Consider the following 230,686-nt stretch of genomic DNA (forward strand, 5'->3'; position numbering starts at 1 on the left):
TTTATTTTAGGCTTCAACTTAATTTCCGTTATGACACCAATATAATGCATTATAAAGGTTTTCTTTGGGGAAAGATTTGAATTCTCCAGGCATTATAACACTGAAAATATCAGTAAAATTCTGAACTCCTTCTTTATCTGTAACGATTGCTGCGCGGTTCCACTTTGTGATGTTTTTTATGCCCAGCAAAGCATCCTGAAGCCACGCGCCCATCGTAAAATTATCAAGATCTGTATCAATATACAGCAGATAATTTAGTTCATTATATTGATCTACTTTGCTTTTCACATGAGGAATAACAAGGCTTTCAAAATCGGCCCTTGTTACTTCTCCGGTAGCATTGAATGCGGCTACGTTTTCCGGAGCATCATTAATAATTGATATCATATTTATATTTTTAAATGGTTTTTACAAATTAATTTATCAATAATTAAACCACAAAGCATTATTTTCAGAATGAAGGGCGCAATTATTGATATTTCTGAATAAAACAATATTCATGGATCTAAAATCTAACGAACCTTTCTGGCTTCTGAAAAATGGAATTATCAACACTTATCCATCACTGAAATCAGACCAAGAATGTGATGTTCTCATAATAGGCGGCGGAATAACAGGCGGTTTGATTGCTCATCAGATGATAAAAGACGGCTACAAAACGATTTTGATCGACAAAAGAGAAATCTGTAACGGAAGCACCTCGGCAACGACCTCAATGCTGCAATACGAAATAGATGTTCCATTATATAAATTGATTGAAAAAATTGGTGAAAAAGGCGCTGTTGAAAGCTATAAAGCCTGCTTCAGATCTATAAATGATATTGAAAAGCTCACGAAAGAAATTAAATCAAGAGCGGGATTTAAAAGAAAGCAATCTTTGTATTTCACAACCAAAAAGAAAGATCTTGCCTGGCTTGAAAAAGAATACGATTTACGCAAAAAATATGGTTTTGAAGTAAGGTGGCTTGATGAAAAAGAGATGCAGGAACAGTTTGAATTTGAGAATACCTATGGCGGAATTTTATCTAAACAAGGCGCAAGTATTGATGCTTTCAGATTTGCCCACGAATTATTAAAATTTAATGTAAAAAAAGGCTTAAAAGTATTTGATAAAACAGAAATGAGATCCGTGAAATATCTTAGAGGACACAATTTAGCTTTAACGACAGACGGATTTAATATTAAAGCTAAAAAAATAATTTATTGCATTGGCTATGAAAGCAAAAATCTCATTAAAGAAAATTTTGTAAATCTTAAAAGCACATATGCGCTTGTTTCTGAGGTAGATAAAGATAATTTTAAAAATATAGAATATACGCTTTTCTGGAATACCGATATTCCTTACATTTATTTGAGATCGACGGATGATAAGCGTCTTTTGCTCGGTGGTGGCGACGAAGATTTTACAGATCCGGAAAAACGGGATTCTTTGCTCGGCAAAAAAGAAAAAGAAATCCTGAAAATCCTTAAGCGTATAAAACCGGACTTTCATTTTTATACGGATTTCGTTTGGGCAGGAACTTTCGGGGAAACAAAAGACGGCCTTCCGTACATTGGCGAACACGAAAAATTCAAAAATTCTTACTTTGTATTGGGCTTTGGCGGAAACGGAATTACTTTTTCTGTCATCGGAATGGAAATGGTTTCGGCTTTTATGAAAAATAAAAAACATCCTCTTTCAGAATATTTTAGTTTTGGAAGATAAATTTTAATTTGTTTTTAAAGCTAACCCGTTTTACAAAGGCATTATTTTTGGACTTTGATGATACACATATAGGTTATGAAATCTGTACGATTCCATATCATCATTTTTACAACAATAAAATATTATATATGAAAACTTTTCAGAAAATCGCCATTCCGGTTTCTTTAGGCATATTGGGACTTATGATTTTTAATTCCTGTTCGGTCGGGATTCCTAAAGGTGCAACAGCGGTTAAAAATTTTAATTCAGAAAAATATCTTGGCAAATGGTACGAAATTGCCCGTTTTGATTACAGATTTGAAAAGGATATGGATAATGTGACCGCCGAGTATTCACTGAATCCGGATGGAACGATTAAGGTGAAAAACCGCGGCTACAACTACGTTAAAAAAGAATGGAAAGAGTCTGTAGGTGAAGCAAGATTTGTAAATGATAAATCGGAAGCACGTCTGAAAGTTTCTTTTTTCAAACCAATTTGGTCCGGTTATAATGTGATCGACATTGATGAAAATTATCAATACGCTTTGGTGGTTGGAAACAGCACAAAATATATTTGGATCTTGTCAAGGACGAAAGAAATTCCAAACAGCATAAGAGAAAGGTTCCTTGAAAAAGCAAAAAAGTTGGGTTATAAGACAGAGGAATTGATTTGGGTAAATCACAATTAATAATTGCATCGATTATAGTTTAAAACATTTTATGCCAAAGACAGAAAAAATCATTTTTTATTGCTTTCACGCAGGATTTTCACGTCATTTGTAAAGTTTTTACAAGATTAAAAATATGCAGAATGCAGTTCTTATTACAATAGGTGACGAAATACTTTCGGGAAATACCGTTGATACCAATTCAAATTTTATTGCCGGCGAACTCAAAAATATCGGAATTAAAGTCGTTCAGATTTTTACCATTTCTGATGAAATCGAAACGATAAAATTAACTCTGAAATCTGCTTTTGAAATAGGGGATATTGTGATCACAACCGGCGGTTTGGGGCCGACTCGAGACGATAAAACCAAAAAAGCCCTTGCTGAATTTTTTGATGATGAAATTGCTTTGGACGAAGTAACTTTTGAACATCTTAAAAATTATATGGAAAAAAGAGGACGTTCCGAAATTCTAGAAAGAAATCGCGAACAGGCTTTTGTACCAACAAAATCCACCGTTTTTCAAAACCATTTCGGGACCGCGCCTTGTATGATGATGGGTCAAAATGGTAAGTTGTCTTTCAGCCTTCCCGGTGTTCCTTACGAGGTAAAACCTTTAATAAAAGATCAGATTATTCCTTATCTGAAAGATAAATTCAATCTCAATTATATTTCTACAAGAGTAGTTTCTGTTGTCGGGATTCCCGAAAGCATCTTGGCGGATACAATAGAAAGTTGGGAACTCGCTTTACCCGAAAACTTAGCGTTATCTTATCTTCCGGTCGGAACTCGAGTGAAATTGAGACTTACGGCGACCGGTATTGATGACAGCTTTCTGCAGATACAGCTCGAAAATGAAATTCAAAAACTATTTCCTTTAATCGGAGAAAATATCATCGCCACTTCCGAAGATAAAATAGAAAAGATTCTCGGTGAGATTTTACAGGATAAAAAATTAACCGTTTCTACCGCAGAAAGCTGTACAGGCGGCGAACTGGCAAAGATGATCATTTCCAATCCGGGAAGTTCAAAATATTTTGTCGGCGGCGTCATTCCTTACGCAACAGAAAAGAAAATTCAGATATTGAATGTTTCTCAAAAAACCATTGATGAGCTTACGGTTGTAAGCTCACAAGTTGCTGAGGAAATGGCTTTGGGCTGTCAAAAATTGTTCGGAAGTGATATTTCACTTTCCACAACAGGAGTAGCCGGTCCGGGAAAAGGCGAAGACGGAAAAGAAGTCGGAACGGTTTTTTACACGATTCGGGTAAAAGATAACGTGACCAATGGCAAATTGTATCTTCCGCATTTGGACAGACCTGATTTTTCTTATTTTGTTTCACAAAAAATCATTCAGGATTTAATAGGAATTCTTATAAATAAATAAAAAAATACAGTTTACTTGTCTGAAATACAGGTTTTTATTGAATGTTAATTTAATTTAAACTATTCAGTAACGAATTAAAAAAAATATATACATATTGTATAAATTGTTAAGATATGAAAAAATTAACCCTTTCTTTATTTTTATTGGCAGGAGTTTGTTCACTGAATACGGTGAATGCTCAGGCTAAATCAACGAAATCAGCAACTGCTGTAGACAAAGGTTTAGACATCAGTTTGATGGATAAATCTGTGCGTCCGCAGGATGACTTTTATAATTATGTAAGCGGAACTTGGATGAAAACTGCCAAAATTCCTTCTGATAAACCAACTTGGGGCAGCTTCAACAAATTGGCAGATGATACAGACAACAATTCAATGACGATTTTGAATTCTCTTCTGAAAGACAAATTTGCGGAAGGAAGTGAAGGCAAAAAAATCCAGGATCTGTATGCGACATACATGAATATGGAGAAGAGAAATGCAGACGGAATCAAGCCTATCAAGGAAAACATCAGTAAAATTGATGCAATCAAAAATTTGAATGATCTTCAGAATTATCTTGCTTCTGTAACAAAAGACGGTGACAATACATTCTACAGCTGGGGAGTTTACTCTGACCTGAAAAACTCAAATATGAATGCCGTGTATCTTGGTGAGGCTTCTTTAGGTTTAGGAAGAGATTATTACCAGAAAGTAGATGCTAAAAACACGGAAGCTCTTGCCGAATATGAAAAATATGTAGCTTCAATGTTGAAAGAGCTGGGATATAAAAATGCAGAGGAAGCCGCAAAAGGAGTCGTAAACTACGAAAAAAGCATCGCCAAGAATTATCTTACAAACGAGCAAAGTCGTGATAATACGCTTCAGTACAATCCAAAAACAATGTCTGAACTTTCAGCTTTGGTAAAAAATGTAGATCTTACTTCTTACTTGAAAAAAGTGGGCGTGGATACCGACAGAGTGATTATTGGAGAATTGGGTTACTATAAAAACTTTGATAAATTAGTAAATGCTCAGAACCTTAATGTCATTAAAGATTATCTTAAATTTCATCTGATTAATGGAGGCGCTTCTTATTTGAGCGAAAGTTTAGGTGAAAAAAGATTTGCTTTTTATGGTAAATATTTAAGAGGCCAGCAAGAGCAGAGAGCGTTAAACAAAAGAGGATATGAACTTATCAACGGTTCTTTGGGTGAGGCTTTCGGAAAATTATATGTTGAAAAATATTTCCCTGCTGAAGCAAAAGCTCAAATGGTAGAATTGATCGATTATTTAAAGAAAAGTTTTGCAGTTCATATCAATAATTTAGCTTGGATGTCTTCTACCACAAAGGAAAAGGCAATGACCAAACTGAATAAATTTACAGTAAAAGTTGCTTATCCGGACAAATGGAAGGATTATTCTAAATTAAATATCGTTTCTGAGGCAAAAGGTGGAAATCTATATTCGAACCTTCAAAACCTTTCTGAATGGCAATACAACAAAGATTTGGCAAAAATCGGTAAGCCTGTCGACAAAACAGAATGGGGAATGACGCCTCAAACGGTGAATGCATATTACAATCCGGTATACAACGAAATCGTTTTCCCGGCTGCGATTCTTCAGCCGCCGTTCTTCAATCCGCACGCTGATGCAGCTGTAAATTTTGGAGGAATCGGTGCTGTTATCGGTCACGAAATGAGTCACGGATTTGATGATTCTGGAGCACAGTTTGATGCTGAAGGAAACCTTGTTGACTGGTGGACGCCGGAAGATAAAGCAAACTTCGAAAAGGCGACAAAAGCTTTGGCTGCTCAATATGATAAATACGAGCCTGTAAAAGGAACTTTCGTGAACGGAACTTTCACAAACGGTGAAAATATTGCAGATTTAGGTGGTGTAAATATCGCTTACGACGCATTACAAATGTATTTAAAAGATAAAGGAAATCCTGGATTAATCAGCGGATTTACACAAGATCAAAGATTTTTTCTAAGCTGGGCAACCGTTTGGAGAACTTTATCAAGTGAAAAATATATGGTAAACCAAGTAAAAACAGATCCGCATTCTCCTGGATATTTCAGAAGTTTCGGACCGCTGATCAACGTTGATGCTTTCTACAAAGCATTTGATGTGAAGCCGGGCGATAAATTATATGTAAAACCGGAAAACAGAATCAAAATCTGGTAATTCAAATATAAAAAAATGTGTAAAACCGTTCAGAAATGAGCGGTTTTTTTATTAATAATTGATCAACGATCAACGATTTTAAATTAGTTTAAAGTTTAAAGTTTTAAATCATATTTTTTTTTCATTTATCAATTATCGCTAATCTTTTATGAACAAATTCATATATTTGATAAGTTGTATACAATCAAAATTAATTTTAATGAAAAAGATAAATATTGCAATGCTAGCCTTTTCCGGCATTGTATTTTTAAACTCGTGTGGAACAACAAAAAATGTTGAAGCCACAAAAACTGAAACTACGGCGGTTGCAGATGAGCCGATGAAACAGGAAATAAAAGAAGAAGGCATCAATTTATCTTACATGGATACAAGTGTTCGCCCGCAAGATGATTTCTTTAATTACGTAAACGGAAACTGGGTGAAAACCACTCAAATACCTTCTGATAAAGCAAGTTGGGGATCTTTTAATGCGTTGAGAGAAAACGTGGATGATGCGTCTTTGGATATTTTAAATAAAATCTTATCCGAAAATTATGACGAAGGATCTGAAGGACAGAAAATTCAAAATCTTTACGCATCTTTTATGGACACGGATAAAAGAAACGCAGACGGTTTGAAACCTATTAAAGGAGATTTAGCAAAAATTGATGCTATTAAAAACATCAATGATTTGCAGAAATATCTTTTGGACGCGACAAAGTTGGGCGACAACTCTTTCTACGGCTGGCGAGTAGGTGCAGATTTGAAAAATTCTAAGATGAATGCGGTTTATCTTGGTGGCCCGGATCTTGGTTTGGGAAGAGATTATTACCAGAAAGTTAATGAAGCAAATGCTAAAACTTTAGCTGAATATCAAAATTATGTAAGTAAATTATTTACGGTTTTAGGATATAAAAATTCTGATGCAGCTGCAAAAAATGTGGTTGATTTTGAAAAACAATTGGCTAATTATTTACTGACTTTAGAACAGAATAGAGATGCTAATTTAAGATATAATCCGAAAAATGTTTCTGAATTACCAGGTTTAGTTAAAAACGTAAATCTTGCAAAATATCTTACGGATGCAGGCGTAAACACCGATAAAGTGATCGTTGGTGAACTGAAATATTATCAGAATATGGATCAGTTTATCAATCAGAAAAACCTTCCGCTTTTAAAAGATTACCTGAAATATCATGTCATCAATGGTAATGCAAGCAATCTGGATGAAAATCTGGAACATATCCGTTTTGATTTTTATTCTAAATATCTTCAGGGCCAGAAAGAGCAAAGAGCGATGAACAAAAGAGGTTTGTCTCTTGTAAATGGCGTTTTGGGAGAAGCTTTCGGAAAGTTATATGTTGATAAGTATTTCACTCCGGAATCAAAGCAGCAAATGGAAATATACATCGATTACTTGCTGAAATCTTTCAAAAAACACATCAACGACATAGATTGGATGTCGCCGGAAACCAAAGTAAAGGCGCAGGAAAAGTTATCAAAATTCACCGTAAAAATCGCTTATCCGGATCAATGGAAAGATTATTCCAAATTAAAAGTAGAATCACCTTCTCAAGGCGCGACGTTATATTCGAATCTTCAGAATGTTTCGGCTTGGCAATACCAGAAAAGTTTAGAAAAAATAGGAAAACCTGTTGATAAACAAGAATGGGGAATGTCTCCTCAAACAGTAAATGCATATTACAGCGGTTCAAATAACGAAATTGTTTTTCCGGCAGCAATCCTTCAGCCACCTTTTTACAATCCTAAAGCGGATGCAGCAGTGAATTTTGGAGGAATCGGAGCGGTGATCGGTCATGAGATTTCTCACGGTTTCGATGACAGCGGTTCGCGATTTGACGGAGACGGAAACCTGAATAACTGGTGGACGGAGCAGGATCGTAAGAATTTTGATGAAAAAGTTACTCAATTGGCCGCTCAATACAATGCTTACGAGCCTGTAAAAGGAAGCTTTATCAATGGTAAATTTACAAGTGGAGAAAATATCGGAGACTTGGGTGGAGTAGCAGTTGCTTATGACGCGCTTCAGATGTACTTAAAAGACAAGGGAAATCCTGGGTTAATTAGCGGATTTACACAGGATCAAAGATTCTTTATGAGCTGGGCAACAGTCTGGAGAACCAAATCTACGGACCAATATATGATGAATCAGGTGAAAACAGACCCGCATTCGCCAGGATATTTCAGAGCATTTGGACCTTTGGTGAATCAGGATGGCTTCATGGAAGCCTTTGATATAAAGCCTGGAGATAAGCTGTACAAAGCTCCGGAAGAGAGAATCAAAATATGGTAAAATCTTAATAAACAAAGCACATCTTCGGGTGTGCTTTTTATTTATTTTTCATAGCTTAGTGACACCAAAAAGCATTAATAATTATTCAATTATCATCAATAATTGATTTATTTTAATAAAAATCTTCACAAAATTTTGTATGTTACAGTTTTTTTATAAATTTAAACATTGGATTGGGCAATATTTTGACAATTCAAACCAGAATCAAAAATCTCAAAATAACAATAATATGGCAATGTTTAATTATGGTGTTGGCGGAAACGAAGTCAAGGTCGACGCTAATGAAGCTATTCAGGAAATTCAGGAAAACAAATCCCTCATCGTAAGCCAGCTTACTACTGATGAATCGTATGTTCCCGAAATTGTAACAGGACTAAAAACTGTAGACGACGTATTCAGACACTTTCAACCTTCAGTTGCTGTACAGCACGAGACGGAAGACGGCAGCGTTGTGGAAGAAGAATTCCGTTTTCAGAATCTTGCAGACTTCACTCCCAAAAATCTTGTTCAGAAATCAGATTATCTCCAAAAGCTAAGCATGGAGCAGGAGCAATACAATAAGATCGTCCGCCAGCTAAAAACGAATAAAATCCTTCGAAATATGCTTGAAAATGAGCAGAGCAGAGCTGCATTCATTGAAGCCTTAAAGAATGTGGCACAAGAACTTGAAAAATAATTAAACACCTCACAAAATTATGGATAGTAAGTTACAGGCAGCAGAAAGCCAACAGCATAATCAACAGCAGCAAACAGGAAAACCAAAAGGGAATCCTATTGAAGAGCTGAATAAAATCGGAGGTTTTGGTTTTATAGAATCTGTCGTAGACGGAATCGCAAACATGAATCCTACCAGAAAAGCCAGAAAAGAAATTTTCCTGAACGATGCAAATAAAAAAGAAGAAAGAAAAGAACTTCTTCAGAAAATCAATCTTTGGGTCGAGCTTTTAAGCACCAACGAATCTGCTGAAAAAATGGCAGACACCTGTAAAACAAAAGCACAGGCAGCTGATCAAAATTTAAAGACAAATTTAAAAAATACTCTTGATGCAGCTCGTCAGTTAGAAACTTCTTACAGAACTGTTGCACAGTTTTATAAAAATACCGAATTAGATAAAGTTGATAACGTAAGTATTGTCAATGCAACTTTGGAGCAGATGTCAGATCTTGACAATCCTTTGTTTATTGAGGCTATTGCTGAAGAATTTAAACAATATTATGACCGGTTAGATCTTCGTGATAATTATTCTATTTTGGCGATTCCGGGATATTTGGGATCAAATAAAGTTATTGAAAAGTGGGCTAAAATCTGTAACGAAAACAAAGTAATGATGGTTACTGATTTTGCCAATCTGGATAAGCCGGATGACGTTGTAGATTTGTTCCATTCAGCGAATCTTACAGGCGGTGAGCTGCACAGAAGTAATGTAATTATGACATGCAACTGGCTTATTGGTCGCGGAAAAGCAGAAGAAGTAGGTGAAGAGGAAAATGTAGAGCTTCCGCCATCAACTTCTTTGGCAGGAAAAATTCATAAAACATTAATGTCTCAAGTCGCTGCCGGTAAAAAGCACGGTAATATCAACGAGGTTGACGCCGTAAAATTCGAATTGAAGAAAAGCGAAATTTCTCAACTTGAAAAAATGGGATTGGTGCCGATGGTGAATGAATATGGTAAAATTATGGCATTCTCCGCAAAAACATTATTTACAGGAGACAATATTGGCCTTCAGACGTATTCTGTTGTGCGTGTATTCGATTATGTAACTAAAGTTTTATTGGATTTCCTAAACAGAAGAGCTTTTGAAAACTGGAATGCCAAAAACGAAGACGATTTAAGAAAGCAGATCGTTACTTTCTTAGACGGCATTAAAGGTGCGGATAAATTGATTGAAAAGTTCAAAATTGTTCGTTTTGAGCAGGATAAAGTAAATAAAGACAGAGTTTGGCTGGATATTCGTTTGACACCTTATTTCCCGACAAAAAGTTTTGTTATCAAACTTGACGGTCACAAAGGAGACGACGGTAACGAATGGGATGCTGAATATATCCAAGACTAATTTTGTACCATTAATAAAAAGAAACCGATGCCGTAAAAACATCGGTTTTTTTCTGCCAAATCAATTTTAAAAGTTTGTTTGATGAAAAATAGCATTTTATTGTCTTTTATTTTAATAACTTTTCTGAGTTGTGAAAAAAAATACGAACGTCCTGATTATTATAATAAGGATCTTTTTGAACACGAGCGTGGCACAAATCAAGCTTATGTCATGAACAAAGATGAGGCTTTTGAAGCGAGCGCAATGGTTTTATCGAGTTCGCAAATCAGAGTTTCGGACAGTTCAAAAGGGCGTGGAAAAGATTTCTTTATCTATAAATTAGATTCAGCGAAAATTTTAAAAACAACAAGAGATTCCGTGGTCACTTATCCGTTTAGTTTTATTTCTGAGCAACGCTTAAAGCTTAATAAAAAGGATCAGGAGCCTGTTTATATTTATCTTGAAACGCTGAAAGGGTATAAATTTATCGCTGAAGAAAGAAAAATAAAATATCAATGGCTAAAGGCGGCTCCGGTTTATAAGGTCGAAAAAGATAAATAATAATTATCTTTGTAAAAATGAGACGGCTTTTTGGAAAAGAATAATAGAAAATCAGATTTTCTTCACATTGGTGTTAAACTTTTGAAATGGTATGAAAAAAATGCAAGAGATTTACCTTTCAGAAATACAAAAGATCCTTACAAAATCTGGATTTGCGAAATTGTTTTTCAGCAGACAAGAATTGCACAAGGATTAAATCATTACAATAATTTTATCAAAAGATTTCCGGATGTACAAACTTTGGCACAAGCCGAAGAAGATGAGGTTTTGCTGTATTGGAAGGGACTTGGATATTATTCGAGAGCGATAAATATTCACAAAGCGGCGCAACAGATTATTACAGATCACAACGGTAAATTTCCTTTAGAATACGAAGATATTTTACAATTAAAAGGAGTCGGAAAATACACGGCAGCAGCGGTATCCAGTATTTGCTTCGGAGGTAAAATGCCTGCAGTTGACGGAAATTTTTACAGAGTTTTAAGCCGGATTTTTGCAGATGATTTTGATATTTCCTCTTCAAGGTCTTTTAATTATTTTTCTGAGTTGGCGCATTTGGTTTTGCCGGAAAATGTTGGAGATTTTAATCAGGCGATGATGGATTTGGGCTCAGAAATCTGCAAACCAAAAAATCCTCTTTGCTTGGAATGTCCTTTAAATGAAAATTGTTTAGCGTTTTCATTAAATAAAGTTTCTGAATTTCCCGTAAAAACCAAGAAAGTAAAAGCCGAAAATCTTTATTTGAAATATTATTTTGTACGTCACAAAGAGTTATTTGCCATTCAGCAGAGAAAAGATGATTTTATTTGGAAAAAACTATTTGAATTTCCTGATACAATTCCGGAACATTTTGAAGAACACATCAAAGCAACAAAAATTATCAGCCACAAACTGACTCACAAGAATTTAACAATAGAAATTGCTGATGTAGAATTGGATTCTGAAATCATTTGGAAAGAATTTATCAGCCAAAATAATTACTTTACAACCAGCTTTGAAGCGTCTCATAACAAATCATTTCCCAAGCCATTGGAAATTTACATTCAAAACTCATTGAAAGACTGAAATTTGTATTCTAAAATCTGAATGGAATTTGTATTTTTGCCAAATGATTAAAAAAGTCATTTTTATTTTCGTTTCTCTGCTTTTGATTTCATGTGAAAAAGAAACTCTGCCAAAACCTTATGGCGAGTTGAGATTAGATTATCCGGCACCGAAATATCACAAATTTGAATCTGATTGTGCGTACACTTTTGAATATTCAGATTTTGCTAAAATGTATGATGCCAAAAAGCCTTGCTGGTATTATATGAATTACCCGAAAATGAAGGCTAAAGTATTTATTACCTATTATCCGATCCGGAATGATTTTGCAGATCATGTGAAAGAAGCCGAAAGAATGGTTTACGAGCACACGATAAAAGCGAGCTCAATAGATACAAAATCTTTTGAATATCCTGAAAAAAAAGTTTTCGGAAATTTTTATGAATTGAAAGGGCAAAGCGCTTCCAATCTTCAGTTTTATGCTACCGACAGTACAAAACATTTTGTGACTGCGTATTTATATTTTAATTCCAGGCCAAAACCAGACTCTTTGGCTCCGGCAGTAGATTACATCAAAAAAGATCTGATGCATATGCTCGATACTTTTGAATGGAAAAAATAAACTTTAAAAATACATCATTATATGAAATCGCTAAGATTACATATGACCATTAAAAATAGATAAAATACTTATGAAACTTTTAGTTGTAGGAAGCGTTGCATTTGATGCGATAGAAACACCATTTGGTAAAACAGACAAGATTTTGGGAGGTGCAGCCACTTATATTGGGATTACTTCATCTGTAATGGGGGTGAAATCCGGGATAGTTTCTGTTGTTGGAGGAGATTTTGGGCAGGAGCATTTGGATATGTTCACGAAAAGAGATATCAACATTGAAGGAATAGAAATTGTAAAAGAAGGCAAAACATTTTTCTGGTCCGGGAAATATCATAACGACTTAAATACAAGAGATACTTTAGCTACTGAAGTCAACGTTCTTGAAAATTTTGATCCTAAAATTCCTGATTCTATGCAGGATGCAGAGATTTTGCTTTTAGGAAACCTTCATCCGGGCGTTCAGTTGTCTGTTTTGGAAAAGATGAATAAACGTCCAAAACTGGTCATTTTAGATACAATGAATTTCTGGATGGATTCTGCGATGGATACTTTAAAAGAAATGATTGCTAAAACCGATGTGATTAGCATTAATGATGAAGAAGCGAGACAACTTTCAGGAGAATATTCTTTAATGAAAGCTGCCAAGAAGATTCACGCAATGGGACCGGAATTTGTGATTATTAAAAAAGGGGAGCACGGTGCAATTCTTTTTCATGATCATAAAGTTTTTGCAATTCCTGCGCTTCCTTTGGAAGAGGTTTTTGACCCAACCGGAGCCGGAGATACTTTTGCAGGAGGTTTTGCAGCGTATCTTGCTAAAAAAGGGAAGTTTGACTTTGAAACCATGAAATCTGCATTAATTGTAGGTTCGGCGATGGCTTCCTTCACGGTAGAAAAGTTCGGAACCGAAAGAATTGAAGAAGTAAATGAAGCAGATATGTTCAGAAGATTGAGACAATTCAAAGAATTGACGACTTTTGATATCGAACTGCAATAAATTGAAGCTTTTTTAAGAAATATTTATAATAAAAAATTGAGTGTAATTCATTAAGAATTCTAAATTTGCAACTCCTTTAAAATAGTAAAATGATAAATAAATTAAAAATCACCTTTCTCTTTGGCTTTTTTGCTGTGTTGTTTTCGACAAGCGCCAAAGCCCAGCTTAAGCCAGGCCAGTTGATAGACGGCATTGCAGCTGTGATAGGTGATGAAATTGTTCTCGAATCTGATGTAGAAGAGCAGATGAATTATGCGAAGCAACAAGGCGTAAGCACAACCGATAAATGTGATTTTTTAGAAAATCTGATCAACAATAAGCTTTTGGTGTATGAAGCTAAAAAAGATACCTTAATTGAAAACCGCTCGGCGGCAATCAAAGAGCAGGCAAATGCAAAGTACAATCAGATCCTTGCAGGCTTTCCGGATGAGAAGACCATGTTGGCAACTTACAAGTTCAGAACGGGCTATGAAATGAAAAATGCTATCGAAAAGATAGATACAGACACATATTACGGCCAGGCAAAATATCAGAGAATTACCGAAAAAGCTGATGTTACTCCAAATGAGGTGACAGATTTCTATAACTTATACAAATCTCAGCTACCTGAAATAAAAGATGAAGTTTCTTTATCACAGATCGTTATGCATCCAAAGCTTACAGAAGCTCATAAGACAGAATTGATCGCAAAACTGAATAAAATCAAGCAGGATATTGCGGGTGGCGAAACTTTTGAAAGCCAGGCCAGAATTTATTCTGAAGATGAAGGTTCTGCTGCCAACGGAGGATTATATAAAAGAATTGCAAAAGGGCAAATGGTAAAGCCATTTGAAGCTGCAGCATTAAACCTTCAGGAAGGTGAAATGTCTGAGCCTGTAGAATCTGAATTCGGATATCACCTGATTCAGCTTGTGAAGAAATCTGGTAAAGTGTACGATGCCAGACATATTCTTCTGAAAGCAACACCTACAGAAGAGGAAATAAAAACAGCTAAACAGAAGCTTGACAGTATCAGAGGCCTTATTTTAGAAGAAAAGATAACGTTTAAAGATGCAGCTTTTAAGTTTTCTGATGATAAAAGAACGAAGTTCAATGCCGGAGTTGTTCCAGGTGCTGATGGTTCCAACAAAATTGAAAGAGAAAGCGTTCCGGGTACAATCAGCTATGAGTTGGCAGGGTTGAACAAAAATGATATTACAAGAGCTTTTGAAGATGAAGATGACAGAAAGAATAAGGTTGTAAAGATTATAAAGATCGAAGATGTAATCCCCGCTCACCAGATTACACTCGAAACCGATTATGACAGGATAAAGCAGATGGCTCTCAGAAAAAGAGAAACCGAAATGGTTGAGAAATTTGTTAATTCAAGAATCCCGACCACATTTATTTCAATAGACGGTCGATACGACTCATGTAATTTCAAAGGAAACTGGAAAAAAGAATCAATCACAAAATAAGTATTAAACCTTCAGAATTTCTGAAGGTTTTTTTATTGAAAAAAGATGTCAGATATAGGGTAGAATCTATGTTTTTATTAATTTTACCGCATGAGCAATTTTATAGATTTCAACTCCGCTAAAAAATTTCACGAAATGCAGGAAAGCCAGAATAGAATTACACAACTTTTTAATATAAAATATCCGATAATTCAGGCTGGAATGATCTGGCATTCGGGCTGGAGATTAGCTTCCGCGGTGTCAAATTGCGGAGGTTTGGGCTTAATTGGTGCCGGAAGTATGTATCCCGATATTCTAAGAGAAAATATTCAGAAATGCAAAAAAGCAACGGATAAGCCTTTTGGCGTCAATGTTCCGATGCTGTATCCCAACCTCGATGAAGTCATCCGGATTATTCTGGAAGAAGGCGTAAAGATCGTTTTTACTTCTGCAGGAAACCCTAAAACATATACAGAAACTTTACAGAAAGAAGGCTTGAAAGTCGCTCATGTAGTTTCTTCAACAAAATTTGCCATAAAGTGTGAAGATGCAGGTGTAGATGCAGTTGTAGCGGAAGGTTTTGAAGCCGGCGGCCACAATGGGAGAGATGAAACAACAACATTTTGTCTTATTCCTAATGTGAAAAAACATATTTCTAAACCATTGATCGCAGCGGGAGGAATTGCTTTGGGCTCGCAAATGAAAGCCGCTATGATTTTAGGAGCCGACGGAGTTCAGATCGGAAGCCGTTTTGCAGCAACCGAAGAAGCAAGCGCACACGAAAACTGGAAGAAAAAGATTACTGAACTGAACGAAGGCGACACTCATCTTACGTTAAAAGAATTGGCGCCCGTAAGATTGGTTAAAAATAAATTCTTCAATGAACTGGAAGAAATTTATAATGCCGGAAGAAATACAGATGCATTAATCGAATCTTTAGGACGGGCAAGAGCCAAGCGCGGAATGTTTGAAGGTGATATGGAAGAAGGTGAATTGGAAATCGGTCAGGTTTCAGCGCTAATTGATGATATTCTTCCTGCCGAAACGGTTTTCAATAATTTGTTGAAAGAATTTGAAGAAACAAAAATACCTAAATTCTAATTTGTTGTATTCAACGATAAATTTAATTAGAGCGGGCTTTATTTCCGCTTATATTTTTAAAGCAATTGCTTAAGTCAAGTCTGAAGTTCGAAAATTGATGCAAAAAGGTTCATTGATTAAGCAAAAGGCTTGATAAACCATGCAAAAAGGCTCAGCAGCCAACCAAAAAGCCTCGTCGTCGAGGCAAAAAGGCTCAATAGCGAGGCTAAAAGACTGGCTAATGAAGCAAAAAGGTTCATCAACGAGCCTAAAAGGCTGAATTTTGAGCCTTTTAGGCTCGTTTTAGTTTTAAAAGGACAAGAATTTTAATTATAAAGTCTGGCTATAAGTTCCTCAGTTCAAATTCAATATTTTCTCTGGCCTGTATTTCATATTTATCTATAAAATATTCTGTTTTAAAAATATTTTCCAGCCCTAAAAAATGTTGGAGAACTTTTTTTCTTCCGGGCTTATAAAGCAAATCCGGATAAATCAAATATTCTTTCCTAATCTTTTCCGTATATTCCAGATACGTTTGACGGTCTTTTCCAAGGATTGACAGATCTACATCTAATAAATAATTAATATCTTCATTTATAGACTTCTGATGAAATTTTGTTGCCAGAATCTGTTCTTGAATTTGTGTAATATCAATTTTATTTAAGCCTAATTGTTCAAGTTTTGTTGCAGCAAATTCGGCACTTTTTTCTTCATTAGATTTTGAAGAAGCGTCATAAATCACATCATGATAAAAAACAGAAAAAGAGAGATTTGAGAAATTTAAAATTTTATTTTTTACTGGTTCTAGATCAGAAAACATTGTTTCCAAATGGTTCAGATTATGATAATATCTATCTTTTTCAGAATATTTTTGCTCGATTTCACGCCATAAATCATCAATAAGAGTTTGATCATTATTAAAATTAAAACACAGCTGCAAGAAATTTTCTTTCAGATCCATAACTAAAATATAAATAAAAAAAGGAACTTTAAAAAGTTCCTTTAGTTGCTTCCAAATGTGCCTTTAATTCGGCCCATCCGCCACCGTTGTAGCCTTCTTTCAATCCTTCAGCGTTAAGGAACTCTAAAGCTTTTCCGCTTCTGTTTCCGCTTCTGCAAAATAAAACGACAGGCTTTTCGATAGATAAAATTTCCTCTTTTCTATCTTCTACTTCACCCAACGGTATATTTTGAGCGCCTTCTATATTTCCGTCCATTTCAAGTTCCATTGGCTCGCGAACGTCTATTAATTGATAATTTCCTGATTTTAATACATCTGCTAATGACATAATTTTTAATATTTAGAGTTAAAAACTGCAAAATGGATTCTAAAATTTTCAGACATCCAAATCCCGACAAATTTATAAAATAATCTTAGTTTTGCAATGTAAAATTATGAATTCAACTGCCGAAAAATATTCTCAATTAATTAAATCTAAAGCTAAAAGTTTTGGCTTTCAGAATTGTGGTATTTCAGAAGCAGCTTTTTTGGAAGACGATGCACCACATTTGGAAAAATGGCTAAAAAACAATTTTCATGGTGAAATGAAATATATGGAAAATCATTTTGATAAAAGGCTCGATCCGCGATTGTTGGTTGAAGGCTCAAAATCTGTGATTTCGCTTTCTTACAATTATTTTCCTGAAGAAAAAATTTCAACACTTGAAAATTATAAAATCTCAAAATATGCTTACGCGGAAGATTATCATGAAGTAATTAAGGAAATCCTCCGTGAAATGGTGACCGAATTGCAACAGGAAATCGGCGACTTCGGTTTTCGTGTTTTTGTAGATTCAGCGCCTGTTTTGGAGAGAAGCTGGGCCAAGAAATCTGGAATCGGCTGGGTTGGGAAAAATGCCAATCTGATTACCAAACAAAATGGTTCTTTTTACTTTTTAGCAGAAATTATTTGTGATTTGGAATTAATTTCGGATCACGAAACCACCGATCATTGCGGAACTTGCAGAAAATGCATCGATGCCTGCCCGACGGACGCCATTGTTTCGGATAAAATAATTGATGGCAGCAAATGTATCTCTTACGCAACCATCGAATTAAAGAACGAGATTCCCGATACTTTTAAAGATAAAATGGAGGATTGGATGTTTGGCTGCGATATTTGTCAGGACGTTTGCCCTTGGAATCGGTTTGCTTCACCAAATTTCCAAAGTAAATTTAAGCCGAATGAAGCGCTTAAGAATTTTAGAAAAGGAGAATGGAAAGAGCTTACTCAAGAATTGTTTTCAGAAATATTTAAAAAATCTCCGGTAAAGCGGACAAAATTTGCAGGTTTAAAAAGAAATATTGAATTTTTGGATCAATCTTCAGAAAGTTGCAAGAAAATATAAGGTGAAAATGTCCGTTCGGAAATTTTGGTTTCCAAAAATATAGAGGTTATTTTATCATTACCTTAAAATTTAGAGTTTAAAGGTAAAAAAGATTATAAAAGTAAATTTTAAAAAATCTTTTCCTATAAAAGAAAAATTGACCTTCAGAAGATAAGTTATCTCAGAAAATCAACGTTTTTTTTGAATTCTTTTTGGAGCAATTTTTACTCTTACTTTAAACCTTTTTTGGGATTTAGTGTTTTTGTGCATATTTGTAAAAGTTTGATAACTAAAATTACTGATTTTTCCGAATAAAACAAATACTTTTACAATAAATTGAAAATTAAATTTTATTAATTTCAAAAATAAAAACATGAGTGCGAAAATATTTTTTATTTATTTCCTAAAAATTTTAGGAATTATTCTCGGAATTGTTGTTCTGTATGCTATTTTAGGGTTTTTTCTTCCCTTCATTCAAGTTTCGGCAAATGATGACGGCGAAAAAAAAGAAATACCAATTTATATTTATACAAACGGAGTTCATACCGATATTGTGATGCCTGTAAAAAATAATTTGCAGGATTGGAGCGCTAAAATTCCATTCTCAAATACTGTTTCTAAAAAAACTGATTATAATTATGTAGGAATCGGTTGGGGCGATAAAGGTTTTTATCTTGATACGCCAACCTGGGCTGATCTGAAGTTTTCGACTGCTTTCAAGGCTGCTTTTTGGCTGAGCGAATCGGCAATGCACTGTTCATATTACAAAACGATGACAGAAGGTAATGACTGCAAGAAAATTATGATCAGTAAAAGTCAGTATCAGGAATTGGTCAAGTTTATTGATAAAAAATTTGACAAGGATCAAAACGGAAATTACATTCTGATTCCAACAAATGCCGTTTACAGTGATAATGATGCTTTTTATGAAGCTAAAGGCAGATACAGCTTTTTAGATACCTGCAATACTTGGGCGAATAATGCTTTAAAAGCGGCCGGCCAGAAAGCAGCACTTTGGACGCCTTCCGATTATGGAATATTTTTGCATTATAAGTAAAGTTTTTATGATTTTTACCAACAGCCGAGGAAGTATCGAGACATTAGTTGAAAACTTAGAATTAATTCAGAAATTTCAATAACAACTCGGTTTAGTGACTTGATAGAAATCTTCAAGCTCGTTTAGAATATTTTAATTAATATAAGTCAAATTTTACAGTGTTATGTTGAAGTATAATCCCACGACTTAAAATATTTAATTTATATTAATATATTTTAATCTAGTTGTATTTTAAGCACGAAAATAATATCTTCCACTTTCAAAATAATAAAATATTTAATTTCTTGCCGTACTTCCCAGTCAATACAAATATAATTTGGCGGGCTTTCAGGAATAGCTAAGTAAGATTCAAATAGTATTTAATTTTTTGACATTTTTCTTTTTTTCGGTAGGATTCGCTTTCAGTTGTGATTCAACCACCGCAGCTGCTTCTTCTGAGACCGAAGTATTGTCTTTTACCGTATTATCTTTCTTGATAATATTTTTACTATAAACGTTGTCGGGCGATTTTCCATTTGTCATGCTATTATTTTTTCATATTTCTTAATTAAAATATTCCTGCCCTTCAATTATATTTAATCAATACTGAATTTCACGTCATTATTGTATGTTGGAACTCGTTATTTCGTAATAAACCGCCCAGCCTACGAATAAAATAATGATGATCCATATCCAGAAAGGAATCGTCTGTGGCGTCTCACTTCCGTTGATGATGAAGCTTTTCTGATTTCCTTTATCATAAGCGTTGATCATCAGTGATAAAGTGCCGTCAACAACGTCTTTATCTTTCAGTCCTTCAATTTTTATTGAAGGGCCGTTGGCTACAGTAAAGTTGATTTTCCTGATTCCTTCTTTTCCCGTGGGAGACTGGCTTACGATTTTCAGAACATGTTCACCGTCCGGCAGCTTTTTTGTGTCCAGATCGAAAACGATAGGAGTGTCCAATTCTGCAATCGGATTCAGATCGTCGTCAATAAAAAGAAAAACCTTGCTTTTATCTTTAGTCATATCATTAATTTTCGTCTGAAAAAACCGAGTATTTGATGTGATTCACATCTTTCTCACCAGGCTTTACCAGATATTTAACTGAATAAATAAAGGTTACAACAGTTATTAAAATAACAATCCCCACAATAAACCAATCCCAGTCACTTTCCGGGCCAGCGCCATGTGTAAGTTCTCTGGTAACTTTAGGCTGTCTGAGGTTACAGGCATCACAGGCAAATGTGTACGTAGTAAAAAAAACAGAAGCACAGGCTATGATATATTTTAAACGAATTTTCATACTTACTTTATTTTATCCATTATTACTTTTACTTCTTCTAATGTTACTTTTTTTGCGTTGTTGCCCCAATTTGTCCTTTCATGATTGATAACGGCTGTCACGTCTTCGGCAGTAAAATTGGCATTGGCTCCCACCGCAGGCATCGTTGCAAATTCAGGCCTTGGGTCGTAGCCCTTCATAATAATCGTTACATAGAGTTCCAAATCTCCGCCCGCCACTACAGGACTTCCTTTCAAAGGAGGAAATGCTCCCGGAACACCTTCCCCGTTGGCCTGATGACAGGAAGCGCAGTGGGTAGTGAAGAGTTCTGCTCCGTCCGGCAGATTTTCACCTCCCTGTGCTCCTCCTTCTTCTTTTTTCTTTTGTTTGTATAAAAATTCAGGAACAATTGATTTGTCTGTATAATCAGTTTGTTTCAAAGACTTTAAATATGCCACCAACTGAAGGGCTTTTTTGGTGGCCACAATTTTTTTCCTTTTATTTTTTAGGAATTTCTCGGGTATTTTTACCTCAACATCGCCTGGCTGCAAATAATCTCTTTCAATAAAAAGAAATTCATATGAAGGCATGATGGAGGCTTCTATAGCTGCTCTCGGTTGGTAAAGGTGAATCAAATGCCATTCTGCGCTCGGTTGTCTTTCGCCAACACTTGTAAGATCAGGCCCAGCTCTTTGTGTTCCCATGAGATTGGCTGTATTTCTCCAGAAATCCGTTCTTCTGTTGATGGCAAAATCTGCAGGAATACTTGGTCTTTTCCCAAAAACATTATCCATTTCCACATTTCTTACCTGTTGGGTATGACAGGCTACACAGCCATTTTCTATATAAACCATTTTACCTGCACGCTCGTCTTTTGTCAGGACTTTTGCCTGTCTTGGTAAAGGCCTGTTGATTTTTTGATTATCCAGAGCCGGAAGCACAGCAATGTAAAGCGTTAAAAAAAGGAAAAGACAAAGCGCCGAACCGAAAAGTATCCTATGATCATTTAAAAATATCATCATTTAATTTTTTAGTTGTTAAACTCTGTATTTCTAAGCTGTTTTTTGGCAGCCAATATTTCTGCTGGAGTTTGTGGAATTTTAACATTGTCTTTTGTGCTTACCATTCTGTAAAAATTGTAGGCGAAAATAAGGTGAGCTACCCACATCATGGTTCCTCCGATTGCCCGCCAAAGCCAAAACGGGAACATATTAATCACTCCGTCTATGAATGGCTTTTTCTTCATCCACATCAATCCGGTTTGGGTTCCGCCGATCATTAATGCTATTACATAAAACAGTAATCCTATTAAAGCAAGCCAGAAATGTATTCCTACCAAGAGTTTCGGAGGTTCTTTTCCGGTAAGTCTGGGAATCAATGTATAAGAAAATCCCCAAAGCATAAAAGTGATGATTCCGTACATCGTAAGGTGCGAATGCGATACTGTAAAATCTGTAAAATGCCAAAGCAGATTGGTATATCTGAAAGCTTCCACAGTCCCTTGAAAAGATCCCGTAAAATAAAATATAATCGACATAAAATAAAAAGGAAGGGTGTAGCTATTTTTTAACTGATACCAGGCTCCATTAAAAGTTAATAAGAAATTGGTGGTTCCAGCAGCAACAGGAATCAGCATTCCTACACTTGCAACAATGGCTGTAGTCTGCAACCTCCACGGAATCGCACTGAAAATAAAATGATGTGTGCCTATTAAGGTATAAAATAAAATATGAGTCCAGAAAGCTAATACACCCAAACTGTAAGAATAAATAGGTCTGTTCAGCTGCTGAGGAAGAAAATAATACATGAGCCCCAGATTAACCATCATAAACCACATCCCGATTGCCTGATGCATATAATAACCTTGAGTAATCGTTTCTCCCACACCGTCCTGCCAAACAGGAATATATCCCACCAAAATAACAATGATAATAAATATAAACCCCGAAATGACATACCAGTTGGAAATATAAATTTCCTTTACAATTCTTTTTGCAACAGGTTTAAACAGATTATGAGTCGAAAAAGCAATACCTATCCCAAACGTGATCATGATGGGCCAGATGTATTCACGATATTCGCCGCCGCCGTTATTTATTCCTGCCAGTAAGGAAATTGTTCCTGCTAGAACGGCAGCATTAATTAATATCAAAGAAATATAACCTTGCTTAATATTGTAGTTCTCCATATTACTCACCCTTGTTACAACATAGTGAGCAAAACCTACCATCGCCAACGACGACCATCCCCAAAACACTGCATTGGTGTGTGCAGGGCGCAGTCTTCCAAAGCTCAGCCAGCTGGTGTGTTCTATATCCGGTGCGACATATTTTATCCCAGCATAAAGACCAAAAGTAGTTCCTATAATAAGCCAGAAAATAGCAGTTCCTAAAAAGTACAAAATAAGTTTGCTAAGCTCCGGAGAAACATATTGCTTGAAAGAAGATGTTCTTCTTTTGACAGGGAAAACTCTAAGTTCTTCGACAGAATTGATGTTCCTAATAACTCCTTTTTTATCAATTGCAGGAAGGTTGCCTGAAAGCTGATTTTCCGCAGGCTGAGAACTGGCTTCTCTTTCTCTTTTTTCGAACTCCTCAAGTTCTTCGGGAGACATTTTTTCTATTTTTTTTTGAGCCTCGAGAGATTCTTTCCGCTTTAAAATATGTCCATAAACGGATAAAAATTTAAAAACAAGCACTACCAATCCGGCCACGATTATCATTAGCATTAATAATAATGTAATCTGTATCCCCGTCTGATTAAACAATGACGATTCTGCCATAATAAAAATATTACCGATTAATAAATAGTGACCGTTCACTAATGAGCAAATACATATTCTTATACAAGATTTGGCGACGTCTCATCAGAAACATCAGTCGCAATTCATTGAAATGTTCTCGTAAAAACCTATGTAATAACTATCTGCTGTTTTTGATAGAATCTACATCATAAGCGGTACTGTCCATCGGAAGAGTTTCGTCACCGGTATCCGGTGTGATTTGAGCCGTACCGGAAGTCATGCTGTCACCGGTATTTAGACTGTCGATATTGGTAGGTTGTGTCTGCAGTTCTTTTTTGCAGCCGACAACAAGAAAACCTGCAAATAATGTGAATATTACAAGTGATTTCATAATAAAATAATTTTGTGATGGTATATTCAAAGATATGGACTTGTATATCTATACTTTATGATTTGTATCATAATCTAGCTACATTGATAAAGTTCGAAACCATCTAGCTAAGAATGTGTGACAGAAAAATATTTTATTTGTTTTAATATTGAAATATACTTACTGAGTATTTTTCAAAACTGAATATTTAATATAAACGGTTTACGCAATTCTAATTGCATTTCCTTTCTTTAGAATTAGCTGTATATGATCCGCGGTTAACTTAAAATTGCAGTTGTCAAAATTATTCAGCAATCGCTACAGGGCTATAATTGGTAAGAAACATTAAGCTTCACTCCCAAAAATATAAACTGATATGATATGAGTCATAAAAAAGCAAAATAGAACTCTTTATTTTTAAACTATGTGTTATCAACATTATTCAATCTAGAAGTTGAATAAATATTATACAATAATATGCTGTAATCTGCGCTTCTTCATTTTTTAATAGGCTTTTTATGCGAAATTTAAATATTATTCCATTTCTTCAGGCTGTGTACTTTTTTTTAACAGCAGTTTGGCCGTTTATACATCTTGAAAGCTTCTTGTTTGTTACTGGCCCAAAAACAGACATTTGGTTGGTAAAAACAGTCAGCCTGTTACTTATTCCCTATTCGATACTTCTTGTATATCTTTCATTCAGCAATAAAAAAAATCTTATAATTGCTTTATCAGTCTTGATTTGCTGTTTAAGTTTAAGTATAATTGATTTATATTATTATTTTAAAGGTGTTATTAGATGGGTTTACCTTATTGACTGCTTTTTTCAGATTTTCTTTTTAATATACTGGATTTATTACATTCGCCTAAAAATTAGAAAATCTTAATTCCGAATTTTATATTATATCAAACTTTTAATAAAAGTCGGGAATAAAAAAATAAAAGCACTGATTAACAGTGCTTTTTGTACCCAGGACCGGGATCGAACCGGTACTCCTAAGAACTGGTGTTTGAGACCAGCGCGTCTACCAATTCCGCCACCTGGGCTGCTTTGTTGGTTTGCAAATATATAAACTTTTTTTAATGTTCAAAAGGTTTTGCAGAAATTTCTTTAAAATTCTATTTCCAATCCGTCGTAGGCAAGATGCATCCCGTCGGGAAGTAATTTATCTTCAATATCATGCAGGCCAAAATGATGGCTGATGTGTGTTAAAAATAATTTTTCAGGTTTTAATTCTTCAAATAGCTGAATAACATCCGACAAAACAAAATGGGCAGGATGCGGATCATATTTTCGGATACAGTTCAAAATTAATACATCTAAATTTTTTAATTTTTCTTTTTCAGTGTCAGAAATAAAATTAGCATCTGTGATATATGCCAGATTTTTAAATTTATACCCAAAAACGCTTATTTTATAATGAATAACTTCAATTGGTGTAATCTTAATGTCTAAAATCTCAAAAGATTCATTTGATATTTCATGGAGATCAAAAGCGGGCGCACCGGGATATCGCACATCTGTGAATGCATATGGAAAACGTTTTTTAATCTCGTTTCCGACTCTTTGATGACAATAAACAGGCATATCTTTTCCACTTTTGAAAATTAATGGACGCATATCATCAAGACCAATTACATGATCGTTATGCTCATGAGTAATAAGCGTAATATCTACATTGTTTTCTTTATTGATAAGCATTTGCTGTCTGAAGTCTGGTCCGCAATCGATAAGAATCTTTTTATTTTCATCGGTTGTCACCATAGCAGATGCTCTGAAACGTTTGTCTTTAGGATTTAAAGATACACAGACCTCACAAGTGCAGCCGATTACTGGTACACCTTGGGAAGTTCCGGTTCCTAAAAATTTCAACTTCATTTTCTTTTGAGGTTGGTTTAATTTTGGTAAATTTACGAAAAATTTAATGTCCTAATGTATCAGAAACTAACTCCTAAACAAAAAGCATTAACAATTAATCTAGATCCTACTATTTATGGTACTTTCGCAGAAATTGGAGCAGGGCAGGAGACTGTACGGCATTTTTTTAGAGCAGGAGGAGCTTCCGGTACGATTGCTAAGGCGATGTCGGCTTATGACAAAGATTTTAGTGATGCCATTTACGGAAAAGAAGTCAAAAACAGGTATGTAACCCAAAACAGACTTCGCAAAATGCTTCGTTATGAAGTGGCACTTATTGAAGAAAGAATCTCAAGAGAAAACAGCCCCGACAGAAAGTTTTTCTCGTACGCAAATACGGTTACAACAATCAATTTTGATAAAACTGTAAAAGGTCACGGCTGGGTTGGAATTCGTTTTCAGGTGAAAGAAAATGAAGATTATAACGAAATTGTAATCCACGTTAAATTTAAAGAAAATGATGCCACTCTTCAGCAGGAAACTCTTGGAAATTTAGGGGTAAATCTTATTTTCGGAGCATTCACTTATTTTGATAATCCAAGAAGACTGATTGAATCTCTGTATGATGATGTAGCGACAGATAATCTTGAGATTGATATGATCGACTTTAGCGGGCCGGCTTTCGCGTATGTTGACAACAGGCTGATGTCTTTGCAGCTCGTGAAAAATAACATGACCGATGCAGTGATTTTCAATTCTGAAGGAAATAATATGCTTCCTGCAGACGTTTTATACAAGAAAAATATTTTTGCAGTAAGGGGAAGTTTCAGGCCCGTTACCAAAGTGAATATCGATATGCTTCAAAACGGGATGGATATGTTCCTCAAAGATGCGATCTGTACCGAAGAAGAAACCGAAGTTTTAATAGAAATCACGATTTCAAACCTTCGTGCGGACGGCGATATCGACGAGAGGGATTTTCTTGACAGAGTAGACGTTTTAGGTAAATTAGGATATACTGTAATCATTTCCAATTTCTCAGAATATTACAGGCTGATTGATTATTTTGCGCATTATACAAACGGAGATATCGGCGTTGCAATGGGCGTAAATAACTTGTTGATGGTATTTGATGAGAAATATTATAAAGATTTGTCCGGTGGAATCTTGGAAGCTTTTGGCAAATTTTTCAGAAACGGAATGAGGGTTTATCTTTATCCTTACAAAGATCCGGAAACGCACGAATTGCTCGATTCTTCGAATTTGAAAGTAGAAGAAAGCCTGAAAGAGCTTTACAAATATTTTAAGCTTAATAATCGTATTGTGGATATTAAAAACTACAATCCCGAATTTTTGGAAATTTATTCCCGCGAAATATTAAGAAAAATTGCATGCAATATCAGCGGTTGGGAAAATCAGTTGCCGGAAGGTGTTGCTGAAATGATAAAAGAAAGAGGAATGTTCGGTTACAAACAGGAGCTTTCCCTAAAACAATTTTCTTAAAAAAATAATATAATGACTGAATTAAAAAAAAGACTTTCTTTTATTCTTGAAAGTCCAAAACATAACACCGAAGAGAAACTTCAGAAAGTTTGCTCACTTTTGGATCAGGAAATATCCTATTTCAACTGGACCGGGTTTTATTTTAAAAATGGTGATAAAAATGAACTGAAATTGGGACCTTATGTTGGTGCTGAAACAGATCATACCATAATTCCTTACGGAAAAGGAATCTGCGGCCAGGTTGCGGTTTCCAATGAAACATTCATCGTTCCTGACGTTCATTTGCAGGACAATTATTTGAGCTGCTCAATTGATACAAAAGCAGAAATTGTAGTTCCTATTTTCAAAAATGGTGAAAATATCGGACAGATCGATATCGATTCGCATACGATTGATCCATTTACAAAAGAAGATTTAGAATTATTGGAATGGCTTTGTAATGAAGTTTCGAAGATTTTGTAATTACTTAATTTTATAAATTAAAATAGATATTCCGGCTTAGAAAAGTCGGAATTCTTATTGATAAAGATTTATTGTTTAAGTAAATGTATTTCAGAAAGTAATTCTTTGAAATAATTCTCACATTTCGCAATATGTGTTCCGTACCATGAAAAGGCTTCTCCGTCTACAATCATTATCTTCTTTTCAGGATAAAACTGCTTCAATTCTGCAATATGTTTTTCTTTAAAAGGAAATGGCTCCGAAGAAAGCATAATAATGTCTGCTGCAGCCAGATCTTCAGTTTTTATTTCAGGGTAACGGGTTTTGTTTTTAAATATATTTTCAAAGCCGATTTCAGATAAAATATGATGAATAAAAGTATCTGAACCCACCGTCATATAAGGATTTTTCCAGATTAAATAGGCTGTTTTTATTTTAGAATTAATTTTAGCTTGATTTAAAACTTCATAAATTTTAAGATTGAAAGCTTTTGCTTTTTCCTCTTTATTAAAAATATTGCCTAAAGTTTTCAGCAAATAATAATTGTCTTCAATAGTTTCAACATTGGTTACCACGACTTTGAAGTTTTGCATCAGCTCCTCAACCTGTTCTTTGGTATTTTCTTCTTTATTAGCTAAAATCAAATCCGGTTGCAGGCTTTTTATTTTTTCAATATTCAGATTTTTTGTACCGCCGATTATTTCAATGTTTTTTACTTTCCCTTTTGGATGAATACAGAATTTTGTCCTTCCGATCACTTCATTTTCCGTTAAACCCAAATCGAATAAAGCTTCTGTAATAGAAGGTACAAGAGAAATGACTTTCATGTTTTTTAGACTTTGCCTAAAATTACAAAAGTTTTCCGGTTAAGAAAAGTCCGGCAATTGTAAAATAAATAATTAAACCCGTCACGTCAACCAATGTTGCCACAAACGGAGCAGAAGAAGTAGCCGGATCCAGATTGAATTTTTTAAGAATAAAAGGAACCATTGATCCTGATAAAGTCCCCCAAAGTACAATCATGGCCAAAGACATGCCGGCGCTTATGGCTATAAAAAACCAGTAATCACCATAATCGAACCAGCCCATTTCATGCCAGATCATAATTCTGAAAAAACCGATAACTCCCAAAAATGTTCCTAAAACCAAACCCGTCACCAATTCCTTTTTCATTACTTTCCACCAGTCTTTTATGGTGATTTCCTGTAATGCCATCGCTCGGATAATTAAAGTTGCAGCTTGTGATCCGGAATTTCCACCACTTGAAATAATTAAAGGAATAAATAATGCTAAAACTACCGCTTTTTCGATTTCATTTTCATAAAAACCCATGACGGATGCTGTAATAAGCTGTAGAAAAAATAAAACAATAAGCCAAAGGCCTCTTTTTTTGATCATTTCAAACCAATGCGTCTGAATATAAGGATCGTCCAAAGCTTCAACACCGCCAAATTTTTGAATATCTTCGGTGTTTTGGGATTCAATTTGATCTAAAATATCATCAATTGTCACAATTCCCACCAAAACTCCGGCTTCGGTAATAATCGGAAGTGCCGTGCGGTCATATTTTTCAAAATAAGTAACGGCATCTTCTTTAGAAGTTGTGGTTTTGATGGCAACGAATTGATTGTCGGTTATTTCAGAAACTAAAGTATCTTCTTCCACCAATAATAAGCTTCCCAAAGCGATATCATCAATAAGACGGTTTTTTTCGTCAACTACATACAGATGATTCATGGTTTCAACTCTTTTCCCGACCTTTTTTATCTGCTGGAGACATCTTTTTATGGTCCATTCTTTTCGGATCTGGATATAATAAGGCGTCATCAAGCGGGCAATAGAATCTGAATCGTAGCCAAGAAGCTTCAATGCAATTCTCCTTTCCTGCGGATTAAGATGATTGATGGAATATTTAATAAGCTCGTCCGGAAAATCTTCAAAAAGAGAAGTTCTGTCATCGGGAGTCATTGCATTCAGGATCTCTGAAACATCGTCACTTCCGATACTTCTGATGGTTTCTTCCTGAAAATCGGGATCCAGATGCGAAAAAACTTCTGCCTTATATTCTTTCGGAACTTTCAGGAATGCCAATAACCTTTCATCAGCGCGTAGTTCACTGAGTCTTTCTGCAATATCGGCGGGGTTGAAGTTAAATTCATCTGTGTAATTCAAAACCTGAATTTTTGGATACGCAAAAATAATTCAAATTTTCAAGAAAAGAGAACGATAGCCTAAATTTAAAGATTTATTAAGTTAGAAGCCGATTTCAGAAGAAGGTTTTATTCGTCTTAATTCTTTAATAATACTTTTCATGGCGCCATTCGTACCTATTTTAATGGAATTTTCTGTAGAACCCAGAAGTCGCATGTTTTTGCGGTATGTGTCATAATCCGAAGAAGTGATAAGATTTCCTTCGGCATCAAAAAGCTTCATGCTTACAATGACCTGATTCGAAAAAACATATTTACCAATGCCAACTTTAAAATATTTTACCTTCGGAACAATCACAAAATCTGCATCATTATTTTTGCTGTATTCTGAAATAGTTTTGGAATCTATGCTGTCGAACGAAACCTGAACATCGGATCTGAGCATTTTATTTTTTCTGAATGCGCTCACATTATCCGAAACTGCGCTGAAAAAAGCCAGATTGGTGGGTTCCTTTATTTCTTCAATATCCGGCTCAACTTCCGGATTGAAATATAAAATCCTCTTTATATTATCAGTATTGTGTTTCTGTGCTTTTACAGAAGAAATACTGATTAATAAAACAGTGAGAATTTGCGTGTAAAGTAAAATTTTTTTCATCTTGATATCATTTGCAAAATTACTGTCTTTTAGTGGGATGGCATAATTTTATTAAGAAATTTTTAACATATTTTTCTATTAAATTTAATATATGGAATCGATAATGCTTTGTCTAATAAAAAAATAGTCGTACTTTTGCAGCCGTTACATAATAATCATTAAACAATATTGGAATGTACTTAACAACAGAAAAAAAAGCAGAAATTTTCTCAAAACATGGAAAATCTGCACAAGACACAGGGAGCGCTGAAGGTCAAGTTGCTCTTTTCACTTACAGAATCAACCATTTATCTCAGCATTTGAAAGCAAATCGTCACGATTTCAATACTGAAAGATCATTGGTAAAATTGGTAGGAAAAAGAAAAAGTTTATTAGATTATCTTAAGAAAAAAGATATTACAAGATACAGAGCAATTATTGCTGAACTTGGTTTAAGAAAATAATCTATCCGATTTTCAAAAAACAAAAGCAACTTCGAAAGAGGTTGCTTTTTTTATGTGATAAAGTTAAAATTAATCTTTTTTTATATTAATTAGATAAAATGTTAATGAAATATTTAAATTTGCCCTTTTAATTTTATAAAATCAATCGACTTGAAATATTTTTATCTATATATTTTATTTATATCAGGTTTTTGGAATGCTCAAGAAGCGGATTCAATATCCAAATCAAATTTTCAGGGAAGTGTAAACTTGCAATACGGCAAATTTTTGGGAACCAACGATTATCTTAAAACTCTTAAGCATAGAAATTTTATGGGCATTTCTGCCGAGCTTACGGTTCAAACGGACGGAAGCAAAGAATGGCACAAAAGATTTGGCAGGCCTTATTACGGAGGCGGGATTTTAGCTTTAAGCTTTCCCAATCATCGGGATATGGGAAGCCCGTTTGCTGTTTATGGTACATTTGGCGGAGCTATAACGGAAACAAAAACACATTCATGGAATTACGAAACAAGCGGTGGTTTTGCATTTAACTGGAATCGGTATAATTTGGAAAAAGGGTATGTAAATCCGACTTTAGGATCTTCGGTAAGCATTTACATTAATTTTGGAGTCAATTACAAATATTATTTGGGGAAACATTTTGATTTAGGCTTAGGAATGAACTTCAATCATTTTTCGAATGGAGCTTTAAGGCTTCCCAACAAAGGAATGAATATGTTTTCACCTAAACTGTCTTTAACGTATCATTTAAATGAAAGAGAGTTTCATCCGACAGATTCTTTATCTGCATTCGACAAATATTCTACATTGGATGTCAATGTTTTTGGTGGCGTAAGACATTCTATTTTTTTAGGTAAAGACGAAGGTTTTGAATATGAAGATGTCGATTTGGCTCAAAAATACAAAGGTACATACAGCCAGAATTGGGGTCTGGAAACGGTTTATCACAGACAAATAACGTATAAATCGTCTTTAGGACTTGGAATTGGTGTTTTATATGATGAAGATTACAATACCAGATTTTTTCAGGACAAGAATGGTGATATTCAATTTGAAAAAAGATTTAAAAATGACAATCTTCTGTTGAATATATTTCCATCTTACCGTCTTTCGATCTCGAAATTTTCAATTCATATCCAGCCGGGATTTTATATATTTAAAAAAGCGATAGACAGGCGTTACGATAAATCTATATTTTATCAAAGAGTAGGATTTCAATATACCGTTGCCAATCGTTTTTTGATAGGAATAGGATTGCGTGCTTATGATTTTCACAAAGCAGATTATATAGAATGGAGGCTCGGATACAGAATTTTCAATAAGAAAAATTAGTAATTATTTAAAAATAAAATGTAAAAGCTATCACGGTATAACTTTAAACGTTCTATTTAAAACAAAAACACTAAATTTGCAAACGAAAATTTAGACGAAATATAATTAATTAAAGCACTCAATACGGAGTGCAACACAAAAAAATTTATGAGTATACCTCAAGCAATTACAGAAACGATCATTCTTGCAGACGGCAGAGAGATCACAATCGAAACAGGAAAGCTGGCGAAACAAGCTGACGGTTCTGTTGTAGTAAAAATTGGCGGAACAATGCTTTTAGCAACTGTTGTAGCCAGCAAAGAAGCAAAAGATGGTGTAGATTTCTTACCATTGACAGTAGATTACAGAGAAAAATTCTACGCAGGTGGAAAAATCCCTGGAAACTTTTTTAGAAGAGAAGCCAGACCTTCAGATCAGGAAATCCTGACGATGCGTTTGGTGGACAGAGTTTTGAGACCATTATTCCCGGAAGATTTCCATGCGGAAGTTCAGGTGATGATTTCATTGATTTCTTATGACGGAAAATCTATTCCTGATGATTTAGCAGGTCTTGCAGCATCTGCAGCAATTGCCATTACAGACATTCCTTTCAACGGACCGATGTCTGAAGTAAGAGTGGTAAGAATTGACGGAAAGCTTTCTGTTAATCCAAATTATGAAGATCTTAAATTGGCTGACCTTGACATTATGGTGGGTGCAACTAAAGATTCTATCGTAATGGTGGAAGGTGAGATGAAGGAAATTTCTGAAGCAGAAATGCTTGAAGCAATCCAATTCGCTCACGTAGAAATCAAAAAACAAGTTGAAGCTCAGGAAAGATTAGCTGAAAAAGTAGGCAAATCTTTACCAAAAAGAGAATACAGCCACGAAAATCACGATGAAGCCATTCGTGAAAAAGTGTGGAAAGAAACTTACGATAAAGTATATGAAGTTGCAAAACAGCCTTCAGGAAAAGAAGAAAGACACGAAAAGTTCAAAGCAGTTTTTGATGAGTTTTTAGCGCAATATGTTGAAAACCCTGAAGAATTAGAAAGAGTAATTCCTTTCGCAAAAGTATATTACCATGATGTAGAGAAAGAAGCGATGCGTCAGATGATTCTGAATGATAAAATTCGTCTTGATGGTCGTGATCCTGAAACAATCCGCCCAATCTGGAGCGAAATTGATTATTTGCCGGGAGCTCATGGTTCTGCGATCTTTACAAGAGGTGAGACTCAGTCTTTAACGGCTGTAACTTTAGGCTCGGTAAAAGATGCGAACATGGTAGACAGCGTAATGGTAAATTACGACGAAAGATTCTTCTTGCATTATAACTTCCCACCGTTCTCAACGGGTGAAGCAAGGCCTTTAAGAGGAACTTCAAGAAGAGAAGTTGGTCACGGAAACCTGGCTCAAAGAGCTTTGGCAAATATGATTCCTGAAGAAAATCCTTACACGATCCGTATCGTTTCCGATATTTTGGAATCTAACGGTTCGTCTTCAATGGCGACTGTTTGTGCAGGAACTTTAGCTTTAATGGATGCAGGTATTCAGATTGCAAAGCCTGTTTCGGGAATTGCAATGGGATTGGTAACTGATATAAAGACAGGGAAATATACCGTGCTTTCCGATATTTTAGGAGATGAAGATCATTTAGGTGATATGGATTTTAAAGTAACCGGAACTGCAGACGGAATCACCGCTTGCCAGATGGATATTAAAATTCAGGGGCTTTCTATGGATATCATGGAAAAAGCACTTTTACAGGCTAAAGAAGGAAGAATTCATATTTTAAATAAAATCACTGAAACCATTGCTGCGCCAAGAGAAGATGTGAAACCACACGCTCCGAAAATGGTAATGATGGAAATTCCTAAAGAATTCATCGGAGCTGTAATCGGGCCTGGAGGAAAAATCATTCAGCAGATGCAGAAAGATACAGATACTGTGATTGCGATTGAAGAAGTTGGCGAAATCGGAAGAATCGAAATTTCCGGTGTGAGCAGAGACAAGATCAACGATGCGATTGCAAAAATTAACGAAATCACTTTTGTTCCGGTTGTAGGTGAAGTTTACAATGGAAAAGTAGTAAAAGTAATGGATTTCGGAGCTTTCGTAGCGATTGCAAAAGGTACGGAAGGTCTTCTTCATATTTCGGAAATCGAATGGAAGCGTTTAGACAAAGTTCCTTATAACGAAGGTGATGAAGTTGAGGTGAAGTTTATGGGTTACGATGATCGTAAAAAAATGAAGCTTTCAAGAAAAGTTTTATTGCCAAGACCGCCAAGACCTGAACCAAAGCCAAGAACGGATGTAAATCCTGAAGGTACAGATCAGCCTGGCGAGCACAAGCCTTTGAATGAAGCATAAGATCAATTCTTATTATATTAAATCCCTCAAATTGAGGGATTTTTTTATTAGTAAAAGATTAATTTATTTATAAAAGCAGAATACATTGCTTAAAACAGCAGAAATCTCTTTGCAGTTTTCGTTAACATTCTTGGTTCAAAATCAAATGTTTAAATAAATTCTCGCGTTTCGTTTCATTTTCGTATATTTGCATAATAATTATAAGAAGGTCTCTACTTTTCTTAAACAATAACAGTTTAGAATATTCATTTTCTCTCTCAGTTTTTACTGTTCTGGCTGCCGCACTTTATTTCTAAATGATGCCGGCAATTTGAATCACCATTACTGACACAACTAGAAAACCTTTTTACTCTTTCAGGAGGCAACATTGGTCTAAACAATCAAACGAAACTTCCCGGTAACAGATCTAAATTTTAAATTGACAATCTGAATGAAGCGGAACATAGAAAATACATTTCTATAATGATACATAATACCTTTTGGTGGATTAGTAAAATAAAACATCAAACGAAATAAGAATAACAATTAATATAAAATAATATATGGCGGATTCTTTCTCAAAAAAAGAAAACTTTAAGAAAAAATTACAGAAGCAAAAGGAAAAAGCGATACGTCGCGAAGACCGAAAAAACACCAATGACAAAGGGAAAAGTCTTGATGACATGATCATGTATGTAGATGCAAATGGTCAGTTAACAAGTACACCTCCTGATAACAGCAACAAAAGTGTCATTGATTTGGATAACATTCAGTTGGGTGCAGCTCCTATTCAGGCAGAAGATCCAATCAAGTCTGGTATCGTTACATTTTTCAGCGACAAAGGATACGGATTTATCACAGAAGATAACTCTAAAGAAAATGTATTCTTCCACAGCAACAACTGTGTGGATATCATTAAAAAAGGAAATAAAGTGTCTTTCGAAAAAGAAAGATCACCAAAAGGTTTCTCTGCAATCAATATTAAAATCATCAGATAGTTTTTTAAACTATATATAAAACAAACCGCTTCAGCAATGAGGCGGTTTTCTTTTTTCTAGATCAGGATATTTCGGAGTGAGAATGTAATTTCAGGATGTGGAAATATGGTTTCACAATTCAAGAATATAATTCTACAATGCAGGAGTATAGTTCGACATTGCAAGAATATGATTCTACAACGAAAGAATATTAATTTGCATCGTGCCAATGTGAAATAACATCACAAAAAAATAAAGTTACATTACACGAATGTAACTTTACAGTGCAAGAATATTGAATTACTGTGTTTCAACATTCTTTTGAACACAAAAAACATTATTTTCTATTCGTAAATTCTATTGCTGAAACGTTTGTATACTCAGGAGATGTTGCCCCGTAGAGGCTTTTTACATACTTTTTGATGTTCTGGGCGATGGTGTACAAACCTGTATCGTCTGCATATAAAATTTTGTCTCTTTCTATCAATTTGGTATTGAGTTCGGCTTCTGTCTGGTCGACAGCTTGGGTAGCAGCCATTAATGAAGCGTGATACGTTGTGAGATTGTTTAATTTTAAATCTTCTTCATTGGGATTATAGCCCGGAAGAGTTGCCAATAACTGTAAAAGAATCCCAAAATTCTCAGCCTGTTGCGTAAAGGACTGGCGGGAAGTGGAAGCTGTTTTGGGTACTTCTTTGCCTTCCTCGGGTGGAGTAGTGCTTTTCTTTGAGCCGCCCTGAATTGCGCGGTTTAAGGATTTGGCCTGGTCTAGTGTTCCTTGTGGTAATCCTAAAATATCCAGCAAGTTGATGATTCTGGTACAGGTTGGTTTTAAATTTTCGAAGGCTGTCTGACGTGCAACAATGGTGTTTTTGTTGGCATACCGTTTTTCTTCAACTTCGCTTACTTTAGCATTAGCACTGGCGTAAAGTGCCTGAAGACTTGCTACGGTAAGGTTTTCAACCGGCGGATTGTAAAGGCTGTAAACGGTAATTTGTTGTGTTATTTTTTGCAGGTTTGCCACATTTTTGGCGTGACCTACTTCTGAAGTACTTGACATAACATTTGTGTTTTTGATTAGTTATTCAAATGTAGAATTTATTTTTAATAAAATGATTTTTTTTAGTAAAATATCTTAATAATAAATACATTTTATTAAATATTATAATTTGAAAAGCCTGGCTTGGAGGTTGGAGGTTGGGGGTTTGTTGGTTTGTGGTGAGTACAAGCGGGACGCTTGGGCCAGCGGTGGGAAAAATACAAATAATTTTTATAAATCAATATTACCGGATCTATCAGATGCTGCGGCTATTTAGTTTCGATGGTTTAAAGCAAGTTATCTTTCAAATATTGCATCTATATCATCATGATACATATGGACATCATAATCTCCTTGAGTATTATCATCATAAAATGGTTCATAGTTGTCAATGAAAGTGGATGCTAAATAATCTAAATTAATCTCAGACATTACATCAGCAATTTTCAAATCAATTTTCTGTATAGTTGAAGAATTGAAAGTATCTAAACTAGCTTCTAATTTTTCGCGTATTTCTAACTCTAAATCTTTTAAGTCAATATCAAAATCAACATATCCATCCTCGTAAAAATTTTCAATTAGATGATTAGTGTAATCAATTTCTAAATCATCGTCTGAAACCATCAGCTCTAGGAGTTGCACCGTTTGATTTTTTACCTCAGTCAGAAGTAAATAATCGTTTATATTATATTTATCAATAAAATCAAATAAATATCTTAAAGTTTCTATATCTATTTGTTCTTCTATAAAACCAGCTAAAAATGAATAATTTGTAATTCGTACGCTTGCAAATTCTTGCAATAGAAAAAGAAGTTCAAACAATCTTGTTCCTTCTGGAGAGTCAGCGCGTATTATCGTTTTAATTAAAATTTCAATTCTTCTGTTAGTCTCTATATTTAAAACTTCACTGTAAGAAAGTAAGATTAAAAAATCCCAATTCTCTTCTTTCATTTTTTTCTCAAAAAAATAATCAAATAGATTTTCACGAATACTCGCTGAACATTGAGCATCGATTTTTTTATATGAAATAATATTATTGAAATACTGTATTGAAGTATCGGTTTCTAATGATTTCAGAATATTAGAAATCAATTCACTTTCATTACTATATGCGCTAAGAACAAAATCTGCTATTGATGGATTGAAGAGAACATATTCATAATCAAGTTCTTTAATCTGATTTCTATTTAATAATGATTTCGTAACTAATTTGCGAACTGCTTCAAAGCTTTTGTCAGTATAATCACCAACTATCACGGTCTGAAAATTAAGAAATTTATTGTAAGATAATCTTAGATCTTTTTCTGAGATTTTCCCATTATTAAATACAACCAAAAAAGTTAATGCACGAACACAATCGTCATTCTGATTTTGAAAATAATCTGCCCAAATATCTTCAGGTTCATCTAAACTTTTTTTAATGTATTCCCAATATTTATCTGGTTCTACGCTTCCTACTCTAATATTATCGGTTATAAATTCTATTATCCGTGGATTGAAATTTCGATGCTTTACGATTTGTTTATATTTTTTATCATGATAAATTTCGTCTAGATATTCTTTTTTTAATTTCGAATGATGTATGTGATTGTATAAAATTTGAGCTTTGTCCAAATCTGTCAAATTTGCTACTTTAAGTAAAAACTCATTATGTCGAATGTTTAAATTTTGAAATTGATGACTAACGTGATATGCTTTATTTAAAATGCTTGTCCTTGATGTCAGTATAAATTTTTTTGAATTGTCTCGACGAACTCTGTTAATAAACTTTACAATGTGAGAATCTCTTTTGTTGTTTACTGCATCGAATAAGTTGCTTCCTAAAAAATCATCACAGTAAAATAATATCTTCTTTTTTTCTTTTTCTCGAAAAATATTTTCAGCTTCGCTAAAATCCTCTTCGATATCACAAAATTCATATCCTTTAGCGATGTAGTAAAGTGCTAGATTGTCAGCTAAAGTTGTTTTTCCAATACCCGGTTCACCAGTCATAATCACAACGTTATTTTCAGCTAAAAGTTTCATTCCTTTGTTGTGATTTTCTGTGATTGCATATTTAAGGGTTTTTTCTTCTAAATCACGAACCGTGCTGGCGCTTCTACCTTTAATAGCATTGTTGTAGACAATATTTAAAACGTTTGCACTTGTAATCCATAGCTTTAAATTTTTTTCAACAATATCTTGATTTTCATCGTTTAATAAGAATTTATTTAAATCCTCATAACCAAAAATGTCATCATCTCTTTTTATATATGGTTGAAATATTTCTTTAATTTCTTTCTTATTTACTCTTGATAATTTTTGAGACGTTATAAAAATATATTTTGCAGGATTTATTTTTCTTACTTTTTCTAATTCTTCAAATTTCAAGATTGAAATTAACTTTTTGTAAGGCGTTTCAATATAATGTTTACACTGAATTATTCCTTCTTTGTTAGATCCAATCCAAAACCTCCCGTCTATCCCCTCATCTCGACCGGCTTTAAAAATTTCAACTCTTTTTTGTGTGATCTTCTCTATGATTGAAGCCCCTAACTCTTCAAATTCTCTCGGATTTAATTTTGAGAAATCATATCCCATTTTTTATTTTATTAGAATTCAAAGGTAATTTATTTTAGCAATTAAAGTTTTGAATTTGATAAATCAATAATATTACTGACAATTTTATTTTATATTAACCTTTTCTAAACTTCTTCTTTTTCTTCCAAGGTGCATTTTTCTGAACATCTCCCGCCATAATACATCCGTAAGGCATCACTTCGTCCAATACTTCGCAAAGTCCGTATTCTTCGATTTGGGCTCTTACATTTTTGGCGCTTTTATAAGCAGTCGGAAGTTCAGAAATATCGATATCATTCGTGAAAAATCTAATATCTAAACCTTTTGTTTCTTCTTCAAAAATTTCTTCGATGGTTTTATGAGCCAATGATCTTTTATGCTGGCTTCTGCTGAAATTTCTTCCCGCACCGTGTGGCGCAAAACCTAAGTTTCTCTCATTCGTTTTTCCCTGAACAATCAAAACTGGTTCGGCCATATTCAACGGAATCAATCTTGGTCCTGTAATATCCGGTATAAATTTATCATCCAACGGAGTTGCACCTTTTGCATGATAAAACAAATCTTCGTCTTTGAAAACGAAGTTGTGCTCGTTCCAATATCTGTTGTGTTTTTCGATGTTTAATTTGTTTAAAACAGCGTTATGAATCGATTCGTGGTTTTCTTTAGTCCAGGCTCTTATCAATTGTAAAGCTTCCCAATACGATTGTCCTTCTTCAGTTTCGAATGGAATCCATGCATTTTCCTTCAAAGTTTCGGGCGAAATTTCTTGTCTGAATCTGTTGGCGACTTTCATTCCTTTATCATACAACATTGCTCCGGGAGCTCTTGACCCGTGATGAGTCACCAACATTGTATTTCCAGTATTTTTCGAAGTTCCGACAAACAAGAAATGGTTTCCGTCACCTTGAGTTCCCATATGTGAACGAGCGATGCTGATTAACTTTTCGTCATTTAAGAAGTAGTTTTCTCTAAAAGCGTCCATCAATTCCTGAGACATTTCCATTTGTTCGCCTCTTGGTCTTCCTCCGTATCCGAAATGTGTGACTGAATGAGCCGCATCCAAAACTGTTTTCGGATCAGCTTTTCCAAAATCTGTCAACATTACCGAACAACAAATATCTGCGCTATGAAATCCCGGATGAATGGCGTTTTTTGCGACCACAACACCGCCAACCGGGATTTGACCTTCCGGGCCTGTAGGACAAGCGTCGGGCATGATTGCGCCACCAATCAAAGTTGGAGTTTTCATCAAAACTTTCATTGTGTTGATTACTTTTTCTACATTGTCGATTTCGTTTTCATGTTCTGGTCGGATGTTAATAATAAAATCTTTCGGTTCTGTATGTAAAGGAATTGGATCCGGGGATCTGAATTGTTCCAAATAAGTTGTCATGTCTTTTTCATCCAGATTGTTTTCGTTGATATATTGAATAGCTTCATTAAACCATTTTCCAGGTCTGAATCCTAAATTGATCAAGTGATTTCCATTAATTGTTTTCATTTTCTGTTATTTTGATAATGCAAAGTAAATGTGTAATTGCGCAATGTTTTTGCGTAGATGAATTTATTTTAATTATTTTTGATGAAACTTATTATAAATAAACTAAATTATGATATTAGAACAACTGAAAAATTCGCCTGAAGCTATTCAATTTAAGGAAGTTATCGCTTATATTGATGATCATTACAATTTTACTCCGACAGAATTCAAAAACGGAAATACGGTAAATGAAGCGGATCAAAATAATGGTTCGTGCAAAGTTTTCAGCTTTGCAAAACTGAATGCTTTATCAAAACAAGACACTTTGAATCTTTTTGGAGAATTCTACAGAGAGGATGTTTTAAAGAATTCTAACGGAACAGATCATCAGAATATTCGAAACTTTATGGAGTTCGGCTGGGATGGAATTTCCTTTGAAAGTGAGGCTTTAACGAAGAAATAAAATCAACGATTGTCATTCTGAATGAAGCGAAGCGAAATGAAGAATCCTTAATAATCTTAAAAACTAAATTTTAACTTAATGGTAAAAATTTAAACATTAAGATCAGTTAAAATATTAAGAATATTAAGAGATTCTTCCTTCGTCAGAATGACAAAGTGGCTGTCAAAATTAAGTATTAAAACACAAGAACATGTCATCCAACAAAAACGCTCTTATTCGCTACAAAACTTTAGATAAATGCCTTAAAGACAAGTATCGGAAATATACGCTGGAAAATCTGATTGATGAATGTTCCGAAGCGTTGTTTGAATTTGAAGGCAAAGAATCTTTCGTCAGCAAACGAACGGTGCAGCTAGATCTGCAAAATATGCGCAGTGAAAAGTTCGGATATGAAGCGCCGATCGAGGTTTACGACAAAAAGTATTACCGTTACAGCGATCCGGATTACAGTATTCATAATATTTCGGTGAATGAAAGCGACTTGAAGGCGATGAATAATGCGGTTCAGATTTTAAAGCAATTCAAAGATTTTTCAATGTTTAAAGACATGAATGGTGTGATTCAAAAGCTGGAAGATTCTATTCATGCGACCAACCAAAAATCGATCATTCATTTAGATAAAAATGAACAGCTGAAAGGTTTGGAACATATTGACATTCTTTACGAAGCAATTTTGAATAAAAAGGTTTTAAGAATTGTTTATAAAAGCTTTACGGCTCGAGAATCGAATAATTATGTGGTTCATCCTCAATTGCTGAAAGAATTTAACAATCGCTGGTTTCTGGTCTGTTTTCACAAAAGAAAAATGTACAATCTGGCTTTGGATAGAATGGAATCTATTGAAAATGAAGAAGATACTTCTTACATTGATAAGAACCTTGATGGCGACGAATACTTTAAAGATATTGTAGGCGTTACGGTTTCAGACACGATGAAACCCCGAAATGTGGTTTTCTTTGTAGATTCTTCGAATGCTCCTTATATAAAAACAAAACCTCTGCACAAAAGCCAGGAAATTATGGATGAAACCGAAAATGGAACTGTTTTTAAAATCTGTGTTCAGATCAATTATGAACTGGAAAGGCTTTTGCTCGGCTTTGGAAATTGTTTGACCGTTCATCAACCGAGAAAGTTGAGGTTGAGAATGCAGGAAAAATTCAAAGATGGATTAAAAAATTATCAGAATCTTGTGATTCCGGACGAAGAAGAATAATTAATTTGAGGTGAATAAATATTTTGTGGCGCAGAAATTGTAATTATTAAGAAAAAAATAAACGTTATGAAATCAAGACTTTTTAAAACAGTTCTTACGCTTTTGGCACCGCTTGTTATTGAATATCTGATCAAGAAATTTACAGGAAAGAAAGAAACGAAGAATGAAAATAAATCAATTCCTTCACCACATTAAGTTGACAAGCATATTAAACCTTACATTTTCGGTAAGGTTTTTTTGTATAAGAAAATTGAGTGTCATTTTTTCAGAGTAAATTGGTGAAATATTTCAATTTTTTAAACGTTTGATTATGATTATTTTGTAGGTTTTATAGAGGTTCTTTTAAAGTACCAAAAATTATTTGGCATGATTTTTACTTTTTATGACTAAGTAAAATTTTAAAATTAAGAGTTATGAAAATGTTTAAACAAACCATTTTAGCAGCCGGAATATTAACAGCAGGTTTAGTAAGTGCACAAAATGCACAGATGAACAATATGATTAAAGTAGGAGCAAACGTAGGTTTGGCAGTTCCTGCGGACAATCTTTCTGCTGCAGTAGGCGTAGATGTTGCTTACCAAAATCTTATTACCCCTGGGTTTGGTTTGGGTATTGCAACGGGTTATACTCACTATTTTGGTAAAGATAACAACGGATATGATAATAATGATGTTGGTGTAGTGCCTGTAGCAGCTTTATTCAGAGTTTATCCGAAACAGACAGGTTTTTACTTTGGTGCAGATCTTGGATACGGATTTTTGGTAGGTGATGATAAGGTAGCAGGCAACTCAACAGCCGACAGACCAGATGGCGGATTTTATCTGAAACCAGAGATCGGATATCACAATATAAACTGGAATTTCTTTGTTCAATATCAGAAAGTTTTCACAGGAAGTACCGGAGATATGGCCAGCCAGGATTATAATGTGGGAAGTATCGGAGCAGGATTTTCTTACAATATTCCATTAGGAAAATAATTGACTACAATATAATTAATTATTAACCAAGCCTTTTCGAAAATTTGAAAAGGTTTTCTTTTACCAGACCAAAATTACCAAAACAATTATTATATTTGATAAAATTTGCGATTATGAACTTAAATCCAAAATTTCCACTTTTTTTACCGGGTGTAAAAAACAGCAATAACGACAATGTTTCTATCATCGGGGCCAATCTGCGTGAAGATATTACGACGTTGGGCTTTTATGTTTCCGGAAACGGTGGTATTGAAAATAAAATCAAAAAAAATTATCGTACTAAAGAATATTCATCTTTTTCCGAAATTCTAACGGATTTTATTCAAACGGAGAAGCTTGAAAACACGCAACGATTGGGTATTTCTGTTCCGGGACCGGTTTTAAATGGAAGAAGTAATCCTGCAAGACTTGGATGGTCTTTGGATGTTGAAGAATATAAAAATACATTCGGTTTTGAAACCATCAATATGTTGAATGACCAGGAAGCTTCGGCATACGGTATCGCTCTTCTTGAAGATTCTGATCTTGATGCAATCTACACGAGCGGACATCTGGAAAAAGGGAATGTAGCGATTCTTGCTCCCGGAAACGGATTGGGTGAGGCCGGATATTTCTTTGATGGAAAATATTTAAGACCTTTTGCAACGGAAGGCGGACATTCAGAGTTTTCTCCGAGAACAAATGTTGAAGTAGAATTTTATCAGTTTCTGAATAATATCTACGGAATTGTAAGTTGGGAAAATGTACTTTCCAAAACAGGATTGTTTAATATTTACAGATTCTTGCGAGATGTAAAAAGACATCCGGAGCCGGAAGGTTTGGGAGAGCGTCTGTCACAAGGAGATTTTGCCGAAGAGCTTTATAAGGCTGCGGTAGAAGATGATGTGATGATCTGCAAAATAGCTTTAGATACTTTCCTTGAGTTTTTGGCGAGGGAAGCCAACAACCTTACATTAAAACTAAAAGCCACCGGAGGTTTACTGATTGCAGGAGATATTCCTCAGGCTATAAGAGAATATATTGACAAAGATAAGTTCTACGAAAAGTTTAAAATAAGTGATAAGATGGAAGATATGTTAAAAAACATTCCGATCTATCTCATCAATATCGACAGTACAAATATCAATGGTGCTGCGCTTTATACCGCTTATTACAACGACTAATATCAAACTCCGAAGAAATTCGGAGTTTTTTTATGATGATTTTACTCATAAAAATATTTCCTTTTATTGATGTACATCAAGATCAACTATCATATAAGATATCTACATTTGCAGCATCAAAAAATAATTAAATAATTTATTCATGAAAAAAATATTTTTGTTAGCAGTTTTGGCAAGTGGTTTGGCATTTGGACAGTCAAAAAAAGTAGTATCTTCAGATGTACATTGGTGGGGTTATAAAGTCGCAAAAACTGAATCCAGCTCACACGACGGAAAAGTGAAAGTGAAATCCGGAAATATGATCATGAAAGGAAAAGAGCTTGTGGGCGGAGATTTCGTATTGGACATGAATTCAATCAACGCGACCGACCTTTCAGGAGAATACCAAGGAAAACTGAATGGACACCTTAAAAACGGCGATTTCTTTGAAGTTGAGAAATTCCCGACGGCCTCTTTCAAAATCACTTCGGTAAAGAAAAACAATGATAAAGTTTATAACCGTTTGGTAGCAGGAGATTTAACGGTAAAGGGAAAAACAAACCAAGTTTCTTTTCCTGCAAAAGTTTCTTACAGCAATGGAGTAGTGAGTTTGGAATCAAATAAATTCTCTTTTGACAGACAAAAATTTGATGTTGCATACAAATCTTCAATGAAAGATGTTTTTGTAAAAGATGATATCGATATGCTTGTAAAAGTGACTGCGAAATAATTAAATCAAAAAAATAGTATTAAAAGTGTAGAAATTCTACACTTTTTTTTATTTTTGTTGAATTGTAAATAAAAAAGAATGAAAAGATTATTATTGTTTGTTATGATGTGTGCAGGCATATCATTGGTTTTTGCACAAAAAAAGGGAGATAAAATTTCAAAAGTTGTTACATCTGAAATAAAATGGTGGGGACATAAGGTGGTAAAAACAGTGCCAACCTCTCATTACGGAAGCTTAAAGCTAAAAAGCGGAAAGTTCACTTTTGATGAAACTGTTTTAGTAGACGGAGAGTTTGTGATTGATATGAGAAGTTTAATGGTTGCAGATCTTTCGGGAGAAGATCAGGTGAAACTGACCGAAGACCTGAAAGGAAAGAACTTTTTTGAAGTAAAAAAGTTTCCGACAGCCAAATTCCATTTAAAGAAGATTATTCCTCTGGCGAATAGCGAATACAATTCTACCATTGTTGGCGACATTACGATCAAAGGGATCAGAAAAACGATTTCATTCCCTGCAAATGCTCATATTACGCAATTTACGGTAGAGATTGAGTCTTCAAGATTCTCTTTAAACAGAAAAGATTTCAGAATCTTCTATCAGAATTCTATTAAAGATTACTTTATTAAAGACGAGATGGATATCCAGTTCAAGCTTTCTACTCAGAAAATTAATAACGAAAGACCTCGATAGGTTTTAAATTGATAATTATTATGGACAACTTTCATGAAGTTGTCCATTTTTTTTATTTTAGTAATATGAAAATATATGTGGTAAGCGGTTTGGGTGCCGATTTTAAAGTTTTGGAAAAGTTGGAATTTCCAAATCAGCATGAGGTCGTTTTTATAGATTGGGCCATCCCGCAAAAAAATGAAAGCTTTTTAGATTATATAAAAAGAATGGCCGATAAAATCGACGATTCGGAGCCGTTCTATCTTTTAGGGTATTCATTTGGTGGAATTTTGGTGCAGGAAATCAACCTTTTAAAACCGGCAGAAAAAGTAGTTATTTTGGGAAGCATCAAATCCGATAAAGAAAAATCACGACTTATCCGTGCAGGCGAAATTACACGGATCCCTAAACTAATGCCTGTAAGTTTTTTCAGCGATCGTACGACCACTTTTTATTCTTTAGTGAGAAAAATGTTTGATCCTAAAAACCCACGAATTACCCAATATTTCAGGGTTCGGGATCCTTATTATCTCAAATGGTCGGTTGAGCGGATTTCGGAATGGAAATTTGAGGAATGTCCGAATATTATACAGATTTTAGGCGACCGCGACATTGTGTTTCCGATAAAAAATTCAAAACCGGATTTTATCATAAAAGGCGGAACTCATCTATTTCCTGCTACAAAATATAAGGAAGTTTCAAAATTGTTGAAGGAAATTTTTATTTAAAGCTTAAAGCTGATCATTTTAGCTTTTAATGTAAAATTAAACCCTTTCAAAGGTTTGAATTCATAAGGATTTATCGTGTATATTTGCTCTTCATGGAAATGAAAAACATTTATGGAATCTATATCGGTTTTTGAGATCATAAAAGTAGGAATAGGCCCTTCCAGCTCGCACACAATGGGGCCATGGAATGCAGCAACATCTTTTATCAATTTAATTAAAAGAGAAAAATCTATCGCTCAAGTGAAAGAAGTTTTTCTTGAATTTTTTGGTTCATTAGCCAAAACAGGAATCGGGCACGGAACCGATATTGCAGGAATGTTGGGTTTGAATGGTGAAAACTTCCGGACAATCAATACTTCAAAAATTGATGAGAAAGTAGATCATATTAAGCGAAATCAAATTCTAAATTTAGGCGGAGAAAAAGAAATTCCTTTCATTTACGGACATCATTTGATTTTAAATATGTCAAAATCTTTGGATTTCCATCCCAACGGAATGATATTTAAAGCCTTATTTGAAGACGGAACAGAACTGGTTCAGGATTATTATTCTGTTGGTGGCGGGTTTATTGCAACTCAGGAAAAAAACTCAATAGAAAAAGATTGTGTAAGAACGCTTTATCCTTGTCATCACGGTTCAGATATTGTAAAATATTGTGAAAAAATGAATTTAAATAAAGTTTCAGACCTTATTTTAATCAATGAAGAAAGCTGGCGGACGCAGGAAGAAACCAGGCAGGAAGCTTTGTACATCTGGCAACAAATCAAAGAATGTATCTATAAAGGAGTAAATAAAGAAGGAATTTTACCGGGCGGCCTGAATGTTTCAAGAAGGGCAGCTGGTATCAACAGAAAGCTTTTAGGAGACAAAATTTATAAGAATAAAGACGAATGGTTTCAACAGGTTGTTGATGCTGAAGAAAATTTCACCAATATCAATAAATGGATTGCCTGTTTTGCGCTTGCCGTCAATGAAGAAAATGCAAGTTTCGGAAGAATAATTACAGCTCCCACAAATGGTGCAAGTGGCGTGATTCCGGCGGTTTTAATGTATGCACAGGCTTTTACGGCACATACAAGTGACGACGATATTATGAGATTTTTGCTTGTTGCGGGTGAAATTGGAACTTTATTCAAAAAAAATGCTACCATTTCCGCAGCAATGGGCGGCTGCCAGGCAGAAGTAGGTGTTTCTTCGGCAATGGCTGCTGCAGGACTTACAGAAATTTTAGGAGGAACGGTTGCGCAAGTTCTCATGGCGGCAGAGATCGCAATGGAACATCATTTAGGTTTAACTTGTGATCCAATCAAAGGATTGGTACAAATTCCTTGTATCGAAAGGAATACAATGGGCGCTATGAAGGCAATTACAGCAGCCAATATCGCTTTGGAAAGTGATCCTGCAAAAGCAAAAGTTAGTCTGGATCAAGTGATACAAACGATGTGGGAAACTGCATTGTCGATGAGCGATCGCTTCAAAGAAACTTCAGAAGGAGGATTGGCAATTGCGGTGAATGTTCCGGAATGCTAAAATGTGTATTAAGATAAAATTAAAATGTCCGTAATGTTTACGGATATTTTTCATGATCAACTAAAAAAGGTTGCCTTTCGACAACCTTTCAAATTATTTTTTTTCTAAAAGAGAAATATATTCTCCGTAACCATTTTTTTCCATTTCCGCTTTCGGAACAAACTTCAGTGAAGCAGAATTGATGCAATATCGCAAACCGCCTTTATCGGCCGGACCGTCGTTGAAAACGTGTCCTAAATGCGCATCTCCCGTTTTACTTCTAACTTCAACTCTGGTCATACCTACAGAAGTGTCAAGTTTTTCGTCAATTACTTTTTTAGAAATCGGTTTTGAGAAACTTGGCCATCCGCAACCTGATTCAAATTTATCTGTTGAAATAAACAATGGTTCTCCCGTTGTAATATCAACATAGATTCCTTCGCGGAATTCTTTGTCATATTCATTTGTATGAGGTCTTTCAGTTCCGTTTTCCTGAGTCACTCTATATTGTTCGGGAGTTAATTTTTCTTTTAAAACTTTTTTATCCTGCTTTTGATATTTCGTTTCTTTTTTAGGCGGATTTGCTTTTCTTGCCATTTCGAAAAGTCCCGGTTCGATGTGACAATATCCTCCCGGATTTTTATCCAGATAATCTTGATGATAATCTTCCGCTTTATAGAAATTCTTCAAAGGAATTGTTTCTACCACAACAGGTTTATTGTAATTTTTAGCTAATTTCAGAACTTCTGATTTTACTATTGCCTCATCATTTTTATCGGTAAAATAAATTCCTGTTCTGTACTGATCTCCACGATCGTTACCTTGCTTGTTTAAACTTGTCGGATCAATTGTTTTGAAATAAAGATCTATCAATAAAGGTAAATCAATCTGTTCAGGGTCATATTTCACTTTTACTGTTTCGGCAAAACCAGTTGTATGGCTTACAACTTCCTCATAAGTAGGATTTTGAGTATTTCCGTTGACATAGCCTACTTCAGTTCCCACAACTCCTCTTACTTGTTGGAAAAAATGCTCAGTTCCCCAAAAACATCCGCCCGCAAAATAAATTTCTCTTACATTTTTACTGTCCATAATGGTCTCATTTTCTTTTTTAATTTTTTTAACTTTTGAATCTCCGCAACTTATTGCAAACACTCCTATTCCCAAAAATATGCCGAGTAAAATTAATATATTTTTCATTTTTTTCTTTTTATTATCTTTCATTTTTTGTCATTTTGAAATATCATAAATCCAAATCCTAAAAACATCAAATCTTTTAGAATAAAAAAGTCTGTCACAGGAACTCCGTCAACTACTCTCCAAACGCCTGGTGTTGTAAATAAATAGCTTAAAGTGACAAGGAAAGTAGCAATCATGCCTATTGCAGCATATTTTCTTAATAATGCAAATTTCACGCTAAATGTAAGGAACAAGGCAATGATAATTTCTATCACTCCGATAAGGTTGGAGACAGCCTGCACGCTTACAAAATCATATACGAAAAAGGTGAGAAAATGGTTTTCTATTAATGGTTTTATCGCAGCGGCTTCTGTTGGTGTAAATTTGAAAATCCCGATCCAAAGTAATACCAATGCAGTTCCGAAAAGCGAAATATAATATCCTAATTTGAAAGTTGATAATTCTGTGTTAAGTTTTGATGTTCCGTTCATTTTTTTAAATTTTGAATTAATGTTTATTATTTTCAAAACTATAGTCGGAACAATTTCAAAATCCTGACAAAATTTTTCTAAAAATCTAATTTATTAATCATTTTATCTTTAAAGTCCTGAATTTCAATATCATCAATTGTAGTCTCTTTATTTTGAGAAAGCTTCATTTTAAAAACTTCGTCTAAAATTTTCATTTTACTTTCATACGCTTTGCACCATTTGCAGATTTTCAAATGCACGGCAAGCTTCCGGTTTTCGGTAGGTGAAATATTTTTTGCATTTCTTTTTTCCATAAGCAATGTCGCTTCACTGCATGGTAAAAATAAGGTATGAATAATTTTTTTCAACATTTTTAAATTCTTACAATTTTGCAAACCAGTTAAAATCCAGACATTCTCGCAGCTGCATTCGACTTCTTTGCAGAATCTTCCAAAGATTAGTCGTGGAAATATTCAATTCCTGACTCACTTCGGGTGCTTTTTTTTCTTCGAGATAATACATTTTCATCGGAATGCTCCATTTAGGAGGCAAATCTTGAAGACAATTTTCTAAAATTTTATTAAAATCATCATCGTCTAAAAGCTCAGATTCTTTGTTGGAAACGTTCCAGTCATTTAGCACATCATTATTTTTCCAGGAACCGGTTTCATCAAAGAACTGATCAAGCCGGATTGGAGTTTCATTCTTATACTTTTTGCGGTAAAAATCGGCAACTTTATTATTAAGAATGGTATAAAGCCAGGTTAAAGGTTTGCTTTTTCCTTCAAAAGAATCGTAAGACGAAAATGCAGACAAAAAAACTTCCTGAACAATATCTTCCGCTTCTTCCTTGTCCGAAAGCACATAAATTGCTCTTCTCAACAACGATTCAGAATATTGTTCTATCCAGTTTTTCAGAGTTTCATTTTTCGTCATTTTTGTTTGATTTTAATCTTAATTTAATTGACATATAGCGAAGATAGTAAGTTGAACGGAAAAGCACAACGTTTTTGCCGTGTATCTTGCTTAATACAAATTCAAGGATAAATGTTAATTTCAAATGATTGATTTCAATCGCAAAGACAAACAATTTTTTTAAATGTCATAATCTCTATTTTAAAGATAAACAAAGCCGCTTTGCTTATTGATGTAAAACAAAAATTGTATTTCTTTTGTTAAGTGTAACGCCCTTGTTTATCTTTAAATAATAAAAATCAAGATTTAAATTTCTTTGTTTAACATTGCGTTTATAAATATTAACACAACTCAAATTTGCTTAATAAATACTTCAAACGCAACAATTTCTCACAATAAAAAAGCGAACTGACTTTGCTGAGTGAAACGCCATTGAGACCAAAAAAACACAACACTTTTAAAATCCCTTGCTTTCTTTGCGTTAAATCTACATTCAGTATAATTAAAATTATCTCCAAATCATCTAAAAATCTTAAATTTGCATCTTATCAAATTTTGATACTAAAAGCAAAGCAAACTATGACATCACAAGAGATACGTCAAAAATTTTTAGATTATTTTAAAAGTAAAAACCATCTTATCGTTCCTTCGGCGCCAATTGTGCTGAAAGATGATCCTACTTTAATGTTTTCCAACTCGGGAATGACGCAGTTTAAGGATTTTTTCTTAGGCTATAAAACGCCAACGGCGCCAAGGATTGCCGATACACAAAAATGTTTGAGAGTTTCAGGGAAGCATAATGATTTGGATGATGTTGGAAGAGACACTTATCACCACACAATGTTTGAAATGTTGGGAAACTGGTCTTTTGGAGATTATTTTAAGAAAGATGCTATTGCTTTTGCCTGGGAATTGTTGACGGAAGTTTATGGAATTCCGAAAGAAAATATTTATGTGACGATTTTTGAAGGTGATGCTTCCGAGAATCTGGAAAGAGATCAGGACGCTTATGATTTCTGGAAATCTCACATTTCCGAAGACAGAATCATCAACGGAAACAAGAAGGATAATTTCTGGGAAATGGGAGAAAGCGGACCTTGCGGACCTTGTTCGGAAATCCATGTTGATTTGAGAACTCCGGAAGAAAAAGCTGCAATTTCAGGACTTGAATTGGTGAATAACGATCATCCGCAAGTTGTGGAAGTCTGGAATCTGGTTTTCATGGAATTCAACAGAAAAGCCGATAAATCATTAGAAAAACTTCCTCAACAGCACGTTGACACAGGAATGGGCTTTGAACGACTTTGTATGGCGCTTCAAGGGAAATCTTCCAATTATGATACCGACGTTTTCACGCCATTAATTGCTAAAGTTGAAGAACTTTCAGGAAAAAAATATACAGGAATTTTAGCAAATGAAAAAGATATTGCAATCCGTGTTGTCGTTGACCATATCAGAGCGGTTTCTTTTGCAATCGCTGACGGACAATTGCCATCAAACGGTGGTTCAGGTTATGTGATCAGAAGAATTTTAAGAAGAGCAATTTCTTATTCTTACAGATTTTTAGGAATTAAAGAACCTTTCCTTTTTGAATTGGTTTCTGTTCTTAAAGATCAAATGGGACCTTTCTTCCCGGAATTGGAAAAACAAGGAAAATTGGTGACTGAAGTTATTAAAAGTGAAGAAGATTCATTCTTAAAAACAATTGAAAACGGCTTGATAAGAGTTGAAAAATTGATTCAACAGACAATTTCAAATAACTCAAACGTTTTACCAAGCGAAGAAGTTTTTGAATTATATGATACTTATGGTTTTCCTGATGATTTAACGAGAATTATCGCAGAAGAAAAAGGTTTGACCATTAATGAAGCCGGATTTGAAGCTGAAATGAAGAAACAAAAACTTCGTTCAAAAGCGGATTCTGCACAAAAAGTGTATGATTGGGTAACTTTGGAAGAAAAGCCCGAAAACTTCGTTGGCTATGACCAAATCGAAACAGAAACCTATATTACAAGATACAGAAAAGTAGAAAATAAAGACGGAGAATTTTATCAGGTTGTGTTGAGCAACTCACCTTTTTATCCTGAAGGCGGTGGACAAGTCGGTGATAAAGGCGTCCTTGAAAACGCTGTGGAAAGTTTTGAAGTTCTGGAAACCAAAAAGGAAAACGGATTGATTGTTTCCTTAATTAATGGGCTCCCGAAAGATGCAGGCGCAGTTTTCTACGCTAAAGTAAATGCTGCAGAAAGAAAAAATTCTCAGGCCAATCACTCGGTAACTCACCTTTTACATGAAGCTTTGAGAGAAGTTTTAGGAACTCACGTTGAACAAAAAGGTTCTTACGTTGGCCCTGATTATCTACGTTTTGACTTCTCACATTTCAATAAAATGACTGAGGAAGAACTGGCTTTGGTTGAAGAAAAAGTAAATACAAAAATCAAAGAAAATATTGCATTGCAGGAATTTAGAAATATTCCGATCAAAGAGGCGATTGACAAAGGTGCAATGGCGTTATTTGGCGAAAAATATGGCGACAGCGTAAGAATGATCCAGTTTGGAAGCTCAAAAGAACTTTGCGGTGGAACTCACGTGAAAAACACAAGCGAAATCGGTCATTTTAAAATCACTTCCGAAAGTTCTGCAGCGGCGGGAATCAGAAGGATTGAAGCCATTTCGGGTGATAAATCTGATGAATATTTCAAGAATTTAGAAAAACAAATGATTGAACTTTCTCAATTGTTAAAGTCTAAAGATGTCGTAAAGTCTATCGAGAAATTAATGGAAGAAAACTCTTCCTTGAAATCAGAAATAGAAGCTTTCAAAAAAGAAAAGGCAAAAGGAGAAATCGGCGATTGGAAAAATGCTTACGAACACAAAGGCGACAAACAGCTTTTAGTTAAGAAAACGTCTTTGGATGCAGGTTCTGTAAAAGATATTGTGTTCCAGCTGAAGAAGGAAATTCCGACCTCCGTAACGATTATTTTATCTGATAATGATGGAAAACCAATGATAACGGTTGGTGTTTCCGATGATTTAGCAGCAAATTACCAGGCAGGAACGATCGTAAAAGATTTAGCAAAAGAAATCCAAGGCGGCGGCGGTGGAAATCCTGGTTTTGCAACAGCAGGAGGAAAAAACCTTGACGGTTTGGAAAACGCCTACCAAAAAGCATTAAGCATTTAAATTCATTCTAAAAATGAACAAATAAAAGCCTTTGAAATTTTCAAAGGCTTTCTTATGTATACTTAAAAAAACATTAACTCTAAAAACTTTATTTAGAGGAGAAATATCATTAATTTTGAGCACATTTTATTTATGAAAAGGTTTATTACGGTGTTGCTTTTTTGGCTATTTGCATTTGGTTATTCACAATCAAAGCTCACGGTAATAAACGAATCCGACAGAAAACCTGTTCCCAATGTAACAATTCTTTGCAACAATAAAACCTTGGGACAAACAGATTCCAATGGTTTTTTTGAGTTTAAGACCAAATGTAAAAATATTCAAATAGAGGCAGAAAATTTTTATAAAGAATCTGCGCTGGTGGAAGATCGAATGCTGGTTTCTCTTATTAAAACTTCGTCTAAAACCACGGCAATCGAAATGATCATCCTTGAAGATAAAAGCGATCCTCGCGCTTTAGAAATATTGAGAAAAGCAGATCAGTTATTCAAAAGCAATTCGCCTCAAAGTTTAGATTCATATACTTACAAATCATACCAAAAAATGTCTTTGGATATTGATGAAGACAGTATTTCAGCTTTTCAAAATGCTTTTAATGAAAATTTTAATCTTTTCAGCAAGCAAAAAAGCAAAGATTCTTTAGACGATATTTCTGCTAAAAAGATTTTTGCCAAAAGTAAATTATTCCTTTGGGAAAGAGCACAGGAATTTCTTTATTCAAAAAAATATGGTGAAAAAATAAATATTTTAGACAACCGTATTTCCGGTCTCAAGCAGCCGATTTATGAAATGATCGCTTTGCAAAGCAACAGGAATAAAATACCCAACCAGATCAAACAGGAAAATCGTGGGCTGTACAGATTTTACCTTACCGATACGATAGAAATTGACGGCAGGAAAAATTTTGTCATCCGTTTTCGTGAAGTTAATTATAAAAAACCTGTTAAAAAAAGGAAATTCAGCGGCTATATTTATATTGATACGCAAACTTTTGGCATTAAAAAGATTGAAAATATCAGCAAAACTAAAAACGAAGGAAGCATCACCAGCACATGGATTTTCTTTGGCAATAAATGGTTTTTACACGAAGAAAATGTAAAGTTGAGAATGAGCAGAATGATGATGGAGGATAACAAAAACGACGATGAAGCAGAGAATAATTCTGAAAAAGAGAAAAAAAGCTTCGGAACTTACGCTTATTTAAGTTCGAAATATTTTGGTTTTGATTCGCCGATAAAAGAAGATCCGAAAGATTTTAAAGGTTATACTTTTTCCGTGAAAAATACAGACGGAACCACTTTGCAAAAATATAGAACCGAACCATTATCTATCAGAGAAATAAACACTTATGCAACAATTGATAGTTTAGGAAAAGTATATAATATTGATAGAAAAGCCAGGATTTTAAAGGGGCTCCTTAACGGCCAGATCCGTGTCGGAAGTTTTGATTTTGACATTGGCGAGATCGTGAATTATAACTTATATGAAGGTTTCAGATTAGGATTAAAGGCCAAGATTAATGAAAATTTTAATCCTTACTTTTCGCCGGATTATTATTTTGCGTACGGAATCAATGATGAAAAGCTGAAGTACGGAATCGGTCTTGATGTGAAAACAACTTTGCAAAAAAATTCGTTTTTCAGGATAGAATATTATGATGATGTCAACTCTTCGGGTGAATTTTACAGAAGGCTTTGGACTTTCAGAATGCGAATGATGAATTATGGAAATAACATCAATAATGACAAATATTATCAATACAAAGGGGTTTCCTTATCTTATTTAAATGATATTTCGAACGGATTGACATTGGCTTTTGCTGCTAAAAGACAATCAGAAGAAGCCAAATTTGATTATTCTTTCAGAAATGGTGGTTCAGCTTTTGAGAATTTCAACACTTTATTTACTTTAAAATTTTCACCAAAATCTACCAATATTATGACGCCGCAGGGAAAATCGGTTATCGAGCAGAAATTTCCAGAGCTTTATTTTAATTATGAACAGAGCTTTAAAGCTTTCGGCGGCGATTTCAATTACACGCGTTTTGATGTGCTTTTTGTACACAATTTTAAAACCCGCGTCGGAACTACAGGCGTAAGATTATACGGCGGTTTGGTTCTGGGTGAAGCTCCGATCTGGAAACATTTCACAATGAACGGATTAGCGTCTCCGAGCCGGGATATCAATTTTAACCTGACTTCCTATTTAGGATTTGCAACTTTGGAAGGCGGAAAATTCTATAATGATAAATTTGTTGCGTATTATTTTACCCACCAGCTTCCGTGGTATTTTAAAAGTATCGGACAAAATGTATCAAGTTTTGACCTTGTATTGCGGGGAACCATCGGAGATATGAAACATCCTGAATATCATGATTTCAGGTTCCGAAAATTGAATCACCTTTATCAGGAAGTCGGATTGGAATGGAACAATTTTCTTTCGTCTTACTTTAATTTGGGTTTGTTTTACAGAGTCGGATATTATACAACGCAGAACTTTAAACAGAATTTTGCGGTACAATTTAAATTTAAATTATTAGAATTCTAAAAATTCCTCTCTGCCAGAAGGTGGCGGAAATTCGAAGAATTTTTGGCGGGGTGTTAAATATAAAATAAGTAATAAAATGAAAAAAATAGAAATAAAAGCTGAGCAGTTTTTTGATTTATTAAGACTAAAAGATACTTCAATGTGGGAAATTTTCTCGCAAATGATCGATGACGAAGAAAAAGAAATCATCTTTATCGACAATGAAGAAAAAGTATTGTTCAATTATATTTTGCCTTCAAATCAGGAAAAATTAGAAGAAGATAGAAAAGAATTTTCTAAACAGTTTGCTGATAAATTATCGTATCTTAATTAGGCTGAATGATGAATTATAAATTTATCTCATCACATTTATAGTTCATTATTTTAAATATTTCAATTGTTTTCTTGGCTTCAGCAACATCATGAACCCGGAAAATTTTCGCGCCTTTCTTTAAGACTTTTAAATGTAATTTCTGAGTTTCTTCATTGATGTCCAACGAAGATTTTCCAAGTGGTTTGTAAATAAAAGATTTTCTGGAAATACCGATCAGCAAAGGGAATTTACCAAAGCTTAAATATTCTGCTTCATCAATCATTTTCATTTGGTCATCAACTGTTTTTCCAAATCCAAACCCCGGATCCAGAATAATATCATGAATTCCTTTTTGCAGCAATTCATTTGTTTTTTTAGAAAAATATTGGTTGATTGACAGCGTAATATCTGCAAAAGACATTTTTTCATGCATCGTTTCGTAAGACGGATTTACATGCATTAAAATATAGGGAAGCTTTGTCTGGGCAACCGTATCAAACATTTTATCGTCAAATTGGCCTCCGGAAATATCATTTACGATATCAATTCCTTCATTAAAACCAAATTTCACCGTTTCAGAATAAAAAGTATCCAACGAAATCAAAGCTTCAGGAAACTCTTTCTTAATTTTTGAAATCACATTTCCGATCCTTTTGATTTCCTTTTCACTACTCAAAAATTCAGCGTTTGGACGTGTAGATTGCGGTCCGATATCAATGATTTCTGCGCCTTCATTTAATAATTTTTCTGCATGCACCAACGCAGATTTTTCATTATTAAATTGTCCGCCATCTGAAAAAGAATCTGGCGTGAGATTTAAAATCCCCATGATTTTGGGCTCAGTAAAATCTACTAATTTACCATTACAATTAATTGACTGATACATATTTAACAATAAATAATGGCTATTGAGTGATGAGCGATTTCCATTTTGCAAAACTAAGTTTCAAAACCTATATCCGCAAGAGAAATTATGAGTAATTTCATGATAAATAATTAGTAATGGGCGACGAGTAATACAAACGACGGCTTTTAACTTTCAGCTAAAAAACTAAGCGCCTATTCCCGCTACATAAAAGCTATTTTGTATATTTGACCTATTAAGAGAATTTATGCTAAAAACTTCAATACAGTTCGAGAAAATTATTGGTCAGTGCCGAGATCTTTTCAGCAAAAAATTACAGGATTATGGCGCAGCATGGAGGGTTTTGAGACCGAGTTCTATTACCGATCAGATTTACATCAAAGTCAACAGAATCCGCACTCTTCAAATGACCGAAATAAAAATGGTGGATGAAAGTGAAGAAAGTGAGTTTATCGCCATCGTCAACTATTCTATCATCGGATTGATTCAGCTTGAAAAAGGTTTGTCAAATGATTTTAACGAAAATAAAGAGGAAATTTTAAGCCTTTACGACAAATATTCTCGCGAAGCAAAAGCCTTAATGGAAAGAAAAAATCATGATTACGGTGAAGCATGGAGAGATATGAGAATTTCTTCGATTACCGATTTGATTTACCAGAAAGTATTGAGAACCAAGCAAATAGAAGATAATCAAGGCGTTACAATTGTATCAGAAGGTTTGGATGCCAACTATTTTGATATGCTGAATTACGCGGTTTTCTGTCTTATTAAATTCTCAGAAAAGGAAAACAATTTAGAACCAAAAACTATTTAATATGATCAAAAGTTTATTACGTTTTGTTATTGCAGTTATTTTTATCCTTTCGGGTTTTGTAAAGGCTGTAGATTTAGTTGGTTTTTCATTCAAAATGGAAGAATATTTTTCACCTTCCGTTTTCAATATGCCTTTTCTTGAGAAGTTTGCGTTGCTTTTTTCGATTATTGTTGTGGTTTTGGAACTCTTCCTTGGGTTTATGCTTTTATTAAAACTTAAGCTAAAATTTACCATTTCAGTATTGATTGCGCTTTGCATTTTCTTTGGATTTCTCACGTTTTATTCGGCTTATTTCAATGTGGTTACAGATTGCGGATGCTTTGGCGATGCCATCAAATTTACGCCTTGGGAAAGCTTTGTGAAAGATGTTGCTCTTTTGGTCGGTTTGATTATTTTGTTTGTAGCGTACAGAAATGAATTTAAGGAAAAGGATGATTACAGCAACAAAAAAGAGACTCCGAATAAGTTTAAATATATCCTTTTGGGACTGTTTTCTTTGGCTATGATTTATATTATGGCGCAAGGAATTATGTATGAACCTTTAATCGATTTCCGTGATTATAAAATCGGAACAGATCTGAAAGCCGAAAAAGCAAAAATCAACAAAAATCCTTCCGAATACAAAACTTTCTATTCGCTGAAAAATGATAAAACCGGCGAGATTTTAAAAGTAAATCAGGACGATTATATTAATGAAACAAAATATTGGGAAGAAGGCTCACCATGGAAAATTGAAGAAGGTAAAAATGAATCGAAACTGATAAAAGAAGGCTACAAATCTGAAATTGCCAAGTTCAAAATCGAAGATATTACAGGAATAGATTTAACGGAAGAAGTCATCAATGCGCCCAAAGCAGTTTTGGTTTTTGCTTATCATCCGAAAGACGTTTCGCCTGAACTTCTGAAGCAGGTTGAAGCTAAAGCTAAAAGTCAGAAAGCTAATGTTGTTTACGGAGTTTCTACGGATCAGGATACTTTTAAAACAATCAAAAATACAATGATGGATGGAACTGCTATCAAAACCATTGCAAGAAGCAATCCTTTTGTACTGACTTTACAAAACGGAAAAATTGTAGACAAACAGCCTGCAAAATGCTATATTAAATAGTGAATTATCAATTTAAATTAACCTTATATAAACATTATACATACTCATGCAAAAATCAAATAAACCTATTGCCGGTTACCATTTATTAATGATTCTTTCATCCGTTGACGGAGAATTTGCGCCCGAAGAAGGAATGTTGGTTCAGCAATATTTAGCTGACGAATTTCCTTTTAATATAGATTTAGACAACGAGCTGGAAACAATCGCTTTATTGAAGCCTGAAGAATGGAAAGGACATTTTGAGTTTCATGCACGTTGTTTCTACGATGATTCTACGGAAGAAGAACGCAAAAACTTTGCTCAGTTTGCCAAAACATTGATAAAAGCAGATAATATTGTAACCGATGAGGAGCATACATATTACAAACTTTTAAAAAATATCTGGAATTTGGATTAATCATACAAAAATAAAATACTCATGAGAAAATTTTATTTAGGAATCTTAATAATCAGCAGCTCCTTATTTCAGGCTCAGAATTTCCCCAACATGGAAGTTCCCGTTGCCGAAAAACAGCAGCACATCAGAGAAATACACGGAGATAAAGTAAACGATCCTTATTATTGGATGATCGATTATTTTAAAAAAGGAAAAGATTCTACAAAAGTAGTTGATTATCTAAAAGCGGAAAACACGTATTGGGAAGGCATGATGAAAGATACAGAACCTTTCAGAGACAAGCTTTTCGAGGAAATGAAGGCGAGAATCAAGGAAAAAGATGAGTCTGTTCCTGTTTTCAAAAACGGATATTATTATTACAGCCGTACCGAAACAGGAAAACAGTATTTTAAATATTGCAGAAAAAAAGGGAATCTAAAAGCTCCCGAAGAAATTCTTCTGGACGTTGATAAAACGGCGGAAGGTCATGCTTATTATTCAGCTTCAGGTTTCAGTATAAGTCCCGATAATACAAAAATGATTTACGGAGTTGATGATGTTTCCAGAAGACAATATAAATTGTTTTTAAAAGATTTATCAACAGGAAAAACAACTGATCTCGGGATCAAAAACACATCGGGTTCTGCAACCTGGGCAAACGACAACAAAACTATTTTCTACACTTCAAAAAACCCGGAAACACTTTTATCAGAAAAGATTTTCAGACATTCTTTAGGTACAGATGTTTCTAAGGATGTTTTGGTTTACGAGGAAAAAGATAAAACAAATTATATAGGTGTTGGAAAATCTAAGAACGAAAAGTTCATCATGATATATTCCGGAGCAACAACTTCTTCGGAAACAAGATATCTTGATGCTGGCAATCCGGACGGAACATTTAAAGTTTTCCAGCCGAGAATGAAAGATGTTTTGTATGATGTGATTCCTTTGGAAGATAAATTTTTAATCACAACAAATAAAGACGCTTTAAACTTTAAAGTGGTAGAAACACCTTTAAACAAAACAGGTGTTGAAAACTGGAAAGATTTTATTCCGCACAGAAAAGATGTGCTGATGGAAGGAATCACTGAGTTTAAAAATTATCTTGTGTTCAGCGAGAGACAAAACGGACTTTCACAATTGGTTATTCTTGACAGAAAAACAGGTAAAAAAGAATTTTTAAAATTTGATGAGCCTGCTTATACCGTTTATCCGTCGGGAAACCCGGAATATAATACCGACGACTTCCGTTTCGGATATACTTCCATGGTTACTCCAAGTTCGCAGTTTGAACAAAATTTGACAACCGGAAAAAGAGTTTTACTGAAACAGCAGGAAGTTTTAGGAGGTTATAATAAAGAAAATTATGTAACCGAAAGACTTTTTGCAAGCGCAACAGACGGAACAAAAATCCCTATTTCTATTGTTTACAAAAAAGGATTCAAAAAAGACGGAAACAACCCGCTTTTGCTTTACGCTTATGGTTCTTACGGGAATTCGATGGATGCTACTTTCAGCAGCACAAGGCTGAGTCTTTTAGATAGAGGATTTGCGTTTGCCATTGCACATATTCGCGGCGGCCAGGAAATGGGAAGACAATGGTATGAAGACGGAAAAATGTTGAAAAAGAAAAATACTTTTACCGACTTTATCAATGTTGGAGAATATTTGGTAAAAGAAAAATATACTTCGCCAAAACATCTTTATGCTCAAGGCGGAAGTGCAGGAGGTTTATTAATGGGAGCTATTGTTAATATGAATCCTAACTTATGGAACGGCATTATTTCGCAAGTTCCTTTCGTGGATGTTGTGAATACGATGATGGATGAAACTATTCCTTTGACAACCAATGAATACGACGAATGGGGAAATCCGAGCAATAAAGAAGCGTATTTCTATATGAAATCATATTCTCCGTACGAAAATATAGAAAAGAAAAGTTATCCTAATATTTTGGTAACAACTGGTTTACATGATTCTCAGGTACAATATTTTGAGCCTGCAAAATGGGTGGCAAAATTGAGAGATATGAAAACCGATAAAAATGTGCTCTTATTAAAAACAGATATGGCTTATGGTCACGGTGGTGCTTCAGGAAGGTTTGATTATCTGAAAGATACTGCTTTGGTGTATGCTTTTATGTTTAAATTAGAAGGAATTAATAAATAATTTTAGATAAATTATGAGAAGAAAAATAGTTGCAGGAAACTGGAAAATGAACAAAAATGTAATTGATGCTCAGCAATTGATGATTCAGTTACTTAGTTATAAAAATACAAACACAACTAATTGTGAAGTTTGGATTGCACCGCCGTCTCTGTATTTAATGATGGCAAAAGATATTTTTGAAAAAGACGAAATCGGTGTATTTTCACAAGATATGAGCGAATTTGAAAGTGGAGCTTACACAGGCGAACTTTCTGCAGATATGCTTGAATCAATTGATGTAAATGGTTCTTTGATCGGACATTCTGAAAGAAGACAATATCACGGTGAAAATGACGAAAGCTGCAACAAAAAAGTGAAATTAGCTTTAGATAAAGGTTTAATTCCTGTTTACTGCAATGGCGAAACGCTTGAACAGAGAAAGGCAGGACAACATTTGGATGTGGTAAAAACTCAGACTGAAACCGCTCTTTTCACGTTTTCAGCAGAAGAAATCAAAAAAGTGGTTATTGCTTACGAACCGGTTTGGGCAATCGGAACCGGCGAAACGGCAAGTCCCGAACAGGCGCAGGAAATTCATGCTCACATCAGAGGAATTATTGCTGAAAAATACGGACAGGAAGTTGCTGATGAAGTTTCTATACTTTACGGAGGTTCTGTAAAACCTGATAATGCTAAAGAAATTTTTTCTCAACCGGATATTGACGGTGGATTGATTGGCGGCGCTGCTTTGAAATTAGATGATTTTTCTAAGATTATTGAAGCTTTTAATTAAAATAAAATATATATAAAACCGGCGCGCCTCGAAGAGGCGCGCCGGTTTTTATTATTTCAAGAAAAAATTATTTCTTCTCTTTTGTTCTTTGTAAAACCTCATCTACCATTCCAAACTCTTTCGCTTCAGTAGAAGTCATCCAATAATCTCTGTCAGACGCTTTTTCTACCCATTCGTAAGTTTGTCCAGAATGTTCAGAAATGATATCGTAAAGCTCTTTTTTCAACTTCAGCATTTCTCTTAAGTTGATTTCCATATCGGAAGCTACACCTTGTGCACCTCCAGACGGCTGGTGAATCATAACTCTAGAGTGCTTTAAGGCAGAACGTTTTCCTTTTTCACCCGCAACTAATAAAACAGCTCCCATTGAAGCAGCAATACCAGTACAGATTGTAGCTACATCAGGCTTTATGATCTGCATTGTGTCATAAATTCCCAAACCTGCATACACGCTTCCGCCTGGAGAATTGATGTAAATTTGGATGTCTTTTGAAGGATCTGCACTTTCAAGGAATAAAAGCTGAGCCGTTACGATATTGGCAACCTGATCGTCAATTCCTGTTCCCAGGAAGATAATTCTGTCCATCATCAAACGAGAGAAAACGTCCATTTGTGCAACGTTTAATCTTCTTTCTTCCATGATGTATGGCGTAAGATTACTTGGGCCGTACATTCCCATATACTGATCGGTTACTAAACCGTTGTTTCCTAAGTGTTTTACAGAGAAATCTCTGAATTCTTTTTTAATGTCCATATTTCTATTGGTATTATTTTTACAATTTTTACTGATATGTAATTTACAATTTTTATTCCTAAAATTTTATAGGACTTTTTGGCAGAAATAAGGTTCAAACTTAAAGTTTTTGTTTAGGCTAAAGTTTAAAATGCACCTAATTCTTACAACGTGCTTACCTTTTCACATAAATTCCTTTAATCGGAGAATATCCCAAAACTTCAGAAAGCTGCATAGAAGCCTGTTTCAGCAAAGTTATTTTTTTGATAGATTCATAATATTTAGAATCATCATTACTTTGACTTTCAAGCTCTTCACTGACTTTTTTAATTAAATAATCAATGTATCTGAACTTATGAATTAAAATATCACCTTCCACCTGACTGTTGATTTTATCACCATAATTTGGCGGATAAATATTGCGTGAAGCCCAGTTTTCAAGATCATTTAAAGGCATTATGGCATCGACAACTTTTGTCGTAATATTTTCATCCATATAAGTCATAAAGAAATTTCCTTTTCTTAATTCTTCATTTTGAATACCTTCTTTAATGCTCTCGATGATTATTTTATTGATCTCGAGCTGAAATTCATAATTTTCTTCCTCAAAATGATGGAGGATTTCTTCAATCACTGTGATTTCATATTTTTCGTGAGCTTCATTTTCTCTGTGGAGAACAATATCACCGAAATTCAGCATCAGATTGATCAGATTATCTTCCTGTTTCAAAAGATCAAACACGATTGGATCAACCTGTTCTGTATTTTTAGGAACGATTTCCAGCTTTGGCTGAATATTGTCTTTTGGCTGACTTTTAGGAGTTTGATTTTGAGTGATTTTTTTCTGAATATCAAGTTCGTTAAAAAGACTCTGCTCAGAAAGCCCAAATTTATTGGAAACTTCTTTTAAATAAACTTCTCTTTTCAGCGCGTTTTGTACAAATCCTACCGATTTTACAATATTTCGGATCGCTTCTGCTTTTTTTATCGGATCATTTCCGGCTTCCTTTAAAAGAATTTCAGCTTTAAAATCTATAAAATCTGTCGCTTCATTTTCAATGAAATTTTCAACATATTCTTGCGGATGTTTTCTTGCAAACGAATCGGGATCATCACCTTCCGGGAAAAGCAAAACCCGAATGTTCATTCCTTCCGTAAGCAGCATGTCAATGCTTCGGAAACTCGCTTTTATTCCTGCATTATCGCCGTCAAAAAGAATCGTTACGTTTTCGGTAAGCCTTTTAATTAGCTTAATTTGTTCGGTCGTAAGAGAAGTTCCTGAACTCGCCACCACATTTTCAATTCCTGAAAGATGAAGCGAAATGACATCCATATAACCTTCCACCAAAAGACAGACATTCTTTCTCGAAATGGCCTGTTTGCTTTGGTTTAAGCCATATAAAATATTTGATTTGTGGTAAATTTCTGTTTCGGGTGAATTGAGATATTTTGCAGTTTTTACGTTATTCTTAAGAATTCTCGCTCCAAAACCTAAAACTCTTCCTGAAAAACTGTGAATCGGAAACATCACCCTTTCCCGGAAACGGTCGATTCCTGCCGGAGAATTTTCAGGGAAAATAGATAAGCCGGATTTCTCCAAAATTTCTTTTGAATATCCTTTTTCTAATGCAAATTCCGTAAATGCATTTTTCTTTTCGGGCGAATATCCCAACTGAAATTTCTTGATAATATCATCTTTCAGTTCGCGTTCTCTGAAATACGACAATCCGATTGATTTTCCTTCTTCATTTTCCCACAAAATATTTTGGAAATACTCATTTGCAATTTCATGGATTTTATAAAGAATATCCCGTTCAGACTGAGCATTTTTTGCTTCCTCGGAAAACTCACGTTTGTCTTCTTCAACTTCAATTCCGTATTTTTTTGCAGCATGTCGAAGCGCTTCAGGATACGTGAAATTTTCAATTTCCATTAAGAATGAAATTGCAGTTCCTCCTTTTCCCGTCGAGAAATCTTTCCAGATTTGCTTGCTTGGTGAAACTACAAAGCTTGGCGACTTTTCATCATGGAACGGACTCAGCCCTTTAAAGTTGGATCCCGCTCTTTTCAGCTGCACATATTCGCCAACAATCTCCTCTACACGGATCGTGGAAAATATTTTATCTATCGTCTGCTTGGAAATCATGATACAAAAGTAGTAAAAATAGCAGTTTTCACATCGAATTAAGTAATACAATGTACTACTTTTATTAGTATTTTTGCTTCAAATTAAATTCATGAAATTTAATATTAAAAACATCACAGACTGGCAACAAGTTACAGAACAAATACTTTCTCAGCTTCAGCATCCGATTTTATTATTAAAAGGGAATTTGGGTGCTGGGAAAACCACCTTTACACAGTTTTTACTTAAAAATTTGGAAAGTGATGATGAGGTCAATTCACCAACATATTCTATTGTCAACGAATACAATACACCAAAAGGAAAAGTATATCATTTTGACCTTTATCGCCTGAAAAACATCGAAGAAGCCTATGATATCGGCATCGAAGAATATCTTGACAACGCTTTTCTCTGCATTATAGAATGGCCGGAAATCTATGAAGAAGAATTGTACGGATTGGAATATCATACGATGAATATTCACAATACCGAAGAGACGAGAGAAATCACTTTCGAGTAAATATTATGTATATTTGCTTTAAGAAACCATGATTTTTTATTTTTCTGTAAGTCATAATTGAATTAAAAAAATGAGCACTACAAATATTTTTACTCCTTTTTCCGAGGAAGAATTGATTCCAAAGGAGGAAAAGTTGGAAGTAATAAAAAAAGGCAAACAATTCAGTATCGGAGTTCCTAAAGAAACCTGTCTCAACGAAAGACGCACATGCATCACGCCTGATGCGGTACAGGTTTTGGTAGAGCACGGCCACGAGATCATTGTGGAAGCCGGCGCGGGAGAAGGCTCTTTTTTTACAGATCTTCAATATTCGGAATCGGGAGCCAGAATTACCAAAGATCCTAAAGAAGCTTTTAGTCAGGATCTGATTCTTAAAATAAATCCTCCAACGGAAGAAGAAATAGAATACTTTAAGCCTCACACTTATTTGGTTTCTGCATTACAAATCAACTTAAGAGACAAAGAATATTTCCTAAAGCTGGCCGAGAAAAAAGTAAATGCCATTGCCTTTGAATTTATCGTTGACGAATACAAGCAATTGGCTTTAGTACGTTTGATAGGCGAAATTGCCGGAACAGTTTCCATATTGTATGCGTCAGAATTGCTGGCTTTATCAAACGGTTTAATGCTTGGCGGAATCACTGGCGTACGGCCTTCTGAAGTGGTTGTTTTAGGCGCCGGAATCGTGGGCGAATTTGCAACAAAAGCCGCAATTGGACTAGGCGCAAGCGTGAAAGTTTTTGACAATTCTCTCTCAAAACTCAGAAGACTGCACACATTGGTTGACAGCAGAGTGCCAACATCAATCATTGATCCTAAAGAATTGAGCAAAAGCTTAAGACGCGCAGACGTTGTGATCGGGGCGCTTCCAAGGCTCAATATGCAGTCTGTCGTGACCGAAGATATGGTAATAAACATGAAAAAAGGAAGCGTAATCATCGATGTTGCCATTGATAATGGAAAAGTGATCGAAACTTCTGAACTGACAACAATGGATGAGCCTTACATTATAAAACACGGCGTAATTCATTGCGGGCTTCCGAATTTGACTTCAAAAATGCCAAGAACAACCACGAAAGCGATCTCAAATTTCTTCCTTTCCTACATTCTGAATTACGATGAAGAAGGAGGTTTTGAAAATATGCTGATCCGCAAAAACGAAATGAAACAAAGCCTGTATATGTACAAAGGCAGACATACGAAGAAAATTATCTGCGACCGTTTTGGACTTACATATCATGATATCAATCTTCTAATTTTCTAATGAAAAAAATCAAATTCTTTTTAATTGGCCTTGTCCCGGGACTTATCATTGTATTTTTTGTTCTTAATAAAAAAGGGGTAAGCTGCAGCGGATATCTGCCAAACAGCCGTGTAATTGCCGAAACTCTTTCAAAGGATTTTAAATATTCTGAAAGCTTTAAAGTCGAAATGAATACTTTAAAAATTACCGAAAGTTTCTTAAAAGACAGCATTATTACTAATGGGAAAGTTGATTTTGACAGAAGTCACGCCCAAAAGCAACCGTGTCCCGATTATTTGATTTTCTATCCAAAAGAAAACCCGCGCTATGAAATTACTTTTGAAAAATGCGCCGAAAACACTCAATTATTGAGCTTAAAAAAGATAAAATAATCTATTGCGATGGATGGTAATTACTACATGATTCACGATTATCTGATTTTCGTTGGAGTATTTGCTATTTTCTTTTTTCTCACGGTAAGCATTTATTTATTCGGCCAAAATCAAAGTTTCAGAAAGAAAAATACGAAGCTTTTAGAAACGAATAAACTGATCGAACAGAAATTAAATGAAGTTCAGCTTGAGCAAATTGGTACAAAACTAAATCCGCATTTGTTTAAAAATATTCTTAATTCCGTACAATCGCACGCTTATCAAACCTACATGTCGCTAGACAAGCTGGCTAATATTCTGGATTATATTTTATACGAAAGCAACAACAAATTTGTAAGCCCAAAAGAGGAAATCAGCTTTGCTTTAAACCTGATTGAAATCAACAAAATAAAAATAAATCCGCTATTTGATTTCAGGATTAAATCTAAAATTGATAAATCAGATGCAATTTATGAGGAAAAAGTTTTTGCCCCGTTAATTTCTGTAGATTTGATTGAAAATGCCTTTAAACACACAGATTTTCTTGCTCAGGATTCCTTCATTTCAATTCATCTTGAATTGGAAAACAGAATTTTCACAATGAAAGTCAGCAATAAAGCTTCATTAAAAAACATACTCGAAAAGGAAAAAAGCGGTTTTGGAAGCCAGTCGCTCGATCAACGGCTGAAAATGATTTATCACAACTTTTACGAACTCAACAGAAGTTCAAAAAACGGTATCTTCACAGCAGAATTAAAAATAAATTTAGGTGAATTCTACGATAAAGTGCGTTATATTAGATGACGAAATTTTAGCAATAAGCTATCTCAAACTTCTGTGTGAACAAATAGAAAATGTAGAAGTGATAAAAGCTTTTAATGATCCTAAAATTTTCCTGAAAGAAATCGGCAATCTCGACTGCAACCTTTGTATTTTGGACATAGAAATGCCGGGAATGACCGGATTGCAGGTTGCAGAATTAATTTCAGATTCAAAAAAAATCATTTTCACAACCGCTTACAAAGAATATGCTGCAGAAGCTTTTGACCTGAATGTGGTTGATTATGTGCGAAAACCAATTAAAAAAGAAAGGCTGATGCAGGCTTTCGAAAAAGTAAAGCAAATCAACATCAATTCTCAAAAAAAAGACTTTATCGAATGGAATACAAATATGGGTAAAACCATTATTTTCACAGATCAGATCGCATATATCAAAACTTCTGAAATCGACAGTCGCGACAAAGAAATCACTCTGAAAGACAATACAACCATCGTTTTAAAGAATCTCAATTTCAAGTCTATTTTAGAAATGTTGCCGTCGAAAGATTTTGCACAGGTCAACAAAAAAGAAATTATTGCCATTTCGGCCATCAAAGTTTTTTCGACTCATGAAATCATCACGAATATCGAAGTTAATCATGATAATTTTTTAAAATTACAGATCGGCGAGACTTATAAAAGCGCTTTGATGCAAGTGTTTGGAGACCAATAATCATGTTTGTTACATTTTTTTAAACCTTCATTACATTTAAAACAATTCATTATCAAATATATTTTTATTCTTTTCAAATTTGTACTCAAATAACGGAATTATGAATTTGGGGAAATACAGAAATATCATCTTTTATATAGTAACCATCGCTGTCTTTTCGAGCCTAATGTATTGGTTTATGTTACAGGGGCAGACTTTGGAAGCTGGAGAAAATATCATCGTGAAAACCAACAACGGTTCTACGTGGGATAATTTTAGAGACGCATTTCAGACCAATCTACATCATCCTTTGGCTCTTCTTCTGGCTCAGATTGTGACCATTATTCTGGCAGCAAGATTTCTAGGCTGGATCTGTATTAAAATAAAACAGCCTAGCGTAATTGGCGAAATGGTTGCCGGTATTATTCTGGGTCCTTCATTGGTTGGAATGTATTTTCCTGAATTTTCAGCATTTCTTTTTCCAAAAGAATCTTTAGGGAATTTACAGTTTTTAAGTCAAATCGGACTAATTCTTTTTATGTACATCGTTGGTATGGAGCTGGATTTGAGTGTTTTAAGAAAAAAAGCCCATGATGCGGTTGTCATCAGTCATGCAAGTATTATTATTCCTTTTGCGTTGGGAATTGGGCTTTCTTACTTTATTTATCAGGAATTTGCTCCCGAAGGCGTTCAGTTCACATCTTTCGCGTTATTTATTGCTATTGCGATGAGTATCACTGCTTTTCCGGTATTGGCAAGAATTGTTCAGGAGCGAAACCTTCAGAAAACAAAACTTGGAACAATCGTTATTACTTGCGCTGCGGCCGACGATATTACGGCATGGTGTATTTTGGCAGCAGTGATTGCGATTGTAAAAGCAGGTTCTTTTGCAAGTTCTATTTATGTGATTTTAATGGCGATTGGCTATGTATTTTTGATGATAAAAATCGTAAGACCTTTCCTAAAAAGAATCGGAGATCTTCAGGCAGAGAAAAACACGATTAATAAACCGATGGTTGCCATATTTTTCCTGACATTGATTTTATCATCTTACGCAACGGAAGTTATCGGAATTCATGCATTATTTGGAGCGTTTATGGCGGGAGCAATCATGCCGGAAAATGCAAAATTCAGATCTTTATTTATTGATAAAGTTGAAGATGTTGCGCTTGTACTTTTATTGCCGCTTTTCTTTGTATTTACGGGACTTCGCACGCAAATAGGATTGCTGAATGAAGGACATTTGTGGGTAACAGCCGGCGCTATAATTTTAGTCGCTGTAGTTGGAAAGTTTGCAGGAAGTGCTTTGACGGCAAAATTTCTGGGAATCAACTGGAAAGAAAGCTTAACGATTGGTGCTCTGATGAATACAAGAGGATTAATGGAACTTATTGTCTTAAATATCGGATATGATTTGGGAGTTTTAAGTCCTGAAATTTTTGCAATGATGGTCATTATGGCGCTTTTTACAACTTTCATGACCGGTCCGGCTCTGGATCTTATCAATTATACATTCAGATCTAAAAAGAGCGACATTATTCAGGATGAAAATGATTCCAAATACCGTGTTCTTCTTTCTTTTGATCATCCCGAATCAGGAAGCATTCTTTTGAAACTTGCCCACAATTTCACTCATAAAATGAACGGAAACAAGAGCATCACCGCAATGAATATCGCTCCTGTTGAAGAAATGCATACTTATGAAATGAATGAATACGAAAATGATCAGTTCAGAAATGTTATTGAAACATCACATGAACTTCAGGTGGAAGTTACGACACTTTTCAAAGCATCTACCGACATCGAAAGTGATCTTACCAGCATTTCAAACAAAGGAAATTACGACCTGCTTTTAATCATGCTTGGGAAATCGATGTATGAAGGAAGCCTTTTGGGTAGATTATTAGGATTCACAACCAAAATCATCAACCCCGAAAAACTGCTAAATACTGTAAAAGGAAAAAGCTATATTTTCAACAATTCTCCGTTTGACGATTTTACATTACAGATTTTAGATAAAACCAATATTCCGGTTGGCGTTTTAGTCGATAAAGGATTTACTTCTGCAGACAAAGTTTTTATTCCTATTTTTAATCTGAGTGATTTTTATCTTCTTGAATATGCAAAAAGATTGATCAATAACAGCAATTCCCAAATCATTATTCTTGATGCTGCGGGACAGATCAGAAGCAACATTGAAATAAAAGAACTGATCAGAAGCATCGAACAAGTGGCGCCTAATCATATCACTTTATATAATGAGAAAAAAATTGAAAAAGAATTTCTTCAAGGACAAGATCTTATGCTGATCAGTAAAAAAAGCTGGCGCGGTCTTATCGATTCAAAAAGCCTTTGGTTATCGGATATTCCATCAACATTGATTATCAGCAATCCTTAATTGGCAAATGGTGAGTTTTGCTCTGCAAGTGAAAAGTCAATTTAAATAGTGAAAATAAATTCACTTCTAATTCAAATTAAAAAAAATCCTTATCTTCGCTTTGTGATTACAAACAGAACATATTATTATAGAATTTTAAGCTCAGATTTGGGATAGAGATTCTTGTTATATAACTTCAAACCTCGTCCTCGGACGGGGTTTTTTATTTTTAAAAATATCAAAATGAAAATAAGTATCATTGGTGTAGGATTGATCGGAGGTTCAATCGCATTAAAATTAAAGGAAAAAGGAATTGTTGATTTCGTTTATGGAATAGACAACAGCAACGAACATCTTAACGAAGCGCTAGATTCAAAAATAATTGACGCAAAAGTAGATTTGGAATACGGAATCAAAAATTCTGACTTAATTATCATCGCAATTCCTGTAGATGCCGCAAGAAAAATTTTGCCCAATGTTTTGGATTTAATTTCTGAAAACCAAACTGTGATGGATGTTGGTTCTACAAAAGCAGGCATCGTCAATTCTGTAAAAGATCATCCGAAACGTTCGAGATTTGTGGCTTTTCACCCGATGTGGGGAACTGAAAACAGCGGCCCGAAATCTGCAATCGCCGAAAGCTTCTCCGGAAAAGCAGGCGTGATCTGCAATAAAGAAGAATCTGCTGTTGACGCATTGCAGCAGGTAAGAAACATTGTCGAAAATTTAGATATGCACCTGATTTATATGAATGCAGAAGCTCATGACGTTCATACCGCTTATATTTCACATATTTCGCACATCACTTCTTATGCGCTTGCCAACACGGTTTTGGAGAAAGAACGCGAAGAAGAAACCATTTTCCAATTGGCGAGTTCCGGATTTTCAAGTACGGTTCGATTAGCAAAATCACATCCCGAAATGTGGGTTCCGATATTTAAACAAAATAAAGAAAATGTGCTGGATGTTTTGAATGAACATATTTCGCAGCTCAGAAAATTCAAGTCTGCTTTAGAAAAGGAAAACTTTGAATATTTAGGCGAATTGATCTCAAATGCAAACAAAATAAGAGGAATATTGGAAAAATAATTTCAAGATATTGATTGAAACTAAATACATTATAAAGCTTTTTATGAATTAAATTTATATTATTAAATAAATTTTAAATTTATAAATGCTTTGTCATTGTCATCATTACCGCATCATAATTTTTAATATAAAATACCATGAAAACCAAATTTCTATTTTTAGTTTTTCTGATAAGCATTCAAGCTCTTTTTGCTCAACAAATAACCGGATCCTGGAAAGGTGAAATAAATTATGAAGGAACAAAAATCCCTGTTATTTTTAATATTGAAAAAATTAAAGATTTTTATAAATCTACAACCGACAGTCCTTTGCAGCAAATAGAAGGAATTCCTGCCGATAAAACTACATTCGAAAACAACGAATTGACTATTGAAATAAAAAGCATATACGCCATTTATAAAGGTAAACTTGAAGATCAAAAAATAAACGGAACACTTACGCAGGCTGGGGTTTCGCTTCCGTTGATCTTACTTCCTTATAAAAAAGCTGTGAAAGCTACATCGGCCGAAGTTATTTCGCTTCCTGAAAATTTGGATAAAAGCTTAAAAAATATTGATGATTTCTTGTCTTATTTAGAGAAAAATAAAGCTGAAGCCGGTGAAATTTCTATTTTCAGAAACGGAAAGGAAATATATAAAAGAAATTTCGGACAGCAAAATCTTCCAGATCTTTCAAATACAGATAAAACATTTCAAATCGGTTCTGTCACAAAAACAATGACCGCAGTAATGCTGTTTAAATTAATCGAGAAAAAAAAGCTAAGTTTTGAGGATAAGCTTTCAAAATATTTTCCTGAAGTTCCCAATGCAGAAAAGATTACCATTAATCAAATGCTGAATCATTCAGCAGGATTAGGAGATTACGTGCAAGGAAAAGAGGATGTAAAATGGCTAGTAAATCAAGCAACTGATGAACAAATTATCAAACATATTAAAGAACAAGGTTCTGTTTTCGAGCCGGGAAGCAACAGCCGATATTCAAATTCAGGATATTATCTTTTGACTAAAATTTTAGAAAAAATCACTAAAAAAACATATGCAGAAAACTTAAAGGAAAACTTTGTTAAACCTTTAAATCTACAAGACTTTTACACAGCAAGTCAAAGCCCTAAAAATGTTTTTAAGCCTTATCAATACGAAGGAAACTGGACGCCTGTGAAAGATTTTGATTTTAATAATGTAGTTGGAGTTGGCGATATTGCAACTACGCCAAGCAACCTTAATGTGATTATTAATGCTTTTTTCGCAGGAAAATTAGTTTCTGAAAATTCGCTTGCCAAAATGTTGCCAAAAGAAGATGACGTCTACGGAAAAGGGATCATAAAAGTTCCTTTTTTCTCTAAAATATTTTACGGGCACAGTGGCGGAACGTATGGAACCAATTCGCTGATGATTTTCAATCCTGAAGATCAGATTTCGTTTTCTTATTCCATCAATGCAGATAAAATTGGAGCCAATAATTTTGCAATAGGAATTTTGAGCCTGCTTTATGATCAAAGTTATACTTATCCAACATTAAATAATGAAAAGGTTGCTGTTTCGAAGCTGGAAAAATATGTTGGCGTTTACAGCACAAAAGATATTCCTTTTGATATAAAAATCTTTATACGGGATGAAGTTTTGTTTGGTCAGGGAACCAATCAGCAGGAATTTCCTTTGGATTTTGTAGAAAATGATCAGTTTAAATATGAAAAAGCCGGTGTAAAAATCAATTTTATTCCCGAAAAGCAACAATTGCAGTTGATGCAAGGCGGAGGAACTATTTTGTTTGATAAAAAATAGCTTGTTATCCTATAATTTCATCACAAAAAGCTAAATATCAATAAACGTAACAAAAAAAGTGATTCAGTACGAATCACTTTTTATATAATTAATAATAAATATTTACCAGTCTTTTTTCTTTAAAATCCAATAGGAAGCTAAAATAAAAATCACACACCAAACTACACATGCAATTAAGCTTTCTGTCGGATAGGTAAATTCGTATTTTAAACCTAATGCTTTGGCCATATTCAGTCTCAACATCGGATTCGGAATAAGACTCGACATACTTTCCAGAGGAAGTAGTTTAGAAAAGAAAAACGAATTTTGTGCAACTTCCATTTTTTCGGCAGGTTTCAATCCTGACAATTTTGAATAACTTTCTACGCCACTCAAAATGTTTTCGCCAATCCACAATACAAAAAACGCAAGGAAAACAAAAACAGATTTTCTCAGTAAAATAGAAAGAAACATCAGGAAACAGAAAAACGAAAAAAGTTTCACAAAATAATTTCCGATAAAAAACATTTCTTTGAAAACCATTTCAGAATCTGTTACGGTGGAATAATTTTTCCCCAAAAACAGAGTAATGATAAATACGAGTATTGTAGAAATAAACGTAAAAATAGTAATTGTCAATAATTTTGAACCGATAAATTCTTCTCTGCTCAAACCATCAATCGTGTTTTGCTTAAACATCCTGTTGCTGAATTCCTGAGAAATGGAAAATACAATGATTAACCCTAAAAATATTTTCAGCAAACCAACGATCCAGGTTGTGAAATTCCAGATTTCCGGGAAATTGTAGATGCCTTCTTCTTTCAGATTAATTGTTGAACCAAATAATTTCAGATCTACAAGCCCGATGAAAAGAAGAGCAATCAGAATGGCAAAATAAAGCGCTGTGAAAATCTTAAAAGGAAGATAATTCAGGTTTTTATAATATTCAAGTTTTAATAATTTTATCATGATTATTTTGTGTTTTTTACAAGTTCAAGGAATTGAGTTTCAAGCGACAGTTTTTTCTTCACAAGGTGTGATAAGAAAATGCCATTTTCAGCTAATTTTTCATTCAGAGCCGATGCGGAAATCGATGCATCTTCACGGATTTGGGCCTTAATAATATCACCTTCGATATGTACGGAAGTAAACCATTGAAGTTCTTCCAAAATACTTAAAAGTGCATTGTTATTATCTGCTTTCAACTCAAAAAAGCCTTTGTTGCTTGTAATTTCGTCAACTCTTCCGGAATAAATGGAACTTCCTTCTTTCAAAACAATCACATGGCTGCATATTTTTTCAATTTCGTCCAAAAGATGGCTTGCAATAATGATGGTAATTCCTTTTTTTGCGATGCTTCCGATAATTTCCCTGATCTGAATAATTCCTTCGGGATCCAAGCCGTTTGTCGGCTCATCCAAAATAAGAACCTCGGGATTGTTGAGCAAAGCTGATGCGATGGCAAGACGTTGCTTCATTCCTAAAGAAAAACTTCTGAATGTGTCTTTTTTTCGTTCCAAAAGCCCAACGGTACTTAAAACTTCATCAATTCTTGATTGTGGCGTTCCTTTAATTTCGGCTACGATTTTCAGGTTGGTTTCTGCGCTCAGATAAGGATAAAAATTGGGCTGTTCGATGATTGCGCCAATTTTTTTCAGGGTTTCAGAATCTGTTCCTTTTTTACCAAACCAAAACCAATCGCCGCTTGTAGGGTTTATGGTTGAAAGAAGCATTCCGAAAGTGGTTGATTTTCCGCTTCCGTTGGGGCCAAGAAGCCCGTAAACATTACCTTTTTCTACATCAAAAGAAATATTGTTCACAGCGATTCTCTTGAATTTTTTTGTCAGATTTTTTACTGATAAAATTTTTTCCATGTACTTTGTTTTACATTATAATAGTCGTGATTTTTTTAAAATGTTACAGAATGTCTGAGTTTGTTTTATTTATTATGAATTATGAATTATGAATTATGAATTATGAATTATGAATTATGAATTATGAATTATGAATTATGAATTATGAATTTTTAGTTTAAACCTTAATCTAACCTCAATCTCAAAAAAAATATTAAATTTGATACAATAAACAGATATTTATGAAGCTTATCGAACTTGCAAAAGAATTAAATGTATCGCCAGAAAGTATCAAACAGTTTATTCAGGATTTTGAGCTTGATCTTATCGACTGCATCAGTACCAATTTTGAAGTAAAAGAAGATTTTGAAAAGTTTGCAAAAGAGAATGCCGATTTTTTGAAACAATACGAAAAAGATCTTGACAAAAATAAAACGCTTGAGCAAATCGCCGAAACCATCAATCAGCCAAAAGATAAGGTAGAAAAAGCGATAAAAGAAAATAATCCCAATATTTTTGACAACGGTTTTTTCAAATCTTCTATTTCAAGCTACGGAATCGATCAGAAACTTGGTGGAAATTATCAGTTTGTTTATAATTATTTCGGACATACGACGAGCCTTCAGCATAGAGATTTTATAGGTTACCGCGATCTTTTTTTCCACATTTCGGATGTTTTGGAATCGTTTTTAAATCCGCAGCAGGTCAAAGATTGGGGAATTCACAAGCCGGCCGGAATTGTTTTGTACGGGCCTCCGGGAAGCGGTAAAATTTTCTGGGCCAATAAAATTGCTGAAATTATTAATTATAAATTTAAAGAAGTAAAAAAACATTATTTGGGAACTTCGTTTGTGGACGGAAATAAAACCAGCTTCAACGATTTTCTCGTAAAAATGATGAAAGATGAAAAAGTGCTTCTTTTTATGGATGATTTTGATGAAATTATGAGGGAAAGAAAAGCTGAAGTCGATGTTGCGTCATGCAATCTCGAAACTCAGGAAATTATTCTTCATTACATCAGCAAATTTGAAAAGGAAAATCTTTTAATGGTGGGATCCGCAAACTCGGTTTCGGAAATTGATGAAGAAATTCTGGCGCCGGGAAGATTTGATGTGATGATTCCTGTTTTCCCGCCCAATCTTTCAGAAAGAGCCGAAATTATTTTATATGCGATGACGAAAGGACTTGACGAAAGTTCGATGCTTTTTAAAATTCTTAAAAATAATAAAGCCGATAAAGTTCCTTTTTGGAGAGATGTTGCTTCAAAAATGAAGGCTTTCAGCAATACGATGATTATAGATTTTACGCAAAGTTTAAAAAAACGAATCAAAAATCTTTATCAGAAAACAAGAAACGAGAATCTTAAAATAAATCAAAGTATTTTGCATGGAGCTTTAAAGGAATCGGCTTCAAAGCTTACCGAAGAGTATCTGAATCAGGTTGCCCAGTTTCTCAATGATGCCGTAATCAATAATCTGGATGATTTTCAGCAGAGAATTCAAGCCTTAAAAACTGAGCTCGAATCTTATAAAGCCGTAGAAACGCCGCGAAGAGTGATCGGTTTTCACCATAATGGGGAAGATGAAGAATTAAAAGTTAAGAAATAAATTAGTTTCTGATTAAGAATAGTATTTTTTTCTAAAGTAAAAACTGCTATTTTGTCATTCCGACGAAGGGGGAATCTTCAATTAATTTTAGATTCTTTATCTGCGCTTTCGCTTCGTTTAGAATGACAACTGATTATAGTCTACAAATTCTCAACTATAAACCTTATTTTTGCAAAAAAGAAAAATTCGTGATCAACAACGATAATATAAAAGAAATTCAATCCAGAATTCAAGACCTCCACAAATATCTTCAGATAGACAAAAAGAAGATAGAAATCTCCAATGATGATGAAAAAACGGCAGCTCCGGAATTTTGGGATAATCCTAAAGCGGCTGAGGTTTTCCTGAAGCAGCTTCGATCGAAAAAAAAGTGGGTTGAAGATTATGAAGAAATCAACGCTCAGTTTGAAGACCTTCAGGTTTTAATGGAATTTGCGAAAGAAGATCCTGATTCTGAAAAAGAACTGGATGAAAGCTTTCCGCAATTGATGGAAAAAATTGAAAATTTAGAATTTAAAAATATGCTTTCCAATGAAGGCGATGAGCTTTCTGCGGTTCTTCAGATCACTGCCGGAGCGGGAGGCACCGAAAGTTGTGATTGGGCATCGATGCTGATGAGAATGTATACAATGTGGGCGGAAAAGCAAGGTTACAAAATCAAGGAACTCAACTTTCAGGAAGGCGAAGTTGCCGGAGTGAAAACCGTTACTTTAGAAATTGATGGAGAATATGCTTTTGGTTACCTGAAAGGAGAAAACGGCGTTCACAGATTGGTGAGGATTTCACCGTTTGATTCTAATGCAAAACGGCATACGAGCTTTGTTTCGGTTTATGTTTATCCTTTGGTGGATGATACCATTGAAATTAACATAAATCCTGCTGATATTTCATTTGAAACCATGCGAAGTTCGGGAGCCGGCGGACAAAATGTGAACAAAGTTGAAACTGCGGTTCGTCTTCGTCACGCACCCACAGGAATAATTATTGAAAACTCCGAATCGCGTTCTCAACTTCAAAATAAAGAAAAAGCGATGCAGCTTTTGAAATCCAGATTATACGAAATGGAACTCGAAGAAAGACTGAAAGCGCGTAACGAAATCGAAGCCAACAAAATGAAAATAGAATGGGGAAGCCAGATCAGAAATTACGTGATGCATCCTTACAAATTGGTAAAAGACGTTCGGTCGGGACATGAAACTTCGGATGTAGATGCTGTGATGAACGGAAATCTTACGCCTTTCCTTAAAGCGTTTTTGATGGCCGACGGAACGGCAGCTTCGGAAGACGATTTCGACCTTTAAAATATTACCGTGAATTTTTGTTAAAATATGCTAATATGCTTTCGTCTGAATTTTATTAAGCTTATTTTTGTTATTCATCATTACATATGGAAGATTTCAATAGCTGGAGAGATTTATTAAACCCTGAGTTTTATATCAAAATGGGTGGGTTTTGGCTTATTTTGTTCATTATTTTTGCCGAAACAGGTTTATTTATAGGTTTTTTCCTGCCGGGAGATTCTTTGCTTTTCGTTTCCGGGATTTATGCGGTAGATATCATCAGAGAAACGTTTGGTTCTACGGGAAGTGAATTTCTGGATACTACAATTCTAGCTACAGCCGTTGCTATTGCAGCGATTATCGGTAATGAAGTTGGGTATTATTTTGGTGTAAAAACCGGCCCTGCTTTGTACAAGAAGAAAGATACAATGCTTTTTAAGAAAAAATATCTGTATCAGGCTCATGATTTCTTTGATAAACATGGTGCTTTAGCGGTTATCATGGCGAGATTTTTACCTGTCGTAAGGACTTTCACGCCGATCATTGCGGGTATTGTAAAGATGGATAAAAAAGAATTCTTAAGAGACAATATTATCGGAGCAGTTCTTTGGTCTTTTACATTGATTTTTGCAGGACATTATCTTGATAAATTGTTTTTGGATCAGTTTGGTATTGATTTGAAGAAAAAACTGGAATATATCATTATTGTTATTGTATTGATAACTACGTTGCCGGTTATTCTTAAATTCATGTTTGGAGCACCAAAAGAAAATCCGACATTAGAAGATGAAACTTTAGATGATTTGATCGATAAAGAAAAATAATCAATAAAATATAGATATAATAACCTGCATTTGAGCGGGTTATTTTTTTATCCATTCCAAAATGTTGGGATAAATAATGCTGTCTCTTTTCTTTTTACTGAAAAATCTTGGCGCATGACCTGTATTTTCCATAAAAACCAATTTGTGAGGAATATTCTGAGCGGTAAGTGCTGAATCTAAAGCCAAACCCTGGCTTTTGTTAACCAAAAAATCTTGGTTTCCCTGAAATAGAAGCGTCGGAACATTGCTGATATTGGCAACAGGACTGGCTTTTTGATAATCTTCGGACAGACTTTTTCTGTCGAATTTACTTCCCACCATTTTCTGAACCGTTCCTGATGTATATTTTGAATAAAAAGAACTGAGGTATTCAGGCGAATAAAAATCCGTAGGTCCGCTCAACGAAATGATCTTTTTTATTTTGTCAGGATTTTGGTAGCCGTAAAGCAATGCCAAATGTCCGCCTGCGCTCTCGCCCAAAAGAATATAATTATTGGGCAAAAGTTCTGCTTTTTCAGAAAGCGCATTAAATTTTTCGATAACGGAATTAATGTCCTGAAGCTGATCTTTATAAGTAAGATGTTTAGAAACCAAGCGATAATTCATATTAATGCTTGGAATATTGTTTTCAAAAAGCATTTTCTGGATCTTTATCATATGTTCTTTTCGGCCATATTTCCAAGCTCCGCCGTGAATAATCAAAACTACAGGAGAATCTGTTGCATAATCTGAAGGCAGAAAAACATCCATTTTCTGTTTTTTATGTTCGCCATATTTTAAATTATAGATTTTCTGACTGTCTTTTCCCACCCAAACCCGAAATTTAGAATTACAAGAATTTAATACAAAACCCACGCATCCCAAAACAAAAAAATGATATCTGAAAACGAGCTTTTTCATAAATCCAAAGTTATGGAGAAAAAAGCTGATTTTTATAAAGCATTAATACATATTATTTTATAATTTATGAAATCATTAACAAAATAATCTTGTTTTCTCTAAAAAAAGGGTGTTAATTATCATTAATAAAATTTTCTAATTGTATTAAAAAGTATTAATTAAAATTATGTATTATTTTGAATATTAATAAGATAAATAAGTTTTTATGTTAAATTAATGCTGATGATGAATTGTGATTTATAATACTGAATTACTAAATTATTATTTGTAAAATTGCTGTCACAATACCAATTTCACAATGATAAGAGTATTATTTCTTCTTTTTTCTTGTAGTATTTTATTAAGCTCTTGCGGATCTAAAGATAAAGGAAACGAGTATTTTTATGCTATCGATAGAGAGCTTACAAAAAGTGTAAGAGAAAATCCGAAAGAGCTTAAGAGGCTTTTTGCGCGAGAAATCAAAAAATATAATAACACCAATAATGAAATTTATCTTTTAAGCAGCAAGCAAATCGAACTGGCACTTGTAAATAATGAAGAAAAAAGAATTGTAATGCTGTATAAGATGATGCAGCTGAACAATAATAAGTATGAATATATTTCTATCATTTGCAACAATAGCCTAGCCGGCTATTTCGAAAGAAGCTCACCTGCAATTGCTCTCAAATACATCAATCAAGCCTTGGCGATAAGTGAAAAGACAAAAAATAAATATTTTTTGCCGCACCTTTTGCATTTTAAAGGAAGAATATTTTATGATGACGAAAAATATCAAGATGCGATTCTTTATTTCAACAAAGCTTTGGATCTTCATACACAAAATAAAGAAGTGCTTTATATTGCCTCAATGCACAATAATTTGGGTATGTGCTACAGTAAGATGGAAAAAACAGATTTGGCCATTAATAAAACGATTACCGCAATAAATATACTGAAGCAAAAAAAAGAATTAAATGAATATGAGCGTTTCTTTTTAAATTATATGAAGAAAATACTTGCCGACTATTTTATTGAAAAGAAAGATTATAGCAATGCAGAGAAATTATTAACAGAAGTTTTAAACTTTTCACTCAATAGCAATATTCCTCCTATGGCTATTGAAAGTGTGAAAAGATTATCTAATATTTATAAAAATAATCCTTCGAAAGCCTCTAAAAGAAAAGAAGTCATCCAACTTTTGGGAGATATTGAACCAAAATTAAAAAGAATTATACCAAAAATCAGACTTAATGAAATTGCTTTGGAGTATTACAGCGATACAAATGACATTCAGAATTTAAAAATTACTTCAAAAAAAATTGTTGATTTGTATGATGCCTATAAAAAGATAGGTAAAAGTAAATCTGATCTTAAATCTGATATTATCGATAGTTTTATTGTAAAAAGCGTCGATCGGGAATATGAATTTCAAAAAAGAAAAAGTATATTACTTAGCGTTTTGATACTTCTTTTACTGTCAATTTTCTTACTTACCACAATATATTTGGTAAAACTGAAGAAAAAGAAGGAACAGATGATTCTAATTGAGAAAGAAATATCTACAAGCCAAAAATTGGTACTGGAGCAAGATCTACAGTTACAAAAAGAGAAAATAAGAAACCTCCATCTGAATCTGAATTTGAAAACAGAAACTGAAAGGGCATTTCTTGAAAATCTTAAAAAAATAAAGAAAACTAAAAATATCAATATCGAAGATGTTTTAAAAGATCTTCAATTCAAAATAAACAACTTGCTTTCGATTGACAAAAAAAATAATGATCTTATCAATCAAAGCTCAATGGAAAATCAAATGCTTATGGAAAGGCTGTCTTCAAGTTTTCCTACTTTGACAGATCAGGAATTAAAGCTTTGTGTTTATTTTAAACTCAATTTGTCTGCAAAAGAAATTTCATTGCTGGAAAACTTCACTGTAGGAAGCATCAGGGTCTACAAAACAAGAATAAAAGCTAAAATAGGGCTGAGCAAAGATGAAAATCTGAGTTTATTTTTAAACAACGCCTGATACTTACTTATTTCCTTAATTTTCTTCTTATAAAAGCTGTTCATAACTCTGAACAGTTTTTTTTTGGCTCTTCTGATTATTTACAGATTTTTTTATCTAGTTCTTTTTACACTTAAATTTTTTATAGATATAATATTAATAACATTGTAAAACAAGGCATTGTCGAATTGATAAAAATAATTTATTATTTAAAGTTATTAGAGTTTATATACTTTAATGGATATGATCAATAATTTAATTAGAGTTATATTTTATGTATCTTGTTTTCAGTTTGTTATGATTTTGCTGTTAATGTTTTTTTGTTGAAAAAAAGATTTTGTTAATGTTATTTAATGTTTTTTTTTATTTAAACATATTGATTTAAAAATATTTTTGTTTCCGGTTGATAGCTTAAATTTTATTACTTAAAATATTATAAATAAGAAACAACAATCTATGAAACGGAACTTTACTTTTTTAATATTCCTTTTATGTTTGACTACTATGGGATTTGTACCAATGTTTTACAGTCAAGCACCGGCAATATTACCATACGATCAGGATTTTACAACTAATGATTTTAGATTCGTTAACGGAAACCGAACCAATAAGTGGGTACATGGCAATGCTACAGGAAATACCGGAAGATCAATCTACATATCTAATAACAACGGAGCAAATAATAGTTACACCAGAACATCCACAAGTACTGTCCACGCTTATAAAGATTTTCTTATACCCGCAGGAAGTACTCTTGCTACTTTATCTTTTAACTGGAAATCAAACGGTGAAGCAAATAGTGATTATTTAAGAGTCTGGCTTGTTCCTGCTAATTTTAATCCTGCTGAAGGAACTCAGATTACGGCTGGCGCGGGAAGAATTCAGGTTGGAGGTGATTTTGGTCAACAAAATGCTTGGCAGAATTATTTTAATACTAATTTAAACGTAAACAATTTTGCAGGGAATACAATGCGTTTGGTATTCCAATGGAGAAATAATAATAATGCAGGCAATCAATCACCAGCAGCTATCGACAATATCAGTCTGGCTGTTTGTAGTAATGCTATTCCCATTGTCGCAATAGGAGCTATTACGCATAATTCTGCATCAGTTACCTGGCCTCAGGATAGAGGAGGGGCAAGATATTCTGTAAGATACAGACTTGCTGGAACTAATGCTGCATGGACTGTAGCAAATGTTTTGGCAGCTAATCCGGCAACAAATAACAATTTTAATTTAACAAATTTATTGCCCGCTTCTTTATATGAAGTAGAAGTTGGAGCAGTTTGTAATAATAATGTAATAGGTACTTATTCACATTCTGAGTTTACTACAAAATGTGATCCTGCTCCGACCAATTTCACAATCAATAATATCACTACAAATTCTGCATTGGTTACATGGTCTCCGCTTGCTTCTGCTTCACACGTTTTGAGATATAGAATCACGGGTACAGGTCCTGCGGGATGGAGCCCGAATATAAATTTACCTGCCGCACCTGCAAATACATATACAATTACTGGTCTTGATCCTGCTGTGACTTATGAAGTTCAGATTGCTAATATTTGTGATGGCGAAACCGATCTTAAACCATGGTCAAATACAAGTGTATTTACTACTGAAAGAACTTGTGAGATGTTCCCTACAGGGCTCACTATTACTCAGCTTGCTCCTACAACTGCAGAAGTTGTTTGGGATCCTTATCCTGCTGCAACCTATTTGTTGAGATATAGAAAAGCAGGCCTTCCAAGTTGGATCAATGTCCCACTTTCAATTAATACGTTTACAATAACAGGTTTAGCCGAGCTTACACAATATGAAATGCAAGTTGCAAATATTTGTAATGGCGTTACCGGTGATTTTACACCATTATATCTCTTCACCACGCCTACCGTGGTTTACTGCCAAATGGCTTCAGCCAATGCCAATGGAGAATTTATTTCCAAAGTAACCGTGAAACCAAATGGTAAACCTGAAATGGAGAATGATTCTCAAGCATCAATGTATACAGATTATACGGCTAACGAAGACACATTTATAGAATTAATACAAGGCTCAACAGGGAATGAAATTTCTATTGAAAAGTCGGCAAATAATAATGAAGGTGTTGCCGTTTGGATAGACTTCGACAGAAATGGCACTTTCGATATTAATGAAAGAATTCTTGCTTCGGCTCCGAATACCACAACTCCTGTTAATAAAAGATTCAATGTTCCGGCAGATGCATTTGTAAGTATGATTGACGCAAAATATGTTGTAATGAGAGTTGCAATGCAGAGAGATGGCATCCCTGTAAACTGCACCAATTTCGCAAATGGAGAAGTAGAAGATTACACCGTCAGAATTTCTAAAAAGCCTGTACCTAATAATCTTAATCAGGATGATATTTTAATTTATCCCAATCCGGTAAGCAGCACTCTGAATGTAAAAAATATTAGTGCAAAAGCTGATTGCAAAATTTACAATTCAGCAGCGCAGCTGATTTTAGAGGGTGTCATTTTAAACAATAAGATTGACGTAAGCAAGTTGCTAAACGGTGTTTATATAATCGAAATTGATGATAACGGGCAATCTATTCAGAAAAAATTTATCAAAGAGCAATAAATAATTTTTAAATATCAATATTATGAAACAAATTTTTACGACTTTAATGATCGCAGTATTTGCCGGAAACTCTTATTCACAGGTTATTTCGCAAAACCAAGTGCGTAATACTGTTCAAGGCGGAACGTCAATGGCATGTTTAATTTCTACAAATGATCCCTCGGTTACAAGAGCAAACACTTATATCAGAGCATTCAGATTGCAGGAATTTGGGATTACCTCCGATTTTACGATTACCAATATAGCTTTTGGTGTTGAGCGCGCAAGTGGCAATTTTCCTGTTTCTGTAAGGCTATCTAGGCTTAATGGGCCATTCCCCGGGGGACAGCTAACGCAACTTGATCTTGCAAATGTAAATGTTTCACCTGCAAATAACTTGGGGATGGTGAATACGGGAACAAATGTAGGTGGAACAATTCCGGCTGGTGGAGCTTTTGTTGTTGAAGTATCTCACAATGGTTTTGCTACTACACCTCGTCAAGCCTTTTTTATGGGAAGCCATGGAGGCGGGCAAAGTAGACCATCATATTTGGTTGCACCTTTTTGCGGGATTAACGCTCCTACTGAAACAGGAACCGGCCCTTTGGCTAATTTTCCGCAGGCAAGATGGGTAATGACAATCACGGGACAGTCAAACGTATTGGGAGTAACTGAAGTAATTAATTCACCAGATATTCAAATTTTTCCAAATCCTGTAAAAGATGTTTTGAAATTCAAGTTTAATAATAACTTAAAATCTGAAGCCATCGAAATTTTTGATATGACAGGCCGAACCATCACTTCAATTCAAAACAATAAAAATATAAACGAAGTAAACATGTCTGCTTATCCAAAAGGTAATTATATCCTGAAAGTGAAAGCTAATGACGGTAAACTGTATGTTGAAAAAATAATTAAAGAATAATTGAATATAAGTACAAACAAAAATTATTATATGAAACAATTTTTTACGATTTTAATGATAATAACATTACCTGGAAAATCATATTCACAAGTTATTACACAAAACCAAGTGCCTAATACTGTTGAAAATGGAAATTCAGTAGGATGTAGGGTAGGGAATTTTACAACAGAATCTTCGTATATCAGGTCATTTAGATTGCAGGATTTTGGTATTACTTCCGATTTTACCATTACCAATGTAGCTTTTGGTGTAGACAATGTAAATGGTAGTTTTCCTGTGACTGTAAATCTATATAATTTAATTGGTGCATTTCCAAACGCAACATTTCCGGGAGCATCACTTACGCTTCTCGGATCTGCAGATGTGGTGGTTTCACCTGCAAATAATTTAGGTATGGTAAATACAGGTACAAACTTATCAGTGGTGATTCCGGCTGGTGGTACTTTCATCACTGAAATCAATCATAATGGGGAAGATGACACACCTAGGCAGTTTTTTTCTATGGGAAATAATACAGCAGGACAAACAGACCCATCTTATATTGTTGCTCCGGTGTGTGGCCTTATTTCACCTACGGAAACCGGAACCGGTCCAATAGCTGGTGTTCCAAAGTCAATGTGGGTAATGACTATTACTGGCCAGGCTAGTGCTTTAGGAATAACCGAAGTAATTAATTCACCGGACATTCAAATTTTTCCAAATCCTGTAAAAGATGTTTTGAAATTCAGATTTAATAATAACTTAAAATCTGAAGCTATCGAAATTTTTGATATGACGGGTAGAACCATTACTTCAATTCAAAACAATAAAAATGTGAACGAAGTGAATATGTCAGCTTATCCAAAAGGTAATTATATCCTAAAGGTGAAAGCCAATGACGGTAAACTGTATGTTGAAAAAATAATTAAAGAATAATCTGAAACTCAAAATTTCGTCTATTTCTTATAAATAAGCTATGAAACAATTTTTTATTTTAATAGTGATCCTTTTTCAATTCAATCTGTATGCACAGACAAATAAGGTATTATTTATAGGAAATAGCATGACCTTTTACAATGATATGCCTATTTTATTCAAGAAATCGCCGAATCTAAAGGCAAGGCAGTTGATGTCACTTCATATACAGTTGGTGGCGCCGGCTTTGTATACCACATCAACGATCCGTCGGTTTATCAGGTAATAAGATCAAAAGTTTACGATTATGTAGTTCTACAACCGGGCACTTCGGAATCTGCGGGTGCATCATTTCCTGTCAATATTACTGCAGACAGAGGAAAATTAATAAGAGATTCACTTTTTCATCAGTCTATTTTTGGTGGCTTTCACAAAATACGGCAGAATATTATAGCAGACTTCCGGAAATACGGTTTTGAATAATTCTTCCCAATGGCTGTATTCTCCACAGTAAATAATCAGGAAAGATTGATTTTAGTGATTACCCAAAAGGAATATATGTAATCAGATTTCAAGTGGATAAAAATATACAGAACATAAAAATGATGAAACAATAATAATTAATCAAAAATTAAAAAAATGAAAAGTATTAAAAATATCAGCTCAGCTTTTAACGTGAAAAAAATATTGCTTGCAGCTATGGGAATCATTGCATTCCAGACGGCTTCTGCACAAATTTCTCTAGGAACGGGAACTACAATAAGTGCATATCCGGTACATACTGCATGGAACTATAGTTATTGCCAACAAATTTATTTTAAAAATGAAATTAATGCCAGTAATGCAGGCACTATTACCGGGATTGTATTTCATGGAAAGCCAAACGAATCTATTTCCAATTCAGGAACATGGAAAGTGTATCTAGGACATACCGATAAAACTAACTTCACTTCCAGAAGAGATTGGATTCCTGTAACTGCCATGACGGAAGTTTTTGACGGAACTGTGGTAAATAATAGTAATGGGGAGATTACCGTAACTTTTACAACTCCTTTTTTATACGATAATATTAATAACCTTGTAATTGCTGTTGATGAAAATTCACCAGGTGAAAATGGAACTTTTCCGCCTTTTTATGGATATGGAGGTGGAGCAAATAATACTGTTTTTCATTGGAGTAATACAAATATCAACCCAGTAAATTTTAATGATGGCACTAGTACAACGTCTACTAAATCTAGAATTACAATTTTGGGTCTAACACCTGCCAATTTAGCAGTTTCAGATACAGAACATCATAAAAATAACGTCAAAGTACATCCAAATCCTTTTAAAGATATTCTGAATATATCAGATGCATCCGAAATAAGTTCGGCCACAGTTTCCGACGCTTCAGGAAGATTGGTTAAAACCATTGAAAATCCGGATTCTGCACTTGATTTAAGCGAACTAAAATCAGGGGTGTATATGGTAACACTAGAAATGAAAGATGGTTCTAAACAGATTGTTAAAACAATTAAAAAATAACTTCAATTTTTTTTCATGGTTTCTTTTGTAAAGGCTTTCATAACTGATAAAAAAACACAATACCAAGATATAAGTTATTGGAAGCCTTTACTTTTAAACAATACTTTTTAAATAATATAAACCTTAAATACTTCTTTATGATCAAATTTTTACTATTACTTTCAGTGGCCTTCGGCCTTAATGTAAATGCACAGATCTCACTAGGTACAGGAACTGTACAAGGTTCGGTTCCCATATCTGTAGGTCACAAACATTCCTATTCGCAGCAAATCTTCACCAAAAATGAGATCAATGCAGCTAATGCGGGTGATATCACAGGACTTAAATTTTATCTTCCGACAAATGCTGTAATTTCAAACTCATCGAGTTGGACTGTATATATTGGTCACACCAATAAGTCTTTATATGGATCAGACTACACTTATATACCTGTTACAGATATGACTATGGTTTTCGATGGTGATGTGGTTAATGACAATGGTGAAGTTACGGTGGTTTTCTCAACTCCTTTTAATTATGATAATACAAGTAATATTGTAATAGCCGTAAACGAAACTAAATCAGGTTCTAATCCTTTTAGTGATAGATTTTATCAGTATTCAGGAATTACAAGTAGTACTATGTATGTCTATAGCACCGGTAGTACACCTTATAATGTTAACTCAACTGTAGTTCAAAATTCGTCTTTTTCGGTCTTTAGGAGCAATGCAAAATCCCGAATTACATTTTTGGGTTTAACGCCGGCTAATTTGTCGGTTTCAGATACGACATATTCTGAAAATAATGTAAAAGTATATCCTAATCCGGTAAAAGATATTTTAAATATTTCTGATGTATCTGAGGTAAAAAGTATGTCGGTTTCTGATGCAGCAGGTAGATTGGTAAGATCTGTGGCAAAGCCTGAATTAGAGCTTAATTTAAAAGAATTACAATCAGGAATGTATATTTTAACGTTGGAAATGAAAGACGGATCTTGGCAAAATATTAAAATAACTAAAAGATAATCTAATTTTTTTTGTGTGGTAAGGCTTCCTTTGCTTGTTCTTTTAATACAATATAATGATATAAGCTATCGGAAGCCTTTATTTTCAAACATCACTCTTCACCTAATAATTTATTATGAAAAAATTACTTTCAATACTTATGATAACCGTTGGGCTTTATGCCCACGCACAGATTTCTCTCGGAACAGGAACAACACTGGGCTTGATGCCGGTGGCAACGTATTGGGAATATACTTATTCACAACAGATTTTTTCTAAAAATGAAATTAATGCGGCTACAGCAGGCAACATTACAGGTATTAAATTTTATTTAAAACCAGATGATTCTATTTCCAATTCAGCGGCATGGAAAGTGTATATAGGCCACACTTCTAAAACAATATTTTCTTCAAATACAGATTGGATACCATTGGCTTCTATGACTCAAGTTTTTAACGGAGCGGCGGTAAACAATAACGGAGAAGTTACTATAAATTTTACTGCTCCTTTTTTATATAATAATACGGATAATCTTGTAATCGCTGTTGATGAAAACTCGTCTGGTACCAATAGTGACGTAGGATCATTTTACAAGTTTACGGGTGTAGCAAACAGTTCGATTTATATTGTAGCAACAGTAAATCCTAATCCTGCTTCGCCAACTACGGCGAACAATAGAACAGCGACCAAATCCAGAATTACCTTTTTGGGTTTGACGCCTGCTAATTTATCAGTTTCGGACACAGCAGGTGCAAAAGACAATATAAAAGTTTATCCTAATCCGGTGAAAGATATCATCAATATTTCTGATGTATCTGAAATAAAAAGCATTTCAGTTTCTGATTCTGCGGGAAGATTGATAAAGTATGTTGCCAATCCCGAATCCGATCTGGATTTGAAAGAACTACAATCCGGGTTATACATTTTAACATTAGCTATGAAAGACGGCACCAAGAAAACAGTGAAGATAAGTAAAAATTAGTTTTAGGTTTTATATGGTTTTTTTTTGTGAAGGCTTCCATAGCTTTTTTGAGAAAAGCACAAACAAAATGATGATACAGGCTATCGGAAGCCTTTACTTTTAATACAATTAATACTAATGATATTTAATATTCTATATGAAAAATATTGTATTCAGTTTCCTTTCAATAAATGTTGGTATTCGGACTTATTAACTGATAAGAAATCTGCTAAACTGCAATGATTTAGTACGAGTGCAAAGCTTTTAATTAAGATAATATAAAACTTTTACAAGTTTAAAAAGCTGATTATCAGCGATACGATTGGAATAAATCAATTAGCTTAAAAAATTAAATATTTTTATATGAAAATAAAACAATTCCTTTATAAAAGAAAATGTAGGTTTTTATTTTTTTTAGTCACTTTTTTTTGTTGTTCATCAATAAATGCTCAAGCTCCTGTTGCTGTTTGTAACGGAACATGGGGTCCCCCTATTTTGAATCAAAATTTTGGGCAAGGTAATGCAACAGATAACTGGTATGGCCCACTGGCTACCTACGCGCCCGGAGCTTCAACATCCACTACTTTTGTAGGGGCAGCCGGACCTCCCGCAGCTGGTGGTTTGAGTGATGGACGTTCAGGCTTGGTTAAAACCCCGTCTACTGCTGGCGGTTTCGGTTGGATAAACGTTCCGGATCATACGGGAAATGCAAACGGACTCATGATGCTCATCAATGCTCCTTCAACTGCTGCTACTGTTTTTTTTGAATATGTAATGGACAACCTTTGTCCCAACACTGCATTGCGTTTGTCTGTTTGGATTCTTAATGTAAATGGTCCCGGCACTTGTGGAGGAGGATATCAGCCTCCAAATGTTACACTTCGTGCCGTAGACACTGTTACGGGAAACGTTTTAGGGGAAACCATAACTGGAAATATAGCAATCGGTACTGGTTGGACTGAATATTTCATTATTTTCAACAATGCTGCGAGCTCATCTCTCAATCTACAAATTGTAAACAATTCTGTAGGCAATGGTTGTGGTAATGACCTTGCAATAGACGACATCACAATATCTCCCTGTATTCCTGCAACCATAGATCCGGTACCCAATGCTGATACTAATTTGTGTTTTGGGAATAATACTGTTTTGAACTTTACGGCAACTCTTACAGGAAGCTCGTATAATCCGGCTGAATACCAATGGCAGGAAAGCACAGATTTAGGAGTAACATGGGTAGATCGAGGAACACCGACAATTAATCCTGATTATATATTTAATTCAGCGGGCAAACCTCCGGGTGAATATTGGATTAGATTTTTGGTAGGGCCACAAGGCTCTTCATTGAATACGCGATGTAATGCTATAAGTGAAATAGGTGTCGTTAGAATATCACCTATTCCTATTGTAAATGATGCCATATTAAGAGGATGCTCTTTAGAATCTAACCCTTCAAAAGCTTTGTTTGATCTTACCCAAGCCGCAGTAACGGCGCAGCCTGGCATGATAAGACAATATTATCCATCATCTACAGATGCAGTAAATGGCACCAACGAAATCATGGCTCCGAATGCTTATCTAAGTCCAAACGGAACGATTTATATAAAAGTAAGCAATGCAGAAGGCTGCTTTTCGGTAGCTAAGGTTGATTTGATTGTACTTGCTCCTGTCTATTCGAATATTTTGAAAGATAAAGTTATTTGTATAGAAGACAGAACTACTTTGGATGCCGGTCCCGGATTTGACGAATACGAATGGAGTACGGGAGAAACAACACAAATCATTCAGGATGTATCAGCAGGAACGTATTGGGTAAGATTAAGAACCGGAGAATGTACTGTCACTCAGAATGTAAAGGTTTTTGCAGCAGATCAGCCTGTAATTACCAATATAGATATTTCAAACAATACGATTACAGTTAATGTCAACGGAGGAACGCCTTCTTATCAATATTCATTAGATAAAATAGTCTGGCAGGATTCCAATGTTTTCACCGGCCTGTCAAGGGGAGATCACAATGTTTATGTAAAAGATGCTTACGATTGTGAGCCTATCGAAGTTACGATCACTGTTCCCAATATCATTAATTCTATTACACCAAACGGAGATGGTATTAATGACGGAGTCGACTATTCTGCATTGGCTTATAAAAAGAATCTGGCTTTTACGGTCTATAACAGATATGGTAACAAAATATATGAAGCTGATAAATTCAGGAATTACAAATGGGACGGTACTTCTTCCGGTAGAAAAATGCCGACGGGGACTTACTGGTATGTGATTTCTTGGAATGAAAACGACAAAAACAATACCCATACCAAATATACCGGCTGGATAATGGTCAAAAATAGAGAATAACCAATCATTCATTTCTATATCGAAGGCCTGGAGAAATTCAGGTCTTCTTGTTTTGCTTAACAAAGTAACTGATATTTTAATATTAAAATAATTCAAGAATTTAAAAGAAATTTTTATTAATCACTCTTCAGATTATCTTTATAAAAAACAATTTTTAAAACCGAATTAAAATATTATTTTTACACTTTAAAATTAAAAAATATGGCTTCAGGTTTTTTTGCAATTTTGGATGATATCGCTGCTTTGATGGATGATGTTGCGGTCACAAGTAAAATTGCAACTCAGAAAACAGCAGGTATTCTGGGCGACGATCTCGCTGTAAACGCTGAGAAAGCAACCGGTTTCCTCTCCAGCAGGGAAGTTCCTGTATTGATGAAAATTATGAAAGGCTCATTCATCAATAAGTTGATCATTGTTCCTGTAGTTTTTCTTCTAGAATGGCTCTATTCTCCGGCAATTAAAATTATTTTAATACTGGGCGGATTTTATCTTGCCTACGAAGGAGTAGAAAAAATTATAGAATTTTTATTCCACAGAGAAAAAAAAGGTCACGAGGTCATCGAAGAGTCGAAAGAAATCCTGGAAGATGGTGAGGAAATGGAGAAGGTAAAGGTAAAATCTGCAATTACAACAGATTTTATTTTATCTCTTGAAATTGTTATTATTGCTTTGGCCGCAGCAAAGGATGGATATGAAGCATTAAAATCACAGTTTGATCCTTTATTAGTTGAGATTGCTACAGTTTCAATGGTATCAATTATTGCCACTGTGGGCGTTTACGGAATTGTAGCCCTGATTGTCAGAATGGATGATGCCGGTTTTAAATTGATAAAAAGAAGTAACGATAAAGGTTTTGTAGCAAAATTGGGACATATGCTTGTAAAAGCACTTCCTCTTGTAATCAAGGGCTTGGCTGTAATTGGAACAATTGCATTGATTTTAGTTTCCGGAGGCATATTTTCTCACAATATTGATTACTTCCATCATTTGGTTCCGTCGTGGCCTTCTATTATTAAAGAATTTGCATTGGGGCTTATTGCTGGTTTGGTTGCTGTAGCTCTTTTTACCGGCGCAAAAAAAGCTTTATCATTGGTTAAAAAGTAACAATCAATTTATTGATAAAGAACTCCTGCCTCAAGTTTTGTAGCAGGATTTTTTAATATCAATTTTCATTTACTTTTTTAAAAAAAGAAAGCCTCAAGTGACTATAAAAGGTGTCTTCATTTTTATAAATTATGGGTAGAAACTTATCGATTGATATTCTGAAAATCATACTCGCATTTTTTGTCGTGTTTCTTCATATGAATTTCCTAAAAGAAACTTTTCCGCTTGCGAGTTTTTTGCTTGTAAACGGACTTTTTAGAATTGCTGTGCCAGTTTTTTTAGTCATCACCGGATTTTATTTCTTCCATATCGATACAACAAAGAAGCTTAAGAAATGGCTTTTCAGAACGTTTCTGCTTTATGCAATCTGGATGCTTATTTACATTTCTCATTGGAAGGATGCCGAAAACATCTGGCTGACGATTGTTTTTGGATATCATCATTTATGGTATTTGATAGGAACTTTTTTTTCGGGATTGATTCTCTATTTTCTTAGGAACCGAAACTCACGAATACTGATTACTTTGGCGATTTTTTTATTCTTTCCCGGTTATATCATTCAGGTTTTAGGAAATTTACATTATTTAAATGCTGAATCAAATTCATTTTTGAATGATTATCTGCTTTACCGAAATTTTCTTTTTGTATGTTTTCCGTTTTTAACGATTGGCTTTTTGATTAACAAACATCAAGTTGATATTTCAACATACAAACACTCGTATTTGCTGGTTATTTTATCGGTTTTATGTGTTATTGCCGAAGCTTTTTTCAATTATAAATATATCAGTGCAGAAAGTACAGATATTTTGTTTTCACTGTTTTTCGCGAGTCCAATCCTGTTTTTGTACTGTCAGAAAATTTATATCAAAACCACTTCGAAACTGCTTGCAAGTTTGTCTACAGCAATTTATGTAGTGCATCCGCTGATTATGAAATCTGATTTTTATAAAGAAATTCAGTCATATAAAGTTTTAATATTTTTGATGATTTTAATTCCCGTAAGTATTGTTTTGATATATCTAAATAAGAAACTGAAATATCTGCTTTAACTTTAATCAGGATCGCTCACGGTTTTTGAATTTCCCCCTTTTTGATATACTTTAAATAGAAAGAGAGACTTTAAAGCCTCTCTATATTTTTAATTGAATAAATCTTTCACTTTATCAAAAAAAGTCTTTTCTTTTCCGGAAGGTTCTGCAACCATTTCGCCGCTTAACATTTGCTTTTCGAAGAAATCTTTCTGATCTTTTGTAAGCTTTTGAGGCGTCCAAACATTGATGTGAATAAACATATCACCTTTTCCGTAGCTGTCGATACTTGGTAAACCTTTTCCGGCTAATCTTAAAATCTTTCCGGATTGAGTTCCCGGATCAATCGTTATTTTTACTTTTCCGCCAACGGTAGGAATTTCTTTTTTCGTTCCTAAAGCTGCTTCAGCAAACGAAATGTACAATTCCTGATGAAGATTGTCGCCTTCTCTTTTGATCGTATTGTCAACTTCTTCTTCAACAATGACCAAAAGGTCTCCCGGAATTCCGCCAAATGGAGCGTCATTACCTTTTCCTCTTACATTCAGCTGAATACCGTCTCTTGCTCCCGCGGGAATGTTGATCGTGATTTCTTCTTCATCTTTTATTAAACCTTGCGCATTGGCTCCTGCAGGTATTTTATCAGCAACTTTTCCGATTCCCTGGCAAGTTCCGCAAGTGGTTTGAGTCTGCATTTGTCCGAACATTGTGTTCATCACCTTCATCTGAACTCCGGCTCCGTTACACGTCGGACAAGTTTTTGAAGTGGCACCTTCCGCCATCTTCATTTTTTTTACTTTAAGAGTTTTTTGGGTTCCGTTAACCATTTCGTCAAGATTCAGCTTGATTCTGATTCGTAAATTTGAACCTTTCACCTGCTGACGACCTCCGCCGCCGCCGCCGAATCCTCCAAAACCACCTCCGAAAATATCGCCGAACTGACTGAAAATGTCTTCCATATTCATTCCGCCGCCGAAACCACCACCGCCGAAGCCTCCGTTTCCGCCAACTCCTGCATGACCAAACTGGTCATATCTTGCACGTTTTTGGTCGTCACTTAAAACTTCATAAGCTTCCGCTGCTTCTTTAAATTTATCTTCAGCCTCTTTATCGCCCGGGTTTTTGTCCGGGTGAAATTTGATAGCCATTTTTCGGTATGCTTTCTTTATTTCGTCGGCACTTGCAGATTTGCTTACCTCAAGAACCTCGTAATAATCTCTTTTTGACATAATTATTTATATGTGAATTTCTTCGAGTGAATTTCTTCTAAAGTGAATAGGTGAATTTTTTAAATTAACTTTTCACAGCGAAGCCATTCACCATTGAAACTTTTATTAATTTCCTGTTACAACTTTTGCAAAACGGATCACTTTGTCACCTAAAGTATATCCTGTTTCGATAACGTCTACAATTTTTCCTTTAAGGTCTTCCGATGGAGCAGGAATTTGGGTAATAGCCTCATGGAAATCTACATTAAAGCTGTCGCCGGCTTTTACTTCCATTACTTTTAATCCCTTTTCCGTTAATTTACTTTTGAATTTCTGATAAATCAGCTCAACACCCTGAAGGTCTGTAGGATTACCATTTTTAGCAATTTCTTTTAAAGCTCTTTCAAAATCATCCAAAACTCCCAACATAGAAACCATCATATCCTGATTGGCGTAAGTGAAGAATTCCATCTTCTCTTTTGAAGTTCTTTTTTTATAATTTTCAAACTCAGCATACAATCTGATATAACGGTCTTTTTCTTCTGCCAAAAGTTCTTCTGCAGTAGGAGTTTCTGTCACATTTTCTTGAGATGTTTCCTCAGTTTGGTTGTTTACTTCTTCTTGCTTATTGATATTTTCTTCGTTGATATCCTGATTTTCCATATTTCAATAACTTTTTACAAAGGTTGTTTGTCAAAGATTTTGCCAAAGAAAAAATCAGGACATTTAGGCAGATGGAGTTATGTTAATTGTCAATAGTCAATCGTCAATTTAAAAGTAGCTGAATTCACAATTCACCATTGACAATTCACTTTAAATTACTCTCCGAAAAATGTCTGAAATAAAAGATAAAGGTTTAAAATAATAATCACGAAGGAAATTAGCCAGACACAAATTTTTAAAAATGGTTTATTCACAAATTCGCCCATTTTGGCTTTGTCACTGGTAAACATTACCAAAGGAACCACCGCAAAGCTCAGCTGCATTGATAAAATAACCTGACTCAAAACCAATAAATCCGTCGTTCCTTGTTCGCCATAAATAATCGTGACAATAAGTGCGGGAATTACTGCAATCAATCGTGTTATCAATCTTCTCAACCAAGGTTTAAGCCTGATATTTAAAAAGCCTTCCATTACGATTTGTCCGGCAAGCGTTCCCGTTAAAGTGGAATTTTGTCCGGATGCCAACAAGGCAATGGCAAAAGCAATACTCGCCATAGAAGCTCCCAATATCGGCGTCAGCATTTGATAAGCATCATGAATATCGGCTACATGATTATTTCCTGTCGTATGAAAAGTCGCTGCAGCCAAAATCAAAATTGCAGCATTTATGAAAAATGCCAATAATAATGAAACGGTGCTGTCTAAAGTAGCAAATTTTATTGCTTCTTTCTTTCCTTCTCTGTCACGCGTATAATCTCTGGTTTGTACGATACTGCTGTGAAGATAAAGATTGTGAGGCATGACGGTTGCCCCCAAAATACCTATTCCAATATACAGCATTGCAGGATTGGTAATAATTTCTTTTTGCGGAATTAAACCTCCTAAAATGGCGTTGATTTCGGGTTTGGAAATAATAATTTCATATCCGAAACATACAAGAATGATAAATATTAAACCACCAACAATGCTTTCTATCCATCGAAAACCTTTTGCCTGAAGCATTAAAATAATTAGAACATCAATTGTAGTAATGACAATTCCCCATGTTAAAGGAATTCCGAAAAGTAAGTTTAAAGCTATTGCCGAACCGATTACTTCCGCCAGATCGCAGGCGGCAATGGCAATTTCACAAAAAACCCAAAGTATGAAATTGGTAGTTGGCTTGAAATGATCTCTACACGCCTGAGCCAAATCTCTTTCCGCCACAACGCCTAATTTTACAGACAAATGCTGAAGAATCATTGCGAAAATATTTGAAATCAAAATTACAGAAAGTAGAGTGTAGCCAAACTGTGCACCTCCGGCGATATCTGTTGCCCAGTTTCCGGGATCCATATATCCAACAGCAACCATTAATCCGGGTCCTGCAAACGCCAGATATTTTCGCCAAAAGCTTGATCTTTTGGGAATAGGAATTGATGAAAATACTTCAGGTAATGAGTCCGAAGTTTTTTCTTTTCGCCATGCGGGTTTTACTTTAAAGTTCATAAATGTTAGAAAAGGCTAACAAATTTAATTAAATAAATGAAATTAAAAAACAATTAACAAAAAAAATCCCGAAAAAGATTTCCGGGATTGTATTATATGTTTAAAAGATTATTTTGCAAATCTTACAGACATTTTTCTGTCAACAGCTCTTTCTGCATTTGAAGCATTGGTATCAACAGTAGCAAACTCGCTTCCGTAACCTTCTGCAGCAATAACTTGCGAACCTACGCCACGTTGTGTCAACCAATCTTTAAAGAAGTTGGCTCTTTCTGTAGAAAGTTTTACGTTGGCAGCTTCGTCTCCTACTTTATCTGTATGACCACCTATTTTAATTTTAGTATCAGGATAAGCTTTAAGAATTTCAACCAAATTGGCCAACTGAGCTTCAGAACCAGGCAATAATTCGGTAGAGCTTCCCATTTTGAAGTTTACGTGGTCAAAATCATACCATGTATCTTTTAAGGCATCGTCATTTGCAGCATTTTTGTAGCCATCAGATTTTAAGAAAGCAATCATTCTGTCTTCCATGCCTCCTTTATAGCCTTTCAGCTTCTTACCGTTGAGGTCAATATCTTCATCAACTCTTGTATTGGCTGTATTCATTGTATCCATTGGCATTGTTGCTGTATCATTTGCGATTGCGGTTGAGTCGCCTACCATGGTTGTGGTTGTAGTTTCTTTCTTCTTACATTGATCCCAAAGGAAATATCCTGCTGCAAGAAGTAATAAAAGTGGTAAAAGCCATTTCCAGATAGATCCGCCGCTGTTATTGTCATTTCTGTCCGGAAAAGTTCCGCCATCTGCTGTGCTTCTTGTTACTTCAATTTTCGGCTCTTCCTGTGTTATAGGTTTTATGGCATCATTGTCATTGTCAAACTTATATCCTTTTGCCCAGTCTCCAACATTTAAAGATGCTAAAGAAAGACCTGCAGGTAACAATGTTGAAACAATTCCTTTTTGGTCATTCAGCAAGCTTGAAATTCCTGATTGGTCTAAATTATTATCTGCTGCATATTTTCCGATCGACCCAACAGTTGCTCCCGTTACTAAATTAAGTAAAGAAGAGGAAGAATTATTGCTGATTCCCGCATACGATGCAATTGAATTAACAAGACCGCTCAACTTATCACCAAATATGGATGATAGCAAACCCGAAACCAACGAATTATTGGAATCTAAATTGTGCAGATTTCCCAAAATCCCTTGTGAAGAGGCATTAGAAATAGAATCTAAAACAACGGGATTGTCAGAATTGTTTGCCAAACCTCCTACAACGGCAGGTAATAAACCTCCAATTGCTTTGGAAATACCGGATTCACTTTCGCCAAGCTGCGATGCAGACTGAGTTACTAATGCAGGACCAAGTTGCCCTTTAATTAGATCAATGATGTTTAATGACATAATAAATTATTTTGAAATTAATGTGATCTAAATTTAAACAAAAAATAGTCCAAATGGCATTTTTTTTAATAATTTATTTGTTTTTAGGCAAAATACCTCATAAATCGTTAAAATAATTAGTAAGCTTTAGCAAATAAAACACGTCTTTCTGATGGCTTTCCGGAGATCATGGAAACACCTTCTTCAATATCATTATCCATAGGAATACATCTTATTGTCGCTTTAGTTTCGTCTTTGATCTGCTCCTCTTCTTCGGCAGTTCCGTCCCAATGAGCATATATAAAGCCGCCTTTTTCTTCCAACACTTTTTTAAATTCTTCATAAGAATCTACTTTTGTGATATTATCTTTTCTAAAGCTGAAAGCCTTTGTATACATGTCTTTTTGGATGGTTTTCAATAAGTCTTCAATATAAGAATCCAATCCTTCAAGCGGGCGGGTTTCTTTTGTCAGATTATCTCTTCTGGCGATTTCAACAGATTTATTTTCAAGATCTTTTGGGCCGATTGCCATTCTTAAAGGAACACCTTTCAATTCATATTCTGCAAATTTCCATCCCGGTTTGTTGTGTGTATCATCATCAAACTTTACAGAAATGCCTTTCATTTTCAGTTTATTCTGAATTTCTAAAGCTACTTCACGGATTTGATCCAATTGCTCTTCACCTTTAAAAATAGGAACAATTACAACCTGAATCGGCGCTAAAGTCGGAGGCAAAATCAATCCTAAGTCATCAGAATGTGTCATGATCAATGCACCCATCAAACGTGTTGAAGTACCCCACGAAGTTGCCCAAGCATGCTCAATTTTTCCTTCTTTGTTTGTGAATTTTACATCAAAGGCTTTTGCGAAATTCTGACCCAAAAAGTGAGAAGTACCGGCTTGTAAAGCTTTTCCGTCCTGCATTAATGCTTCAATACAATAGGTTTCATCTGCTCCTGCAAATCTTTCTGAAGGAGTTTTTAAACCTTGAATTACAGGCATTGCCATAAAATTTTCAGCAAAATCTGCATATACATTGTTCATTTTTTCGGCTTCTTCCACAGCTTCATCTTTTGTAGCATGAGCGGTGTGACCTTCCTGCCACAAAAATTCTGAAGTTCTTAAAAATAAACGGGTTCTCATTTCCCAGCGAACAACATTTGCCCATTGGTTGATAAGAATCGGCAAATCTCTGTAGGACTGAATCCAGCTTTTGTAAGTATTCCAGATGATCGCTTCCGATGTTGGACGAACGATTAATTCCTCTTCTAATTTTGCTTCGGGATCAACGATTAATTTTCCTGGATTATCCGGATCATTTTTTAAACGGTAATGGGTGACAACGGCACATTCTTTGGCAAAACCTTCTGCATTTTTTTCCTCGGCCTCAAATAAACTTTTGGGAACAAAAAGCGGGAAATATGCATTAACGTGACCTGTTTCCTTAAATCTTTTATCCATTTCATCACGCATCTTTTCCCAGATTGCATATCCATACGGTTTTATCACCATAGATCCACGCACTCCCGAGTTCTCAGCCAAATCAGCTTTTACAACCAACTCATTATACCATTTGCTGTAATCTTCGCTTCTTGAGGTTAATTTTGCCATTATTCTTTTTTATTTTTTTAACTTTTGTCTATTATTGTAATCTAAAAATAAAACTCTATTTTTGATAGACTTTTTACCATAATATTTTGGTATATTTTTGGTACAGACTGCAAATATAATTTAAATTAAAAATTTTTACATTATCATGAAAAAAAATATACATAAAAATTTACTTGGTATTCTAAAATCTAAAGGGATTTTAGCAATATCAAGTGGCTTGATATTAATGTCTTGCGGTGCCCAAGTTGGCGGTTACAGCGAGACAGACGGGGTATATTATGATCCCAATAAAGATACTCTTCCGGAAGGAGTTATCATCAATGGTGATCAAGGAAACAGAGTAGGAGATTATTATGATTATTATCCGGAAACAAGTATAGTAGAAAATGCTCAAATCAATTCTCAGGAGCAGGAGAACAAATATAATGAATGGAGCAATGCCGATTACAATGGTAATGCAACAGACTCTGACTGGGGTAATTTTGCTGGAAGCGAAACCAACATTTACGACAATTCGTGGGGTTGGGGTTCACCTTGGGGCTGGTATGGCGGCTATAGCCCGTATTGGGGTATGGGAGCCGGCTGGGGAATGGGTATGTCATTCGGCTGGGGAAATTCTTGGGGCTGGGGCGGATTTAATCCGTACTGGAACATGGGATGGGGCTACGGCTGGAACTCTCCATATTGGGGCGCATACAATCCTTATTGGGGTTATGGAAACCCTTATTGGGGATACGGTGGCGTAGGATATTGGGGTGGTAACTATTACCGACCAGCTTACAGAAGAAGTGGTGCCAATGGAAGAGGATTTACCAATAATACTCAGGGAATTAATAAATACAACGGAAATAATAGTTCAGGATTTAGAAACAGAAATGGCTCAACGCTGAGAAATAACGGAACAGGTTTTAGAAGTACAAACGGTAATGGAGGTTTCAGACAAGGAACTACCAATGGAAGATACAGAAACCAAGGATTCAGAAATCCTAATTCTCAGACTAGACCAAACTACAATTATAATCAGCAGCAGTCTCAACCTAGATACCGAAACGAAGGCACAAGATCAAATGACAGCGGTTACAGATCTGGAGGATTCAATAATTCCGGCAGCAGCGGAGGCGGCTTCAGAAGCGGTTCTTCTGGCGGAGGCGGAATGAGATCCGGCGGAGGCGGCGGTTTCAGATCTGGTGGTAGATAATTTTCAAACTCAATAACTATTAAAAAATAATGTTAAAAAAATCTTTAGTAATAATGAGTGTTTCTGCCGCATTTTTTGCGCAGGCTCAGGATATATCGGTAATTAGAAATTCGGTAGACGTGTATTCAAACACTCCAATGATTGGTTCGTCTAAATTTAATGCAATGGTAGGCTCAAACGGAGCTTTGGGTGGTGATGCTACTTCTTTGTTGACAAACCCCGCCGGTATCGGTGTTGCGATTGCAGGAGATGTATCCGGAACTTTAGCGATCACTAATAATAAAAATACAAGTTCTTTAGCAGGTTCTTCAATAAACTATAATGTTGATAAGGTAAATATTGGTAACGTTAATGGTGTGGCTACATTTCAGTTGATGACGGAAACTCCTTGGAAATTCATCAATGTAGGAGCCAATATTTCCACACAATCTATTGAGAATTATATTGAAACTCCCGGAAATTCGAATGTATCTATTTCGAAAAATTTGGTTGATCCTCAGGGAAATGATGTGGTAGGAAATTTATCTTATCTTGGCCAGGCTTACAACAGATACGGTACACAAACCAAATTCAACATTGGGGTTGGAGCCAACTACAACAATGCTTTATATCTTGGTGCAAGCATCAATTTGCATGGTGTGGACATGGAACAATTTGACAGTGCAGTTTTCGGGCTTGATCTTGATAATTCTGTTGCTACTTATGATAAACAATATACTCCGTTTTCCGAAAAATCAAGTGGTTTCTCAGGGAGTTTTGGAGTTATCGGTAAAGTAAATAATCAGCTAAGATTAGGAGCATCAATCGAAACACCAACTTGGTGGACGATCGACAGAGCCTACAGAGATTATTACGATGGTAACGACGGAATTTATTATGATGATTTTGTGGAAGACAGAACATTCAGATCTCCAATGAAAGCAACTTTAAGTGGTGCTTTTGTTCCAAATAAAAATTTTGCGATCAATGTTGATTATACTTTAGGATTAACAAAACCTAAATATAAAGTACAAGGCCCGGCAGAAACAGAGTTAAATTCTTTCTTCAGCGATAATTATAAAAACTTATCAGAAGTAAAAGTGGGTGCAGAATACCGAATCAAAGCTTTCAGATTGAGAGGTGGATATTCTTACGCTTCAAGCCCGTTTGATACAACGACGATCAGCGCATATTCCAGTGCAGGAATGGCGGGAGACAATAGTTACAGCAACTTTATTTTAGGTGAAAGAAATACTATCGGAGCAGGTATCGGATATGATTTTGGTAATTTTTATATTGATGCAGCTTACCAAAATATCAATTCTGAATACAAAAATCCTTTGTTAGCCGGATACGAATTTGATGATTACAATACAGGATATTATTCAGGCGATTTTGATGTAACAACGCCTACATCTGTAGTTTCTGACGTAAAGAATGTGAGAAATAATTTCTTTTTAACTGTAGGTTGGAAATTCTAATCAGAATTATTTAGATATATAAAGGCTTCGATATATTCGAAGCCTTAATTTTTTATATAAAGTATTAAGATTATTAATGATGATGTTCATGCGGATGTGCATGAAAAAGATGCATTATTAATGCCAATGAAACACCTAAAATCACCAAACCTATTTTAGACCAGTTAATATTATGATTTTTATTGCTTTCAAAAATAATGACAGACGAAATATGAAGGAAAATACCTCCGACAACTGCTAAAAAGTAAGGTTGTAAATCAGGATTAAAATAATTTCCAAGCAGCATTCCCATCGGAGAAGCTAATGCAAACAAGGCTACAATCAGCAATGAAGGATAAGACGCTTTTGCCCCCGATCTGTTAAAAAGAAACGCGCCCAAAATAAACGAAATTGGAAGATTGTGAAATAAAATCCCCAAAAGATAAGGTGATAACGGATTGGTTTCATTCGCCAAAGGAATTCCCTCAATAAACGCATGAATAAACAATCCGATCATCAAAGCGACTGGCAAAATATTATTGCTTTCGTTATGATGATGAAAATGGCCATGCTCAAAACCTTTGGTCAATGCTTCCAAAATCATCTGAAGCAAAACTCCGCCGATAACGAAAATCCCGAGGTTTTCACTTACTTCAGAATGATAAACTTGAGGAAAAACTTCGTTTAAACAAATGGTAATCAGAAAACCGGCACTTAAAATCAGAAGATTTTTGGCAAACTGCTCTTTTTTACCAAAGAATTTGCCGAGAACAACACCGGCAATGACACTTAAAATCAGTAAAATGACAATCATTATTTTTTCTTAAATAAATTGATGCAACGAGGTGAATCTTCCTTCTGAAAATCATTAAGCTGGTAATCTCCCCAGATTTTTACTCTTTCAAAACCGCAGTCTTTAGCATACTTTTCAATCGTTTCCAAAGTATGAAGCTTTACTTTCTCAAAAAAATGATAAGGCTTTTCTTCCGCCAGAAAACGAATATCTTTGATGATATGTCTTCCTTCGATTTTTTTTGAAATATTAAAATCAATTCCTTCTCTGTGAATCGTACTTTCAGGAACCAAAATTTGTCTTACATATTCTTCGTTCAGATAATCTAAAACAAAAAATCCGCCAGGCTTTAAAACCTTATAAACAGATCGGAAAACATTTTTGTCATCGTCTTCATTATCAAAATATCCGAAACTTGTAAACAGATTAAAAACCGCATCTACAGGTTCAGAATCAATTGGGTGCCGCATATCATGAACGTTGAAATGAAGAGTTTCATTTTCAAACTGCTTATCAAACTCAATGCTTTGGCGGGAAAGGTCTAAACCAAGCACATCAAATCCCAATTTATTTAAAAAAACAGAGTGTCTTCCCTTTCCGCAGGCAAGGTCGATAATTTTTGAAGATTGTGGAAGCTGAAGCTCCTGCGTGAGTTTTGTAATAAAATTTTCTGCCTCTGTATAATCTCTGTTGCTGTAAAGCAAATGATAATAAGGCGTATCAAACCAAGATTCAAACCATTCCATAATGCAAAAATAACTAAATTTGTGCTTTTAAAAGCAAAGTATTTTTATGATTGAAACATTGAAAGATTCAATTGATTAAAATGTTGAATGCTTAATCTTTTAATTTTTAAATACTTACATCTTTTATTAATACAATTATGGATATAGAAAACATACAGATACAGATAAAAACATTCTTCGGACTGGAACCTGTTTTAGCAGAAGAGATCAAAAAACTAGGCGGGAGGAACGTCGAATTGAAAAACCGTGCCGTCAATTGTGAAGGTGATTTAGGATTTCTTTATAAAATCAATTATTCTGCCAGAACGGCTTTGAAGATTTTGGTTCCGATTCTTGATTTTAAAGCTTATAACGAAACTAAATATTATGATAAGCTTTTCAAGTTTGAATGGGACGAGTTTATGGATGTCGACCAGACTTTTGCCATAGATTCTACGGTAAATTCTGAAAGATTCAGCCATTCACAATTCATGACTTTCAAAATGAAGGATGCGATTGTAGATTATTTTCAGAATAAATACGGAAAAAGACCAAACATTGAAACAAGGTCACCTGATATAAAATTCCATTTGCATATCGACCGAGAATTGGTAACAATTTCTCTTGATTCTTCAGGTGATGCTTTGTTTAAAAGAGGTTACAGAAGAGAGCAGGGCGAAGCGCCGATCAATGAAGTCTTGGCAAGCGGAATGCTTCAGCTGGCAGGTTGGGACGGAAAAGGAAACTTTCTGGATCCGATGTGCGGTTCGGGAACGCTTTTGATAGAAGCTGCAATGATTGCAATGGATCTTCCGGCTCAGATTTTCAGAAAAAGGTTTGCTTTCCAAAACTGGAAAAATTATGATGCGGATTTATTTGCGACGATTAAGCAACATCGTGTCGACAGAATCAGAGAATTCCACGGAAAAATCGTAGGTTATGATATCGACGGAAGAATGCTGGACGCTGCAAGAATCAATGTAGAATCTGCAGAAATGGAGGATGTAATCGAGATAAGAAGAGAAGATTTCTTTAATACAAAAAAAGACTTATTTCCGTTATTGATGGTTTTTAATCCGCCTTATGATGAAAGGATTTCCATTAATGATGATGATTTTTACAAGAAAATAGGAGATACTTTCAAAACGCATTATCCGAATACTTTGGCCTGGCTTATTTCTTCCGATCTGGAAGCGGTAAAGAAAATCGGGCTTCGACCTTCAAGAAAAATAAAGCTTTTCAACGGTAAACTGGAAACCAGATTTTTGCAATATGAAATGTATGAAGGAACGAAAAAGGTGCATAAGTTGGAAAATAATCCTGAGTAATATGTCTTTTAATTTTTTTGATGGTTTGGGAATAATTGGTGATTTGTTGAATTTTTTCAGCAGTTCTTCAGAAACGTTATCATTTAACGAAAAAAATAAGTCAACGAAAAAATCAAAATATAAAGTAGAATTATGGAGTGGGGGCCTTTTGGTAATTGCCTCCATTTTGTTTTTTATTGTTTTTAAAGATTCTTTGCCCGAAGATAAGTATTGGCAGACCTTGATTATTTGTTCTTTGATGGGTTTTGTCATTTCCTTTATTGTATTTTTTATGCTTTATCATCTAGGAATTTATTATTTTCAGAACTTCTTTAAATTACTGTTGTTCAGCGTTTCAGTAATTTTACTTTGTATTTCAGTTGTTTTGTATATATATATTAAATCAAATTTGGTTTTTACTTAAATTTTTGATTGCACTAAATAAAAAGTTTCCAAATTTTATTGCTTTTTTATTCTATTCATTTACTTTCTTACAAGAAATCTTCTAGCTCAAAAACCAAAATAAAAAATGCTGTTATTCATTTTAGAAAATTCTATACACATGAAATAACAATTCAACAAAATCCTCACAAGCATTATCACAAAAGCTGGCGTACACTTCCGCAAATGCACGCCAGCTTTTAAAAAATACAGGCCTGCAATTTTAAAAAGCACGCCTGTATTTTATTTTTGCTTATTTAGCTTTTTCAAACTTAATGGTAGCAAGCATTTCCTTAAGATCTGTTTCGGGACGGAAAGATATTTTGCTCAATCATTGCAGTTATATTTTAAAAAACAGGTTGTGAGTTCATTCACGAATAAGTAATTTTGAAAAATTTTCAATTTGAGCCCAACCATTTCCATTATCGTTGCCATTTTCAACCGAAGAGACGAACTTTTCGAGCTTTTAAATTCATTGGTTTCCCAAACCGATAAAGGTTTTGAAATCATTGTTGTAGACGATGGTTCGTTGATCGACCTGAAACCGACAATTGGTAATTTTGAAGGAATTTTAGACATAAAATATTACAGAAAAGACAATTCCGGACCGGGTTTGACGAGGAATTACGGTGCAAAAAGAGCGGCCAATGATTGGCTGGTTTTTGTCGACAGCGACGTAATTGTAGAAAAAGATTATATCGAAAACATAAAAAAAGATATTGTTGAAATTCCGTGTGATGCGTTTGGTGGTGCGGATAAAGCGCATAAAGGCTTCAATCTGATGCAGAAAGCGATTTCATATTCCATGACTTCGGTTTTTACGACGGGCGGAATCCGTGGGAATAAAAAAGCGGTTTCAAAATTCCAGCCAAGAAGCTTCAATATGGGCGTTAAAAAGGAGGTTTTTGAGAAAGTCGGTGGATTTTCAGAGATGAGAATCGGGGAAGATCCGGATCTGTCGATGACGCTTTGGGAAAACGGCTTTACGACAGCTTTTTTTGATGATATTGCGGTGTATCACAAGCGTCGTGTAGATTTTGGTAAATTCTCAAAACAGGTGTATCAGTTTGGTTGCGCAAGACCAATTCTGAATCAAAGACATCCGAAATATGTGAAGATTTCATTTGCATTTCCTACTTTATTTTTCCTGGGATATATTTTAGGATTTATTGAATATTTTATTTTGGGGCACGGAATTATTTTAGCATTTTACGGATTGTATACTTTTATGGTTTTAATTCATGCTTTAATCGTGACAAGAAATATTGCAATTGCCGGAATGGCGGTGATTTCCACTTATATTCAGATGTTTTCTTACGGTTACGGTTTCCTGAAATCGTGGATTTTACTTAATATTTTCAGAATGAAACCTGAAGATGCTTTTCCGAAACATTTTCATAAGAAATAGTTTTAATTGACCTAAATATTTGAACCATTAAGAATAAATTAGTTGTTAAGAATATTAAGCTAAGCTTTATGCTTCAAAAATCAGAATGATTTAATCTTAATAAAACTTAACTTCTTCATAAATCTTAATGGTTTAAATAAGTTTTCGAAAAAATAAATGCTGTTGAATCCAACAGCATTTTCAATTAAGATGTATAAATAGTTTCATGGTGTAGAACGCCTGTTTTTTGCATGCATTCTTTCATCTTTTGATAGGTTCTTTCGATATCGTGATCGAGGCCTATTGAAAATCGTATCAATCCGTCGGAAATTCCCATTGCTTCACGCTCTTCTTCAGGTATTTCAGAAGAAGTAGAGCTTCCCGAACATGAAAATAAAGTTTTATAAAAACCTAAACTTACCGCCAGATAACCTAAATTCTCCTGTTGCATCATTTCCATAAGTTCATTGGCTTTATCGGTTGTTCCGGCGTCTAATGTTAAAAGCCCACCAAAGCCATATTCCTCATGCATCATGCTTTTCATTAAGTCATGGTTTTTGTGAGATTTTAAGCCCGGATATGAAACTTTTAAACCATCTTTTTCAAATCTTTCAGCAAGATACATGGCGTTGTGGCTGTGCTGCTTCATACGGATGTGAAGGGTTCTTAAGTTTTTCAGAATGCTTGCAGAACGGAAGCTGTCCATTGTCGGACCCAAAAGCATGCAGGCTCCGTTGTTTACATTTTTTGTATCATTGATGAATTCCTGAGTTCCACAATAAACTCCGCCTACCGTATCACTGCTGCCGTTGATAAATTTAGTTAAACTGTGGATGACAATATCAGCGCCTAAAAGAGCCGGTGAAATAGAAAGCGGAGAAAAAGTATTGTCTACTATAAGTTGTAAGTTGTGTTTTTTGCAAATTTCCGAAAGCTTTCTAAGATCTGCCACTTCAAGAAGCGGATTGCTTACGCTTTCACAATAAATGATTTTTGTATTGGGCTGAATCACGTTTTCTATAGATTCAAAATTATTGATGTCTACAAAGCTTGTCTCAATCTGAAAAGGCGGCAGAAAGTTTTTCATAAAAGCATACGTTCCACCATAGATTGTTCTGCTCGAAATAATATGATCGCCACTTTTGCAAACCTGCATCAAAACAGAAGTAATCGCGCCCATTCCTGAAGCGGTAACGTTGGCGGTTTCTGTATTTTCCATTTTTGCCAACGCCTGGGAAAAGTACAGATTCATCGGAGACGAATGCCTCGAATACAGATAACATCCTTCTGCATTGCCCTCAAAAGTATCAAACATCGTCTTTGCGGAAAGAAAAGTATAGGTTGAGCTGTCCGATATAGAAGGATTCACGCCTCCAAATTCTCCAAAATATTGCAAATCCTGTATTTCGTTTGCTGCATTAAACTGATCCATATTTTTTATTTTAAAAATGAACCTTTTTATTTTTTATTACAACAGATATTTAAATATTCAGTAAAAAAAACTGCTTAAACTAAATTATTTAGGTAATTTGTTTGCTAAATTTAATTTTTATAATTTTCCACCAAAAATAATTCTATGCAATTTGACGAAACAGACAAGAAACTGCTGCATTATCTGCAACAAGACTGCAAGCAAACCACCAAAGAGTTGTCTTACAAGCTTGGTTTGTCGGTAACTGCGGTTTATGAACGCGTAAAAAAGCTCGAAAACAATGAAGTAATTTCGAAATATGTAGCAATTTTAAACAAAACAAAAGTTGATAAAAATTTTATCATTTTGTGTCATGTAAAATTGACTCAGCATAAAAAAGAATTTGTGATTCAGTTTGAAAAAGAAATCATGACTTTGGATGAAGTGACAGAATGTTTTCACGTAAGCGGCGATTACGATTACATTCTCAAGATTTGTGTAAAAGATATGGACGATTACCGGAATTTTATGCTGACAAAGCTTACGACGCTCAATCATATCGCAAGCACGCAAAGCTCGTTCAGTATTTCTGAAGTGAAAAATACGACAGAAATCGTTTTATCTTAAAATTAATTAAACTAAAACTCCATTTCTGGACGCGATAGGTTCCGGAAGATCTTCATGTTCGCCAATGATCTGAAGCAGATCGATCTCAATTGTCCTGCAAATGGAAAGTATCGGAACATCAAACATAAGTCCGGCAAAAGGGTTTTCTGAATAATCTCCCACAAGCTCCATGATAATGTAAATCCAGCCTACAATCACGCAAAACGGAATGCTTACCCAAACTCCCCAGTCACCCAGTTTTGCAAACTCGCTAACCAAACCTAAAGGAAGAAGTGCGATAAACAATATGTTGAATATAAATGCTGTACTCGCAAACTGCCTTGGCGACGGAAATTTCTTAATCCTTTCTGCCTGTCCCTGAAATCCGTAAAATTCATTCAGGCAAGTCTGTAACTGCATCTGATTGAATTCTGAAATCACTTTTCTGTTTTTTAGTTCGTTAACATCTTTCGCCTGCTGTGAAACTAAATAAGTTGCAAAATTTTTATAAGTCGATTGAAGTTCTGCTTCTTCTTCTGAAAGATATTTGTTGAGGAATATTGGAGTTCGGCTGTAATCCGGAAATCCAGCTTTAATCAGCCTGTTTCTTTTGTGATCAATGTTTTTGAATTGATCTTCTTCGGCTTTGATGTGTTCCCATTCGGTCGGTACCAAAAGCTGCTCGCGAAATGCATAAAGCCATGCAATATGACGGCAGATGATTTTTCTCCTTCTGTCTTTCAGATCAAATATACCAATATCTTCATTTTCCGTATCAAAAGCATATATCATTGAAGCAAATGAACGGCTCGAATTAACAATACCACCCCAAATTTTTCGCGCTTCCCAAAGTCTGTCGTAAGCCTGATTGTTTTTAAAACCCACCAAAAAAGCTTCCGCAGTACCAATCAGAGCAACCGGTACCCAGGGAATGATCATCCATTGCCAATCGAGAAAATAAAAGGCCAATGCTACAAGTGTGCACCATATTGATATGATAATAAGATGAATTCCGGATAAATTGAGTACTTGTCTGTAATTGACATATTTTGTAGTGATCATAATTTGTGTAAGATGTGTTAAAAATAAAACAACATTAGATATCAAAATAAATACCAATAGTTTATACTAAAGGTACATTTATATTTATTAAAATAAAGCATAAAAAAACCTCCGAAGTTTCAGAGGTTTTGTATTGTAAGAATTGAGTTAGTTTTTAAGCATTTCTTCAATTTTCTTTGCTAATTTTTCAGCGTTGGGAAGCATTTCTTTTTCTAAAACTAAATTGATAGGAACGGCAGGTGTATCAAGAGATCCAATGGTTTCAACCGGAGCATCAAGATATCTGAAGCAGTTTTTCGAAATACGGTGCGCAAAGGCTTCTGCAAATGAATTGTTTAATTGCTCTTCTGTTAAAACGATGCATTTTCCATGTGTTTTTACTCTTTCGAAAACCAATTCTTCATCCAAAGGAATTATGGTTCGTAAATCGATAACTTCAACTCTTCCGGCAAAGCTTTTAGCGGCTTCTTTTGCCCAATAAACGCCCATTCCGTAAGTGACAACCAATAAAGTTCTGCCTTTTTCAGTTTCATTTTTATCAGCTTCGATAATGATTTTTCCCTTTCCGAAAGGCAAAATGTAATCTTCCGCCGGCTCGATGGTTTTAGCATCTTCAGTTCCCGGAACTTTGCTCCAATAAAGGCCTTTATGCTCCAGCATTATAACAGGATTCGGGTCGTAATAAGCAGCTTTTAATAAACCTTTAAAATCAGCTGCGTTGCTTGGATAAGCTATCTTAATTCCTTTAATATTAGCTAAAATACTTTCAACACTTCCGCTGTGATAAGGTCCGCCGCCGCCGTAAGCCCCGATTGGAACTCTTATAATATTGCTTACAGGGAATTTTCCGTAGCTTAAATAATTTGATTTTGAAATCTCAGTAATCAACTGATTGATTCCCGGGTAAATATAATCTGCAAACTGTACTTCAACGATCGGCTTTAATCCGACTGCGCTCATGCCCGTTGTAGAACCAATAATATAAGCTTCCTGAATCGCCGTATTGAAAACTCTTTTGCTTCCGAACTTCTTTCCTAAAGTCACCGTTTCACGGAAAACACCGCCGATTCTTTCACCAACATCCTGTCCGTAAAGCAAAGCTTCAGGATGTTTCCACATAATTTCCTGAATGGCATGAATAGCTGCATCAACCATCACGATTTTTTCTCCACCTTCAGGCTCACGAGTTCCGACCTCTTCCGTAATCGGAGTTGGTGCGAAAATATGCTGCATTACCGTTTCAGGCTTTGGATCTTCTGCATTTTGAGCTTTCTGGAAAGCTTCTTCAACTTCTAATCTCGCCTTTTTTGTAATCTGTTTTAATAATTCTTCGTCAGCGCCACTTTCAAGCAACTGTTTTCTAAGGATTTCTCCAGGATCTTTTGCTCTGTGTTTTGTTAAATCTTCTTCATCTCTATAAAATTCTCTTCTCACGCCCGAAGTATGATGACCAATCAAAACTGTTTTTGCGCAAACAACAAGAGGTTTTCTTTCTGTTCTTACAAAATCCACGGCTTTCTTCATCACTTCAAAACTTTCAACGAAATCGGTCCCGTCAACTCTCATTCTGCCTAAACCTACAAAACCTGCTACAAAATCGTAAGCATCACAAGTTCGTGCTTCATCTTTAGTTACGGAAATCCCCCATTCATTATCCTGAACCAAGAAAATGATCGGAAGCTGATGCAAAGCAGCAAATTGAAAAGCTTCACTTACTTCGCCTTCTGTTACCGAATTGTCTCCAAGACTGCAAATTACAACAGGATTATGTTCAAAATTTTGTAATTCAAAATCCTGAATATATTTTATGCCTTGCGCAACTCCGGTTGTAGGAATAGTCTGCATTCCTGTAGCCGAACTTTGATGAATGATTTTTGGCATTTTTTCATCCCTGCTTGAAGGATGAGAATAATAAGATCTGCCTCCGGAAAAAGGATCGTCAGCTTTTGCCAATAGCTGCAACATCAATTGATAAGGCTCAAATCCAATCCCAAGAAGAATGCTTTCGTCTCTGTAATAAGGCGAAACCCAGTCTTCTTTTTTCAATTGGTAAGCCGTTGCAAGCTGAATCGCTTCATGGCCTCTGGAAGTGCTATGAACATATTTGCAAACATTTCTGTTTTCTTCGTAAATGTCTGCCATTGCTTTTGCAAGCATCATGTGGTTGTAAGCCTTAAGCAAAATATCCTGAGAAACTTTTTCGTGAAGTGTATTTTCCATAGGTAGCAAATATACATAAAAAAACAAAATACTAACGATTGTTAGTATTTTGAAATTATCTATTTATTAATCAATTATTCTTTAATAATTTTTTTAGAAATAAGGTCTTTATCGCTTTTTACTTCGATAATGTAAATTCCTTTTGTTAAAGATGAAAGGTCTAAACTTTCTTCATTACCGTTTATCTTTCCGTTTTGTACTAATTTTCCTGTCAAATCGTAAATTTTGAATGTAGATTTTTTAGGAGCTCGTAATACTTTTACGATATCTTTTGTAATTGTCGGAGCGATTACAATTCCGTATGGATTGCTTACTTCTGCAGTTCCTAAAACTTCATTGTGTCCTGTTACAATAATAGAATAGTTTTGAGGAGCCGGCACGCCTAAATTATTTACTAAAGATCCCTTATTGGTAATTTCTAATCTGTATGCTCTGCCCGCAACTGGTGCCTCAATAACGACTTGCTCTACATTGTCAACCATGTTATCTCCTTTGGTAGCCGGAGTCATAGGACTTAAAGCGTTTAGCTTCCAAGGTGTATAAATTGTGTTGGTAATTGTATCAATTATCCTTAAATCTAAATCATTTACCAGTCTTGATATTCTGTTGTTATAAATATCACTGATAAACTGATCTGGATAATCAAATTCAGGGTCAATCCAAGAAATAGTAACTTTTAACGGTTCAGAACCGGAAGCTCTGACGGTTTTTGTAGTCATTACACCGCTTGTCAAAGCTTCATCATTGAATATGACAGAGTTGTTAGATTTTCCTACTAATAATTCAGCTCCTTTTTTAGCATTGATAAATCCCCATCCAAACCATGGATCAGGACCCACATTTCCTGCTTCGGAAGCCGAATGTACCATTAAAGTTTTAGCGGAAGCTGCGTTCAATTCTGCATTATTAAATAGCTGCTTATTAATTTGAATCCAAAGTCCGATAATACCCGTTACAACCGGTGCGGAAAATGAAGTGCCACTTCCTCCAGCCCATGCGTTTGGTGTCGTAGTGTTTGTTGAAGGATAATATACATTGGTGCCGACAGTGGAAATATCCGGTTTTATACCGCCGTCATCTCTAGGACCTGCGCTGCTGTAATCCGAACGCACAACGTCGCTTGGCTGGGTATATTTAAAGTTATTTGTTGTGATAATATTGGTAGCACCTACTACAATTATATTTTTTGCCTGAGATCCAGGGCCAATACAGTCGTATCCTTGGGCGCAATTGTCTGCGGGTAGTGTAGCACTTGGAGTAAATTGAACATAATTTCCTGTACTGTTTCTGTAATATTTAGGAGCAGTTCCATTTGTTGCGTTTGGCCCCATACCGAAGTAGTTTCCCGATGACTTTACAATGATATAAGAAGGATTGTTATAAACAATATTATCATAATTTTGATCTTGCTCATGATAAGTACCATTTAAGTCGTAAATCGTTCCATTCTGAATATATCCTTGCCAATAATAACCGGTAACACTATTTGAGTTATATGTTTCATTCCACCCGGCATTTACTCCGTATGAATGATTTGATATTTTAGGTTGTGCAAGCAATATTTTTTGAAAAACACTGCTTGGAGTAGTATTATTTGGTAATATTGTAGAAGCAAACCTATAGCTGTCGATTAGTGAATTACTAGCGATTCCTTTAGCGTTGCCTACCGAAACGGGTGGCGTGCCCGCTTGTAATGGAGAATTTTTTGCTCCAATAAAACCCGACACACCAGTCGCATGATCGGAATAGGGTTGGAAGGCATCTTCTTTATTTGTAATTCTGTTAGGAATATTATCAAAAGCGGTATGCAGTTCATAAACTCTGCCACCATCAAAAACTGTATATTTTATTCCTTCACCGTTAAATGAGCCTGTAAGTCCGGTTACACCACCTGCAGTATTCAGATTGTCAGCGTTTGAATTTGAAACCTGTCGTGTATCTTCCTGTTGATAAAAAAATGGCTGGTTTAAATAAAACCCTGCCAGATTCTTTCTTTCTTCTTCAATCTTTTCTAAAGTTTCTGATTCTCTTATTGAGCCGTAACGTTTCGAAATGTAGGATTCAAATTTTTCGCTATTTTCTTTATTTTGTCTCTCAAACTCTCTTTTTAAATCATCATTGTTTTGAGCACTTACTAGCGATATTGCTAATGTACCAATGAAAAGTAAATGTTTCTTCATAATAGTTTTATAAGATATTAAATAACATAAAAAAGCAAATATAAATATAAAATGGTAATTATATTTGATTATTATTTATAAAAATGAAATGATTTTTAGTTATTTACTCCTGATTTTGAAAAATTACGTAACATTAAACAGAAAATACGGTTGCATAAAAACAATAAAGAAATATTAGCATACAAAAAAATAAAGTAACTTTACATTCTCTTTTTAATGAAAAGCTAGAAAATATACATGTATTTAGTTTTTGACACAGAAACCACAGGTTTACCAAAAAATTTCAATGCACCGCTTTCAGACTCAGACAATTGGCCAAGAATGGTTCAGATTGCCTGGCAGTTGCATGATGATGACGGAAGTTTGATTGAAAATCAGGATTATATTATAAAACCGGAAGGTTACGACATACCATTCAACGCTGCGAGAATTCATGGAATCACGACGAAAATTGCCAATGAAGAAGGTCGTGATTTGCAGGAAATTCTAACAGAATTTTCTAAAGTTTTAGATAGGGTAAGGGTTGTATCCGGTCACAATGTAGAGTTCGATTACAATATTGTCGGTGCCGAATTTTATAGAAAAAATATAGAAAACAGCCTTCACGTAAAGCCGAAAGCAGACACCATGATTTTAGGCACGGATTTTTGTCAGCTTGGAGGCGGAAGAGGTGGTAAATTCAAGTCTCCCAAATTGGAAGAACTTTACGAAAAGCTTTACGGAAATAAATTTGATGAAGCCCACAATGCGGCGGCTGACGTAAATGCGACAGCTCAGGTTTTCTTCGAAATGATGAGAATCGGAGTAATTCCTGCTGAAGTTTTAAAAATTTCAGAAGATCAGCTTGCTTATTTCAGAACACTTTATCCTGATCCGATAAAACCGTTTAATATTGTTATCAGAAGGCAGGTTGCGGATTTTCATAATAAGAAAAAGCAACAGGATTTTGGTAGCATTGATGAGATTGATCTTGGAAGATATTTCAATTTCGACAATCACAGTGTTTTTTCTACTTTATCGGCGACTTCAAGTATTTCAGATTTAATAAAAAAAGCTACAGAAGAAAATTTTCCTGCTGTCGGAATGGTGGATTTGGGAAATATGATGGGTGCTTTTAAATTCGTTTCTGCTGTAGAATCTACAAATTCCGATCGAGCTAAAAAGCATAAAGAATATCTTGTCAAAAAGCAGGAAGCCGAAGAAAAAGGAGAAGATTTTAATGAAATTGAGCCTGTTTCTGAACCGTTGATTCCGGTTGTTGGTTGTGAATTTTACATTTCAGATAGATATGAGCAGAAACAATTCACAAAAGATGATCCCGACAGAAGAACGCAAGTTGTTCTTTTGGCGAAAGATTTTAACGGATATAAAAATTTAGCAAAGCTTTCAAGTATTGGATTTTTAAAAGGATTCTATTTTGGAGTTCCAAGAATCAGCCGTGAACTAATTTCACAATATAAAGAAGGTTTAATTGCTTTAACTTCAGGAATAAATGGAGATATTCCGGATGCAATTTTAAATACAGGTGAGCAAAAAGGTGAGGAGCTTTTCAGATGGTGGAAAGATACTTTTCAGGATGATTTTTATGTGCAGCTGCAAAATCACAAATTGCCTGAAGAAGAGCATTTGAATGACGTTCTTTTGCACTTTGCAGATAAATATAATGTGAAAATTTTAGCTCAAAACGAAACTTTTTATACCGATAAAGATGATTCTAATATTCAGGATATTGTAAGCTGTATTAAAGATGGCGAAAAGCTGTCAACGCCGGTCGGTAAAGGTTTTGGGAAAAGAAGAGGCTTGGCGACGGGAGAATATTATATTAAAAATTCAGATGAAATAAAGGAAACATTTTTAGCTTATCCGGATGCATTTGAAGCGTATGACGAGTTTTTTGCGAAATTCAGTTCATATACTTTAAAAAGAGACGTTTTACTTCCAAAATTTGATATACCGCAGGAATTTATTCATTCTGAAGATGAAATTGATGGCGGAAAGCGTGGTGAAATGGCTTATTTAACACATTTAACGTACGAAGGAGCCAAAAAAAGATATGAAATAATCACTGACGAAATTAAGGAACGTCTTGATTTTGAGCTGGATGTAATTGCCAATACAGGATATCCGGGTTACTTTTTGATTGTGCAGGATTTTTGTAATGAAGCCCGAAACATGGGTGTTTGGGTTGGTCCCGGACGTGGATCTGCAGCAGGTTCCGCAGTTGCGTACTGTATCGGGATTACCAATGTAGATCCAATTAAATATGATCTCCTTTTTGAGAGATTCCTAAATCCGGAAAGGGTTTCGATGCCGGATATTGATATTGATTTTGATGATGAAGGAAGGGACAGAGTGATAAAATGGGTAGTTGATAAATATGGTAAAAACCAGGTTGCGCAGATTATTACCTATTCAGTTTTGGGTGGAAAATCAGCGATCAAAGATGCCGGAAGAGTTTTGGATGTTTCAATTCCCGATACAAATAATATTGCTAAATTAATTCCTTCCACACCCGGAATGAATATCGCGAAAGCTTTAGCCAAATATGATAAACTGAAGCCCGAAGAGCAAATGCTTGTTGACGAGATGAGGTTTATTCTTGATAATTCTGATGATCCGCGTTTTGATGTGCTTGCAAGTGCTAAAAAAATGGAAGGCTGTATCAGAAATACAGGAATTCATGCTTGTGGAGTGATCATTACACCCGAAGAAGTAAGTAATTTGGTTCCTGTGACGATTGCTGCGAAAGATGCCGATATTTTGGTTTCACAGTTTGATAACTCGGTTGCAGAAAGTGCCGGACTTCTGAAAATGGACTTTTTGGGACTTCGGACTTTAACGATCATCAAAGATGCTTTAAAATTAATCAAGCAAAGACATAATGTAGATATAAATCCGGATGACATTCCGTTGGATGATACCAAAACATATCAATTATTTAAAGAAGGAAGAACAATTGGCATTTTCCAATATGAAAGTCCGGGAATGCAAAAATACATGAGAGAGCTCAAGCCGACGGTTTTTGCCGATCTTATTGCCATGAACGCTTTGTACAGACCGGGTCCGATTAAATATATTCCACTTTTTATCAACAGAAAACACGGGATTGAAGAAATCGTTTATGATTTACCCGAAACTGAAGAATATTTAAAAGAAACCTACGGAATTACCGTTTATCAGGAGCAGGTAATGCTTTTGTCTCAAAAACTGGCCAATTTTACTAAAGGTGAAGCCGATACATTGAGAAAAGCAATGGGTAAAAAGCAGATTGATGTTCTGAATAAAATGTATCCGAAATTCATTGAAGGCGGAAAGAAAAACAACCTTAATGAAGAAAGATTAGAAAAAATCTGGAACGACTGGAAAGCCTTTGCAGAATATGCTTTCAACAAATCTCACTCAACGTGTTATGCATTAATTGCTTACCACACGGCTTATTTAAAAGCAAATTATCCTGCAGAATATATGGCGAGCGTGATGAGTAATAACATCAACAATACGGCTTCGATCACGATGTTCATGGAAGATTGTAAAAGTATTGGTGTAGATGTTTTGGGTCCGGATGTAAATGAATCGCATTATAAATTTTCAGTAAACGAAAAAGGCCAGATTCGTTTTGGTTTGGGAGCAATAAAAGGGATTGGAGAAGGGCCGAGCGAAGCGATTACAAGAGAAAGGGAAAATGGCAGATTTAAAAATATTTATGACTTTTTAGAACGTATTCCGTCTTCCCAGATGAATAAAAGAGTGGCAGAAAGTTTGGTAATTGCAGGTGCTTTTGATGAATTGGCGAGCTTTCACCGCGGACAGTATTTTGACATCGATCCTTCGGGAAGAACAAATCTTGAAAGACTTTTACGATACGGACAAAGTTTTCAGGAAAGTAAAAATGAAGTCGAAAATTCACTTTTTGCCGATTTTGCAGAAGAAATTCAGATTGAACAGCCAAAACTTGCGCCGTGTCCCGAATGGCCCAATATGCACAAGCTGAATAAAGAAAAAGAAATTATAGGATTCTATCTTTCGGCGCATCCACTTGATGAGTTTAAATATCAGTTTCAGTTTATACAGGGAAATCTTTCCAAGAAAGCGGTTTTGGAAAAAGATGAAGCCGAAAAAATAATTACAGATGAAATCCCAATTCTCGAACAGGATACGCCGGAAGTGACGGATCTTGTAGAAATTGTCTCCGATGAATTGTCCGTCGGTGAAGAAGAAATCATCGAAGAAATCATAAAAAAAGCTGAACCAAAAGGTACTTTCGGGTTTTTAAATCTTGATGAGGTTGATGCTTATAAAGAGCAGGCTTTTACCAACAAGCCCCCGGAATTATTCGAAGAAAAAAAGAAAGACTGGAAAACTCTTCAAAAAGAAAGAGAAAATGGCGGCGCAGGTAAAGAATACACCGTTGCCGGTTTGATTACTGAATACCGTGTTCAGGATGGTTTTAAGAGTGGGGAAAAAGTGGCGTTTCTGACTTTGGAAGATTATTCGGGATCGTATTCTTTCAGACTCGGCGACCGGGATTATATGCGGCTGAAAGAAAAGCTTGAAGTGCAGCGTTTTGTTATTTTAAAAATAAAGTTTGCGCAAGTGAAAGATGGGCGTGTTTTTGTAAATGTTGTAGACGTCATCGAGCTTCAGGAAGCATTTGAAAAGTTTGCAAAAAGCATTTCGCTGGTCATGGATATTATGGATTTCAGGAAAGAAGATCTTGATTTTTTCAGAACAATATTGGATCGGAACCGAGGCGAGCAGAAATTTAAATTTTTTATCAAACATCCGGAAGAAGATTCTCATATAGAATTGCAGTCTATGAAATATTCTGTAGATCTGAACGGTGATTTAATTAAAGAAATTCAGTTGCTTAATAAGTACGAATTTTACCTCAATTGATTAATATTTTATATATAAAAAGTGGCTTCGGCCACTTTTTTTTGTTTAATTAAGTTTTAAAATTAAAAATCGTATTTATTTAAAAATATATAAATTACAAATAAAGTTAAATGCTTGTTTAAAAATCAACATATCTGTACTTATGTTATTATATAAATAAAAAATTATCATAATTTTTAAACTTAATATGAATTATTTGTTAAATTTGTTGTCTAATTTTAATTTAATTAAGTATGAAACATTTTTACAAAAACTCATGGCAATGTTGTCACGGTTTAAAAAGGCTAGGAATCACAATTCTAGCAATTCTTGGAGGTGTACAGGGTTTAAATGCCCAGGTAAGTGAATATTCTTTTACGCAAAGCACAGGAACATTTACAAGTATTGCTACCAGCGGTACTATTGTCTCAGGAAGTCAAGCTACAACTTCTACCACCAATGATACTTCAGGGTGGTCGGTAACAATACCTTTTAACTTTAACTTCAACGGGACGGATTTTACATCTATTTATGTAAATTCAAATGGTGGAGCTAATTTTGGAACAACAACCAGTACTACTTCATCTGTAATTTCCTCGTCAACTGCTTTTTCAGGAGCTATTGGAGTTATGAACAGAGATTTATGGGGAGTTTTTATTACTTCTGGAATTACAACAAGTGGTTCCAACATCATTACCAATGTGGCTTCATTTTACGGAATTGAAGTTGGCAAGGAATTGAATTCTGTTAATGGAATTCCATCAGGTGCAACGGTAACGGCTTTTGATCAGACTGCAGGAACTATTACCATGTCAGCTCCGGCTACTTCAAGCTCTTCTTCGGCTGTGATTAGATATGGCACAGGGAAGGTATTTACATCAACTGAAGGTACGGCTCCCAACAGAGTTTTTGTAGTGGAATGGATAGGATATAATGACTTTAGCGCAGCAGTAACAGGAAGTAATTATCTTAATTTCCAATTAAGATTATCAGAAACAACTAATGCTGTTTCAGTTGTTTACGGACCATATTTCAATGTAAATACTACTTCCAGGACTAACCAAATTGGTTTGCGGGGGTCTTCAAATAGTGATTTTAATAACAGAACCGGTTCTGTCGGTAATCCTTGGAATAATACAACAGCAGGAACAGCTAACAATGCAACTGTTTCAAGAGATAATACCAATTTTCCTCCATCGGGACTTACTTATACATGGGCACCACCTACATGTATTAAGCCAACTGCGGTAACAGTTGCCAATACTACTGTAACATCAACAGGAGCTACTGCTTCCTGGACTGCTCCTTCAACAGCTCCGGCTACAGGATATGAAGTGTATTACAGTACATCAAATACTGCACCTACATCAAGCACTGTTCTAGATGCAACAAATTCTGTAACTTCTACTACAACATCTGCGCCGATAATCGGGTTATCACCATCCACTATCTATTATATTTGGGTAAGATCTGTGTGCGTTGGTACTGATAGAAGTACATGGTCGGAGTCTGCTGCATTTATGACTTTATGTCAGCCGCCTGCAATTTTAAGTACGACCGGAGCTGCAATTTGTGGTGCATCCGGAACGGCAACTATATCCGCAACTGCAGTTTCAGGAGCAACTATTACATGGTATGATTCTTTAACTGGAGGTACAGCGTTACAAACAGGTAATTCATATACAACACCTACTATTTCTTCAAATACTACTTATTATGTATCAGCTAAATCTGATGGTATCGATACAGTAGGACCTGTTAGTCCTTCTTCACTAAGTAGTATAAGTGCAACCAGTTATGCTATTGGGACTTACTATCAAATATTTGATGTTACTGTTCCTACAACACTGATAAGTATAGATGTTTTCCCTGTTTCTACTGTAGCTATAGGTACAAGTTCTGCAATAGAAATTAGAGATAGCTCTGGTGCCACATTAGTTTCAGTTCCTTATACTGTTGCTGTAAATGATGGAGTTACTCCACAAACAGTTCCTCTTAACTATGCATTGCCGGTGGGAACAGGATACAGAATTGGACAAGGAGTCGCGATAAATCTTAACAGAAATACGGCTGGTGCAACTTATCCTTATACATCAAGTGCAATAAGTATAACAGGTAATAATTTTTCTTCAGGACCTAACTATTGGTATTATATTTATAACTGGAAGGTTGCAAGCAGTTGTGAAAGCGTAAGACAGCCGGTTACAGTAACTGTAGATTCTGCCTGCTTAGGAACTTCTGAAGTTTCAGGAACAAAAAACAACATAAAAATTTATCCAAACCCATTTGCTGATGTATTGAATATTTCAGATGTATCAAATGTAAAATCTGTTTCAGTAATGGATATTGCAGGAAGATTGGTTAAAACGATTGAAAAACCGGATTCAGCTCTTCATTTAGGAGAATTAAAATCTGGAATGTATTTAGTTGTTCTAAATATGAATGATGGTTCTAAACAAACTATTAAAGCAATTAAAAAATAATTTTTAAATCTTTGGAAAATAATGGCGGCTTTTTAAAGTCGCCATTATTGTTTTGTATAATAATTTACTATTACATGATTAGAATCATATTCTGAATATTAATAATGTTGTATATTATAAATTAATTACATTGTTAACTAAATTTGCGAATATGAGAAAATTTTTACTTTTATGCCTTTTGATAATAAATATGGCAATGAACGCTCAAATAACTTTGGGCACAGGAAGTACAACGGTAGGATCGGCTCCCGTGAGTACATATTTTGAATATTCTTACGTTCAGCAAATATTCACAAGACAGGCAATAAATGCGGATGCCGCAGGTAATATTATAGGATTGAAATTTTATTTAAATTCAGCTTTAAGTATTACAAATTCTTCAAATTGGACTGTTTATTTGGGAACAACTACAAAAAACAATTTTTCCTCTTCTTCGGATTGGCTCCCTGTTTCTCAGCTCACGCAGGTTTATTCTGGGAACGTAGCGCAAAATAATGGAACCGTAACCGTTACTTTACCCATGCCTTTTCATTATGACAATATCAATAATTTAGTCCTTGCAATAGAAGAGAATGCTCCCGGATACGATGAAAATACTTTCGACGAAGCATTTTATGTTTATAATTCAGCCCCAAATTCTACATTATATTATAGAAATGACAATATCAATCCAAACCCTGCATTTCCGCCAAACGGAAAGTTGTCTGACAAAAAATCTGCAATTACTTTTGATGGGTTGATGGAAAGTTCTGTAATTGCATGCCCGACTGTAATTTATCCTTCAGACAATGCGGAATATATTCCGTTGTCTCCAACGATAGAATGGAATGCTGTCGCGGGTGCTGCAAGCTACAATGTTTCAATAGGCACGGCTCTTGGAGGAATAGATATCGTAAATCAGCAATCTGTTGCTGTTAATAATTTTACAGTTCCCGTACCATTGACTGCTAATACAAATTATCACCTAAAAGTAAATGCCGTAAATGCTGTCGGAGCATCCCAAGGTTGTTCAAATATTATGTTCAAAACAAATCCCGGCCAGCCGTTAAATGATGAATGTGCAAATGCAATTACGCTTACTGTAAATCCTGACGCCAATTGCGGAGCTTCTACACCGGGTTATACTTTGGGAGCTACATATTCAGGTTTAAGTTCGGCGCCGTGTTCTGGAAATCCCGACGATGATGTTTGGTTTAAATTTACAGCAACTTCGTCTTCGCATATAATTTCTGTTAACAATATTTCTTCCATTGGAACTAATGTTAATAATGATGTTTATTTTCAGGTTCTTAGCGGAAGTTGCGGAAATTTAAACAGTATTTTGTGTTCAGATCCTGCAACTTCTATAGCTTCCGGGCTTACAGTTGGTGAAACGTATTATGTACGAGTTTATAGTTTTGGCGGAGCAGGCAACAACCAGAGTTTTACTATTTGTGTAGGAAAAATACCGCCGCCTCCTGTGAATGATGTGTGTTTATCAGCATTGGCAGCGACTGCTTTTCCGTATATTCATATTCAGGCAGATGCGGCTGGTGCAACCAATAATTCAGGTTTTTTAACAGCTTGTACAGATGGAATGAATGATGGGACATGGTTTAGTTTTGTAGGAAATGGAGGCATGTTTGATATAATTGTCACGATGCCTGCTGGAAGTTCTTTCGATCCCCAAGTTGGCGTTTTTACGGGAAGTTGTAATGCTTTGTCATGTGCCGCAACAGAAGATAATGGAGGAGATGGTGAGACAGAAGTAATATCTGTACCAACTGTTTCCGGAACTAGGTATTATATAAATGTCGGGCAGTACAATGATACTGTGGACAATCTGGAAGATACTTTTACAATAAATATCTTGACCAATACTTTAGCAGTTTCGGAGCCGGAGAAAATTAAAAATGATATTAAAGTCTATCCTAATCCGTTTAAAAATGTTATACATATTTTGGATGCTGCGAATGTAAAATCTGTTTCAGTGGCCGATATGTTGGGAAGAACTTTAAAAATAATTGATAATCCTGATTCGGTAATAAATTTAAGTAAATTAAAATCCGGCCTGTATATTCTGATATTGCAGATGAAAGACGGGTCTAAAAAGTCCGTAAAAGTAATTAAGAAGTAAAAATTGGAAATAAAAAATAAGGCAGTCAGAAGATTGCCTTATTTATTTTAGAATTTATTCATTTGGTTTTACAGGTTGTATATCTCCGGTATTCATATTGGCAAATACAGCAGGGAAAAACGTAACAAGAATGAAATAAACAATGACCATTAAAACAATTAAAGAGAATAAAATAACGACTAAAGGACTTGGTTTGTTTTTCTTTTTTGGTTCCATGATTTTTGTGATATTAGATTGAAAATATACTAAGCCAATTTCTTGCCACATTGTTTGCAATACCTTGCGTCATCATCAATATCTTCGTTTCCGCATCTTTCGCATATCAATTCGAGATTTTGTCTTTTGTTGCGCATTTCGGCCGTCACAATTCCTGTAGGAACTGCAATAATCGAATAACCGGCAAGCATAAGAATCACCGCAAAAAATTTTCCCATCGGCGTAATTGGAGAAACATCTCCGTAACCAACCGTCGTTACAGTAACTACAGCCCAATAAATAGATTGCGGAATCGTTTCAAAACCCGGCCTTCCGCCTTCCACCATAAACATAAGTGAACCGACGATTACCGAAAAAATAACTAAAAACAACAAGAAAATGTAGATTTTTCTCGAGCTGTTTCGTAAGGCTCTTACAATCACAAGCCCGTCATTCATAAAATCAAGAAGATTAAAAATCCTGAAAATCCTCAGCATTCTCAACATTCTGAAAATCAGGAAATATTTGGTAACAGGAAAAAAGAAACTTAGATAAAAAGGTACCAAAGAAAGAAAATCTATAATACCAAAGAAACTGAAAATATATTGTTTTTTATTTTTTACCACAGCGATTCTCATCCAATATTCTATAGTGAAAATCACAGATATAATCCATTCACCGATAATAAAATAAACGTGAAATTTTTTGTCGAGCTTCGGTATACTTTCCATCATAATGATAGAAGTGCTTATCATGATAAGAACAAGAAGTACAACGTCAAAAAGTTTCCCAAGCCGGGTATCGGCGCGATATATGACGCGGAATAAAAATCTTTTCCAGAGTTTGTCTTCAGGAAGAAGATTGTGTTCTTTTTCCATGTGCAAAGTTTTTTTTAAATTTAGCAAATTATCCCTATTTTCGTGACAAACATACATAATAAAATGACAATACACGAAGTAATTTCCGAGATTGAAAAGCATATTGCAATGCCGCAGGCCGAAGATTTTGATAATGTTGGGCTTTTATGCGGTTTTCCAAAGCGTGAAGTGACCGGAATTCTTGTTTGTCACGACGCCCTTGAAAAAGTAATTGACGAGGCGATTGAAAAAAACTGCAATCTTGTTGTCTGTTTCCATCCGATCATTTTTTCGGGGTTAAAATCTCTTACAGGGAAAAATTATGTCGAAAGATCTGTTTTAAAAGCAATTGAAAATAAAGTTGCGATTTATGCAATTCATACCGCTTTTGACAACGATTTTTTTGGAGTAAATGCAGGAATTTGCAATCATTTAGGTTTGAAAAACTTGAAAATTCTTCAGCCTAAAAAAAATAATTTAAAACAATTATCGGTGTATGTTCCAAAAGATTATTCTGAAAATGTAAAAGAAGCGCTTTTTTCCGCAGGAGCCGGAAACATTGGCTTTTATGATGAGTGCAGCTTTAAGATCGAAGGAAACGGAACTTTCAGACCGATTGAAGGTTCAAATCCTTTTTCAGGACAAAAAAATATTCGCGAAAATGCTGATGAAGTAATGATTTCTGTAATTTTTGAAACTTTTAAACAGAATCAAATTGTCGCTGCAATGAAATCTGCACATCCTTACGAAGAAGTGGCGCATCAGATTTATACTTTAGACAACGAAAACCAATATTCGGGTTTGGGAATGTACGGCGAATTTGATACTGAAATGGATGAAAAAGATTTTCTGGGTTTTGTGAAAGAAAAATTTAATTTAAATATCATTAAACATTCAGATCTTAACCACAAAAAAATCAAAAGAGTAGGCGTTTTGGGCGGATCCGGGGCAAGCGGAATAAAAGCTGCATTGGCAAAAAAATGTGATGCTTATCTCACCGGAGATCTTAAATATCATGATTATTTTCTGGCAGAATCTAAAATGCTGATCTGCGATGTCGGGCATTACGAATCGGAGCAATGGGTAAGTGAACAATTATTTGAAATTTTATCACAAAAATTTAGTACATTTGCAGTCTTAAAATCTAGTGAAAAAACAAACCCAGTAAATTATTTCCTATAGATATGGCAAAAATCACCGAAATTTCAGTCGAAGAAAAATTAAGAGCTCTATACGATTTGCAAATCATCGATTCAAGATTGGATGAAATCCGAAATACAAGAGGAGAGTTGCCAATCGAAGTTGAGGATCTTGAAATTGAGATTGAAGGACTAGAAAAAAGAGCTGAAAAATTTCTTGCAGAAATCAAAGAACAAAATGATCAGATCAGCAATAAAAATGAAGTGATCAACCACGCAAAAACCCTTATTGACAAATACAAATCTCAACAAGATAACGTAAGAAACAATAAAGAGTTTGAAGCTTTAGGAAAAGAAATCGAATATCAGGAGCTTGAGATTCAGCTTTCTGAAAAAAGAATCAAAGAATTCGGAGCTAAAATTGGTCATAAAGAAGAAACTCTGAACGAGCTGAATTCTAAAATTGAAGATCTTAAAAATCACCTTAAATTCAAAAAAGAAGAATTGGAAGGCCTTATTTCTGAAACTCAGAAAGAAGAAGAATATCTTATCAAAAAATCTGACGAATTTGCTTCCAAAATCGACGAAAGATTATTGGCTTCTTACCACAGAATCAGAAGCAACTCATCAACAGGTCTTGCGGTTGTAGGTTTGGAAAGAGGGGCTCCAAAAGGATCTTTCTTTACAATTCCGCCTCAAAAACAAATGGAAATTGCTCAGAGAAAGAAAATCATTATCGATGAGCATTCAGGAAAAATTCTTGTAGACGACGAGTTGGTAAACGAAGAAAACGAAAAAATGAATTCTGTTATTAAATTTTAATTCAGATTTTTCTAAAATACAAAACTGCTTCAATTTTTTGAAGCAGTTTTTTTATGTCAAAATATTTACCTTGTCATTGCGAGCCGAAGACGATGCAATCCCTAAATATTCTTACTACTTAAATTAGACAGTATGTTTGTCATTCAGAGCGGAACGAAGTGAAGCGTGGAATCTCAATATTGTTCTAAAGTATCATTATCAAGATTTTTACGGAATGATAAACTAAGCATTTGTATCAATGATAAACAAAATAAAAACCGTTTCAATTTGAAACGGTTTTGTCATTAATCCTGATGCTCATACATTTTATTGTAAAGATCCATAAACTTCTCTTTTATGGCTTTTCTTTTTAGTTTCATAGTTGGAGTCAATAATCCCGATTCGATGCTCCAAACTTCGGGAGTGAGCTCGATTCGTTTTATTTTTTCCCAGTTTCCGAGATGTTCGTTGATATCGTGAATCTCTTTTTCGATTCTGTCTTTCAGTTCCTGGCTTTTTGCAATTTCCTGTGGAGTAGATCCGATGTTGAGGTTGTTTCTCATTGCCCAGTTTTTAGCAAACTCAAAATCCGGCTGTACAAATGCGCATGGCATCTTTTCACCGTCACCTACAACCATCACCTGCTCAATGAATTTTGAAGCTTTGGCTAAATTTTCAATGGTTTGCGGAGCAATATATTTCCCGCCGGATGTTTTGAACATTTCTTTTTTACGGTCGGTGATCTGCAAAAATCCGTCGTTGTCAATATGTCCGATATCGCCGGTTTTGAAATATCCGTCTTCCGTAAATACTTCTTTGGTTAATTCTTCATTTTTAAAATATCCTTTAAATATAGAAGGTCCTTTCACGGTAATTTCGCCGTCTTCCTGGATCTTCACCTTTAAATTATCCAAAGGATGCCCCACCGTTCCTACTTTCATTCTATCGGCAGAATTAACGGAAATTACAGGAGAAGTTTCTGTAAGTCCATAACCTTCAAGGATCGGAATCCCCGCATTTTGGAACATTAAATTTAATCTTGTAGACAACGCTGCCGAGCCGGAAACTAAAGTAATGATTTCTCCGCCCAAGCCTTCTCTCCATTTTTTTAATACGAGTTTATCGGCAATGATTTCCTGCAATCCGGATGGTTTTGAAACTTCTTTCTTTTTCTGAATTAAATTTAAAGCCCAGAAGAATATTTTTGATTTTAAACCTCCTGCAGAAGAACCTGTATTGTAGATTTTGTCGTAAACCTTTTCTACCAGACGTGGTACAACGCTCATGTAATGAGGTTTTACTTCTTTTACGTTTTCGCCCATTTTATCAATGCTTTCTGCAAAATAAATTGAAAAACCATTGTATTGGAAAAGATAGAAAAGCATTCTTTCAAAAATATGACAGATCGGCAAAAAGCTCAAAACTCTTGTATCTTTGTAATCTAAACTTTTCTTCTTCGGAATTCTGGGAATAGATCCTAAAACATTAGACACAATATTCTCATGCGTAAGCATTACTCCTTTTGGTTTTCCTGTAGTTCCTGAAGTATAAATAATCGTAGCCAGATCCTGAGTATTGATTGCTTTAGAAAGGTCTTCAACTTCCATTTGTGTAGAATCATCTTCTCCCAAACTCAAGATTTCTTTCCAGTTTGCAGCGCCGGTAATGTCATCAAATGTAAAAACACCTTGCAGCGAAGGTACATTATGTTTGATTTTCATTACTTTATTTAATAGCTCTTTATCAGAAAGAAAACAGTATTTAATTTCGGCATTATTAAAAATAAATTCATAATCTTCCGGAGATATATTCGGATAGACGGGAACGGAAACTACACCAATCTGCGAAAGTCCAAGATCCATCACGGCCCATTCCGTACGCGAATTGGTGGTGATCAATGCGATCTTGTCACCAGGCTTGATGCCTAACTTTAAAAGCCCCCGAGAAATCTTATTTCCCTGATTGATAAACTCCAGAGTAGAAGTTTTTTTCCATTCTCCCTGATATTTTGTAACAAACATATCGCTTTTTGGAAGGTTTTCCAGAGCATAATAAGGTATATCGAATAATCTTTTGATCGCCATAATTTTTCAAATATTTTAATAAATTTAAATATAGCAATTTTTTTATTGTAAAATCACAAATTAATAATGAAAAGTTATTTTTAGTTTATAATTCTTAAAACATTTGGGAAAAATAAATTGTATATACGCGAGATTCTGATAATCTTTAAACCGCCTTTCTCCTTATATTTTCAACTTCCGATGACTTAATTCTATATCTATTTTTAGATTTGGTTAAAAAGTGTAAATTTACGGCATATAATTATTAATTTTTATGGATTTTAATTTATCAGAAGAGCAGCTGATGATTCAGCAGGCAGCAAGAGATTTTGCGCAAAACGAATTATTACCGGAAGTCATTGAAAGAGACCGTGAGCAGAAATTCCCTGCAGAACAGGTAAAGAAAATGGGAGAAATGGGACTTCTGGGAATGATGGTTGACCCAAAATACGGCGGTGCAGGTATGGACAGCGTTTCTTATGTACTGGCATTGGAGGAGATTGCAAAAATTGATGCTTCTGCAGCGGTTGTAATGTCTGTGAATAATTCTTTGGTATGTGCAGGTCTTGAAAAATTTGCTTCTGAAGAGCAAAAAATAAAATATCTTACCCCTTTGGCAAGCGGCCAGGTAATTGGTGCTTTCGCATTATCGGAGCCGGAAGCAGGTTCTGATGCTACTTCTCAAAAAACGACAGCAGAAGATAAAGGAGATTATTATTTGTTAAATGGAATTAAAAACTGGATAACAAACGGAGGAACAGCTTCTTACTACATCGTAATCGCACAAACAGATCCCGAGAAAAGACATAAAGGAATCAACGCTTTCATCGTAGAAAGAGGTTGGGAAGGTTTTGAGATCGGACCAAAAGAAGACAAATTGGGAATCAGAGGAAGTGATACACATTCTTTGCTTTTCAATAATGTGAAGGTACCGAAAGAAAACAGAATTGGTGAAGACGGTTTCGGATTCAACTTTGCAATGGCGGTTTTGAATGGCGGTAGAATTGGTATCGCTTCACAAGCTTTGGGAATCGCTTCCGGAGCTTACGAATTGGCACTTAAATATGCTAAAACAAGAAAAGCTTTCAAAACTGAAATTATTCATCACCAGGCAATCGCTTTCAAATTGGCGGATATGGCAACTCAGATCACGGCTGCAAGAATGCTTTGCTACAAAGCTGCTGTTGAAAAAGATGCCGGAAAAGATATTTCTGAAATTGGTGCAATGGCAAAATTATATGCTTCTCAGGTTGCAATGGATACTACAATTGAAGCAGTTCAAATTCACGGTGGATACGGATATGTAAAAGAATATCATGTTGAAAGAATGATGCGCGACGCAAAAATCACTCAGATCTATGAAGGAACTTCCGAAATCCAGAGAATTGTGATTTCAAGAAGTATCGCAAAATAATTTATTTAAAACATCAAAAAACACTATTTATGAAAAAGTCTTTGTGGATCACTCTTGGGATAGTTTTATTGCTATTGGGAGTTTTGGTATGGTACAAATTTTTCTTCGTTTTCGGGGAAGGAGTGAAATCCGGTTATCTGAATTATGCCATCAAAAAAGGGTATGTTTTCAAAACTTATGAAGGCAAACTGATTCAGGAAGGCTTTGGAAGAGGAAAAACCGGAACAATTACAAGTTATGAATTTGAGTTTTCTGTTTCGAACCCTGAAATTTTCAAACAATTGGAAATGAACAGCGGTAAAACTTTCGACCTTCATTACAAAGAATACAACGGAGCTTTGCCTTGGCGAGGAAACACAAAGTATGTGGTAGATAAAATAGTGAATATGAAATAATCAAAAGCCTTTCAGAGAATTTTCTGAAAGGCTTTTTCTTTAGTTATTTGTGTTTTTAGCATTTTTCTTTTTGTAAAAATAATAACCGATTCCGGCAATTAAAAATAGCGGCCAAAGCGGAAGTATAAATAAGAAAATAGAAGTAATGACGTTCCAGCCGGAAGAAACTGCCGCAAGAGATTTTGTGCCGAAATTTTCAGGTTTGTCTTTTTGGGCAAATTCAGAATTGGTTCCGTAAAGAGTAATTTCGACGTCGCACAAAGTATTGTTTACAAAATCTTCACCCGAAACTTCAATGCCTTTATTTTCAACTTCACCAATATTATAGCTCAGATCATCCATTAAATAATCAAATTTCTGAATAGGGATTTTCACTTTTAAATAAGCTATTTTTCTGTCATTATTGTTCAGGGAAATATTTTCGCTTTTAATGAATCCGTCATATTTCTTTACCTGTTCCTTTACAATTTCTTTAGCGGTTTCTGCATTATTTACATTTAATTCCAGAATGCCTGTTTTGATCATTTTATTTTTCTGAACTGATGTTTTTTGATCATTTTTATCTTTATAAATGATTTGGGTTTCTTTAATAATTTTTGACGCCGGCACATTCACTACAATTTTTTCGGGGCTTTTTTCTGCAAAATCTTTCTTTTCAACTTTTGATTCCAGCTTCATGCCTGCAATTTTTTCAGATAACGAATCGATACTTTTTGAGGTTGATTCAATTGTTTTACTTACTTCGCTTTTAGTTTTTTCAAAATCTTTTATTTTGATGCTTGCGGAATCGAAAACTGCTTCTGCGGTATTGTTGAAAGAGTTTATTTTTTCACTTGTATTGGCAACGGCACTGTCGGCGGAATTAATAGCATTTTCTAATTGAGCCGATGTTTCTCCTTTTTTGCACATGATAAAATTGCTTGATACAACAACTATTAAGATTAACTTTTTCATAAGATTATTTTTTGTTGAAGTAAAATTATGAAGGAAAACCAGCAACAAGTTTGTAAAAGAAATGTATTGTTTTGGCGTATTTTATTAATTTGAAAATCAGTTATTTGTAAATTATTTACAACAGTTTTACAAATATTTTAATGAAATGTTAAAAATGTTAAAAAAAATATTTTTTTAGGAATATAATAATATTTACATTTGCATATTAAGATTTTAATAATGAATTGTGCTTTTTTATTAGTGTTTTCATTCCTTACTTGTGCTATAAGTAGTTGTAGCAGCATGTCTGTGGAAAAAAATAAAATTAACACACAATCATTGATGAATAAAGAAAATGACAGCATCGGTTTTTCAGAGGTAAGAAGGCTGAATCATACGATACAGTTGCCGGAATATAGCTTTCTCACGACATTCGATCAAACACTGAAGCTTTACAGTCAACTGGAAGACAAAAGATATTCCCGTTCGGAGCCTATACCGGCGCTTTTTGATAATGAATTTTTCCTTGTCTTGAAACCTAAACTGAAGCAACAACAATACGGAGATATTGAAGTAACGAAGCTGCAAATAAATGGTTCTGTTTTAAATGTATATTATAAAGAAATAGTTAACAGCGAATATTTAGCAAATAAACAAAACAATCCTATCTTAATATTAAGGGTAAATGGGAAAATTCCCTCAAAAGTAAACTTAATACACCAAAATGAATATTAAATAAAAAAACTATGAAGAGAAAATTATTATTTCTGGTCATGCTGTTTGTTTTTTCGGCAGCAGGTCTTGCACAACAAAACTATTGGAAAAAAATCACTGCGAAAACCAACAGTGAAATACGAAAGAATAACGTCAGAATATCTGAATATACTTTATTTTCGCTGAATACCGATGAAATTATAAATCAACTGAAAAATGCTCCCGACAAAACCAAATATCCTTCAGTAAAAGGAATTCTTTTGAATTTTCCTAATAACGAAGAAGGTTTTGATACTTACGAAGTTTACGAAGCGTCTACAATGCATCCGGATCTTCAGAGCAGGTATTCTGATATAAGATCTTATTTAGGATTTAAAAAGGGAGATAAATCGTCGATAATCAGATTTACTTTAGATCCATTTTTTGGGTTTAATGCGATGATGGCAAATGACAACGGAATTTTCTATATAGATTCTCATACAACAGATAATCAGGTTTATAAAATGTATGACAGAAAAAATGCGTCATCACTAAGTCAGTTTGAATGTCTTGTTGAAGATGAATCTGAATTTAAACATTCTGAACCTACTTCCAGCAAAACAGTAGTCGATGCGCTCAACAGAAAATACAGGCTTGCAATCACAACTACAATAGAATATACAGCTTATATTGCTCAGCAGGCTGGTGTAGGAACAGGTACAGAGGCCCAAAAAAAAGCGGCTGTTCTAGCTGCTGTAAACTTAGTGGTTAATCGTCTTAATCAGGTTTTTGAGAAAGACGTCTCTGTTTCTTACCAGTTGATTGCAAATGCGGATGCATTGTTTTTTGTAAATACAGATACATTCGATCCTTTTAGTGCGGGTCAGATGATTAATGAAAATCTAACTGTAACCAACAATATTATTGGTGTAAATAATTATGATATAGGACATCTGTTTTTCAGAGCAACAGCAGGTAATGATAATGGATTGGCTCAAACACCGGCTGTATGTCTTGACGGAAAAGCCAGAGGAGTTACCGGGTCGGGAGCACCTGTTGGAGATCCGTTTGTGATCGATTATGTAGCACACGAAATGGGCCATCAGTTTGGAGCAAATCATGTTCAGAATAACGGATGCAATCGAAATACACCAACATCAGTAGAACCAGGCAGTGCAAGTTCTATTATGGGATATGCAGGTATTTGTGCTCCGAATGTGCAGACTAATAGCGATCCTTATTTTAATGCGGTCAGTATCAACGAAATGTATCAAAGATTGATTGGAGGAGCCACATCAAACTGCGGAAATAAATTAGCGATTAATAATACTGAACCAACCGCAAATGCAGGCCCGGATAAAACGATACCGAGAAGCACACCTTTTGTTTTGACAGGTATTGCAACTGATGCCAATAATGATGCGCTTACTTATTCATGGGAACAGCAGGATACCGGTGCTGCAACGATGCCTCCGCAACCAACAAATGCGATAGGCCCACTTTTCAGATCTATAAATCCAAGTACATCTCCAATGAGATATTTCCCAAGGCTGCCGACTATAGTTGCGGGATATGATCCTAATTTTGCAAATCCGGCAGATATCAAAGCTTGGGAAAAGTTGTCTTCTATTGCAAGAACACTTAATTTTTCCCTTCTTGTAAGAGACAATAATCCGCTTGGCGGACAAACAGGAAGAGATGACATAAGGTTAACAGTTTCAGCAGCAGCGGGCCCTTTCATTGTAACATCACAAAATGCTCCGGGCATTGTCTGGACGCAAGGACAATCCCAAACAATTACCTGGGATGTTGCCAATACAACCGCAGCTCCTGTAAGCACGGCTAATGTTACCATATTGCTTTCAAAAGATGGCGGTCTTACGTTCCCGACTGTTTTGGTTGCAACTACTCCAAATGACGGTTCACATACTTTTGATGTACCTTCAGGATTAGGAAATATTACCGATGCAAGGATTATGGTAAAAGCTGTTGATAATGTATTTTTAAATGTAAATTCTCACAATTTTACAGTAAATTCTTCACAGGTTATAGATCCGCCTCCGACTACAGCTCCTGTACGTATAAGAGAAGGATTGCTGATTTATCCTGTTCCGTCCAATGATGGATATGTTTATATTAAAGCTGATTTTGAGCCATTCATTCCACGTCGTCCATACGAAGTTACTTATGAAATATATGCAATGGACGGGAAGTTGATCGTTCCTAAAAAGACACGTTATATCTTTGAACAGCATCTTGAGAAAATTGATTTAAGAGATGTTCCTACAGAAGCTTACATGATTCATGTAACAATAGATGGAGAAAAAATAGTTAAAAAACTGCTTATGTTGCATAAGTAATTTTATAAATGAAATTCACAAAAAACCGTTCATCTGAACGGTTTTTTTATGCTTGGAAGCTGGAAATTAATTCTGTCTGAATTCACTTATAAAATGCAGTTTAACATTAGGGAATTTCTCTTGCGTCATGTGAATCGTGAATGACGAATCTGCCAAAAATACCAGTTGATTGTATTTGTCTCTGGCCAAGAATCTCTGTTTCAATCTTGCAAATTCTTTAAACTCTTCAGACTTTTCGTCTGCTTCTACCCAACAAGCTTTATGCATAGAAAGTGGCTCGTAAGTACATTTTGCGCCATATTCGTGCTCCAGACGATATTGGATAACTTCATATTGAAGCGCACCAACGGTTCCGATGATTTTTCTGTTGTTCATTTCCAGCGTAAACAGCTGAGCAACGCCTTCATCCATCAGCTGGTCGATACCTTTAGCCAATTGTTTCGCTTTCAACGGATCGTTATTATTGATATATCTGAAATGCTCCGGCGAGAAGCTCGGAATTCCTTTAAAGCTCAGTTTTTCTCCGCCTGTCAAAGTATCACCAATCCGGAAGCTTCCTGTATCGTGAAGCCCCACAATATCTCCCGGAAAACTTTCGTCTACAACTTCTTTTTTATCTGCAAAGAAAGCATTTGGAGAAGAGAATTTCATTTTTTTACCTTCTCTTACCAACAGATAATTTTCATTTCTTTTAAATGTTCCCGAAACAATTTTTACGAAAGCAAGTCTGTCTCTGTGTTTCGGGTCCATATTGGCGTGAATCTTGAAAACGAAACCTGTAAATGCAGGTTCTTCAGGCTTTACCAATCGTGTTTCACTTTCTTTTGGCTGCGGCATTGGCGCGATATCAATGAAAGCATCCAGCAATTCGCGTACTCCAAAATTATTTAAAGCCGAACCAAAGAAAACCGGCTGCAAATCACCATTCATATAATCTTCACGATTAAATTCCGGATAAACAGATTGAATCAATTCCAATTCTTCTCTTAAAATTTTTGCCGCTTTTTCACCGATAACTTCGTCGATTGTCGGATCATTGATATCATCAAATTTGATGGCTTCACCAACTTTCTGTTTTTTCTCTTCTAAAAATAACTGAATATTGTTTTCCCAGATATTATAAATTCCCTGAAAATCTGCGCCCATTCCGATCGGAAGAGATAGCGGAACAACACTTAATCCTAACTTTTGCTCAACTTCATCCAAGAGATCAAAAGCATCTTTTCCTTCACGATCCAGTTTATTGATAAAAACCAACATCGGAATGTTTCTCATTCTACAAACCTTAACTAATTTTTCTGTTTGTTCCTCAACTCCTTTTGCAACGTCGATTACAACAATTACAGAATCAACAGCTGTTAAAGTTCTATAAGTATCTTCAGCAAAATCTTTGTGACCCGGCGTATCTAAAATATTGATTTTATGATTTCGATATTCAAAAGCCAATACGGAAGTCGCAACGGAAATTCCTCTTTGTCTTTCAATTTCCATGAAATCGGAAGTAGCTCCTTTTTTTATTTTGTTTGATTTTACAGCGCCCGCTTCCTGAATTGCACCTCCGAAAAGCAACAGCTTTTCCGTAAGAGTGGTTTTTCCGGCATCGGGGTGAGAGATAATCCCGAAAGTTTTTCTTCTCTCTATTTCTTTGATTAAGTCTGACATATTGTATTTTGAAGTTGCAAAAATCGTCATTTTTAATGGAATTAGAAAATCAATTTAAAATGGCTTAAAATTTAAAGTTTAATGATAAGAGTTTATGATATAAAATTTAACAATTCACAATAAAAATTCACGATTAACAATTGACAATTCACTTCCAATAATTTCCTTTAAATACTTATCTTTGTTTCTATAAAATTGTAGAAAAAATATGGAAAACAGTAAATATCCGAAGTTTACCTTTACATGGCTTGGCGGGATTGTTTTATTAGGTGGTTTTGTTGTCGGATCAATGCTTGTCGGTTTTTTCAATGTTTTTTGGATGTTTGTTTTCAGAGAAAATCTTCAATATAAAGATTGGTTTTTGATGGTTTCTAATGCAGTTGTGTTTCTTACTTCAATTGCGTTTTTCGATTTCTTTGTTGTACGGCCAACCACTAAAAGGAAATTGAATTTCAACTTTTCACCCACCAATTTTTACACTTATCTGCTTATTTTCCCAATGATGCTGGGCATGATGTTTATTGGAGAATTTGTTACTTCTCAGATTCCGATTACAGGACCTTTTTTTGGTAAATATTATGATTTTTTTACTGATTTGATGAGCCAGCTAACAGATAATCCTGTTGTAATGGTGATAACGGCGGTTATTATGGCGCCGATTTTTGAAGAAATTATTTTTAGAGGAATCATTCAGAAAGGATTGATCAATAAAGGAGTAAAACCTTGGAAGGCGATTGTTTTTGCATCAATTATTTTTGGTCTGGTGCACGGGAATCCTTGGCAGTTTGTCGGAGCAGTTTTATTGGGCTGCGTTTTGGGCTTGGTTTATTATAAAACCAAATCTCTGCTTTTGCCAATGCTTTTGCATGCTTTCAATAATCTTTGTTCATCAATTTTAATATTTTATACAAAAAATGAAAGTTTTTCAGAAGCCTTCAAAGTTTCCGAATGGATCATATTGTCAATAGGAATTGTACTTTTTTCTTTGTTTTATTATTTATTTACGACGAAATATAAAGTACATTATGCCGAAATTTAAAGCTAAACTTGTGTTTAGATAAAATAAAAAAATAAAATTAGAAATGGAAATATTAGTTGCAACCCACAACGAACATAAAAAAGAAGAAATTCAACAGATTTTAGGAAATGACTTTGTCATAAAAAGTCTTACCGATTACAATATTCATGAGGAAATTGTGGAAGACGGAGATTCTTTCAACGCCAATGCATTAATTAAGGCTAAATATTGCTTCGAAAAAACAGGAATTCCAAGTTTGGGTGACGACAGCGGTTTGGTGGTTGAATCTTTAGACGGAAGGCCCGGAATTTTTTCTGCACGATACGCTGGAGATCATGATTTTGCTAAAAATATTGAAAAGGTTTTAAGCGAAATGGAAGGGATAGAAAACAGAAAAGCTTATTTCATCACGGTTTTATGTTATTATGATGAAAATGGGGCTCAGTATTTTGAAGGAAGAGTTCATGGAAATTTATTAACTGAAAATAAAGGCTTCAAAGGTTTTGGTTACGATCCTATTTTCGTTCCTGAAGGTTATGGCAACACTTTTGCAGAAATGAATCCTGAAGATAAAAACAAAATCAGCCATCGAAAACAAGCTTTAGATTTATTTTTGGATTATCTGAAAGTAAAAGAATAATTTTAGGCTAATGTTTACTTTGAGATCATTAACCTTAACCTTAACCTAAATCCGTACATTTACCCCAATAAACCATTGATTTGAGTACTTATTTAACGATACTGGGCTTTAATTCAGCAATTCCCACCATCAATACATCGCCAACTTCTCAGCTTCTTGAGATGGAAGAAAGGTGCTTTCTTATCGATTGTGGCGAAGGTACGCAGGTGCAGCTGAGAAAAGCAAAAGCAAGATTTTCAAAAATCAATCATATATTTATTTCGCATCTTCATGGCGATCATTGCTTTGGTTTGCCAGGTCTTATTGCGTCTTTTCGATTGCTCGGCAGGGAAGTTCCTTTGCATGTTTACGGACCGAAAGGAATAAAAAAAATGCTTGAAACTATTTTTACAATTACCGAAACCCACCGCGGCTTTGAGGTGGTTTATCATGAGCTGGATAAAAATTATTCCGAAAAAATATATGAAGACAGCAGGGTAGAAGTTTATACAATTCCTTTGGATCACAGAATCTACTGCAACGGGTATCTTTTTAAGGAAAAACTAAAAGACAGGCATCTCAATATGAAAGAAATTTCTAAATATAATGAGATCGAAACCTGTGATTATCACAATCTTAAAGCAGGAAAAGATTTCACTTTGAGCGATGGTTATGTTCTTAAAAACGAAATCTTGACCATTGAGCCTGCGCCATCGGTTTCGTATGCGTTTTGCAGTGATACAAGATATTTGGAAGGTATAATTCCGATTGTGAAAAATGTCACGGTAATGTATCATGAATCTACATTTTTGCACGATCTGAAAGAAATGGCGGATTATACAGGCCATTCAACGGCTTTGGAAGCGGCAACTATTGCGCAAAAGGCTCAAGTCGGGAAATTGATTTTGGGTCACTTTTCCAACAGATATGGCGATTTGACAGTTTTTACAGATGAAGCACGGAATGTTTTCCCTAATACTTTTTTACCAAAAGCTTTGGAAGTTGTGAAAATTTAAATGATATGTTGAATTTTGAAGAATTAAAAGACTTTCTGAACGAAAAGGCCGATCTTTACAACAATCCGGAATTTATACAGCTCGATCCGGTTCAGATTCCGCACCGTTTTTCTTTACAACAGGATATTGAAATTGCAGGTTTTCTGGCGGCTACAATATCTTGGGGAAACAGAAAGTCAATTATCAAATCGGCAGAAAAAATGCTTGATATCACGGGAAATTCTCCTTATGATTTTGTAATGAATTTTTCTGAAAATGATTTGAAATCGATTGAAGGGAAAAGTATTCACAGAACTTTCAACGGAGAAGATTTTATCTATTTCATAAGGCAGTTTAACAGGATTTATAAGGTGAATAAAAGCTTAGAAAATTTATTTATAATTAATAATTCTGAAACCAATTTTTATCATGCTATCGAAAGATTCAGGGCCCAGTTTTTGCAAGCTGAAAAACATAGAAGCCACAAACATGTAAGTTCGCCTTACAAAAATTCTTCGGCAAAAAGGATCATTATGTTTTTGCGCTGGATGATCCGGAATGATAAACGTGGCGTAGATTTTGGAATCTGGGAAAATATAGATCCGAAATATTTATCAATACCTTTGGACGTTCATACAGGAAATATTTCAAGAAAATTAGGTTTGATTTCAAGAACACAAAATGACTGGAAAACCGTTGAAGAACTAGATGCAATAATCAGAAAACTAGACGAAAAAGATCCCGCCAAATATGATTTTGCACTTTTTGGTTTGGGCGTCACAAAAGAATTATTTTAAACACAAAAAACGATGGAAAAATCACACGAAAAAATTGATTTTTTAGAAAAAATAGCCAACGGAATTACCTGGTGGATTGGTTCTATTCCTTCACTTATTGCCCATACTTTGTTTTTTACCATATCCTTTCTGCTTCCTGCGCTGGGTATTGTAGAGTTTGACAAAATGCTGCTTATCCTTACAACCGTTGTTTCTTTGGAAGCTATTTACCTTGCCATTTTTATCCAGATGTCTGTGAATAAAAGCCATGAAAAAATTGAAGATATTCAGGAAGATATCGAAGAGATCAGCGAAGATATTGAAGATATTCAGGAAGATATTGAAGAGATCAGCGAAGACCTGGAAGAAATAAGTGAAGATCTGGAAGAAATTACAGAAGATATTGAAGATATTCAGGAAGATATTGAAGAAATCAACGAAGAAGAGGAAGAAGAAGATCATAATGAAAGGGCAAAAAACACCATTTTAAAAAGTAATGTAAGCAACAATACCAACGAAATAATTACTTTAAAAGATAAGATTTCGGAGCTTCAGAAAATGATTGATGAATTGCGAAAAGAATAATTTTCACTTAAAAAAGCAAACAAATAATATACTATTTTAACGCATATTAAATATATGTTACTAACTTTTAAATGATTTTGCAAAATTTTAAGGTTTTAGAATTTTTTTTGTTATTTTTGGACAAACAATAACAAAATGTTAAATTATAGATTGAAAAATTACTTTAAGGTTAGTTTTGTTCTGCTTTTATTATTCGGTGTTTTTTCTAATGCTCAGCAAACAAGGCCTCCTGCAAAAGAAAAAATCCCTGTTAATGCAAAAGCAGGAGATTATATTGACGTAAATGTGGCACCTTATCCCGAAAGCAATTATACTCCTACACAGCTCGTTACCGATGTATTGGTGGGGAATTCTGCAGGTTGTGGCATACCCAACATTTCAAACGTTACTGTTAGTCCAAACCAGCTTGTTACTAATGACGACAGGTTTTGGGGATATTTTAATAAAGCAACTTCAAATTTTCCTTTTCAGGAAGGAATTGTTTTGACAACAGGTTTTGCAAGAAAAGCCGGAAATGTTGCTGAAGGTTTTACTTTGAGTGATGGCAACGGCGGAGGAAGCGATGCCGATCTTATAGCTGCTATTGGGGTAACAACACAGATCAATAATGCGGCTGTTTTAGAATTTGATTTTGTGGCGTCAAGCAGTACAATGAAGTTTAATTATATTTTTGCATCTGAAGAATATGAAGGTAATTTTCCGTGTCCTCCAACACAGTATGACGATGCTTTTGCCTTGTTGCTAAAGCCTAATACGCCAGGTTCCACTTACACGAATTTAGCAATTTTGCCGGCTGGTGCAGGACCGGTATCTGTTCCGAATATTTTACCTGGAAGCTTTTCTTGTGGTCCTATTAATGCACAATATTTCGGTTCTTTATCACCCAATGCCACCAATTATAACGGTATTACGGCAGCGCTTACTGCAGAAGCTACTGTAGTTCCCGGACAATCTTATCATATAAAAATGGTAGTTGCAGATGCTCGTGATAGCAGCTACGGTTCTGCTGTATTTTTAGAAGCAGGATCTTTTGATATTGGAATCAGTATTGTTGATGATGCAGGTAACCCTTTACCTGAAACCATCAATATGTGTGATAATACACCGCGGATTCTGAAAGCTCAGGTTGCAGCAATTCCGGGTATGACATTTCAATGGTATAAAGATGGTGTAGCAATTCCCGGAGCCACAAATATATCATATACTGCGACTTCGGCGGGAGTTTATACAGTTAAAGTTGTTGTACCTGGAGGCAATTGTCCTGCTGAAGCAACAATTACAATCATTGGCGGTACAAGTCCGGTGGCTCAAAATGCCACTTTAAAATTATGTACTACACCAAGCATTAGCACATTTGATTTAAATTTAGCAAAACCTTCTATCAGTACAAGTGCTGGTGCCGTGTTTAAGTTTTATGTAAACCAGGCAGATGCGGTAGCGCAGAATAATAACTTTATTACTACTCCGAATATGTATAATGGCGCAGATGGCCAGGTTTTACATGTTGTGGTTTCCAATGGTGGATTTTGTAGTAAACTAGTTACTTTAACTTTAAAGAAAGAGGCTACACCTATTGCTCAGCTTACAGCTTCAGAATTAAAAATATGCGCAGGAGAATCTGTTACTTTAACCGCTTCAGGAGGAGTTACTTATGAATGGAGTGATTTTTCCGGAACAGGTGGCGTTCGCACAGTTTCTCCTACACAAAATACCACTTATACTGTTTATGCTATCGGTGCACAAGGATGTAAATCTTTGCAGCCGGTGTCGATAGTTGTAGAAGTAGTTCCTGCAATCGTATCTGATCTTAAAGGCGGAATGATTTGTGAAGGAGACCGAATTACTTTAGATGCAGGTGCCGGACCGAATTATACCTATTCTTGGAATACCAATGCAACAACACAAACAATTTCTGTAGACACACCGGGTACATACACGGTTACAATCAGTAATGGCGTATGTTCAAAAGTATTCACAACGCAGGTGATTCAGGCAGTTATTCCTGAAATTATAAATGTAGATTACAATGATAATGGTACAATGATCATTACAGCGAGTAATCCGAGCAACGGAATTTTAGAATTTTCAATCGATAATGGCGTGACATGGCAGTCTTCAAACGTTTTTGGAAATGTTCCTAAAAATATTGTCGTGCCGATAAGAGTACGGGTGAAAAATACAAGTTGTGTAGGATTTTTAGAATATTTTACGTTTGTAATGAAAAACGTAATTACTCCAAATGGCGATAATGTAAATGATATGATTGATTTCAGAGGAGTAAGTGATCTCAAAAATTTCCAGGCAGTGATTTCAGACCGTTACGGACGAGCGGTATTTAAAGCTGAAAAAATCAGACCATATTGGGATGGTTATTTCCAGGGCAAAAAGTTGCCAACAGCCTCATATTGGTATCAGGTGACATTTGAAGATCCTGCAAGTAAGAAGCTTACGGTGAAAACAGGATGGATTTTACTTAAAAACTTTGAATAAATAAATAATAAAGAAAGACCGATAATTTTATCGGTCTTTTTTATTAATGTAAGTCTATAACGTTTCTTTTTATTGATTGATTAACTATTTCCAGAAATAACTTTACATTATCTATCTGTTATTTATGTAAAGAATAAATATTACGGGTTAATCTAATTTGAATATAAAATAATATTTAAATATAAAAATGAAAAAAACTTGTATTATAATAATATAAATAAAGCTGAATTAAATTTAAATCAAAAAAAATAGTATTTTTGTTAAAAATAATACAAAATGTTAAATAAAAGTGCAGGAAGTTTATTTTTGGCTTTGTTTTTAGTTCTGTTTGCAAATTTTGCTTTTTCTCAAGTCAGAGAAAGAAGTAAAAGCATACAGAAACCTTCTGCTCAGACAATGAAAGCAGGTAATTTTATAGATGTAAATACACCTGGATACCCAGAATCTTCTTACAGTATAACGCAGTTGGTGAAAGACGTTCTTATTGCAGGCGGATCCGCATGTTCTACTGCAAATGTAAGTAATGTGGTTGTGTCGCCGAATTTAGCAGTGGGCAACCAAAACAGAACCTGGGGTTTTTTCAATAAAGGAACTACAAACTTTCCCTTTGCAAAAGGTATTGTACTTACAACAGGACATGTACGAAAAGCAGGAAATACTTTTCAGGCTGCAGAATTAAGTGACGGTGTACCCGTGCAAGGAGATGTAGATTTAGCTGCGGCTCTTGGTATATCAAATGCAGATTTAAGAGATGCTTCTTATATAGAATTTGATTTTGTACCGAGTGCTACACAAGTTACTTTTAGATATTTGTTTGCTTCGGAAGAATATGAAGGTAATTATCCCTGTACGATTGGAGATGGATTTGCTTTACTCTTAAAAAAAGTAGGGGATCCTAATTATACAAACTTAGCAGTTTTGCCAAACGGTAATGCAGTAAGTGTTAAAACAATTCATCCCGCAACCGAATTTGATGGTTCGCCACTTTCATGCGGTCCATCAAATCCTACTTTTTTTGGAGGATATAACAATGCTGCTATCGAAACAAATTTTAGCGGGCGAACAGTACCTTTAACAGCTAGTGCTACTGTAATACCGGGAGAAACGTATCATTTTAAAATGGTTTTGGCAGATTTTCAGGATGCGGCTTATGATTCCGGAGTATTTTTAGAAGCCGGTTCTTTTGATATTGGGGTTCAGATTTTAGGACCTGCAGGTGTTCAGCTTCCTGCTTCAATTAATGTATGTGATAATGCTCCACAAACTTTTACGGCTTCAGTGCAGATTCCTAATGCTACTTATCAATGGTTTTTAGGAGGAAATCCAATTCCGGGTGCAACGAATCCTTCTTATACCGCAACACAACCTGGAGTTTATACTGTTGAAGTTACAATTCCGGGAAATTCGTGTCCGGGTACAGCCAGCATAACCATTGTAGGCGGAACTTCACCTACTGTACAGAATGCTACTTTGACGAGCTGTTATGCAGCAGGAAATGTTATTTTTAATTTAACATCTGCACAAGGCTCAATAAGCACAACTCCGGGAGCTACATTTTCTTATTACCTGAATCAGGCTGATGCCAACGCTGGAAACGGTAATGTAATTGCTGCACCAACTACTTTTTCAAGTCCAGGAAATCAAACCATTTATGTTTTGGTAAAAAGCGGATTCTGTTCCAGAGTTGCAGAATTACAGTTGGTAAAAGCGGCGGAAATTACTGCCACAATTGCAAATCCTGCTGTGCTTACTTGTACAGATTCTCAAATTACATTGGATGCTTCAGCTTCTATATATCCGGCAGGTTCAACATTTAATTGGACTACAACAGGAGGAAATATTGTTTCAGGAGGAACAACTTTAAATCCTGTAATAAACGCACCGGGAACTTATACTTTAACAATTTCAAACACTTTCCCGGGTAATGTAACCTGTACAAATACAGCAAATGTAACAGTGACAGGTAATAGTACTCCACCAAATACAGGACTTACAGCAAGTAAGATTCTTATCTGTTCTGGTGAAGCTGTTACTTTAACTGCCACTGGAGGAGCAACTTATAACTGGACTGGTCTTACTGGCAACGGTGCAAATCAAACAGTTAGCCCGACCGCCACTACAACTTATACAGTAACAGCGGTAGGTGCAAACGGTTGTGTATCAACAACGCCGGCAACAATTACCATTGAAGTTTCACAACCTTTTACTGTACAAAATGCCAGCCTTTTAGAATGTTATCAACAAGGCGGTAATATAACTTATGATCTTACATCTGCACAAGGACAAATGACTACTGCAACAGGAGTTACATTTACTTATTATGTAAATCAGGCTGATGCCAATGCAGCGAATGCAAATAGCATTGCTGTGCCTACAGCGTATCAAAGTGCCGGAAATCAAACAATATATGTATCAATAAGTAATGGTGGTTGTAGATATGTTGTTACATTGGATTTATTAACAACAGCAGTAACGAACTTAGTTATAGCTGCGCCTCAGGTAATTACTTGTGCTACACCTCAAATAACTTTGGATGCTTCCGCGTCCGTAATTCCGGCAGGTTCTACAATTGTGTGGACAACAGCAGGAGGAAATATTGTTGCCGGGGCAAATACTCTGACACCTACTGTAAATGCCGATGGAACTTATACATTGACTGTAACAAATGTAACGCAACCTGGAAATTTAACTTGTACATTTACTGCCAATGTAAATGTGGTTGAGGATAAAGTTTTACCTGTAACAGGAGTGACCTCTTCTGTGGCTCAGATTTGTCCGGGTGAATCTGTTACTTTAACTGCCACCGGCGGAGCAACATATAATTGGACGGGTTTGCCGGGTACGGGAAATGTTCAGGTGGTTTCACCAGCCGTTACCACTACATATACTGTTTTGGCAATTGGTGCTAATGGATGTGTTTCCGCTCTACCGGCTACAATAACGATTATTGTTGGACCTCCAATCGCGACGTTGGCTGCTTCAAAACTTAAAATTTGTGCAGGTGAATCTGTGACATTAACTGCAGGTGGAGGCTTTACTTACAACTGGGTTGGATTGCCAGGAAATGGAAATACACAAATTGTTACTCCAACAGCTACTACAACTTATTCGGTATTTGCATTGGGTGGAAACGGATGTGTTTCCAACACACCGGCTACTGTAACGATTGAGGTCGTTCCTGCAATTGTTTCAACTCTGGAAGATGTATATGTTTGTGCGGGAGATACTGGAATTTTGGACGCAGGTGCCGGACCAAATTATACTTATTTGTGGAGCAACGGTGCAACAACACAGACTATTTCTACAAATATTCCGGGTTCTTATTCTGTAACGATCAGCAATGGAACTTGTTCGAAAGTATTTACGGCTCAGTTGCTTAATCCGGATCTTCCTCAGTTTACAAACGTAGCGTATGAGAATAATGTTCTTACCATTACTGCTACCAATCCTACAGGAGGCGTTTTGGAATATTCTATTGACGGAGGACTCACATGGCAAACGTCAAATATTTTTTATAATGTACAGCAAAATAATAATTACAATATTTTGGTAAGGGTAAAAGATGCAGAATGTAGTACATCATTAGAATATTTTACATTTATTGTCAGCAATGCTATTACGCCAAATAGCGACGGGTTGAATGATTTTATTGATTTTAGCGGAATAAGTAAGTATAAAAATTTCGCTGCATCAATTTTTGATCGATATGGATCGGAATTATTTAAAGCAGATAAATCAAATGTAATCTGGAACGGATCTCTAAAAGGTATAAATCTTCCTACCGCAACTTATTGGTATAGAGTGCAGTGGGAGAATCCTGCAAGTAAAAAACTGGAACTCAGATCAGGCTGGATTTTACTTAAAAACAGAAATTAAGTTTTAAAAATATTCATCAATAAGACTGTTTTACATTGTGAGACAGTCTTATTTTTTTGTGTAAAATAATATAGTTATTTATGCTGTTTTTATAAAAATAAATTAAATTTGTTGAAACAAAATTATTATGAAGAGATATATACTGCTGTTTTCGCTATTTCTTATTTCACAAAATATTTATTCTCAAATAGCAAGACCTCAGCCAAAAAATAACATTCCTTTAAATGCAAAAGCGGGAGATTATATTGATGTAAATGTGGCTCCTTACCCCGAGAGCAATTACACACCCACACAACTGGTTACCGATGTATTGGTAGGAACTTCCGGCTCGTGTGGAACACCTAATATTTCTAATGTGACTATTACTCCCAATCAATCAGTAAATGATGCCAATCGATTTTGGGGTTATTTCAACAAAGGAACTACAAATTTTCCTTTTGCGGAAGGGATTGTTTTAACTACAGGTTATGCGCAAGAAGCAGGTAACAATGAGATTGTTGATGTACTTTTAGGAAGCACAGGTACAATGTCTGATCCGGATTTGGTAGCAGCTATTGGTACTACACAGCAGCTTCATGATGCTGTGGTTTTAGAATTTGATTTCGTACCAACAAGTTCTCAAATGAAGTTTAACTATATCTTTGCTTCTGAAGAATATACAGGAGGATATCCTTGCTTAAATTATGATGATGCATTTGCACTCTTATTGAAGCCAGTTGGTGGAACTTATCAGAATTTAGCTATCCTGCCTGGTGGTGCAGGACCGGTTTCCGCTACCAATATTGTTCCTCAAAATCCGTTGTTTTCATGCGGTCCGATTAATGCACAATATTTTGGATCTCTGCCGCCTAATCAGGTCAACTATTTCGGAAGAACAATACCTTTAACAGCACAGGCAACTGTAATACCCGGTCAAACTTATCATATAAAAATGGTGCTTGCTGACGCAAGAGACGGAAGTTATGATTCGGCAGTTTTTTTAGAAGCCGGTTCTTTTGATATTGGTGTAAATTTATTAGATCCTTCGGGAGCTCAATTACCGCCGGAAATAAATGTATGTGATAATGTTCCACAAGTAATCACGGCTTCCACCAGCGGACCAGGTTTGTTATACCAATGGTTTCTGAACGGAACTCCAATACCAGGAGCTACAACAAATACAATCACTGCGGTACAGCCAGGTAATTATATGATTGAAGTAAGTGTTCCCGGAAATCCTTGTCCGGGTAAAGCATCAATTAAAATCAATGGTGGAACGACTCCGGTCGCTCAGGATGCAATATTTCTTCTTTGCAGCACACCGGATATTACCACTTTTGATTTAAATAATGCTAAACCTTCAATCAGCCCAACGCCGAATGCTACTTTCCGTTTTTATGAAAACCTTGCAGATGCGCAGGCGCAAAATAACAGCTTCATTCCCAATCCTGCAAACTACAACGGAGCAGACGGTCAGATTTTATATGTAGTTGTTTCGGACGGAGGTTTTTGTAGTAAACTTATTGAGCTTACATTACAAAAAGAAGTTACTCCTGTTGCTGATGTTTCGTCATCGAGAATTAGGGTTTGTGCAGGAGAATCCGTTACTCTTACAGCCAGCGGAGGAGTTACTTATCTCTGGGATAATTTTCCGGGAACAGGCAATACCCAAACAGTAACGGTAAATCAAACAACAACATTTTCGGTATACGCAATAGGAACAAAAGGATGTAAATCTTTGTTGCCGGCCACGGTAACTGTAGAAGTTGTTCCGGCAATTGCTTCACCTTTGATGGATGTCGAAATGTGTATCGGAGACAGTATAATTCTCGATGCAGGTGCCGGAAACAATTATTCTTACGAATGGAATACAGGTGAGACAACACAGACTATTGTTGCGGATCAATTAGGAATCTACAGCGTGATTATTGATAACGGAATCTGTGAAAAAGAATTTGAAGTAAAAGTACAGGCTGCGGCATCGCCATATTTCACGCATATAAGTTATGAAAATAATACATTAACTGCCACTGCGGCCAATCCTGCCATTAATAATATTCCGGGAACTTTAGAATATTCTATTGACGGAATCAACTGGCAGGATTCTAATGTGTTTCCAAATTTGTCAAACAATACCAATTATAATATTCAGGTAAGAATTAAAGGAACAAGCTGTGTAGGATTTGTTGAGTTTTTCACAGTAGCCATCAACAATGTTATCACACCAAATAATGACGGCGTCAATGATGTTATCGATCTTACTTCTTTGGGAGATTTTAATAATTTTACAGGGTCAATTTATGACAGATATGGTGTTGAAGTGTTCAGATTTTCGAAAGAAACTCCTATTTGGAACGGAACTGTCGGAGGAAAAAAATTACCAACTGCTACTTATTGGTACAAATTCAATTTCCAATATAAAAAGACTAAAACAGAATTAAGCAGATCCGGCTGGATTATGCTGAAAAACAGAGACTAATTTTAGAGTTTATTAATAGAAAAAAGCCTTTCAAAATATTGAAAGGCTTTTTTGTTTTACTGATTTTGTTTCCAAAGTATTGTAAATGAAATAAAATCATAAACACTTAATTCTTCCGCTCTTTTATCCATAAATTCATGAGATTTCAAAGCTTCGGGAATATTTAATACTTTTAAAGAGTTCGACAATTTTTTTCTTCTTTGATTGAATCCTGCTTTTACAATTTGTTTAAAAAGCACTTCATTTCCTGCCAATCCTTCTTTGGGATTTCTTGTCAGGCTGATGACTCCTGATTTCACTTTGGGCGGCGGATTGAAGACATTTTCATGAACTGTAAACAAATATTTCACATCATAATATGCCTGCACAAGCACAGAAAGTATCCCGTAATCTTTGGTTCTTGGTATGGCGGCCGTTCTTTCCGCAACTTCCTTTTGAAACATTCCTACCATTTCCGGAACCAGCTGGTAATAATCTATGATTTTAAATAAAATCTGTGAAGAAATATTGTAAGGAAAGTTGCCGATGATAGCAATCTGCTCATTATTTATAAAGCTAAAATCCTGCTTCAGAAAGTCGCCTACAAAGGTTTCTTCAGTTGCCTTTGCATAGTTTTTTTTCAGATACTCGATAGATTCGTTATCAATTTCTGCAAGATAAATTTTCTGCTCTTTTTCAAGAAGATATTTAGTAAGCACGCCCATTCCAGGTCCCACTTCCATGATGTTGCCGTAGTTTTCAAAGCTTAAGCCTTCTACAATTTTTCTGGCGATGTTTTCATCTGTCAAAAAGTGCTGACCGAGATGTTTTTTTGCTTTTACACTCAAAGTTTTTTATGATTTCGTTAACAATGATTTTTCTGATATTCGTCCCAAATTTCGGAAGATTTTTTCTAATTTAGCCAAAAATTCTAATATTAATGGCTAAATCTGTAGAAGAGTTCAATAAGAAAAGGCTTCGGTCTAGTAATATCACGGTTGTGATAAGTATTGCCTTAGTTTTATTTTTGTTGGGACTTATGGGTCTTATTTTGATTAATGCTCAAAAATATTCTGATTATATTAAGGAGCAATTGGTAGTCAATGCTTATTATGACGAAAATTACGATGCAAAAGATTCCCTGAAAATAGCAAAGCTGGAAGAAGAGGCTTTCAAAAAATTGCAGACTTTGGCTCCTGTAAAAAAAGCGACTTATATCTCAAGAGAAAATGCAGCTAAAGAAGCTAAAAAAAGCATGGGAATTGATAGCGATGCGCTTTTCGAGGAGAATATTTTCCCATCATCTGTAGAAATCGCCTTAAAACCGGAATATGTAGATCCCGTAAAAATTGATGAAGCTATAAAGATTATCAAATCTGTTCCCGGAATTGTTGATGTCAAAAACGACAGTACATTAATGGTTGACGTGTACAATAACCTAAACAGGATTTTGAAATGGATTTTAGGTTTCTCTATCTTATTTTTAGTTTTAGCAGTTGTGTTAATTAATAATTCGATACGTTTAAAAATATTCTCAAAAAGATTTATTATCAAAACCATGCAGTTGGTCGGAGCAAAAAGACGCTTTATTCTGAAACCTTTTATTATAGAAGCCGTTATTTTAGGCGCAATTGGTTCTGTTATCGGTCTTATGGCGTTATTTGGTGTTTGGTATTATTTTACAAACCAGATCGGTTCTGCATTTGTACAGGATAATCAACAGTATTTCTGGCTGGTAATTTTAATTTTGGGAGTTGGTATTTTCATCTCTGTATTAAGTACAATCATCGCAACATGGAGATTCTTAAGATCAAACGTTGACGATTTATATTACTCTTAAAAATGGGCAAAAAGACAAATAAATTTTCCGCATCAGATTTTGGTAAGGAAACAGAAATTCCAAAAGAAAGCAGCTTCTATTTTGGAAAGCAAAATTACAAATGGATGCTGATCGGTTTGGCATGTATCGTAATAGGTTTCCTTTTAATGATGGGCCCTGATGCCAATACGGTAGACGGAAAATACGATCCGAATTCCTGGAACAACGATATTTTTTCGATCAGAAGAATCAGAATTGCACCTTTGCTTATTGTGATTGGTTTCGCAATTGAAGTGTTTGCAATTTTGAAAAGAAAATAATTATTTTTACAAATAAGATTTAAGAATTAAAAGATTTGAATATTAATTTGAATCTTTTAATTTTTCCTGAATATTTCAATTTTTTAATTAATTTAAATGGATTTAATCAAAGCAATAATCATTGCTATTGTAGAAGGACTTACAGAATATTTACCGATCTCATCAACCGCACACATGGGTTTTGCTGCCAGCTTGATGGGTCTTGAAGACGAAGAATTTCTGAAAATGTTTCAGGTTTCTATTCAGTTTGGAGCTATTTTATCAGTAGTTGTAGCGTATTGGAAAAAGTTCTTTGATCTAAAAAATCTTCAATTTTACTTCAAACTGGGATTTGCTGTGATACCGGCTTTGGTTTTAGGATATATACTTGATGATAGAATAGAGGCTGTTTTAGGGAACCAAATTGCAATTTCGTCAGTTTTAGTTATTGGCGGTGTTGTTTTATTGTTTGCTGATAAATGGTTTAAAAATCCTGTCGTGCATGATGAAAAAGAACTTTCCATAAAAAAAGCAGTAATTATAGGTTTTTGGCAATGTCTTGCGATGATGCCGGGAACGAGCAGAAGTGCAGCTTCAATTATCGGAGGAATGACGCAAGGCCTTACAAGAAAGGCCGCAGCAGAGTTTTCCTTTTTCTTGGCTGTGCCTACCATGTTGGCGGTTACCGTTTATTCCGTTTTTGTGAAAACTTGGGGAAAAGAAACCGCTAATCCTCAAAAAGGATACGAAATGATTTTTTCTTCGCAAGATCACATTATGATTTTTGTTGTAGGAAATATTGTTGCTTTCATTGTTGCTTTGATTGCTATTAAAGCTTTCATCGGCGTTCTTAATAAATACGGATTCAAGCCTTGGGGCTGGTACAGGATAATTGTAGGAATTGCTTTGCTGATTTATTTTTATTGGTTTAAATAAACTAAAATTGCTCATTACCAATTACTTATTCCTCATTAATGAATGCTGAAGAATTACAATCAGGTTACATATTTCTTTTAGACAAACCACTTGACTGGACTTCTTTTCAGGCGGTGAATAAAATGAAATATAAGCTCAAAAGAGAATTTAATCTGCCTAAAAACTTTAAAATAGGCCACGCCGGAACTTTAGATCCTCGTGCGACAGGTCTTTTGATTGTCTGCTGCGGAAAATTCACAAAGAAAATCCCCGAAATACAGGATGCCCCGAAAGAATATTGGACCGAAATAAAACTAGGAGTTCAAACCGAATCTTACGATACAGAAAAGCCGGAAATTCTTCATCAGGATATTTCTCACATTACGAAAGAAAATATTACGGAAGCTTTAGATAAATTTTTAGGAGAAATAGAACAAAAACCGCCTGTTTTTTCAGCCATTAAAATTGATGGTAAAAGAGCTTATAATTTAGCCAGAGCCGGAGAAGAGGTCGAAATGAAATCCAGAAAGACAACAATTCACTATATTAAAGATGTTGAAATCAATTTTCCGATGGTAAGTTTTATCGTTGGCTGTTCAAAAGGAACTTATATCAGAAGTCTGGCTCACGATATTGGTCAGGAACTGGGCGTCGGAGCTTATTTGACGCAATTGAGAAGAACGAAAATCGGCGACTATACCATTGAAAATGCAACCGCAGATTTTTTAGAGAATGATTATAGATTTGAAAATTTATGATGAAATATTTACTCTTATTTTCCACTTTACTTTTTTCTGTCCAAATTTTTTCGCAGAATGAAGATATTAAAAAGCCAAAGATGAATTTTTACTTCAATCCTTCTTTGAGTGCAGGCTACAATTTAGGAAACAGTATTAAGAATAATCAAAATAGAGATTCGCCATATTATCAACAATACGTTGCTCCTTATCTTCCCAATAAGTTTACATACGGAATTTCGGCAATTGGAGGTTACAATTTTCTTCCTAATTTTGCATTGGGAACAGGATTGAAATACATGTATATAGATCCAAATTTCCATATGATGTATTGGCTTATTCAGCCTAAAATTATTTTTAATCCCGGAGATGAAGCTTTTTTTATAGATGTCACTTATGGAAAACAATTTAACCGTTCAGTTATATCAAATTCAGAATTTTGGGGAGTGAAGTTGGGAATTCAGGTTGCTTATTCAAAAAGATTGAGCCAGGAAGGAGGAATTGTTTTGGAATCGCCAAAATTACCTGTTTCAAATAGTACTTTTATAGGATTAAGCTATGGAATTACCATTTACAGTAACAAACATTACACCGTTGAAGGAATAGATTAATGGAAAAAACACGTATCAATAAATATTTATCAGAAGTAGGATACTGTTCGAGAAGAGCAGCGGACAAGCTTTTGGAAGAAGGAAGAATCAAAATAAACGGTAGAATTCCTGAGTTGGGAACAAAAATTTCTGATGAAGATATCGTTGAAGTAGACGGAAAACCAATACGTGAATCTGAAGAAAAACCTATTTATATTGCTTTCAACAAACCGGTCGGAATCGTTTGTACAACCGATACAAAGCGCGAAAAGAACAATATAATTGATTATATAAACCACGATAAAAGGATTTTCCCCGTTGGAAGGTTGGATAAACCAAGTGAAGGTCTGATTCTTTTGACAAATGACGGAGATATTGTGAACAAAATTCTCAGATCAAAAAATAATCATGAAAAAGAATATCTGGTAAGAGTTGATAAGCCTATCAACACAAAATTTCTCGAAAAAATGCGAAACGGAGTTCCTATTTTGGATACCGTGACCAAAAAATGCGAGGTTGATAGAATTGATGATATGACTTTCCGTATTGTTTTGACGCAAGGACTGAACAGACAAATCAGGAGAATGTGCGAATTTTTAGGATACGAAGTAAAGAAGCTAAAACGCATAAGAATCATGAATATCAAGCTGGATTTGCCTCTTGGAAAATGGAGAAACCTTACTGAAGAAGAGCTTTCGACGCTTAATTCTTCACTTGAAGATTCTGCAAAAACCTTTGAATAAGTATTTTTTATTCATCAGATCAAATAAATATTCCAAAAGTTATTAGCTTTCCTGTAAATTCTTGAAAAAAATATTATGAAGTTAATGTAAAAAGGTTTATATTTGAATTATCAAATAAAGATCTGAATGATGGAAAAAAAAATCTTTATTTAAGCGGGTTAACGCCTGCTTTTTATTAATTAAATTCTTAATAAGTTGGGATCGGAACTTATTCTTTTTTGATTCATCTATTCTTCACTTTTTCCAAGTTTCTTTAAATTTTACTTCCACATTTTTATATTTCTTTTATAATAAATTGAAATTTAGTTAATTACAACTTTCTATTTCCTGCTGAAAATATATTGTTAGAATAAAATAATTTTGTACTTTTGCACTCACTTTTGTGGTAAAGGTTTGATAAGGTAAAATATTAATAATTAATTACTTCCGTATTTTTTAAATCCACATTTATTCAGACCGTTAAAAAAGAAGGAATACAAATTTTATTAGAAAATGTCAAAAGAGACAAATTCAGCAGAGGTTATTCTTAACCAAAACGTAGCACCAGAACAATTTGACTGGGATTCTTTCGAATCTGGTCTTGATGCAGATGCTAGAAAAGAAAAAAGTGATCTTGAAGAAATCTATAACGGATCTCTTAGCAGCTTAAATGATAACGACGTTATCACTGGTAAAGTTGTAAGATTGACTGACAAAGAAGCTATCGTAGACATCGATTTCAAATCTGAAGGTGTTATTTCTCTTAACGAATTCCGTTACAACCCGGGCCTTAAAGTAGGTGATGATGTAGAAGTAATGGTTGACAGAAGAGAAGACAAAACTGGTCAATTACAATTATCTCACAGAAAAGCTAGAACGCTTAAAGCTTGGGATAGAGTAAACGAACTTCACGAAACTGGAGAAATCGTTAACGGTTTTGTAAAATCTAGAACTAAAGGAGGTATGATCGTTGATGTACACGGTATCGAAGCATTCTTACCAGGTTCTCAAATCGACGTTAAGCCAATTAAAGATTACGATCAGTTCGTAGGTAAAACTATGGAGTTCAAAGTTGTGAAAATCAACCCTGAGTTCAAAAACGTAGTTGTATCTCACAAAGCATTGATCGAAGCAGATATCGAAGGTCAGAAAAAAGAAATCATCGCACAACTTGAAAAAGGTCAGGTTCTTGAAGGTACTGTTAAGAATATTACTTCTTACGGTGTATTCGTAGATCTTGGTGGTGTAGACGGATTGATCCACATTACAGACCTTTCTTGGTCTAGAGTGAACCATCCATCTGAAATCTTAGAAGACGGACAAACTGTGAAAGTGGTAATCCTTGACTTTGATGACGAGAAAACAAGAATCCAATTGGGTATGAAGCAATTAGAAGCTCATCCTTGGGATGCTCTTTCTGCTGACATGAAAGTTGGTGATAAAGTAAAAGGAAAAGTAGTAGTTCTTGCTGACTATGGTGCATTCGTAGAGATCGCTCCAGGTGTAGAAGGATTAATTCACGTTTCTGAAATGTCTTGGTCTACTCATTTGAGAAGTGCAGGAGATTTCGTAAAAGTAGGTGACGAAGTGGAAGCTGAAGTACTTACTCTTGATAGAGAAGACAGAAAAATCTCTTTAGGTATGAAACAATTATCTAAAGATCCTTGGGAAAATATCGAAACTAAATATCCTGTAGGTTCTCAACATGTTGGAACTGTAAGAAACTTTACAAACTTCGGTGTATTCGTAGAATTGGAAGAAGGTATTGATGGATTAATCTATATCTCTGATCTTTCTTGGACTAAGAAAATCAAGCATCCATCTGAGTTCTGTGCAGTTGGTGATAAATTAAATGTTGTAGTCCTTGAACTAGACATCCAGGCTAGAAGATTATCTCTAGGTCACAAACAATTGACAGAAAACCCTTGGGATAAATTTGAAACTAAATATGCTGAAGGAACTGTACATGCTGGTAAAGCTGTAGAAGTACATGATAAAGGTGCTTCTGTACAATTCGAAGATGCTGAAGTAGAAGCTTTCTGTCCTTCAAGATTATTAGAGAAAGAAGACGGATCTAAAATCAAAAAAGGTGAAGATGCTCAGTTCAAAGTAATCGAATTCAACAAAGAATTCAAGAGAGTAGTGGTTTCTCACACAGGAATCTTCAGAGACGAAGAAAAGAAAAATGTAAAAGAATCTAACAATAGATCTAATAATACATCATCTTCTTCAAACAACGAAGAAAGATCAACTCTTGGAGACATCGATGCATTAGCAGAACTAAAAAGAAAAATGGAAGGAGGTAAATAATCTTAAACCAATTTTTTAAATATAGAGAACCATTCTTCGGAATGGTTCTTTTTTTTGTGAATGACAAATGAAATTCTATAACAGAAATGTTGATGGAAAGGAATGTTTTAAAGTACAACCAAATTAAATTTTCATAGATAGATCACACATAATATTATATAGTTGTAGAATTTATATAAAGTCAATTTGAGTGTTAGGTGTGTGGTGCTGGTAATCAATTAGTTATTAAAATAGTTTTGTTTATATTTAAATGTTAAATGTTTGGTAATCAGAATATTGATGTTTGTTTTAGTATTAATTTGTTTATTTTATGCATATATTTAAATAATAATGTATTTTATTTGAAATATATCATAAATTTGCTGCTTTAATAATAGAAATGAAAAAGATAACTCTGCCGCTTTTATTGGCTGCTTTTGCAGTACTTCCTTCTGCGTTGTATTCACAAGATAACGAGAAGTTGATTAAAGATTATATTTCTCAAAACAAGATTAGGGAATATAAAAAGTCTGATCTCACAAATTTTGTGATTGACAACGTTGATAATTCAAAATCACTTAACGGAAATGTTGTAAAACTTCAGCAAACGTACAACGGGCTTCCTGTTTTTAGTGCTGTAGGAACTGCTCTTGTGAAGGATAACAAGATTACTTATTATTCCGATAACTTCGTAAAAGATTATTCAACTTCCAACTCTGCAAATGCAGCTTTGGACAAAAATGCAGCTTTAAGTAAAATTTCAGCCGATCTTAATAAAGAAGAAATTTCTACTTTGCCAATTATGAACTTTTTCGAAAAAGGTCCTCAAAAATTGACTGCAGCAAAACAGAGGTTGGTATATGCTACGGATGATAACGGAGATTTGAGATTGTCTTATGAATTTTTGGTGCACGAGCCTAAAACAACCAATCACTGGAATTATTTAATCGATGCAAATACCGGAAAAGTTCTTAATAAGATTAATTTAAATCTTTCTTGTAATTTTCATGAAGACGCTTATTCACACGATACGGATCATGTGATGGTAGCATTACCTCAAAATAAAGAATTTTATACAAATAATACCTTTACTTTATTACCCGATAATGCTTCTTACAATGTTTTTGCATTGCCAACAGAAGCACCTACTTTTGGACCTAGAAGTCTTGTGACAAACCCTTGGATACCGTCTTCATCTCCTGAAGGTTGGCATTCAAACGGAACGACTCATTACACAATCACAAGAGGAAATAATGTGTATGCATACGATGATAAGGATGATGATGAAATGACGTATGGAACTTCTCCTGACGGTGGAGCAACAAGAAATTTTGATTTTGCATACAACGCCAATGGTAAAGCAATCCTTAATCTTCCGGCTGCAACTACAAATTTATTTTACATCAGTAATATGATGCATGATATTTTTTATAAGTTTGGATTTACAGAATCTGCAAGAAATTTTCAGAGCAATAATTTTGGAAACGGAGGTTTAGATGATGATGAAGTATTTGCTCAATCTCAAGACGGCGGAGGCTATAATAATGCTAATTTTGCTTCATATCCGGATAATTATAATCCTGTAATGCAAATGTATTTGTGGCTAGGATCAAACCGCGTATTATGGTATAATGCTCCGACTGATGCAACACCTAGAGTTGTAGTTGGAGGCTCGGCACAATTTGGACCTGGTTTTAACGATGTGGGGATTACGGGTGACGTAAAATTTGTGAGCAATACAAATGCTTGTATAGCTTTACCTGCCGGAGAATTAACCGGAAAAATAGGTTTGATTGAAAGAGGAGGAGGTACAACCTGCAGCTTCGTAGTGAAAGTGAAAAATGCACAGAATGCAGGCGCAACAGGAGTTATTGTGTATAATGATGTTGCCAATGGAGCTACTTTAGGAAATATGGGAGGCGTAGATAATACGATCACAATTCCTTCAATTTTAATTAATAATGTGGAAGGAGAATATATCAAAACGAAATTAGCAGCAAACACGCCTGTAAATGTTGATATCAGACTAGACACAAGATATGACGGAAGTTTTGATAATGGTATCGTGTCACACGAATACGGACATGGAATCTCAAACAGATTAACCGGAACGGGATACAATTGTTTGAATTCTGGTGCGGATAAAGAACAAATGGGCGAAGGTTGGTCAGACTTTTTTGCTTTAATGCTTACCAACAAGCCGGGAGACAACGCTTCTGTTCCAAGAGCTATCGGAACTTATGCGGGAGGAGAGCCAATCACAGGTGATGGGATCAGGCCTGCAAAATACTCAACAGATTTTGCTGTCAACGGATTTACATATGGTGATACCAACGGTATGGAATATTTCAATGGCCAGGCTACTGTACCAAATGTACATTCTATAGGGTTTGTTTGGGCAACGATGCTTTGGGACCTGCATTGGGATTATGTGGCTAAATATGGTTACGCTTCTAATGTTACAGCAAATACTACAAGCGGAAGCGCAAGGGTATTGCAGTTGGTTACAGATGCTTTAAAACTTCAGATATGCAACCCGACTTTTGTGAACGGTAGAGATGCGATTTTAACGGCCGAACTGGCTACAACAGGTGGTGCAGACAGATGTATGATTTGGAGAGCTTTTGCTAAAAGAGGTCTTGGAGTAAATGCTTCGGCAGGCTCTAAAACCAATATTAATGATCAAGTAGAAAATTTTAGCGTTCCTGCAGACTGTGTACTTTCAACAAATGAAGTTGCATCAGCAAACAATAATGCAATCTCAATTTATCCGAATCCTGCTAAAAATGAATTTTTCATCAATTTCCCAAGCAATACTTTAGGGAAGGTAAATGTTGAAGTTTATGATATGTCAGGGAAATTAGTTTCTACAGAAAATAAGATTTCACCGGATTCTAAAAAAGCAATATCAACCAATGCTTTACAAAACGGTGTTTATATTGTGAAAGTAAAAGGATTGGGAATTGATGCAACATCAAAACTTTTGATTAAAAAATAATTTATTTTAGAGTTAAAAGGATTGGTTCTGTAAAAGCAATAATCATAACTTAGTCTATAATTAAGAATCCGTCTCAATTTTGAGGCGGATTTTTTATGACCTGAAGACAAATAATAATGATGTTTGTTGTTTTTTTAATCATATTTTATAAATTTTTACAACAATTAGTTTATTTTTTTAATTTAAATTGAATTATATTATTAAATTTGATAACTAAAATTATTTAATATGAGAAAAATAACTACCACATTCTTATTTGCAGTATGCACGGTTTTTCCATCATCCAACTTGTTTTCACAAGATAATGAAAAGCTTATTAAAGACTATATTCTTACAAAAACCATAAGAGATTATAAGAAATCAGATCTGACAAATTTTCTTGTTGATAATGTTGATCCTTCTAAATCTCTAAACGGAAGTGTTGTAAAATTTCAACAGACATACAAAGGTCTTCCAATTTACAACTCTGTAGGAACGGCTCTGATAAAGGATGGTAAAATTGTATATTACAATGATAATTTTATAAAAAATTATAACGAATCTACAGTAAATTCTGCAAAAATAAATAAAGAGGCGGCTTTACAGAAAATATTAAGCGAGCTTCAAATAGAGGATATTTCTAATTTTACAATTCTTAATTTTTCTGAGAAAGACCTTGATAACAAAAAGTTTGTCAAACAAAGATTGGTCTATATTTCAGATCATGGAAATCTAAAACTTGCCTATCAATTTTCTTTAGAGGAACCAAAATCTCCCAATTATTGGAATATTCTGATTGATGCAAATACCGGAGATATAATTTTCAAAGAAAATTTAACTTTATCATGTAATTTCCATTCTGATGCATATTCGCATGATCATGGTCACTATCATTTTATTGGTCCGGTTCAGGATCATAATAATAGTTTTTCTTTTTTAGCTCCTGATAATGCTTCCTATAATGTATTTCCTTTACCAATACAGGCGCCGACTTTTGGACAAAGGTCAATCATTACAAACCCTTGGATTTTAGCCTCTTCACCTGAAGGCTGGCATTCTGACGGGACAACACATTATACTATTACCCGAGGAAACAATGTGCATGCATATGAAGATACAGCTAATTTAAATGCTCCGGGAGCATCTGCGGACGGTGGAGCTGCCAGAAATTTTGATTTTGCTTATAGTGTAAATGGTACTCCTACAGCTAATCAGAATGCTTCTTTAACCAATTTATTTTACATGAACAATAGAATTCATGACATCTTTTATAAATTTGGTTTTACAGAATCAGCCAGAAATTTCCAACAGAACAATTTTGGAAATGGAGGTGCCGGCAACGATTACGTAAGAGCCGAAGGACAAGATGGAGCAGGAACTAATAACGCTTTCTTTTCTAGTCCTGCAGATGGGTCTAGAGGCCGTATGCAAATGTATTTATGGTCGAGTATAAATACCAACTTCTTTTATAATGCACCAGCCTCAGCAATGTCGCGTCAGCCATCCGTAGGTACGGCTCAATTTGGTAATCCTCTCGATGCAGTGGGAGTTACTGCGGATGTTCAGTTATCTCCTGTATTAGACGGATGTACTGCATTGCCAGCGAATTCGCTTACAGGGAAAATCGGCTTGATCGAAAGGGGAACTTGCGCTTTTACGGTTAAAGTAAAAAATGCACAAGATGCAGGAGCCAATGCTGTAATCATTTATAATGCCCCAGCATCTAGTGCAATAGGTACTATGTCTGGAACTGACGCTACGATTATCATACCTTCAGTTTTGATTGAAAATGCCGAAGGAGAATTTATAAAAGGTCAGCTTGCCTCCAATACGACAGTAAATGTTACTCTTAAAAATGATCCGGCAACAGCTGTAACTCCTGATGGTAGTTTTGATAACGGAATCATAACTCATGAATATGGACATGGAATTTCAAATAGATTGACAGGAAACGGATCAACATGTCTCTCAACTGCTGGTAGTAGCGAGCAGATGGGTGAGGGTTGGTCAGACTTTTTTGGTTTAATGCTTACCAATAAGCCGGGAGATAATGCTTCTGTAGCAAGAGGTATGGGAACTTATGCTACAGGACAGCCTATAACAGGGCCGGGAATAAGGCTTGCAAAATATTCTCCAGATTTCACTATCAATGATTATACATATGGAGATACTAATGGTATGCAATATACAAATGCAAACGGACAGCTAGTCCCAAATGTACATTCGATAGGGTTTGTTTGGGCAACAATGCTTTGGGATCTGCATTGGGAATATGTTAATAAATATGGTTATTCATCTGATGTAACAGCCAATGCGACAAATGGTAGCTCGAGAGTATTACAATTAGTAACAGATGGGCTAAAGCTACAGGTTTGCAGTCCGACATTTATTGATGGTCGAGATGCAATTTTGGCAGCAGAATTAGCAACCACAGGTGGTGTAGATAAATGTATGATCTGGAGTGCTTTTGCTAAAAGAGGTTTGGGTGTCGGTGCTTCAGCTGGAGCTAAAACAGATATCAATGATCAGACAGAAAGTTTTACCACTCCGGATGAGTGTGCACTTTCTACAAATGAAACTGCATCAGCAAACAATAATACAATTTCAATTTATCCAAATCCTGCTAAAAATGAATTTTTTATCAATTTCCCAAGCAATACTTTAGGAAAAGTGAATGTTGAGATTTATGATATGTCAGGTAAATTAGTTTCTACAGAGAATAAAATTTCACCGGATTCTAAAAAAGCAATTTCAACCAATACTTTACAAAACGGTGTTTATATTGTGAAAGTAAAAGGATTGGGAATTGATGCAACATCAAAACTTTTGATTAAAAAATAATAGTTAAATCAAATTTAATCATCATTCACCTCAGAATTTCTGGGGTGATTTTTATTGTTAATACAGAAATATAACTTAAGAAATTTATAAGTTGTAACTTTGCGCGCTGTAAAAAGATATGGAGAAGAAAAATATTTTAAAGGGAGTTTTGTTCGTTGGTATTGGCTCAAGTATTTATGGGATGTTGGCAACTTTTGTAAAGATGGCTTATATAGATGGTTATACAACTTCCGAAGTCACTGCGTCTCAGTTTTTGTTGGGTTTTGTAGGTTTATTGATCCTGAATTTTATTCAGACGATAACATCAAAAAAGCATTTGCCGGCACCTTCTTCAAAAGAATTTAAGCTTTTGATGTTGGCGGGAACTTCATTGGGATGTACAAGTTTGTTTTATTACATTGCAGTTCAGTATATTAATGTTTCAATTGCGATTGTTTTGCTGATGCAGTCGGTTTGGTTCAGTGTGGTTCTCGAAAGCTTTATTACAAAGAAATTTCCTAATGCTAAAAAAATAGTAGCTACTTTAATTGTTTTAATAGGAACTGTTTTAGCTACAAACCTTATTAATTTGGAGGTGAAAATTGATTGGCACGGCATATTTTGGGGATTATTGGCTGCTGCATCATTTACCATGACGATGTTTTCGTCAAATACTATTGCAACGCATGTTCCGGCTTTCAGGAAAAGTATTATTATGCTTTCAGGAGGTTCTGTTATCATACTTTTATTCCTCTTTTTTGCACAAATCGGACCCTTGCATTTCGAAGGATTAAGATCTTTTTACCTTGATTTTACAGAAAATACGCAGCATATTCGTCCGTTTGATTATTCTATTTTTTTGACTTACGGTTTTGTTTTAGCATTATTTGGAACAGTCATTCCGCCTATTCTATTTAATATTGGCTTTCCGAATACGGGTTTGGGCTTAGGAAGTATTGTTTCCTCTTTGGAGCTTCCCGTTTCAGTGACAATGGCTTTTGTTTTGCTGAATGAGCAAGTTTTACTCATCCAATGGGTTGGAATTATTTTAATATTGTTTGCCATTGTTTTAATGAATTTACCTTCTAAAAAAGAATTGTCAGTCGCTGAAATATCTTAAAAAGTTATAATTAAATTAAAAATAACATTCGAAAACCGTTTCTTTTGAAGCGGTTTTTTTAATTTTAATATCTAAAATAAATTTCATGAAATATTTTAAAAATGCAGTTGCGGTTTTAATGTTATCGATTGCACCATGTTTGATGTTTTCTCAGATAAAACCATTGGATGCGATGTTGACAAATTATCAGTATCCGTTTGAAGTTCATTTTAAAGATTTAAATTCTCAAAAGCAAAATCTGAAAATGGCTTATATGGATGTAAAGCCAAAAAATCCGAACGGAAAAACCATTATGCTTCTTCACGGGAAAAATTTTAATGGAGCGTATTGGGAAAAGACTGCAAAAGACTTATCTGCAAAAGGTTTTAGGGTTGTTATTCCTGATCAGATTGGCTTTGGAAAATCATCAAAACCTCAAAATTATCAATTTTCATTTGCTCAGCTGGCGAGCAATACAAAAGAAATTTTAAATGAATTAAAAATCGATAAAACAATAGTTTTGGGACATTCAATGGGCGGAATGGTTGCTACGAGATTTGCCTTAATGTATCCTGAAACCGTTGAAAAGTTGATTCTTGAAAATCCGATCGGATTGGAAGATTATAAAGTTTTAGCAAAATACCAAACCATCGATGAAGCTTACAAATCCGAATTAAAAAACACGGCAGAAACTTATAAAAATTATCAGTTAAAGTTTTATTACGACAACAAATGGAAAGAAGAATATCAGCCGTGGCTTGATTTAATTGCTGGTTGGACATTACATAAAGATTATCCTCAAGTCGCTTGGAATGCAGCTTTGACAAGTGATATTATATTCAGTCAACCTGTCGTTTATGAATTTAAAAATATAAAAACACCAACTTTATTAATTATCGGAACAAGAGACCGAACCGCTATTGGAAAAGACCGCGCACCAAAAGAAATACAGCCGACAATGGGACAATATCAGGAATTGGGGAAAAAGGCACAAGCGCAAATTGCAGGTTCAAAATTGGTTGAGCTTGACAATGTAGGCCATCTTCCGCACATTGAAGTTTATGATAAATTCTGGAATGCTTTGTTCGATTTTATAAAGTAGAATTAAATTTGTTTTGATTGACTTAGGAAAAGGAGGCGTTAAGAAAATTGAAATTTAATCCGTAAAAAAATTCCCACTGTCTGAAGCGCGACAAAAATTCTGAGTTGAAGAACTAATTCTGATTTCGCGCAAGTTTTGGGGATTTTAGGATTTAATTGCAATTTTTAGCTGGAGTTTCCAGTCTTGAACTTTTGGTTCTTTTGTTTCAAGACAAAAGAATATATATCAAAATAAAGAGAGGCTAATCAATTTGAATAGCCTCTCTTCGTATGTGTTGTTGTCTGAATTATTTCTTTTTGTAAGCAGCGTCTTTAATTCTCGCTTTCTTACCTCTAAGATCTCTGAAGTAGTAAATTCTAGATCTTCTAACTTTACCTCTTCTGTCAACTTCGATTTTTTGAAGAGCAGGCATGTTGATAGGGAAAACTCTTTCCACACCAATATCACCACTCATTTTTCTGATCGTGAAAGTCTTTGTAGAACCTGTTCCTCTCAATTGGATTACAGTTCCTTTGAAGAACTGAGTTCTAGTTTTTTGACCTTCCTTAATTTCGTAATACACAGTGATCGTGTCACCAGCTTTGAATTCAGGGAATTCTTTTTTTGTAATGTACTTGTCTTGTACGTACTTTAATAAATCCATTTTTGTAATAAAAATTTTTTGTCAAGCTAAGCAACTTACACGGACTTCGTCAGAGGTTGAATAACAGATTGCAAAAATAAAACAAATTTTTCTGTCCACCAATACTTTACAAAACATTTTTCAATAATTTTCTCTAAAAACTCTAAAATCATAAAACCCAATCATGGCGTGCCCATTCACTCGGTCATTACGCGCTCGCTTCGCTCGCGCTCCATTTCCTCATTCAGGTCGGGCTGTCCGCTGTATCTTTTTAGGTTTCGGCGGCAAAGCCGCCGAAACCTAAAAAGGATGTCGCTTCCATCCCTCACGCAAAAACAGAGCTTCAAATCAAAAGATTTACAAAAAAGATACAATTCACAAAAAATTCGTAATTTCAGACCACAAAATTTTAGCAAGTAAAATGATAGATAAAAGAGTAAAAAATGCCACTGAAGCTATTGAAGGAATTAAAGACGGAATGACATTGATGTTGGGCGGATTCGGTCTTTGTGGAATTCCTGAGAATTCGATCAATGCTTTGGTAGAAAGTAATGTAAAAGATTTAACATGTATTTCAAACAATGCCGGAGTTGATGATTTTGGTTTAGGATTACTTTTACACAAAAGACAGATTAAAAAAATGATTTCCTCTTATGTAGGAGAAAACGCTGAGTTCGAAAGACAGATGCTTTCCGGCGAATTAGAAGTCGAATTAACGCCGCAAGGAACACTTGCCGAAAAATGCAGAGCAGCACAAGCCGGAATTCCTGCTTTTTATACACCTGCAGGTTTCGGAACTGAAGTAGCGGAAGGCAAAGAAGTAAAAGATTTCAAAGGAAAACCACATATTTTGGAGCATGCTTATGAAGCAGATTTTTCCATTGTAAAAGCTTGGAAAGGTGATTACGCAGGAAATTTAATTTTTAAAGGTTCGGCAAGAAACTTTAATCATCCAATGGCGGGAGCAGCGAAAATTACCATTGCGGAAGTAGAAGAATTGGTCGCTCCGGGTGAATTGGATCCAAACCAGATTCATATTCCGGGAATCATGATTCAAAGAATTTTTCAAGGCGAAAAATTTGAAAAAAGAATCGAACAGAGAACTGTTAGAAAAAATGCTAATTAAAATATTATCATTCAAACACTTCAGTAATTGAAATTTATGTGATTTTGCTAAGTAGAACGCCTTTGCGAACTTAAAAGCAGTGTCAATCTTAAAAAAAACTTTGCGCTCTTTGCGTTAAAAAAATCAAATTTAAATAAAATGTTAAGTAAAGAAGATATAGCAAAACGTATTTCCAAGGAAGTAAAAGACGGATATTACGTAAATTTAGGAATTGGAATTCCAACTTTGGTTGCCAATTATGTTTCCGATGATCTTTCCGTAGAATTTCAGAGCGAAAATGGAGTTCTCGGAATGGGACCTTTTCCTTTCGAAGGTGAAGAAGATGCAGATATTATCAATGCCGGCAAACAGACGATTACGATTTTGGATGGCGGTTCGTTTTTCGATTCTGCATTCAGTTTCGGGATGATTCGCAGTCAAAAAGTTGACTTAACTATTCTTGGTGCGATGGAAGTTTCGGAAAATGGAGATATCGCCAACTGGAAAATTCCCGGGAAAATGGTAAAAGGAATGGGGGGCGCGATGGATTTGGTAGCTTCTGCCGAAAATATTATCGTAGCGATGATGCATGTCAACAAAGCAGGCGAAAGCAAGATCCTAAAAAAATGCACACTTCCTTTAACTGGTGTTAATTGTGTCAAAAGAGTGGTTACCGAATTAGCCGTTCTTGATGTAACTCCAAATGGTTTCAGGCTTGTTGAAAGAGCGCCAGGAGTTTCGGTAGAACATATTATAAAATCGACAGAAGCAGATTTGATCATTGAAGGTGAAATCCCTGAAATGCAATTCTAAATAAAGCAAAAAGCTGTTTCAGAAATTGAGACAGCTTTTTTATTTATATTTTACAGAATTTTAAACATCCAATGTAAGTCTAAAATCTAGTATCTAACATCTGAATCTGTTTTCTATCCTGCGCCCCAAAAACTTGCTGCAAAATAGTTGTTGTTCTCATCACAGAATTATTTCTGATTCCGCTTTCTTTTTCTGCCACCATTTTGAAAACACCATTAATGGTTTCATTGGTAACATATTCATTCAGATCAGTAGAAACCGCTTGCCCGGTAAGCGTATTGTATTTTGAAATTAAGCTTTTCCAAACTGTATCAGCACCCACTTTTCCTAATGAAGCTTTCACTTTTGGCTGAAAAGTTGAGTTTGTGTTTTGTTCTGTAAATAATTGGTTGCCGCATTATTACTTCCCAGCAAAATATTTTTTGCGTCAGTAATCGTCATTGAAGTGATGGCATTTGCAAAGATCGGAGCCGATTCAGTAACGGCATCTTCAGCTGCTCTGTTCAGTAGTTTCACGCCCTGATCTGCCAAACTTCCCAATCCAAACGCACGAAGTTTCGTATCAATGACTCTTAATTTTTCGGGCATTAAAATTTTTACCGCTTCATTTTTAAAGAAACCGTCGGTAACTCCTAATTTTTTCACGCCTTCCGTTACACCAAGACTTAAAGCTTCCTTTAAACCCGATGAAATCTGACTTGAAGTAAGATTGTTGATATTTGTAGAGAACGATTTTGTGGTCGAAGTTGTAGAAGTATTTGAAGTGGTTTTTGTTTTCACCGGGCTGTTGAGATCAACGCCGGTTTGTTTTTTAACGGTAGATTTGATAACATCAAAAATTTGTGCCTGTGCAGAAACCGAAAATAATAATCCGGCAACTGCTAAAAGAAAAGTTTTTTTCATCGTTTATTTTATACAAATTTAGATGTTTTAAGTCTTAATAAGTTAAATAATTAAGTAATTTTTCAGAAAAGAATTATATTAGCTAAAATCTAAACTCAACCAAATGCTGCGTATTTTATTGGTTTTTTCTTTTTTATTATCGACTTTATTTTTTTCACAAACGAAACTGAATTTAATTCCTTATCCTCAAAAAGTTGAAATTTTAGAAGGAGAATTTACAATTCCCGAAAGTTTTAAATTAGCTCAACTTCTTCCTATAAAAGAAACTGAATACTTTAAGAATCATGTTCAATATTTAAAATTTAGTTTTGCAAGGAAAGAAGAGGTTCCAGATTTGAGATATCTTGCTTTTCCACCAGATGATTTCAAAGATTTACAGAAAACAGAAAAATACAATCTTACTGTTTCTTCGAAAGGAATTACGATTTCTTCGGGTTCTGAAAAAGGATATTTTTTAGCACTTCAAACTTTAATTCAGTTATTCGAACAATATAAAGATGTTGGTAAAATTCCTGCATTAAAAATTGAAGACGAGCCAAAATTTTCTTGGCGCGGAATGCATTTGGATGTTTGCCGCCATTTTTTCACGGTTGAAGAAGTAAAACAATACATTGATTATTTGGCAATGTATAAGTTGAATACGTTTCATTGGCATTTAACCGACGATCAAGGTTGGAGAATTGAAATAAAAAAATATCCGAAATTAACAGAAATAGGCTCAAAACGAAAAGAATCAATGATCGGAGCGTATGTTGATAATACCTTCGATGGAAAGCCTTACGGACCCTATTTTTATACACAAAAACAAATAAAAGAAGTTGTAAAATATGCTCAGGATCGACACATCACGGTTGTTCCGGAAATTGAAATGCCGGGTCACGCTTTGGCTGCTTTATCGGCTTATCCTGAATTGGCCTGTACAAAAGGACCTTTCGAGTCTGCGACAAAATGGGGCGTTTTTGATGATGTTTTTTGCCCGAAAGATGAAACTTTTAAGTTTTTAGAAAACGTTTTGGATGAAGTTATTGCGCTTTTCCCTTCACAATATATCCACATCGGAGGCGATGAATGCCCGAAAACAAGATGGAAAGAATGTGCTCATTGTCAGGAATTAATCAAGAAAAATAATCTAAAGGATGAACACGGCTTACAAAGTTATTTCATACAAAGAATTGAAAAATATGTAAATTCTAAAGGCAGAAAAATCATCGGTTGGGACGAGATTTTAGAAGGCGGATTAGCACCAAATGCAGCCGTAATGAGCTGGACAGGTATAAAGGGAGGAATTGAAGCCGCAAAATCAAAACATTTCGCAGTTATGACTCCCGGTTCGTATTGCTATTTCGATCATTATCAGGGAGATCCGGCAACAGAGCCGAACGCTTTCGGAGGTTTTACACCTTTGGAAAAAGTCTATTCTTATAATCCGATTCCATCTGAATTAAATGTTGAACAAGGAAAATATATTCTGGGTGTTCAGGCTAATTTATGGACGGAATATATTCTTGATTTTAAACAGGTTCAGTATATGATCTTCCCAAGATTAATGGCACTTTCGGAAGTCGCTTGGGGAACTTCAGATCCTAAAAATTATAAAGAATTTGAAGGAAGAGTGATCCATCAATTCAAAGTTTTGGATAAAATGAATATGAATTATGCGAAAAGTATTTACAACGTTTCAGGAAAAGTAGTCCCAAATAATAACGGGATTTCTTACGAGCTTTCAAGTTCACAAAATCCAAACGGAATCAGATATACTTTGGATGGAACGGAACCGAATGCAAATTCGAAAACTTATCAAAATCCGATTCCTGTTTCAAAATCAATGATTATAAAATCAGCTTATTTTGAAAACGGACAATTGAAAAGTGCAATTTCTTCTCAACAATTTGCAACGTCAAAAACGACAGGAAAAAATATTACATTAGAACAACAGCCGAGCGAGAATTATTCTTTCGGCGGAGCTTTTACATTAGTTGACGGAATTGTAGGAAACGTGAAACAATTGGGAAAAACGTGGTTGGGTTTTCAGGGGAAAGATTTGGTGGCAACAATTGATTTAGGCAATAGAACGCAATTTTCTGAAGTTTATTTTAACACATTGGAAAACAAAGGAAGCTGGATTCATCAGGCGAAATCAGCACAAATTTTCGTTTCTGATGATAATAAAAATTTTAAAATGATTAAAGAAATCGGAAAAGATGAAATTCAGAATGCAGAAGGAAAAGTTAAACTGAACGTTGGGAATCAAGACTCAAGATACATCAAAATAAAAATAGAAAACGCAGGAATTATTCCCGCCGGAAATCCCGGAGCAGATTCAAAAGCTTGGCTTTTCGTTGATGAAATCGGAGCTAATTAATTTTAACTAAAACCTGCAACCTAATACCTAATAAAATATGTCTTCACGCAGAAAATTTCTAAAAAATACAGCATTGGCATCTTCCGCATTATTGTTGAATCCATTGGATTTAATTGCTAAAGATTTTCCTGAAAGAGATAAAATAATCAACAAACCAATCGTACTTTCCACATGGAATTTCGGTTTAAAAGCCAACGAAGAAGCCTGGGAGATTTTAAATAAAAACGGAAGAGCTTTAGATGCTGTTGAAAAAGGAGTTCGTTTGGTGGAGCTCGATCCGAATGAAAGAAGCGTCGGCTACGGCGGCCGGCCCGACAGAGACGGAAAAGTGACTTTGGATGCCTGTATTATGGATGAAAATTACAACATTGGTTCGGTTGCCTGTCTTGAAAACATTAAAAATCCTATTTCGGTAGCAAGAGCAATAATGGAAAAAACACCACACGTAATGCTGGTTGGAGACGGAGCATTTCAATTTGCAGTTTCTCAAGGTTTTAAAAAAGAAAATCTTCTCACTTCAGAATCCGAAAAAGAATGGAAAGATTGGCTGAAAGAGAGTAAATACAAGCCCATCGTAAATGTAGAAAATCATGATACGATCGGAATGATCGCTTTGGATGCGCATGGGAATCTTTCAGGAGCCTGTACAACCAGCGGAATGGCATTCAAAATGCACGGAAGAGTGGGCGATTCACCAATTATCGGAGCGGGTTTATTTGTCGATAATGAAGTTGGTGCGGCGACGGCGACGGGTCATGGTGAAGAAGTGATCAGAATGGTCGGAACTCATCTTGTGGTTGAATTGATGCGACAAGGAAAAAATCCGCAACAGGCTTGTAAAGAAGCGGTTGAAAGAATCGTGAAAATCACAAAACACAGAAATAAAAGCCTTAAAGATATTCAGGTTGGTTTTATTGCTTTGAATAAAAAGGGTGAATATGGTTCGTATTGTATTCAGGACGGATTTAATTTTGCCGTTTACGATCAAAAGGGAAATCGTTTGGAAAAACCTGAGTTCGCTTTAAAATAAAAATTTAAATAAATAACCATTCAGTATGTTTTTAGAAATTGCTACATTCGATATCACTTCAGCTGAAATTGCTTTGAATTCTGTTGCAGACAGAATTGAGTTCTGTGCAGACATCAATTCGGGAGGAATTACACCGGATCTTGAAGAATTGAGATATTTAAAAGAGAAATATTCCAAACCGATTCATGTGATGATTCGTCCTGTTGGAGGAGGTTTTCTGTACACCGATTCAGAATTTAAACAGATGCAGGAAGATATTATTGAATTTTCAAAGGCAAACGCTGATGGTTTTGTTTTTGGAATTTTAGATGAAAATCAGGAAATTGATGTACAAAAAAATAAAATTTTAGTTGATTTAGCCAACGGGAAATCTTGTGTTTTTCACAGAGCGATCGATCGAACCAATAATATTTTTGAATCTATAGAAAAACTAATTGAATTGGGTTTCAGAGAAATTTTGACTTCCGGTGGAGAAAACTCTGCAATGGATGGAAAAGAAAATTTAAAAAAACTTATTGAAAATTATTCTGACGACATCAAGATTTTAATTGGAGGCGGTGTTCGTTCCAATAATATTTTAGAGTTGAAAAATGTAACTCAAGGTCAATATTTTCATTCTTCAGCAGTGTTATCTTATGAATCGTTTGCCAATGCTGATGAGATAAAAAGGTTGAAAGTTAATTTGTAAAATACATTTTAAATATAACGTATGTCATTTCTGAACGAAGCAAAGGGTAATGAAAAATCTCTATAATTAAAGTATAGATTCTTCCTGCGTCAGAATGACAAATCGTACGTTTAAAATTTAAAATTCATAAATCAATCTATTGATGAATAAATCTATACTTGTCTTTTTCCTTTTCATTCAAAATGTATTGTTTTCGCAGTTTTCGGAACGAAATTTATCGTCCGAAAAATGGGAATTCAAAAATTCAAAAGAACAAAAGTGGATGATCGCCACGGTTCCCGGAACTGTTCATTTGGATTTGATGAATAATAAAATTATTGCTGATCCTTATAAAGATGAAAATGAAAAAAAAGTCCAATGGATAGAAAATGAAGATTGGGATTATCAGACCAATTTTAATATTTCAGGAAAAGAATTTGAAAATCATAATATTGATTTGATTTTTAACGGATTAGACACCTTTTCAGAAATTTACCTGAACGGAAAATTATTGATAACAACAAATAATATGTTCAGGAAATGGAAAATTCCTGTTAAACATAATTTACAAATAGGCGAAAATTTATTACAAATAAAATTCAAATCTTCGGTAAATGTTGGGAAAGAATTAGCAAAAAAAGTTTCTTTTACAATGCCTGAATCGCCAAGAAGCTTTGTGAGAAAGGCGCAATATCAATTCGGGTGGGATTGGGGACCGAGATTGGTTACAGCCGGAATCTGGAAAGATGTAAAATTGAATTTCTGGAATGACGCTAAACTTGAAAACGTAAAAATCGAACAAAAAAGTTTAACAAAACAAAAAGCAGAATTAAATATCCAAGCAGAAATTGTTGCTGAAAAAGAAGGGAAATATTCTATTTCGATTAACAATAAAAAAGCAAATATTCAATTAAAAAAAGGAGAAAATACAATTCAGATTCCTTTTACAATCAAAAATCCAAAACTTTGGCAACCAAATGGTTGGGGCGACCCGAATTTATATGATATTAAAATTGCTTTACAAAAAAAATCAAAAATTTTAGATGATAAACTTGAACGAATTGGTTTAAAGACGGTTGAATTGATTCAGAGAAAAGATGAAAAAGGAAAATCATTTTATTTTAAAGTCAATGGAAATCCGTTATACATAAAAGGAACAAACTGGATTCCGTCGGATAGTTTTACGCCAAGAATTACAAAAGAAAAGTATCAAAAATTAATCAAAGATTCTAAAGAAGCCAACATGAATATGATCCGTGTTTGGGGCGGCGGAATTTATGAAGACGACGAATTTTACAAAGCCTGCGATGAAAACGGAATTTTAGTTTGGCAGGATTTTATGTTTGCGGGAAGCTTTTATCCGTCTGATGAAAAATTTTTAAACAACGTAAAAGAAGAGGTGAAAGATCAAATTAACCGCCTTCAAAATCATGCGTCAATTGCTTTGTGGTGCGGAAATAATGAAGTTGATGAAGCCATTGTCAATTGGGGTTATCAGAAACAATTCAAATATTCAAAGGAAGATTCTCTGCAGGTTTGGAAAGATTATAAGAAGGTTTTTCACGAAGTTATTCCAAACACAATCAATGAAGTTGCCGCAAAAGATAAAGCGATTTATTGGCCGACTTCACCATCAATCGGTTGGGTCACAAAGAAAGTTTGACCGAAGGAGATTCACATTATTGGGGCGTTTGGTGGGGTGAACAACCGTTTGAAATTTACAACGAAAAAGTTCCGAGATTTGCTTCTGAATATGGCTTTCAGGGAATGCCGAGCTTGGAAACAACAAAATATATGTTTTCGGGAAGGCCGGAATTAAGCTTAGAAAACGGAACTATTAAAGCCCACGAAAAGCACGCACGAGGTTGGGAAATCATCAATTTATATATGAAGCGTGATTATAAGATTCCGACAGATTTTGTGAAATATAATTACGTTTCGCAATTGCTTCAGGCACGTGGAATGCAGATTGCAATTGAAGCGCATCGCCGTTCAAAACCTTACAATATGGGAACTTTGTATTGGCAATTAAATGATTGCTGGCCGGTGGTTTCGTGGTCTTCGATTGATTATTTGGGAAACTGGAAAGCATTGCATTATCAGATCAAAAGAAGCTTTGAAAATCAGGTGATTTTAACGGAAGAAAAAGATGGAATTCTGAATTTTTATGGAATTAATGATGGTTTGAGGAAGTTTGAAGATATTTTTGTTGAAATTCAGGTTGTAAAATTTAATGGTGAAATATTGAATGAAATTTCAACTGTTCCGAATGGAAAAATCTTGGATGGAATTGTGAAATTTGATCCGATTAAAACTAAAAATTTAATTCAGGATTCAAATAAAAACGAAGTTTTTTTGAAATTAACTTTAAAACATAATAACGAAAGAATAATTGCCGAAAGCAATTATTTCTTTGTAAAACCAAAGGATTTAAAACTTACAAAACCAAATATCACAATCAAGAAGATCTCTGCAACAGAAATAGAAATTTCAACCGATGTTTTGGCCAAAGACGTTTATTTAATTGGTGATGTACATTTTAGTGACAATTTTTTTGATTTGTTACCAAGAAGCTCAAAAAGAATAAAGCTTTCAAAACCTTTGGAAAAAATTGAAGTGATGAGTTTGTGGGATACAATTAATTAAGCAGTATATTTGTCATTCCGACAAAGGAGGAATCTCAATTATGTTAAAGATTCTTCATTCCACTTCGTTGCATTCAGAATGACAAAGACTTTTCAGCATTTTTACTCTCAACAAAATATTGCAGTTCTCTAAAGAAAAATCTAATTTTACACTTTAAATATTTCCCTTGAACTACGCCCAAATCGTTTTACCGCTAAACTTAAAAGGTTCTTTCACATATAAAGTTCCGGTTGATTTGCTGTCTGTAATTCAGGTCGGAATGCGGGTTTTGGTTCCGTTTGGAGGAAAAAAAATCTACACGGGAATTATTTTTGAGATTCACGACAATGCGCCCGAAAATTTTGTAGCAAAAGAAATTATCAGCATTTTGGATGAATTTCCTATTGTTCCGAAAGAGCAGATTCAGTTCTGGAACTGGCTTTCAGATTATTATTTGTGTAGTTTGGGCGAAATTTACCGCTTTGCATTTCCGTCTTCTTTAAAGCTTGAAAGTGAAACTTATTTAAAATTAAAGCCAAATGTAACGGTTGATTTTGAAAATCTTGATGTCAACGAAATCTATCTCATTCAGGCTTTGGAAGTTCGACAGCTTATCAATCTTACCGATATTGAGGCTTTTATTCCTAAAAAAGATATTGTAAAAACCATCAATTCGCTGATTGATCTTCAATATATTGAAATTGATGAAAAAATTGCTGAAAAATATAAGGCCAAAGAAGTTGCTTTTGTTAAAATTAAAGATGAGGTTTTAAGCAATCAAAATTTGACGGAAATACTTTTAAAGCTTAATAAAGCGCCAAAACAAAAAGATCTTTTTCTTCATATTTTAGAAAAGCAAACAGAAAATCCCGAACTGCAAATAAAGAAATCTACGCTTTTTGAAGACGGATATTTTGGAAGTTCGCATTTTAAATCTTTAGCAGATAAAAATCTGATAGAAGAATATTATCTGCAAAAAGACCGAATCGAAAGTTATGAAGGCGAAATCGAAGAAATTGAGGAACTTTCCGAATTACAAAAAGCTGCAAAAACTGAAATTGATGAAGCTTTTGAAGAAGGCAAAAATGTTCTGCTTCACGGTGTCACTTCTTCCGGAAAAACACATATTTATCTGGAAAAAATCGAGGAATCCATCAATGAAGGAAAAAATGTACTTTTTTTGCTTCCCGAAATTTCTTTAACAAAGCAGATTACCCAAAGATTAGAAAAAAAATACGGTAGACAAATTGGTTTTTATCATCAAAAATTAACAGATTTTGAACGTGTAGAAATTTGGCGAAGAATTAAGCAAAATGATATTAAAATCCTGATCGGAACACGGAATGCTTTGTTTTTGCCTTATCAAAATTTAGGATTGATTATTGTTGATGAAGAACACGATTCTGCTTACAAGCCAAAAGAAGTTTCGCCTTTTTTTAATGCAAAAGATTCGGCTTTGATATTGGCGAATTTTTATAACGCAAAAGTGATTTTGGGTTCTGCAACGCCTTCCGTAGAAAGCTATTACAGAGCACGAAAAGATAAAATGAAATATGTTTTTCTTGAAGAAAGATTCGGAAATGTAAAGTTGCCCGAATATGAATTGATCAATTTTAAAGAAGCTCAGGAAACCAAAAAAGTTTCAGGCAATTTTTCTTTGCAGCTCATTGATGAAATCAAAAAAACTTTAGACGAAAAAAATCAGGCAATTGTGCTTCACAACCGCCGTGGTTACGCCAATGTAATTGAATGTGAAACATGTGGCTACGTCAATTATTGCTCCAATTGCGACGTGGTAATGACGTATCATAAAGCCGCCAACGAAATGAAATGTCATTATTGCGGTCAGCGAGCTTCAAAGCCAAAAGTTTGCCCGAAATGTCATTCCGAAAATCTGAACGAAAGAGGCGTTGGCGTAGAGCAGATTCATGAAGAAGTTTCCAAATTATTTCCTGAAAACGAGGTTGATCGAATGGATGTAGATTCGATGCGTAAGAAATTTGCTTACGAAAAATTATACGAAAAAATTGAAGATCGGGAAACGGACATTGTTGTCGGTACTCAAATGATTTCCAAAGGATTAGATTTTGATCATATTGAGTTGGTGGCGATTCCTAAAGCGGATTCGATGTTGTATGTTCAGGATTTTCGGGCGGAAGAGCGTGCGTATCAATTGATTACCCAAGTTTCCGGAAGAGCCGGAAGAGTTTCCGGAAACGGCAAAATAATTATTCAGACTTTCAATCCGGATCATTCTGTTTTTCAGTTGATTAAAATGAATAATATTTCAAAAATTTATAAATATTTTTTAACCGAACGCCAGAAATTTCATTACCCACCTTTCACAAAATTAATAATGATTGAATTGAAACACAGAAAAGAAGATAAAGTAAACCGTGCTTCCCAATTTTTGGGCTCAATTTTACGAAAATATCTTCCCGAAGATTGTGTTTTAGGTCCGGAAAAAGCGCAAATAGCAAAACTTAATAATTTGTATCAGTTCCAAATCCTGCTTAAGCTTCCGCGTGGTAAAAACTATGAAAATTTTAAAAGCATGGTTTTGCTAAGTTTGAAAGAATTTGACGAAATCACTGCTTATCAAAGCATTAAAAAAGGTGTTTTTGTAGATTTTTAACAAATTTTAACAAAGTTTATAGAGCTTTAATATATTTTTGTAAGCTGTTTTCTAACAATAATATCTACATTTGACCGTTTATTATATGTTTGTGTTTTACCAAATGATTTAACTAATCATCTTTTAAGGTATCCAAAATATAACAAAAAGAAAAAATTGATGGTAAATTTCAGAAAATATATTTCAGGTATAGCGGTGTTGGCTTCAGGATTTTTCCTTGCACAATCTACCGTTTCTACAGTTCTTTATTCTCAGGATTTCGATAAAAAAACCGGCTTAAATCTTCCTTCACCTGTTGCCGCAGTTGAAAAAGCTGTTTTGTCAGCCAAAGAAATTGTAGATATTAATGTAAACACAATGATGACAGATCCCGTGCTGAAAAATGCAAGTTGGGGATTTGTAGTGTACGACCCAAAAACGAATAAAATTATTTCTTCGTATAACGAAAATATTCCCCTCGTTCCTGCATCAACAACCAAATTATTAACCACAGAAACTGCTTTGCATCTGTTGGGTGAAAATTATCGTTGGATGACGCAACTGGAATATTCGGGGGAAATAGATGAAAATGGAGTTTTGAATGGTAATCTGTATATTGTAGGCAGCGGCGACCCGTCTTTGGGAACCAATAAAGCCGGTGCATGGTCTTACAGAGACATTGTTTCAGACTTCGTAAGCGGAATTTCTCGTGAAGGAATCAAAAAGGTAAATGGTGATATTATTATTCAGACAGCGCTTTTCAAAGGTAACATTTCGAGACTTCCGGAAAATGTTGTGTGGCTAGAAAACAATAATTACTTTTTGCCGGTTGGTACAACTCGTGAGATCAATCCTGCAAACGAAAAACTGATCGTAAAGAAAGGAAATAATCTTTCATCAGCTGATAAGAAATATTTCTACGTTTCGCCCTATGCAGACCAAATGGTATATGCAGAAAAGTACGAAGGTGATGGTGTTTTGACAACGAAACTTCCTGATGCTCCGGCTTATTTAGCCAATACTTTCCGTGCAAACTTAGTGAAAAGCGGAGTTGGCGTTACAGGAAAAGTTATTCCAAAAATGACGGATGCGACTCCTGAAAACAGAAAAATGGTTTCTGTATATAAATCTCCTACTTTAGCAGATATTGTTTATTACACCAATCAGAAAAGTGATAATTCTTTGGCGGAAGCATTATTAAAAACAGTTGGTTTTCAGAAAATAGGTGATCAAACTTCAGAATCAGGTCGAATTGTGGTTAACAATCACTTAAAAGATATTTCTTTTGATATTGAAGGCTTAAATTATATGGACGGAAGCGGTTTGTCAAGAAGCAATAAGGTAACTCCGATTTCTCAGGTAAAATATTTAACTTCTTTGATGGATGAAAAATATTATAAAACCTATTTCAATTCGTTGCCGATTGCGGGCCAGTCTGGAACGCTGAAAAGTATGTTTTTAGGTGAAGGTAACGGACAGATTTTTGCTAAAACAGGAACTTTAAATAAGGTAAAAACTTTAGCAGGATATATCAAAACAAATTCCGGAAAAACATTGGTATTTTCATTATTGGTAAATAATTACGCAGGTTCCGTGAGCCAGGTAAAAAGCAAAATGGAAAAGATTCTTCAGCCGGCTTTAGATCTTTAAAAAATATTAAATCATAATCATAAACCTTTTAGTCTCAGATTAAAAGGTTTTTTTTATCTTTATTGCCTAATTTATTAATAATGAGAAAATTTTACAGTATATGTTTGAGTTTTTTGGTATTTAATTTTGTGTTTGCGCAGAATAATATTGAAAATAAAGGGCTCATCGCAAAAGAGATGAAATCTTTTTCAGCAAAAATGACTGCAGGCAATACAAACCCAAATACGCTAAACTACGATCTGCAATATCAAAGAATGGAAGTTGCCCTTGATCCTGCTGTTTATAATATTTCAGGAACTGTAACTTCGCATTTTAAGCCAAATCAGGCGATGAGCAGTATTTATTTTGATCTTAGCAATCAGCTAACGGTTTCTCAGGTTGTTTATCACGGTCAAAATTTAAACTTTCAGCAGCTGGCAACCAAAGAATTGAAGATTGATTTTACTTCTTCTGTTCCTGCCAATGTTTTAGATTCATTGACAATACATTACAATGGGGCTCCTCCAACTAATAATAATGCTTTTTTCAACGGATTTCAAAATAGTGTACCAGTACTTTCAACTTTAAATGAACCTTACGGCGCACAAGATTGGTTTCCTACCAAACAAAGTCTGAATGATAAAATTGAAAAATTTGATATTAAAGTGACAGCGCCTGCTCAATATAATGTTGCATCAAATGGTAGACTGATGAGTGAAACAATGCTTACAGGCGGGAAAAAATTAACCTTTTGGAGAACAGAATATCCTTTGACGGCTTATTTAGTCGCACTTTCAATTACTGATTTTGTTAAGCTTAATGATACAATGGGAAATCCGCCATTTCCTTTCGTGAATTATATTTATCCTACAACTGCGGCCAATACAGCGAGCATGGCCAATATTGAATGGACAAAAACAGTAATGAATACTTTCGAGACTTTTTTTGGACCTTATCCTTTCAGGAACGAAAAATACGGACACATGGAATTTGAAGCTGGCGGTGGAATGGAGCATCAGACGATGTCTTCCATGGGAGGCTGGAGCAAACAGCTGATCGCCCACGAACTTGCTCATCAATGGTTTGGTGACAAAGTTACCTGCGGAGTATGGAATGATATCTGGCTCAACGAAGGTTTTGCTACTTTTGGAGAGCATGTAGCCAACGAAAAACTGCTGATGACCAATGCTGAATTTATGAATTATTTATCAGGTCAGAAAAATTTTATAACCAATAATGTCGGTGGAAGTGTGTATGTTCCTGATGCGAATTTAGGAAGTGTAGGAACTATTTTTGACGGCAGATTATCGTATGCAAAAGGCGGATATGTTGTGAGAATGATCAAATGGATTTTGGGTGAAACAGTATTTTATCAGGCTTTAAAAGATTATCATGCAAGACCGAATTTAGCTTATAATTATGTAAGAACTTCAGATTTGAATACGTCATTATTGCAGTCGACAGGAAGAGATTTTACGGAATTTTTTAATGATTGGATTTATGGACAGGGGCATCCTACTTATGACATCCGATGGAAACAAAATGGAAATCAGATTACATTCAGAACTGGGCAAACCCAAAGCCATTCTTCAGTAAGCTTTTTTGAAATGCCGTTGCCGATAAAAGTAACCGGAACGGGCGGGCAAACCGCTTATTTCACTCTGAACAATACATCAAATAATCAATATTTTGTGGAAAATGTACCTTTTACAATTAACGGCGTAGAGTTTAATTATGAGCATCAAGTACTGGAAAGAAATTCTACGGTAACGCAGGATAATACTTTAAGTACAGCAGATATTGATATTGATCAGTTTGCGCTTTATCCAAATCCTGCAAAAAATGAATTGTATTTGAAAGGTATAAATAAAACCACGGATTATACGATCCATTTTATCGACGGGAAATTAGTAAGAAAAGATGTTTATCAACCCAACAAATCTGTAGATATCTCGGAACTGATTCCAGGAACTTATATTTTCACAATAAATGAAAAAAAAATAAAATTCATAAAAAGGTAGATTTTTGTTAATTAAATAAGTCTTTATATTTTTTTGTTTAAAATAAATTCATAATTATTTGGTTTCAATGAATTATTTTCATATTTTTACAAAAACCATTTCAATTATGAAGAATAAATTATTTTTTTTATTATTTTTAGTACTATCGGGAACTGCTTTTGCGCAAGTAATTCTAAATGACAATTTCAACGGTTATACTGTTGGTAATCTAGGAACTCAAGGAGGTTGGAATATAGATGGAGACAGTGTCAACGTTAATGAGGCTAAAATAGCTGAAGTTACGGCAGCTACATATGGTAAATCTCTGCAGTCTACAAAAACTACCGCCGCAGATATGTATATTTATAAAGATATTAGTACTGGATGGACATCAAGGACTTCTGGAAACAATATCTTAGAGGTTAAATTTAATTTTCACTCAGGATCGGGTACTGGTGTGACTGCAATTATTTTATATGCAGGTGCTACTTTTACTAATTTGGCTACAATATGGTATAATCATGCTACTAAAACAATGGTCTATTATTATGAAGGTGCTACACAATCCGCATCTTTGGGTAATTTGGTAAATAATACTTGGTACAACATTTCGTTATACTATAATTATACAAATGGTGAAACGAAGATATCTGTAAATGGAACAAATTATGGTCCGTATACTACACCGGCAAATAAAGATGTTGTTGAAATAGATATGTATACAGGAACGAACACCCTAACAAGTAGCTTGGATAATATTTCCATTAATGCTACTAATTCTGCAGTTTTGGGAACTAAAGAAATTATTGCCAAATCCAATCTAAAAGTATATCCAAATCCAATATCTGATATTGTGAATATTACTTCCGATAAAAAGATTTCAGCTGTTTCAATTAATGATTTATCTGGTAAAAAGCTTATTGAAACTAAAGAAACAAAATTAAATATTAAGAGCTTTAGTAAAGGCATTTATTTATTAACGGTAAAATATGAAGACGGAATAATAGAAAACAAAAAGATTATTAAAAATTAATTATAACAAAAATTACATTAAAAAGGCTGTCATGAATGATAGCCTTTTTTCTTAAATTAGCACATCTAAAAAAATTATTAAAATGATCTCTGAAAAGTATCTTCAAAATTTACAGAACGAACTTAAAAATATCGAAAATGATGGTCTTTTTAAAAAAGAAAGAATCATCACTTCCCAACAAAGTGCTGAAATTGAGGCCAACGGAAAAAAGCTTTTAAATTTTTGTGCCAACAATTATCTGGGATTGTCAAACCATCCGGAAGTGATGAAAGCTTCTCAGGATATGATAGAATCTCACGGATACGGAATGTCTTCTGTACGTTTTATTTGTGGAACTCAGGATATTCACAAGCAATTGGAGCAAAAAATTGCTGACTTTCTAGGTTTGGAAGACACGATTTTATATGCTGCATGTTTTGATGCGAATGGTGGTGTTTTTGAGCCTTTGTTTACAGAAGAAGATGCGATTATTTCAGATGAATTGAATCATGCTTCGATTATCGATGGAGTTCGTCTTTGTAAAGCGGCAAGATATCGTTACAAAAACAACAATATGGCAGATTTGGAAGCTCAGTTAATTGCGGCTTCAGAAAAAAATCACCGTTTCAAAATCATCGTTACAGACGGAGTTTTCTCAATGGACGGAATCGTTGCAGATCTTAAAGGAGTTTGTGATTTAGCGGATAAATATGATGCTTTGGTAATGGTTGACGATTCTCACGCGACAGGTTTTATTGGTAAAACAGGCCGTGGAACTCATGAAGCTAATGAAGTAATGGGAAGAGTAGACATCATCACGTCAACGTTAGGAAAAGCGCTTGGCGGTGCTTTGGGAGGTTTTACTTCCGGAAAAAAGGAAATTATTGATATGTTGAGACAGCGTTCTCGTCCGTATTTATTTTCAAATTCACTGGCTCCGGGAATTGTGGGTGCGGCTTTGAAAGTTTTAGATATGATTTCGGATGACACTTCTCTTCGTGACAAAGTAATGGAAAATGCAGAATATTTCAGAAAAGAAATGAAAGCCAAAGGTTTTGATATTCCGGAAGGTGACGCAGCGATTGTTCCTGTGATGTTGTACGACGCAAAATTGGCTCAGAAAATGGCTGAAAAGTTGATGGATGAAGGCATTTACGTTATTGGCTTCTTTTATCCTGTGGTTCCTAAGGAAAAAGCTAGAATCAGAGTACAACTTTCTGCGGCTCATACGAGAGAACATTTGGATAAAGCAATTGCAGGATTTGAAAAAGTTGGGAAAGAATTAGGAGTGATTTCTTAAGAGATTTTCTTAAAAATAAACAACTCTACAATTGTAGAATAAAACAGGATTTCCTATATTTATGGAAATTCTGTTTTTTTTATGATGAAAAATAAATTTCTGGATGATTATGGATTAGAATTTTAATTCTGAATTTCAATAAATCCTAAATAAATTTCCAAATATGCTATTGATAATGCATTTTACCTAAAGTTCAGCAACAAAATCATTATCTTTGCAAACAAATTTTTAAGATGCTGTATACCATCATCAAAGCGTTGCATATTATTTTTATGGTAAGTTATTTTGCGGGAATTTTTTATCTCGTAAGAATTTTCGTGTACTATAAAGATACCGATGAATTCGCTGACGAAAAGAAGAAAGTTTTAAGAGTACAATACACTTTCATGGCGCGCAGATTATGGAATATTATCACTGTTCCGGCCGGAATTATCATGGCGGTTTGCGGATTGATTTTGATATTTCTAAATACCGGGTTGATGAAAACACCTTGGTTTCACTTAAAATTAACCTTTTTAATTGGTTTGGCAATATATCATTATTGGTGCTGGAAAAAAGTAAAAGAACTTACAAAACTAAACGGAAATACTTTAGAAACAGCCAATATAAAATTGAGACAGGCGAATGAAATAGCTACATTTATTTTATTTCTGGTCGTTTTTACCGTTATTTTAAAATATCAGGTTATTGAATATTGGTGGCAATTAATTGCAGGATTTTCCGTTTTGGTATTTTTAATCATGTTGACCGTGAAGCTGGTTAATAAAAGTAAGAAAAAATAAAAGTTATAAGTTAAGAGTGATGAATTATAAGTCGTCACTCATAACTCATAATTGATAACTCATAACTAATAAAACATGTTTGCAATTTTAAAAAAAGAACTTTGGAGTTATTTCGGTAACTGGAGCGCGTGGGTGATCATTGCGGCTTTCAGTCTGATAACGACTTTGTTTTTGTTTTTTTTCGAAAATGATTCTAATATTTTCGACATCGGTTTGGCTTCTTTACAAAGCTATTTTGTTTTGGTGCCTTGGTTGCTGATGTTTATTATTCCGGCATTGTCGATGAAAACTTTTGCTGAAGAACAGCAGACAGGAACATTAAACTGGTTGTTTTCACAGCCTTTAAGAGTTTCAGATTTAGTTTCTGGGAAATTCTTTTCGGTTTGGATTGTTGGCATTTTATGTTTAATTCCTTCCTTAATTTATCTTTATACCGTTTACGTTTTAGGCGTTCCTGAAGGAAATATCGATTTGGGAATGACCTTCGGAAGTTATTTTGGGCTGATTATTTTAATTGCAGCATTTGCAGGAGTCGGGATTTTGGCTTCTTCGCTTTCCCAAAACCAGATTATGGCTTATTTGTTGGGCGTTTTTATGTGTTTCATCATGTATTTCGGAATCGAGCAGCTTGCAAGTTATAAGTTGTTGGGCGGTGCAGATTTTATTTTGCAGAATATAGGTTTTTATCAACATTTCATGGGCTTTACAAGAGGTCTTATCGATTTTAAAGATGTTGCTTATTTCGTTTTCGTTATCGGTCTTACGTTAGCTTTGTCCAATCATTTTATCAATAAAAAGAAGTAAAAATATGAAGAAGATATCATTCAAATCTCCATTCGGAATTTTACTGTTTGTGATTTTGCCTTTAGCCATCATTTTGATGTTTTCAGGAATCAGATTGGATTTGACGAAAGAAAAAAGATACACGCTTTCAGAAAGCACTATAAAAATTTTAGAATCGGTAAAAAAACCTTTAACGGTAGATGTTTATCTGGAAGGAGATTTTCCGGCAAGCTTCAAACAGCTGCAGAACGAAACTAAATTTATGCTGGAAGAGTTCAGGAAGATCAATCCTAAAATAGATTTTAAATTCATCGATCCCATCAAAACCAAAATGTCTCAAGATACTTTGATGGCAATGGGAATGCAGCCTTCCGTGCTTCCGGACGTGAAAGACGGAAAGATTTCGCAGATCACTTTGTTTCCATATGCGGTCGTAAAATATAATCAAAGAGGAGTTTCTATCCCGTTGGTGGTGCAGCAGGCCAATATCAATGCAGATGAACAGCTGAGAAAATCTATTGAAAATTTAGAGTACAATTTAGTTTCAAATATCAAAACAGTTGCGACGGCCAAAAGAAAGAAAATTGGAGTTTTGGTCAATCAAGACGAGCTTGGGCCGGGTGAATTTCAGGGTTTCATGGATCTTGCTTTAGAAAGTTATGATGCAGGCCCTGTAATCCCGAAGAATAATGTTGAACTGACTTTACAGGATCTTCCGCTTTTAAAGCAAATGAGCGCTTTGATCATTGCAAAACCACGAAAAGCTTTTACAGATGGCGAAAAAGTGATTCTTGACCAATACATAATGAATGGTGGAAAAACACTTTGGATGATCGACGCTGTAAATGCCGAAATGGATACGCTTACTAGATCTAAAAAAGTAATGCCTTTCCCGATCGATATCAATATGACCGATTTTTTCTTTAATTATGGCTTAAGAATCAATCCGGCTTTGGTAAAAGATGTGAAGAAATTTGCCCTGCTTAAACTGGTAACCGGTGAAGTTGGAGGAAACGCGCAATATACAAGTCTTCCGTGGCCTTATTTTCCTTTGGGGATTGCTGAAAATAATCATCCGATTACAAAAAATATCAATCCTGTAAAATTTGAATTTCCGACTTCAATTGATACTTTAGGAGGAAAGAAATTTAAAACTGAAGTTCTTTTTGAATCAAGCGAAAGAACATTGTTGAAACAGGTTCCGAATTATGTTGAGCTAAAAGAAATTGCCAGCGTCGACAGTCTCGGACAAATGGAAAAGCCAAGTACACCAAAGATTTTCGCAGTCGCTCTTGAAGGGAAATTCTCTTCGGCTTACGCCTCAAGAATTGAAAGAAAAAGTTACCCAAACTTTAAAGCTCAAAGTTCTGAAAACAAGATGATCGTAATTGCAGACGGAGATGTCGGAAGAAATAAAGTCATCAAAGGCGAGCCTCTTCCTTTGGGCGTAGATATGCTAACTGATGAACAATTTGGAAACGAACAATTCTTGAGAAATGCTTTAGATTATCTTCTCGACGACAGCAATCTGATGGAACTCAGAAACCGAAACATCGAAGAACGTCTTCTCGACCGTCACCGGATCAACGATGAAAAAACCAACTGGCAATGGTTTAATTTGCTGCTTCCGCTGTTTATTATCGGACTTTTGGGAGGTTTATTCTTCTGGTTGAGGAAAAAGAAATTTGGATAATGATAAAAAGAGAAACTCGAAGTTTCTCTTTTTTTTTGTTAATGATTGCATTTTGCTAATGTAGTTATTTTTCTTTTGGATAATTTATTGCCTTGTCTAATTCAATTGGATTATAATATTTTTCTTATATCATCCTGAGTTGATTCTGTCAATTCATTAAACTCTTCTTTTGCTTTAATTTTGCGCCATTGATTTGTGCATTCCATTCAGGTTTAAATTCAGTTCTCATTCTTGAGTAAGGAATAAAATTCCAAAGATAAAAATTGAAAGGAATAAAAATGTTTTTTTCATATGTGTTGAATTTCAAATAGTGTTTTGCGAATTACGATGAGAGAAATTGTATCGATTACTTTTCAGATTGTTAAGTTAAACAAAAATGAATAACGACGGTAAGCTGTTTGAACATAAAAAAGTGTTAAAGTAAATTAAAAGTTTCTGTAAAAAAGAAATTGTATGGCTAGAAAAAATTGGTAAACTATCTTTCTTGTTTACAATTATCTTTTTTTTCTAAAAAATCTTTACAAAATATTGAATATTAGATTGCTTTATTGGTTAAATTTTTCTATTAATATAAAAATTATTATTTATTTTATTCTTTTATTAATATGTTGTTTTAGTGCTGTTTAATTGTGTTAAATTAACTTATTTTAATATTTTATCAACCTTTTCTTTTGTTTATTAAAATAAATTAACATATTTGTATTTAATAACAAATTTTTTTTAACATGAATGTGAAATTAAAATTACTATCTACTGCCGTGATCTTTTTTACAGGCCAGTCTGTAATGGCGCAGGTAGATTCCACCAAAACAAGCGATATTGATGAAGTGGTCATTGTTGCTTATGGTGTACAAAAAAAATCTACTTTGACTGGATCAAATGTGCAGGTAGATTCTAAGCAGATCGAAAATCGTCCGATTTCTAGCGTAATGCAAGCTTTAGACGGAGCCGGAGCTGGTATTCAGATTGCTGCAGGTACCGGTCAGCCAGGTGATGGCCCATCAATCAGAATCAGGGGGACAGGTTCTTATTTGGTGTCTAATGCACCTCTGATTATTGTGGATGGAGTTCCTTTTCCCGGAGAACTGAATTCTATTAACCCAAATGATGTTGAGAGTATGAATGTATTGAAAGATGCGTCCTCAACCGCTCTGTACGGATCAAGCGCTGCAAATGGTGTTATCATGATAACCACCAAAAGAGGAAAGAAAAACTCCTCAAGATTCACCCTTAATTCAAGTACAGGTATTGTCAGTAGATTTGTGAAAGAATATGAAAGAGTAGGACCGGCAGATTATTATGTGCTTGCTTGGGAAGCGATGCGTAACGGAAGATTAGCCAAACCAGGTGAGACCGTAGCAACCGCCAACCTTTGGGCTACAAATAACCTGATTTCAGAGAATCTGAAAACTAATGTATATAATAATGTTCCCGACAATGAGTTAGTCGTAGATGGTATGCTGAATCCAAATGCGCGACTTCTTTACAATGATTTTGATTGGGCAGATGATATTGTTAATGTAGGATTAAGACAGGATCATAGTATCAGTTTTTCAGGTGGTAATGATAAAAGTACAGTATTTAGTTCGTTAGGTTACACCAAAGAAAATGGATATATCATAAAGTCAGATTTTGAACGTCTCAATTTAAGAATTAATGCAGATTCCCAGGTAAGAAATTGGTTGAAGGTAGGAACAAGTTTGAATGGTAGTATTACCAACTCGGCGAACGCAGTAGATGGTGAATCAAGCAATTCATCTTATATTAATCCTTATGCTTGGACAAGAGGTATGGGTCCTATCTACAGTCCGTATCAACACGATCCAATTACCGGCGAAAGATTATATGATGTAGATGGAAATGTGCTTTATGATAATGGTGCTTCAAGAGGATCGGATGCTGCGGCTGGAAGAAATGTTATTTGGGAAACTCTCCTAAATGAAAACAGAACCAATGCATATAATATTCAGTCTAATGTTTATGCAGAATTCAAACTGTTGCCGGAACTGAGATTCCGAACTAATGCTGCTTATAATTTTCGGGGAACACTGAATAAAACTTACGGAAATAAATTAATTGGTGATGCCTTAGGAAGAGGGTCAGCATCAAGGACAATGTATCTTACAAGAGATTTTACATGGAATCAATTATTAACATATAACAAAAATTTTGGTAACCACGAACTAACAGCTTTAGTAGGACACGAAAATTTTGACTATAAAAGAGATTACCTCTATGGCTCTAAAAGAGATCAGATTTTGAACGATTTTTATGAATTTGGAAACTTTGTAGAAAATACTACCATAAGTTCATATTTGAGAGAAAGGACAAAAGAAAGCTGGTTTTCGAGAGTAAACTATGATTTTGCTGAAAAGTATCTTTTAGAAGGATCAATACGTTGGGATGCGTCTTCACGTTTTGCTAGGGATGTAAGATGGCAGTCTTTTTGGTCGGCGGGTGCAGGATGGGTAATATCAAAAGAAAACTTCTTACAGGATAATAGATTTGTAAACTTCCTAAAGTTGAGAGGATCTTACGGTGAGATAGGTAATGATGATTTGGACACTAATTATGCTTACCAAACCCAGTTCTCTTTTGGTTATAACAATGGTACAGAGCCGGGAGTATTGCTTACGACAGTAGGAGATCCTCCGATTACTTGGGAAACCAAAGTCCAGTCGGATATAGCACTTGAATTTGAATTGTTTAACAGAAGAGTTCGTGGTACTGTAGAGTATTATAATTCGAAAACAAATGCCTTGCTTTTTCCGTTTCAAACTCCTGTAAATGCAGGTATTCCGGGTAATAGCATAGATAGAAATGTAGGGGACTTAATAAATAAAGGGTATGAAATCACTTTAAGTGCGGATGTCATAAAAAATCAAAATGTAAAATGGACACTTACAGCCTACGGAACTTCTTACAAGAACGAGATTACCCGTCTTTCTCAGAATGAACTTATTACCGGAACTAAAAAAGTTTCGGAGGGTAAAGATCTGTATGCGTTTTGGCTGAGAACTTGGTACGGAGTAGATCCTTCAGATGGCTCGCCATTGTTTATTCTGGATCAAAGCTTATATCCGGATGCTTCTGAAAATGACGTAAGAACGGTAAACGGTGTATTGGTAACTACCAATCAGAACAAAGCAAAGTATGATTATCACGGCTCTGCAATACCGGATTTCTTTGGAAATTTTTCTACAACATTTAACTTTAAAAACTGGGAGATTTCAGCCTCTTTTAATTATCAGTTTGGAGGAAAAATCTACGATAGAAACTATGCAAGTTTAATGGATGCCTATCCGCAAGGTGGGGCTTCACATGTAGATATTTTAAACCGCTGGACAACACCCGGGCAGATTACCGATGTACCGGCTCTGAATTCGTCCACTGCTGCTGCTTCTAATGCAGGCTCTTCTAGATGGTTGGTTGATGCCAGCTATGTGATGTTAAGAAATGCAGCTTTAGGGTATAGTTTCAATCCTGATATTGTAAAAAGTGTTGGAATGAGCAGCTTAAAACTATTCGTAAGCGGAGAAAACCTTTGGTTAGCAAGCAAAAGAAAAGGTTTGGAACCTTATTCTACCTTTAATGGTACGGTGAGTAACAGATATTCTCCTGCAAGAATTATAACTTTTGGTTTAAGTACAACTTTTTAAATTTAATTAAAATGAAATTCAATAATAAAACACTTTTAATTTCAGGGCTTTCTTTACTAAGCATTTTCTCATCTTGTGAGAGTGATTACTTAGAGAAAGATCCTACAGAATCTGCCAGTGAACTTTTGGTTACATCAAGTCTTGACAATTTAAATGTTGCACTCAACGGTATGCATAGGAATATGTATTACAGACAAAATGATAGTCAGGGTCAAACCGGAGCCACAGGAATTTTGATCTATATGGATGTAATGGGGGAAGATGTGGTTTTTCCTTCTACGGGTAACAATTGGTTTGTGTCTACTTTAAGATGGCTAGACAATGCTAATGCTACTTCTAGCAATCTATTGTATCCTTATGATTTCTATTACGGACAAATCAGAATTGCAAACATTATTTTAAAAGCTGCGCCTAATTTGGAAGGTGATCAGGTTTTAAAAGAAAAAGTGATGGGTGAGGCATATGCTTTTAGAGCATATTGTTATTTTATGCTTACTCAAATTTATGCTAAAAGATATATCGCCGGTACTAATAATTCACAGCCCGGAGTTCCTTTAAGGCTTGATGATTCTTTTAATCCTATTCCAAGATCTTCTGTAGAAGAAGTGTATAAAACAATCAATTCAGATCTGGAACAGTCTTTTGCTTTGCTTAAAGGCAAAGCAAAATCAAATAAATCTCATTTTAATGCCAATGTTGTAAAAGGTCTTATGGCTAGAGTGGCTTTGGTTCAGGAAAAGTATTCCGATGCTGCAGCCTATGCGAATGAAGCTAAGCAGGGATTCGAATTAATGACTAATACGCAATATAAATCTGGTTTTAATGATTCTTCCAATTCAGAGTGGATTTGGGGTTACCAGCCTATTGAAACAACTACTGCATCCTTTGGAAATTTTATGGCATATATGTCGAGAAATTACAATTCAACTCAGATAAGACAGGCACCTAAAGTGGTGAATAGACTACTGTATGCTCAGTTCCCTTCTACTGACGTGAGAACGAAGGTAATAGAACCCACAGGAGTACATTCTTCTTTATCTTTATCAAATTCATATAAGAAATATCCTTACACCTCTCAAAAGTTCTTATCTGTAGATGCAAATGGAACTGTTGATAATAATACAAGTTTAGGTGATATACCATTTATGAGAGCCGCGGAAATGTATCTTATCGAAGCTGAAGCGTTAGCAAAGGCTAATAGAGAAGCAGAATCTAAAATTGTATTTAATCAATTTACTATGAATCGTAATCCATCATATACAGGCACTACAAAATCTGGGGCAGCATATATTGATGAGATTCTTACGAGCAGAAGATTAGAGCTGTGGGGAGAAGGTTTTAGGTTTTTAGATCTGAAGAGGCTAAATTTACCGTTGGACAGAACCGGAGCAAATCATGTGTCTGCTGTAACGAATAATCTTGATATGGTGCCAGCCGGAGATAAAAGATGGACATGGCTTATTCCACAAGATGAGATCAATGCTTCTCAAGGGTTGGTTGTGCAGAATGAACTTTAAATATTATTAAAATAAGCTAGGAATTGGTTAAATGCCCTTCATTAAGAGAAACTTTCGGGTTTCTCTTTTTTTGGTATAGAAATCCAACAGAATAAATAGATTAATGGGATATAATACTACATTCATATTTAGCTAGACTTCCGTAGTTCTAATTGTTATAAATTCATTTTCTTATCCTATGTTAAGAATTAGTGTTATCCTTTTTCGGAGATTTGTCAGGCAAAACAATAGAATGGCGATTGAGCCGTTTATTTAAAACAAAATTCAAATCATAATAATTTAAACTTTAAAAAAATGAAGAAATTGAGCGTAATCGCATTAGCAAGTATGGGTTTGCTTCTTGCATCTTGTGGAGAAAAGAAAACTGAAACTACGGCTGCTGGTCAGGAGCAGAATGTTGCCGAAAAGCAAGGTGATGTTTTTGCTGTGGATACAGCCGCTTCTGTAGTCAATTGGAAGGCTTTCCACAAAGGAGGATTTGCTCCACGTTGGGGTACGGTTTCTGTATCTAGCGGAGAATTGTCTGTGGCTGATAATCAACTGACTTCAGGTGATTTCGTTATTGATATGACGTCAATCAAGGTTGATCCCGCTTCTGTAACGGAAAAAGACAAAAAGCATACTGACCTTGAAGGGCATTTAAAGAATGAAGATTTCTTTAATGTTGAAAAAAATCCAACAGCTGATTTTAAGATCACTAAAGTTGAAGACCTTGCTGCAGGCGCACAAAACGCAATAGAAGGGGCTAACAAAACTGTAAGCGGAAATCTTACACTTCTTGGGAAAACAATGAATGTTACTTTTCCTGCAAAAGTGGATATTACAGATAAATCGGCGGCTGTAAAAGCTCAGTTTACGGTGAACCGTGCAGATTGGGGAATCAAGTTTGGTACTTCTGAAGCAGATCCTGCAGAATGGATGATCAGCAAAGATATTGAGATCGGTATCGATGTGAAAGCGACTCAAAAATAGTTAAGTAATAAATATATTGAAAAGACATCTGCCTTGGCGGATGTCTTTTTATTTTGTTTATTGAATATTATAAATGTCAGTCTGCGCGGAGTCGTAGACTTTAATCGATATAATAACTTTAATTTTGAAACTTAAAATATTGAAATTAGCAAAACCGTTTCAATTTCAAACATCTTTTATAAAATCCTCATATTCGTAATAAAACCTTTCAAAACCATCCATTTTTTCAACAAAGAATTCGAAAATTTCCTGCCAAGTATTTTTATTGAAAATCGAAACACCGTGTTTTTCGACCCAGATTTTAGCGATCACTTTCCCGTTATCTAATGTAAAGTATTCTTCTTTGTTAAATTCTCCGATAAAGTCTTTCAGAATATCTTCCAGCGACCATATTTTTTCATAATATGCATTCCGGAATATTTCATCTTTCATTTCTATATCCAGAGAAACTTCCGCTTTTTTGTTATCTGCATGAAATTTAAATGAAAAATCCTTGACTTTCGTGTCATACAAAATCCATTTTCTTGGGAAGGACTTTCCAAAAGCCGTCCAAAATTCCTTTTTTAATTGCTGTGCTTCCTGTTTGCTAAACATAAGACAAATGTAGAAAAAATGGCTTGAAGTTGGAAGCGGGAAGAAGGATGTTTGTTTTTCCGTTCACGACTTCTGGCTTCCATCTTCCAACTTCCCGCTTTTTTTCCTATTTTTGCTGTAATGCTGTCAAAAAAATCTCAATACGCTTTTAAGGCGCTGTCTTACCTTGTAGAAAAAAGGAATAACGGTCCTATTCTTATTTCCGAAATTGCGGGACATAAGAAAATCCCTTTGAAGTTTTTAGAAAATATCTTGCTTGAATTAAAAAAAGCCGACATTCTTGATAGTAAAAAAGGAAAAGGTGGCGGATATTTCTTTAAAGAAAATCCTGAAAACGTGAAGCTTGCGAAGATTATTCGTTTAGTAAACGGTCCCATTGCGCTCCTTCCATGTGTAAGCTTAAATTTCTACGAAAAATGTGAAGACTGCAACGAAGATCACTGTAGTTTACATGATGTTTTGATTGAAGTTCGGGATGCCTCACTTAAAATATTGGAAGAAAAAACTTTGCTGGATTTGATCGATTGATCTGATCCTTTTTTTTGAATAATTAGTCTACTTATTTGGTAGGATAATTATTTTATTAGATATTTGCATCACTTCAAATGAATAAACTATGATTTCAACAGAAGATGCAGATATCGTAAAACAGCTTTCAGCAGAGGATGGATTGAAATTTATCTCGGAAAAATTCTCAACCGGAGTTGTTTTTTCAACATCGCTTGGCCAGGAAGATCAGGTGATTATCGATATGATTTTTAAAAATCAATTGCCGATCAAAGTTTTCACATTAGATACCGGAAGACTTTTTTATGAGCATTACGAACTTCTTTCCAACAACAACTCAAAATATAAGATCAAAACGGAAGTTTATTTTCCTGAAGTTTCGGATGTGGAAAAATATGTGAATGAAAAAGGGATCAATGCTTTCTATCATTCTATTGAAAACAGGAAAGAATGTTGTTTTATCCGGAAAGTTAAACCTTTAAACCGAGCGCTGGAAGGTGCAAAAGTCTGGATTACAGGTTTGCGTTCAGAACAATCCGAAAATCGCGAAAACATGCCGGTCATCGAATGGGACGAAGACCGAAAACTATACAAATACAATCCGCTGATCCACTGGTCTTATCAAAATGTTTTAAGCTATTTGGAACAAAATAAAGTTCAGGAATTGTCTTTACACAAAAAAGGATTCGTCAGCGTTGGCTGCCAGCCTTGCACAAGAGCAATCGCAGAAGGAGAAAATCCTCGCGCCGGACGTTGGTGGTGGGAAACTTCACACAAAGAATGCGGTCTGCATACCCATTAATTCAAATTTATTACTAAAATGACTACACATAAACTAGACTATCTGGAGCAGCTGGAAGCCGAAAGTATTTACATTATGCGCGAAATTGCGGCTCAATTTGAAAAACCTGCTTTGCTTTTCAGTGGTGGTAAAGACTCCATTACATTGGTTCATTTGGCAAAAAAAGCTTTTGCTCCGATGAAGATTCCTTTTCCGTTGGTACATATTGATACGGGACATAATTTTCCTGAAGCTTTGCAATTCAGAGATTATTTAGCAGAAAATATTGGTGCAGAATTGATTGTAAGAAAAGTTGAGGATACTATAAAAGCTAAAAATCTAACCGAACCAAAAGGAAAATTTGCCTCAAGAAACTGGTTGCAGACGCATACTTTATTGGACACGATTGAAGAATTTCAGTTTGACGCCTGTATTGGCGGGGCAAGAAGAGATGAAGAAAAAGCAAGAGCAAAAGAACGTTTTTTCTCTGTTCGTGACGAGTTTGGGCAATGGGATCCGAAACTACAACGTCCCGAATTGTGGAATATTTACAACGGAAGAATCAATAAAGGCGAAAATGTACGGGTTTTCCCGATTTCAAACTGGACGGAGCTTGATGTCTGGAGTTATATTAAAAAAGAAAATATCCAATTGCCATCAATTTATTTTGCGCATGATCGTGATGTGATCGAATATGACGGACAGTTAATTGCCGTTTCGGATTTTATTCAGATTGATGAAAACGATACAATTATCAATAAAAGAGTCCGTTACAGAACCGTTGGCGACATGACTTGTACCGCAGCTGTTGAAAGCTCGGCCGAAACTTTGGATGAAGTTGTCAATGAAATTACCGCTTCCAGAATTTCCGAACGTGGCGAAACAAGAATTGACGATAAAGTAACGGAAGCCGCAATGGAAGACCGGAAGAAAGGTGGATATTTTTGAGCTGGAAGCTGGATGAAGGAAGTTGGAGGTTTTTAAATTAAGTTTTCAACCTTAGCCTTAATCTCAACCTCAATATTAATTACATTATTCATTACCAATTACTCATCATTAATAAAATAAATGTGGATATACTAAGATTTATCACTGCGGGAAGTGTTGACGACGGAAAAAGTACGTTGATCGGAAGGCTTCTTTACGACAGCAAAAATATATTGATCGACCAGCTTGAAGCGCTGGAAAAACAATCAAAAAATAAAAACGAAAACGGTATCGATTTAGCGATTCTTACTGACGGTTTGCGGGCGGAAAGGGAGCAGGGAATCACCATTGATGTTGCTTATAGGTATTTTTCGACTCCGAAAAGGAAATTTATTATTGCGGATGCGCCGGGACATATTCAGTATACAAGAAATATGATTACGGGTGCTTCCAATTCGCAACTTATTGTGATTCTGATCGATGCGAGACAAGGCGTGATTGAGCAAACGAGAAGACATTCAATTATTGCTTCTTTGCTGAAAATAAAAAATGTTGTTGTGGCGATCAATAAAATGGATTTGGTTGATTATTCCGAAGAGATTTTTAATGATATTAAAGCTCAATACGAATTGGTTGCTCAAAAATTAGGATTGGAAAACATCAATTATTTCCCTATTTCAGCTTTTCATGGAGATAATATTGTTTCAACGTCTGAAAAAACGTCTTGGTATCAGGGTCCGGCTTTACTTGATTTCCTCGAAAATATTGAAATTAATCAGAATAATGAAGCTGAAAACCCGAGATTTCAGGTGCAATATGTCATTCGTCCGCAAACCGATGAGTTTCACGATTACAGAGGTTATGCGGGTGAAGTGATTTCAGGAACGTATAAAAAAGGCGATGAAATTACCGTTCTTCCTCAAAATATCCAAACCAGAATTTCCAAAATCGAAACAGGTGGTAAAGAAGTGGAATCTGTTTTCACGAATCAGCCTGCTGTTTTACATGTTGAAGATGATATTGACATCAGTCGGAGCGATTTTTTAGTGAAAACAAATAATCTTCCTAGAGTTGAAAATGAAATTGAAGCCGTTATTTGCTGGCTCGATAAAAAAGAATTAAATGAAGGAAATAAATATTTTATTCAGCATAAAAGCAAAATTTTAAAAGCGATTGTAAAAGAAATTGAATATAAAATTGATGTCAATACGCTTGAAAAAACACCGGTTTCTGAAAGTATAAAACTGAATGAAGTGGTGAAAGTTCGTTTGAAAACCGCTTCACCTTTAGTTTTTGACAGCTTCGAGAAAAGCAAAAATACAGGAAATGCAATTTTGATTGACGAAACCAGTAATTCAACCGTGGGAGCGGTAATGATTTTGTAAATACTTGAATTTAATAATTCTGAATCATTTAAGAACATTCAGATTCTTCAGGAAAGCTTAATAATATGATAATCACAAGAAAAGTTCAGATAAGATTGAATGTGTTTTTAGTAACCATCGCAATACTTTTTGTTGCGGTCTTTTCGATGTACGAAGTTGGTTATCGTGACGAGCTTTTAACCGTTTTAGCAAAAGATAATCATATTTTTTACTGGATGCTTTTGGTCGGATTTTTGGCTGAAATTGTTGCCGGATCAATGGGAATGGGGTATGGCGTGATTTGTACGACAACGCTTTTATTTCTGAATATTCCGCCGCATATTGTGAGCGCAAGCATTCATTCGGCTGAAAGTTTTACAACGGCGGCGGGAAGCATAAGTCATATTAGATTGAAGAATGTAAGCAAAAGTCTGGTGAAAAAGCTGGCGATTCCTGCTATTATCGGAGCTGTTCTTGGCGCTTTATGTCTGACTTATTTAGGCGAATATTATTCTAAAATCACAAAAACGGTCATTGCTTTTTACACTTTATATCTTGGTTTTCAGATTTTGTCGAATGCTTTTAAACCTAAACAAAATAAGTCGTTGAAAAAGAAAACAAACTTAAAAAGATTAGGATTATTCGGTGGCTTTATCGATTCGTTTGCAGGTGGAGGATGGGGGCCGCTCGTAACAGGAACTTTAATTAAAAATTCTTTTACGCCGCGATTTGCGGTTGGAAGCTCGACGGTTGCGAAGTTTATTTTGACAGTTACGGCCGCAGTTACCTTCTTTTTTACATTGGGAATCCAGCATTGGAACATCATTTTAGGTCTTTTGATCGGCGGAATAATTACCGCGCCTTTTTCTGCAATGTTGACCTCAAAACTTCCTGTGAAAAATATGTTTATTGTGATCGGAACTTTGGTGATTGTAATGAGCTTGATCACTATTTGTAAATCTATTTTATAATCCCTTAGTGGAAAACGTAAAGGCGCAAGATATTTGGATCTTTTAAGGCGAAAATATTTTATCTTCAATAAAATTGGCAACATTGATTATTGAAAATCTTTGATTTTTTTGCGCCTTAAAACATTATTTATTAGCAAAACTTGCGTCTTTGCGTTTTCCAACAATTCCTTATGTTGATCCAGATTAAATAGATGACAAAACGACGCAATCATGAAAGACGGTTTTTATCTTGATAATTACTTATTCTTTTGTTATTTTTGTGAAAGTTCAACAAACTATTACCAAATAACCGATAATGATGCAGGATTCGTTCGTACATAAAGGAAAAAGAAAAATTTTAATCGAATATCTCAGAAATAAAATAGGAATTTCGGACGAGAATGTACTTGCAGCAATGAATCAGGTTCCAAGACATCATTTTATCGAAAGTATTTTCGAAGACTTCGCTTATGAAGACCGTGCATTTCCGATCTTGGCGCATCAGACAATTTCACATCCTTCGACGGTCGCCGAGCAATCAGAACTTTTGCAGTTGAAGCCTGGAGAAAAAGTGTTGGAAATAGGAACTGGTTGCGGATATCAAACCGCAGTTTTATTAGCGATGAAAGGTTTGGTATACACCGTTGAAAGGCAAAAAGACCTGTTTGATTATTCAAAGAAAAAATTTCGGGAGCTTCATCTTTATCCTAAATTTCAGAGTTTTGGAGATGGTTTTGCCGGGCTTCCGACTTTCGCCCCGTTTGATAAGATCATTGTGACTTGCGGAGCTTCTGTTTTGCCGACAGAATTATTAAAACAATTGAAAGTTGGCGGAAAAATGGTAATTCCGTTGGGGCCGACAGACGAGCAGGTTTTGTTCAGATTTACAAAAATTTCCCTGACAGAAATTGAGAAAGAAGAATTTGGTGCTTATAAGTTTGTTCCGATGTTGGGAAACACTAATCAATAAATTATTTAATAAATTTTAAGTCCGCTTCGGAATGAAAATTGAACTCAATTTGAAACCAAACACTTAAATCTTATTATTATGGACACCAACAGATTTAAACCATCAAACGATTTCAGCAATATCGAAAAAAATCTTCACAACAATCCGGGCTACAGCATAGAAAGCTTTTCACAGCAGGCGAAAGATTATATTAATGATATGAAAAGCAAAAATCAGCAAGCCACAAAGCAGGGTTTTATGACACATGCCCAAAAGACAGCCAAAGAGGTTTGGGAAGAAATTCAGGGAATGGCTTCCGAGGCTTGGGATAAAAATAAAGATCGTTCTGACGAATAGAAATTAGTTTTTTATAGCTTAGAAAACCTCACTTTTGCGGAGGTTTTTTATTTTAAATCAAAATAATTGCGAAATAAATGAAAGTATTTATCAATAAAATAATTCCCGAAATAGGAATTAAACTACTTAAAGAAGCCGGATTACAGGTTATAATTCCCGAAAACAACAACTTATCGAATGCAGAACGGCTAAAATATTGTGAAGAAGCAGACCTTATTTTAAATGTTGGAAATAATAAATTTGACAAACAGTTTTTTGAGCAATATACGAACGTAAAAGCCATTGCATTGTTTTCTGTCGGTTTTGATCATGTCGATATAAAAGCGGCCACTCAAAAACATATTCCGGTCGGAAATACGCCGGATGTTTTAAGTAAAGCAACTTCAGACATCGCTTTTTTGCTTATGCAGGCCGTTGCAAGAAGAGCGAGCTTCAATTTTCAGGAAGTAAAAGAAGGAAACTGGAAAGATATCGATCCTTTATACGAATTGGGACAGGAATTATACGGAAAAACGCTGGGCATTTTCGGATTGGGAAGAATAGGTTTTGAAATGGCTGAAAAGTGCAGAAATGCTTTTGGTATGAATATTATTTATCACAATCGAAATCATAATGAAGAAGCCGAAAAAGAGCTGAATGCAAAATATGTTTCGTTTGATGAGCTGGTTTCAAAATCTGATGTTTTGAGCGTTCATGCCAATTTTAAACCTGAGCAGAAAGAACTGTTCAACACGTCGGTTTTTAATAAAATGAAAACCAATGCAATCTTTGTTAACACGGCGAGAGGAAGTTTCCACAATCAAAAAGATTTGTATGAAGTGCTTGTAAACAATAAAATCTGGGGCGCCGGACTTGATGTGACCAATCCCGAGCCTATTTCTAAAGATGACCCTATTTTGAAACTTTCAAATGTTTGCGTTTTACCACACATTGGTTCGGCAACCATTGAAGCACGAAACGGAATGGCAAAATTGGCCGCAGAAAATCTTATTGCTTTCTCAAAAGGTGAAAAGATGCCGAATTGTGCAAATCCCGAAATTTACGAATGACAATAAAATACCCATTGTGCATTTTGCAAACGCCGTCAAGAGATTGATAATTAAAGTCTTTGTATTTCTTTGTTAAATGAAATGCCATTGTTTATTCTTACAAAGTTTATTGTAAAAACTTTGTCTTTTTTAGCGATTAAAAAACGCAAAAATATACAAAAAACTGTAAAAAAAATTCTAAAATCAAGGTAAGCAAGCCGTTTCACTTATTTTCGAAAGCCAAAGATTCAAAATGCACAACAGGTATAAAAATGTATTAATTATAAATATTGGAACCATTTTTGTCATATTGTAATCAACACTAAATACAATATTATGACACCAGAAAACAATAACAACGAACAGGAAAGAAGATTAGAACAAATGGATTATTCTCCGAATGAAGATATTTTTAATCAGGAAGAACATATTCCATTGGATGGTGACGGACTTCCCATGAAAGATGAAAATATTGAAGATGATAACATCGACAAAGGACTCGATATACCGGGTGTAAATGATGATGACGAAGTAGATGAAGCGAGGCTGGAAGACGAAGAAAACGATTATTGGAGCATCAGTGATAACGAAAATGATCATGAAGAAACCAACGACGATGTTTTAACTTAGAATTTGATAGATTATTATACAAACCTTACTTTAAGCAGTAAGGTTTTTTTTATTTCAAGATTTCATTAAAACACAGTCAAATTCTGTCAGTATAATTTTCCGTGTTTTGTTTGCTTGATATTTTCTAATTTGAATATCTTTAAAACTTTGAATTTAAACTCCGAACATTAAACTGAAATATGACTTTTCAAGAACAGATAAAACAAGGTATTCCAAGCCAGTTGCCTCAGCCGAAACCATACGAAACCAATATCAATCATGCGCCAAAGCGTAAAGAAATTTTAACCGAAGAAGAGAAAAAATTAGCTTTAAAGAATGCTTTGCGTTATTTCGAACCAAAGTTCCATGCAGAATTATTGCCTGAATTTAAGGAAGAATTAGAAAAATACGGAAGAATTTATATGTATCGTTTTCGTCCGGATTATGAGATGAAAGCTCGTCCGATTTCCGAATATCCGGGAAAATCCGAACAGGCAAAATCAATCATGCTGATGATCCAGAATAATCTGGATTATGCAGTCGCTCAGCATCCGCACGAATTGATTACTTATGGCGGAAACGGAGCTGTTTTTTCCAACTGGGCGCAATATCTTCTGACCATGAAATATTTGTCTGAAATGACAGACGAACAAACATTAACGATGTATTCGGGCCATCCGATGGGATTGTTTCCGTCTCATAAAGATGCTCCAAGAGTTGTTGTAACTAACGGAATGGTCATTCCAAACTATTCAAAACCGGATGATTGGGAGAAATTTAATGCTTTGGGGGTTTCGCAATACGGACAAATGACGGCGGGAAGTTATATGTACATCGGTCCGCAAGGGATTGTGCACGGAACAACGATTACGGTTTTGAATGCTTTCAGAAAAATAAATAAAGAACCAAAAGGCGGACTGTTCGTGACTTCAGGTTTAGGCGGAATGAGCGGAGCTCAGCCAAAAGCCGGAAATATTGCAGGCTGTGTGACGGTTTGTGCGGAAGTAAATCCAAAGATCACAAAGATCCGTCACGAACAGAAATGGATCAATGAAATCCATGAAAATCTTGATGAATTGGTAGAAAGAGTAAGAAAAGCTCAGGAAAATAAAGAAACCGTTTCATTGGCTTATCTTGGAAATATCGTTGAGGTTTGGGAGAAATTTGATCAGGAAAACCTGAGAATTGATATCGGTTCAGACCAGACTTCGCTTCACAATCCTTGGGCGGGCGGTTATTATCCGGTCGGGCAAAGTTTTGAGGAATCGAATACAATGATGGCAGAAAACCCTGAATTATTCAAAGAGAAAGTTCAGGAAACATTAATAAGACACGCTGCAGCCATCAACAAACATACAGAAAAAGGAACGTATTTCTTCGATTACGGAAATGCCTTTTTATTGGAAGCTTCAAGAGCCGGAGCCGATGTAATGTCTGAAAATCCTACGTTGGGAAGAGAATTCAAATTCCCGAGCTATGTTCAGGATATTATGGGACCGATGTGTTTTGATTATGGTTTCGGGCCGTTCCGTTGGGTTTGCGCAAGTGGTAAGCCTGAAGATTTACAGAAAACAGACGAAATTGCCTGTCAGGTTTTAGAAGAAATGATTAAAACTTCACCTGAGGAAATTCAGCAGCAGATGAAAGACAACATCACCTGGATCAAAGGCGCTCAGGAAAACAAATTAGTCGTTGGTTCGCAGGCGAGAATTTTATACGCCGATGCGGAAGGAAGAATGAAAATCGCAGAAGCCTTTAACAAAGCCATTAAAAACGGAGAGATTGAGCCTGTGGTTTTGGGAAGAGATCATCACGATGTTTCAGGGACGGATTCGCCGTACAGAGAGACTTCCAATATTTATGACGGTTCGAGATTTACGGCAGATATGGCGATTCACAATGTGATTGGTGACAGTTTCCGTGGGGCGACTTGGGTTTCTATTCACAACGGTGGTGGCGTTGGTTGGGGCGAAGTGATCAACGGTGGTTTCGGGATGTTGCTCGATGGAAGCGATGATGCCGACAGAAGATTAAAATCTATGCTTTTCTGGGACGTCAACAACGGAATTTCAAGACGAAGCTGGGCAAGAAATGAAGGTGCTGTTTTCGCGATTAAACGTGCGATGGAAGCTGAACCGAATTTGAAGGTGACGTTGCCGAATTTTGTGGATGAGAGTTTGTTTTAACAATAATGAAAACGTTTACTCTAAAACATCCTTGGTTTTCTCCAATACAATTATTTGACGAGAATGGAAAATTGGTTGGAGAAATTCTACTTAACTCAATTGCAGGTTTTAAGGAAAAGATCAAAATAGGTAATCAGACTTTCGGTATCAAATACAACAATCTTTTTTCAAGAGATTATAAAATATTTGATGATAAAGAAAATTTAATTTTAGAATCAGATATCGCAAGAGACAGGTTTATTTACTTTGGAAATGAAACAGAAATATTTATTTATAAAAGGCGTAGATGGTTCAATGACAAAGTAGATTTATATAGAAATGATACGATTGTTCTTTCTATCAATACAAGCGGGCTTCTCAAAACAAAATATACTATTGAAATTGATGAAGGCTTTAATAATTATATAATTGTTTTAGCATTTATAAATGATTACATCAATAGTCAAAGCTCATAACAGCGAACGAAGCTGGGCAAGAAATAAAGGTGCTGTTTTCGCGATTAAAAGAGCAATGAAAGCTGAACCGAATTTAAAAGTGACGCTTCCGAATTTTGTGGATGAGAGTTTGTTTTAAAAACGTCATTGCGAGGATGAAAGACGAAGCAATCTTTTGAATTGTCAGGACTATTTTGAACAGATTGCTTCGCTTTGCTCGCAATGACAGAATATATAAAAACCTGCTGTGAGGCAGGTTTTATCTTTTTATGATAGCGCGGATTTTAAATCCGTGCCTTAGCTATAAATGCTCACGGATTGCAAATCCGCGAGATCGGGTTTTTATATTGTTATTATAATGAGAAATATTGTCTTTTACGCTCGTGCGAGCACCTTGCTCGTACCTTATTTATTAGAGCACAAGCTTGGAAGCTTGCGTTAGCGAGGGAGATCAGGGTTAAATAGATTAGGTAGGATTTTTTGATTTGGTTTTATAAGAAGTCGCATATTTCCTTTTATTGAAGAATCATTTTCAATTTGTGAAATAATATCTATGATGAAATTTTCAGTCATTAGAAAATTAATAATGTATGAAATAAATAAATCAAATCTTTCAATCCCTCTAGTATATTTAGAAATATCTTTTTTAGGGGATGAATATTTACTTTCTACATAATAGCCTAAGTTATTTAAATCCTCTATTAAATGTATTGGATTGAATATAGAAATAACAATTGTATTATAAAAATAGATTCTTTTTAATTGGTTTATATCAATTGGATGCCAAAATAGAGGTATAGTTCCGGGTGTATTTTTATCTGTAAAATCAGCATTATATAATAATTGTCCAATTATAATTCCATTATTTTCTGAATCAGTCTTTACTAACTTTTCTATAAGATTAGTAAATATTTGTTTATTACTGTCATTGAGAACATTCTTGCTTAAATCTTTATGGAATATATTATTAAATAAGCTTGTTTTTTTTGACTTTAGTGAAATAAAGGCTAAACCATTACTTACTTTTTTAATATTAGTTGTATTAATTTTTGAATCGATTAATAATTCTTCTACCTCTTTACAATAAAAGTCATTCAAAAGTTTTTTATTATAATCATTCTCTGGACTTTCTGGAGTTAAAAATTTTTTTATCCCTAAAATTTGTCTTTCCTCTCTTGTTTGAACGTCTTTCGAATCGCCAATTTCTCTTCTATCTATAAAATCATTTCTATTAAAATAAGTAAGAGTTAAATTTATTTTATTTATATCAGTTCTTTTAGTTTTTAATTCTCCAATTTTTTCTACTTTCAATGTCTTTAGATCTATAAAACTATAATCACCATATCTTAATATATTCGTTATGTCGTGAAAAAGTGTAAAATGACCATCAATATGCTTAATGCTTTTAACAAATTTGAGTTCTCCAATCTTTCCTATATCAGCACTGTAGTTAGTAATTCTTTCATGATTTAAATGTTTTGACAGTAAATCCTCCTCTCTTTGATAAAAGAAATATGCAAAAGCATCTCCAATAGATTTTGAAATATTTACTAAATAATCAATTCCTTTTTTATAATTGGAAAGAGTTTTCATTTTAGAATTGAACCAATGAGATTTGTACCTCATTTTATTTTTAATAAAATATTTTTCATCTTTAATAATTTCTTTTCGTACTAATTGGAGATTGAAAATAGTTTCAGCAAGTTTTTCTTGAAATATTATAAATCTGTCAACAAAATCATTTTCTTGAAAATTATAATATTTTAAATCTTCTAGAACTTTCCAGCAAAAATTAAGTTTCTCTTCTGAAATGTCAAATTGAGTTTTGATGGTTTCTTTTGTTATGTGATTTTTATCCATATAGTGTTCAATTAAAATTAATATTGGCAGAAGTTTAAATTTAAATATAATTAAACAAAACCATTATAAAATACGTGTTTCCTTAAAACGATAAAAAAATTAAAATTTATTACCCACGCATCCGCAGAACCACACAAACAAACTTAAAACAAACCATCTACATCTGCATTTCATTTAAAACAAGCTGTTTGTAATCTCCTGCAACCGCAAAACATCACCAACAATCTGCAAGACAATTCCTGCAGCTGCAAGACATCGCAAACAGATTGCGGGAGAATTCCTGCAGCTGCATTTTATTTCAAACAAAATGTTTGGGACTAAATGCAATAATATCTATATTTGATTTATGTAATTTAATACATACTTAACAATTAAAACACAATTTGATTATGAAAATTTCATTAGCACGTATTTCGACTAAAAATCTCGCAGCTCTTGTACAGAGAATTATCGCAACTTCCAATTCCGGAAAATATCCTGTCATCGCAGGGAATCCGCTTTTTGCAAAGCTGGAGGATGAATATGAGTTTTACGGTGAGGTCTATACCAAGCAAACCTACAGCGGAAAAGGCAAAGAGGTGGCTACGGCGGATGAAGTAAGAGATTTAGCGTACAACAATCTGAAAGCATTTCTGGATGGCTACCGCAGGATTTCTACGGTTCCAAATTATGAGAAGGCCGAGGCGCTGTATCAGGTATTTTTAAAATACGGTCTCGACTTGCCCCGTCTTTCGTATGCCGAGCAAACCGCACAGATGGTAAAGCTGCTGGAAGAACTTTCTGCAACTGAAAACCAAAACAAACTGTCTGCTTTGTTTCTGCAGCCTGCCTACAACGAAATGCAGGATACGCATGAGGCTTTTGAGACATTATTTGCAGAGCAGGCACAGGCCAATGCCGGTCTCAGAATGCTTACCACTGCTTCGTCCCTACGCAAAGGTCTGGAAACGGAGACTAGGACTTTCCTTGATTTTGTCACCACCATGAAGGCGATTCCGGGTTGGGAACTGTATTATAATGATCTTCACGAACTGGTAAAAGCAGCAAAATAACAGCATCCTTAAATAAAAGAAACTCAGCAACGGCTGAGTTTTTTATTTACTGTGGTCTTTAATATATATTAAAAGTGATATTTTTGGTATTTGTAAAGACATTTTTATCATAGATATAATTCAAACAATGAAAAAACTAGGAATCATCGGTTGTGGCTGGCTCGGAAATCATATAGCAGAAAAATTATCAGACCGATACGAAATTTTTGCAACCACCACATCCGAATCTAAAATAGAAGAATTAAAATCAAAGGGTTATTACCCGACATTGGTTGATTTTCCCGATTATATATCCGAAGAAATAAGGGCATGGGATGTTTTGTCACAATTGGATGCCGTGATTGTTACAGTTCCGTTTTCAGGAATTCGGGGGACGCAAATTTCCATGAAAGAAAGACAAGAGAACCTTTTAAAGTTTCTTGGGGATTACAAAGGTCAGTTATTCCTGATGAGCTCAACAGGAGTTTATCCTCAGGATGAAAAGGAATACACGGAAGATGATCAGCCTGCGAAAAATGTGGAAAGCGAAAGTTTCATGCTAAACAGATTTCCACAGGCTAATATTCTGAGATTGGCGGGATTAATGGGCGATCAGCGGCTTTTAAAAAATTATAATATTTCAAATTTGGATCAATTGGTCAACCACATTCATTATGCAGATATTTGCCTGGCTGTTGAAAAAATGCTGAACAATCAATCCGAATCCAAAGTGTACAATGTGGTGGCGCCTGTTCATCCGAATAAAGAAGAAATCATCAATGCGCAGAAAGATCTGCCGTATTCGGGAGAACGTACCATAAAAGGCAGAATAATATCACCTTCAAAATTAATTTCAGATTTAGATTTTGAATTTCAATATCCGGATCCGAGGTATTTTCACTTGTAATAATTTGTCTGTGATTATCTTTCCTGCACATTAAATACTGTTCCTGCCGGATCTTGTATCCAATGCATATTTTCCGGAAGCTCTTCCAGCTCGTCACAAGTTTCCACAGAATTGGCGCGTAAATATTCTGTCGCAGCTTCTATATTGGGAACTGTAAGCTGTAACCAGGTTTCAGAATGAGTGTAGTTATCAACACAATCCAGCCAGATCACATTATTGCCAAACTTCACTTCATGGGTTCTGGAAACGGTAGGGTTGTCAATTGGTTTTTCTTCAACTTCGAGTTTCAAAACATCCTTGTAAAAGGTAACTGTTTTGTCATATTTGTTTTTTGGAATTTTAATGGCGATGTTGATTCCTGCTTCAAATTTTACATCCATTGTCGTTATGATTTATATGTTAATTTTTAAGTTCTTTGAATTGCTTTTTTTGCTAATTATTCAACCTTCCTTATCAATCTTTCTTTTATTTTCTGGTCTCAATTTCGTTAAAATAGTCCATCACTTTTTTGTCTGTTTCGATTTGTAAAATCACGTTGTTGTCAAACAATTGTGTCCGTAGTTGCCTGTATAACGACACTGCGTTTCTTAAACTGTCTAATAATGATTGTCTGTCGTAAGTTGGAATTGTAAGTTTTAGTTTGGCTAAGTCTTCACTTTTTAAATCTGTTTCTACTTTCCTAACGCCACGAGGTAAATTGTCATTTTTGATGTGAAGCAAAGGGCCAAAAACAATCATTCGTAGAAATCCCAAAAAGTCGTATGCTTCAAGATATTCTCCACGTCCTATTTTTAGTAAAGCATAATGTATCCATGTCCAAAATCGATCTTCAATCCATTGATAATCGGGGTATGGAAACTTTGCTTGTGAATTGCTAATTGCCTTTTCAAGCTGTCTGCCTTTGTCAATTAATAATGTAGGCGTTTCAACACGTGAATGAAATTCGTCAAGAGTTACAAATTTTATGTCAACATGTAAAAGAGGATTGTCATAAAGACAAATCAAAAGTCTTGGTTCTCCAACGTGTTCTCCAGTAAATCCCGATAAAAAGTCTCCCAATCTCTTTGCATAATCAAGCATTAGATTCTTGTCGTTGGAAATTTTTTGCTTGGTTACAAGAATTAGGTCAAGGTCTGAAAACTCATCTATTTCATTTGTCAGCCACGAACCGGCAACTGCCAAACCAATAACATTGTCGTCTGGTTCTAAAATTGTTTTGGCTTTGTCTGCAAATTCTCGTTGTATCATTTTTATAAGTACAAATTTTAAGGTTGTTTATAAACATTAAGATTTACGGATTGCGTTAATCCAAATTATATTGTCAAATATATAAAATCTAGCGATTACAAATGCATCTTCCATAATCTCAAAATTTCCCCAAGCAACCAGCAACTTAATAAACTTTTCTGTGTCACAACGTGACAATTTTTCGCATTGAATGACAATTTTTCGCATCTTAAGGGCTGGCACATTGTTTGAAAATTATGTAATGTGTTCATTAATATATTGTTTAACCTTTAAAAATTGTTTGTTATGTCAATCGTAAAAAGAAACAATGGCAGTTTGCTCCCTGCAAATCCTCGTATGTTGTTCGATGACTTTTTCGGACGTGAACTTTTTAATTGGGGCAATAATAATTTTTCTTCCACTCTTACTACAATTCCTTCGGTGAATGTCAAGGAAAATCCTGAAAGTTTTGAAGTGGAAGTAGCAGCACCGGGTATGGAGAAAGGTGATTTCCAGATTACTCTGGAAGGAAATCTTCTGACGATTTCTTCATCAAAAGAAAATAAAAATGAAGAAAACAAAGACAACTATACACGGAGAGAATTCAGCTATCAGTCGTTCCAGCGTAGCTTTGAACTTTCTAAGGACGTGGTAGACGAAGAGCGCATTGAAGCTAAATATGAAAATGGCGTTCTGAAGCTTACCATTCCTAAAACTGAAAAGGCAAAAAAACAAGCGCCACGAATGATTGAAATTCAGTAACAAAAAAAATTAAACTTATACATTGGTTTTCCGCAAGGAAAACCAATTTTTCTATTAACTGATCTGATATTTTAATTTATAATTCAGTTCGCCTGAAGCAAAATTGGCAGTAAATTCTTATTTCTGTATTTGTTTTGGTGTCATGTATTCTAATGCTTCCGGGCCTTTAATAGTGGCAAAAATAAATGCTCCGATCATTATAATCATCATAAGAATTACAAATCCTAAAGCCATTAAAGCTACTGTTATTCCAACACGGCCAATTATACTTTTTAATGGTTTATCGGAATAGAATTCTTTAAAAAACCAAACTAAAATAAATGGAACAGCCAACATTGAAAGGTTAATTAAATAAGAAAAGTATTCCATATTACCTTTAAATACAAACATCAACGGGTAAACCAGGAAAATATTAAAAAGCGTGTAGAAGCAAAGTATATAGGAATTCATTACCACGTGTTCGTAATAGTTGTGTCCCCATTTCCTGAATGCCAGTTTAGTAAAAAATGCAAAAAACGGAATCAGCAGAAGCATAATGATGGAATTATAACTTGTATTTATCGTCATATAATCATTCATAAACTCAGAATTGATGTTTTCTTTTGAGTAAATAGAGGACATGATTTTATCAAGCCCAATTATTTTGAATGATATAAAAGCAGAAATACCACTTAAGACGAAAGCCAATAAAATAGGCTTATAATGATTCACCCGATTTCCGTCAATAAATTCTCTTGCTGTTTTGCCGGGATTTTTAATAATATTTTTTACAGAATATAGAAATCCTTTATTAGTGTGTAGGAAAGTATACTGGATCTCGTCCAGAATATATTTCCTATCAATTCTTTTATATTTTTTTTGTCCGCAATTACTACAAAAATAGCCTGTAATAATCTCGTTGCAGTTTTGGCAATTTAATTCCATATTGTCTTAGAAAAATTAGAGGTTTCTTGATTTAATTTCTTTATTAAGCAAACTTAAATTTACCAGTAAAGGAATAAAAACTGCAATCAAGGTAAAAATAGGAATGAATACTGCCAAAGGTATATTCTGACTTCCTTTTGTGACAAAAAGATAAACCAGAATGGCAATTGCCAATATATAAACGATTCCAAGGCCAATTGAAGCCCCTTTTAATAAGTCTCTTTTTTTGAGCAATTTTTCGTTGTTCAGTTCTTTGTTTTCGTTTTTCATGGCAGGGTTGGATTAGATTGTATGTAAATTAAATCATTTATTCTTCGGATTATTCATCACTTTATATATAAAAAATAATGGAATTAATATGAAAAAACCAAAGCCGTTTTTCGAAATGCTGTAAATAACAATTCCAATCATTACACCAATTAATAATGCATTTAGAAGATTTGCTGATTTCTTTTTCTTTGCTTTTTGTGATAATTCCTGATCACTTGGCTCGGTAAATTCTTTTTCCATTTATAATATTTTTTGGATAATTGAAATAATATGCGAATCTCAACTTTATTTTTTAAATATAAAAGAAAATGTTTACATAATGATATATTTTTAAAAATATGATAATACGATTCTTAATTTATTCAGTTCATAAAAATATATTTTAAAACTGTAACCTTAGTATAAATAAGTTTAAGCTTTTATTAATTACAACATGGCTTTTGCAGATCAAGTTAACATAAAGATAGATTGCTAATAACTATCTCATTTTATGGTTATTTTTAATAATAAATTGTTTATTTGTGTATTTTTATTCTAGTAAAATGTAACAATTGTTGATTATTTGTTACATATTGTACAGAGAAAAGTATGTCTTCACAGCAAAAAGAATTCTTGGAGAAAATTGAAAAGCATAAAGGTGTTATTTTCAAAATATCCAAGATGTATATGGATAACAGAGATGATCAGAATGATCTCTATCAGGAGATTGTTTATCAGGCCTGGAAATCATATGGTGGTTTCCAAAGGAAAAGCGATTTCTCTACCTGGCTATACCGTACAGCACTCAATACGGCTATTGTTTTTCTCCGGAGCGCGAAAAAACGTAGCTTTATACACAACCAAAGCATAGACAATCTTGCCGTTCATCAGGAATTATACAATGAGGCCGATGACAAAAACATGAAAATGATGTACGAGGCAATCCACCAGTTGAGTCCCATTGACAAAGCCCTGATTTTTTTCTATTTAGAAGATTTCTCCGGTAAAGAAATTGCAAGCCAGCTGGGGCTCAGCGAAGTAAACGTACGTGTAAAGCTCAACAGAGCAAAGGCAAAATTGAAAGAAATAATAACAAAGCAGAAGAAGGTCATTTAAAATACTACAGAAATATATAAGCTCATCAAAGCATCAATATTAATTTAGACTCGGTTTTGATATAGAATAAATCTATATTCTTTGCTTTACCTTTCTTTAGAATTTAATTTTCATTTAATCTGTTCGTTTAGAAAACTGGTTAAAGTACTGTTCAGCTTATCAGCATGTGTAACGTTCAGTCCATGAGGAGCGCCTTCAATTATGACATATTCGTTGTTGGCAATTTTTTCTGCGGCCTGTTTTCCTGCCGTTTCTATCGGTACAATTTGATCATCATTGCCATGCACGATCAACGTCTTTACATTCACATTTTTCAGTTCATCACGGAAATCTGTGTTTGCCCAGCTTTCAGCGCATTTTATAGTGGCGATAGGAGAGGCTTGTGAAGCGATGCTCCAGTCATAATCCAATTGTTTCTGAGTTACTGTTTGTGCAAGTAAACCGTAATTGTAAAAGTTTTTGTGGAAAGTTTCAAGAAAAGTAATACGGTCTTTTTTGAGGCTTTCCATAATTTTGTCAAGATCAGCTTGCGGAACACCATGCGGATTGTCATCTTTCTGCTTTACCAAAGGTATAATTGAAGAAATCAAAGCTACTTTATCAATATTTTCTGAACCATAATTGGTAAGATAACGAACTACTTCGCCGCCACCCATTGAGAAACCAAAAAGAATTACATTTTTAAGTTCCAGCTGTGATATGATTTCGTGTAAATCGGCAGCCAATCCATTGTAATCATAACCGTCGCTTGTAGGCCAGGATTTTCCAAAACCTTTTCTGTCATAAGTAATCACTCGATAGCCCAATTCTAAAAGAACAGGCACCTGCAATTCCCATGATTTTCCGCAAAGCGGCCATCCGTGAATTAAAACAATTGGTTGCCCAGCACCGAAATCTTCATAATACAATTGATAATTCTTTTCATTTTGTTTTGTGATATATGGCATAATTATAATTTTTAATATTCCATTATTTTTGAACAAATTTTAAGCCAGTAAATAGTTTTAAAATTAGAAAGAAATGTAACAATTTTTTTTAATCGTAACTAACTCTTCAGAGCTAAAAACCATGACTTCAGCAGAACAAGAATTTTTAGATAAAATAGAAAAGCATAAAGGAATCATTTTTAAGATTTCTAAAATGTATATGGATGATAAAGACGACCGCGACGATCTTTTTCAGGAAATAACGTATCAGGTCTGGAAAGCTTATTCAAGTTTTAGAGGAGAAAGTGAGTTTTCTACCTGGCTTTACAGAATAGCCTTAAATACAGCAATAGTTTTTTTAAAGTCTGAAAAAAAGAGAAGTTTTATTGTCAATGAAGATTTTACAGATTATAAAATTGTTCAGGATGAATATGATCTGGAAAAAGAAGAAAAACTGACTGAAATGTACAAAGCCATTCATCAGCTAAATCCGATTGATAAGGCATTAGTTTTCTATTATTTAGAAGACTTTTCGGGGAGAGAAATTGCAGAACAGATGGGAATTTCCGAAGGAAATGTAAGGGTGAAAATGAATCGCGCAAAAAATAAACTGAAAGATATCTTAAACTCAAAATAATATTAATTTAAAAAATAACAGCAATGAATATAGATGAACTAAAAAATACATGGAACGAAGATTTTTCTGATGAAACTCCCGAAATAAGCATTGATAATAGCAAAAAAATAAATCTTCCTTTAGAAAAAATTAGGAAAAATATGAGAGGGGAATTCTGGTCAACTTTAGGAATACTAATTTTTGGATTTGCCGTTGTATGGATTCCCGTTCCTGAAGCTCCTTTTAAATTTAAATTTTATTTAACGGTATTGCTGTTTTCAATGGTAATTGTTATCTCATTTTTTTTCAGCAAATTTTTTAAACTATATAAAGAAATCAGCAATCCGGTCATGAAAACATACCAATCTCTTCAGGATCTTCTGCACCAGCTTAATCTGAATAAACAATATTATCTTTCTTTTTATCTTGCTTTTGTGCCATTTTTGGTTTGTGAGTTGATTATCGTATTAGAATTTTTACCCAGACCGAAACCATTAAGCGATTTGCAAATAGCTGTTATTCTTATTGGCTGTGTTTTAGTTGGATTAATTGCATTATTTCTTATGGGAAAATGGTGGTTTAAGCGTTTATACGGAAAATATATTAATCAGGTGAAAAATCTTTTAGAAGAACTTCAGAAATAAGGTTTCGGCGGGCTGAAAGCCCGCCGAAACCTTAAACAATAATTATAATCTCGATTTCTCTAATATGCTTTTCGAAGAATCAGATGCAATTACTAAACCTGCACCAAGCATGATAATATCTTTTAAAACAAGCCTTCCCGCTCCTGAAAGATAAGGGAAACCATGTTGAGGTCCACCCAAATCCGGAACCCATGTTTCTGGTGTGGTAATGAGAAAAGTAAGGGTGATTATTGACATTCCTGCGGTTAATATTCCACTTAAAACTCCGATTTTCGGATAAAAAATACCTAACAAAACAAAGACTCCAGTGATACATATTACAGCTCCTAAACCATAAGAAAAAGTATAAGTTCCGTTGGTTTTATGCCATTCGATATTTTCAGGAACAACTTCGCCTTCTTTGTTTTTATGAAGATGATAATTATCTATATCCGAAGCTTTATTGTTAAGAAAAAAACTCATAAAAGGAGAATTGGCGACAAACGGAATAATACCTTCAGCCTCATATTGATATGCTTTCAAACCTCCAATCCAAGCCATTACAATAAAAATACCGATTCTTAAAAAGTGAACAAACGTTCTCTGTGAATTAGCTAATAATTCAATCATAATTTTTTATTGGCAAATTACAGGAAACAAAGAACTGAAGAAATGGCTATTTATGGATATTACCTGTAAAAATCTGCAACAATAGAGACTCCGCCTTCTTTTCTGAACTGCGAAGGTGAAATACCGCTGTGTTTTTTGAAATATTTACTGAAATAAAATTCATCGCTGAAATTGAGCTCCAAAGCAATTTCTTTAATTGATTTCCGGGTAAGGTGTATTTTTCTTTTAGCCTCCAGGATTACTCTGTCCTGAATAATTTTTGATGGTGTTTTATTGAAGTTTGCTTTGACTTTTTTACTCAAAGTATTGGGCGCAATATGAAGCAGATCTGCATAAAAACTTAAATTTTTTTCAAATAAAAAATGCTTTTCTACAAGAGCCTGAAAAGATTTTATTTCTTTAAAATTATTTCTAATTAGATTCTGATTGAGCAATATTTTATTTTTTTCTTTGCTGCAAATAGCAAGTATAAGTTGAAGATAAGCGCGTAAAACTGCATGATTAAAGCTTTCTTTATAACTTTCATTTTGTATTTTTAAAAAATAATGACAGATTTCCTCGAATACCGCAGGATTCAATTCAAAATGAGGAAAAAGATAAATATTGTTAAAAAGCAAGCCATTACACGCAACTTCTTTTTTATGAAATTCAATACAGTAAAAGTCACCGTGAAAATTAAGAATCTCAATTTCAATATTCATTTCACTGAAAATCTGGATATTCTGAAAAGGCGAAGTGAAAAATATAGTTTTGCCGGTAAAATCATATTCCGTAAAATCAACCACTATTTTACCATTTCCTTCAAGCAGAAAAATGTGATAAAATGAATCACTAAAAATATTCTTAAAATATTCTGAATCTTTTTTCTGAACAGATATAAAATCACTTTTCATGAAAATAAAGCTACAAAATTATTTAAGATTTAAGGCAAAATATTAGAAGATGCATTCCCTTTTTCTTTTGTGATTTCTTTTTTTACCCAATCCAGCTGCACGTCTTTTTGCGCTAAAATATATTCAATGTTTTGTTTAATTTCAACATCCGGGATTACACCTTTTTGTGTATTGCTGAACATAATATTTGGCTGTACAAGAGCTAAACCAATCGGCAAATCGATTTTAGAATTTGGAAGAGTCTGATAAGAATAAAACCCCGCAACAGTTCCATCATTGGCTCCACCGGTTTCTTCGCCCACTAATATTACACGCTTGTCATTTTTGAGTTTTGCCGCGATAATCGAAGATGCAGAAAAGCTTCCGCCATTAATTAATACAAAAACTTTCCCATGAAAAGCATTTTTTTTAGGCTTTGTAGATTTTGCGGCTTTCATTCTGTAATAGGCTTTGCCGTCTTTTCCTTTATATGAGCTGAATGCCTGGCCAAGAAAATATCCGGGATAAACCAATGTTTTTAAAGCATATTGCAGCGGACCGGTTTTTCGGAAATAATTGGTTTTTAATGGGCTGTATTTTGAACTGAGTTGTGAAGGCTTAATAAGAATAAACGGTTCCGGCGCCAGATAAGAATACAGATTGTTGATTTCATAAAGAGAACCGCCGTAATTGTCTCTAATGTCAATTATCAAATAACCGGCTTTTGCATTTTTTATTTTTTCAAAGCTTTCTTTGTAGAATTTGTCCGAAAATGTTTTTGAAAAACTTTTTACTTTAATATAAGCAATGGAAGAATCTTTATCCAGAAATTTAAAGTTCCGGTTGTAAGAATCTGTTGCTGCGACGTAGTCATTCAGCTTTTTTTGCGGTGTACGCTTTTTGAGTTCTTTGTCTTTTTCCAGATCTGTTTTACTTTTTGATTCTCTTCTGATGGTGTACACTTTTTCTTCGCCTTTGTACAGGGTTTCAATTTTTGCGCTGTCTAAAATACCTTTTTCCACCGTATAAAAGTTAAAGAAAACATCCTTTAAGTAATACGGATAAAAAGTAGTGTTGAAGCCGTCGCTGCTGATCAGGTTTCTGTATTTTTGAAGATAACTGGAAACAGGAACTTCATTGATTGACAAAATTTCAGTTCCGGGTTTTATATTTTCTATAGAGTCTTTATTTTCAATGATATACAGATGATCTCCTTCCACATGATATTCAAAACGTCCAAAAAGTCCTTTTTTATTTTTTAAAGTTTTAATTTCTTTTTTATTGAACTTCTTACCCGGAATTCTCAACGCCAGATGGCCTTCGCGTATTTTGGCAATGACGGGTTGAAGCTTAAAATAAAACTGAACGGGTGCAAGCGGTTTATTAATTGTTTTTTTCAGGCTGTCAAACTTAAAATCCAGCTCACTTTTTGAAATATACCAATTGAGTTGCGGATGCATTTGCTGAAGTTTTTGGTAAGCAAAATCTACATCTTCCCGAAGCTTTTCGGGAGAAATGGTTGTTAATCTGTGTTTATTGTTCCTTTTAACCGAAGCGCAGGAAACCAAAGCAAACACAAAAAACAGAAATACAAAATGTTTCAATTGACAGGATTTAAGGTTAAATTTAAAAAGTTTATCATTATAAAGAGAAAAAAAGTAATTTTTATTTCTCTTCGTCTTAATGTAAACAATCGACAGTAACACAGAAAAGGTTACATTTAAAAAGTTAATATTTATTTTATAAAAATGATCTATTTAATCATCATTGTTGCGTTTATTATTGCATTAATATATTTGGTGACTTCTTGGGAGGTTTTCGGTGCAGAACCTACAGGAAAGCGTCTGGAAAGAATGCTTCAATCGAAACATTATAAAAACAAGCAGTTTCAGAATCTGAGCTTTACCCCTCAAATTGCCGAAGGACACAGCATGTCAAAGGTAATGTACACTTTCTTTTTTGCTAAAAAAGATCCGTTTTTGAAACCTCACGCCAACATTCCTGCAATCCATTCAGATTTGAAAAGCCTTTCAAAAGATAAAGATATTTTCGTTTGGTTGGGGCATTCGTCTTATTTTATGCAGATTGACGGACTGTCTTTTTTAATAGATCCGGTTTTGAGCGATTATGGATCGCCATTTAAGTTTTTTAATAAAGCTTTTAAAGGTTCAGATCTGTTTAAACCGGAAGATATTCCACAAATCGATTATCTCGTGATTACGCATGATCATTACGATCATTTGGATTATCCAACGGTAAAAGCAATTAAGCCTAAAGTAGAAAAAGTTATTTTGCCTTTAGGTGTTGGTGCTCATTTTGAAAGATGGGGATATTCTGAAAATCAGCTTTTGGAAGAAGAATGGGGCGCTTCGATTGAGCTTAAAAACGATATTAAAATCACATTTACACCGGCCAGACATTTTTCTGGTAGAAAATTTCATAGAAATAATACGCTTTGGACTTCTTATGTTTTGGAAACCCGGTCAAAAAAAATATTTTTGGGCGGTGACAGCGGTTATGATACTCATTTTAAAATGATTGGTGAAAAATTCGGGCCTTTTGATTTTGCTGTTTTAGAAAACGGACAATACAATGAAGCCTGGAAATACATTCATGCTTTGCCGGAAGATGTTATTCAGGCAAGTTTGGATCTTAAGGCAAAAAGTATTATTCCGGTACATTCCGGGAAGTTTGCGTTGGCGCTTCATCCATGGAATGAGCCGCTGAAAAAAGTGACAAAACTTGGAAAAGAAAAAAATCTGCATATTCTTACCCCGAAAATCGGTGAAATTTTAGATTTAAATAAATCCGAAAACCACTTTCAGGCTTGGTGGGAAGAATAATTTATTCGTGCCAGATTCCTTTGTATCTTTTCGGATGATTTTCTAATTGTTGTCTTGCAAAATCACATTCTGGGTGAATCATAAGATCTTTTTTCTCGGCATAACGTACCAATTCGTCCAAAAGCATTTTGGCATATCCGTGGCCTTCAAGATCTTCGTCAATTTTTGTATAATATACATTCATGAGCCTGCCGTCGATCTTTATAGACATGTAGCCGACTTTTTTTCCGTTAATTAATATCTGCAATTCGTCTTGATATGGAGATATTTCAAATGTTATATTTTCCATGATTTTTGTGAAATTTGGTAAAGTTAAATTGTTCTTAAACGGATTCTTTCCTTTAAAATTACAAATTAAATTGTTATAAATGGATTGTTTTTTTAGATCTTACCGTAATTTTTATTGATTTAAAATTAAAATGACCTAAACTTAAACTCTTCAATATCTAAATGGTAAAAAGTTTTAAAAACAAAAAGCTCCTTAAAAAAGGAGCTTTCATTTATGTTATAAGTCGAAAATTAAATTTCGTCAATAATTTCGTTTAAAACAGTGCTTGGTCTCATTGCTTCATACGTTTTGTATGTGTCGGTTTTGTAGTATCCGTCAATATTTTGAGGCTTACCTTGAGCACCAATTAATTCAGCATTAATTACTTCTTCATTTTCCTTCATTGCTTCTGCAACCGGAGCAAATTGTTCAGCTAATTCAGCATCAGCAGTTTGGTTAGCCAACGCTTCAGCCCAATACATCGCCAAATAGAAGTGAGAACCTCTGTTATCGATTTGTCCTACTTTTCTTGCAGGAGACTTATCTGTAGCTAAGAATTTAGCGTTTGCTTCATCCAATGCATCAGCCAGAACCTGAGCTTTCGTATTTCCTTGAGTTTGAGCTAAATGTTCTAAAGAAGCCTGTAATGCTAAGAATTCACCTAGAGAATCCCATCTTAAATACCCTTCTTCAACAAATTGTTCAACGTGTTTTGGAGCAGAACCTCCAGCACCAGTTTCAAATAAACCGCCACCGTTCATCAATGGAACGATAGAAAGCATTTTTGCGGAAGTTCCAAGTTCAAGAATTGGGAAAAGGTCAGTAAGATAATCTCTCAATACGTTCCCTGAAACAGAAATTGTATCTTTTCCTTCTCTTGCTCTTTTCAACGTTTCGGTCATTGCGTCTTTTACATCAAGAATCTTAATGTCAAGTCCGTTTGTATCGTGATCAGCCAAATATTTTTCAACTTTTTTGATGATTTCCCTGTCGTGCGCTCTTCCTTTATCTAACCAGAAAATTGCAGGCGTATCAGACAATCTTGATCTGTTTACCGCCAATTTTACCCAATCCTGAATCGGAGCATCTTTCGTCTGACACATTCTGAAAATATCACCTTTTTCTACTTTTTGAGAAAGAAGAACGCTTCCGGTTTCGTCCTGAACTTCAATTGTTCCTTCAGCGGTTGCTTGGAAAGTTTTGTCATGAGATCCGTATTCTTCAGCTTTTTGAGCCATTAAACCAACGTTCGGAACAGAGCCCATTGTTGTGGGATCCAATTTTCCGTGAGCTTTCATATCGTCAATTACAGCTTGATAAAAACCAGCGTATGAACGATCCGGAATGATACAAACCGTGTCTTCTTCTTTTCCTTCTTTGTTCCACATTTTTCCGCCGCCTCTTACCAAAGCAGCCATTGATGCGTCAACAATAATATCGGAAGGAACGTGGAAATTCGTAATTCCTTTGTCAGAATTCACCATTGCAACTCTTGGTCCGTTTGCTAAAGCAGCTTCAATGTCACCTTTAATATTTGCTTCCTGAGCATTTCCTTTGATTTTTTCGAAAAGATCGGCTAGCCCATTATTTGGATTAACGTCTAAAGATTTGAAAGTTTCAGCATATTTTACGAAAACGTCTTTAAAGAATGTTTCTACGATCGCTCCGAAAATAATTGGGTCGGAGATTTTCATCATCGTAGCCTTTAAGTGAGCGGAAAGAAGTACGTTTTTGTTTTTAGCTTCGTCGATCGCCTGTTGAACGAAAGCTCTTAAAGCGTTTAAGTTCATTACAGAAGAATCGATAATTTCTCCGACCTGAAGGTCTGCGAAATCTTTTAATAAAGTTTCAGCACCGTCATTTCCTTTGAAAACGATTTTATATTTTGTTGCATTTTCAAGCGTAGTCGAAGTTTCAGTTCCGTAGAAATCGCCGTTGTCCATGTGAGCAACGTCAGTTTTGCTGTCAGAAGCCCAATCACCCATTCTGTGTGGATTTGCTTTTGCATAATTTTTAACAGCTTTCGGAGCACGTCTGTCAGAATTTCCTTCTCTTAACACAGGATTTACGGCACTTCCCAATACTTTAGCATATTTAGCTTTGATCGCTTTTTCCTCATCATTTTTTGGTTCAGCAGGATAATTTGGAACTGCAAAACCTTTTGATTGTAATTCAGCAATTGCTTCATCCAATTGAGGCGCAGAAGCGGAAATATTGGGTAATTTGATAATGTTCGCATCCGGTTGAGTGGCCAATTGACCTAATTGAGCCAATGCGTCGTCGATTTTCTGATCATCTTTCAAAAATTCAGGGAAGTTTGCCAAAATTCTTCCGGCCAAAGAAATATCCGGAACCGCAATCTCAATATTTGCTGATTTCGTAAATGCCTTTACGATTGGTAAAAACGAGTGTGTAGCCAACATCGGAGCTTCATCCGTAAGGGTGTAATAGATTTTTGATTTGTCTGACATTATACTGTTATTTATTATTTGATTTTTAAAGTCCCACAAATTTAGTTAAAATTTAATTTTTTTAGATTAAACCTAAATAAGAATTTCTACTTTAAGAATTATTTAACCTTTAATTGAACAAAATCCTGTGAATTTTGAATAAATTTGATAAACTTTAAAAAGATACATTATGTCAACGATCACATTAAAAGGAAATGAAGTGCATACATTGGGAAAACTTCCTGAAGTTGGCTTTACAATCAAAGATTTTGCTTTGGTAGACACAAATCTGAATGTAAAAGAACTTTCAAATTTTGACGGAAAAAAGAAAGTATTCAATATTTTTCCAAGCATTGATACAGGAATTTGTGCGGCGTCTGCAAGAAAATTCAACGAAGAAGCTTCGGCTTTAGAAAATACGGTTGTGATCAATGTTTCTAAAGATTTACCTTTTGCATTAGGAAGATTTTGTGCTGCCGAAGGTTTGGATAATGTAGAAACGCTTTCAGATTTCAGAGGAAGTTTTGGAGACGATTATGAAGTTACAATCACCGATTCTCCAATGAAAGGCCTTTTGAGCCGCGCTGTAATTGTAACTGATGAAGAAAATAAAGTAGTGTACACAGAGCAGGTTTCAGAAATTGCAAACGAGCCAAATTATGATGCAGCAATCGAAGCATTAAAGTAATTAGAAATAAAAAATTTTTGTAAAGCCTTGTGAAAAGTACTTTGCAAGGCTTTTTTTGTAATTAATATTTTCTAAAACAGAAATTAAAATGGTTAAAAGAATTGTCGCAAATATAAAAACTGATGATTTATCAAAAGCAGATCGGTTTTATCATGACATTTTAGGTCTGGAAATTTTGATGGATCATGACTGGATCAAAACATTCGGAAATGATGAAGAATCAAAGGTTCAGATCAGTTTTGCCATTCATGGAGGAAATGATACGGAAGTTCCTGATTTATCGATTGAAGTTGATAATGTAGATGAAATTTATGAGAAAATGAACAATTCCGGATTTGAAATTATATACAAAATTACCAACGAAGATTGGGGCGTTCGTCGCTTTTTTGTAAAAGACCCGTTGGGGAATCTGGTAAATATTCTTTCGCATCAATAAGTTGACTCAAATCATCAAAACTTTATCTATTAAAAGCTAAATTTACATAATAAATGAAACGTTCAGGAACAGCAGATTTACCTCTTCACTACGGCAAAGTACCGCCGTGGCTTTATGAGCGTATGTCTATTCTCGGGCTTTCAATTATTGAAGTAATTTTAGCAGATTACGGTAAAGATGAAGTTATCCGCCGATTGGCTGATCCGTTTTGGTTCCAAAGTTTCGGTGCAGTAATGGGAATGGATTGGCATTCTTCGGGAATCACAACTTCCGTGATGGGTGCTTTGAAACGTTCAATCAACCCTAATTCTCAATCTCTTGGATTATATATTTGTGGCGGAAAAGGAAAATTTTCCAGAGAAACGCCGTCAGAACTTCTTCAAATTGCCAATAAAACAGGATTAAACGGAACTGAATTGGTAAGAGCCAGCAAACTTTCCGCAAAAGTAGACAATACGGCCATTCAGGATGGTTATCAATTGTATTTACACAACTTTATTTTGTCAGATAATGGAAACTGGAGCGTTGTTCAGCAAGGAATGCACGAATCCGACGGAACGGCAAGGCGATATCATTGGCATTCAGAAAATATTAAATCCTTTGTTGAAGAGCCTCACACAGGAATCAACGGAATTTCGAGAGGGAGAATCTTAAATCTTACCGATTCTGAAGCTTCCGGAAACAGAAAAGGAATTTTAGACATTTCTCATACCGATTCTGCAGAAATTATGAGTGACTTTTCGAGATTAATTCTTCCTAATCATCACGATGTTCAGGCTTCTGATGTCGACTTGAGGCGTTTGGGAGCGCTTTTATATGTTACAGGTGAACAGCAACCGCAAAATTTTGAAGATCTTTTGTTGCTGGAAGGTGTCGGTCCGCGAACGATGCAGTCTTTAGCCTTGGCAAGCGAAGTGATTCACGGTGCGCCTTCAAGGTTTAAAGATCCGGCGAGATTTTCCTTTGCTCATGGTGGAAAAGACGGTCATCCGTTTCCTGTTCCGACCAAAGTTTATGACGAAAGCATCAATATTCTTAAATCAGGAATCGAAAAATCTAAACTAGGAAATTCCGACAAATTAAAAACATTGAACAAGCTTCACGAGATTGTTGCCAAAACAGAAGCAGATTTCATTCCGAATTTCGATATTCAGGAAGTCATCGAAGAAGAACGGCAAAACTCATGGAGATTTGGCGGCAAAACTGTGTTTGGAGATGCGCAGAAACCAACAAAACCGAAACCCATTCAGCTTTCTTTGTTTTAAATATAATTTTTAATAATAAACCATTAAGAATTTAATTAAGTTGATAAGGATATTAAGCATAGCTTCGCTTAAGATAAATCTTAATTAAACTTAATGCCTTAAAATAATCTTAATGCTTCAAAATCTTAAACAATAAAAAATTTCCTTTATCAGTTCCCGAAAAAATTTTACTTTTAGCTTTCCAAAACACTTTCATCAATGAGTAATAAATCTCTCGAAATCTCGTATGATTTTCCATTTTTTCTGAATGAAGAACTTGCTGAAATTTTTCAGGCTCATGAGAAAGTATTATTTCAAAAAGGCGACTGTATACTTGAAGAAGGAAAAACAGCAAATGAATATTATATCCTGGAAAAAGGTCTGGCAAGATCTTTCGTGAATGACTTTAACGGAAATGATGTAACGACAAATTTTTTCGTAGAAAACGAAATTGTCATTGAAGTTTCGTCGATATTTCAAAGAATTGCGACGCAGGAAAACATTGTCTGCATCACAGATTGCGAATGCTGGAAGATGGATTTTGATGTGTTTCAGGAATTGTTTCACAAAATACCAAACCTTCGAGAATGGGGCAGAGCATGGATGTCGCAGCAGCTTTTTGTGTACAAACAGCGCTCGGTAGAGATGTTTACGCTTTCCGCAACAAAACGTTACCTGAATCTTTTGGAACAAAAACCTCATGTCATTCAATTTGCTCCGCTGAAGCAGATCGCATCTTATTTGGGAGTTACAGACACTTCTTTAAGCCGCATCCGCAAAGAATTGGTCTCTCATCATCCAAAGAAAATTTAAATCTTGTCTTATGGCAAGTTGATTTCCGCAATGACTTGGTAATTTTGGTTAAAAGTTTAACACCAAAAATTACAAAATGAAAGTCAATCAAATTTATGTCAATCTTCCGGTAACAGATGTTCAAAAGACAAGAGAATTTTGGACGAAACTGGGGTTTTCAATCAACGAACAATTTTCTGATGAGAAAGCAGTTTGTGTCGTGATGAAAGAAGATCATATTTACACGATGTTTTTAAAGGAAGAGTTTTTCCAAACTTTTACAGATAGACCTGTTGCAAAGGGAGAAACAACACAAACGCTTCTTGCTATTGGCGTAAACAGTCGTGAAGAAGTTGATCAAGTAGTAAAAACTGCTATCGAAAATGGAGGCTCAACATACAGTGAACCGCAAGATCATGGCTGGATGTATCAAAGTGCTTTTTCAGACCTGAACGGACATCAGTGGGAAGTAATGTTTGCGGATGTTTCTCAGATTCCTGCAGAGTAAAATTCTAAAATTTTTAAAATTACAAAATGAAAGTCAATCAAATTTATGTCAATCTGCCGGTAAAAGACATTCCGAAAACAAAAGAATTCTGGTCGAAACTAGGCTTTACTTTCAACGAACAAATTTCAGACGAAAGAGCGGTTTGTGTAGTGATGAATGACAATATTTACGTTATGTTTATCACGGAAGAATATTTTCAGACTTTTTCCGAGAGACCGGTTCCGAAAGGTGATACCACTCAGGTTCTTATTGCAATTAGCTTAAACAGCCGTGAAGAAGTTGATAATTTAGTAAACACAGCTCTTGAAAACGGTGCAACACAACACGAGGAGCCACAGGATCATGGTTGGATGTATCATAATTCTTTCTGGGACATCAACGGACATGGCTGGAATGTAACGTTTGCAGATTTTTCTCAAATGCCTTCGCAGCCTTAAACTCAATCTTAACCTTAATTTTAAAATTATGGACACACCAAAATCAAAAAAATTAGACATTATTATTCCGGCTTTTCGGGGACACAGCCAAAACTTTCTTATGGTTCTCGACGGAATTTCTGAAGAAGATGCTTTAAAGAGAATTGAAGGAAAAACCAATCACATCGTTTGGATGGTTGGGAATTTTCTTGATATGCGTTATGCATTAGGAAATGTTTTCGGAATCAACGAAGAATTTGAATTTGTAGACTTTTTCTCGCAAGGAAAAGCGTTGGACGAAACTCTGAAATATCCGACTTTAGAACAGCTTAAAGCAGATTTTCATAAAATTTCACCTCTTGTTTACAGCAAATTACTGGAAGCTTCCGATGAAGAGTTGGAAAAAGCATTTCCGATGGGAATGAACGTTGATTTTTTCCCTGAAACTATTTTGAATTTTGTCGGAATGTGCATCGGACGTGAAGATTATCTGTGCGGACAAATCGGATTGATGCGAAGAATTCTCGGTTACGAAGGAATGAAATACGATTTCGATAAAGACTTAAAATATTAATGATCCAAAAAAGGTTTTAAGCATCATTAATTAAAGATTAATAAACAATTTTAAAAAATAAAAATATCATGGCAAAATTAAATCCTTACTTAAATTTTGATGGAAAAGCAGAAGAAGCTTTCACTTTTTATCAATCAGTTTTCGGCGGAGAATTCGTTGGCGGAATCCACAAAATGGGCAATGCTCCCGGAACTGAAAATCTGTCGGACGAAGAAAAAAACAGAGTAATGCACATTGCGCTTCCGATTGGCGGTGATTTGTTGATGGCCTCAGATATTGTGCCGAGCTTCGGCCAGACTTTGACTGTCGGAAACAACAATTATGTATCGGTTTTCCCTGAATCCAAAGAAGATGCCGACCGAATTTTCAAAGGACTTTCTGAAGGCGGAAACATCGAAATGCCGATTGAAGATCAATTTTGGGGAGATTATTTCGGCAGCTTTCAGGACAAATATGGTGTTCATTGGATGATCAACTACAATGACGAATACGCAAAATAATCCTATATTTAACTAATTATAAAAAGGGTGACCGAGGTTTTGGTTGCCCTTAACTTAAACCCATTAAAAAAAAGTATATGGAACCAATTAAAATTGACATTACGATTTTAGCTCCTGTTGAAAAAGTTTGGGATTATTTTAATGAGCCCAAACACATTACTAAATGGAATTTTGCTGATGAAACCTGGCATTGCCCAAGTTCTGAAAATGACCTTCGCGTTGGAGGAAAACTTAAGGCCAGAATGGAAGCGAAAGACGGAAGTTTCGGGTTTGATTTTGAAGCAATTTATGATGAGATAATTCCACATGAAAGAATAAAATATCATCTTGAAGATGGTAGAAATGTTGGAATAATCTTTGATAAAATTGATGAAAATACAACCAAAGTGATCGAAATTTTCGAGCCTGAAAAACAAAATTCTGTTGAAATGCAGCGCGATGGCTGGTACGCAATACTCAACAATTTCCACAAATATGTGGAAAATAACTAACTTAAAAACTTTTGATCATGATCAATTTAGTAATAATGGCAAGATATCTAAAGCCCATTTGTACTGAGAATCATGCAATGAAAAATAATTTTTTGCAGGGAATTATTGCAATGCCCGCAAGAAAAGCTTTGGAGAAAGAAAAGATAGATTCTTTGGAAAAATTATCAGATTATTCTGAACAGGAAATCATGCAATTTCATGGCTTTGGAAAAAATACAATTCAGAGGCTGAAAAATCACATGCAGGAAAACCAAATGTCATTTAGAAATAATTAAAACTTAATTTTTTAATTGCTTAAATAAGCCTTAATAGCCAAATTTAAATTATAAATAAGTTACTAAGATTATTAAGAGATTGCTTCGCTTCGCTCGCAATGACAGATCAAAACAACCATAAAATTAAAATAATGAACAACGATATTTTCCCGTGTCTCTGGTATGATGGAGATACCAAACAATCAGCAGAATTTTACTGCAAAGTATTTGATGGAAAAATTACAGCAGATACGCCTGTTGTGATAGATATTGATCTTTTTGGTCAAAAGTTAATGCTTTTAAACGGCGGTCCGCATTTTGAAAAAAACGCTTCTGTTTCTTTTATGGTAATGTGTGAAACGGAAGATGAGGTTCAAAAATATTGGGATCAATTATCGGATGGCGGAATCGCTTTAATGCCTTTAGATTCTTATCCGTGGAGCAAGAAATACGGCTGGGTTCGGGATAAGTTTGGGGTGACGTGGCAAATTTTTCTTGGCGAAAATCAAACCGGTCAGAAAATTATTCCAACGCTGATGTTTATTCACCAAAACAACGGAAAAGCAATGGAAGCAATGGAATTGTACACGAAAGTATTTCCAAATTCAAAGATTGGTAACGTTTTGAAATACGGTGATGGTTTTGGTGATGAAAACCATGAAATTCCTGAAAATGTACAGCATGCCCATTTTGAAATCAATGGTTATTCTTTTTTCTGTATGGATAATTCTTATGATCATCAATTTGATTTTAATGAAGGAATTTCGATGGTTGTAATGACGGACAATCAGGAAGAGACGGATTATCTTTGGAATGCATTAACTTCCGATGGAGGGCAGGAAAGCATGTGCGGATGGTTGAAAGACAAATTTGGATTTAGCTGGCAAATTGTTCCGAAAATACTGATTCAGCTGATGAACGATTCTGATCAGGAAAAGGCTCAGAAAGTGGTGCAGGCAATGATGAAAATGCAAAAAATTGTCATTGCAGATTTAGAAAAAGCGTATAATTCATAAAATTTTCGGCTTATTGTTTGATGTAATTTTGCGAAAAAGATTTGCTTATGAAAACACAGAACAAGTCAAAATCTCTTTCAAAAGTGCCGGAAGACGGTTTGTATCCCGAAATTATCAAAAAAAACTATTTAGGAAGTAAAAAATTAGTAGGCAAAAAAGCGGTCATTTCCGGTGGAGACAGCGGAATCGGCCAGGCTGTTGCCGTGCATTTTGCCCGTGAAGGTGCAGATGTTGCGATTATTTACAAAGAAAGCGACAAAGATGCTAAGGAAACATTAAAATTGGTAGAAAAAGAAGGAAGGCAATGTATTTTATTAAAAGGTGATATTGCTAAAAAGGCTTTCCGGAACAAATGTCTTGAAAAAGTAAAAAAACAATGGAAAACTCTTGACATTCTCGTCAATAATGCCGGAATTCAATTCCCTAAAGATGATGTTGAAAATATTTCTGATCAGCAGATTGCAGAAACATTCAATGTCAATATTATTTCGATGATTTCTTTTACCAGAGATTTTTTACCTTTAATGAAAAAAGGAAGCCGGATCATTTGTACAACATCTGTTACGGCTTATCGCGGCAGCGAGCATCTTATTGATTATTCTGCAACAAAAGGAGCAATTGCTACTTTCGTACGTTCTTTGGCAACCAATCTTGCCGAAAAAAATATTCTGGTCAACGGAATCGCTCCCGGACCGATCTGGACACCGTTGGTGAAAGAAACTTTTGAAGATATTTCCACTTTTGGTAAAGACACCCCTTTAAAAAGAGCAGGCCAGCCTTCAGAAGTTGCTCCGGCTTACGTTTTTCTGGCATCGGAAGATTCGAGTTTTATTACAGGAGAAATTATTCACATTAATGGTGGTGATTTCGTCGGAGGATAATTTTTTTACCTAAACCTAAACCTAAACCTAAACCTAAACCTAAACCTAAAATTATATGGAAACCTTAAAATTCGAAATTGAAATAGACGCACCGCCCGAAAAAGTATGGACTGTACTTTGGAGCGACATATCTTATCAGCAATGGACATCGGCTTTTACAGAAGGCTCGTTTTATCAGGGAACATTGGAGGAAAACAGCATTGTAAAGTTTTTGGATCCTAAAAATAACGGAATGTACAGCCGTGTGGTCAAAAATGTACCGAATAAGGAAATGATTTTTCTGCATTTAGGTGAAATTTATGATGGTATCGAAACACCGCAGGATTGGGGAGACGCTACCGAATCTTATCTTTTGGAAGACACCGAAAATGGAATTCTTTTAAAGTGCGAAATCAAAACTTCAGAAGAAT

At 34.9% G+C, this 230,686-nt stretch carries 200 protein-coding genes, 1 tRNA gene and 1 pseudogene (1 of these 202 cut by a window edge); 143 read left to right on the forward strand and 59 right to left on the reverse strand.

Annotation, left to right across the window (positions count from 1 at the left end):
• Positions 1-18 precede the first annotated feature (18 nt).
• Positions 19-387 carry a SpoIIAA family protein gene (locus AC6CHK_RS04285; RefSeq protein ID WP_498093884.1) on the reverse strand — a complete coding sequence of 123 codons (369 nt, stop codon included), beginning with the start codon at positions 385-387 and terminating at the stop codon, positions 19-21.
• Positions 388-499: 112 nt separating this feature from the next.
• Here AC6CHK_RS04285 and AC6CHK_RS04290 point away from each other — a divergent pair, with 112 nt between their 5' ends.
• From AC6CHK_RS04290 to AC6CHK_RS04355, 14 genes are all read left to right on the forward strand, one after another.
• Positions 500-1,705 carry an NAD(P)/FAD-dependent oxidoreductase gene (locus tag AC6CHK_RS04290; protein WP_498093886.1) on the forward strand — a complete coding sequence of 402 codons (1,206 nt, stop codon included), beginning with the start codon at positions 500-502 and terminating at the stop codon, positions 1,703-1,705.
• Between the two features lie 128 nt (positions 1,706-1,833).
• A complete protein-coding gene (locus AC6CHK_RS04295) occupies positions 1,834-2,373 on the forward strand; it encodes a lipocalin family protein (protein ID WP_498093888.1) in 540 nt (179 codons plus the stop codon).
• Between the two features lie 115 nt (positions 2,374-2,488).
• The gene (locus tag AC6CHK_RS04300; RefSeq protein WP_498093890.1) at positions 2,489-3,739 is read left to right on the forward strand and encodes a CinA family nicotinamide mononucleotide deamidase-related protein; all 1,251 of its coding nucleotides are present in this window, start codon (positions 2,489-2,491) and stop codon (positions 3,737-3,739) included.
• Positions 3,740-3,852: 113 nt separating this feature from the next.
• Positions 3,853-5,907, forward strand: coding sequence for a M13 family metallopeptidase (locus tag AC6CHK_RS04305; protein ID WP_498093892.1), 2,055 nt, complete (start codon positions 3,853-3,855; stop codon positions 5,905-5,907).
• 199 nt (positions 5,908-6,106) lie between these two features.
• On the forward strand, positions 6,107-8,200 hold the full coding sequence (locus AC6CHK_RS04310; protein WP_498093894.1) for a M13 family metallopeptidase: 2,094 nt from the start codon (positions 6,107-6,109) through the stop codon (positions 8,198-8,200).
• A 139-nt stretch (positions 8,201-8,339) separates the two neighbouring features.
• Entirely contained in the window at positions 8,340-8,876 is a 537-nt protein-coding gene (locus AC6CHK_RS04315; RefSeq protein WP_498093896.1) for a type VI secretion system contractile sheath small subunit, read from the forward strand.
• Between the two features lie 19 nt (positions 8,877-8,895).
• Positions 8,896-10,257, forward strand: a complete 1,362-nt coding sequence (locus AC6CHK_RS04320; RefSeq protein WP_498093898.1) for a DUF5458 family protein — start codon at positions 8,896-8,898, stop codon at positions 10,255-10,257.
• An 81-nt stretch (positions 10,258-10,338) separates the two neighbouring features.
• The gene (locus tag AC6CHK_RS04325; protein WP_498093900.1) at positions 10,339-10,797 is read left to right on the forward strand and encodes a hypothetical protein; all 459 of its coding nucleotides are present in this window, start codon (positions 10,339-10,341) and stop codon (positions 10,795-10,797) included.
• A gap of 30 nt (positions 10,798-10,827) precedes the next feature.
• On the forward strand, positions 10,828-11,862 hold the full coding sequence (gene mutY, locus AC6CHK_RS04330; RefSeq protein ID WP_498093902.1) for an A/G-specific adenine glycosylase: 1,035 nt from the start codon (positions 10,828-10,830) through the stop codon (positions 11,860-11,862).
• 43 nt (positions 11,863-11,905) lie between these two features.
• A complete protein-coding gene (gene gldD / locus AC6CHK_RS04335) occupies positions 11,906-12,463 on the forward strand; it encodes a gliding motility lipoprotein GldD (RefSeq protein WP_498093904.1) in 558 nt (185 codons plus the stop codon).
• Positions 12,464-12,533: 70 nt separating this feature from the next.
• Entirely contained in the window at positions 12,534-13,457 is a 924-nt protein-coding gene (locus tag AC6CHK_RS04340; protein WP_498093906.1) for a PfkB family carbohydrate kinase, read from the forward strand.
• Between the two features lie 89 nt (positions 13,458-13,546).
• The gene (locus tag AC6CHK_RS04345) at positions 13,547-14,914 is read left to right on the forward strand and encodes a peptidylprolyl isomerase (RefSeq protein WP_498093908.1); all 1,368 of its coding nucleotides are present in this window, start codon (positions 13,547-13,549) and stop codon (positions 14,912-14,914) included.
• A 90-nt stretch (positions 14,915-15,004) separates the two neighbouring features.
• Positions 15,005-15,994, forward strand: coding sequence for an NAD(P)H-dependent flavin oxidoreductase (locus AC6CHK_RS04350; protein ID WP_498093910.1), 990 nt, complete (start codon positions 15,005-15,007; stop codon positions 15,992-15,994).
• Positions 15,995-16,123: 129 nt separating this feature from the next.
• Positions 16,124-16,303: a hypothetical protein gene (locus tag AC6CHK_RS04355; RefSeq protein ID WP_498093911.1), complete on the forward strand. Its 180-nt coding sequence runs from the start codon at positions 16,124-16,126 to the stop codon at positions 16,301-16,303.
• A gap of 13 nt (positions 16,304-16,316) precedes the next feature.
• Here the strand turns inward: AC6CHK_RS04355 and AC6CHK_RS04360 are convergent, their stop codons facing one another.
• The gene (locus AC6CHK_RS04360; protein WP_498093913.1) at positions 16,317-16,934 is read right to left on the reverse strand and encodes an HD domain-containing protein; all 618 of its coding nucleotides are present in this window, start codon (positions 16,932-16,934) and stop codon (positions 16,317-16,319) included.
• Between the two features lie 28 nt (positions 16,935-16,962).
• A complete protein-coding gene (locus tag AC6CHK_RS04365) occupies positions 16,963-17,262 on the reverse strand; it encodes a rhodanese-like domain-containing protein (RefSeq protein ID WP_498093915.1) in 300 nt (99 codons plus the stop codon).
• A gap of 106 nt (positions 17,263-17,368) precedes the next feature.
• On the opposite strand from AC6CHK_RS04365, the gene queG reads away from it, so the two are divergent.
• Together queG and AC6CHK_RS04375 are read left to right on the forward strand one after the other, a co-directional pair.
• Entirely contained in the window at positions 17,369-18,322 is a 954-nt protein-coding gene (gene queG, locus AC6CHK_RS04370; protein WP_498093917.1) for a tRNA epoxyqueuosine(34) reductase QueG, read from the forward strand.
• 352 nt (positions 18,323-18,674) lie between these two features.
• Positions 18,675-19,358, forward strand: coding sequence for a TIGR02117 family protein (locus AC6CHK_RS04375; RefSeq protein WP_498093919.1), 684 nt, complete (start codon positions 18,675-18,677; stop codon positions 19,356-19,358).
• Between the two features lie 348 nt (positions 19,359-19,706).
• Here AC6CHK_RS04375 and AC6CHK_RS04380 read toward each other — a convergent pair whose 3' ends face one another.
• The 8 genes from AC6CHK_RS04380 to AC6CHK_RS04415 form a co-directional block, all read right to left on the reverse strand.
• Positions 19,707-19,880 carry a hypothetical protein gene (locus AC6CHK_RS04380; RefSeq protein WP_498093921.1) on the reverse strand — a complete coding sequence of 58 codons (174 nt, stop codon included), beginning with the start codon at positions 19,878-19,880 and terminating at the stop codon, positions 19,707-19,709.
• 78 nt (positions 19,881-19,958) lie between these two features.
• The gene (locus AC6CHK_RS04385; protein WP_498093923.1) at positions 19,959-20,366 is read right to left on the reverse strand and encodes a cytochrome C; all 408 of its coding nucleotides are present in this window, start codon (positions 20,364-20,366) and stop codon (positions 19,959-19,961) included.
• A gap of 4 nt (positions 20,367-20,370) precedes the next feature.
• Complete coding sequence (locus AC6CHK_RS04390; RefSeq protein ID WP_498093925.1) at positions 20,371-20,643, reverse strand: hypothetical protein; 273 nt, start codon at positions 20,641-20,643, stop codon at positions 20,371-20,373.
• Positions 20,644-20,645: 2 nt separating this feature from the next.
• Positions 20,646-21,644, reverse strand: coding sequence for a cbb3-type cytochrome c oxidase subunit II (locus tag AC6CHK_RS04395; RefSeq protein WP_498093926.1), 999 nt, complete (start codon positions 21,642-21,644; stop codon positions 20,646-20,648).
• 8 nt (positions 21,645-21,652) lie between these two features.
• Entirely contained in the window at positions 21,653-23,404 is a 1,752-nt protein-coding gene (locus AC6CHK_RS04400; RefSeq protein ID WP_498093928.1) for a cbb3-type cytochrome c oxidase subunit I, read from the reverse strand.
• Between the two features lie 139 nt (positions 23,405-23,543).
• The gene (locus AC6CHK_RS04405; protein WP_498093930.1) at positions 23,544-23,756 is read right to left on the reverse strand and encodes a hypothetical protein; all 213 of its coding nucleotides are present in this window, start codon (positions 23,754-23,756) and stop codon (positions 23,544-23,546) included.
• A 946-nt stretch (positions 23,757-24,702) separates the two neighbouring features.
• Positions 24,703-24,782, reverse strand: a tRNA-Leu gene (locus AC6CHK_RS04410).
• A gap of 64 nt (positions 24,783-24,846) precedes the next feature.
• Positions 24,847-25,614: an MBL fold metallo-hydrolase gene (locus tag AC6CHK_RS04415; RefSeq protein WP_498093932.1), complete on the reverse strand. Its 768-nt coding sequence runs from the start codon at positions 25,612-25,614 to the stop codon at positions 24,847-24,849.
• A gap of 54 nt (positions 25,615-25,668) precedes the next feature.
• Here AC6CHK_RS04415 and AC6CHK_RS04420 point away from each other — a divergent pair, with 54 nt between their 5' ends.
• Positions 25,669-27,096, forward strand: a complete 1,428-nt coding sequence (locus AC6CHK_RS04420) for a TonB-dependent receptor (RefSeq protein ID WP_498093934.1) — start codon at positions 25,669-25,671, stop codon at positions 27,094-27,096.
• Positions 27,097-27,108: 12 nt separating this feature from the next.
• Positions 27,109-27,558, forward strand: coding sequence for an XrtF-associated fRMsr-like GAF protein (locus AC6CHK_RS04425; RefSeq protein ID WP_498093936.1), 450 nt, complete (start codon positions 27,109-27,111; stop codon positions 27,556-27,558).
• Between the two features lie 68 nt (positions 27,559-27,626).
• Here AC6CHK_RS04425 and AC6CHK_RS04430 read toward each other — a convergent pair whose 3' ends face one another.
• The 3 genes from AC6CHK_RS04430 to AC6CHK_RS04440 form a co-directional block, all read right to left on the reverse strand.
• Complete coding sequence (locus tag AC6CHK_RS04430; protein ID WP_498093938.1) at positions 27,627-28,364, reverse strand: ABC transporter substrate-binding protein; 738 nt, start codon at positions 28,362-28,364, stop codon at positions 27,627-27,629.
• 22 nt (positions 28,365-28,386) lie between these two features.
• A complete protein-coding gene (gene mgtE, locus AC6CHK_RS04435; protein WP_498093940.1) occupies positions 28,387-29,709 on the reverse strand; it encodes a magnesium transporter in 1,323 nt (440 codons plus the stop codon).
• Between the two features lie 81 nt (positions 29,710-29,790).
• On the reverse strand, positions 29,791-30,345 hold the full coding sequence (locus AC6CHK_RS04440; protein ID WP_498093942.1) for a pyruvate decarboxylase: 555 nt from the start codon (positions 30,343-30,345) through the stop codon (positions 29,791-29,793).
• Between the two features lie 173 nt (positions 30,346-30,518).
• Here AC6CHK_RS04440 and rpsO point away from each other — a divergent pair, with 173 nt between their 5' ends.
• From rpsO to AC6CHK_RS04460, 4 genes are all read left to right on the forward strand, one after another.
• Positions 30,519-30,788: a 30S ribosomal protein S15 gene (gene rpsO, locus AC6CHK_RS04445; RefSeq protein ID WP_498093944.1), complete on the forward strand. Its 270-nt coding sequence runs from the start codon at positions 30,519-30,521 to the stop codon at positions 30,786-30,788.
• A gap of 150 nt (positions 30,789-30,938) precedes the next feature.
• Complete coding sequence (locus AC6CHK_RS04450; RefSeq protein ID WP_498093946.1) at positions 30,939-32,123, forward strand: acyloxyacyl hydrolase; 1,185 nt, start codon at positions 30,939-30,941, stop codon at positions 32,121-32,123.
• A 147-nt stretch (positions 32,124-32,270) separates the two neighbouring features.
• Positions 32,271-34,472, forward strand: coding sequence for a polyribonucleotide nucleotidyltransferase (locus AC6CHK_RS04455; RefSeq protein ID WP_498093948.1), 2,202 nt, complete (start codon positions 32,271-32,273; stop codon positions 34,470-34,472).
• Between the two features lie 542 nt (positions 34,473-35,014).
• Complete coding sequence (locus tag AC6CHK_RS04460) at positions 35,015-35,449, forward strand: cold-shock protein (protein ID WP_498093950.1); 435 nt, start codon at positions 35,015-35,017, stop codon at positions 35,447-35,449.
• Positions 35,450-35,765: 316 nt separating this feature from the next.
• Here AC6CHK_RS04460 and AC6CHK_RS04465 read toward each other — a convergent pair whose 3' ends face one another.
• The 3 genes from AC6CHK_RS04465 to AC6CHK_RS04475 all read right to left on the reverse strand — a co-directional run bounded on the left by AC6CHK_RS04465 (position 35,766) and on the right by AC6CHK_RS04475 (position 40,527).
• On the reverse strand, positions 35,766-36,488 hold the full coding sequence (locus AC6CHK_RS04465) for a hypothetical protein (protein WP_498093952.1): 723 nt from the start codon (positions 36,486-36,488) through the stop codon (positions 35,766-35,768).
• Between the two features lie 276 nt (positions 36,489-36,764).
• On the reverse strand, positions 36,765-39,047 hold the full coding sequence (locus AC6CHK_RS04470; RefSeq protein ID WP_498093954.1) for an nSTAND3 domain-containing NTPase: 2,283 nt from the start codon (positions 39,045-39,047) through the stop codon (positions 36,765-36,767).
• 94 nt (positions 39,048-39,141) lie between these two features.
• The gene (locus AC6CHK_RS04475) at positions 39,142-40,527 is read right to left on the reverse strand and encodes an RtcB family protein (protein ID WP_498093956.1); all 1,386 of its coding nucleotides are present in this window, start codon (positions 40,525-40,527) and stop codon (positions 39,142-39,144) included.
• A gap of 109 nt (positions 40,528-40,636) precedes the next feature.
• Here AC6CHK_RS04475 and AC6CHK_RS04480 point away from each other — a divergent pair, with 109 nt between their 5' ends.
• From AC6CHK_RS04480 to AC6CHK_RS04520, 9 genes are all read left to right on the forward strand, one after another.
• The gene (locus AC6CHK_RS04480; protein ID WP_498093958.1) at positions 40,637-40,969 is read left to right on the forward strand and encodes a HopJ type III effector protein; all 333 of its coding nucleotides are present in this window, start codon (positions 40,637-40,639) and stop codon (positions 40,967-40,969) included.
• 190 nt (positions 40,970-41,159) lie between these two features.
• Entirely contained in the window at positions 41,160-42,182 is a 1,023-nt protein-coding gene (locus tag AC6CHK_RS04485; RefSeq protein WP_498093960.1) for a helix-turn-helix transcriptional regulator, read from the forward strand.
• Between the two features lie 66 nt (positions 42,183-42,248).
• Positions 42,249-42,377, forward strand: coding sequence for a hypothetical protein (locus tag AC6CHK_RS04490; RefSeq protein WP_498093962.1), 129 nt, complete (start codon positions 42,249-42,251; stop codon positions 42,375-42,377).
• Positions 42,378-42,595: 218 nt separating this feature from the next.
• The gene (locus AC6CHK_RS04495; protein ID WP_498093964.1) at positions 42,596-43,159 is read left to right on the forward strand and encodes a hypothetical protein; all 564 of its coding nucleotides are present in this window, start codon (positions 42,596-42,598) and stop codon (positions 43,157-43,159) included.
• 113 nt (positions 43,160-43,272) lie between these two features.
• The gene (locus tag AC6CHK_RS04500) at positions 43,273-44,322 is read left to right on the forward strand and encodes a glucokinase (RefSeq protein ID WP_498093966.1); all 1,050 of its coding nucleotides are present in this window, start codon (positions 43,273-43,275) and stop codon (positions 44,320-44,322) included.
• Positions 44,323-44,464: 142 nt separating this feature from the next.
• Positions 44,465-45,031 (forward strand): YceI family protein, encoded by a 567-nt coding sequence (locus AC6CHK_RS04505; protein WP_498093968.1) that lies wholly within the window; start codon positions 44,465-44,467, stop codon positions 45,029-45,031.
• A 78-nt stretch (positions 45,032-45,109) separates the two neighbouring features.
• A complete protein-coding gene (locus tag AC6CHK_RS04510) occupies positions 45,110-45,721 on the forward strand; it encodes a YceI family protein (RefSeq protein ID WP_498093970.1) in 612 nt (203 codons plus the stop codon).
• A 65-nt stretch (positions 45,722-45,786) separates the two neighbouring features.
• Positions 45,787-46,428, forward strand: coding sequence for an alpha/beta hydrolase family protein (locus AC6CHK_RS04515; protein ID WP_498095112.1), 642 nt, complete (start codon positions 45,787-45,789; stop codon positions 46,426-46,428).
• Positions 46,429-46,539: 111 nt separating this feature from the next.
• The gene (locus tag AC6CHK_RS04520) at positions 46,540-47,958 is read left to right on the forward strand and encodes an L-serine ammonia-lyase (RefSeq protein ID WP_498093972.1); all 1,419 of its coding nucleotides are present in this window, start codon (positions 46,540-46,542) and stop codon (positions 47,956-47,958) included.
• A 93-nt stretch (positions 47,959-48,051) separates the two neighbouring features.
• Here the strand turns inward: AC6CHK_RS04520 and msrB are convergent, their stop codons facing one another.
• The 4 genes from msrB to AC6CHK_RS04540 all read right to left on the reverse strand — a co-directional run bounded on the left by msrB (position 48,052) and on the right by AC6CHK_RS04540 (position 50,522).
• Entirely contained in the window at positions 48,052-49,137 is a 1,086-nt protein-coding gene (gene msrB, locus AC6CHK_RS04525; RefSeq protein WP_498093974.1) for a peptide-methionine (R)-S-oxide reductase MsrB, read from the reverse strand.
• 20 nt (positions 49,138-49,157) lie between these two features.
• Positions 49,158-49,607 (reverse strand): DUF417 family protein, encoded by a 450-nt coding sequence (locus AC6CHK_RS04530; RefSeq protein ID WP_498093976.1) that lies wholly within the window; start codon positions 49,605-49,607, stop codon positions 49,158-49,160.
• Between the two features lie 77 nt (positions 49,608-49,684).
• Complete coding sequence (locus AC6CHK_RS04535; protein ID WP_498093978.1) at positions 49,685-49,957, reverse strand: hypothetical protein; 273 nt, start codon at positions 49,955-49,957, stop codon at positions 49,685-49,687.
• Positions 49,958-49,967: 10 nt separating this feature from the next.
• A complete protein-coding gene (locus tag AC6CHK_RS04540; RefSeq protein WP_498093980.1) occupies positions 49,968-50,522 on the reverse strand; it encodes a sigma-70 family RNA polymerase sigma factor in 555 nt (184 codons plus the stop codon).
• Positions 50,523-51,080: 558 nt separating this feature from the next.
• Between AC6CHK_RS04540 and alaS the strand changes: the two genes are divergently transcribed.
• The 3 genes from alaS (at position 51,081) to AC6CHK_RS04555 (ending at position 56,544) form a co-directional block, all read left to right on the forward strand.
• Positions 51,081-53,684 carry an alanine--tRNA ligase gene (alaS, locus tag AC6CHK_RS04545; protein WP_498093982.1) on the forward strand — a complete coding sequence of 868 codons (2,604 nt, stop codon included), beginning with the start codon at positions 51,081-51,083 and terminating at the stop codon, positions 53,682-53,684.
• Positions 53,685-53,816: 132 nt separating this feature from the next.
• Complete coding sequence (locus AC6CHK_RS04550) at positions 53,817-56,231, forward strand: peptidase associated and DUF5686 domain-containing protein (RefSeq protein WP_498093984.1); 2,415 nt, start codon at positions 53,817-53,819, stop codon at positions 56,229-56,231.
• A 76-nt stretch (positions 56,232-56,307) separates the two neighbouring features.
• Positions 56,308-56,544 (forward strand): hypothetical protein, encoded by a 237-nt coding sequence (locus AC6CHK_RS04555; RefSeq protein ID WP_498093986.1) that lies wholly within the window; start codon positions 56,308-56,310, stop codon positions 56,542-56,544.
• Positions 56,545-56,557: 13 nt separating this feature from the next.
• On the opposite strand, the gene folP is transcribed toward AC6CHK_RS04555, so the two are convergent.
• Positions 56,558-57,409 (reverse strand): dihydropteroate synthase, encoded by an 852-nt coding sequence (gene folP / locus AC6CHK_RS04560; RefSeq protein WP_498093988.1) that lies wholly within the window; start codon positions 57,407-57,409, stop codon positions 56,558-56,560.
• A 226-nt stretch (positions 57,410-57,635) separates the two neighbouring features.
• On the opposite strand from folP, the gene AC6CHK_RS04565 reads away from it, so the two are divergent.
• Genes AC6CHK_RS04565 through tpiA form a run of 5 tightly spaced genes read left to right on the forward strand, consistent with a single transcriptional unit; the run spans position 57,636 to position 62,627 of the window.
• The gene (locus tag AC6CHK_RS04565) at positions 57,636-58,202 is read left to right on the forward strand and encodes a DUF1599 domain-containing protein (RefSeq protein WP_498093990.1); all 567 of its coding nucleotides are present in this window, start codon (positions 57,636-57,638) and stop codon (positions 58,200-58,202) included.
• Position 58,203: 1 nt separating this feature from the next.
• Complete coding sequence (locus tag AC6CHK_RS04570; RefSeq protein ID WP_498093992.1) at positions 58,204-59,310, forward strand: BT_3928 family protein; 1,107 nt, start codon at positions 58,204-58,206, stop codon at positions 59,308-59,310.
• Positions 59,311-59,356: 46 nt separating this feature from the next.
• A complete protein-coding gene (locus AC6CHK_RS04575; protein ID WP_498093994.1) occupies positions 59,357-59,707 on the forward strand; it encodes a tellurite resistance TerB family protein in 351 nt (116 codons plus the stop codon).
• Between the two features lie 21 nt (positions 59,708-59,728).
• Positions 59,729-61,855, forward strand: a complete 2,127-nt coding sequence (locus tag AC6CHK_RS04580; protein ID WP_498093996.1) for a S9 family peptidase — start codon at positions 59,729-59,731, stop codon at positions 61,853-61,855.
• A 13-nt stretch (positions 61,856-61,868) separates the two neighbouring features.
• Positions 61,869-62,627 (forward strand): triose-phosphate isomerase, encoded by a 759-nt coding sequence (gene tpiA, locus AC6CHK_RS04585; RefSeq protein WP_498093998.1) that lies wholly within the window; start codon positions 61,869-61,871, stop codon positions 62,625-62,627.
• A gap of 67 nt (positions 62,628-62,694) precedes the next feature.
• Here the strand turns inward: tpiA and clpP are convergent, their stop codons facing one another.
• Together clpP and dnaG are read right to left on the reverse strand one after the other, a co-directional pair.
• Positions 62,695-63,381, reverse strand: a complete 687-nt coding sequence (gene clpP, locus AC6CHK_RS04590; protein ID WP_498094000.1) for an ATP-dependent Clp endopeptidase proteolytic subunit ClpP — start codon at positions 63,379-63,381, stop codon at positions 62,695-62,697.
• A gap of 154 nt (positions 63,382-63,535) precedes the next feature.
• The gene (gene dnaG / locus AC6CHK_RS04595; RefSeq protein ID WP_498094002.1) at positions 63,536-65,506 is read right to left on the reverse strand and encodes a DNA primase; all 1,971 of its coding nucleotides are present in this window, start codon (positions 65,504-65,506) and stop codon (positions 63,536-63,538) included.
• Between the two features lie 91 nt (positions 65,507-65,597).
• On the opposite strand from dnaG, the gene tsaE reads away from it, so the two are divergent.
• The 8 genes from tsaE (at position 65,598) to AC6CHK_RS04635 (ending at position 74,337) form a co-directional block, all read left to right on the forward strand.
• Positions 65,598-66,005: a tRNA (adenosine(37)-N6)-threonylcarbamoyltransferase complex ATPase subunit type 1 TsaE gene (gene tsaE, locus AC6CHK_RS04600; RefSeq protein WP_498094004.1), complete on the forward strand. Its 408-nt coding sequence runs from the start codon at positions 65,598-65,600 to the stop codon at positions 66,003-66,005.
• Positions 66,006-66,075: 70 nt separating this feature from the next.
• Positions 66,076-67,269: an alanine dehydrogenase gene (locus AC6CHK_RS04605; RefSeq protein WP_498094006.1), complete on the forward strand. Its 1,194-nt coding sequence runs from the start codon at positions 66,076-66,078 to the stop codon at positions 67,267-67,269.
• Positions 67,269-67,640: a hypothetical protein gene (locus AC6CHK_RS04610; RefSeq protein ID WP_498094008.1), complete on the forward strand. Its 372-nt coding sequence runs from the start codon at positions 67,269-67,271 to the stop codon at positions 67,638-67,640. Before AC6CHK_RS04605 ends, AC6CHK_RS04610 begins: the two co-directional genes overlap by 1 nt.
• 9 nt (positions 67,641-67,649) lie before the next feature.
• On the forward strand, positions 67,650-68,423 hold the full coding sequence (locus tag AC6CHK_RS04615; protein WP_498094010.1) for a histidine kinase: 774 nt from the start codon (positions 67,650-67,652) through the stop codon (positions 68,421-68,423).
• Positions 68,389-69,111: a LytR/AlgR family response regulator transcription factor gene (locus AC6CHK_RS04620; RefSeq protein ID WP_498094012.1), complete on the forward strand. Its 723-nt coding sequence runs from the start codon at positions 68,389-68,391 to the stop codon at positions 69,109-69,111. The genes AC6CHK_RS04615 and AC6CHK_RS04620 overlap by 35 nt, the downstream gene beginning before the upstream one ends.
• Positions 69,112-69,217: 106 nt before the next feature.
• Positions 69,218-71,488 carry a cation:proton antiporter gene (locus AC6CHK_RS04625; protein ID WP_498095113.1) on the forward strand — a complete coding sequence of 757 codons (2,271 nt, stop codon included), beginning with the start codon at positions 69,218-69,220 and terminating at the stop codon, positions 71,486-71,488.
• A 222-nt stretch (positions 71,489-71,710) separates the two neighbouring features.
• Positions 71,711-72,556: a prephenate dehydrogenase gene (locus AC6CHK_RS04630; protein ID WP_498094014.1), complete on the forward strand. Its 846-nt coding sequence runs from the start codon at positions 71,711-71,713 to the stop codon at positions 72,554-72,556.
• 137 nt (positions 72,557-72,693) lie between these two features.
• The gene (locus AC6CHK_RS04635; RefSeq protein ID WP_498094016.1) at positions 72,694-74,337 is read left to right on the forward strand and encodes a serine hydrolase domain-containing protein; all 1,644 of its coding nucleotides are present in this window, start codon (positions 72,694-72,696) and stop codon (positions 74,335-74,337) included.
• 102 nt (positions 74,338-74,439) lie between these two features.
• On the opposite strand, the gene AC6CHK_RS04640 is transcribed toward AC6CHK_RS04635, so the two are convergent.
• Together AC6CHK_RS04640 and AC6CHK_RS04645 are read right to left on the reverse strand one after the other, a co-directional pair.
• Positions 74,440-75,285 (reverse strand): ABC transporter permease, encoded by an 846-nt coding sequence (locus tag AC6CHK_RS04640; RefSeq protein WP_498094018.1) that lies wholly within the window; start codon positions 75,283-75,285, stop codon positions 74,440-74,442.
• Positions 75,286-75,287: 2 nt separating this feature from the next.
• Positions 75,288-76,190, reverse strand: a complete 903-nt coding sequence (locus AC6CHK_RS04645) for an ABC transporter ATP-binding protein (protein WP_498094020.1) — start codon at positions 76,188-76,190, stop codon at positions 75,288-75,290.
• 221 nt (positions 76,191-76,411) lie between these two features.
• Here AC6CHK_RS04645 and AC6CHK_RS04650 point away from each other — a divergent pair, with 221 nt between their 5' ends.
• From AC6CHK_RS04650 to AC6CHK_RS04660, 3 genes are all read left to right on the forward strand, one after another.
• Positions 76,412-77,776 carry an ATP-binding protein gene (locus AC6CHK_RS04650; protein ID WP_498094022.1) on the forward strand — a complete coding sequence of 455 codons (1,365 nt, stop codon included), beginning with the start codon at positions 76,412-76,414 and terminating at the stop codon, positions 77,774-77,776.
• 188 nt (positions 77,777-77,964) lie between these two features.
• The gene (gene prfB / locus AC6CHK_RS04655; RefSeq protein WP_498094024.1) at positions 77,965-79,077 is read left to right on the forward strand and encodes a peptide chain release factor 2; all 1,113 of its coding nucleotides are present in this window, start codon (positions 77,965-77,967) and stop codon (positions 79,075-79,077) included.
• 86 nt (positions 79,078-79,163) lie between these two features.
• The gene (locus AC6CHK_RS04660) at positions 79,164-79,880 is read left to right on the forward strand and encodes a DedA family protein (RefSeq protein ID WP_498094026.1); all 717 of its coding nucleotides are present in this window, start codon (positions 79,164-79,166) and stop codon (positions 79,878-79,880) included.
• A gap of 39 nt (positions 79,881-79,919) precedes the next feature.
• On the opposite strand, the gene AC6CHK_RS04665 is transcribed toward AC6CHK_RS04660, so the two are convergent.
• The gene (locus tag AC6CHK_RS04665; RefSeq protein ID WP_498094028.1) at positions 79,920-80,780 is read right to left on the reverse strand and encodes an alpha/beta hydrolase; all 861 of its coding nucleotides are present in this window, start codon (positions 80,778-80,780) and stop codon (positions 79,920-79,922) included.
• Between the two features lie 298 nt (positions 80,781-81,078).
• On the opposite strand from AC6CHK_RS04665, the gene AC6CHK_RS04670 reads away from it, so the two are divergent.
• The 10 genes from AC6CHK_RS04670 to AC6CHK_RS04715 all read left to right on the forward strand — a co-directional run bounded on the left by AC6CHK_RS04670 (position 81,079) and on the right by AC6CHK_RS04715 (position 95,145).
• The gene (locus tag AC6CHK_RS04670) at positions 81,079-82,782 is read left to right on the forward strand and encodes a tetratricopeptide repeat protein (RefSeq protein WP_498094030.1); all 1,704 of its coding nucleotides are present in this window, start codon (positions 81,079-81,081) and stop codon (positions 82,780-82,782) included.
• 498 nt (positions 82,783-83,280) lie between these two features.
• Positions 83,281-85,365 (forward strand): fibronectin type III domain-containing protein, encoded by a 2,085-nt coding sequence (locus AC6CHK_RS04675; protein WP_498094032.1) that lies wholly within the window; start codon positions 83,281-83,283, stop codon positions 85,363-85,365.
• 22 nt (positions 85,366-85,387) lie between these two features.
• Positions 85,388-86,269: a T9SS type A sorting domain-containing protein gene (locus AC6CHK_RS04680; RefSeq protein ID WP_498094034.1), complete on the forward strand. Its 882-nt coding sequence runs from the start codon at positions 85,388-85,390 to the stop codon at positions 86,267-86,269.
• Positions 86,270-86,299: 30 nt separating this feature from the next.
• Complete coding sequence (locus AC6CHK_RS04685; protein WP_498094036.1) at positions 86,300-87,184, forward strand: T9SS type A sorting domain-containing protein; 885 nt, start codon at positions 86,300-86,302, stop codon at positions 87,182-87,184.
• Positions 87,185-87,802: 618 nt separating this feature from the next.
• On the forward strand, positions 87,803-88,690 hold the full coding sequence (locus AC6CHK_RS04690) for a T9SS type A sorting domain-containing protein (protein WP_498094037.1): 888 nt from the start codon (positions 87,803-87,805) through the stop codon (positions 88,688-88,690).
• A 137-nt stretch (positions 88,691-88,827) separates the two neighbouring features.
• Positions 88,828-89,694: a T9SS type A sorting domain-containing protein gene (locus AC6CHK_RS04695; RefSeq protein ID WP_498094039.1), complete on the forward strand. Its 867-nt coding sequence runs from the start codon at positions 88,828-88,830 to the stop codon at positions 89,692-89,694.
• A gap of 115 nt (positions 89,695-89,809) precedes the next feature.
• Positions 89,810-90,655, forward strand: coding sequence for a T9SS type A sorting domain-containing protein (locus AC6CHK_RS04700; RefSeq protein ID WP_498094041.1), 846 nt, complete (start codon positions 89,810-89,812; stop codon positions 90,653-90,655).
• A 342-nt stretch (positions 90,656-90,997) separates the two neighbouring features.
• On the forward strand, positions 90,998-92,992 hold the full coding sequence (locus AC6CHK_RS04705; protein ID WP_498094043.1) for a T9SS type B sorting domain-containing protein: 1,995 nt from the start codon (positions 90,998-91,000) through the stop codon (positions 92,990-92,992).
• Positions 92,993-93,193: 201 nt separating this feature from the next.
• Complete coding sequence (locus AC6CHK_RS04710; protein WP_498094045.1) at positions 93,194-94,096, forward strand: DUF808 family protein; 903 nt, start codon at positions 93,194-93,196, stop codon at positions 94,094-94,096.
• A 131-nt stretch (positions 94,097-94,227) separates the two neighbouring features.
• Positions 94,228-95,145, forward strand: a complete 918-nt coding sequence (locus AC6CHK_RS04715; RefSeq protein ID WP_498094047.1) for an acyltransferase family protein — start codon at positions 94,228-94,230, stop codon at positions 95,143-95,145.
• Positions 95,146-95,234: 89 nt separating this feature from the next.
• Here AC6CHK_RS04715 and dnaJ read toward each other — a convergent pair whose 3' ends face one another.
• From dnaJ to proS, 5 genes are all read right to left on the reverse strand, one after another.
• The gene (gene dnaJ / locus AC6CHK_RS04720) at positions 95,235-96,353 is read right to left on the reverse strand and encodes a molecular chaperone DnaJ (RefSeq protein WP_498094049.1); all 1,119 of its coding nucleotides are present in this window, start codon (positions 96,351-96,353) and stop codon (positions 95,235-95,237) included.
• Positions 96,354-96,458: 105 nt separating this feature from the next.
• The gene (locus AC6CHK_RS04725; RefSeq protein WP_498094051.1) at positions 96,459-96,995 is read right to left on the reverse strand and encodes a nucleotide exchange factor GrpE; all 537 of its coding nucleotides are present in this window, start codon (positions 96,993-96,995) and stop codon (positions 96,459-96,461) included.
• Positions 96,996-97,150: 155 nt separating this feature from the next.
• On the reverse strand, positions 97,151-98,485 hold the full coding sequence (locus AC6CHK_RS04730) for an Nramp family divalent metal transporter (RefSeq protein ID WP_498094053.1): 1,335 nt from the start codon (positions 98,483-98,485) through the stop codon (positions 97,151-97,153).
• 108 nt (positions 98,486-98,593) lie between these two features.
• Positions 98,594-99,886, reverse strand: a complete 1,293-nt coding sequence (locus AC6CHK_RS04735) for an OmpA family protein (RefSeq protein ID WP_498094055.1) — start codon at positions 99,884-99,886, stop codon at positions 98,594-98,596.
• 116 nt (positions 99,887-100,002) lie between these two features.
• Positions 100,003-101,478 (reverse strand): proline--tRNA ligase, encoded by a 1,476-nt coding sequence (proS, locus tag AC6CHK_RS04740; protein ID WP_498094057.1) that lies wholly within the window; start codon positions 101,476-101,478, stop codon positions 100,003-100,005.
• A gap of 145 nt (positions 101,479-101,623) precedes the next feature.
• Here proS and AC6CHK_RS04745 point away from each other — a divergent pair, with 145 nt between their 5' ends.
• Together AC6CHK_RS04745 and AC6CHK_RS04750 are read left to right on the forward strand one after the other, a co-directional pair.
• Positions 101,624-102,676 carry a prolyl-tRNA synthetase gene (locus tag AC6CHK_RS04745; RefSeq protein ID WP_498094059.1) on the forward strand — a complete coding sequence of 351 codons (1,053 nt, stop codon included), beginning with the start codon at positions 101,624-101,626 and terminating at the stop codon, positions 102,674-102,676.
• A gap of 53 nt (positions 102,677-102,729) precedes the next feature.
• Positions 102,730-104,136 (forward strand): OmpP1/FadL family transporter, encoded by a 1,407-nt coding sequence (locus tag AC6CHK_RS04750; protein ID WP_498094061.1) that lies wholly within the window; start codon positions 102,730-102,732, stop codon positions 104,134-104,136.
• A 73-nt stretch (positions 104,137-104,209) separates the two neighbouring features.
• Here the strand turns inward: AC6CHK_RS04750 and AC6CHK_RS04755 are convergent, their stop codons facing one another.
• Both AC6CHK_RS04755 and AC6CHK_RS04760 read right to left on the reverse strand, forming a co-directional pair.
• Positions 104,210-104,929: a ZIP family metal transporter gene (locus tag AC6CHK_RS04755; protein ID WP_498094063.1), complete on the reverse strand. Its 720-nt coding sequence runs from the start codon at positions 104,927-104,929 to the stop codon at positions 104,210-104,212.
• Positions 104,929-105,654, reverse strand: a complete 726-nt coding sequence (locus AC6CHK_RS04760) for a class I SAM-dependent methyltransferase (protein ID WP_498094065.1) — start codon at positions 105,652-105,654, stop codon at positions 104,929-104,931. The genes AC6CHK_RS04755 and AC6CHK_RS04760 overlap by 1 nt, the downstream gene beginning before the upstream one ends.
• 137 nt (positions 105,655-105,791) lie before the next feature.
• Between AC6CHK_RS04760 and AC6CHK_RS04765 the strand changes: the two genes are divergently transcribed.
• Together AC6CHK_RS04765 and AC6CHK_RS04770 are read left to right on the forward strand one after the other, a co-directional pair.
• Entirely contained in the window at positions 105,792-106,961 is a 1,170-nt protein-coding gene (locus AC6CHK_RS04765; protein WP_498094067.1) for a THUMP domain-containing class I SAM-dependent RNA methyltransferase, read from the forward strand.
• A gap of 823 nt (positions 106,962-107,784) precedes the next feature.
• Positions 107,785-108,789 carry a glycosyltransferase family 2 protein gene (locus AC6CHK_RS04770; RefSeq protein WP_498094069.1) on the forward strand — a complete coding sequence of 335 codons (1,005 nt, stop codon included), beginning with the start codon at positions 107,785-107,787 and terminating at the stop codon, positions 108,787-108,789.
• A 184-nt stretch (positions 108,790-108,973) separates the two neighbouring features.
• Here the strand turns inward: AC6CHK_RS04770 and AC6CHK_RS04775 are convergent, their stop codons facing one another.
• On the reverse strand, positions 108,974-110,200 hold the full coding sequence (locus AC6CHK_RS04775; RefSeq protein ID WP_498094071.1) for an aminotransferase class I/II-fold pyridoxal phosphate-dependent enzyme: 1,227 nt from the start codon (positions 110,198-110,200) through the stop codon (positions 108,974-108,976).
• A gap of 144 nt (positions 110,201-110,344) precedes the next feature.
• On the opposite strand from AC6CHK_RS04775, the gene AC6CHK_RS04780 reads away from it, so the two are divergent.
• Complete coding sequence (locus AC6CHK_RS04780) at positions 110,345-110,806, forward strand: Lrp/AsnC family transcriptional regulator (protein WP_498094073.1); 462 nt, start codon at positions 110,345-110,347, stop codon at positions 110,804-110,806.
• A 6-nt stretch (positions 110,807-110,812) separates the two neighbouring features.
• On the opposite strand, the gene AC6CHK_RS04785 is transcribed toward AC6CHK_RS04780, so the two are convergent.
• The 3 genes from AC6CHK_RS04785 to AC6CHK_RS04795 all read right to left on the reverse strand — a co-directional run bounded on the left by AC6CHK_RS04785 (position 110,813) and on the right by AC6CHK_RS04795 (position 116,247).
• Positions 110,813-111,847: a bestrophin family protein gene (locus AC6CHK_RS04785; protein ID WP_498094074.1), complete on the reverse strand. Its 1,035-nt coding sequence runs from the start codon at positions 111,845-111,847 to the stop codon at positions 110,813-110,815.
• Positions 111,848-111,994: 147 nt separating this feature from the next.
• Entirely contained in the window at positions 111,995-114,067 is a 2,073-nt protein-coding gene (locus AC6CHK_RS04790) for an alpha-ketoacid dehydrogenase subunit alpha/beta (protein WP_498094076.1), read from the reverse strand.
• A gap of 74 nt (positions 114,068-114,141) precedes the next feature.
• A complete protein-coding gene (locus tag AC6CHK_RS04795) occupies positions 114,142-116,247 on the reverse strand; it encodes a S8 family peptidase (RefSeq protein WP_498094077.1) in 2,106 nt (701 codons plus the stop codon).
• Between the two features lie 237 nt (positions 116,248-116,484).
• On the opposite strand from AC6CHK_RS04795, the gene dnaE reads away from it, so the two are divergent.
• The 3 genes from dnaE (at position 116,485) to AC6CHK_RS04810 (ending at position 125,721) form a co-directional block, all read left to right on the forward strand.
• A complete protein-coding gene (dnaE, locus tag AC6CHK_RS04800; RefSeq protein ID WP_498094079.1) occupies positions 116,485-121,143 on the forward strand; it encodes a DNA polymerase III subunit alpha in 4,659 nt (1,552 codons plus the stop codon).
• 233 nt (positions 121,144-121,376) lie between these two features.
• Positions 121,377-123,605: an NIDO-like domain-containing protein gene (locus AC6CHK_RS04805; protein ID WP_498094081.1), complete on the forward strand. Its 2,229-nt coding sequence runs from the start codon at positions 121,377-121,379 to the stop codon at positions 123,603-123,605.
• A gap of 196 nt (positions 123,606-123,801) precedes the next feature.
• Complete coding sequence (locus tag AC6CHK_RS04810) at positions 123,802-125,721, forward strand: T9SS type A sorting domain-containing protein (RefSeq protein ID WP_498094083.1); 1,920 nt, start codon at positions 123,802-123,804, stop codon at positions 125,719-125,721.
• 54 nt (positions 125,722-125,775) lie between these two features.
• On the opposite strand, the gene AC6CHK_RS04815 is transcribed toward AC6CHK_RS04810, so the two are convergent.
• Both AC6CHK_RS04815 and AC6CHK_RS04820 read right to left on the reverse strand, forming a co-directional pair.
• The gene (locus tag AC6CHK_RS04815) at positions 125,776-125,937 is read right to left on the reverse strand and encodes a hypothetical protein (protein WP_498094085.1); all 162 of its coding nucleotides are present in this window, start codon (positions 125,935-125,937) and stop codon (positions 125,776-125,778) included.
• Between the two features lie 29 nt (positions 125,938-125,966).
• A complete protein-coding gene (locus AC6CHK_RS04820; protein ID WP_498094087.1) occupies positions 125,967-126,794 on the reverse strand; it encodes an ion transporter in 828 nt (275 codons plus the stop codon).
• 63 nt (positions 126,795-126,857) lie between these two features.
• On the opposite strand from AC6CHK_RS04820, the gene AC6CHK_RS04825 reads away from it, so the two are divergent.
• Together AC6CHK_RS04825 and AC6CHK_RS04830 are read left to right on the forward strand one after the other, a co-directional pair.
• The gene (locus AC6CHK_RS04825) at positions 126,858-127,955 is read left to right on the forward strand and encodes a Nif3-like dinuclear metal center hexameric protein (RefSeq protein WP_498094088.1); all 1,098 of its coding nucleotides are present in this window, start codon (positions 126,858-126,860) and stop codon (positions 127,953-127,955) included.
• Positions 127,956-127,957: 2 nt separating this feature from the next.
• Positions 127,958-128,734 carry a zinc ribbon domain-containing protein gene (locus AC6CHK_RS04830; protein WP_498094090.1) on the forward strand — a complete coding sequence of 259 codons (777 nt, stop codon included), beginning with the start codon at positions 127,958-127,960 and terminating at the stop codon, positions 128,732-128,734.
• A 284-nt stretch (positions 128,735-129,018) separates the two neighbouring features.
• Here AC6CHK_RS04830 and AC6CHK_RS04835 read toward each other — a convergent pair whose 3' ends face one another.
• Complete coding sequence (locus AC6CHK_RS04835) at positions 129,019-130,797, reverse strand: AMP-dependent synthetase/ligase (RefSeq protein WP_498094092.1); 1,779 nt, start codon at positions 130,795-130,797, stop codon at positions 129,019-129,021.
• Between the two features lie 253 nt (positions 130,798-131,050).
• On the opposite strand from AC6CHK_RS04835, the gene AC6CHK_RS04840 reads away from it, so the two are divergent.
• Together AC6CHK_RS04840 and AC6CHK_RS04845 are read left to right on the forward strand one after the other, a co-directional pair.
• Complete coding sequence (locus AC6CHK_RS04840) at positions 131,051-132,190, forward strand: acyl-CoA dehydrogenase (protein ID WP_498094094.1); 1,140 nt, start codon at positions 131,051-131,053, stop codon at positions 132,188-132,190.
• Between the two features lie 29 nt (positions 132,191-132,219).
• On the forward strand, positions 132,220-132,585 hold the full coding sequence (locus AC6CHK_RS04845; protein ID WP_498094096.1) for a hypothetical protein: 366 nt from the start codon (positions 132,220-132,222) through the stop codon (positions 132,583-132,585).
• Positions 132,586-132,624: 39 nt separating this feature from the next.
• Here AC6CHK_RS04845 and AC6CHK_RS04850 read toward each other — a convergent pair whose 3' ends face one another.
• On the reverse strand, positions 132,625-133,539 hold the full coding sequence (locus tag AC6CHK_RS04850; protein ID WP_498094098.1) for a DUF4349 domain-containing protein: 915 nt from the start codon (positions 133,537-133,539) through the stop codon (positions 132,625-132,627).
• Between the two features lie 321 nt (positions 133,540-133,860).
• Here AC6CHK_RS04850 and AC6CHK_RS04855 point away from each other — a divergent pair, with 321 nt between their 5' ends.
• A complete protein-coding gene (locus tag AC6CHK_RS04855) occupies positions 133,861-134,253 on the forward strand; it encodes a hypothetical protein (protein ID WP_498094100.1) in 393 nt (130 codons plus the stop codon).
• Positions 134,254-134,264: 11 nt separating this feature from the next.
• Positions 134,265-136,571, forward strand: a complete 2,307-nt coding sequence (locus tag AC6CHK_RS04860) for a reprolysin-like metallopeptidase (RefSeq protein WP_498094102.1) — start codon at positions 134,265-134,267, stop codon at positions 136,569-136,571.
• A gap of 66 nt (positions 136,572-136,637) precedes the next feature.
• On the opposite strand, the gene AC6CHK_RS04865 is transcribed toward AC6CHK_RS04860, so the two are convergent.
• On the reverse strand, positions 136,638-138,233 hold the full coding sequence (locus tag AC6CHK_RS04865; protein ID WP_498094104.1) for a peptide chain release factor 3: 1,596 nt from the start codon (positions 138,231-138,233) through the stop codon (positions 136,638-136,640).
• Between the two features lie 208 nt (positions 138,234-138,441).
• Here AC6CHK_RS04865 and AC6CHK_RS04870 point away from each other — a divergent pair, with 208 nt between their 5' ends.
• From AC6CHK_RS04870 to AC6CHK_RS04905, 8 genes are all read left to right on the forward strand, one after another.
• Positions 138,442-139,272: a CPBP family intramembrane glutamic endopeptidase gene (locus tag AC6CHK_RS04870; protein ID WP_498094106.1), complete on the forward strand. Its 831-nt coding sequence runs from the start codon at positions 138,442-138,444 to the stop codon at positions 139,270-139,272.
• A gap of 43 nt (positions 139,273-139,315) precedes the next feature.
• Complete coding sequence (rdgB, locus tag AC6CHK_RS04875) at positions 139,316-139,891, forward strand: RdgB/HAM1 family non-canonical purine NTP pyrophosphatase (RefSeq protein WP_498094107.1); 576 nt, start codon at positions 139,316-139,318, stop codon at positions 139,889-139,891.
• Positions 139,892-139,971: 80 nt separating this feature from the next.
• The gene (locus AC6CHK_RS04880; protein WP_498094109.1) at positions 139,972-140,886 is read left to right on the forward strand and encodes a ribonuclease Z; all 915 of its coding nucleotides are present in this window, start codon (positions 139,972-139,974) and stop codon (positions 140,884-140,886) included.
• A 5-nt stretch (positions 140,887-140,891) separates the two neighbouring features.
• A complete protein-coding gene (locus tag AC6CHK_RS04885) occupies positions 140,892-141,662 on the forward strand; it encodes a TIGR02757 family protein (protein WP_498094110.1) in 771 nt (256 codons plus the stop codon).
• Between the two features lie 12 nt (positions 141,663-141,674).
• Positions 141,675-142,226 carry a coiled-coil domain-containing protein gene (locus AC6CHK_RS04890; protein ID WP_498094112.1) on the forward strand — a complete coding sequence of 184 codons (552 nt, stop codon included), beginning with the start codon at positions 141,675-141,677 and terminating at the stop codon, positions 142,224-142,226.
• Positions 142,227-142,361: 135 nt separating this feature from the next.
• Entirely contained in the window at positions 142,362-144,716 is a 2,355-nt protein-coding gene (locus AC6CHK_RS04895) for a choice-of-anchor L domain-containing protein (RefSeq protein ID WP_498094113.1), read from the forward strand.
• Between the two features lie 276 nt (positions 144,717-144,992).
• A complete protein-coding gene (locus AC6CHK_RS04900; RefSeq protein ID WP_498094115.1) occupies positions 144,993-148,592 on the forward strand; it encodes a choice-of-anchor L domain-containing protein in 3,600 nt (1,199 codons plus the stop codon).
• 127 nt (positions 148,593-148,719) lie between these two features.
• Positions 148,720-151,050, forward strand: coding sequence for a choice-of-anchor L domain-containing protein (locus AC6CHK_RS04905; RefSeq protein ID WP_498094117.1), 2,331 nt, complete (start codon positions 148,720-148,722; stop codon positions 151,048-151,050).
• A 56-nt stretch (positions 151,051-151,106) separates the two neighbouring features.
• On the opposite strand, the gene rsmA is transcribed toward AC6CHK_RS04905, so the two are convergent.
• Positions 151,107-151,877: a 16S rRNA (adenine(1518)-N(6)/adenine(1519)-N(6))-dimethyltransferase RsmA gene (gene rsmA, locus AC6CHK_RS04910; protein ID WP_498094119.1), complete on the reverse strand. Its 771-nt coding sequence runs from the start codon at positions 151,875-151,877 to the stop codon at positions 151,107-151,109.
• Positions 151,878-151,969: 92 nt separating this feature from the next.
• Here rsmA and AC6CHK_RS04915 point away from each other — a divergent pair, with 92 nt between their 5' ends.
• From AC6CHK_RS04915 to AC6CHK_RS04965, 11 genes are all read left to right on the forward strand, one after another.
• Positions 151,970-152,869 (forward strand): cell division protein FtsX, encoded by a 900-nt coding sequence (locus tag AC6CHK_RS04915; RefSeq protein ID WP_498094121.1) that lies wholly within the window; start codon positions 151,970-151,972, stop codon positions 152,867-152,869.
• A gap of 2 nt (positions 152,870-152,871) precedes the next feature.
• Entirely contained in the window at positions 152,872-153,168 is a 297-nt protein-coding gene (locus AC6CHK_RS04920) for a DUF3098 domain-containing protein (protein WP_498094123.1), read from the forward strand.
• A gap of 96 nt (positions 153,169-153,264) precedes the next feature.
• Positions 153,265-154,083 (forward strand): undecaprenyl-diphosphate phosphatase, encoded by an 819-nt coding sequence (locus AC6CHK_RS04925; protein ID WP_498094125.1) that lies wholly within the window; start codon positions 153,265-153,267, stop codon positions 154,081-154,083.
• A gap of 38 nt (positions 154,084-154,121) precedes the next feature.
• Positions 154,122-154,820: a tRNA pseudouridine(55) synthase TruB gene (gene truB, locus AC6CHK_RS04930; protein WP_498094127.1), complete on the forward strand. Its 699-nt coding sequence runs from the start codon at positions 154,122-154,124 to the stop codon at positions 154,818-154,820.
• An 80-nt stretch (positions 154,821-154,900) separates the two neighbouring features.
• Entirely contained in the window at positions 154,901-155,410 is a 510-nt protein-coding gene (locus tag AC6CHK_RS04935; RefSeq protein ID WP_498094129.1) for a hypothetical protein, read from the forward strand.
• Positions 155,410-156,132 carry a 23S rRNA pseudouridine(2604) synthase RluF gene (gene rluF / locus AC6CHK_RS04940; protein ID WP_498094131.1) on the forward strand — a complete coding sequence of 241 codons (723 nt, stop codon included), beginning with the start codon at positions 155,410-155,412 and terminating at the stop codon, positions 156,130-156,132. Before AC6CHK_RS04935 ends, rluF begins: the two co-directional genes overlap by 1 nt.
• Positions 156,133-156,624: 492 nt before the next feature.
• Positions 156,625-158,421 carry a 30S ribosomal protein S1 gene (gene rpsA / locus AC6CHK_RS04945; protein WP_498094133.1) on the forward strand — a complete coding sequence of 599 codons (1,797 nt, stop codon included), beginning with the start codon at positions 156,625-156,627 and terminating at the stop codon, positions 158,419-158,421.
• 379 nt (positions 158,422-158,800) lie between these two features.
• Positions 158,801-161,398 (forward strand): T9SS-dependent M36 family metallopeptidase, encoded by a 2,598-nt coding sequence (locus AC6CHK_RS04950; protein WP_498094134.1) that lies wholly within the window; start codon positions 158,801-158,803, stop codon positions 161,396-161,398.
• Between the two features lie 228 nt (positions 161,399-161,626).
• Positions 161,627-164,218, forward strand: a complete 2,592-nt coding sequence (locus AC6CHK_RS04955; RefSeq protein ID WP_498094136.1) for a T9SS-dependent M36 family metallopeptidase — start codon at positions 161,627-161,629, stop codon at positions 164,216-164,218.
• A 118-nt stretch (positions 164,219-164,336) separates the two neighbouring features.
• Positions 164,337-165,317: an EamA family transporter gene (locus tag AC6CHK_RS04960; RefSeq protein ID WP_498094137.1), complete on the forward strand. Its 981-nt coding sequence runs from the start codon at positions 164,337-164,339 to the stop codon at positions 165,315-165,317.
• A gap of 85 nt (positions 165,318-165,402) precedes the next feature.
• A complete protein-coding gene (locus AC6CHK_RS04965) occupies positions 165,403-166,398 on the forward strand; it encodes an alpha/beta fold hydrolase (RefSeq protein WP_498094139.1) in 996 nt (331 codons plus the stop codon).
• A 286-nt stretch (positions 166,399-166,684) separates the two neighbouring features.
• On the opposite strand, the gene rplS is transcribed toward AC6CHK_RS04965, so the two are convergent.
• A complete protein-coding gene (gene rplS / locus AC6CHK_RS04970; protein ID WP_498094141.1) occupies positions 166,685-167,041 on the reverse strand; it encodes a 50S ribosomal protein L19 in 357 nt (118 codons plus the stop codon).
• 400 nt (positions 167,042-167,441) lie between these two features.
• Here rplS and AC6CHK_RS04975 point away from each other — a divergent pair, with 400 nt between their 5' ends.
• Both AC6CHK_RS04975 and AC6CHK_RS04980 read left to right on the forward strand, forming a co-directional pair.
• Positions 167,442-168,146 carry a CoA transferase subunit A gene (locus AC6CHK_RS04975; protein WP_498094143.1) on the forward strand — a complete coding sequence of 235 codons (705 nt, stop codon included), beginning with the start codon at positions 167,442-167,444 and terminating at the stop codon, positions 168,144-168,146.
• Between the two features lie 138 nt (positions 168,147-168,284).
• Positions 168,285-168,938 carry a CoA transferase subunit B gene (locus AC6CHK_RS04980; protein WP_498094145.1) on the forward strand — a complete coding sequence of 218 codons (654 nt, stop codon included), beginning with the start codon at positions 168,285-168,287 and terminating at the stop codon, positions 168,936-168,938.
• A gap of 79 nt (positions 168,939-169,017) precedes the next feature.
• Here the strand turns inward: AC6CHK_RS04980 and AC6CHK_RS04985 are convergent.
• Positions 169,018-169,841 (reverse strand): annotated as a pseudogene (locus AC6CHK_RS04985) (DUF4197 domain-containing protein).
• A gap of 103 nt (positions 169,842-169,944) precedes the next feature.
• On the opposite strand from AC6CHK_RS04985, the gene AC6CHK_RS04990 reads away from it, so the two are divergent.
• The 16 genes from AC6CHK_RS04990 (at position 169,945) to AC6CHK_RS05065 (ending at position 194,486) form a co-directional block, all read left to right on the forward strand.
• Entirely contained in the window at positions 169,945-172,203 is a 2,259-nt protein-coding gene (locus AC6CHK_RS04990) for a glycoside hydrolase family 20 protein (protein WP_498094147.1), read from the forward strand.
• 37 nt (positions 172,204-172,240) lie between these two features.
• Positions 172,241-173,233 (forward strand): isoaspartyl peptidase/L-asparaginase family protein, encoded by a 993-nt coding sequence (locus AC6CHK_RS04995; protein WP_498094149.1) that lies wholly within the window; start codon positions 172,241-172,243, stop codon positions 173,231-173,233.
• Positions 173,234-173,258: 25 nt separating this feature from the next.
• Positions 173,259-173,921, forward strand: a complete 663-nt coding sequence (locus tag AC6CHK_RS05000) for a copper homeostasis protein CutC (RefSeq protein WP_498094151.1) — start codon at positions 173,259-173,261, stop codon at positions 173,919-173,921.
• 142 nt (positions 173,922-174,063) lie between these two features.
• On the forward strand, positions 174,064-175,563 hold the full coding sequence (locus tag AC6CHK_RS05005; protein ID WP_498094153.1) for a glycoside hydrolase family 2 protein: 1,500 nt from the start codon (positions 174,064-174,066) through the stop codon (positions 175,561-175,563).
• Positions 175,518-176,546, forward strand: a complete 1,029-nt coding sequence (locus tag AC6CHK_RS05010; protein WP_498094154.1) for a glycoside hydrolase family 2 protein — start codon at positions 175,518-175,520, stop codon at positions 176,544-176,546. The genes AC6CHK_RS05005 and AC6CHK_RS05010 overlap by 46 nt, the downstream gene beginning before the upstream one ends.
• Before the next feature lie 166 nt (positions 176,547-176,712).
• Positions 176,713-179,160, forward strand: a complete 2,448-nt coding sequence (gene priA / locus AC6CHK_RS05015) for a replication restart helicase PriA (protein WP_498094156.1) — start codon at positions 176,713-176,715, stop codon at positions 179,158-179,160.
• 159 nt (positions 179,161-179,319) lie between these two features.
• Positions 179,320-180,789: a D-alanyl-D-alanine carboxypeptidase/D-alanyl-D-alanine endopeptidase gene (gene dacB / locus AC6CHK_RS05020; protein ID WP_498094158.1), complete on the forward strand. Its 1,470-nt coding sequence runs from the start codon at positions 179,320-179,322 to the stop codon at positions 180,787-180,789.
• Positions 180,790-180,869: 80 nt separating this feature from the next.
• Entirely contained in the window at positions 180,870-182,789 is a 1,920-nt protein-coding gene (locus AC6CHK_RS05025; RefSeq protein ID WP_498094160.1) for a M1 family metallopeptidase, read from the forward strand.
• A 106-nt stretch (positions 182,790-182,895) separates the two neighbouring features.
• Positions 182,896-183,801, forward strand: a complete 906-nt coding sequence (locus tag AC6CHK_RS05030) for a T9SS type A sorting domain-containing protein (RefSeq protein ID WP_498094162.1) — start codon at positions 182,896-182,898, stop codon at positions 183,799-183,801.
• Positions 183,802-183,883: 82 nt separating this feature from the next.
• Positions 183,884-185,080, forward strand: a complete 1,197-nt coding sequence (gene kbl, locus AC6CHK_RS05035) for a glycine C-acetyltransferase (RefSeq protein WP_498094164.1) — start codon at positions 183,884-183,886, stop codon at positions 185,078-185,080.
• Between the two features lie 233 nt (positions 185,081-185,313).
• Entirely contained in the window at positions 185,314-185,862 is a 549-nt protein-coding gene (locus tag AC6CHK_RS05040; protein WP_498094166.1) for a CopD family protein, read from the forward strand.
• Positions 185,863-185,937: 75 nt separating this feature from the next.
• Positions 185,938-186,666 (forward strand): ABC transporter permease subunit, encoded by a 729-nt coding sequence (locus AC6CHK_RS05045; protein ID WP_498094168.1) that lies wholly within the window; start codon positions 185,938-185,940, stop codon positions 186,664-186,666.
• A 4-nt stretch (positions 186,667-186,670) separates the two neighbouring features.
• A complete protein-coding gene (gene gldG, locus AC6CHK_RS05050; protein ID WP_498094169.1) occupies positions 186,671-188,338 on the forward strand; it encodes a gliding motility-associated ABC transporter substrate-binding protein GldG in 1,668 nt (555 codons plus the stop codon).
• Between the two features lie 725 nt (positions 188,339-189,063).
• Positions 189,064-191,997 carry a SusC/RagA family TonB-linked outer membrane protein gene (locus AC6CHK_RS05055; protein ID WP_498094171.1) on the forward strand — a complete coding sequence of 978 codons (2,934 nt, stop codon included), beginning with the start codon at positions 189,064-189,066 and terminating at the stop codon, positions 191,995-191,997.
• Positions 191,998-192,008: 11 nt separating this feature from the next.
• The gene (locus AC6CHK_RS05060) at positions 192,009-193,514 is read left to right on the forward strand and encodes a RagB/SusD family nutrient uptake outer membrane protein (RefSeq protein WP_498094173.1); all 1,506 of its coding nucleotides are present in this window, start codon (positions 192,009-192,011) and stop codon (positions 193,512-193,514) included.
• Positions 193,515-193,808: 294 nt separating this feature from the next.
• Entirely contained in the window at positions 193,809-194,486 is a 678-nt protein-coding gene (locus AC6CHK_RS05065) for a YceI family protein (protein WP_498094175.1), read from the forward strand.
• A 165-nt stretch (positions 194,487-194,651) separates the two neighbouring features.
• Here the strand turns inward: AC6CHK_RS05065 and AC6CHK_RS05070 are convergent, their stop codons facing one another.
• Positions 194,652-195,080 carry a DUF4268 domain-containing protein gene (locus AC6CHK_RS05070; protein ID WP_498094177.1) on the reverse strand — a complete coding sequence of 143 codons (429 nt, stop codon included), beginning with the start codon at positions 195,078-195,080 and terminating at the stop codon, positions 194,652-194,654.
• Between the two features lie 120 nt (positions 195,081-195,200).
• Between AC6CHK_RS05070 and AC6CHK_RS05075 the strand changes: the two genes are divergently transcribed.
• The 12 genes from AC6CHK_RS05075 to AC6CHK_RS05130 all read left to right on the forward strand — a co-directional run bounded on the left by AC6CHK_RS05075 (position 195,201) and on the right by AC6CHK_RS05130 (position 205,311).
• Positions 195,201-195,608, forward strand: a complete 408-nt coding sequence (locus AC6CHK_RS05075) for an RrF2 family transcriptional regulator (protein WP_498094179.1) — start codon at positions 195,201-195,203, stop codon at positions 195,606-195,608.
• A gap of 88 nt (positions 195,609-195,696) precedes the next feature.
• Positions 195,697-196,389, forward strand: coding sequence for a phosphoadenylyl-sulfate reductase (locus tag AC6CHK_RS05080; RefSeq protein ID WP_498094181.1), 693 nt, complete (start codon positions 195,697-195,699; stop codon positions 196,387-196,389).
• Between the two features lie 18 nt (positions 196,390-196,407).
• Entirely contained in the window at positions 196,408-197,316 is a 909-nt protein-coding gene (gene cysD, locus AC6CHK_RS05085; RefSeq protein WP_498094183.1) for a sulfate adenylyltransferase subunit CysD, read from the forward strand.
• 122 nt (positions 197,317-197,438) lie between these two features.
• Positions 197,439-198,680 carry a sulfate adenylyltransferase subunit 1 gene (locus AC6CHK_RS05090; protein ID WP_498094184.1) on the forward strand — a complete coding sequence of 414 codons (1,242 nt, stop codon included), beginning with the start codon at positions 197,439-197,441 and terminating at the stop codon, positions 198,678-198,680.
• Between the two features lie 65 nt (positions 198,681-198,745).
• Positions 198,746-199,630: a sulfite exporter TauE/SafE family protein gene (locus AC6CHK_RS05095; RefSeq protein ID WP_498094186.1), complete on the forward strand. Its 885-nt coding sequence runs from the start codon at positions 198,746-198,748 to the stop codon at positions 199,628-199,630.
• 298 nt (positions 199,631-199,928) lie between these two features.
• Positions 199,929-200,579: a protein-L-isoaspartate(D-aspartate) O-methyltransferase gene (locus tag AC6CHK_RS05100; RefSeq protein ID WP_498095114.1), complete on the forward strand. Its 651-nt coding sequence runs from the start codon at positions 199,929-199,931 to the stop codon at positions 200,577-200,579.
• Between the two features lie 78 nt (positions 200,580-200,657).
• Entirely contained in the window at positions 200,658-200,915 is a 258-nt protein-coding gene (locus tag AC6CHK_RS05105; protein ID WP_498094187.1) for a prevent-host-death protein, read from the forward strand.
• A 77-nt stretch (positions 200,916-200,992) separates the two neighbouring features.
• Complete coding sequence (locus tag AC6CHK_RS05110; protein WP_498094189.1) at positions 200,993-201,964, forward strand: 2-hydroxyacid dehydrogenase; 972 nt, start codon at positions 200,993-200,995, stop codon at positions 201,962-201,964.
• 315 nt (positions 201,965-202,279) lie between these two features.
• Positions 202,280-202,573, forward strand: a complete 294-nt coding sequence (locus AC6CHK_RS05115) for a hypothetical protein (RefSeq protein ID WP_498094190.1) — start codon at positions 202,280-202,282, stop codon at positions 202,571-202,573.
• Between the two features lie 179 nt (positions 202,574-202,752).
• Positions 202,753-204,738 (forward strand): urocanate hydratase, encoded by a 1,986-nt coding sequence (hutU, locus tag AC6CHK_RS05120; RefSeq protein WP_498094191.1) that lies wholly within the window; start codon positions 202,753-202,755, stop codon positions 204,736-204,738.
• Between the two features lie 5 nt (positions 204,739-204,743).
• A complete protein-coding gene (locus AC6CHK_RS05125) occupies positions 204,744-205,193 on the forward strand; it encodes a hypothetical protein (RefSeq protein WP_498094192.1) in 450 nt (149 codons plus the stop codon).
• A complete protein-coding gene (locus AC6CHK_RS05130) occupies positions 205,165-205,311 on the forward strand; it encodes a hypothetical protein (protein WP_498095126.1) in 147 nt (48 codons plus the stop codon). The genes AC6CHK_RS05125 and AC6CHK_RS05130 overlap by 29 nt, the downstream gene beginning before the upstream one ends.
• Positions 205,312-205,610: 299 nt before the next feature.
• On the opposite strand, the gene AC6CHK_RS05135 is transcribed toward AC6CHK_RS05130, so the two are convergent.
• Positions 205,611-207,032 (reverse strand): hypothetical protein, encoded by a 1,422-nt coding sequence (locus tag AC6CHK_RS05135; protein WP_498094194.1) that lies wholly within the window; start codon positions 207,030-207,032, stop codon positions 205,611-205,613.
• Positions 207,033-207,421: 389 nt separating this feature from the next.
• Here AC6CHK_RS05135 and AC6CHK_RS05140 point away from each other — a divergent pair, with 389 nt between their 5' ends.
• Both AC6CHK_RS05140 and AC6CHK_RS05145 read left to right on the forward strand, forming a co-directional pair.
• Complete coding sequence (locus AC6CHK_RS05140; protein ID WP_498094195.1) at positions 207,422-208,084, forward strand: DUF6261 family protein; 663 nt, start codon at positions 207,422-207,424, stop codon at positions 208,082-208,084.
• Between the two features lie 127 nt (positions 208,085-208,211).
• The gene (locus AC6CHK_RS05145) at positions 208,212-208,970 is read left to right on the forward strand and encodes a Rossmann-fold NAD(P)-binding domain-containing protein (protein WP_498094196.1); all 759 of its coding nucleotides are present in this window, start codon (positions 208,212-208,214) and stop codon (positions 208,968-208,970) included.
• A gap of 14 nt (positions 208,971-208,984) precedes the next feature.
• On the opposite strand, the gene AC6CHK_RS05150 is transcribed toward AC6CHK_RS05145, so the two are convergent.
• Together AC6CHK_RS05150 and AC6CHK_RS05155 are read right to left on the reverse strand one after the other, a co-directional pair.
• Positions 208,985-209,350, reverse strand: a complete 366-nt coding sequence (locus AC6CHK_RS05150; RefSeq protein ID WP_498094197.1) for a VOC family protein — start codon at positions 209,348-209,350, stop codon at positions 208,985-208,987.
• An 85-nt stretch (positions 209,351-209,435) separates the two neighbouring features.
• The gene (locus tag AC6CHK_RS05155; RefSeq protein ID WP_498094199.1) at positions 209,436-210,218 is read right to left on the reverse strand and encodes a hypothetical protein; all 783 of its coding nucleotides are present in this window, start codon (positions 210,216-210,218) and stop codon (positions 209,436-209,438) included.
• Between the two features lie 285 nt (positions 210,219-210,503).
• On the opposite strand from AC6CHK_RS05155, the gene AC6CHK_RS05160 reads away from it, so the two are divergent.
• Positions 210,504-210,959, forward strand: a complete 456-nt coding sequence (locus AC6CHK_RS05160; RefSeq protein WP_498094200.1) for an Hsp20/alpha crystallin family protein — start codon at positions 210,504-210,506, stop codon at positions 210,957-210,959.
• 117 nt (positions 210,960-211,076) lie between these two features.
• Here the strand turns inward: AC6CHK_RS05160 and AC6CHK_RS05165 are convergent, their stop codons facing one another.
• From AC6CHK_RS05165 to AC6CHK_RS05175, 3 genes are read right to left on the reverse strand one after another with little or no spacing between them, the layout of a single operon-like run.
• Entirely contained in the window at positions 211,077-211,883 is an 807-nt protein-coding gene (locus AC6CHK_RS05165; RefSeq protein WP_498094201.1) for a DUF3667 domain-containing protein, read from the reverse strand.
• 15 nt (positions 211,884-211,898) lie between these two features.
• Complete coding sequence (locus AC6CHK_RS05170; protein WP_498094202.1) at positions 211,899-212,153, reverse strand: hypothetical protein; 255 nt, start codon at positions 212,151-212,153, stop codon at positions 211,899-211,901.
• Between the two features lie 33 nt (positions 212,154-212,186).
• Positions 212,187-212,393 carry an FUSC family protein gene (locus tag AC6CHK_RS05175; protein WP_498094203.1) on the reverse strand — a complete coding sequence of 69 codons (207 nt, stop codon included), beginning with the start codon at positions 212,391-212,393 and terminating at the stop codon, positions 212,187-212,189.
• A 348-nt stretch (positions 212,394-212,741) separates the two neighbouring features.
• On the opposite strand from AC6CHK_RS05175, the gene AC6CHK_RS05180 reads away from it, so the two are divergent.
• A complete protein-coding gene (locus AC6CHK_RS05180) occupies positions 212,742-213,248 on the forward strand; it encodes an RNA polymerase sigma factor (protein ID WP_498094205.1) in 507 nt (168 codons plus the stop codon).
• Between the two features lie 110 nt (positions 213,249-213,358).
• On the opposite strand, the gene AC6CHK_RS05185 is transcribed toward AC6CHK_RS05180, so the two are convergent.
• The gene (locus AC6CHK_RS05185) at positions 213,359-214,195 is read right to left on the reverse strand and encodes an alpha/beta fold hydrolase (protein ID WP_498094207.1); all 837 of its coding nucleotides are present in this window, start codon (positions 214,193-214,195) and stop codon (positions 213,359-213,361) included.
• Positions 214,196-214,316: 121 nt separating this feature from the next.
• On the opposite strand from AC6CHK_RS05185, the gene AC6CHK_RS05190 reads away from it, so the two are divergent.
• Together AC6CHK_RS05190 and AC6CHK_RS05195 are read left to right on the forward strand one after the other, a co-directional pair.
• On the forward strand, positions 214,317-214,811 hold the full coding sequence (locus AC6CHK_RS05190) for an RNA polymerase sigma factor (protein WP_498094209.1): 495 nt from the start codon (positions 214,317-214,319) through the stop codon (positions 214,809-214,811).
• A 23-nt stretch (positions 214,812-214,834) separates the two neighbouring features.
• Positions 214,835-215,434, forward strand: coding sequence for a DUF8845 family protein (locus tag AC6CHK_RS05195; protein ID WP_498094211.1), 600 nt, complete (start codon positions 214,835-214,837; stop codon positions 215,432-215,434).
• Positions 215,435-215,476: 42 nt separating this feature from the next.
• On the opposite strand, the gene AC6CHK_RS05200 is transcribed toward AC6CHK_RS05195, so the two are convergent.
• The 3 genes from AC6CHK_RS05200 to AC6CHK_RS05210 are packed head-to-tail and all read right to left on the reverse strand — an operon-like array spanning position 215,477 to position 218,519.
• Entirely contained in the window at positions 215,477-216,043 is a 567-nt protein-coding gene (locus AC6CHK_RS05200; protein ID WP_498094213.1) for a DUF417 family protein, read from the reverse strand.
• A 59-nt stretch (positions 216,044-216,102) separates the two neighbouring features.
• Complete coding sequence (locus tag AC6CHK_RS05205; protein ID WP_498094215.1) at positions 216,103-216,936, reverse strand: helix-turn-helix domain-containing protein; 834 nt, start codon at positions 216,934-216,936, stop codon at positions 216,103-216,105.
• A 29-nt stretch (positions 216,937-216,965) separates the two neighbouring features.
• Positions 216,966-218,519 (reverse strand): S41 family peptidase, encoded by a 1,554-nt coding sequence (locus tag AC6CHK_RS05210; protein WP_498094217.1) that lies wholly within the window; start codon positions 218,517-218,519, stop codon positions 216,966-216,968.
• Between the two features lie 144 nt (positions 218,520-218,663).
• On the opposite strand from AC6CHK_RS05210, the gene AC6CHK_RS05215 reads away from it, so the two are divergent.
• The gene (locus AC6CHK_RS05215) at positions 218,664-219,758 is read left to right on the forward strand and encodes an MBL fold metallo-hydrolase (RefSeq protein WP_498094219.1); all 1,095 of its coding nucleotides are present in this window, start codon (positions 218,664-218,666) and stop codon (positions 219,756-219,758) included.
• A gap of 1 nt (position 219,759) precedes the next feature.
• Here AC6CHK_RS05215 and AC6CHK_RS05220 read toward each other — a convergent pair whose 3' ends face one another.
• Positions 219,760-220,047: a GNAT family N-acetyltransferase gene (locus AC6CHK_RS05220; protein ID WP_498094221.1), complete on the reverse strand. Its 288-nt coding sequence runs from the start codon at positions 220,045-220,047 to the stop codon at positions 219,760-219,762.
• A gap of 230 nt (positions 220,048-220,277) precedes the next feature.
• On the reverse strand, positions 220,278-222,497 hold the full coding sequence (locus tag AC6CHK_RS05225) for an NADP-dependent isocitrate dehydrogenase (RefSeq protein WP_498094222.1): 2,220 nt from the start codon (positions 222,495-222,497) through the stop codon (positions 220,278-220,280).
• Between the two features lie 169 nt (positions 222,498-222,666).
• On the opposite strand from AC6CHK_RS05225, the gene tpx reads away from it, so the two are divergent.
• The 13 genes from tpx to AC6CHK_RS05290 form a co-directional block, all read left to right on the forward strand.
• Positions 222,667-223,164, forward strand: a complete 498-nt coding sequence (gene tpx, locus AC6CHK_RS05230; RefSeq protein ID WP_498094224.1) for a thiol peroxidase — start codon at positions 222,667-222,669, stop codon at positions 223,162-223,164.
• Between the two features lie 88 nt (positions 223,165-223,252).
• Positions 223,253-223,600 carry a VOC family protein gene (locus tag AC6CHK_RS05235; protein ID WP_498094226.1) on the forward strand — a complete coding sequence of 116 codons (348 nt, stop codon included), beginning with the start codon at positions 223,253-223,255 and terminating at the stop codon, positions 223,598-223,600.
• Positions 223,601-223,653: 53 nt separating this feature from the next.
• Positions 223,654-224,865 carry a DUF763 domain-containing protein gene (locus tag AC6CHK_RS05240; protein ID WP_498094228.1) on the forward strand — a complete coding sequence of 404 codons (1,212 nt, stop codon included), beginning with the start codon at positions 223,654-223,656 and terminating at the stop codon, positions 224,863-224,865.
• 198 nt (positions 224,866-225,063) lie between these two features.
• On the forward strand, positions 225,064-225,657 hold the full coding sequence (locus tag AC6CHK_RS05245) for a Crp/Fnr family transcriptional regulator (protein WP_498094230.1): 594 nt from the start codon (positions 225,064-225,066) through the stop codon (positions 225,655-225,657).
• Positions 225,658-225,733: 76 nt separating this feature from the next.
• The gene (locus tag AC6CHK_RS05250) at positions 225,734-226,144 is read left to right on the forward strand and encodes a VOC family protein (RefSeq protein ID WP_498094232.1); all 411 of its coding nucleotides are present in this window, start codon (positions 225,734-225,736) and stop codon (positions 226,142-226,144) included.
• A 26-nt stretch (positions 226,145-226,170) separates the two neighbouring features.
• Complete coding sequence (locus AC6CHK_RS05255) at positions 226,171-226,581, forward strand: VOC family protein (protein WP_498094233.1); 411 nt, start codon at positions 226,171-226,173, stop codon at positions 226,579-226,581.
• A gap of 28 nt (positions 226,582-226,609) precedes the next feature.
• Positions 226,610-227,134, forward strand: a complete 525-nt coding sequence (locus AC6CHK_RS05260; RefSeq protein ID WP_498094235.1) for a DinB family protein — start codon at positions 226,610-226,612, stop codon at positions 227,132-227,134.
• A gap of 68 nt (positions 227,135-227,202) precedes the next feature.
• Entirely contained in the window at positions 227,203-227,634 is a 432-nt protein-coding gene (locus tag AC6CHK_RS05265; protein ID WP_498094237.1) for a VOC family protein, read from the forward strand.
• 77 nt (positions 227,635-227,711) lie between these two features.
• A complete protein-coding gene (locus tag AC6CHK_RS05270; RefSeq protein ID WP_498094238.1) occupies positions 227,712-228,125 on the forward strand; it encodes an SRPBCC family protein in 414 nt (137 codons plus the stop codon).
• A 17-nt stretch (positions 228,126-228,142) separates the two neighbouring features.
• Entirely contained in the window at positions 228,143-228,400 is a 258-nt protein-coding gene (locus AC6CHK_RS05275; RefSeq protein ID WP_498094239.1) for a helix-hairpin-helix domain-containing protein, read from the forward strand.
• Positions 228,401-228,531: 131 nt separating this feature from the next.
• Positions 228,532-229,395, forward strand: coding sequence for a VOC family protein (locus AC6CHK_RS05280; protein WP_498094241.1), 864 nt, complete (start codon positions 228,532-228,534; stop codon positions 229,393-229,395).
• A gap of 47 nt (positions 229,396-229,442) precedes the next feature.
• Positions 229,443-230,276 (forward strand): SDR family oxidoreductase, encoded by an 834-nt coding sequence (locus tag AC6CHK_RS05285; protein WP_498094243.1) that lies wholly within the window; start codon positions 229,443-229,445, stop codon positions 230,274-230,276.
• A 55-nt stretch (positions 230,277-230,331) separates the two neighbouring features.
• Positions 230,332-230,686, forward strand: partial view of an SRPBCC family protein gene (locus AC6CHK_RS05290; RefSeq protein WP_498094244.1) — the 5' portion only. 74 nt of this gene lie beyond the right edge of the window; only the first 355 of its 429 coding nucleotides appear in the window; its start codon is at positions 230,332-230,334; its stop codon lies off the right edge, out of view.

It is taken from the genome of Chryseobacterium sp. GQ58 (assembly GCF_059758895.1).

Bases quoted from the DNA above. Each gene is read 5' to 3' on its own strand.
- AC6CHK_RS04605 (WP_498094006.1), top strand. From the start codon at position 66,076: ATGAGCACTACAAATATTTTTACTCCTTTTTCCGAGGAAGAATTGATT.
- AC6CHK_RS04830 (WP_498094090.1), top strand. From the start codon at position 127,958: ATGGCAAAAATCACCGAAATTTCAGTCGAAGAAAAATTAAGAGCTCTA.
- AC6CHK_RS05115 (WP_498094190.1), top strand. From the start codon at position 202,280: ATGACACCAGAAAACAATAACAACGAACAGGAAAGAAGATTAGAACAA.
- AC6CHK_RS04460 (WP_498093950.1), top strand. From the start codon at position 35,015: ATGGCGGATTCTTTCTCAAAAAAAGAAAACTTTAAGAAAAAATTACAG.
- AC6CHK_RS04505 (WP_498093968.1), top strand. From the start codon at position 44,465: ATGAAAAAAATATTTTTGTTAGCAGTTTTGGCAAGTGGTTTGGCATTT.
- AC6CHK_RS05000 (WP_498094151.1), top strand. From the start codon at position 173,259: ATGTTTTTAGAAATTGCTACATTCGATATCACTTCAGCTGAAATTGCT.
- AC6CHK_RS04570 (WP_498093992.1), top strand. From the start codon at position 58,204: ATGATCAAAAGTTTATTACGTTTTGTTATTGCAGTTATTTTTATCCTT.
- AC6CHK_RS04750 (WP_498094061.1), top strand. From the start codon at position 102,730: ATGAGTGTTTCTGCCGCATTTTTTGCGCAGGCTCAGGATATATCGGTA.
- AC6CHK_RS04320 (WP_498093898.1), top strand. From the start codon at position 8,896: ATGGATAGTAAGTTACAGGCAGCAGAAAGCCAACAGCATAATCAACAG.
- AC6CHK_RS04735 (WP_498094055.1), bottom strand. From the start codon at position 99,886: ATGTCATTAAACATCATTGATCTAATTAAAGGGCAACTTGGTCCTGCA.
- AC6CHK_RS04610 (WP_498094008.1), top strand. From the start codon at position 67,269: ATGAAAAAAATCAAATTCTTTTTAATTGGCCTTGTCCCGGGACTTATC.
- AC6CHK_RS04705 (WP_498094043.1), top strand. From the start codon at position 90,998: ATGAAAATAAAACAATTCCTTTATAAAAGAAAATGTAGGTTTTTATTT.
- AC6CHK_RS05070 (WP_498094177.1), bottom strand. From the start codon at position 195,080: ATGTTTAGCAAACAGGAAGCACAGCAATTAAAAAAGGAATTTTGGACG.
- AC6CHK_RS04555 (WP_498093986.1), top strand. From the start codon at position 56,308: ATGAAAAAAATAGAAATAAAAGCTGAGCAGTTTTTTGATTTATTAAGA.
- AC6CHK_RS04675 (WP_498094032.1), top strand. From the start codon at position 83,281: ATGTTTTACAGTCAAGCACCGGCAATATTACCATACGATCAGGATTTT.
- AC6CHK_RS05110 (WP_498094189.1), top strand. From the start codon at position 200,993: ATGAAAGTATTTATCAATAAAATAATTCCCGAAATAGGAATTAAACTA.
- AC6CHK_RS04340 (WP_498093906.1), top strand. From the start codon at position 12,534: ATGAAACTTTTAGTTGTAGGAAGCGTTGCATTTGATGCGATAGAAACA.
- AC6CHK_RS05175 (WP_498094203.1), bottom strand. From the start codon at position 212,393: ATGGAAAAAGAATTTACCGAGCCAAGTGATCAGGAATTATCACAAAAA.
- AC6CHK_RS04835 (WP_498094092.1), bottom strand. From the start codon at position 130,797: ATGGCGATCAAAAGATTATTCGATATACCTTATTATGCTCTGGAAAAC.
- AC6CHK_RS04380 (WP_498093921.1), bottom strand. From the start codon at position 19,880: ATGACAAATGGAAAATCGCCCGACAACGTTTATAGTAAAAATATTATC.
- AC6CHK_RS05195 (WP_498094211.1), top strand. From the start codon at position 214,835: ATGAATATAGATGAACTAAAAAATACATGGAACGAAGATTTTTCTGAT.
- dnaE (WP_498094079.1), top strand. From the start codon at position 116,485: ATGTATTTAGTTTTTGACACAGAAACCACAGGTTTACCAAAAAATTTC.
- folP (WP_498093988.1), bottom strand. From the start codon at position 57,409: ATGTATCAGTCAATTAATTGTAATGGTAAATTAGTAGATTTTACTGAG.
- AC6CHK_RS04965 (WP_498094139.1), top strand. From the start codon at position 165,403: ATGAAATATTTTAAAAATGCAGTTGCGGTTTTAATGTTATCGATTGCA.
- AC6CHK_RS05055 (WP_498094171.1), top strand. From the start codon at position 189,064: ATGAATGTGAAATTAAAATTACTATCTACTGCCGTGATCTTTTTTACA.
- AC6CHK_RS05150 (WP_498094197.1), bottom strand. From the start codon at position 209,350: ATGGATGTAAAATTTGAAGCAGGAATCAACATCGCCATTAAAATTCCA.
- AC6CHK_RS04305 (WP_498093892.1), top strand. From the start codon at position 3,853: ATGAAAAAATTAACCCTTTCTTTATTTTTATTGGCAGGAGTTTGTTCA.
- AC6CHK_RS04485 (WP_498093960.1), top strand. From the start codon at position 41,160: ATGTCATCCAACAAAAACGCTCTTATTCGCTACAAAACTTTAGATAAA.
- AC6CHK_RS05215 (WP_498094219.1), top strand. From the start codon at position 218,664: ATGATCTATTTAATCATCATTGTTGCGTTTATTATTGCATTAATATAT.
- AC6CHK_RS04855 (WP_498094100.1), top strand. From the start codon at position 133,861: ATGAATAAAGAAAATGACAGCATCGGTTTTTCAGAGGTAAGAAGGCTG.
- AC6CHK_RS04615 (WP_498094010.1), top strand. From the start codon at position 67,650: ATGGATGGTAATTACTACATGATTCACGATTATCTGATTTTCGTTGGA.
- AC6CHK_RS04895 (WP_498094113.1), top strand. From the start codon at position 142,362: ATGTTAAATTATAGATTGAAAAATTACTTTAAGGTTAGTTTTGTTCTG.
- AC6CHK_RS04635 (WP_498094016.1), top strand. From the start codon at position 72,694: ATGAAAACCAAATTTCTATTTTTAGTTTTTCTGATAAGCATTCAAGCT.
- hutU (WP_498094191.1), top strand. From the start codon at position 202,753: ATGACTTTTCAAGAACAGATAAAACAAGGTATTCCAAGCCAGTTGCCT.
- AC6CHK_RS05140 (WP_498094195.1), top strand. From the start codon at position 207,422: ATGAAAATTTCATTAGCACGTATTTCGACTAAAAATCTCGCAGCTCTT.
- AC6CHK_RS05155 (WP_498094199.1), bottom strand. From the start codon at position 210,218: ATGATACAACGAGAATTTGCAGACAAAGCCAAAACAATTTTAGAACCA.
- AC6CHK_RS04700 (WP_498094041.1), top strand. From the start codon at position 89,810: ATGAAAAAATTACTTTCAATACTTATGATAACCGTTGGGCTTTATGCC.
- tpiA (WP_498093998.1), top strand. From the start codon at position 61,869: ATGAGAAGAAAAATAGTTGCAGGAAACTGGAAAATGAACAAAAATGTA.
- AC6CHK_RS04415 (WP_498093932.1), bottom strand. From the start codon at position 25,614: ATGAAGTTGAAATTTTTAGGAACCGGAACTTCCCAAGGTGTACCAGTA.
- AC6CHK_RS05260 (WP_498094235.1), top strand. From the start codon at position 226,610: ATGGACACACCAAAATCAAAAAAATTAGACATTATTATTCCGGCTTTT.
- AC6CHK_RS04420 (WP_498093934.1), top strand. From the start codon at position 25,669: ATGTATCAGAAACTAACTCCTAAACAAAAAGCATTAACAATTAATCTA.
- AC6CHK_RS05200 (WP_498094213.1), bottom strand. From the start codon at position 216,043: ATGATTGAATTATTAGCTAATTCACAGAGAACGTTTGTTCACTTTTTA.
- AC6CHK_RS05185 (WP_498094207.1), bottom strand. From the start codon at position 214,195: ATGCCATATATCACAAAACAAAATGAAAAGAATTATCAATTGTATTAT.
- AC6CHK_RS04765 (WP_498094067.1), top strand. From the start codon at position 105,792: ATGGATATAGAAAACATACAGATACAGATAAAAACATTCTTCGGACTG.
- AC6CHK_RS04395 (WP_498093926.1), bottom strand. From the start codon at position 21,644: ATGATGATATTTTTAAATGATCATAGGATACTTTTCGGTTCGGCGCTT.
- AC6CHK_RS04350 (WP_498093910.1), top strand. From the start codon at position 15,005: ATGAGCAATTTTATAGATTTCAACTCCGCTAAAAAATTTCACGAAATG.
- AC6CHK_RS05080 (WP_498094181.1), top strand. From the start codon at position 195,697: ATGATTTCAACAGAAGATGCAGATATCGTAAAACAGCTTTCAGCAGAG.
- tsaE (WP_498094004.1), top strand. From the start codon at position 65,598: ATGAAATTTAATATTAAAAACATCACAGACTGGCAACAAGTTACAGAA.
- AC6CHK_RS04810 (WP_498094083.1), top strand. From the start codon at position 123,802: ATGAACGCTCAAATAACTTTGGGCACAGGAAGTACAACGGTAGGATCG.
- AC6CHK_RS05075 (WP_498094179.1), top strand. From the start codon at position 195,201: ATGCTGTCAAAAAAATCTCAATACGCTTTTAAGGCGCTGTCTTACCTT.
- dnaG (WP_498094002.1), bottom strand. From the start codon at position 65,506: ATGATTTCCAAGCAGACGATAGATAAAATATTTTCCACGATCCGTGTA.
- AC6CHK_RS04920 (WP_498094123.1), top strand. From the start codon at position 152,872: ATGGGCAAAAAGACAAATAAATTTTCCGCATCAGATTTTGGTAAGGAA.
- AC6CHK_RS05145 (WP_498094196.1), top strand. From the start codon at position 208,212: ATGAAAAAACTAGGAATCATCGGTTGTGGCTGGCTCGGAAATCATATA.
- AC6CHK_RS04440 (WP_498093942.1), bottom strand. From the start codon at position 30,345: ATGAAAAAAATTTTACTTTACACGCAAATTCTCACTGTTTTATTAATC.
- AC6CHK_RS04465 (WP_498093952.1), bottom strand. From the start codon at position 36,488: ATGTCAAGTACTTCAGAAGTAGGTCACGCCAAAAATGTGGCAAACCTG.
- AC6CHK_RS04795 (WP_498094077.1), bottom strand. From the start codon at position 116,247: ATGAAGAAACATTTACTTTTCATTGGTACATTAGCAATATCGCTAGTA.
- AC6CHK_RS04400 (WP_498093928.1), bottom strand. From the start codon at position 23,404: ATGGCAGAATCGTCATTGTTTAATCAGACGGGGATACAGATTACATTA.
- AC6CHK_RS05030 (WP_498094162.1), top strand. From the start codon at position 182,896: ATGAAGAATAAATTATTTTTTTTATTATTTTTAGTACTATCGGGAACT.
- alaS (WP_498093982.1), top strand. From the start codon at position 51,081: ATGACATCACAAGAGATACGTCAAAAATTTTTAGATTATTTTAAAAGT.
- AC6CHK_RS04685 (WP_498094036.1), top strand. From the start codon at position 86,300: ATGAAACAATTTTTTACGATTTTAATGATAATAACATTACCTGGAAAA.
- kbl (WP_498094164.1), top strand. From the start codon at position 183,884: ATGATCTCTGAAAAGTATCTTCAAAATTTACAGAACGAACTTAAAAAT.
- AC6CHK_RS05160 (WP_498094200.1), top strand. From the start codon at position 210,504: ATGTCAATCGTAAAAAGAAACAATGGCAGTTTGCTCCCTGCAAATCCT.
- AC6CHK_RS04890 (WP_498094112.1), top strand. From the start codon at position 141,675: ATGGAAAAATCACACGAAAAAATTGATTTTTTAGAAAAAATAGCCAAC.
- AC6CHK_RS05065 (WP_498094175.1), top strand. From the start codon at position 193,809: ATGAAGAAATTGAGCGTAATCGCATTAGCAAGTATGGGTTTGCTTCTT.
- AC6CHK_RS04290 (WP_498093886.1), top strand. From the start codon at position 500: ATGGATCTAAAATCTAACGAACCTTTCTGGCTTCTGAAAAATGGAATT.
- AC6CHK_RS04850 (WP_498094098.1), bottom strand. From the start codon at position 133,539: ATGAAAAAGTTAATCTTAATAGTTGTTGTATCAAGCAATTTTATCATG.
- AC6CHK_RS04430 (WP_498093938.1), bottom strand. From the start codon at position 28,364: ATGAAAGTCATTTCTCTTGTACCTTCTATTACAGAAGCTTTATTCGAT.
- AC6CHK_RS05265 (WP_498094237.1), top strand. From the start codon at position 227,203: ATGGCAAAATTAAATCCTTACTTAAATTTTGATGGAAAAGCAGAAGAA.
- AC6CHK_RS04760 (WP_498094065.1), bottom strand. From the start codon at position 105,654: ATGGAATGGTTTGAATCTTGGTTTGATACGCCTTATTATCATTTGCTT.
- AC6CHK_RS05135 (WP_498094194.1), bottom strand. From the start codon at position 207,032: ATGGATAAAAATCACATAACAAAAGAAACCATCAAAACTCAATTTGAC.
- AC6CHK_RS04565 (WP_498093990.1), top strand. From the start codon at position 57,636: ATGCTAAAAACTTCAATACAGTTCGAGAAAATTATTGGTCAGTGCCGA.
- rluF (WP_498094131.1), top strand. From the start codon at position 155,410: ATGGAAAAAACACGTATCAATAAATATTTATCAGAAGTAGGATACTGT.
- AC6CHK_RS04710 (WP_498094045.1), top strand. From the start codon at position 93,194: ATGGCTTCAGGTTTTTTTGCAATTTTGGATGATATCGCTGCTTTGATG.
- AC6CHK_RS04630 (WP_498094014.1), top strand. From the start codon at position 71,711: ATGAAAATAAGTATCATTGGTGTAGGATTGATCGGAGGTTCAATCGCA.
- AC6CHK_RS04650 (WP_498094022.1), top strand. From the start codon at position 76,412: ATGAAGCTTATCGAACTTGCAAAAGAATTAAATGTATCGCCAGAAAGT.
- clpP (WP_498094000.1), bottom strand. From the start codon at position 63,381: ATGGACATTAAAAAAGAATTCAGAGATTTCTCTGTAAAACACTTAGGA.
- AC6CHK_RS04475 (WP_498093956.1), bottom strand. From the start codon at position 40,527: ATGAAAACAATTAATGGAAATCACTTGATCAATTTAGGATTCAGACCT.
- AC6CHK_RS04510 (WP_498093970.1), top strand. From the start codon at position 45,110: ATGAAAAGATTATTATTGTTTGTTATGATGTGTGCAGGCATATCATTG.
- AC6CHK_RS04530 (WP_498093976.1), bottom strand. From the start codon at position 49,607: ATGAACGGAACATCAAAACTTAACACAGAATTATCAACTTTCAAATTA.
- AC6CHK_RS04640 (WP_498094018.1), bottom strand. From the start codon at position 75,285: ATGATAAAATTATTAAAACTTGAATATTATAAAAACCTGAATTATCTT.
- rpsO (WP_498093944.1), top strand. From the start codon at position 30,519: ATGTACTTAACAACAGAAAAAAAAGCAGAAATTTTCTCAAAACATGGA.
- AC6CHK_RS04745 (WP_498094059.1), top strand. From the start codon at position 101,624: ATGAAAAAAAATATACATAAAAATTTACTTGGTATTCTAAAATCTAAA.
- AC6CHK_RS04975 (WP_498094143.1), top strand. From the start codon at position 167,442: ATGATAGATAAAAGAGTAAAAAATGCCACTGAAGCTATTGAAGGAATT.
- AC6CHK_RS04820 (WP_498094087.1), bottom strand. From the start codon at position 126,794: ATGGAAAAAGAACACAATCTTCTTCCTGAAGACAAACTCTGGAAAAGA.
- AC6CHK_RS04535 (WP_498093978.1), bottom strand. From the start codon at position 49,957: ATGTTGAAAAAAATTATTCATACCTTATTTTTACCATGCAGTGAAGCG.
- AC6CHK_RS04365 (WP_498093915.1), bottom strand. From the start codon at position 17,262: ATGTCATTAGCAGATGTATTAAAATCAGGAAATTATCAATTAATAGAC.
- AC6CHK_RS05105 (WP_498094187.1), top strand. From the start codon at position 200,658: ATGGACACCAACAGATTTAAACCATCAAACGATTTCAGCAATATCGAA.
- AC6CHK_RS05225 (WP_498094222.1), bottom strand. From the start codon at position 222,497: ATGTCAGACAAATCAAAAATCTATTACACCCTTACGGATGAAGCTCCG.
- AC6CHK_RS05205 (WP_498094215.1), bottom strand. From the start codon at position 216,936: ATGAAAAGTGATTTTATATCTGTTCAGAAAAAAGATTCAGAATATTTT.
- AC6CHK_RS05100 (WP_498095114.1), top strand. From the start codon at position 199,929: ATGCAGGATTCGTTCGTACATAAAGGAAAAAGAAAAATTTTAATCGAA.
- AC6CHK_RS04660 (WP_498094026.1), top strand. From the start codon at position 79,164: ATGGAAGATTTCAATAGCTGGAGAGATTTATTAAACCCTGAGTTTTAT.
- dnaJ (WP_498094049.1), bottom strand. From the start codon at position 96,353: ATGTCAAAAAGAGATTATTACGAGGTTCTTGAGGTAAGCAAATCTGCA.
- proS (WP_498094057.1), bottom strand. From the start codon at position 101,478: ATGGCAAAATTAACCTCAAGAAGCGAAGATTACAGCAAATGGTATAAT.
- AC6CHK_RS05130 (WP_498095126.1), top strand. From the start codon at position 205,165: ATGATTACATCAATAGTCAAAGCTCATAACAGCGAACGAAGCTGGGCA.
- gldG (WP_498094169.1), top strand. From the start codon at position 186,671: ATGAAGAAGATATCATTCAAATCTCCATTCGGAATTTTACTGTTTGTG.
- AC6CHK_RS04385 (WP_498093923.1), bottom strand. From the start codon at position 20,366: ATGACTAAAGATAAAAGCAAGGTTTTTCTTTTTATTGACGACGATCTG.
- AC6CHK_RS04540 (WP_498093980.1), bottom strand. From the start codon at position 50,522: ATGACGAAAAATGAAACTCTGAAAAACTGGATAGAACAATATTCTGAA.
- AC6CHK_RS04520 (WP_498093972.1), top strand. From the start codon at position 46,540: ATGGAATCTATATCGGTTTTTGAGATCATAAAAGTAGGAATAGGCCCT.
- AC6CHK_RS04670 (WP_498094030.1), top strand. From the start codon at position 81,079: ATGATAAGAGTATTATTTCTTCTTTTTTCTTGTAGTATTTTATTAAGC.
- tpx (WP_498094224.1), top strand. From the start codon at position 222,667: ATGTCAACGATCACATTAAAAGGAAATGAAGTGCATACATTGGGAAAA.
- AC6CHK_RS05220 (WP_498094221.1), bottom strand. From the start codon at position 220,047: ATGGAAAATATAACATTTGAAATATCTCCATATCAAGACGAATTGCAG.
- AC6CHK_RS04840 (WP_498094094.1), top strand. From the start codon at position 131,051: ATGGATTTTAATTTATCAGAAGAGCAGCTGATGATTCAGCAGGCAGCA.
- truB (WP_498094127.1), top strand. From the start codon at position 154,122: ATGAATGCTGAAGAATTACAATCAGGTTACATATTTCTTTTAGACAAA.
- AC6CHK_RS05040 (WP_498094166.1), top strand. From the start codon at position 185,314: ATGCTGTATACCATCATCAAAGCGTTGCATATTATTTTTATGGTAAGT.
- AC6CHK_RS04665 (WP_498094028.1), bottom strand. From the start codon at position 80,780: ATGAAAAAGCTCGTTTTCAGATATCATTTTTTTGTTTTGGGATGCGTG.
- AC6CHK_RS04990 (WP_498094147.1), top strand. From the start codon at position 169,945: ATGCTGCGTATTTTATTGGTTTTTTCTTTTTTATTATCGACTTTATTT.
- AC6CHK_RS04885 (WP_498094110.1), top strand. From the start codon at position 140,892: ATGTTGAATTTTGAAGAATTAAAAGACTTTCTGAACGAAAAGGCCGAT.
- AC6CHK_RS05025 (WP_498094160.1), top strand. From the start codon at position 180,870: ATGAGAAAATTTTACAGTATATGTTTGAGTTTTTTGGTATTTAATTTT.
- AC6CHK_RS04915 (WP_498094121.1), top strand. From the start codon at position 151,970: ATGGCTAAATCTGTAGAAGAGTTCAATAAGAAAAGGCTTCGGTCTAGT.
- AC6CHK_RS04860 (WP_498094102.1), top strand. From the start codon at position 134,265: ATGAAGAGAAAATTATTATTTCTGGTCATGCTGTTTGTTTTTTCGGCA.
- AC6CHK_RS04950 (WP_498094134.1), top strand. From the start codon at position 158,801: ATGAAAAAGATAACTCTGCCGCTTTTATTGGCTGCTTTTGCAGTACTT.
- AC6CHK_RS04775 (WP_498094071.1), bottom strand. From the start codon at position 110,200: ATGGATCAGTTTAATGCAGCAAACGAAATACAGGATTTGCAATATTTT.
- AC6CHK_RS04925 (WP_498094125.1), top strand. From the start codon at position 153,265: ATGGATTTAATCAAAGCAATAATCATTGCTATTGTAGAAGGACTTACA.
- AC6CHK_RS04300 (WP_498093890.1), top strand. From the start codon at position 2,489: ATGCAGAATGCAGTTCTTATTACAATAGGTGACGAAATACTTTCGGGA.
- AC6CHK_RS04390 (WP_498093925.1), bottom strand. From the start codon at position 20,643: ATGAAAATTCGTTTAAAATATATCATAGCCTGTGCTTCTGTTTTTTTT.
- AC6CHK_RS04315 (WP_498093896.1), top strand. From the start codon at position 8,340: ATGTTACAGTTTTTTTATAAATTTAAACATTGGATTGGGCAATATTTT.
- AC6CHK_RS04865 (WP_498094104.1), bottom strand. From the start codon at position 138,233: ATGTCAGACTTAATCAAAGAAATAGAGAGAAGAAAAACTTTCGGGATT.
- AC6CHK_RS04455 (WP_498093948.1), top strand. From the start codon at position 32,271: ATGAGTATACCTCAAGCAATTACAGAAACGATCATTCTTGCAGACGGC.
- AC6CHK_RS04360 (WP_498093913.1), bottom strand. From the start codon at position 16,934: ATGGATCTGAAAGAAAATTTCTTGCAGCTGTGTTTTAATTTTAATAAT.
- AC6CHK_RS04580 (WP_498093996.1), top strand. From the start codon at position 59,729: ATGAGAAAATTTTATTTAGGAATCTTAATAATCAGCAGCTCCTTATTT.
- AC6CHK_RS04960 (WP_498094137.1), top strand. From the start codon at position 164,337: ATGGAGAAGAAAAATATTTTAAAGGGAGTTTTGTTCGTTGGTATTGGC.
- AC6CHK_RS04480 (WP_498093958.1), top strand. From the start codon at position 40,637: ATGATATTAGAACAACTGAAAAATTCGCCTGAAGCTATTCAATTTAAG.
- AC6CHK_RS04490 (WP_498093962.1), top strand. From the start codon at position 42,249: ATGAAATCAAGACTTTTTAAAACAGTTCTTACGCTTTTGGCACCGCTT.
- AC6CHK_RS04790 (WP_498094076.1), bottom strand. From the start codon at position 114,067: ATGGAAAATACACTTCACGAAAAAGTTTCTCAGGATATTTTGCTTAAG.
- AC6CHK_RS04870 (WP_498094106.1), top strand. From the start codon at position 138,442: ATGGAAAACAGTAAATATCCGAAGTTTACCTTTACATGGCTTGGCGGG.
- AC6CHK_RS04905 (WP_498094117.1), top strand. From the start codon at position 148,720: ATGAAGAGATATATACTGCTGTTTTCGCTATTTCTTATTTCACAAAAT.
- rdgB (WP_498094107.1), top strand. From the start codon at position 139,316: ATGGAAATATTAGTTGCAACCCACAACGAACATAAAAAAGAAGAAATT.
- AC6CHK_RS05060 (WP_498094173.1), top strand. From the start codon at position 192,009: ATGAAATTCAATAATAAAACACTTTTAATTTCAGGGCTTTCTTTACTA.
- AC6CHK_RS04680 (WP_498094034.1), top strand. From the start codon at position 85,388: ATGAAACAAATTTTTACGACTTTAATGATCGCAGTATTTGCCGGAAAC.
- queG (WP_498093917.1), top strand. From the start codon at position 17,369: ATGAATTCAACTGCCGAAAAATATTCTCAATTAATTAAATCTAAAGCT.
- AC6CHK_RS04815 (WP_498094085.1), bottom strand. From the start codon at position 125,937: ATGGAACCAAAAAAGAAAAACAAACCAAGTCCTTTAGTCGTTATTTTA.
- AC6CHK_RS05190 (WP_498094209.1), top strand. From the start codon at position 214,317: ATGACTTCAGCAGAACAAGAATTTTTAGATAAAATAGAAAAGCATAAA.
- AC6CHK_RS04755 (WP_498094063.1), bottom strand. From the start codon at position 104,929: ATGATTGTCATTTTACTGATTTTAAGTGTCATTGCCGGTGTTGTTCTC.
- AC6CHK_RS04575 (WP_498093994.1), top strand. From the start codon at position 59,357: ATGCAAAAATCAAATAAACCTATTGCCGGTTACCATTTATTAATGATT.
- msrB (WP_498093974.1), bottom strand. From the start codon at position 49,137: ATGAAAAATATATTAATTTTACTCGGCATATTTTTGGGAATAGGAGTG.
- AC6CHK_RS04805 (WP_498094081.1), top strand. From the start codon at position 121,377: ATGAAACATTTTTACAAAAACTCATGGCAATGTTGTCACGGTTTAAAA.
- AC6CHK_RS04550 (WP_498093984.1), top strand. From the start codon at position 53,817: ATGAAAAGGTTTATTACGGTGTTGCTTTTTTGGCTATTTGCATTTGGT.
- gldD (WP_498093904.1), top strand. From the start codon at position 11,906: ATGATTAAAAAAGTCATTTTTATTTTCGTTTCTCTGCTTTTGATTTCA.
- AC6CHK_RS04325 (WP_498093900.1), top strand. From the start codon at position 10,339: ATGAAAAATAGCATTTTATTGTCTTTTATTTTAATAACTTTTCTGAGT.
- AC6CHK_RS05285 (WP_498094243.1), top strand. From the start codon at position 229,443: ATGAAAACACAGAACAAGTCAAAATCTCTTTCAAAAGTGCCGGAAGAC.
- AC6CHK_RS05255 (WP_498094233.1), top strand. From the start codon at position 226,171: ATGAAAGTCAATCAAATTTATGTCAATCTGCCGGTAAAAGACATTCCG.
- AC6CHK_RS04515 (WP_498095112.1), top strand. From the start codon at position 45,787: ATGAAAATATATGTGGTAAGCGGTTTGGGTGCCGATTTTAAAGTTTTG.
- AC6CHK_RS04995 (WP_498094149.1), top strand. From the start codon at position 172,241: ATGTCTTCACGCAGAAAATTTCTAAAAAATACAGCATTGGCATCTTCC.
- AC6CHK_RS05275 (WP_498094239.1), top strand. From the start codon at position 228,143: ATGATCAATTTAGTAATAATGGCAAGATATCTAAAGCCCATTTGTACT.
- AC6CHK_RS04780 (WP_498094073.1), top strand. From the start codon at position 110,345: ATGCAATTTGACGAAACAGACAAGAAACTGCTGCATTATCTGCAACAA.
- AC6CHK_RS04295 (WP_498093888.1), top strand. From the start codon at position 1,834: ATGAAAACTTTTCAGAAAATCGCCATTCCGGTTTCTTTAGGCATATTG.
- AC6CHK_RS05270 (WP_498094238.1), top strand. From the start codon at position 227,712: ATGGAACCAATTAAAATTGACATTACGATTTTAGCTCCTGTTGAAAAA.
- AC6CHK_RS04690 (WP_498094037.1), top strand. From the start codon at position 87,803: ATGAAAAGTATTAAAAATATCAGCTCAGCTTTTAACGTGAAAAAAATA.
- dacB (WP_498094158.1), top strand. From the start codon at position 179,320: ATGGTAAATTTCAGAAAATATATTTCAGGTATAGCGGTGTTGGCTTCA.
- AC6CHK_RS05170 (WP_498094202.1), bottom strand. From the start codon at position 212,153: ATGAAAAACGAAAACAAAGAACTGAACAACGAAAAATTGCTCAAAAAA.
- rpsA (WP_498094133.1), top strand. From the start codon at position 156,625: ATGTCAAAAGAGACAAATTCAGCAGAGGTTATTCTTAACCAAAACGTA.
- AC6CHK_RS04645 (WP_498094020.1), bottom strand. From the start codon at position 76,190: ATGGAAAAAATTTTATCAGTAAAAAATCTGACAAAAAAATTCAAGAGA.
- AC6CHK_RS04285 (WP_498093884.1), bottom strand. From the start codon at position 387: ATGATATCAATTATTAATGATGCTCCGGAAAACGTAGCCGCATTCAAT.
- AC6CHK_RS04725 (WP_498094051.1), bottom strand. From the start codon at position 96,995: ATGGAAAATCAGGATATCAACGAAGAAAATATCAATAAGCAAGAAGAA.
- AC6CHK_RS05235 (WP_498094226.1), top strand. From the start codon at position 223,253: ATGGTTAAAAGAATTGTCGCAAATATAAAAACTGATGATTTATCAAAA.
- AC6CHK_RS04345 (WP_498093908.1), top strand. From the start codon at position 13,547: ATGATAAATAAATTAAAAATCACCTTTCTCTTTGGCTTTTTTGCTGTG.
- AC6CHK_RS05245 (WP_498094230.1), top strand. From the start codon at position 225,064: ATGAGTAATAAATCTCTCGAAATCTCGTATGATTTTCCATTTTTTCTG.
- AC6CHK_RS04375 (WP_498093919.1), top strand. From the start codon at position 18,675: ATGAGTGCGAAAATATTTTTTATTTATTTCCTAAAAATTTTAGGAATT.
- AC6CHK_RS04955 (WP_498094136.1), top strand. From the start codon at position 161,627: ATGAGAAAAATAACTACCACATTCTTATTTGCAGTATGCACGGTTTTT.
- AC6CHK_RS04470 (WP_498093954.1), bottom strand. From the start codon at position 39,047: ATGGGATATGATTTCTCAAAATTAAATCCGAGAGAATTTGAAGAGTTA.
- AC6CHK_RS05250 (WP_498094232.1), top strand. From the start codon at position 225,734: ATGAAAGTCAATCAAATTTATGTCAATCTTCCGGTAACAGATGTTCAA.
- AC6CHK_RS04695 (WP_498094039.1), top strand. From the start codon at position 88,828: ATGATCAAATTTTTACTATTACTTTCAGTGGCCTTCGGCCTTAATGTA.
- rplS (WP_498094141.1), bottom strand. From the start codon at position 167,041: ATGGATTTATTAAAGTACGTACAAGACAAGTACATTACAAAAAAAGAA.
- AC6CHK_RS05045 (WP_498094168.1), top strand. From the start codon at position 185,938: ATGTTTGCAATTTTAAAAAAAGAACTTTGGAGTTATTTCGGTAACTGG.
- cysD (WP_498094183.1), top strand. From the start codon at position 196,408: ATGACTACACATAAACTAGACTATCTGGAGCAGCTGGAAGCCGAAAGT.
- AC6CHK_RS04825 (WP_498094088.1), top strand. From the start codon at position 126,858: ATGACAATACACGAAGTAATTTCCGAGATTGAAAAGCATATTGCAATG.
- AC6CHK_RS04310 (WP_498093894.1), top strand. From the start codon at position 6,107: ATGAAAAAGATAAATATTGCAATGCTAGCCTTTTCCGGCATTGTATTT.
- AC6CHK_RS05280 (WP_498094241.1), top strand. From the start codon at position 228,532: ATGAACAACGATATTTTCCCGTGTCTCTGGTATGATGGAGATACCAAA.
- AC6CHK_RS05180 (WP_498094205.1), top strand. From the start codon at position 212,742: ATGTCTTCACAGCAAAAAGAATTCTTGGAGAAAATTGAAAAGCATAAA.
- AC6CHK_RS04495 (WP_498093964.1), top strand. From the start codon at position 42,596: ATGAAAATGTTTAAACAAACCATTTTAGCAGCCGGAATATTAACAGCA.
- AC6CHK_RS04715 (WP_498094047.1), top strand. From the start codon at position 94,228: ATGGGTAGAAACTTATCGATTGATATTCTGAAAATCATACTCGCATTT.
- AC6CHK_RS04425 (WP_498093936.1), top strand. From the start codon at position 27,109: ATGACTGAATTAAAAAAAAGACTTTCTTTTATTCTTGAAAGTCCAAAA.
- AC6CHK_RS04935 (WP_498094129.1), top strand. From the start codon at position 154,901: ATGAATTTTTACTTCAATCCTTCTTTGAGTGCAGGCTACAATTTAGGA.
- AC6CHK_RS05005 (WP_498094153.1), top strand. From the start codon at position 174,064: ATGAATAAATCTATACTTGTCTTTTTCCTTTTCATTCAAAATGTATTG.
- AC6CHK_RS04730 (WP_498094053.1), bottom strand. From the start codon at position 98,485: ATGAACTTTAAAGTAAAACCCGCATGGCGAAAAGAAAAAACTTCGGAC.
- AC6CHK_RS04785 (WP_498094074.1), bottom strand. From the start codon at position 111,847: ATGATCACTACAAAATATGTCAATTACAGACAAGTACTCAATTTATCC.
- AC6CHK_RS05240 (WP_498094228.1), top strand. From the start codon at position 223,654: ATGAAACGTTCAGGAACAGCAGATTTACCTCTTCACTACGGCAAAGTA.
- AC6CHK_RS05165 (WP_498094201.1), bottom strand. From the start codon at position 211,883: ATGGAATTAAATTGCCAAAACTGCAACGAGATTATTACAGGCTATTTT.
- AC6CHK_RS05095 (WP_498094186.1), top strand. From the start codon at position 198,746: ATGATAATCACAAGAAAAGTTCAGATAAGATTGAATGTGTTTTTAGTA.
- AC6CHK_RS04980 (WP_498094145.1), top strand. From the start codon at position 168,285: ATGTTAAGTAAAGAAGATATAGCAAAACGTATTTCCAAGGAAGTAAAA.
- AC6CHK_RS04405 (WP_498093930.1), bottom strand. From the start codon at position 23,756: ATGAAATCACTTGTAATATTCACATTATTTGCAGGTTTTCTTGTTGTC.
- AC6CHK_RS04900 (WP_498094115.1), top strand. From the start codon at position 144,993: ATGTTAAATAAAAGTGCAGGAAGTTTATTTTTGGCTTTGTTTTTAGTT.
- AC6CHK_RS04845 (WP_498094096.1), top strand. From the start codon at position 132,220: ATGAAAAAGTCTTTGTGGATCACTCTTGGGATAGTTTTATTGCTATTG.
- AC6CHK_RS04500 (WP_498093966.1), top strand. From the start codon at position 43,273: ATGAACTTAAATCCAAAATTTCCACTTTTTTTACCGGGTGTAAAAAAC.
- AC6CHK_RS05125 (WP_498094192.1), top strand. From the start codon at position 204,744: ATGAAAACGTTTACTCTAAAACATCCTTGGTTTTCTCCAATACAATTA.